The 230,686-nt window shown below is 34.7% G+C and carries 220 protein-coding genes, 1 pseudogene, 1 CRISPR repeat array, 1 riboswitch and 1 other annotated feature (2 of these 224 cut by a window edge); of the genes and pseudogenes, 46 read left to right on the top strand and 175 right to left on the bottom strand.

Going from position 1 to position 230,686, the window contains the following annotated elements:
- From nagB to AC4BBR_RS03140, 18 genes are all read right to left on the bottom strand, one after another.
- Positions 1 to 462 carry the 5' portion of a glucosamine-6-phosphate deaminase gene (gene nagB, locus AC4BBR_RS03225; RefSeq protein ID WP_490461149.1) on the bottom strand. It extends 240 nt beyond the left edge of the window, so the window shows 462 of its 702 coding nt (coding positions 1-462); the start codon lies at positions 460 to 462; its stop codon lies off the left edge, out of view.
- A 216-nt stretch (positions 463 to 678) separates the two neighbouring features.
- Complete coding sequence (locus AC4BBR_RS03220; RefSeq protein WP_490461148.1) at positions 679 to 1,803, bottom strand: LCP family glycopolymer transferase; 1,125 nt, start codon at positions 1,801 to 1,803, stop codon at positions 679 to 681.
- Between the two features lie 251 nt (positions 1,804 to 2,054).
- A complete protein-coding gene (locus AC4BBR_RS03215; RefSeq protein ID WP_490461147.1) occupies positions 2,055 to 2,855 on the bottom strand; it encodes an HAD-IIA family hydrolase in 801 nt (266 codons plus the stop codon).
- Positions 2,848 to 3,555 (bottom strand): phosphocholine cytidylyltransferase family protein, encoded by a 708-nt coding sequence (locus tag AC4BBR_RS03210; RefSeq protein ID WP_490461146.1) that lies wholly within the window; start codon positions 3,553 to 3,555, stop codon positions 2,848 to 2,850. Before AC4BBR_RS03210 ends, AC4BBR_RS03215 begins: the two co-directional genes overlap by 8 nt.
- Positions 3,552 to 4,601: an iron-containing alcohol dehydrogenase family protein gene (locus AC4BBR_RS03205; RefSeq protein WP_490461145.1), complete on the bottom strand. Its 1,050-nt coding sequence runs from the start codon at positions 4,599 to 4,601 to the stop codon at positions 3,552 to 3,554. Before AC4BBR_RS03205 ends, AC4BBR_RS03210 begins: the two co-directional genes overlap by 4 nt.
- A gap of 24 nt (positions 4,602 to 4,625) precedes the next feature.
- Positions 4,626 to 6,086 (bottom strand): oligosaccharide flippase family protein, encoded by a 1,461-nt coding sequence (locus AC4BBR_RS03200; protein WP_490461144.1) that lies wholly within the window; start codon positions 6,084 to 6,086, stop codon positions 4,626 to 4,628.
- 13 nt (positions 6,087 to 6,099) lie between these two features.
- Complete coding sequence (locus tag AC4BBR_RS03195; protein WP_490461143.1) at positions 6,100 to 7,254, bottom strand: CDP-glycerol glycerophosphotransferase family protein; 1,155 nt, start codon at positions 7,252 to 7,254, stop codon at positions 6,100 to 6,102.
- Positions 7,247 to 8,416, bottom strand: coding sequence for an O-antigen ligase family protein (locus AC4BBR_RS03190; protein ID WP_490461142.1), 1,170 nt, complete (start codon positions 8,414 to 8,416; stop codon positions 7,247 to 7,249). The genes AC4BBR_RS03195 and AC4BBR_RS03190 overlap by 8 nt, the downstream gene beginning before the upstream one ends.
- Positions 8,417 to 8,553: 137 nt before the next feature.
- On the bottom strand, positions 8,554 to 9,459 hold the full coding sequence (locus tag AC4BBR_RS03185) for a glycosyltransferase family 2 protein (protein ID WP_490461141.1): 906 nt from the start codon (positions 9,457 to 9,459) through the stop codon (positions 8,554 to 8,556).
- Between the two features lie 107 nt (positions 9,460 to 9,566).
- Positions 9,567 to 10,892: a glycosyltransferase gene (locus AC4BBR_RS03180; RefSeq protein WP_490461140.1), complete on the bottom strand. Its 1,326-nt coding sequence runs from the start codon at positions 10,890 to 10,892 to the stop codon at positions 9,567 to 9,569.
- A gap of 3 nt (positions 10,893 to 10,895) precedes the next feature.
- Positions 10,896 to 12,080 (bottom strand): beta 1-4 rhamnosyltransferase Cps2T, encoded by a 1,185-nt coding sequence (gene cps2T, locus AC4BBR_RS03175; RefSeq protein WP_490461139.1) that lies wholly within the window; start codon positions 12,078 to 12,080, stop codon positions 10,896 to 10,898.
- Positions 12,080 to 12,763 (bottom strand): sugar transferase, encoded by a 684-nt coding sequence (locus AC4BBR_RS03170; protein ID WP_490461138.1) that lies wholly within the window; start codon positions 12,761 to 12,763, stop codon positions 12,080 to 12,082. Before AC4BBR_RS03170 ends, cps2T begins: the two co-directional genes overlap by 1 nt.
- Positions 12,764 to 12,889: 126 nt before the next feature.
- The gene (locus tag AC4BBR_RS03165; RefSeq protein ID WP_490461137.1) at positions 12,890 to 13,654 is read right to left on the bottom strand and encodes a tyrosine-protein phosphatase; all 765 of its coding nucleotides are present in this window, start codon (positions 13,652 to 13,654) and stop codon (positions 12,890 to 12,892) included.
- A 21-nt stretch (positions 13,655 to 13,675) separates the two neighbouring features.
- Entirely contained in the window at positions 13,676 to 14,377 is a 702-nt protein-coding gene (locus AC4BBR_RS03160; RefSeq protein ID WP_490461136.1) for a CpsD/CapB family tyrosine-protein kinase, read from the bottom strand.
- Positions 14,378 to 14,388: 11 nt separating this feature from the next.
- Positions 14,389 to 15,222 (bottom strand): YveK family protein, encoded by an 834-nt coding sequence (locus AC4BBR_RS03155; RefSeq protein ID WP_490461135.1) that lies wholly within the window; start codon positions 15,220 to 15,222, stop codon positions 14,389 to 14,391.
- A 155-nt stretch (positions 15,223 to 15,377) separates the two neighbouring features.
- Entirely contained in the window at positions 15,378 to 16,193 is an 816-nt protein-coding gene (locus tag AC4BBR_RS03150; RefSeq protein WP_490461134.1) for a hypothetical protein, read from the bottom strand.
- Positions 16,194 to 16,238: 45 nt separating this feature from the next.
- Complete coding sequence (gene dapF / locus AC4BBR_RS03145) at positions 16,239 to 17,210, bottom strand: diaminopimelate epimerase (RefSeq protein WP_490461133.1); 972 nt, start codon at positions 17,208 to 17,210, stop codon at positions 16,239 to 16,241.
- Positions 17,211 to 17,341: 131 nt separating this feature from the next.
- Positions 17,342 to 17,950 carry a superoxide dismutase gene (locus tag AC4BBR_RS03140; RefSeq protein ID WP_490461132.1) on the bottom strand — a complete coding sequence of 203 codons (609 nt, stop codon included), beginning with the start codon at positions 17,948 to 17,950 and terminating at the stop codon, positions 17,342 to 17,344.
- A 165-nt stretch (positions 17,951 to 18,115) separates the two neighbouring features.
- Between AC4BBR_RS03140 and AC4BBR_RS03135 the strand changes: the two genes are divergently transcribed.
- The 3 genes from AC4BBR_RS03135 (at position 18,116) to AC4BBR_RS03125 (ending at position 21,223) form a co-directional block, all read left to right on the top strand.
- Complete coding sequence (locus AC4BBR_RS03135) at positions 18,116 to 18,928, top strand: DUF1189 domain-containing protein (protein WP_490461131.1); 813 nt, start codon at positions 18,116 to 18,118, stop codon at positions 18,926 to 18,928.
- Between the two features lie 141 nt (positions 18,929 to 19,069).
- A complete protein-coding gene (ispG, locus tag AC4BBR_RS03130; RefSeq protein ID WP_490461130.1) occupies positions 19,070 to 20,161 on the top strand; it encodes a flavodoxin-dependent (E)-4-hydroxy-3-methylbut-2-enyl-diphosphate synthase in 1,092 nt (363 codons plus the stop codon).
- Between the two features lie 99 nt (positions 20,162 to 20,260).
- On the top strand, positions 20,261 to 21,223 hold the full coding sequence (locus AC4BBR_RS03125) for a phosphoglycerate dehydrogenase (RefSeq protein ID WP_490461129.1): 963 nt from the start codon (positions 20,261 to 20,263) through the stop codon (positions 21,221 to 21,223).
- Positions 21,224 to 21,277: 54 nt separating this feature from the next.
- Here the strand turns inward: AC4BBR_RS03125 and AC4BBR_RS03120 are convergent, their stop codons facing one another.
- Positions 21,278 to 22,216: a glycosyltransferase family 2 protein gene (locus AC4BBR_RS03120; protein WP_490461128.1), complete on the bottom strand. Its 939-nt coding sequence runs from the start codon at positions 22,214 to 22,216 to the stop codon at positions 21,278 to 21,280.
- A gap of 468 nt (positions 22,217 to 22,684) precedes the next feature.
- On the opposite strand from AC4BBR_RS03120, the gene AC4BBR_RS03115 reads away from it, so the two are divergent.
- Positions 22,685 to 24,172 (top strand): helix-turn-helix domain-containing protein, encoded by a 1,488-nt coding sequence (locus tag AC4BBR_RS03115; protein ID WP_490461127.1) that lies wholly within the window; start codon positions 22,685 to 22,687, stop codon positions 24,170 to 24,172.
- 143 nt (positions 24,173 to 24,315) lie between these two features.
- Here the strand turns inward: AC4BBR_RS03115 and AC4BBR_RS03110 are convergent, their stop codons facing one another.
- From AC4BBR_RS03110 to nox, 8 genes are all read right to left on the bottom strand, one after another.
- Positions 24,316 to 24,627, bottom strand: a complete 312-nt coding sequence (locus AC4BBR_RS03110; protein WP_490461126.1) for a HesB/YadR/YfhF family protein — start codon at positions 24,625 to 24,627, stop codon at positions 24,316 to 24,318.
- Positions 24,628 to 24,797: 170 nt separating this feature from the next.
- Positions 24,798 to 25,463, bottom strand: coding sequence for a potassium channel family protein (locus AC4BBR_RS03105; protein ID WP_490461125.1), 666 nt, complete (start codon positions 25,461 to 25,463; stop codon positions 24,798 to 24,800).
- Positions 25,464 to 25,763: 300 nt separating this feature from the next.
- Complete coding sequence (locus AC4BBR_RS03100) at positions 25,764 to 26,396, bottom strand: response regulator (RefSeq protein WP_490461124.1); 633 nt, start codon at positions 26,394 to 26,396, stop codon at positions 25,764 to 25,766.
- On the bottom strand, positions 26,371 to 27,474 hold the full coding sequence (locus AC4BBR_RS03095) for a sensor histidine kinase (protein ID WP_490461123.1): 1,104 nt from the start codon (positions 27,472 to 27,474) through the stop codon (positions 26,371 to 26,373). The genes AC4BBR_RS03100 and AC4BBR_RS03095 overlap by 26 nt, the downstream gene beginning before the upstream one ends.
- Positions 27,471 to 28,202: a cell wall-active antibiotics response protein LiaF gene (liaF, locus tag AC4BBR_RS03090; RefSeq protein ID WP_490461122.1), complete on the bottom strand. Its 732-nt coding sequence runs from the start codon at positions 28,200 to 28,202 to the stop codon at positions 27,471 to 27,473. The genes AC4BBR_RS03095 and liaF overlap by 4 nt, the downstream gene beginning before the upstream one ends.
- 200 nt (positions 28,203 to 28,402) lie before the next feature.
- The gene (gene greA / locus AC4BBR_RS03085) at positions 28,403 to 28,876 is read right to left on the bottom strand and encodes a transcription elongation factor GreA (RefSeq protein ID WP_490461121.1); all 474 of its coding nucleotides are present in this window, start codon (positions 28,874 to 28,876) and stop codon (positions 28,403 to 28,405) included.
- A gap of 261 nt (positions 28,877 to 29,137) precedes the next feature.
- On the bottom strand, positions 29,138 to 30,307 hold the full coding sequence (mltG, locus tag AC4BBR_RS03080) for an endolytic transglycosylase MltG (protein ID WP_490462061.1): 1,170 nt from the start codon (positions 30,305 to 30,307) through the stop codon (positions 29,138 to 29,140).
- 435 nt (positions 30,308 to 30,742) lie between these two features.
- Complete coding sequence (nox, locus tag AC4BBR_RS03075; protein WP_490461120.1) at positions 30,743 to 32,080, bottom strand: H2O-forming NADH oxidase; 1,338 nt, start codon at positions 32,078 to 32,080, stop codon at positions 30,743 to 30,745.
- A gap of 209 nt (positions 32,081 to 32,289) precedes the next feature.
- On the opposite strand from nox, the gene AC4BBR_RS03070 reads away from it, so the two are divergent.
- Complete coding sequence (locus AC4BBR_RS03070) at positions 32,290 to 32,658, top strand: hypothetical protein (RefSeq protein WP_490461119.1); 369 nt, start codon at positions 32,290 to 32,292, stop codon at positions 32,656 to 32,658.
- 70 nt (positions 32,659 to 32,728) lie between these two features.
- Here the strand turns inward: AC4BBR_RS03070 and AC4BBR_RS03065 are convergent, their stop codons facing one another.
- The gene (locus AC4BBR_RS03065; protein ID WP_490461118.1) at positions 32,729 to 33,382 is read right to left on the bottom strand and encodes an HAD family hydrolase; all 654 of its coding nucleotides are present in this window, start codon (positions 33,380 to 33,382) and stop codon (positions 32,729 to 32,731) included.
- A gap of 89 nt (positions 33,383 to 33,471) precedes the next feature.
- Entirely contained in the window at positions 33,472 to 34,341 is an 870-nt protein-coding gene (locus AC4BBR_RS03060) for an SPFH domain-containing protein (RefSeq protein WP_490461117.1), read from the bottom strand.
- A 168-nt stretch (positions 34,342 to 34,509) separates the two neighbouring features.
- Here AC4BBR_RS03060 and AC4BBR_RS03055 point away from each other — a divergent pair, with 168 nt between their 5' ends.
- Together AC4BBR_RS03055 and AC4BBR_RS03050 are read left to right on the top strand one after the other, a co-directional pair.
- Complete coding sequence (locus tag AC4BBR_RS03055) at positions 34,510 to 35,481, top strand: ring-cleaving dioxygenase (protein ID WP_490461116.1); 972 nt, start codon at positions 34,510 to 34,512, stop codon at positions 35,479 to 35,481.
- A 23-nt stretch (positions 35,482 to 35,504) separates the two neighbouring features.
- Positions 35,505 to 36,125 (top strand): flavin reductase family protein, encoded by a 621-nt coding sequence (locus AC4BBR_RS03050; RefSeq protein ID WP_490461115.1) that lies wholly within the window; start codon positions 35,505 to 35,507, stop codon positions 36,123 to 36,125.
- Positions 36,126 to 36,306: 181 nt separating this feature from the next.
- Here AC4BBR_RS03050 and AC4BBR_RS03045 read toward each other — a convergent pair whose 3' ends face one another.
- From AC4BBR_RS03045 to AC4BBR_RS03025, 5 genes are all read right to left on the bottom strand, one after another.
- Positions 36,307 to 36,531 carry a hypothetical protein gene (locus tag AC4BBR_RS03045; protein ID WP_490461114.1) on the bottom strand — a complete coding sequence of 75 codons (225 nt, stop codon included), beginning with the start codon at positions 36,529 to 36,531 and terminating at the stop codon, positions 36,307 to 36,309.
- A gap of 151 nt (positions 36,532 to 36,682) precedes the next feature.
- Entirely contained in the window at positions 36,683 to 37,072 is a 390-nt protein-coding gene (locus AC4BBR_RS03040; RefSeq protein ID WP_490461113.1) for an iron-sulfur cluster biosynthesis family protein, read from the bottom strand.
- A 15-nt stretch (positions 37,073 to 37,087) separates the two neighbouring features.
- Positions 37,088 to 37,579, bottom strand: coding sequence for a gamma carbonic anhydrase family protein (locus tag AC4BBR_RS03035; protein WP_490461112.1), 492 nt, complete (start codon positions 37,577 to 37,579; stop codon positions 37,088 to 37,090).
- 127 nt (positions 37,580 to 37,706) lie between these two features.
- The gene (gene efrB, locus AC4BBR_RS03030; RefSeq protein WP_490461111.1) at positions 37,707 to 39,473 is read right to left on the bottom strand and encodes a multidrug efflux ABC transporter subunit EfrB; all 1,767 of its coding nucleotides are present in this window, start codon (positions 39,471 to 39,473) and stop codon (positions 37,707 to 37,709) included.
- Positions 39,470 to 41,200: an ABC transporter ATP-binding protein gene (locus AC4BBR_RS03025; protein WP_490461110.1), complete on the bottom strand. Its 1,731-nt coding sequence runs from the start codon at positions 41,198 to 41,200 to the stop codon at positions 39,470 to 39,472. Before AC4BBR_RS03025 ends, efrB begins: the two co-directional genes overlap by 4 nt.
- Before the next feature lie 194 nt (positions 41,201 to 41,394).
- Here AC4BBR_RS03025 and AC4BBR_RS03020 point away from each other — a divergent pair, with 194 nt between their 5' ends.
- The 3 genes from AC4BBR_RS03020 to rnjA all read left to right on the top strand — a co-directional run bounded on the left by AC4BBR_RS03020 (position 41,395) and on the right by rnjA (position 43,960).
- A complete protein-coding gene (locus AC4BBR_RS03020) occupies positions 41,395 to 41,784 on the top strand; it encodes a YbaN family protein (RefSeq protein ID WP_490461109.1) in 390 nt (129 codons plus the stop codon).
- A 290-nt stretch (positions 41,785 to 42,074) separates the two neighbouring features.
- Complete coding sequence (locus AC4BBR_RS03015) at positions 42,075 to 42,287, top strand: DNA-directed RNA polymerase subunit epsilon (RefSeq protein WP_490461108.1); 213 nt, start codon at positions 42,075 to 42,077, stop codon at positions 42,285 to 42,287.
- A 2-nt stretch (positions 42,288 to 42,289) separates the two neighbouring features.
- The gene (rnjA, locus tag AC4BBR_RS03010; RefSeq protein WP_490461107.1) at positions 42,290 to 43,960 is read left to right on the top strand and encodes a ribonuclease J1; all 1,671 of its coding nucleotides are present in this window, start codon (positions 42,290 to 42,292) and stop codon (positions 43,958 to 43,960) included.
- A 398-nt stretch (positions 43,961 to 44,358) separates the two neighbouring features.
- On the opposite strand, the gene AC4BBR_RS03005 is transcribed toward rnjA, so the two are convergent.
- The 4 genes from AC4BBR_RS03005 to AC4BBR_RS02990 form a co-directional block, all read right to left on the bottom strand.
- Positions 44,359 to 44,556 (bottom strand): hypothetical protein, encoded by a 198-nt coding sequence (locus tag AC4BBR_RS03005; RefSeq protein ID WP_490461106.1) that lies wholly within the window; start codon positions 44,554 to 44,556, stop codon positions 44,359 to 44,361.
- A complete protein-coding gene (locus tag AC4BBR_RS03000; protein WP_490461105.1) occupies positions 44,553 to 44,750 on the bottom strand; it encodes a hypothetical protein in 198 nt (65 codons plus the stop codon). Before AC4BBR_RS03000 ends, AC4BBR_RS03005 begins: the two co-directional genes overlap by 4 nt.
- A gap of 193 nt (positions 44,751 to 44,943) precedes the next feature.
- Complete coding sequence (locus tag AC4BBR_RS02995; protein WP_490461104.1) at positions 44,944 to 45,057, bottom strand: MerR family transcriptional regulator; 114 nt, start codon at positions 45,055 to 45,057, stop codon at positions 44,944 to 44,946.
- 120 nt (positions 45,058 to 45,177) lie between these two features.
- Positions 45,178 to 45,627 carry a universal stress protein gene (locus AC4BBR_RS02990; protein ID WP_490461103.1) on the bottom strand — a complete coding sequence of 150 codons (450 nt, stop codon included), beginning with the start codon at positions 45,625 to 45,627 and terminating at the stop codon, positions 45,178 to 45,180.
- 177 nt (positions 45,628 to 45,804) lie between these two features.
- Here AC4BBR_RS02990 and AC4BBR_RS02985 point away from each other — a divergent pair, with 177 nt between their 5' ends.
- Positions 45,805 to 45,954: a hypothetical protein gene (locus AC4BBR_RS02985; RefSeq protein WP_490461102.1), complete on the top strand. Its 150-nt coding sequence runs from the start codon at positions 45,805 to 45,807 to the stop codon at positions 45,952 to 45,954.
- Between the two features lie 122 nt (positions 45,955 to 46,076).
- Here the strand turns inward: AC4BBR_RS02985 and AC4BBR_RS02980 are convergent, their stop codons facing one another.
- The 5 genes from AC4BBR_RS02980 to AC4BBR_RS02960 form a co-directional block, all read right to left on the bottom strand.
- Complete coding sequence (locus AC4BBR_RS02980; protein ID WP_490461101.1) at positions 46,077 to 46,202, bottom strand: DUF3923 family protein; 126 nt, start codon at positions 46,200 to 46,202, stop codon at positions 46,077 to 46,079.
- Between the two features lie 135 nt (positions 46,203 to 46,337).
- The gene (locus AC4BBR_RS02975) at positions 46,338 to 46,538 is read right to left on the bottom strand and encodes a cold-shock protein (RefSeq protein WP_490461100.1); all 201 of its coding nucleotides are present in this window, start codon (positions 46,536 to 46,538) and stop codon (positions 46,338 to 46,340) included.
- 148 nt (positions 46,539 to 46,686) lie between these two features.
- The gene (radC, locus tag AC4BBR_RS02970; RefSeq protein WP_490462060.1) at positions 46,687 to 47,355 is read right to left on the bottom strand and encodes a RadC family protein; all 669 of its coding nucleotides are present in this window, start codon (positions 47,353 to 47,355) and stop codon (positions 46,687 to 46,689) included.
- Positions 47,356 to 47,442: 87 nt separating this feature from the next.
- A complete protein-coding gene (locus AC4BBR_RS02965; protein ID WP_490461099.1) occupies positions 47,443 to 48,102 on the bottom strand; it encodes an HAD family hydrolase in 660 nt (219 codons plus the stop codon).
- Positions 48,103 to 48,143: 41 nt separating this feature from the next.
- A complete protein-coding gene (locus AC4BBR_RS02960) occupies positions 48,144 to 49,463 on the bottom strand; it encodes a bifunctional folylpolyglutamate synthase/dihydrofolate synthase (protein WP_490461098.1) in 1,320 nt (439 codons plus the stop codon).
- Positions 49,464 to 49,805: 342 nt separating this feature from the next.
- On the opposite strand from AC4BBR_RS02960, the gene AC4BBR_RS02955 reads away from it, so the two are divergent.
- A complete protein-coding gene (locus AC4BBR_RS02955) occupies positions 49,806 to 52,370 on the top strand; it encodes a YfhO family protein (protein ID WP_490461097.1) in 2,565 nt (854 codons plus the stop codon).
- Positions 52,371 to 52,391: 21 nt separating this feature from the next.
- Positions 52,392 to 52,985, top strand: coding sequence for a TVP38/TMEM64 family protein (locus AC4BBR_RS02950; RefSeq protein ID WP_490461096.1), 594 nt, complete (start codon positions 52,392 to 52,394; stop codon positions 52,983 to 52,985).
- A 134-nt stretch (positions 52,986 to 53,119) separates the two neighbouring features.
- On the opposite strand, the pseudogene AC4BBR_RS02945 reads toward AC4BBR_RS02950, so the two are convergent.
- Both AC4BBR_RS02945 and AC4BBR_RS02940 read right to left on the bottom strand, forming a co-directional pair.
- Positions 53,120 to 53,525 (bottom strand): annotated as a pseudogene (locus AC4BBR_RS02945) (IS5/IS1182 family transposase); the annotation flags it as partial.
- Between the two features lie 134 nt (positions 53,526 to 53,659).
- Positions 53,660 to 56,305: a valine--tRNA ligase gene (locus tag AC4BBR_RS02940; protein ID WP_490461095.1), complete on the bottom strand. Its 2,646-nt coding sequence runs from the start codon at positions 56,303 to 56,305 to the stop codon at positions 53,660 to 53,662.
- Positions 56,306 to 56,387: 82 nt separating this feature from the next.
- Positions 56,388 to 56,606 (bottom strand) — a binding site (T-box leader).
- A 142-nt stretch (positions 56,607 to 56,748) separates the two neighbouring features.
- Here AC4BBR_RS02940 and AC4BBR_RS02935 point away from each other — a divergent pair.
- Both AC4BBR_RS02935 and AC4BBR_RS02930 read left to right on the top strand, forming a co-directional pair.
- Positions 56,749 to 57,678, top strand: coding sequence for a tyrosine-type recombinase/integrase (locus AC4BBR_RS02935; RefSeq protein ID WP_490461094.1), 930 nt, complete (start codon positions 56,749 to 56,751; stop codon positions 57,676 to 57,678).
- An 81-nt stretch (positions 57,679 to 57,759) separates the two neighbouring features.
- The gene (locus AC4BBR_RS02930) at positions 57,760 to 59,001 is read left to right on the top strand and encodes a hypothetical protein (protein ID WP_490461093.1); all 1,242 of its coding nucleotides are present in this window, start codon (positions 57,760 to 57,762) and stop codon (positions 58,999 to 59,001) included.
- Between the two features lie 37 nt (positions 59,002 to 59,038).
- Here AC4BBR_RS02930 and AC4BBR_RS02925 read toward each other — a convergent pair whose 3' ends face one another.
- Positions 59,039 to 59,599 (bottom strand): hypothetical protein, encoded by a 561-nt coding sequence (locus AC4BBR_RS02925; RefSeq protein WP_490461092.1) that lies wholly within the window; start codon positions 59,597 to 59,599, stop codon positions 59,039 to 59,041.
- A 175-nt stretch (positions 59,600 to 59,774) separates the two neighbouring features.
- On the opposite strand from AC4BBR_RS02925, the gene AC4BBR_RS02920 reads away from it, so the two are divergent.
- Positions 59,775 to 60,734 (top strand): IS30 family transposase, encoded by a 960-nt coding sequence (locus tag AC4BBR_RS02920; protein ID WP_490459128.1) that lies wholly within the window; start codon positions 59,775 to 59,777, stop codon positions 60,732 to 60,734.
- A 344-nt stretch (positions 60,735 to 61,078) separates the two neighbouring features.
- Here the strand turns inward: AC4BBR_RS02920 and tpx are convergent, their stop codons facing one another.
- The 7 genes from tpx to AC4BBR_RS02885 all read right to left on the bottom strand — a co-directional run bounded on the left by tpx (position 61,079) and on the right by AC4BBR_RS02885 (position 68,426).
- Positions 61,079 to 61,570 (bottom strand): thiol peroxidase, encoded by a 492-nt coding sequence (tpx, locus tag AC4BBR_RS02915; protein ID WP_490461091.1) that lies wholly within the window; start codon positions 61,568 to 61,570, stop codon positions 61,079 to 61,081.
- Positions 61,571 to 61,752: 182 nt separating this feature from the next.
- Positions 61,753 to 62,406, bottom strand: coding sequence for a redox-sensing transcriptional repressor Rex (locus AC4BBR_RS02910; protein WP_490461090.1), 654 nt, complete (start codon positions 62,404 to 62,406; stop codon positions 61,753 to 61,755).
- A 154-nt stretch (positions 62,407 to 62,560) separates the two neighbouring features.
- Positions 62,561 to 63,766 carry a tRNA uracil 4-sulfurtransferase ThiI gene (thiI, locus tag AC4BBR_RS02905; RefSeq protein WP_490461089.1) on the bottom strand — a complete coding sequence of 402 codons (1,206 nt, stop codon included), beginning with the start codon at positions 63,764 to 63,766 and terminating at the stop codon, positions 62,561 to 62,563.
- Positions 63,767 to 64,345: 579 nt separating this feature from the next.
- Positions 64,346 to 64,489 carry a hypothetical protein gene (locus AC4BBR_RS02900; protein ID WP_490461088.1) on the bottom strand — a complete coding sequence of 48 codons (144 nt, stop codon included), beginning with the start codon at positions 64,487 to 64,489 and terminating at the stop codon, positions 64,346 to 64,348.
- 44 nt (positions 64,490 to 64,533) lie between these two features.
- Positions 64,534 to 65,682 carry a cysteine desulfurase family protein gene (locus AC4BBR_RS02895; RefSeq protein ID WP_490461087.1) on the bottom strand — a complete coding sequence of 383 codons (1,149 nt, stop codon included), beginning with the start codon at positions 65,680 to 65,682 and terminating at the stop codon, positions 64,534 to 64,536.
- A gap of 127 nt (positions 65,683 to 65,809) precedes the next feature.
- Positions 65,810 to 67,531, bottom strand: coding sequence for a septation ring formation regulator EzrA (ezrA, locus tag AC4BBR_RS02890; RefSeq protein ID WP_490461086.1), 1,722 nt, complete (start codon positions 67,529 to 67,531; stop codon positions 65,810 to 65,812).
- Between the two features lie 229 nt (positions 67,532 to 67,760).
- Positions 67,761 to 68,426, bottom strand: a complete 666-nt coding sequence (locus AC4BBR_RS02885; protein ID WP_490461085.1) for an HAD family hydrolase — start codon at positions 68,424 to 68,426, stop codon at positions 67,761 to 67,763.
- 194 nt (positions 68,427 to 68,620) lie between these two features.
- Between AC4BBR_RS02885 and AC4BBR_RS02880 the strand changes: the two genes are divergently transcribed.
- The gene (locus AC4BBR_RS02880) at positions 68,621 to 70,009 is read left to right on the top strand and encodes an aspartate kinase (protein WP_490461084.1); all 1,389 of its coding nucleotides are present in this window, start codon (positions 68,621 to 68,623) and stop codon (positions 70,007 to 70,009) included.
- Between the two features lie 200 nt (positions 70,010 to 70,209).
- On the opposite strand, the gene AC4BBR_RS02875 is transcribed toward AC4BBR_RS02880, so the two are convergent.
- The 7 genes from AC4BBR_RS02875 to AC4BBR_RS02845 form a co-directional block, all read right to left on the bottom strand.
- Entirely contained in the window at positions 70,210 to 71,766 is a 1,557-nt protein-coding gene (locus tag AC4BBR_RS02875) for a collagen binding domain-containing protein (protein ID WP_490461083.1), read from the bottom strand.
- A gap of 50 nt (positions 71,767 to 71,816) precedes the next feature.
- A complete protein-coding gene (gene wecB / locus AC4BBR_RS02870; RefSeq protein WP_490461082.1) occupies positions 71,817 to 72,902 on the bottom strand; it encodes a non-hydrolyzing UDP-N-acetylglucosamine 2-epimerase in 1,086 nt (361 codons plus the stop codon).
- A 121-nt stretch (positions 72,903 to 73,023) separates the two neighbouring features.
- Positions 73,024 to 74,292, bottom strand: a complete 1,269-nt coding sequence (locus AC4BBR_RS02865) for a glycosyltransferase family 2 protein (protein WP_490461081.1) — start codon at positions 74,290 to 74,292, stop codon at positions 73,024 to 73,026.
- Between the two features lie 332 nt (positions 74,293 to 74,624).
- Positions 74,625 to 75,143 carry a pyrophosphohydrolase domain-containing protein gene (locus tag AC4BBR_RS02860; RefSeq protein ID WP_490461080.1) on the bottom strand — a complete coding sequence of 173 codons (519 nt, stop codon included), beginning with the start codon at positions 75,141 to 75,143 and terminating at the stop codon, positions 74,625 to 74,627.
- 117 nt (positions 75,144 to 75,260) lie between these two features.
- Positions 75,261 to 76,100 carry a Cof-type HAD-IIB family hydrolase gene (locus AC4BBR_RS02855; protein WP_490461079.1) on the bottom strand — a complete coding sequence of 280 codons (840 nt, stop codon included), beginning with the start codon at positions 76,098 to 76,100 and terminating at the stop codon, positions 75,261 to 75,263.
- 34 nt (positions 76,101 to 76,134) lie between these two features.
- The gene (locus AC4BBR_RS02850; protein WP_490461078.1) at positions 76,135 to 76,968 is read right to left on the bottom strand and encodes a DUF72 domain-containing protein; all 834 of its coding nucleotides are present in this window, start codon (positions 76,966 to 76,968) and stop codon (positions 76,135 to 76,137) included.
- 118 nt (positions 76,969 to 77,086) lie between these two features.
- On the bottom strand, positions 77,087 to 77,827 hold the full coding sequence (locus AC4BBR_RS02845; RefSeq protein WP_490461077.1) for an acyl-ACP thioesterase domain-containing protein: 741 nt from the start codon (positions 77,825 to 77,827) through the stop codon (positions 77,087 to 77,089).
- A gap of 430 nt (positions 77,828 to 78,257) precedes the next feature.
- Between AC4BBR_RS02845 and AC4BBR_RS02840 the strand changes: the two genes are divergently transcribed.
- The 3 genes from AC4BBR_RS02840 (at position 78,258) to AC4BBR_RS02830 (ending at position 81,061) form a co-directional block, all read left to right on the top strand.
- The gene (locus AC4BBR_RS02840; protein ID WP_490461076.1) at positions 78,258 to 79,112 is read left to right on the top strand and encodes a helix-turn-helix domain-containing protein; all 855 of its coding nucleotides are present in this window, start codon (positions 78,258 to 78,260) and stop codon (positions 79,110 to 79,112) included.
- A 284-nt stretch (positions 79,113 to 79,396) separates the two neighbouring features.
- Complete coding sequence (locus AC4BBR_RS02835) at positions 79,397 to 79,981, top strand: lytic polysaccharide monooxygenase (RefSeq protein ID WP_490461075.1); 585 nt, start codon at positions 79,397 to 79,399, stop codon at positions 79,979 to 79,981.
- A 135-nt stretch (positions 79,982 to 80,116) separates the two neighbouring features.
- Entirely contained in the window at positions 80,117 to 81,061 is a 945-nt protein-coding gene (locus tag AC4BBR_RS02830) for a glycosyl hydrolase family 18 protein (protein ID WP_490462059.1), read from the top strand.
- Positions 81,062 to 81,757: 696 nt separating this feature from the next.
- On the opposite strand, the gene AC4BBR_RS02825 is transcribed toward AC4BBR_RS02830, so the two are convergent.
- Complete coding sequence (locus tag AC4BBR_RS02825; RefSeq protein WP_490461074.1) at positions 81,758 to 82,396, bottom strand: type 1 glutamine amidotransferase family protein; 639 nt, start codon at positions 82,394 to 82,396, stop codon at positions 81,758 to 81,760.
- Between the two features lie 179 nt (positions 82,397 to 82,575).
- Between AC4BBR_RS02825 and AC4BBR_RS02820 the strand changes: the two genes are divergently transcribed.
- A complete protein-coding gene (locus AC4BBR_RS02820; RefSeq protein ID WP_490461073.1) occupies positions 82,576 to 83,508 on the top strand; it encodes a helix-turn-helix transcriptional regulator in 933 nt (310 codons plus the stop codon).
- A 158-nt stretch (positions 83,509 to 83,666) separates the two neighbouring features.
- Here the strand turns inward: AC4BBR_RS02820 and AC4BBR_RS02815 are convergent, their stop codons facing one another.
- The 5 genes from AC4BBR_RS02815 to AC4BBR_RS02795 all read right to left on the bottom strand — a co-directional run bounded on the left by AC4BBR_RS02815 (position 83,667) and on the right by AC4BBR_RS02795 (position 87,636).
- Positions 83,667 to 83,981, bottom strand: a complete 315-nt coding sequence (locus AC4BBR_RS02815; protein WP_490461072.1) for a DMT family transporter — start codon at positions 83,979 to 83,981, stop codon at positions 83,667 to 83,669.
- Complete coding sequence (locus tag AC4BBR_RS02810; RefSeq protein WP_490461071.1) at positions 83,978 to 84,313, bottom strand: DMT family transporter; 336 nt, start codon at positions 84,311 to 84,313, stop codon at positions 83,978 to 83,980. The genes AC4BBR_RS02815 and AC4BBR_RS02810 overlap by 4 nt, the downstream gene beginning before the upstream one ends.
- A 440-nt stretch (positions 84,314 to 84,753) precedes the next feature.
- Positions 84,754 to 85,443: a M23 family metallopeptidase gene (locus AC4BBR_RS02805; protein ID WP_490461070.1), complete on the bottom strand. Its 690-nt coding sequence runs from the start codon at positions 85,441 to 85,443 to the stop codon at positions 84,754 to 84,756.
- 22 nt (positions 85,444 to 85,465) lie between these two features.
- Positions 85,466 to 86,083 (bottom strand): TetR/AcrR family transcriptional regulator, encoded by a 618-nt coding sequence (locus AC4BBR_RS02800; protein WP_490461069.1) that lies wholly within the window; start codon positions 86,081 to 86,083, stop codon positions 85,466 to 85,468.
- A 224-nt stretch (positions 86,084 to 86,307) separates the two neighbouring features.
- Positions 86,308 to 87,636 carry a C1 family peptidase gene (locus AC4BBR_RS02795; protein ID WP_490461068.1) on the bottom strand — a complete coding sequence of 443 codons (1,329 nt, stop codon included), beginning with the start codon at positions 87,634 to 87,636 and terminating at the stop codon, positions 86,308 to 86,310.
- A gap of 142 nt (positions 87,637 to 87,778) precedes the next feature.
- On the opposite strand from AC4BBR_RS02795, the gene AC4BBR_RS02790 reads away from it, so the two are divergent.
- The 3 genes from AC4BBR_RS02790 to AC4BBR_RS02780 all read left to right on the top strand — a co-directional run bounded on the left by AC4BBR_RS02790 (position 87,779) and on the right by AC4BBR_RS02780 (position 90,284).
- Positions 87,779 to 88,150 carry a GntR family transcriptional regulator gene (locus AC4BBR_RS02790; protein ID WP_490461067.1) on the top strand — a complete coding sequence of 124 codons (372 nt, stop codon included), beginning with the start codon at positions 87,779 to 87,781 and terminating at the stop codon, positions 88,148 to 88,150.
- A 17-nt stretch (positions 88,151 to 88,167) separates the two neighbouring features.
- Positions 88,168 to 89,550, top strand: coding sequence for a PH domain-containing protein (locus AC4BBR_RS02785; protein ID WP_490461066.1), 1,383 nt, complete (start codon positions 88,168 to 88,170; stop codon positions 89,548 to 89,550).
- 254 nt (positions 89,551 to 89,804) lie between these two features.
- Entirely contained in the window at positions 89,805 to 90,284 is a 480-nt protein-coding gene (locus tag AC4BBR_RS02780; RefSeq protein WP_490461065.1) for a GNAT family N-acetyltransferase, read from the top strand.
- 80 nt (positions 90,285 to 90,364) lie between these two features.
- On the opposite strand, the gene AC4BBR_RS02775 is transcribed toward AC4BBR_RS02780, so the two are convergent.
- The 12 genes from AC4BBR_RS02775 to AC4BBR_RS02720 all read right to left on the bottom strand — a co-directional run bounded on the left by AC4BBR_RS02775 (position 90,365) and on the right by AC4BBR_RS02720 (position 100,345).
- Entirely contained in the window at positions 90,365 to 90,982 is a 618-nt protein-coding gene (locus AC4BBR_RS02775; protein WP_490461064.1) for a P-loop nucleotide/nucleoside kinase family protein, read from the bottom strand.
- 4 nt (positions 90,983 to 90,986) lie between these two features.
- Positions 90,987 to 91,850: a class II fructose-bisphosphate aldolase gene (locus AC4BBR_RS02770; RefSeq protein WP_490461063.1), complete on the bottom strand. Its 864-nt coding sequence runs from the start codon at positions 91,848 to 91,850 to the stop codon at positions 90,987 to 90,989.
- Positions 91,851 to 91,875: 25 nt separating this feature from the next.
- Positions 91,876 to 92,277 carry a tetratricopeptide repeat protein gene (locus tag AC4BBR_RS02765; RefSeq protein WP_490461062.1) on the bottom strand — a complete coding sequence of 134 codons (402 nt, stop codon included), beginning with the start codon at positions 92,275 to 92,277 and terminating at the stop codon, positions 91,876 to 91,878.
- Between the two features lie 15 nt (positions 92,278 to 92,292).
- Positions 92,293 to 93,582, bottom strand: a complete 1,290-nt coding sequence (locus AC4BBR_RS02760) for a PTS sugar transporter subunit IIC (RefSeq protein WP_490461061.1) — start codon at positions 93,580 to 93,582, stop codon at positions 92,293 to 92,295.
- Between the two features lie 26 nt (positions 93,583 to 93,608).
- The gene (locus AC4BBR_RS02755) at positions 93,609 to 93,914 is read right to left on the bottom strand and encodes a PTS sugar transporter subunit IIB (RefSeq protein WP_490461060.1); all 306 of its coding nucleotides are present in this window, start codon (positions 93,912 to 93,914) and stop codon (positions 93,609 to 93,611) included.
- A 21-nt stretch (positions 93,915 to 93,935) separates the two neighbouring features.
- Positions 93,936 to 96,035 carry a BglG family transcription antiterminator gene (locus AC4BBR_RS02750; protein WP_490461059.1) on the bottom strand — a complete coding sequence of 700 codons (2,100 nt, stop codon included), beginning with the start codon at positions 96,033 to 96,035 and terminating at the stop codon, positions 93,936 to 93,938.
- 198 nt (positions 96,036 to 96,233) lie between these two features.
- The gene (locus AC4BBR_RS02745) at positions 96,234 to 96,434 is read right to left on the bottom strand and encodes a heavy-metal-associated domain-containing protein (protein WP_490461058.1); all 201 of its coding nucleotides are present in this window, start codon (positions 96,432 to 96,434) and stop codon (positions 96,234 to 96,236) included.
- A gap of 38 nt (positions 96,435 to 96,472) precedes the next feature.
- Complete coding sequence (locus AC4BBR_RS02740) at positions 96,473 to 96,919, bottom strand: CopY/TcrY family copper transport repressor (protein WP_490461057.1); 447 nt, start codon at positions 96,917 to 96,919, stop codon at positions 96,473 to 96,475.
- 198 nt (positions 96,920 to 97,117) lie between these two features.
- The gene (locus AC4BBR_RS02735; protein ID WP_490461056.1) at positions 97,118 to 97,639 is read right to left on the bottom strand and encodes a GrdB-related putative oxidoreductase; all 522 of its coding nucleotides are present in this window, start codon (positions 97,637 to 97,639) and stop codon (positions 97,118 to 97,120) included.
- Positions 97,640 to 97,654: 15 nt separating this feature from the next.
- Positions 97,655 to 99,013 carry a PTS cellobiose transporter subunit IIC gene (gene celB, locus AC4BBR_RS02730; RefSeq protein ID WP_490461055.1) on the bottom strand — a complete coding sequence of 453 codons (1,359 nt, stop codon included), beginning with the start codon at positions 99,011 to 99,013 and terminating at the stop codon, positions 97,655 to 97,657.
- Positions 99,014 to 99,034: 21 nt separating this feature from the next.
- Positions 99,035 to 99,364 (bottom strand): PTS sugar transporter subunit IIB, encoded by a 330-nt coding sequence (locus AC4BBR_RS02725; RefSeq protein WP_490461054.1) that lies wholly within the window; start codon positions 99,362 to 99,364, stop codon positions 99,035 to 99,037.
- Between the two features lie 27 nt (positions 99,365 to 99,391).
- A complete protein-coding gene (locus tag AC4BBR_RS02720; protein ID WP_490461053.1) occupies positions 99,392 to 100,345 on the bottom strand; it encodes a glycosylasparaginase in 954 nt (317 codons plus the stop codon).
- Positions 100,346 to 100,573: 228 nt separating this feature from the next.
- On the opposite strand from AC4BBR_RS02720, the gene AC4BBR_RS02715 reads away from it, so the two are divergent.
- Positions 100,574 to 101,191, top strand: a complete 618-nt coding sequence (locus tag AC4BBR_RS02715; RefSeq protein WP_490461052.1) for a CPBP family intramembrane glutamic endopeptidase — start codon at positions 100,574 to 100,576, stop codon at positions 101,189 to 101,191.
- Between the two features lie 68 nt (positions 101,192 to 101,259).
- On the opposite strand, the gene AC4BBR_RS02710 is transcribed toward AC4BBR_RS02715, so the two are convergent.
- From AC4BBR_RS02710 to AC4BBR_RS02610, 21 genes are all read right to left on the bottom strand, one after another.
- On the bottom strand, positions 101,260 to 102,579 hold the full coding sequence (locus tag AC4BBR_RS02710; protein ID WP_490461051.1) for a Sapep family Mn(2+)-dependent dipeptidase: 1,320 nt from the start codon (positions 102,577 to 102,579) through the stop codon (positions 101,260 to 101,262).
- A 31-nt stretch (positions 102,580 to 102,610) separates the two neighbouring features.
- Positions 102,611 to 103,333, bottom strand: a complete 723-nt coding sequence (locus AC4BBR_RS02705) for a GntR family transcriptional regulator, LSA1692 subfamily (RefSeq protein WP_490461050.1) — start codon at positions 103,331 to 103,333, stop codon at positions 102,611 to 102,613.
- Positions 103,334 to 103,408: 75 nt separating this feature from the next.
- A complete protein-coding gene (locus AC4BBR_RS02700; RefSeq protein WP_490461049.1) occupies positions 103,409 to 104,227 on the bottom strand; it encodes a YitT family protein in 819 nt (272 codons plus the stop codon).
- A gap of 196 nt (positions 104,228 to 104,423) precedes the next feature.
- Positions 104,424 to 104,696: a hypothetical protein gene (locus AC4BBR_RS02695; protein WP_490461048.1), complete on the bottom strand. Its 273-nt coding sequence runs from the start codon at positions 104,694 to 104,696 to the stop codon at positions 104,424 to 104,426.
- Positions 104,697 to 105,179: 483 nt separating this feature from the next.
- Positions 105,180 to 105,539 (bottom strand): hypothetical protein, encoded by a 360-nt coding sequence (locus AC4BBR_RS02690; protein WP_490461047.1) that lies wholly within the window; start codon positions 105,537 to 105,539, stop codon positions 105,180 to 105,182.
- Between the two features lie 20 nt (positions 105,540 to 105,559).
- On the bottom strand, positions 105,560 to 106,498 hold the full coding sequence (locus AC4BBR_RS02685; protein ID WP_490461046.1) for a hypothetical protein: 939 nt from the start codon (positions 106,496 to 106,498) through the stop codon (positions 105,560 to 105,562).
- A 74-nt stretch (positions 106,499 to 106,572) separates the two neighbouring features.
- The gene (locus AC4BBR_RS02680; protein WP_490461045.1) at positions 106,573 to 107,103 is read right to left on the bottom strand and encodes a hypothetical protein; all 531 of its coding nucleotides are present in this window, start codon (positions 107,101 to 107,103) and stop codon (positions 106,573 to 106,575) included.
- Positions 107,090 to 107,338, bottom strand: a complete 249-nt coding sequence (locus AC4BBR_RS02675) for a hypothetical protein (RefSeq protein ID WP_490461044.1) — start codon at positions 107,336 to 107,338, stop codon at positions 107,090 to 107,092. Before AC4BBR_RS02675 ends, AC4BBR_RS02680 begins: the two co-directional genes overlap by 14 nt.
- A 16-nt stretch (positions 107,339 to 107,354) precedes the next feature.
- Positions 107,355 to 107,558 carry a hypothetical protein gene (locus AC4BBR_RS02670; protein ID WP_490461043.1) on the bottom strand — a complete coding sequence of 68 codons (204 nt, stop codon included), beginning with the start codon at positions 107,556 to 107,558 and terminating at the stop codon, positions 107,355 to 107,357.
- A 62-nt stretch (positions 107,559 to 107,620) separates the two neighbouring features.
- Positions 107,621 to 108,154, bottom strand: coding sequence for a hypothetical protein (locus AC4BBR_RS02665; protein WP_490461042.1), 534 nt, complete (start codon positions 108,152 to 108,154; stop codon positions 107,621 to 107,623).
- 12 nt (positions 108,155 to 108,166) lie between these two features.
- The gene (locus AC4BBR_RS02660) at positions 108,167 to 109,201 is read right to left on the bottom strand and encodes a hypothetical protein (protein WP_490461041.1); all 1,035 of its coding nucleotides are present in this window, start codon (positions 109,199 to 109,201) and stop codon (positions 108,167 to 108,169) included.
- A gap of 74 nt (positions 109,202 to 109,275) precedes the next feature.
- Complete coding sequence (locus AC4BBR_RS02655) at positions 109,276 to 109,803, bottom strand: hypothetical protein (RefSeq protein WP_490461040.1); 528 nt, start codon at positions 109,801 to 109,803, stop codon at positions 109,276 to 109,278.
- 19 nt (positions 109,804 to 109,822) lie between these two features.
- Complete coding sequence (locus AC4BBR_RS02650; RefSeq protein ID WP_490461039.1) at positions 109,823 to 110,851, bottom strand: hypothetical protein; 1,029 nt, start codon at positions 110,849 to 110,851, stop codon at positions 109,823 to 109,825.
- Between the two features lie 74 nt (positions 110,852 to 110,925).
- On the bottom strand, positions 110,926 to 111,456 hold the full coding sequence (locus tag AC4BBR_RS02645) for a hypothetical protein (RefSeq protein WP_490461038.1): 531 nt from the start codon (positions 111,454 to 111,456) through the stop codon (positions 110,926 to 110,928).
- A 14-nt stretch (positions 111,457 to 111,470) separates the two neighbouring features.
- Positions 111,471 to 112,826: an LXG domain-containing protein gene (locus AC4BBR_RS02640; protein WP_490461037.1), complete on the bottom strand. Its 1,356-nt coding sequence runs from the start codon at positions 112,824 to 112,826 to the stop codon at positions 111,471 to 111,473.
- On the bottom strand, positions 112,816 to 113,187 hold the full coding sequence (locus AC4BBR_RS02635) for a DUF3958 family protein (RefSeq protein WP_490461036.1): 372 nt from the start codon (positions 113,185 to 113,187) through the stop codon (positions 112,816 to 112,818). The genes AC4BBR_RS02640 and AC4BBR_RS02635 overlap by 11 nt, the downstream gene beginning before the upstream one ends.
- Complete coding sequence (locus AC4BBR_RS02630) at positions 113,184 to 113,495, bottom strand: TIGR04197 family type VII secretion effector (protein WP_490461035.1); 312 nt, start codon at positions 113,493 to 113,495, stop codon at positions 113,184 to 113,186. The genes AC4BBR_RS02635 and AC4BBR_RS02630 overlap by 4 nt, the downstream gene beginning before the upstream one ends.
- A 241-nt stretch (positions 113,496 to 113,736) precedes the next feature.
- On the bottom strand, positions 113,737 to 114,270 hold the full coding sequence (locus AC4BBR_RS02625; RefSeq protein ID WP_490461034.1) for a dihydrofolate reductase family protein: 534 nt from the start codon (positions 114,268 to 114,270) through the stop codon (positions 113,737 to 113,739).
- A gap of 475 nt (positions 114,271 to 114,745) precedes the next feature.
- Positions 114,746 to 116,518: an oleate hydratase gene (locus AC4BBR_RS02620; protein WP_490461033.1), complete on the bottom strand. Its 1,773-nt coding sequence runs from the start codon at positions 116,516 to 116,518 to the stop codon at positions 114,746 to 114,748.
- Positions 116,519 to 116,890: 372 nt separating this feature from the next.
- Complete coding sequence (locus AC4BBR_RS02615; protein WP_490461032.1) at positions 116,891 to 117,445, bottom strand: hypothetical protein; 555 nt, start codon at positions 117,443 to 117,445, stop codon at positions 116,891 to 116,893.
- Positions 117,446 to 117,450: 5 nt separating this feature from the next.
- Positions 117,451 to 118,020: a TetR/AcrR family transcriptional regulator gene (locus AC4BBR_RS02610; RefSeq protein ID WP_490461031.1), complete on the bottom strand. Its 570-nt coding sequence runs from the start codon at positions 118,018 to 118,020 to the stop codon at positions 117,451 to 117,453.
- A gap of 212 nt (positions 118,021 to 118,232) precedes the next feature.
- Here AC4BBR_RS02610 and AC4BBR_RS02605 point away from each other — a divergent pair, with 212 nt between their 5' ends.
- From AC4BBR_RS02605 to AC4BBR_RS02590, 4 genes are all read left to right on the top strand, one after another.
- Entirely contained in the window at positions 118,233 to 119,009 is a 777-nt protein-coding gene (locus AC4BBR_RS02605; RefSeq protein ID WP_490461030.1) for a MurR/RpiR family transcriptional regulator, read from the top strand.
- A gap of 147 nt (positions 119,010 to 119,156) precedes the next feature.
- Positions 119,157 to 119,576: a hypothetical protein gene (locus AC4BBR_RS02600; protein ID WP_490461029.1), complete on the top strand. Its 420-nt coding sequence runs from the start codon at positions 119,157 to 119,159 to the stop codon at positions 119,574 to 119,576.
- Between the two features lie 241 nt (positions 119,577 to 119,817).
- Positions 119,818 to 121,149 carry a PTS sugar transporter subunit IIC gene (locus AC4BBR_RS02595; protein WP_490461028.1) on the top strand — a complete coding sequence of 444 codons (1,332 nt, stop codon included), beginning with the start codon at positions 119,818 to 119,820 and terminating at the stop codon, positions 121,147 to 121,149.
- A gap of 131 nt (positions 121,150 to 121,280) precedes the next feature.
- Complete coding sequence (locus AC4BBR_RS02590; RefSeq protein ID WP_490461027.1) at positions 121,281 to 122,711, top strand: 6-phospho-beta-glucosidase; 1,431 nt, start codon at positions 121,281 to 121,283, stop codon at positions 122,709 to 122,711.
- Between the two features lie 348 nt (positions 122,712 to 123,059).
- On the opposite strand, the gene AC4BBR_RS02585 is transcribed toward AC4BBR_RS02590, so the two are convergent.
- The 12 genes from AC4BBR_RS02585 to AC4BBR_RS02530 all read right to left on the bottom strand — a co-directional run bounded on the left by AC4BBR_RS02585 (position 123,060) and on the right by AC4BBR_RS02530 (position 137,936).
- On the bottom strand, positions 123,060 to 123,539 hold the full coding sequence (locus AC4BBR_RS02585) for a threonine/serine exporter family protein (RefSeq protein WP_490461026.1): 480 nt from the start codon (positions 123,537 to 123,539) through the stop codon (positions 123,060 to 123,062).
- Between the two features lie 17 nt (positions 123,540 to 123,556).
- A complete protein-coding gene (locus AC4BBR_RS02580; protein WP_490461025.1) occupies positions 123,557 to 124,309 on the bottom strand; it encodes a threonine/serine exporter family protein in 753 nt (250 codons plus the stop codon).
- 317 nt (positions 124,310 to 124,626) lie between these two features.
- Positions 124,627 to 126,726, bottom strand: coding sequence for a SpaH/EbpB family LPXTG-anchored major pilin (locus AC4BBR_RS02575; RefSeq protein ID WP_490461024.1), 2,100 nt, complete (start codon positions 126,724 to 126,726; stop codon positions 124,627 to 124,629).
- Positions 126,723 to 129,602: a Cna B-type domain-containing protein gene (locus tag AC4BBR_RS02570; RefSeq protein WP_490461023.1), complete on the bottom strand. Its 2,880-nt coding sequence runs from the start codon at positions 129,600 to 129,602 to the stop codon at positions 126,723 to 126,725. Before AC4BBR_RS02570 ends, AC4BBR_RS02575 begins: the two co-directional genes overlap by 4 nt.
- Positions 129,603 to 130,061: 459 nt before the next feature.
- On the bottom strand, positions 130,062 to 130,589 hold the full coding sequence (locus tag AC4BBR_RS02565; RefSeq protein WP_490461022.1) for a DNA-3-methyladenine glycosylase I: 528 nt from the start codon (positions 130,587 to 130,589) through the stop codon (positions 130,062 to 130,064).
- A gap of 122 nt (positions 130,590 to 130,711) precedes the next feature.
- Positions 130,712 to 131,635, bottom strand: a complete 924-nt coding sequence (locus tag AC4BBR_RS02560) for a transketolase family protein (RefSeq protein ID WP_490461021.1) — start codon at positions 131,633 to 131,635, stop codon at positions 130,712 to 130,714.
- Positions 131,635 to 132,468: a transketolase gene (locus AC4BBR_RS02555; protein ID WP_490461020.1), complete on the bottom strand. Its 834-nt coding sequence runs from the start codon at positions 132,466 to 132,468 to the stop codon at positions 131,635 to 131,637. The genes AC4BBR_RS02560 and AC4BBR_RS02555 overlap by 1 nt, the downstream gene beginning before the upstream one ends.
- Positions 132,468 to 133,832 carry a PTS ascorbate transporter subunit IIC gene (gene ulaA / locus AC4BBR_RS02550; protein WP_490461019.1) on the bottom strand — a complete coding sequence of 455 codons (1,365 nt, stop codon included), beginning with the start codon at positions 133,830 to 133,832 and terminating at the stop codon, positions 132,468 to 132,470. Before ulaA ends, AC4BBR_RS02555 begins: the two co-directional genes overlap by 1 nt.
- A 92-nt stretch (positions 133,833 to 133,924) precedes the next feature.
- Positions 133,925 to 134,206, bottom strand: coding sequence for a PTS sugar transporter subunit IIB (locus AC4BBR_RS02545; protein ID WP_490461018.1), 282 nt, complete (start codon positions 134,204 to 134,206; stop codon positions 133,925 to 133,927).
- Complete coding sequence (locus tag AC4BBR_RS02540) at positions 134,203 to 136,254, bottom strand: BglG family transcription antiterminator (RefSeq protein WP_490461017.1); 2,052 nt, start codon at positions 136,252 to 136,254, stop codon at positions 134,203 to 134,205. Before AC4BBR_RS02540 ends, AC4BBR_RS02545 begins: the two co-directional genes overlap by 4 nt.
- Positions 136,255 to 136,452: 198 nt before the next feature.
- Positions 136,453 to 136,896: a hypothetical protein gene (locus AC4BBR_RS02535; protein ID WP_490461016.1), complete on the bottom strand. Its 444-nt coding sequence runs from the start codon at positions 136,894 to 136,896 to the stop codon at positions 136,453 to 136,455.
- Between the two features lie 152 nt (positions 136,897 to 137,048).
- Positions 137,049 to 137,936, bottom strand: coding sequence for an SDR family oxidoreductase (locus AC4BBR_RS02530; protein ID WP_490461015.1), 888 nt, complete (start codon positions 137,934 to 137,936; stop codon positions 137,049 to 137,051).
- A 303-nt stretch (positions 137,937 to 138,239) separates the two neighbouring features.
- Between AC4BBR_RS02530 and celB (AC4BBR_RS02525) the strand changes: the two genes are divergently transcribed.
- Together celB (AC4BBR_RS02525) and AC4BBR_RS02520 are read left to right on the top strand one after the other, a co-directional pair.
- Positions 138,240 to 139,508, top strand: a complete 1,269-nt coding sequence (gene celB / locus AC4BBR_RS02525) for a PTS cellobiose transporter subunit IIC (RefSeq protein WP_490461014.1) — start codon at positions 138,240 to 138,242, stop codon at positions 139,506 to 139,508.
- 70 nt (positions 139,509 to 139,578) lie between these two features.
- Positions 139,579 to 140,301: a GntR family transcriptional regulator gene (locus AC4BBR_RS02520; RefSeq protein WP_490461013.1), complete on the top strand. Its 723-nt coding sequence runs from the start codon at positions 139,579 to 139,581 to the stop codon at positions 140,299 to 140,301.
- Between the two features lie 177 nt (positions 140,302 to 140,478).
- On the opposite strand, the gene AC4BBR_RS02515 is transcribed toward AC4BBR_RS02520, so the two are convergent.
- The 6 genes from AC4BBR_RS02515 to AC4BBR_RS02490 form a co-directional block, all read right to left on the bottom strand.
- Positions 140,479 to 141,879 carry a glycoside hydrolase family 1 protein gene (locus AC4BBR_RS02515; RefSeq protein ID WP_490461012.1) on the bottom strand — a complete coding sequence of 467 codons (1,401 nt, stop codon included), beginning with the start codon at positions 141,877 to 141,879 and terminating at the stop codon, positions 140,479 to 140,481.
- A 194-nt stretch (positions 141,880 to 142,073) separates the two neighbouring features.
- Positions 142,074 to 142,493 (bottom strand): GNAT family N-acetyltransferase, encoded by a 420-nt coding sequence (locus AC4BBR_RS02510; protein WP_490461011.1) that lies wholly within the window; start codon positions 142,491 to 142,493, stop codon positions 142,074 to 142,076.
- 282 nt (positions 142,494 to 142,775) lie between these two features.
- A complete protein-coding gene (locus AC4BBR_RS02505; RefSeq protein WP_490461010.1) occupies positions 142,776 to 143,618 on the bottom strand; it encodes a VOC family protein in 843 nt (280 codons plus the stop codon).
- A gap of 25 nt (positions 143,619 to 143,643) precedes the next feature.
- Positions 143,644 to 144,240 carry a nitroreductase family protein gene (locus AC4BBR_RS02500; RefSeq protein WP_490461009.1) on the bottom strand — a complete coding sequence of 199 codons (597 nt, stop codon included), beginning with the start codon at positions 144,238 to 144,240 and terminating at the stop codon, positions 143,644 to 143,646.
- 161 nt (positions 144,241 to 144,401) lie between these two features.
- Entirely contained in the window at positions 144,402 to 144,767 is a 366-nt protein-coding gene (locus tag AC4BBR_RS02495; RefSeq protein WP_490461008.1) for a DUF1304 domain-containing protein, read from the bottom strand.
- An 11-nt stretch (positions 144,768 to 144,778) separates the two neighbouring features.
- A complete protein-coding gene (locus AC4BBR_RS02490) occupies positions 144,779 to 145,417 on the bottom strand; it encodes a nitroreductase family protein (protein ID WP_490461007.1) in 639 nt (212 codons plus the stop codon).
- 103 nt (positions 145,418 to 145,520) lie between these two features.
- Here AC4BBR_RS02490 and AC4BBR_RS02485 point away from each other — a divergent pair, with 103 nt between their 5' ends.
- Positions 145,521 to 145,829: an ArsR/SmtB family transcription factor gene (locus tag AC4BBR_RS02485; RefSeq protein ID WP_490461006.1), complete on the top strand. Its 309-nt coding sequence runs from the start codon at positions 145,521 to 145,523 to the stop codon at positions 145,827 to 145,829.
- 42 nt (positions 145,830 to 145,871) lie between these two features.
- Here the strand turns inward: AC4BBR_RS02485 and AC4BBR_RS02480 are convergent, their stop codons facing one another.
- Entirely contained in the window at positions 145,872 to 146,813 is a 942-nt protein-coding gene (locus AC4BBR_RS02480) for an NADP-dependent oxidoreductase (protein WP_490461005.1), read from the bottom strand.
- Positions 146,814 to 147,511: 698 nt separating this feature from the next.
- Here AC4BBR_RS02480 and AC4BBR_RS02475 point away from each other — a divergent pair.
- Together AC4BBR_RS02475 and AC4BBR_RS02470 are read left to right on the top strand one after the other, a co-directional pair.
- Positions 147,512 to 148,672, top strand: coding sequence for a C47 family peptidase (locus tag AC4BBR_RS02475; RefSeq protein ID WP_490461004.1), 1,161 nt, complete (start codon positions 147,512 to 147,514; stop codon positions 148,670 to 148,672).
- A 117-nt stretch (positions 148,673 to 148,789) separates the two neighbouring features.
- Positions 148,790 to 149,164 carry a hypothetical protein gene (locus AC4BBR_RS02470; RefSeq protein ID WP_490461003.1) on the top strand — a complete coding sequence of 125 codons (375 nt, stop codon included), beginning with the start codon at positions 148,790 to 148,792 and terminating at the stop codon, positions 149,162 to 149,164.
- Positions 149,165 to 149,451: 287 nt separating this feature from the next.
- Here AC4BBR_RS02470 and AC4BBR_RS02465 read toward each other — a convergent pair whose 3' ends face one another.
- The 9 genes from AC4BBR_RS02465 to kdpF form a co-directional block, all read right to left on the bottom strand.
- A complete protein-coding gene (locus tag AC4BBR_RS02465) occupies positions 149,452 to 150,735 on the bottom strand; it encodes an ABC transporter permease (protein WP_490461002.1) in 1,284 nt (427 codons plus the stop codon).
- A complete protein-coding gene (locus AC4BBR_RS02460) occupies positions 150,736 to 151,416 on the bottom strand; it encodes an ABC transporter ATP-binding protein (protein WP_490461001.1) in 681 nt (226 codons plus the stop codon). It lies immediately after the preceding gene.
- A 221-nt stretch (positions 151,417 to 151,637) separates the two neighbouring features.
- Positions 151,638 to 152,756: a glycerate kinase gene (locus AC4BBR_RS02455; protein WP_490461000.1), complete on the bottom strand. Its 1,119-nt coding sequence runs from the start codon at positions 152,754 to 152,756 to the stop codon at positions 151,638 to 151,640.
- A gap of 32 nt (positions 152,757 to 152,788) precedes the next feature.
- The gene (locus AC4BBR_RS02450; protein ID WP_490460999.1) at positions 152,789 to 153,472 is read right to left on the bottom strand and encodes a response regulator transcription factor; all 684 of its coding nucleotides are present in this window, start codon (positions 153,470 to 153,472) and stop codon (positions 152,789 to 152,791) included.
- Positions 153,472 to 156,132 (bottom strand): ATP-binding protein, encoded by a 2,661-nt coding sequence (locus AC4BBR_RS02445; protein WP_490460998.1) that lies wholly within the window; start codon positions 156,130 to 156,132, stop codon positions 153,472 to 153,474. Before AC4BBR_RS02445 ends, AC4BBR_RS02450 begins: the two co-directional genes overlap by 1 nt.
- 85 nt (positions 156,133 to 156,217) lie before the next feature.
- On the bottom strand, positions 156,218 to 156,748 hold the full coding sequence (locus tag AC4BBR_RS02440; protein WP_490460997.1) for a potassium-transporting ATPase subunit C: 531 nt from the start codon (positions 156,746 to 156,748) through the stop codon (positions 156,218 to 156,220).
- A 281-nt stretch (positions 156,749 to 157,029) separates the two neighbouring features.
- On the bottom strand, positions 157,030 to 159,090 hold the full coding sequence (gene kdpB / locus AC4BBR_RS02435; protein WP_490460996.1) for a potassium-transporting ATPase subunit KdpB: 2,061 nt from the start codon (positions 159,088 to 159,090) through the stop codon (positions 157,030 to 157,032).
- A gap of 19 nt (positions 159,091 to 159,109) precedes the next feature.
- On the bottom strand, positions 159,110 to 160,792 hold the full coding sequence (gene kdpA / locus AC4BBR_RS02430; protein ID WP_490460995.1) for a potassium-transporting ATPase subunit KdpA: 1,683 nt from the start codon (positions 160,790 to 160,792) through the stop codon (positions 159,110 to 159,112).
- Positions 160,789 to 160,869, bottom strand: coding sequence for a K(+)-transporting ATPase subunit F (kdpF, locus tag AC4BBR_RS02425; protein ID WP_069635352.1), 81 nt, complete (start codon positions 160,867 to 160,869; stop codon positions 160,789 to 160,791). Before kdpF ends, kdpA begins: the two co-directional genes overlap by 4 nt.
- Positions 160,870 to 161,040: 171 nt before the next feature.
- Here kdpF and AC4BBR_RS02420 point away from each other — a divergent pair, with 171 nt between their 5' ends.
- Positions 161,041 to 161,157: a type I addiction module toxin, Fst family gene (locus tag AC4BBR_RS02420; protein ID WP_490460994.1), complete on the top strand. Its 117-nt coding sequence runs from the start codon at positions 161,041 to 161,043 to the stop codon at positions 161,155 to 161,157.
- Between the two features lie 155 nt (positions 161,158 to 161,312).
- Here the strand turns inward: AC4BBR_RS02420 and AC4BBR_RS02415 are convergent, their stop codons facing one another.
- From AC4BBR_RS02415 to AC4BBR_RS02405, 3 genes are all read right to left on the bottom strand, one after another.
- Positions 161,313 to 161,786, bottom strand: a complete 474-nt coding sequence (locus tag AC4BBR_RS02415) for a glutathione peroxidase (RefSeq protein ID WP_490460993.1) — start codon at positions 161,784 to 161,786, stop codon at positions 161,313 to 161,315.
- Between the two features lie 158 nt (positions 161,787 to 161,944).
- Positions 161,945 to 163,201 carry an MFS transporter gene (locus tag AC4BBR_RS02410; RefSeq protein ID WP_490460992.1) on the bottom strand — a complete coding sequence of 419 codons (1,257 nt, stop codon included), beginning with the start codon at positions 163,199 to 163,201 and terminating at the stop codon, positions 161,945 to 161,947.
- A 265-nt stretch (positions 163,202 to 163,466) separates the two neighbouring features.
- A complete protein-coding gene (locus AC4BBR_RS02405; protein WP_490460991.1) occupies positions 163,467 to 164,798 on the bottom strand; it encodes a dihydrolipoyl dehydrogenase family protein in 1,332 nt (443 codons plus the stop codon).
- A gap of 1,008 nt (positions 164,799 to 165,806) precedes the next feature.
- Between AC4BBR_RS02405 and AC4BBR_RS02400 the strand changes: the two genes are divergently transcribed.
- Positions 165,807 to 166,334, top strand: a complete 528-nt coding sequence (locus AC4BBR_RS02400; RefSeq protein WP_490460990.1) for a LysM peptidoglycan-binding domain-containing protein — start codon at positions 165,807 to 165,809, stop codon at positions 166,332 to 166,334.
- Positions 166,335 to 166,575: 241 nt separating this feature from the next.
- Here the strand turns inward: AC4BBR_RS02400 and AC4BBR_RS02395 are convergent, their stop codons facing one another.
- The 15 genes from AC4BBR_RS02395 to AC4BBR_RS02325 form a co-directional block, all read right to left on the bottom strand.
- Positions 166,576 to 167,583 carry an ABC transporter substrate-binding protein gene (locus tag AC4BBR_RS02395; protein WP_490460989.1) on the bottom strand — a complete coding sequence of 336 codons (1,008 nt, stop codon included), beginning with the start codon at positions 167,581 to 167,583 and terminating at the stop codon, positions 166,576 to 166,578.
- A gap of 37 nt (positions 167,584 to 167,620) precedes the next feature.
- Complete coding sequence (locus AC4BBR_RS02390; RefSeq protein WP_490460988.1) at positions 167,621 to 168,385, bottom strand: ABC transporter ATP-binding protein; 765 nt, start codon at positions 168,383 to 168,385, stop codon at positions 167,621 to 167,623.
- A 2-nt stretch (positions 168,386 to 168,387) separates the two neighbouring features.
- The gene (locus tag AC4BBR_RS02385; protein WP_490462058.1) at positions 168,388 to 169,401 is read right to left on the bottom strand and encodes a FecCD family ABC transporter permease; all 1,014 of its coding nucleotides are present in this window, start codon (positions 169,399 to 169,401) and stop codon (positions 168,388 to 168,390) included.
- A gap of 104 nt (positions 169,402 to 169,505) precedes the next feature.
- Entirely contained in the window at positions 169,506 to 170,129 is a 624-nt protein-coding gene (locus tag AC4BBR_RS02380) for a nitroreductase family protein (RefSeq protein WP_490460987.1), read from the bottom strand.
- 265 nt (positions 170,130 to 170,394) lie between these two features.
- Positions 170,395 to 170,931 carry an HdeD family acid-resistance protein gene (locus tag AC4BBR_RS02375; RefSeq protein ID WP_490460986.1) on the bottom strand — a complete coding sequence of 179 codons (537 nt, stop codon included), beginning with the start codon at positions 170,929 to 170,931 and terminating at the stop codon, positions 170,395 to 170,397.
- A gap of 293 nt (positions 170,932 to 171,224) precedes the next feature.
- Positions 171,225 to 172,000: direct repeats of the CRISPR family, unit length 34 nt; unit sequence TATTTCAATCCACTAGCTCCATACAGAGCTAGAC.
- Between the two features lie 174 nt (positions 172,001 to 172,174).
- Positions 172,175 to 172,465: a CRISPR-associated endonuclease Cas2 gene (gene cas2, locus AC4BBR_RS02370; protein ID WP_490460985.1), complete on the bottom strand. Its 291-nt coding sequence runs from the start codon at positions 172,463 to 172,465 to the stop codon at positions 172,175 to 172,177.
- A gap of 21 nt (positions 172,466 to 172,486) precedes the next feature.
- On the bottom strand, positions 172,487 to 173,380 hold the full coding sequence (locus AC4BBR_RS02365; RefSeq protein WP_490460984.1) for a hypothetical protein: 894 nt from the start codon (positions 173,378 to 173,380) through the stop codon (positions 172,487 to 172,489).
- A 58-nt stretch (positions 173,381 to 173,438) separates the two neighbouring features.
- Positions 173,439 to 174,470, bottom strand: a complete 1,032-nt coding sequence (gene cas1c / locus AC4BBR_RS02360) for a type I-C CRISPR-associated endonuclease Cas1c (RefSeq protein ID WP_490460983.1) — start codon at positions 174,468 to 174,470, stop codon at positions 173,439 to 173,441.
- Positions 174,467 to 175,120 carry a CRISPR-associated protein Cas4 gene (gene cas4 / locus AC4BBR_RS02355; protein ID WP_490460982.1) on the bottom strand — a complete coding sequence of 218 codons (654 nt, stop codon included), beginning with the start codon at positions 175,118 to 175,120 and terminating at the stop codon, positions 174,467 to 174,469. The genes cas1c and cas4 overlap by 4 nt, the downstream gene beginning before the upstream one ends.
- A gap of 1 nt (position 175,121) precedes the next feature.
- A complete protein-coding gene (gene cas7c, locus AC4BBR_RS02350; protein WP_490460981.1) occupies positions 175,122 to 175,979 on the bottom strand; it encodes a type I-C CRISPR-associated protein Cas7/Csd2 in 858 nt (285 codons plus the stop codon).
- A gap of 3 nt (positions 175,980 to 175,982) precedes the next feature.
- The gene (gene cas8c / locus AC4BBR_RS02345) at positions 175,983 to 177,905 is read right to left on the bottom strand and encodes a type I-C CRISPR-associated protein Cas8c/Csd1 (RefSeq protein WP_490460980.1); all 1,923 of its coding nucleotides are present in this window, start codon (positions 177,903 to 177,905) and stop codon (positions 175,983 to 175,985) included.
- Positions 177,905 to 178,654: a type I-C CRISPR-associated protein Cas5c gene (gene cas5c, locus AC4BBR_RS02340; RefSeq protein ID WP_490460979.1), complete on the bottom strand. Its 750-nt coding sequence runs from the start codon at positions 178,652 to 178,654 to the stop codon at positions 177,905 to 177,907. The genes cas8c and cas5c overlap by 1 nt, the downstream gene beginning before the upstream one ends.
- Positions 178,655 to 178,716: 62 nt before the next feature.
- Entirely contained in the window at positions 178,717 to 181,137 is a 2,421-nt protein-coding gene (gene cas3 / locus AC4BBR_RS02335; protein ID WP_490460978.1) for a CRISPR-associated helicase Cas3', read from the bottom strand.
- A 785-nt stretch (positions 181,138 to 181,922) separates the two neighbouring features.
- Complete coding sequence (locus tag AC4BBR_RS02330; protein ID WP_490460977.1) at positions 181,923 to 185,213, bottom strand: KxYKxGKxW signal peptide domain-containing protein; 3,291 nt, start codon at positions 185,211 to 185,213, stop codon at positions 181,923 to 181,925.
- A 334-nt stretch (positions 185,214 to 185,547) separates the two neighbouring features.
- Positions 185,548 to 186,639, bottom strand: a complete 1,092-nt coding sequence (locus AC4BBR_RS02325) for a tyrosine-type recombinase/integrase (RefSeq protein ID WP_490460976.1) — start codon at positions 186,637 to 186,639, stop codon at positions 185,548 to 185,550.
- Between the two features lie 1,660 nt (positions 186,640 to 188,299).
- Here AC4BBR_RS02325 and AC4BBR_RS02320 point away from each other — a divergent pair.
- Positions 188,300 to 188,617, top strand: coding sequence for a transposase (locus tag AC4BBR_RS02320; RefSeq protein WP_490460975.1), 318 nt, complete (start codon positions 188,300 to 188,302; stop codon positions 188,615 to 188,617).
- Positions 188,618 to 188,811: 194 nt separating this feature from the next.
- On the opposite strand, the gene apf is transcribed toward AC4BBR_RS02320, so the two are convergent.
- The 10 genes from apf to AC4BBR_RS02270 form a co-directional block, all read right to left on the bottom strand.
- On the bottom strand, positions 188,812 to 189,387 hold the full coding sequence (apf, locus tag AC4BBR_RS02315; RefSeq protein ID WP_490460974.1) for an aggregation-promoting factor: 576 nt from the start codon (positions 189,385 to 189,387) through the stop codon (positions 188,812 to 188,814).
- Positions 189,388 to 189,783: 396 nt separating this feature from the next.
- Complete coding sequence (locus AC4BBR_RS02310) at positions 189,784 to 191,049, bottom strand: hypothetical protein (protein ID WP_490460973.1); 1,266 nt, start codon at positions 191,047 to 191,049, stop codon at positions 189,784 to 189,786.
- Between the two features lie 24 nt (positions 191,050 to 191,073).
- Positions 191,074 to 192,852, bottom strand: coding sequence for a glucosaminidase domain-containing protein (locus AC4BBR_RS02305; RefSeq protein ID WP_490460972.1), 1,779 nt, complete (start codon positions 192,850 to 192,852; stop codon positions 191,074 to 191,076).
- Positions 192,853 to 192,869: 17 nt separating this feature from the next.
- Entirely contained in the window at positions 192,870 to 194,003 is a 1,134-nt protein-coding gene (locus AC4BBR_RS02300) for a hypothetical protein (protein ID WP_490460971.1), read from the bottom strand.
- Between the two features lie 981 nt (positions 194,004 to 194,984).
- A complete protein-coding gene (locus AC4BBR_RS02295; protein WP_490460970.1) occupies positions 194,985 to 196,943 on the bottom strand; it encodes a heavy metal translocating P-type ATPase in 1,959 nt (652 codons plus the stop codon).
- Positions 196,944 to 197,405: 462 nt separating this feature from the next.
- Positions 197,406 to 197,663, bottom strand: a complete 258-nt coding sequence (locus tag AC4BBR_RS02290) for an ABC transporter substrate-binding protein (protein ID WP_490460969.1) — start codon at positions 197,661 to 197,663, stop codon at positions 197,406 to 197,408.
- Positions 197,664 to 197,940: 277 nt separating this feature from the next.
- Positions 197,941 to 198,318: an OsmC family protein gene (locus AC4BBR_RS02285; RefSeq protein WP_490460968.1), complete on the bottom strand. Its 378-nt coding sequence runs from the start codon at positions 198,316 to 198,318 to the stop codon at positions 197,941 to 197,943.
- Positions 198,319 to 198,449: 131 nt separating this feature from the next.
- Positions 198,450 to 199,763 carry a metallophosphoesterase gene (locus AC4BBR_RS02280; protein ID WP_490460967.1) on the bottom strand — a complete coding sequence of 438 codons (1,314 nt, stop codon included), beginning with the start codon at positions 199,761 to 199,763 and terminating at the stop codon, positions 198,450 to 198,452.
- A gap of 207 nt (positions 199,764 to 199,970) precedes the next feature.
- Complete coding sequence (locus AC4BBR_RS02275; RefSeq protein ID WP_490460966.1) at positions 199,971 to 200,303, bottom strand: thioredoxin family protein; 333 nt, start codon at positions 200,301 to 200,303, stop codon at positions 199,971 to 199,973.
- 73 nt (positions 200,304 to 200,376) lie between these two features.
- Complete coding sequence (locus AC4BBR_RS02270; protein WP_490460965.1) at positions 200,377 to 201,135, bottom strand: MerR family transcriptional regulator; 759 nt, start codon at positions 201,133 to 201,135, stop codon at positions 200,377 to 200,379.
- A gap of 98 nt (positions 201,136 to 201,233) precedes the next feature.
- On the opposite strand from AC4BBR_RS02270, the gene AC4BBR_RS02265 reads away from it, so the two are divergent.
- Together AC4BBR_RS02265 and AC4BBR_RS02260 are read left to right on the top strand one after the other, a co-directional pair.
- On the top strand, positions 201,234 to 202,976 hold the full coding sequence (locus tag AC4BBR_RS02265) for an ABC transporter ATP-binding protein (RefSeq protein WP_490460964.1): 1,743 nt from the start codon (positions 201,234 to 201,236) through the stop codon (positions 202,974 to 202,976).
- Positions 202,976 to 204,751 carry an ABC transporter ATP-binding protein gene (locus tag AC4BBR_RS02260; protein ID WP_490462057.1) on the top strand — a complete coding sequence of 592 codons (1,776 nt, stop codon included), beginning with the start codon at positions 202,976 to 202,978 and terminating at the stop codon, positions 204,749 to 204,751. The genes AC4BBR_RS02265 and AC4BBR_RS02260 overlap by 1 nt, the downstream gene beginning before the upstream one ends.
- 172 nt (positions 204,752 to 204,923) lie before the next feature.
- Here the strand turns inward: AC4BBR_RS02260 and AC4BBR_RS02255 are convergent, their stop codons facing one another.
- Together AC4BBR_RS02255 and AC4BBR_RS02250 are read right to left on the bottom strand one after the other, a co-directional pair.
- Complete coding sequence (locus tag AC4BBR_RS02255) at positions 204,924 to 205,241, bottom strand: hypothetical protein (protein WP_490460963.1); 318 nt, start codon at positions 205,239 to 205,241, stop codon at positions 204,924 to 204,926.
- A gap of 4 nt (positions 205,242 to 205,245) precedes the next feature.
- Entirely contained in the window at positions 205,246 to 205,701 is a 456-nt protein-coding gene (locus tag AC4BBR_RS02250; protein ID WP_490460962.1) for a DUF1292 domain-containing protein, read from the bottom strand.
- A gap of 334 nt (positions 205,702 to 206,035) precedes the next feature.
- On the opposite strand from AC4BBR_RS02250, the gene AC4BBR_RS02245 reads away from it, so the two are divergent.
- Positions 206,036 to 206,995: an IS30 family transposase gene (locus tag AC4BBR_RS02245; protein WP_490459128.1), complete on the top strand. Its 960-nt coding sequence runs from the start codon at positions 206,036 to 206,038 to the stop codon at positions 206,993 to 206,995.
- A 122-nt stretch (positions 206,996 to 207,117) separates the two neighbouring features.
- On the opposite strand, the gene AC4BBR_RS02240 is transcribed toward AC4BBR_RS02245, so the two are convergent.
- From AC4BBR_RS02240 to AC4BBR_RS02165, 16 genes are all read right to left on the bottom strand, one after another.
- Positions 207,118 to 207,345: a hypothetical protein gene (locus AC4BBR_RS02240; RefSeq protein WP_490460961.1), complete on the bottom strand. Its 228-nt coding sequence runs from the start codon at positions 207,343 to 207,345 to the stop codon at positions 207,118 to 207,120.
- A 277-nt stretch (positions 207,346 to 207,622) separates the two neighbouring features.
- On the bottom strand, positions 207,623 to 208,099 hold the full coding sequence (locus AC4BBR_RS02235; protein ID WP_490460960.1) for a hypothetical protein: 477 nt from the start codon (positions 208,097 to 208,099) through the stop codon (positions 207,623 to 207,625).
- A gap of 18 nt (positions 208,100 to 208,117) precedes the next feature.
- A complete protein-coding gene (locus AC4BBR_RS02230; protein ID WP_490460959.1) occupies positions 208,118 to 208,750 on the bottom strand; it encodes a hypothetical protein in 633 nt (210 codons plus the stop codon).
- 69 nt (positions 208,751 to 208,819) lie between these two features.
- The gene (locus tag AC4BBR_RS02225; RefSeq protein WP_490460958.1) at positions 208,820 to 209,308 is read right to left on the bottom strand and encodes a hypothetical protein; all 489 of its coding nucleotides are present in this window, start codon (positions 209,306 to 209,308) and stop codon (positions 208,820 to 208,822) included.
- Positions 209,309 to 209,316: 8 nt separating this feature from the next.
- The gene (locus AC4BBR_RS02220) at positions 209,317 to 210,090 is read right to left on the bottom strand and encodes a hypothetical protein (RefSeq protein WP_490460957.1); all 774 of its coding nucleotides are present in this window, start codon (positions 210,088 to 210,090) and stop codon (positions 209,317 to 209,319) included.
- Between the two features lie 365 nt (positions 210,091 to 210,455).
- Positions 210,456 to 210,851 (bottom strand): hypothetical protein, encoded by a 396-nt coding sequence (locus tag AC4BBR_RS02215; protein ID WP_490460956.1) that lies wholly within the window; start codon positions 210,849 to 210,851, stop codon positions 210,456 to 210,458.
- Positions 210,852 to 210,864: 13 nt separating this feature from the next.
- Positions 210,865 to 211,521: a hypothetical protein gene (locus tag AC4BBR_RS02210; protein ID WP_490460955.1), complete on the bottom strand. Its 657-nt coding sequence runs from the start codon at positions 211,519 to 211,521 to the stop codon at positions 210,865 to 210,867.
- A gap of 391 nt (positions 211,522 to 211,912) precedes the next feature.
- On the bottom strand, positions 211,913 to 212,341 hold the full coding sequence (locus tag AC4BBR_RS02205) for a hypothetical protein (RefSeq protein WP_490460954.1): 429 nt from the start codon (positions 212,339 to 212,341) through the stop codon (positions 211,913 to 211,915).
- A 14-nt stretch (positions 212,342 to 212,355) separates the two neighbouring features.
- Entirely contained in the window at positions 212,356 to 213,873 is a 1,518-nt protein-coding gene (locus AC4BBR_RS02200) for a hypothetical protein (RefSeq protein WP_490460953.1), read from the bottom strand.
- A complete protein-coding gene (locus AC4BBR_RS02195; RefSeq protein ID WP_490460952.1) occupies positions 213,863 to 214,243 on the bottom strand; it encodes a DUF3958 family protein in 381 nt (126 codons plus the stop codon). Before AC4BBR_RS02195 ends, AC4BBR_RS02200 begins: the two co-directional genes overlap by 11 nt.
- Positions 214,237 to 214,584 (bottom strand): TIGR04197 family type VII secretion effector, encoded by a 348-nt coding sequence (locus tag AC4BBR_RS02190; protein ID WP_490460951.1) that lies wholly within the window; start codon positions 214,582 to 214,584, stop codon positions 214,237 to 214,239. Before AC4BBR_RS02190 ends, AC4BBR_RS02195 begins: the two co-directional genes overlap by 7 nt.
- A gap of 1,166 nt (positions 214,585 to 215,750) precedes the next feature.
- Positions 215,751 to 217,217, bottom strand: coding sequence for an FGGY-family carbohydrate kinase (locus tag AC4BBR_RS02185; protein WP_490460950.1), 1,467 nt, complete (start codon positions 217,215 to 217,217; stop codon positions 215,751 to 215,753).
- Positions 217,218 to 217,279: 62 nt separating this feature from the next.
- Positions 217,280 to 218,056: an SDR family oxidoreductase gene (locus tag AC4BBR_RS02180; protein WP_490460949.1), complete on the bottom strand. Its 777-nt coding sequence runs from the start codon at positions 218,054 to 218,056 to the stop codon at positions 217,280 to 217,282.
- Between the two features lie 62 nt (positions 218,057 to 218,118).
- Positions 218,119 to 219,072 (bottom strand): electron transfer flavoprotein subunit alpha/FixB family protein, encoded by a 954-nt coding sequence (locus AC4BBR_RS02175; RefSeq protein ID WP_490460948.1) that lies wholly within the window; start codon positions 219,070 to 219,072, stop codon positions 218,119 to 218,121.
- A complete protein-coding gene (locus AC4BBR_RS02170; protein ID WP_490460947.1) occupies positions 219,072 to 219,860 on the bottom strand; it encodes an electron transfer flavoprotein subunit beta/FixA family protein in 789 nt (262 codons plus the stop codon). The genes AC4BBR_RS02175 and AC4BBR_RS02170 overlap by 1 nt, the downstream gene beginning before the upstream one ends.
- A gap of 87 nt (positions 219,861 to 219,947) precedes the next feature.
- Positions 219,948 to 221,435 carry an FAD-binding oxidoreductase gene (locus tag AC4BBR_RS02165; RefSeq protein ID WP_490460946.1) on the bottom strand — a complete coding sequence of 496 codons (1,488 nt, stop codon included), beginning with the start codon at positions 221,433 to 221,435 and terminating at the stop codon, positions 219,948 to 219,950.
- A gap of 207 nt (positions 221,436 to 221,642) precedes the next feature.
- Between AC4BBR_RS02165 and AC4BBR_RS02160 the strand changes: the two genes are divergently transcribed.
- Together AC4BBR_RS02160 and AC4BBR_RS02155 are read left to right on the top strand one after the other, a co-directional pair.
- Positions 221,643 to 222,353, top strand: a complete 711-nt coding sequence (locus AC4BBR_RS02160; protein WP_490460945.1) for a MurR/RpiR family transcriptional regulator — start codon at positions 221,643 to 221,645, stop codon at positions 222,351 to 222,353.
- Between the two features lie 372 nt (positions 222,354 to 222,725).
- On the top strand, positions 222,726 to 223,964 hold the full coding sequence (locus AC4BBR_RS02155; RefSeq protein WP_490460944.1) for an MFS transporter: 1,239 nt from the start codon (positions 222,726 to 222,728) through the stop codon (positions 223,962 to 223,964).
- Between the two features lie 294 nt (positions 223,965 to 224,258).
- Here AC4BBR_RS02155 and AC4BBR_RS02150 read toward each other — a convergent pair whose 3' ends face one another.
- On the bottom strand, positions 224,259 to 225,641 hold the full coding sequence (locus AC4BBR_RS02150; RefSeq protein ID WP_490460943.1) for a hypothetical protein: 1,383 nt from the start codon (positions 225,639 to 225,641) through the stop codon (positions 224,259 to 224,261).
- Positions 225,642 to 225,964: 323 nt separating this feature from the next.
- Positions 225,965 to 226,136: riboswitch (Lysine riboswitch) on the top strand.
- Between the two features lie 152 nt (positions 226,137 to 226,288).
- Here AC4BBR_RS02150 and AC4BBR_RS02145 point away from each other — a divergent pair.
- A complete protein-coding gene (locus tag AC4BBR_RS02145; RefSeq protein ID WP_490460942.1) occupies positions 226,289 to 227,881 on the top strand; it encodes an ABC transporter permease subunit in 1,593 nt (530 codons plus the stop codon).
- 12 nt (positions 227,882 to 227,893) lie between these two features.
- On the top strand, positions 227,894 to 228,634 hold the full coding sequence (locus tag AC4BBR_RS02140) for an amino acid ABC transporter ATP-binding protein (RefSeq protein ID WP_490460941.1): 741 nt from the start codon (positions 227,894 to 227,896) through the stop codon (positions 228,632 to 228,634).
- Positions 228,635 to 228,801: 167 nt separating this feature from the next.
- Here AC4BBR_RS02140 and AC4BBR_RS02135 read toward each other — a convergent pair whose 3' ends face one another.
- Positions 228,802 to 229,440, bottom strand: a complete 639-nt coding sequence (locus AC4BBR_RS02135; RefSeq protein ID WP_490460940.1) for a histidine phosphatase family protein — start codon at positions 229,438 to 229,440, stop codon at positions 228,802 to 228,804.
- Positions 229,441 to 229,694: 254 nt separating this feature from the next.
- Here AC4BBR_RS02135 and AC4BBR_RS02130 point away from each other — a divergent pair, with 254 nt between their 5' ends.
- Positions 229,695 to 230,183 carry a GNAT family N-acetyltransferase gene (locus AC4BBR_RS02130; protein ID WP_490460939.1) on the top strand — a complete coding sequence of 163 codons (489 nt, stop codon included), beginning with the start codon at positions 229,695 to 229,697 and terminating at the stop codon, positions 230,181 to 230,183.
- Positions 230,184 to 230,298: 115 nt separating this feature from the next.
- Positions 230,299 to 230,686, top strand: the beginning of a protein-coding gene (gene brnQ, locus AC4BBR_RS02125) for a branched-chain amino acid transport system II carrier protein (protein WP_490460938.1). Its footprint extends 953 nt past the window's final position; 388 of the gene's 1,341 nt are visible here — the first part of the coding sequence; the start codon lies at positions 230,299 to 230,301; its stop codon lies off the right edge, out of view.

The following is a 230,686-nucleotide window of genomic DNA, read 5'->3' as shown; positions in this document are numbered from 1 at the left end:
GATTGTAGATTCTGTTAATTCAACTACATGTGTTAAGCTATCTAACGGAGTTCCAGGTTCATTAAATCCGATATGTCCATTTTGACCAATACCTAAGATTTGAATATCAATTGGATTGCTGTCGATAACGCTCTCATAATGCTTACATTCAGCAGCTAAATCTTCAGCTTTACCATTCGGTACATATGTGTTTTTAAATGGCTTTCTATTAAATAGTTGTTCATTCATAAAGTAACGGTAACTTTGATCATCGTCTCCACCTAAACCGACATATTCATCCAAATTTACAGAAGTCATTCCTGTAAAATCTAAATCACTTGTAGTCATTTCTTTATACAATGTTTCTGGTGTGCTTCCTGTCGCAAGACCTAAAACTTTTGCGCCATCGTTCATACCTTCTTTAATCAGTTCGAATGCTTTCTTTCCGCCTTCTTCAGCGTTCGTTACTTTGATAATTTTCATTGGTTATTGCTCCCTTATGTTCAAATTTGGTATAGTCCAATTATAACACCCTATAAATGAGATTTCTAGTCTAAAGTGGATAGAAATAAAAAAAGTGAGGAATAAAAGTAAAAAATCACTTTTTTTCTCACCCTTTTAATACGAATAAATGACAGAATCAGAAATAACTCTTATTATTTCTTAGAGTTAAACATTCCTATTCCGGTTTTCAACTATTCAATAACCACCTGAATATTGTCCATATTCTACCACATTTGGATCAGTATAACCATTTGGATCAACATTTGCAGCATCTTGAGTATAACCATAATTATTAGTTGTATCCGACGTACCACTATATGAGCCCGCCTCATTACCGTTAGTATAATTGTTGTAATTAGAATTGTCTTTTGCCTGCATCTCTTTATTTTCAGGTAAGCCCAATTGCTCTCGCAAGTTTGTTTGTACATCATATAGTTTTGTTGGATCTAGTATTTGATAATAGATACCGCCGATTTCTGTACCTTCACCTTCTAATTGTAAAGACTCAATATTTTTAAAAGCGGGCATATATTTTTTCTGAATATCTACCATATTATCCCAAGTTAAATCGGTTTTCACATTATCTTTTACCGCATCTAAAATTTTTCTGTATTTTGAAACACCATCTAAACTGATGACTTTATTCACAATTTTTTCAACAACTTCTCGCTGTCTTCTTTGGCGTCCTATATCACCTTCTGGATCTTCTTCACGCATCCGTGCATAAGCTAATCCAGTCTCACTATTAAGCTTAATGTGTCCCTTAGGAACTGTAATACCATCTAAGGTAAATTCAAATGGATTATCCACTTCAATACCACCTACAGCGTCAATTAAATCTTTTAAGCCTTTCATATTAATCGATACATAGTTATCGATTGGAATATCCAATAAATTTTCAACTGTATCAATCGCCATCTTAGCCCCACCTTTAGGTCCACCGAAAGCATAAGCATGGTTCAACTTATCTTCTGTACCATATCCAACAATCTCAGTTAGAATATCTCTATCTAAACTAATCATTGTAGATTTTTTTTCTTTTGGATTAATAGTAACTACCATTGTAGTATCGGAACGACCTTGTTCTGTCCGTCCTAAATCTCCCGTATCAATTCCCATTAACAAAACAGAAAATGGTTCTTGAGCATCGATATTTACAGCCGTTTCTCTTCTTTTAGAAGTGCGGTCGATTGATTGATATACACCTTTTACTGTACCAGTTGCATCAGAATACATTTTAATCCCATATGCACAAAAACCTGCAATTGAAACAAGAACTACCCCTAAAGCAGTTAATATTACTTTTTTCCATAGATTCATAAGACACTTCCTCATTTTTGCAAGAATAATTCATGAAATCTATTTTCTCACAATTTGAATCAAGCCGCAACTTTTTTAAAGAATTGGCATGATATCTTAATGTAAATGTAAAATAGTAGCTGGAGATAATTTGTGGATATTCAGCATATTTCAAGTAAATAACTACATTTTCTTCAAACTTCAATTTTTTACATTCAAATATACACATGATAACTCTCAAATTTCAATTATAACTATAAATCTTCCTTATACTATAATAAAACCTCAACCAAAGCTTTTATATCTTCAAAAACATAAGTTGGATTAAATGTAGTATTTTTTAAATCACTAGCTTTTGTTTCACCCGTTAAGACAACCGCTGTATCTACTCCAGCATTATTTCCACAGGCAATATCTGTATACAATCTATCACCAATCATGATCGTTTCACTTTTTTCAAATTCTGAGCTTTCTATTGCCAAATTAATCATATCCGGTTCTGGTTTTCCAATATAAATTGGGGTTTTCCCGCTTGCAGTCTCAATCATTTGACAAATTGATCCACAATCAGGGATAAAACCAAATGAAGCAGGACAAACAAGATCAGGATTCGTTGCGTAGTACGCAACATCTTTAGAAAGTATATTACAAGCATCAGCAAGTTTTTGATACTGTAACTCTGTATCAAACCCAACAACTAAACAAGTAATACATTCTTCCAGTTTATCGGTAATTTGTAACCCCATATCTTTTAGTTCTTTTTTAAAAGATTCAGTTCCCAAAACATACGTTAAACCTTCCATTTGGGAGGTTTTAAGAAAATTCCCGGTTGCCTGAGAAGAGGTCACAAAATTAGTTTCATCCACAATGATTCCCAAGGAAGACATTTTTTCTAGATAATCATTAACACTTTTAGAGGAATTGTTTGTTAAGAACATGTATTTTCCGTCAATATCATTAATATAATTAAGTAAATCTAATACTCTTTCAAAAAGAACATCATCAAGATAAATTGTCCCATCCATATCAAATAAAAATAGCTTTTTTTGTTTTAAACATTGAATACTATTCATTAAAAATACACTCAGCTTTCTTTAGATCATTCAAATCATCAATCTCCATCCACTTTCCTTTTAAGAAACAAGGTTCAAATATAACTGAGCTTAAAATATCATTGAGAGCCACTTCTGTCCATTGATTCAATTCATTGTTCATTTCAATATACTCTACAACTTTGTCAAAAAAACATATTGAACCATTCTCGTCAAATCTATATATATCGGTAGAAACTCCAAAAGCTTCTTCTCTATTAACAGATTTACCTATTTTTGTAATCCTTTGATCATTAAATGCCACCTTCATATTTTCAGAATTGAATAAACCTTTTTCCACTATAATATAATTTCCTGATTTTTCTTTTAATAAAGTTTCTAAAACTGAATACTCAAAATATACATCTGCATTCATTAATAAAAATTCTGTTCCTTTAAGTAAATCAGCAGCTAAGTACGATGAATACATATTATTCGTAGTGGAATAATCACTATTGACAATCACATTAACATTAGGGAAATTTTCTTTTACTAAATCTAAAATCACTTTCGATTTATATCCAGCTATAACAATTATTTCTTCTATTCCAGCGTTTAGCAGACATTCAATTTGGTTAGTCAATATTGCTTTACCATTTACCTCCACCATAGATTTAGGAATACCATCTGTCAAAGGTCTCAATCTTGTTCCTAACCCAGCAGCCAAAATTAAAGCTTTCATTTTATATCCTCCAAAATTTTCTCATATATTTCACTCAAATTTTTCTCATTTAATTCTATACAATTTAAAATTGTATATCTTTCTGGTCTAGTATTTTTAGCCTTTAGCCATGCGTCAACAAATATTTCTTTTGAAATACCCATTGTTTTAGGCGATATATCTATTTTGTATCTATTTAAAAGATCTAAAATTATTTTGTATTCTCTTCCTTGTAAAATACAACTAGCAATACTTCCTAGAGCAACTTTTAACCCATGAGGCACGTTCACATTATAATTTTCATCTAGAGAATGACTGAAAAGATGTTCTGAACCACTACATGGTCTACTATTACCTGAAATATCCATAGCTAATCCGCCTAATATAAGTGCCTCTGCTAATTGCTTCAAGAATGCTGAACTTCTTATATCATACTCTCCACTATGCGCAAGCATATTAAATGCAGTATCTGCTAATAGATAAGAAAAATCATTAATAGTGTAATTACTTAGTGATTTTGACAATTTCCAATCATATAACGCTGAATAATTGGAAACAGTATCACCAATCCCTGCTTCTATAAATTCAACTGGCGCACTCTTAATTAAATTTAAATCTACAATAATCCCATCTGGAGATTTGCAACCAAAACTTTTTGCTCTTCCTTTATTTGTTTTTAAAACTGCTATAGGAGAAGAGATACCGTCGTTACTTAGCGTAGTAGGAACAGCAAAATAATCTTTTTTTCCCACATAGGAAGCATACTTTGCAGTATCTAATATCTTACCACCACCTATTCCAATAACAATATCATATCCTTCCATGACAATTTGTTTTGCAATCTCTACTGAGTTATCAAATGAATTATCTTCTACACAAAAAATTTTAGTTTCTAAAGATGATTCAAATAACTCTTTCAGATTTTCTTTCACTATTTCAAAAATACGCTTCGATGTCATAACAAAAATTCTTTTCTGGGAATTATTTCCATAAACTTCACACAATTTTTGTAATAGATTTTTTAAAGCATCTTCTTCTATAGAAAGAAATAATGGTAAATTGAACACTTGTTTAACCTCACTCTCAACATACTAACCCTTCCTTTTCAAAATTATTTTCTTAATTGAACTACTAAGTACTCTAGAGATACTTGTTTTTAATATTATATTTAAACTAACAAAAATCAGTGTAATACTTATACTCCTAAATACTATAGTAAAAAAATAGTTCTCATTAATTTTTAGAAACCAGCCAGAGATATTTAAGATCAAAAATATTAGAATATACTTGTATTGTCCTTGTAAAACATCTTTAATACTTAGCATATTCTTAACAAAAAACATCCTAGCTATACAAACTATGCATTCGACCACTAAAAGAACTACAATTGCTCCAAACCCTCCATATTTTGGAATTATTATTAGATTGCCTATAATACTTATAAGTGCTCCTAGAAAATAAGGTATAGCGTATTCTTTGTACATTCCTTTAGCTAGTGCAAACTGGTTTGAAAAGACACCACCATATGAAATTGGAATAATAATAAATGATACCCAAAACATATATCGGGACATATTTGTAAAATTCTTACCAAAAAACCACGGTACAAATTCATTTGTATTTACTAATATCAAAGAAGTAAAATATAATGCTAAGGCTAAAGTAAAATCTGCAGATACTTTGGTAATTTTCAATAATTTGTTGTCACCTTTATTATCATTTAAATTCGCCATCATAGGCATAATAACTATGCTAACCGAAGTTAGTACTTGCAAAATTATTCTGGCAATTTTTTGCGACTGACTATAATATGATAATTCGATATTATTAGATAAATTAGCTACCAAAGTACTATCAAAACTTGTATAAAATTGTACCGCTATTTGAGGTAATAACAACATTAAAGACGATTTTATAAATTGACTGCTTTTAATACTCTTAACATTGGATAAATCAACATCTCTAACACTTAAATCGATATTCAAATACTGATTTATACCTACCCAAAAAAATAAGTTTGACAAGAAAAAAGATATACTATTTATAAATAGATATAAAATGAAATCACTGGGACTTTTTACAAATAGTATGATTATAACCAAAGAAAAACACTTTACTATGACATTTCTTTTTATAACTGTAGTCATTTCACCAATACCAACATAAAACCATGAGATATCAAAAACAAAAGAAATTAGAAATGGAATCTGCGAATAATATAATATGTATTCATCTTTATTTACAAAAAATGAAGTAGCTAAAATGAAACAACTAATAACAATTATTCCAGAAATCAGTTGTATCTTCCACAAAGAATAGAATGTACTATTTCTATTATCTAATTGAGCTTTGGCAATTTCTCTAGAACCTAATTGCATCAAACCGCATAAAATGATAGTACTCAAAAAATTAGAGATTGAATTCAAATATGCACCTTCCCCAATAAGATTAGCTCCAAGTACTCTTGAAATATAAGGAATAGTGATGATTGGGATCAAAATCACAAAAAGTTGATACAACGAATTATAAAATATATTTGCAATATTTTTCATTTTCTACCTTCTTTTATCTTAGTTTATCTACAACAGAAAGGACACTCTCTGAAACCGTTCCAATCTGTGATCTCTCATAAAAAAGGTCACGAACAGACACCCTATTTTTTTTGTAGTCATCTTTGTTTAAAACGATTATTTTTCTTAACTCATCTAATAACTCTTCACTATTTTTAGCTTTAGGACCAGGTGTAACTGATTGATAATCAAAATACATTTCTCGATCAAACGATAAATAGGTTTCGTAATCAAAATTGAAATAAATAATAGGTTTATCTACTAAAAGAAAGTCTATATAAACACTTGAATAATCTGTAATCAATATTTCAGCATACTTTAACAACGTTTGAACATCTAAATTTAGAGCTGTAATTTCAATTACTGAACCTAAATTTGTAATGACTTCTTCATGATTATGAAAATAATGTTTTTTTATTAAAAATAAGTAATTATTATCCTCACAAAATTTATTCAGAGTAGCAAAATCTATCAAATCATCTAAATCTAAAGATGTTTTTCCCTCGTTACGATGTGTGGGCATATAGAGAATTATTTTTTTTCCTTTAATTATTTTCTGTAACATATCCAAGTCTTTTTTGTCTTCTAATGAAGAATCAAAAAATATATCATTCCTTGGTTGACCACAAACTAAAATTTTTTCACTTGGCAAATCAAAAGCCTTCTCATAGATCTTCTTCATTGTCTCACTTGTAGTAACAACATATTCTTTTCTATTGGGAAATTTTCTAAAATCGATTTTTTTCAGGGGAGTTACATCATAACCAATTTTTTTTAGAGGTACTCCATGCCACAAATCTATTTGAACTGCATTTCCTAATAAAATAGAATTAAGATCACTATAAGGTTTAGTAGTAGTGAACACGACAGATGCTCTAAGTTGAAAAAAAATCCCTTTAACTGAGTTACTCAAATATACTTCATACCCCATTTTTTTGAGTTCAAAAAAAACATCTTTGTTCTTAGTAATCCATATGTTTCTTTTACAATTTAGTTCATTGGCGACTATGTAGAGGTACTTAGAATTATCTGAAAATTTTTCTCCAAACCATGAACCATATATATAAATATTTTTACTTCTTGGGGAAAGCATGGAGAAATAACTAATAATTACCTCAAACATTTTTTTTAAATATATAATCTTACTCATCTCCTAGACGTTTACTATAAAAAATCCCTAAAAAAATGTACAAATAACACATCACTTCATAATTTTGAGTAAATGGTAATAATATAAAACCTAAAAGCGCCCCAAAAATTGGTATGACTAAAAACTTTTTATCCACACGTTTATTCAATACCTTCCCCTCTATAAAACAATTATAAAACGGAATAAAGTACAATATCGCACCTATTATACCTAGATCATATCCCATAAGAAAGTAGGATGATTCTGTAAGATTTGCATTAAACATGTATACTAAAGCCCTAGGTCCATTATTCCCAAAGCCAAGCCCGAATGGATGATCCATCAGTAAATCAATTGATCGTTTCATTGAATCACTATGTCCTAGCAAAGACAAATCTTTTTTTGAGAACGTATTTTCTAACAAGTGAAAAATCATATTGAAGAAACGGTTCTCTAAAAACAATGAGTCTATAAGAAAAAAACTAATCAAAAAAATAGCTCCTAAAATAAATAATTTTATTAGTTTATTCATTTTTCTTAAATCAAAAATCTCTGAAGCAAAAAATATAAACAATGCCACTACTGTCCCCATCCAAGCAGTCCTAGAAAAAGTTCCTATTAACGCTATAAAGAATACAAAAACACCAAAAGAATACATTTTAGGTTTAAATTGAGGATGCAACTTATAGAAAAATAGAACGCACAATATTACACACATTAAATAAAACGCAAAATCGTTAGGTGAAACAAATGTTCCATTTATCCTTTGAAAGCCAAAATATCCACCAATATAAAAAGAGTGATGTAGTTGGTTTAGTCCAGTATTCAAAAAATCTATCTTAATAAGAAATTGATCTTTAAGTACCAATGCTTGAAATATTCCATATAAAGCTATGAGTAAAGTATTAAAAAAAAGAATCTTTATCACTACTGCTATCTCAATTAATTTTATATTAGTCATCTTCATGATAAAATATAGTAAAATTGGCACTGAGTACACTCTAACAATGTTTAAAACCTGTATATTATTAGAAGATCCAATTCCCAAAACCAAAATAATTACCAGAGAAAATAGTACGAAAAAATCATTTTTATTAATGACAATTCTTTTTGACGTAATTAATAAGTCTACCACTGCAAATACAAATATTGCACAAATCAACATATCCTTAATAATAGTCAATAGAAAAGCTTTCCTAAAAATGACATCCGTAATAATATATTGATATGGCAACATCCATACCAAAAAATAAAACATTTTTATGTTAACTCTTCGAAAAATAATTATATCCTCCTTTCATAAAATATTTTTTTTAAGATTCACACTTCTGTATTCTTATTAATAAATTTTTTAAATACTCTGTTACTAGTAACTGTCCTACCATACACTATACGGAAATATACACTAACCAATAATATATCCATGTTAAAAAAACTATTCAACACAAATTCTTTTTTGTTCGTCATGAACTTATGCTTGTATCCTATGGTCTTTTTTAATTTATCTAGCTTTCTAATTGGATACATAGCTTTCTTTAAAACTACAATCAGGTCATCTAAAGATTTATTCATTTTTTCAATATCAAATGAGATATTTTCTCCAGAATCATTATGTACATATACATAATCAGAATTTAATTCAAATTTCATTCCTCTATCTAACATCAACAACCATAACAAATAATCATCTGCTCCATTGTGTTTAACAATGTTCTCTTTCCATACGTTCGGAATTGACTTTCTCTTTATAAGTGCTTGCCCTGGGGACACAATCAGGTTTTTCACAAAAAGGTAAGGCCATTCCTTCTTTATTTGTTTTTGAGAATTCGCATTTTTATATATTTTATAAGAATCATTCCTATTTAGTTTAAAAAAACCATTTCCTATTATAATATCAGCGGTAGTAATCTTTTTAATTTGTGAGAGTAAAGATACTTCTGTAATTTCATCATCTTGATCTAAAAATAAGATATACTTACCCTTAGCGATATTTAACCCATTGACTCTTGACTTATGAATACCTGAGTTATACTCATTTGTAATAATTTTCGTCTCAAACGTATATTGATCAAAATACTCAATCTTATCCCACGGACTATCATTAACAATGATTAGTTCTACTTTAAACTTATCATCTAATTTAACAACTGCTTGCTCTATATTTTTTAATAGTCCCAGTAAATATCTTCCTCCTTGGAAGTAAGGAATAACTATTGATATATCCATTTTTTCTCCTTTCTTATCATAAAATTCTGATTTTAATTCTTCTTCATTCTCAAGTTAATTTTTTTAGTTTTCCCTAATCAATCCTTATATAGATGGTGAAGACCATTTTAAAGATAATCAGCTTTCGTCTCCTTTATTATTTTTTTGTACATTTTTTTAATCTCTACTCTATGTGTTTCTATCGTTTTAATAATTGTTGTTTCCTTTTCATTTAGATCTATATTTAAAACAATATCCTTTAACTCGGAAAAATCAGAGTAAATGTACTTTTCTTTTACCAGATCTTTTGCACCAACATTATTACTTAAGACTACATGAACACCATAGCTTAAAGCTTCCAAAACAATCAAGCCAAATGTTTCTTTCCATTTACTCGGAATAATCAAAATATCAATATTTTTGTAAACTGTACCCAATTCCTCCTTAGAATAACGACCATGATTAATAATACCTGAAAATTCAAGCTTGCTATTATCACCGTATATATGATATTCGTAGTCAGTCATTCCAAGTTCTTCCGATAATTTCAAAAAATCATAAAAACCCTTATATTCTTTATACGGCCCTATATACCCCACTCTAATACGATTGATCCTATTCTTTTGTCTATTTTTTAGTGGCCTTCTAATTGCAGCAGTTGTAATAGAAATTACTTCATATTTATCTAATGGCAAATTTTTCTGATACACGTTTTTAGATAATTGACTGTTAAAATGGAAAAAGTCTATTTCTTGAAGAATATATAAATAATATTCTTTTAACAACGAATATTGTTTAATCTCCTCATCTTTTATTACTACCATCTTTTTATTAGTAATCTTACGTTTATCAAGATACTTTATTTTCAGTTTGGCTACCTTAATTATCTTTCTAATTAAGTAATAATATTTCCATTGAAATAACCTTAACTTTTTTACTGACATAGCGGACCTGGAGACTTTAATCCAATTATCGACATTATTCTGAGTATCATAACTTTTTCCATTTAGAAAAAAATTAGGTTCTGGAGCAATTCCAAAATAATCATGAGTAGTCATTACAATCTTTATCTTTTTTTCATCAGCAATTTCAAAAAATGTTTTGTGCAATCCCATTAAAGTATGAATATGAATAATATCAGCTTCAATTAGCTCAAAAAATCTTCTATAAATATTATTATCATCGATATCCATAAATTTTATTGGTTCTTTTATTCCGCCAAATAACGGCAGCGGCAAAGAATTTACTAATTCATAAACCTGAAAATTCTTTTTTGATTGTCTTTTATTTTTTTTAATACTTAACTTCTTTTTAAAAAAATTCAAGCCGCCAGGATACAAATAAATCACTTGTTCTCCTGACTTTGTTTGAGCCTCCATTAAGTCCAATGTATAACTTACCAAACCACCTGTTCTATTAGGTGGAAAACCTAATCCATAATGTAATATCTTCATTATTTACCTTTCGATAAAAAGATTTTCATACTGTTTATTAATGTATGTCCAACTGTAACTTTCAGTTATTCTCTCTTTTGCTTTTTTTCCTTTATCTACACTTCCACTTACATCTTCTATTTGATCAATTAAACCTGCTAAATCATCACTTATTTTAGACCAATAATAAGCACTTTCTTTTGCAACTTCTTCATTAAATCCAACACTAAGAAGTAAGTTTCTATTTGTTGATGCCAATGCTTCTAGTAGAGACGGATTAGTTCCCCCAACTTCATGGCCATGAATGTAAGCAAATGCATTTTGTCTAATATATTTTAGTAATTCCTGATTATACACTGTACCAACAAACTTAACTCGTTGATCATGTTGAAATTGAGTTTGATTACGTAGCTTTTCGTAAAATTTACCCTTCTCAATGTTAGTAATTAGCACCAGTTTTCTTTTCGTTGATGTCTTCATAAATTCTTGAATCATTATTTGAAAATTATTTTCAGGTACAAATCTACCAACTACTAGAAAATAATCTTTTTCTAGTAATTCATTTTTTAAAAACCATTCTCTAACAACTGAGTCATTAAAAGATAATTGTGATTTTTCTATGTCTGTTCCATAAGCAATATAAATTGTTTTTGGATCGTATTTCTGATAATCATTTCTTATATACTCTTCTATATTCAAACTATCACATATTAGTAAATCTGCATGTTTAACCATTAACCTTTCCGAATACTTCCAATATTTCCGAACAGGGTAACTCCATTTAGCTCTAAGCCATTCATGACCATCTGGATTAACATATAATTTTCCACCTATTTTTTGAATTTTTTTCTTATAATGCTTTATAAATGGTCCGATCCGACAAGCTAAGACATAAAAAATAGGAGCAGAGTTATTGAACTTTTCCGCCAATTCTATTGAATAATCTAACGCTCTCATATCATAATAAATTGCTTTTGCTGGACCAATATTAGGTACATCAATATTAAAACAATCTGCTTGATTATATTCAAAATGCTTTTGTCCATTACCATATAAATTGTCCCCAATATTCATACATGCAACATGATACTGAATATTGTCACTTTTTTTGTACTGAGTCAGCTTTTCGACAAAAGTTTCAAAGCCACCATATTTAGCTGGAATTCCTTTAGAACCAATAATATAGATATGTTGATTAGAATCACTCATCAATAAGCTCCTCTAGTTAAAAACATTATCTTAATCGTCTGTAAAATAATTTTAAAATCATTCCAGATAGATTGATGTTCAATATACTCCAAATCAAATTCAACCATATCATCAAAATGAACGTCATTTCTACCTCTAATCTGCCATAATCCTGTACAACCTGGTTTTACGCTTAAGCGTTGCATATCACGTTGACTGTACTCAGCTACTTCTCTTTGCAACGGCGGGCGAGGTCCTACTAATGACATTTCTCCTTTTAGAACATTTAATAGTTGAGGTAGTTCATCAATACTTGTTTTTCGAATTTTTTTTCCGATTTTCGTCACTCTAGGATCATCTTTTATTTTGAACATAGCTCCTTCGATCTCATTTAATTCGATCAAATCATGTAACTGTTCCTCAGCGTCCGTACACATCGATCGAAATTTGTACATAGTAAATAGACGGCCTTGTTTCCCTACTCTTTTTTGTGAAAAGATAACTGGACCGTTTGGATCTTCTTTTCGTATTAGAAAACCAACAATTAAAAACACAGGACTTAATAAAATCAAACCAAGCAAACTACCCAAAATATCTACTACTCTTTTAGATAATCTAAAAAGTAGAGATTGTTGCTCAGAAGCATTTTTTATCGTCAACTCAGAAATTTCATTTTTTTGTTGCACGCGTTTACCAACTTCCACAAACTTCCCCTCCAAATTTTCCACTCCTCTAAAAAAACAGTGCTTACCAACCACGTTTTACGTATTTATGTTCAATTAAACAACTACTATGTATCCGTACATACCAACAACTTCTACTTAGTACTTTTAAAACAAACCAAATCTTTTCGATTGAATTCCCTTGAATTCTGGTCTTTGTACATCATCCCCATTTAAAATATCTTTAGCCATTTGCTGCATTGCCGACACATGCTCTACACCCATGTCTTTACCGATAGCTTCATATGCTTTTTTCATAAAAAAACCGCGCTTATTAATATTATGCGCATCCGATGCCATCATATATACCATATTATGTGCAACCATTCGTTTAGCTGTTCTCTCGATTCGTTTCCCAAAAATACCTATATAACTTGGAGCTGTCAGTTGAGTTAATACGCCCATCTCTAAAAAAGGCAACAGTCTGTTAGGATCTTGAATAAATTTGCTGTTTCTTTCCGGATGAACGATTACTGGTGTATGACCTGCTTTTAATAATTCAAAAAATAAGTGTTCCGTATAAGCGGGAATATCGTTAGTAGGAAATTCAATTAAAATATAACGATTATCAAGGTCTGTAAACAAAATATCATTACTCCGAATTTGCTCCAACAAATCCCCTCCAATCCTTACTTCTTGTCCTTCAAATAAGGTAAGGGGGATACTTCTAAGATCTAATTCTTTCTGTAAAGCGGCCACATGAGTAATTACCTGCCCAGCAGGATTATCATATTTACCATTATTATGATGAGGCGTACAAAGAATATGAGTAATGCCTTGTTTAACGGCCATTCTAGCCATGTCAAGTGAATCGTCGATCGTTTTAGCTCCATCATCAATTCCTGGCAATATATGGCAATGTAAATCAATCATCAGCTTATTCCTTCCTACTATTTATGAGCCATAGTAATAGCCTTGATCTGCTATATTTTTAGATCCATTGTATACAACACCAAGAATATTCGCCTCTACCAGCTCTAATAAATTTTTAGCTTTCAATAAAGAATCTCTTTTTGAAACATTCTCACGAACAACTAAAATTGTTCCATCTGATTTTGAAGATACAATTTGCGCATCAGTCACAGCTACAACTGGCGGCATATCAAATATTACTAAATCATATTGTTGTTTCAGTTCTAACATCAATTCTTTCATTCGTCTAGAATCCAGTAGTTCTGAAGGATTAGGTGGTTTAGGACCACTTGTCATCAAAGTTAAATTGTCAACATCGGAAGTTTGAACAACTTGATGTAAACGTGTTTCACGACTCCCTAACAGCGTACTTAATCCGCGGACATTTTCTAAAGAAAATGTTTTTGCCACCGTAGGCTTACGCATATCAGCATCTACCAATAATACACGTTTGCCTGAATTAGCAAATACAATGGCCAAATTGGCTGAAGTAGTGGACTTTCCTTCGCTTGGACCTGATGATGTAATCACTAATGTTTTTAAATCTCTATCTACCATAGCGTATTGGATATTCGTTCGAATCGTTCGATATTGCTCTGATATTGGTGAAGATTTATCGGCTAAGGTTATTAAACTTACGGCTTTGGTTTTCTGTTTTTTTTGAGTTCTTGCTTTATTTGTCATTCCATACTCCTTTAAACTCTCGGTCGTCTTCTACGTGCGGCAGCAGAATTGTCTGATTTATCGTTTTCTTTTGAGATTGTTCTTGGTATGTCTGTATTAGGATTTCGCGACTCAGCGGATTGCATTGTCAAGTTTGAAGGCGTATGAACTACTTTTGCACTTAGTTCCTTCGCTGTCATATTAGGAACAACACCTAATATCGTAAAGCCGAGCTCATCTGCTACAAAACTGTCATCTTTGATCGTTTTATCGAACAGCTCTAAGATAAAGGATACAGCTATTCCAAACATAACACCCAGAGCTAAGCCGATTATCAAGTTGATTTTATCATTTGGCGAAACAGGCTTCACATTGGCAGTTGCAGCAGATATAATCGTAATTTTATCTACATTCAACATATCTTTGGCTTGCTCTTGAAACACTAAAGCAGTCTGATTAGCTATATTTTGAGCTACGATTGGATCAATTACTTTAGAAACGATAGAAAACATTTGCGAGTTTTGTGACTGATTTACTGAAATGCTGGCTCCTAATGCTTCAAGTGATAAATCATTTTGATGCTCCGTTTTCATTCTTTGTTGTACTTCTGTCATTACAGTGTCACTTTTAATCAAATCCTTATACGTATTGATCATTTGTAAATTTCCATTGATATCATTAACATTCGTTGTTTCATTTTGCGGTAATCGAACAATTAATTGTGCTTGAGAACTGTATTTAGGTGTGATCACAAAATAAGTCAATATCCCAGCAACACCTAGTCCTAAAAACATACTGACAATGATTAAACCAATACGTTTTTTTAATACGCCAATTAATTCCTGTAAACTGATTGTCTCTTCCATTTTTTCCTCCAATTAACTACATACAAATAATTATAAATTCTAGCTGGAATAAGTACAAGGCTATTTGTAAATAATACACTATCAATAATTTCAATAAATGTTGAAATTATTGATAGATTATATTTACATCTTACGAAAAACGCATTGTTTCTCTATTATTCACTTGGCAGAACTTCCCCCTGTTCACCTATTGAATCACCTTCAGCTTGCTTTTCTAGCAGCTTATCAACGACATCCAGTTTGTCGGATAATTCCTTTCTCAATGTTTCATTTTTTATCTGATCCAGCTGGTTAAAAAGAAGAATGAAGCTCTCAGCATTTGCATTGCTCGTCAGTGCTCCCTCTTTTGTCATCATAGCGATCGATTGTTTCATATCTTTATATTGTTTAACCTGTAAATCCATTTCATCTAATAATGTGGTGATCGCATTGCTCCACTGGCTTTCGTTTTTAGGAACTTTAGCACGTATCGTTGAAACCTTTTCAGCAGTTGTACTTTCCTTTATAACTACTTCCCCATTGTCTGCAGTCCAATCAGTCGGCGCTTGAACAAGTAAAGCAGTCACTTGTGTTTGAATATCTTTCTTATTTTTGATATCTTCTATTTTAATCAATAATTCTTTTTTTTCTTGAGATACTTCTGAAGTGTCTGTAGAAAAATCTTTTTTTGCTATATCGAAATCTGCAGCTTCTGTCTTTAACATGATGATTGTTCTTTCAACAGCTTTCAATTTTTCTTTCTCTAGTGAATCTACTAGAAATTCTTCATGATTATTTTGATAAAATTGACTAACTTGTCTATACATTCGTTTAATTTTTACAGATTCATTTTTTATTGTTGATTTTGCATATTCAACTTTTCGTTTCTGTTCCTGATTCGTATTTTGCCTAATTCCTAAAAAACAGATACTAATTGAAATGAGGATAACGCTTATGTAAATACTTTTACCAAACCGACTACTTCTTACCACCATTACACTCCTTTTAAAGATATCTTTCATTAACAGACTAGAGCTTTAAATAGATGCTAAAAATGCTAAATAATCTGCTTGTTCAGTTGTTTCTTTAATCGTTGATTCTTCAAAGTGACCTTCTATAAAATCGGTTAAAGACCCAGATATCAAATGTGTAACAGTCGCATTCCCTATCAGTTCCATCCAATAACTACCTGAACCTCCTTCGTGTACTACTGTTTTTACCATACCTCCAGTATTTTTAACAATAATTGTTTCATCAAATTCACCGTCGTTTAGTAAAACATACATCAAACTGCTAGCACACATTGCCGTTCCACAAGCATTAGTAAAACCTACTCCACGTTCGAAGGTTCGTACAAACAGTTCGTTTGTGCCTGAAATTTCTACAAAACTTACGTTAACTCCATCAGGAAAAATAGGATTATCTCCGTTTACATAAGTGGCAATTCGTTCAAACTCTTTGCTCATAAGTGTTTGATGATCAACAAATGCGATTAAATGTGGATTTGGAACTGCTACAGCTGAAAATTTCAAGTTACTTGACAATTCTGGAATCACTTCATTGATTATCGTATTATTTGTAGTAAGCATCGGAATAGCTGCAGCTTCAAAGCTGACTGGTGAAATTTCCACTTGGTAAGTCGCTATTTGTTTATTAAACATAGGGGCTTGCCTTACTTTGAGGTCCGCAAACATGGTTTCTACAGAGAAAGATTTTTTGTTATATTTTTCAGCTAAGTATCTAGCAACTGTACGCAACCCATTACCACACATGCTCGCCTCACTACCGTCACTATTGATCACACGCATTTTAGCTAGCGACAACCCTTTAACTACACTTTCAACAAGTAACAGACCATCCGCTCCGTTGAGTAACCCCGCCTCTCTATCGCACAAATGCATGCGCAAAAGATCGATTTCTTCATCCGTAAAAGGACGATCCAATTGCATTTCATCTATTAAAAAGAAGTCATTTTCTGATCCATGAACTTTTTGCATTATTATATTCATTATAAAACTCCTTTACATGATGTTTTGCATATCTATATTCTTAACTATTAGTATGCCACAAAAAAAAAGAGGAAAACAGTATAATTTACTGTTTTCCTCAAAAAATTTTCTAAAAGTTCTATTTTTCCAGCTTATTTAGCTGCTGCAAAGCGTTTATTGACTTCATCCCAGTTTACAATATTCCAGAATGCATCAATATAGTCTGGACGTACATTTTTATAATTTAGGTAGTAAGCATGTTCCCAAACGTCTAAACCTAAAACGGGTGTTTTCCCCTCCATTAAAGGAGAGTCTTGATTAGGCGTTGAAGTAATTTCTAATTTGCCGTTATTTAAGGCTAACCATGCCCAACCTGAACCAAAACGTCCAGTTGCAGCTGCTTTAAATTCTTCTTTTAGTTTATCGAAACTCCCAAAAGCAGCATCAATAGCATCTTTGATATCACCTGTTGGTGCGCCACCTGCGTTAGGAGCCATGATTTCCCAAAAGAATGAGTGATTTGCATGTCCACCGCCATTATTACGTACAGCTGTACGGATATCTTCTGGAATAGCATCCATATCAGAAATCAGCTCTTCTACTGATTTAGTCCCAAATTCAGGATATTTTTCAATTGCAGCATTTAAATTCGTCACATAAGTATTGTGGTGTTTATCGTGGTGTAGATGCATTGTTTCTACATCAATATAAGGTTCTAATGCATCGTAAGCATATGGTAAATCTGGTAAAGTGTAAGTCATAAAAATCCCTCCATTAATTAAGTATAGCGTTTCATACATTTATAGCATAACAGATTTTATGGCAACCTTCAAAGTAATTGCTTACAAAGTTGTAGCTAAACTTGTTTTTCCTCGTTAACTCCTTTAAAATGACGTGTGTACCAAATTCAAGTCAGGAGAGAATTTATGAACTCATTTACGCTTTTTAAACATTCACTATTTCAGTTAACTAATCTCCGTCAGGCTAAGAAAATGCCATTTTGGAAAGTCATTTTATATGTTGTTTTTTTAAGTGTCATTCTTGCCCTTCCAATAACAAAACAACTTTTTTCTATAATGCAAGATGTTAGGACTGACGGACAAGAGATTGCCGCAAAATTACCAAATTTTAATATTTCTAATGGGAAACTAAAAACAGCAACGGGCACTGAAGGTTTTATTTACCAAACAAATTCGATTATTTTCACTTTTGATCCTGAAGGAAAACGATCTCTTAGTGATGTAACAGCTGATTCCGTCGGCAACGCTGTTGGTTTAGGTTTTTTACAAGATGAATTTGTGATTACTTTACCTAATTTAGGAACTGCAGATTCATTGCTAGGCTCCAATCAATTTGAAGTTCCTTATTCTAAAGGTTCCTTAGACGGTTTAAATAGTAAAGATTTGAAAGATGCTTTAGATGAAGCGAGTATTCCTTTTTGGATAAAACTAGTTGTGTTTGTTTTTACTTTATACCCAACATTTATTAACTTGATTATCAATTTACTTATGATCGCAATCGGCGCAAATCTATACAGTAAGATTCGTTTGTACAAACTGCGATTTTTAGATTGTTTAAAAATCTCAATCTATTGCGCGACACTCCCGGTTATTTTCAGTAGTATTCTTCACCTTATTAATCAATCTTTCGATGATAGCTTTTTGATTGTTTTTATTTCTTTGTTGATATTCTTCTTTGCTACTCGCAAAGAACAACGACAAGAGCCACCTTTAGTATAATAGTGAATCGAAGCAATTGATCAAGTCTTAAACTTTTCTTACATTCTCTAGTATACAATTATGTGATAAAATAAATCATGAATTATACTTGCTTAAACGTAATCACCAAAATAATAGTTCCGCAATAAGGAGAGAATCATTATGGGAGAATTGACCCATCGTAAAAATACACGTCAAGTTAAGGTTGGAGATTTAACAATTGGCGGAAGTGATGAATTATTTATTCAAAGTATGTGTACAACAAAAACACAGGATGTTGAAGGAACAGTTGCTCAGATCAAACGTTTGGAAGATGCAGGGTGTCAAATTGTTCGTGTAGCAGTGCCAGATGAAGCAGCGGCTGACGCTTTGGGTGCTATTAAAAGTCAAATATCAATTCCATTGGTTGCTGATATTCATTTTGACTATCGTTTAGCCCTGAAAGCGATCGAACAAGGGGTCGATAAAATACGTATCAACCCTGGAAATATCGGACGAAAAGATCGTGTAGAAAAAGTTGTTACCGCATGTAAATCTAAAGGAATTCCAATCAGAATTGGTGTTAATGCAGGTTCTCTAGAAAAAAAATTCTTGCAACGATATGGTTATCCTACAGCTGAGGCAATGGTGGCCAGCGCTGTCGAGCATATTGAAATACTTGAAGATTTAGAATTTTATGATATTATCGTTTCATTAAAAGCTAGCGATGTTAACCTAGCGATTGACGCTTACACTTTAGCAGCACAAACGTTTGATTATCCTTTACATTTAGGAATTACCGAAGCTGGAACAAAATTTTCTGGCGGAATAAAGTCTGCAGCAGGCCTTGGTGCATTACTGTCCCGAGGGATTGGAAATACTTGTCGCGTCTCATTATCAGCCGATCCTGTAGAAGAAATCAAAGTCGCTAAAGAAGTCTTAAAAGCATTCGGCCTAACAAGCAATGCCGCTACGTTGATTTCTTGTCCAACTTGTGGACGAATCGAAATTGATTTGATTCCAATTGCTAATGAAATTGAGGAGTATATCGAAAAAATTAAAGCTCCAATCAAAGTAGCTGTTTTAGGCTGTGCTGTTAACGGACCTGGTGAAGCTCGGGAAGCTGACATCGGAATAGCTGGTGGAAATGGCAAAGGGATGCTTTTTAAAAAAGGGAAGATCATTCGTACAGTTCCAGAAGAAATCATGGTTGATGAGTTAAAAAAAGAAGTTGATAGTCTTGCAGCAGCATATGCTCGTGGCGAAAAAATATAATTTATACGCTTCTCAAAAAAGATTGAAACGAGCAATAGTTCAATCTTTTTTTGTTTGGGAGTCTTTTTTGTTACAATGGATTAGCGAGGGGGAATCAATATGAGACAACCACTAATCTATATTTACGAACAGATGAAAGAAGAACAAGTTGAGACAATCAGAAAAAGTGCTCCTGATTATATTGTTATTGATACTAAAAAAGACCTATCACAAATGATCGAGGATGACATTGAGATTATGTTAGGTTGGGATAAAGAATTAGGACAGCGCTTATTAGATTCTGAAACAAGTCGTTTAAAATGGGTCCAATCTATTTCTGCTGGCGTGGACACATATGATTTAGACCGTTTTTCTGAAAAAGGCATCTTATTATCCAACGCCAGCGGTATTCACAGTACTTCAATTTCAGAACATGTTTTAGGTGTTCTACTAACTGAGTTTAGAGGCCTTCGGACCAGTATTAATAATCAAGCAAAAAAAGAATGGACAAGAGAGAATATTTCCTATCAGCAACTGTCTACGCAAAAAATGCTGATTGTCGGCACTGGACATATTGGACAACAACTTGCTAGCTTTGCCCAAGGATTAGGTATTCAAACATATGGCGTAAATACTTCTGGTCATGTAACGAATGGCTTTATTGAATGTTATTCTCATAAAAATATGAGTCGTATCGTGAATGAGATGGATATCGTTGTGAATATTCTTCCTCTGACAGATGATACATATCAAATGTATAACGAGCGAATGTTTCTTGCCATGAAACACGGAACTGTCTTTGTGAATGTTGGGCGCGGTTCTTCTGTTAACACAGTTGACTTGATTCATGCGCTAAATGCAAACCAGTTAAGATTTGCTGCTCTGGATGTGTTTGAAGAGGAACCTTTACCTGAAGACAGTCCCTTATGGGAGATGGAGAATGTTTTGATTACTCCCCATATATCTGGTTTAACTCCTGGATTCAAGGCCAAACTATTGACAATTTTCACGCAAAACCTTAAACAATTTCTGAAAGATAGTACGTTAGCGAAAAATGAAATATCTTTGCATCAAGGATATTGAACTAAATCGAAAATACTGATTCGAATCATTATGAAAAGATTCAAATCAGTATTTTTATTTTTGTTGATCTTTTTCTGTTTCCTTTACAAGATAAATCGGACGTTTTTTTGTTTCCAAGAAAATTTTCCCAATATATTTTCCAATAATTCCCAGACAAAGCAACTGCAATCCGCCAACAAATAAAATAATACAAACCATTGATGGCCAGCCGTTAGTAGGATCTCCTTTGATAATCGTTCTAAAGAAAATAATTAACATCGCCATGACTGATCCCACACATGAAAAGGCTCCAACATAAGAAGCAAGGTTCAGCGGTACTTCTGAAAAGTTGACAATCCCATCGATAGAATAACTTAATAAGCTCCAAAAAGACCACGAAGTAGAACCCGCTACACGTTCCCGGTTTTCATAAGAAAGATACTCTGTGTTAAAACCAACCCAACTAAAAATCCCTTTTGAAAAGCGATTATACTCAGTCAGTTCTAAGATAGCATCTACCATTTGACGTGTCATTAAACGAAAATCCCTAGCACCATCAACCATTTCTGTTTCGCCTATTTTATTAACTAATCGATAAAACATTCTAGCAAAGAAACTGCGGATAGCAGGTTCGCCTTCACGATCACCTCGTCTTGTGCCAACGCAATCCAATTCTTTATTTGTCTCTAGTATTTGAATCATTTTAGGTAACAATTCAGGTGGATCTTGTAAATCCACATCCATCACTGTAATTAAGCTTCCATTAGCTTCTTTAAGTCCTGCATAAAGTCCTGCTTCTTTCCCAAAATTTCTAGAGAAAGAAAGATAACGAACTTTCTCAGGATGCTCCTTGTATAATTTTCTTAGCGCACTTAGGGTCTGATCTTTTGATCCATCATTAATAAATATGTACTCTATGTTATGTTGAATTTGTGAACTTACTTTCTCCACTTCTTCAAAAAACAACGGAATTGATTCCTCTTCATTGTAACAAGGAACAATAATTGATAGCATAAAATTTCCTCCAAAAAAGTATTCTTTTTTGATTATAGCATACATCCACAACAGAATAATAATAAAATTAAGGGTGTTGAGCAAAAGTAAAAACCACTTTCATTTCATACCTAAATACAAGTAAGCAGCAAAACTAAATATAGCCTTTCAGATGTCTCCAAAAAATAGCGACAAGAAAAAGAATAAATTTTCACAATATAAATAACATGCATTTTTTTATTTTTCATAAAATACGATTATAGGAACTATAGCATATATAGCGTTTACAAACGGAGATCAGACTATTAGAACTGCTTTAAATAATCATTCCGCTTTTTATTTATCTTTATTTTCTAATTGAAATACCGAGAATAAATGGTTATTATATAAAGAGAGTCCGTATTTTCTATCTACAATATATTATCTTTTGTGAATTACATAACCTTTATATCCGAAAAATCACAATTAATTATCGAAGGGAGACTAAATATGCTAGAAGACATTTTATTGGATGATGTTGCACAACGTAAAATAAGCGTTTTTAAACACTTATTGACTACAGCTGATGGTACATATAGCGTTCATTATTTTGAACAATTCACAGATTTTTCTTACGCTCGCTTGAACTCACTATTCTCAGAAATCCATGAGGACCTCATGGAAAAACAAGGTCTTGAGTTATTGACTGATCAAGGAAAAGTACATATTGAGTTAGCCAAGCTGCGTGATATTCCATATTCTCAATTTTTATTTCGCAAAAGTTTGCCCTACAAATTTTTACTAGCAACAATTTTAGAAAAAAATTACACAATTGAACATTTTTGTAGAGATCACTTCATTAGCCGAGCTTCAATTATAAGAAGGCTTCAGCCACTAATTAATTATTTAAAGGATTTCGATATTCAATTAAATTGTTCAAAACTCCAACTTGCTGGAAAAGAAAACTTGATTCGTATCGTTTATTTAAATATATTTTGGATCGCATCATATGGGGAGGATCTTTTTTTAGCTTTAAATGAAACGAAAAGGGGCTTTGATTTGTTTGACCAGGAAGACCATCAATGGATGACTTACGCGGAACCTAGAGAATGGTATTTACTTACAACAATCTCACAATTACGAATCCAAAAGAAACATTTCATTATTGAACCCCCTTTTAAGCAATTAGTTTTTCCAAAAACAAGTACATCGTTTGTTAGAAAATTAGAACAAGCAAAGGTTCCTCAGCATTTTATAGAAAGAGAGTTTACTTTTCTTTCATTCATGATGTTTTATTGGAATATCTATTTTTATGCAGATGATCCTAGACTTCGCCATGTAAAAGAATATATGAAAAGTGATCAGCAGCCATTAGGTAACCTAATTGAACTTTTCGAAGCATTTTACTCTCCTTTATTTTTGGAAAATAAATTATCTGATAATGAAAAAGACGTACTAAATACGAATATATTTACTACTTGTTTGAATCACCTTGCAATAAAAGGTTCCTTACCGATCGCTATTAATTTTATGGAATCTTGCGTGAAAGAACAGAATCCCTTGTATGAACCTCTTTCTAGAAAAGTCAGAATATTTTTAAATGAAATTATTTTAAATCCAGAATTTGCTTGGATAAATAACTGTTTAGATGATTTAGTTTATATCTGTTCGTTTTTATTACTTCCCTTTTATGAACGAAGTAATCCAAAATATCAATTGAATGTAGGCATTATTTTATCGCCAAATGCTATTTTTCTGCAATCTCTCTTTGATTTTTTGGAACAAATTTCATTTATCTCCGTCTCATTTGTTTCTTCAACCTCTGAGGAAAAATATGATTTTTACATAGCAGCATCAAAACTCTTACTGCCAGATAAAATCCAGAAAAGTGGTAATTTCCAGATAATCCCAATATCCCCTGCATTAGATTATCAAGTGGGTCTTATCGATACTTTACATAAAAGATATACAGTAAAATCTTCTTCTTTAACTAGTTGATAAGTGTGTTTTGTTTCAGCTACAACATATATACGAAGATTGGGACAAAAGCATTTATTTAGTTTTAGAGGATGAGGCAAAAGTAAAAAGTACTTTTGCCTCATCCTCTTTTTATCTTTTAAATGATTTGAAAGCTGTTTGAGCTATTGTTTCAAGTCTTCTTCATTTTTAGCGAATTTATATTTTGGTTCGTCTTTTTCCTCGTCATAATCTACCGATAAATCATATCCTTTAAAGAACCAATCATCTGTTTCTTCGATGAAATACGTAATATTATCAATCACTTCTTTGACTAACGGCTGATCTGGCGCTTCAACAGACATTGCGATTGAAAAGCCTTCATGAACATCTGTCTTACCATAAATTTTACCATAAAAACGAATGCCGCTATCTGAAGTAACACCTACTTCGTCTTTAAACCATTGTTGCGCACGTGGTGTAATTGCTAATTTCATCTTAAATCCCTCCCGTATAATTAAAAACGCGCAATAGGCTACTCAGCTTTTACTGAAAAACAAGGAAAGTTAAACGAAATACTCTCTATCTTTTTCCAAAATACTGACCTAAACATCTCACTTGTCATTTTAGCATAAAGTCCGGTTTTCAAAGAATAAACTGCTTGTAATTATCCATTCATCTTTTCATCCAACAAATCAACATCTTCTGTTTCACCAACAACTAATAAATTGTCATTTTCTCTAACTATTTCTTCTGCCGCTGGAGATGCAATCACTTGTGATTTAGAGCGACGTATAGCAACGACTGTCAATCCAAAACGCTGACGAAAGTTTAGATCGCCTAACGTTTTACCATAAAATTTCGGATTCGAGACACGAACTTCTGCTAAAGATACTTCGCTTGATAGTTCAATATAATCTAATATATTCCTGGAAACTAGTTTATGCGCTATTCTAATGCCCATATCTCGTTCTGGATGGACAACTAAATCTGCACCAATCTTGTCTAATACTCTTGCATGATATTCATTTACAGCTTTAGCTAAAACGTTTGATACACCCATTTCTTTCACCATTAAAGTAACTAAAATACTCGCTTGAATATCCTCACCTATGGCAACGACGACATGGTCGAAATTGCGAATACCTAAAGATCGCAGTGTTGCTTCATCTTGAGCATTCGCTACAACTGCATGGGTGGCAATATTCATATATTCATTCACTCGATCTTCGTTGCTATCAATAGCTAAAACTTCTTGACCAGATTCGATCAATGTTTGACAGATACTGCCGCCAAACCTTCCTAAACCAATAATTGCAAAATTTTGCTTCATGTTTACTTCCCCTACTGTTAATTTTAATTTAAGTATAACAAACAGACTGACAATTGAACAGAAGAGCTAAAACAAAAATTACTTGGGCTCGAATATCAAGTAGGTAACATCTACATCCACTTGTTCTCTCATCATGTTTCTTGTCAATTAGACAAAACCGCACAATACATTTTGATATGTACTGCGCGGTTTTTGATCCCACTGCTGAGGTGCCTGACTTTTTCACACCATTTATTCGAATTTTATATGATTGAGACAAAATTGTTCACCTTAAATCAGATTCTAACAAATTGCTTATCATTATTTTGCTAAGCCATTTTGAAATGCATAGATCGTTGCTTGTGTACGATCTTCAACATCTAGTTTTGCTAAGATATTCGATACATGAGTTTTAACCGTTTTAAGCGTAATAAACAGCTCATCGGCAATTTCCTGATTACTGCGTCCCTTAGCAATCAGCATCAAAATTTCATGTTCACGGTTTGTCAAATCTTCGTGCAGGACAGGCTCTTGCTTTTTCGTCAAGCGTTCCATCATCTTAGTCGTTACTTCTGGTTCTAAAACGCGTTCTCCTCTAGAAATCGCACGGATAGCATCCGCAATCTCATGAGCCGTTGAGGTCTTCAATAGATAGCCAGCAGCTCCAGCTTCAATTGCTGGGTAAACTTTTTCGTCATCAATAAAACTAGTGACAATAATAATTCGTGCTTGCGCCCAATCTTTTAAAATCGCCTTTGTTGATTCAATTCCATCCATCACATCCATGACTAAATCCATCAAAATCACATCAGGTCGTAATTCTAACGCTTTTTCATAACCAATCTGGCCGTTTTCAGCTTCTCCAACTACTTCAATATCCTCTTGAATCGATAAATACGAGGATACACCTAATCGCACCATCTCATGGTCATCCACTAACAATACTTTGATCACTTGTTATGTCCTCCTTTATTACAGGCACTTTGATCTCAACGCTTGTCCCTTGTTTTTTAAAGCTAATAATTTTGACGATACCACCCATTCCAGCAACACGTTCTCTTATATTTTTCAAGCCGTAACTACCGGCTTTATTATCATTTTCATTCATATCAAAACCTATACCGTCATCCACTAAACGCAATAATACGTTTTTGTCTACTTGATGGAGATAGACTTCAAGTTCTTTGGCTTTGGCATGTCGAAGCGTATTGGATAAGAGTTCTTGAACGATTCTGAATAAATGGTCTTCAATACTATTATTCAAATGAACATCTTCAACATCCCACGTCAATTCAATTTTAATCTTTGTTTGTAACTCTTTCAATAATTGCTCGATCCCTTTACGTAAACTTTTTCCTTCTAAGCTTACTGGACGTAAATGAAGTAATAAGGCCCGCATCTCAGATTGAGAAGCATTGATAATATCTGTTACTGTTACTAATTGTTTTCGGAACATTTCTGGTGTTTCACGGCGTTGTGCTTGCTCATTTAAAGCAGACAGCATCATCATCGCTGCAAATAATTGCTGGCTTACAGAATCATGAAGTTCTCTAGCTAGTCTGTGGCGTTCTTCTTGTAATATTTCTTCTTTAGTTTCTCCATCCATCAATTGCGGACGGCTATTTAATATTTGTAATTCTTTTGACATTTCTAATAATTTCGTTCTGATTTTTAAGATGTCTTGGTCAACTTCTCCAATGTACTGGTCATTGCTAGCATGTGGAACGTTCTTAGTAATGACAGGATTTTCATAACTTCCTCTTGCTAATAAACGAAGTTTCTCTTCAATTTTACCATATTGTGCCTTTTGTACAATAGATACGAGTAAAAAGGTCGATAGTCCAACTAAAAGAGAGATCAAAAGCATATGGAAAATTAACGGAATATAAAATACTTTTCTTTGAAGTAATTCCAATATCCAATTTTTTTGCTTGATCGAATAAAAGTATGAAAACAGTGTAAGTAAAACAACAATAAATGTACTACAAGCAGCATACAAAGAAAGCATCTGTCGAGAAATTTTACCCATCATACCCGAATCACCTCTAGGTCTCCCACCAAGGTATTTGTAATGATTTTCAAGCGGCGGTTATTTGTATCAAAGTCATTACTATAGACTTTTAATGATTCATTTTTCAGATGATATTTTTCTTCTTCAAAGTTAACATTTCCATAGAAAGTCGAATGTTCTAGTGTTATAGCAACACCTAGTGGAACTAAAATTCTTGTGCGACCAAAACCTTTACGAATGATGATAATGCTGTCATCTTTAGGTAGTAGAGTATTCCCTAAATCGACGATTGTATCTCCTGAAAGAACGTCTATATTGATATCGTCCCATTCGTAAACATTGCTACCGATGCGTTCATTGGCAAACCAAGGTCGTTTGAAGCGGCGACCACTTTTCGATTCAACATTCGTCGTTTCCACCATGATCATTTGCTTCTTTCGCCACGGTGCCCGTTGGGTGATATCAACACCTGCGATTTCTACACCTTTTAAACCAATAAATAAAACACCAAATACTAACATCAACCAAAATGCAGGACTATTCATTACCCCAATCAAAATCAAGATAATCCCTAATACTAATTGAAAATTATTGAAATTACTGCGATGGACCTTTTTCAGTGCATAAACAGCACTCAAAATTCCTAATACTAATACTATCGCTAAGCCTGGGTTATGTATAATTTGCCATAAAGCTAATATAAAAAGTAATGCTTCTACTACGATAAAAAAACGCCATGGGTTATTCATTATAATCCCCCTTTCTATAATACTAATTATACCTTGATTCCCTTATTAATGTTAGTTGCTAAAGCCTCATTTTACTATAGGACTTTAGCCCTAATTTCTTTGCAAATAATCGGGATTCATTTGCTATTTAATCAGGTTTAAAGGGCAAGTCAGAACTAATAATAGTTTTGACTCACCCTTTGTCGTTATTAACAGTTTTGTTATCCAACTTTTGTAATTTTTACTTGCATATCTCCACCTGGAGTTGCAATCGTGACTTGATCGTTCAAACGTTTACCAATCAATGCTTGTGCAATTGGTGAATCATTCGAAATTTTACCAGAAAAAGGATCTGCTTCTGCACTACCAACAATAGTGTATTCTTCTTCATCTCCATCAGGTAGCTCAACAAATGTCACTGTTTTTCCAATTGAAACTTCGTCAGAATCAACGCCATTATTGTCAATAATTTCCGCAAAGCGAATCATATTTTCTAATGTAGTAATTTTTCCTTCTACAAATGCTTGTTCATCTTTAGCAGACTCATACTCAGAGTTCTCTGATAGGTCGCCAAAGCTTCTGGCAATCTTTATACGTTCAACGATTTCTTTTCGTTTAACTGTCTTTAATTCCTCAAGTTCTTGTTCTAATTTTTCTTTACCTTCTTGTGTCATAGGAAATACTTTTTCTACCATGTTAATTTCTCCTTCTTAACTTACTACAATGTTTTTATTTTAATTTCATTGAAAAATTCCGCTTTCAATCCAGAAAAGATTACCACGCTTTAAGCAAATTGTAAATAATATTCACTTCATTTTATAAATCTGTTATGAATTTTATCTAATTGTGTACCCTTTCTAGATCTCTTTTGTATTTAAATTCACGAATCCATAGTAAAGCGAAACGAGCCGCCTAGTTTTTAGGTTGGCTCGTAATATATTACGCAAACTTATAGATTATTCACTTTTTTCTGTTTCTGTTTTATTTACATACTGCTCCACAAATTCTTGATGTTGCTCATACGTCTCAGCAAAATAAACATTTCCAGTTGAGGTATCAGCAACAAAATAAAGATAATTATTTGCTATTGGATTTAAAACGGCATTGATTGCTTGCTCACTCGGACTATCAAATGGTCCAGGACCGTAACCAGTATTTTTATAAAGATTATAAGGTGAGTCTACTTCTAAATCTTTATAAGTAACTACTTCCTTATGTTCGCCTAACGCGTACAAAATAGAGATATCTGATTGCAGCGGCATATTAGCTGCAATTCGATTAAAGAATACTTGCGCAATTTTCTTGCGGTCTTCTTCTTTCACGCCTTCTTTTTCCACCAATGAAGCGAGTGTCAGTACTTGTTGGATCGTCATGCCTTTAGCGTGAACCATTGGGCTAAACGGTTCAATCACACTATTAGACTTCGCAATCATTTGTTCAACAAAATCTTCTAGTTTTACATCTTTGTAATAGTCATATGTCGCTGGGAATAAGTACCCTTCAAAATGATAACGAACATCTTTGGCTTCAGCGGCACTCGCTAACAAGTCTGGATATTTTTCTTTCATTGAATCAAAATATGCTTGATTTTTCATCAGTTCAATAAATTGTTCCTTCTTGAAATTAGTATTTTTTTCGATTGCATCTCCAATTTTATCAATATCAAAGCCTTCTGGAATCGTTACTTTTCCATCAGCAAGTTGCGTCGGCTCCGCTGTTCCGCCTTCTCTTAAGAGTGCACCAATTTCGTCTAATGTCATGTCAGGCGCCATTTGATAATAACCTGCCTGAAAATCAGTCAGATTCTTAAATTTCGCATAGTAGTTGAATACCATTCCACTTTTAATGACTTTACTTTCTTCTAAAATATTGGCAATTTTCTTATTCGATGAATCTTCTGGAATGTGTACTTGGACTAGCTTACTATCCTTTTTATCAAGTGGTTGTAATCCTGCATTGACATACTTATAAAAAGTAAAGCCAAAAATGGCAACCACCAATAACAAAACAGAGGCAACGATCAACACAATTCGGCTGACAATGCGATCTTCTCTCTTTCTAGTACGTTTGCTAACATTATCTTCTTTAGGACTTTGGGTGCTTTCAGTCTCTAGCTGTTCTTCCATTGGCTCTGATCGTTTCGCGTGATGCTCTGCACTACGGGAACCAACAGATTCTATTTCATCTAGTTTTATCGGTTCTTCTTTTTTTTCTTGTTGAGATTGGTGCGTTCTATATTCCGCTTCGTTATGCTGCGATACGTTCTGAGCATTATGTTCAGAAGAAGCTGAATCATCATTTCCTATTTCTTCTCCTCGCAAAGAACGCAAGACCTGATCTTTGAATGAAGAATTGGAATGATCTTGATTATTTTGGTTATCTTCTGCCAAAACAAATCCTCCTTACTTTCTATGTATCTTCTTTAACTTTTACCATTATACATGAAAGCTTTTTAAATTTAAACTTTTTTAGAGAAAAGTCACTAACTTGTAAGATTTGTTTTCTTTCTAAAATTAAATAAATAAACTGAGAACTAGCGTCCTCAGTCTTTAACATTCTAACTATTCGGCGCTAAGTGCTGCCATTGTAATATAGTTATACGGTTGGTTGAAGTGTGGCAAGAAGAAAATATCTAGTAATTTTAGTTTGTCGATTGTTACTTTTTCTTCAATAGCCAATGAGAACATATGGATCCCCATTGAAATATCTTCATAAGAAGCCATCTGCGCTCCAACAATTCGGCGAGAACCTTCTTCATAAACAATTCTGATTTTTACTTTGTTATTTTCTTTCATAAAGCCAGGTTTTTGTAAGTCTTCAAATTCAGTATATTTTACTTTTAATCCTAGTTTTTCTGATTCTTGAACGGTTAATCCTGTAGAAACCATGTGGTAGTCGAAAATTGAAATTCCATTTGAGCCTTGCACACCGATAGACTCTAGTGGAGTTCCGCCAACATTATGTGCTGCTACAATTCCGGAACGAACTGCGTTAGTTGCTAAGGCGATATAGGTTGTTTGTTGTACAGCATTTGAGAAGATCGTTGAGCAATCGCCGACTGCATAGACATCTGGATCACTCGTTTGTTGATGTAGATCAACAAGATACGCACCATTGGCAAATAATTCCAAGTGATCTTTACCTAAACCATTATTTGGTCTAAAACCAATTGCATTGATAACAAGATCTACAGCATAGTCTCCTTTATCCGTTATAATTGATTCAACTTTTTCGGTTCCTCTGTATTCTTTAGCTAATTCATTATAATGAAGCTCAATCCCATTATCAGCTAATACTTTATCCATGTCATCTGTGAACCATTTATCATAGTAATTCGGTAAACATCTCTCTGCTGCATCGAATAACAGAACATTCTTACCTCGGCGTTTGGCTGCTTCAGCAATCTCAACACCAATATATCCTGCTCCGATCACTGCAACTGTTTTAACTTCTGCTTTTGCCATTGCAGCATCTACTGTTTGACCATCTTGGAAAAGTTTTAAGAATTCAACATTTTTCAAATCTCTTCCAGGAATCGTTGGGTTGATTGGAGCAGATCCTGTCGCTAAGATTAATTTATGATAGCTTTCCGTAAATTCTTCACCCGTATGTTTTTTGCAATGAACAATTTTTTGATCAAAATCAATGCTTTCAACGGTTGTTTCCATAAAGATTTTAGCCCCTTTTGCTTCAAAGGCTTCTTTATTCGTATAAAATAAATTTTCGTACGATTCGATTTGACGTCCTACCCATAATGCTGTTCCACAACCTAAATAGCTAAGGTTCGTATTTCTATCGATCATTACGACTTCTTGATCTGGATAAGTATCCAGCAACGTGTTTGCTGCAGCAATTCCAGCGTGATTAGCACCTATAATAACTGTTTTCATTTTACTCATAAGACTCTCCTCCATGTGATATATTGAACTTAATTATAACCGAAGAAAGAGGTTTCTTTTATCAATTTATCCGACTTTCATTAAAATATTTGAGAATTTCTCATTTTTTTCGCTAAATCATCATAATAATTCTAATTTTCATAAAATAAAGATTCCTTTCAGATAAAATAACAGGTAAAATAAACTTATTGAAAGGAGTAGTGCATTATATGAAGATGAAAAAATTATTTTTAGGAATGTTGTCAGTATCGGTGCTATTCTTTTTTTTCGCTTGCACTCCAGCAACAGAAAAAAAAGTTACAGAAACTAAGAGTATTGTCTCAGATGTAGTAGATGAAACAAAGTCACCCTCAAAAAAAGAATTGAAAGAAATTTTGGAAAACACAATTCCAGATACTGATAATCATTTTAGAACAGACGAGGAAGGTTTGGAAGCTTTCGTACGATACGTGGAAGAGTTTGCACCTCTTGTTGAATTAACAATGATAGAAAAAATCAGAAATAGAGGAAAATTTTATTTCACAGAATACCAAATGGATCGATTAAATAAAGCGTTAGATGAAACAACGGCTTTATAATAAAAATGATTCTATTTTTCTGTATAAAACATAGGAATAATGTTCTAAGAGGATAGGACAAGCACCTGCTTTATTTTTTTATGATTATTTTTTCTATTGATCTAGGAGTTGCGACAATATAATTTGCACCAGCAGTTTCTATTTCGGTTCGATTACCGAATCCATACAATACGCCAATACAGGTTAGTTTATTTTCTTTTGCCCCTATCATATCATGGCTACGATCGCCAATCATTACGGTCTCTTTCAAGTTAGTGATTCTAGCTTCGTTTAGTGCATATCGAATAACATCTCCCTTTTTTGAACGCCCACCATCCAAACTAGCTCCATAGATCCCCACAAAATAACGATCCATATCAAAATGAGCTAAGATTTGTTTTGCATAAACTTCTGGTTTAGAAGTTGCGATATAAAGATGACACCCCGCTTGTTTTAAGGTAGTCAATACTTCGATAATTCCATTGTAGAAATAATTTTCATACATGCCTTTTGCTTGGTAATATTCACGGTAAAAAGCCACTGCCTGCTCAGCGGAACAATCATCTAAATAACATATATTTTTAAATGAATCCTTCAAAGGTGGACCTATAAAGGAATATAAATCGGTTTGAGCAGGCACATTTAAATTCATCTTTTTTAATGCGTAGATAATAGAATTAATGATCCCTTCGCCAGAATCTATGATCGTTCCATCTAGGTCAAATAAAATTGTTTTATAGTACATAGAGCGCTCACTTTCTTTTTTATCTTATCATTTAAAAAAATTTGAGACAAAAGCATCTAAAGAAGTTTGTCTGCCTACTCTATTTAGTGTTATTTTTCGTAAACATCCCCCGTATTAATAACGGGCTGAGTTCCTTTATCCGTAATAATCGATACCAGAAGATTGTTGATCAACTGGACTTTACGATCGTCAGTAAAATTGATTTCTTGACCGTCTTCAATTTGTTCCAGAGCCATTTGTGTCATAGAAACGGCTCCTTCAACAATAATTTGTCGTGCGGAAAGAATCGCTTTGGCTTGTTGTCTTTGCAGCATTGCACTAGCAATCTCCGTCGCATAGGCTAAATGATTTAAACGCGTTTCAATGACTTCCACTCCAGCAACAGCTAAACGTTCTTGCAATTCTTTAGCCATTTCCTCTGAAACTTCCGTTGTATTGCCACGAAGAGTCAAATCATCCTCATTAAACGTGTCATACGGATATTGTGTTGCAATGTGACGAATAGCCGTTTCACTTTGGATTTCTATAAAATCTTGGTAGCGATCTACATCAAACAAAGCTTTAGCCGTATCAACTACTTTAAATACAACAACTGCAGAAATTTCTACAGGGTTCCCATCTGAATCATTTACTTTTAACAAGGAGCTGTTAAAATTGCGTACTTTTAATGAAACATTGATTTTTTGAGTTAAAGGCGTTGTCACAAATAAACCATTCTCTTTGATTGTGCCTAAATATTGTCCGAAAAATAAGATTGCTTTGGCTTGATTTGGACTAACAATTGTTAATGAACTTAAAAATAAAGCTGAAACCCCCCACAATACTAAACCAATCGTGATCATACCAATACGTTCGTCTATTACCCCACTATACATAAAGTATCCACCAATAATAATTAAAATAACCAATACGACTAACGCGATATAACCATTAATATGAAACGTTTTTTTCTCTTCCATGATTATCCACTACTTTCTTTTTTTCATTTACTATCCTTATAGTACTCCTCTTTATTCTTTCCATCAATAGTTAGGATAAGAGAAAAGAGTTGCTTAATTCTTAGTTTAGATGTAAACTTACTTTTAGTAAGTAAAAAACAATAATTATCAATTTGGAGGTTTTATATTATGGATACACAAATTAGAGGAATTCATCACGTTACAGCTATTACATCGAGTGCAGAAAAAATCTATCGCTTTTTTACAGATACTTTAGGATTACGTTTGATCAAAAAAACAGTCAATCAAGATGACATTGAAACGTATCACCTTTATTTCACTGATGATCTTGGTTCTGCTGGTACTGATATGACCTTTTTCGATTTCCCTGGCATCCCACAAGGCAGCAAAGGAACAAATACTATTTCCCGTACATCATTTCGTGTTAAAAGCGATGCTTCTTTAGCTTATTGGGTCGATCGTTTTAATGAAAATCAAATCGATCACGGAGAAATTCAAGAACGTTTCGGTAAAAAATATCTTGAATTTGAAGATTTCGACAAACAACAATATCAATTGATCTCTGATGAAAATAATCAAGGTGTAGCTAGTGGAACGCCCTGGAAAAAAACAGATGTTCCAGCTGAACATGCCTTGGTTGGATTAGGTCCCGTCTTTGTTACTGTAGCAGACTTTGAACATATGCAACGAGTTTTAGTTGACGTGTTAGGCTTTAAGTTAGTAGATGCTGAAGGGAGTTTCCATTTATTTGAAGTAGGGGAAGGCGGCAATGGTGGAAGTATCATTGTTGAACATCGTGACGATCTTCCAGATGCACAAGAAGGCTTTGGAAATGTTCATCACTTAGCTCTTCGCGTAGCTGACCAAGATGCTTTACGATTTTGGATCAACAAAATCAACCAACTTCAATTTCCTAGCTCTGGATTTGTTGAACGCTTTTATTTCAAATCTGATTACTTTAGAGCAGCGCCTCATATTTTATTTGAATTGGCTACTGATGGACCTGGTTTCTTAGAAGATGAAACGTATGAAACAGCAGGAGAAAAATTATCTTTACCACCATTTTTAGAAGAAAAAAGAAAAGAAATCGAAGAATTTGTTCGTCCTTTTGACACTTCTGATGCAAATAAAGCACGTTAATAATAGAGAAATGGAGAAGCCTTATGTTGCATTATCCAACTAAATATTTATCGTCAAAACAAGCATATAAATTTTTATCAGGCAGTATCATCCCACGCCCAATCGCGTGGGTGACAACGCTAAACAAAGAACACGAAACGGTCAATGCGGCGCCGTTCAGTTTTTTTAATGCGGCGGCTTCCGATATTCCATTAGTCAGTCTATCCATTCTTAGACGAAATGGCGAAATAAAAGATACTGCTAGAAATATTATAGAAACAAATGAATTGGTGATCCACTTAGTCAATGATCAAGTGGTTGAATCTATGAATCAAACAGCGGCTTCTTTAGGTCCTGATCAAAGCGAAATTACTCTCAACAAAATTGAAACAATTGCAAGTAAATCAGTGACCGTTCCTGGAATTAAAGCTGCATCTATTCGTATGGAGGCTAGACTGCATCAATATGTTCCAGTTAAAAATCATGAGGATCAGATCATTACAGATTTATTTATTGTCGAGATAACCGATTTTTATTTTGATGAAGCTATTTTTGATCAAGAATCTGAGTACATTTTACCAGAAGCATTCAATCCGATTGCACGTTTAGCTGGTAATACGTATGCACATATCAATGACTTGTTTGATCTAAAAAGACCCGATTAACAACATACTGAGATTGGAGGATAAACTTATCGACGGATGAGTTTATCCTCTATTTTCCTTTTTATTGGTTTATAGTAGAGAGGGGACGGAAAGATGGAGAGAGAGACAATAATCAGATTTTCTCTGACTATTGTCTCTCTCTACTTAATTTTATTAAGCTTTTTGATATCCTATCTTTAAGTTACTCAACTAGTTCATAGCCTTCTGGTGCAACATCTTGTAATTGCTGATATTCTTCTGGAGATAACTCTGGTGATTTTTCCAGATTCGTTGGATTGTGGACTTCCTCAACTTCTGCTTCATTAGTTGTGTTTTCTTTTGCATTCATTTTACTCACGTTTAAGAATAATGTGACTAACAATAACACGAGAATAGCAGAAAAACCTATTATTTTTATCTTTTTCAAACAAAAACTCCTTTCTAAATATAATCTAATTATTACAAAAAAACACAACATTTATCAACGTTTTTTTACTCTAGCGAAGCGAGTATGATTTACAAATTAAAAAGAGAGTGGGAGCAGAAGCAACCTCAATACTGATCAATTATTTTTGTTATTATATCGTTTGTTCTGGCCGTAAATCTACAATTGGAATATTTCCATCCAAAACACCACTAGGGCTTTTCAATTTAAATACTTGTAAACGAGGATCAACTGTTAACGTCATCTCTTCATCTAAATATCGTTTAGAATAATCCTTGATGTAGATAGCCCCCATAACTGAATCTAGTGTCAAATTAAAATCAGATTTATCTTGTAATTGAGCTAATATCAATAAGCGAGAGCTTGTATCAAGAGAGCAAACACCCATTTTAGAATACTTACCAATGCCATCATCTAGATCCAAAATAATTACTGCATTGTTTTCTATATAAGGAGTCAATTTTAACTGCGTTTCGTCACTACATTTATTCTTCGCCTCTTTCTTAAATTGTAAATCAAACATCTGTATTATTTATTCCTAGTCTAATCGTGTGTACTTTCCTGCAATAAATTCTTTCGATAATGCCACATAATGCTGGGCATTTTCTTTATTCTTCCGAATTTCTTCTCTTGTTAAAGGTCGAATCACTTTCGCTGGTCGCCCAAATGCTAAGACGTTTGGGGGAATCTCCGTTCCTTGCGTCACTAAGGAACCTGCACCTATCAAACTATTTTTCCCGATCACCGCATGATTTAACACCGTTGAGCTCATACCGATCAAGGCACCATCTTCTATTGTACAACCATGCAGCATACAGTGATGACCAATCGTTACGTTTTCACCAATAATAACAGGTGCATCCTGATCGACATGGATCACTGTGCCATCTTGTACATTACTTCCTGTATTGATCGTGATTGAATTGTTATCGCCTCTAAGTACAGATTGAAACCAAATACTCGTATCTTTAGCCAGTACCACATTGCCGTAAACATCGGCACTTGCTGCAATAAAATACTCTTTTGTCATATCGTCCACCTCTTCTATGTGTCTTTAGTATAACAAATTTAGCTGAATTGCGTAGTTAAAATGATTTCTTTGAAAGTATTAAAAAAAAGGAAAGACGCCTAAAATCGGTCTCTCCCCTTCACACTTATTAGTCATAATCGCCATCTTCATCAAACTGGCTGTTATATAATTTTTCATAAAAGCCACCTTGCTGTAATAGCTCATTATGGGTTCCTTTTTCAATGATTTCACCTTGATTCATCACAAGAATCAAGTCAGCTTCACGAATGGTTGATAAACGGTGAGCGATCACAAAGCTTGTGCGTCCTTCCATTACTCGTTCCATCGCTTTTTGAATCAACGCTTCTAAACGAGTATCGACGGAACTTGTTGCTTCATCTAGGATCAAGATTCTCGGATCAGAAATCACGGCTCTGGCAATCGTCAATAATTGTTTTTGCCCTAGAGAAACATTGTCTCCTTCAGAATTGATTTCCATTTCATACCCATCAGGCATCGTGCGGATAAAGTGATCCACATTGGCTGTCTTAGCTGCATCAACTATTTCATAATCAGTCGCATCTAATTTACCAAAACGGATATTATCAGCAATCGTCCCTTCATATAACCAAGCATCTTGCAACACCATACCAAATACGGAACGAACATCACTGCGATCCATTTTTTTCGTATCGATACCATCGATTTTGATTGCTCCTTCGTTAACATCATAAAAGCGCATCAATAAATTGATCAAAGTTGTCTTACCAGCCCCAGTAGGTCCAACGATTGCAACTGTTTGACCTGCTTTTACCTCAAAGTTCAAGTTTCTGATCAAAGGTTTTGCAGGATCATAACTAAAACTGACATTATCGAATTGAACAGATCCGTGAATTTTTTCCGGTAATGAAATGTTATGTTCATTTAATTTTTCTTCTGGTTCATCTAAAATTTCAAATACACGTTTCGTTGCAGCCGATGCACTTTGTAAAGCCGCTGACAATTGCGTTATATTCCCCATTGGCTGGCTGATCTGCCAAATGTATTGAATAAATGCTTGTAATTGTCCAACCACGATAGCTCCCGTTATAACATAATAACTACCTAAAACAGCCATACCGATATACGTTCCATATGCTGTCATTTGGACAAGTGGCAACATCAACCCTGAAATAAATGTCGCTTTAAAACCAAAGCTGTTCAAATTATGGTTAACCTTTTTAAAACCTTCTAAAGTTTCCTTTTCACGTCCGTATACCTTTAAAACGCTAAAACCAGTCATATTTTCTTGCACATACCCATTTAGATTTCCAAGCGCATTTTGCATTCCCTGAAAATATTTTTGTGAAATGCCGACGATTGTTTTTGAAATAAATAATGATAAAGGAATCATCACGATCGAAATTAGCGCCATCAGCCAATTAATATAAAACATCATCACAACAGCCATTACAATTCCTAAAATTGCTGAAACAATATTGATGAAACTTTGCTGCATTGCGTTACTCACAGCATCCACATCATTGGTCACACGAGATAAAATATTTCCTTGTTGATTTTTATCAAAATAAGAAACAGGCAAACGATTGATTTTTTCATCGATATCTCGACGCAAATCACGCATTGAATGTTGAACAACTGTTGCCATCAAAAATCCAGACAAAAATTGTGCTGCACAATAACCAATTCCTACTATAAGTATCCAAATCAAGCATTGGATGATGTATGAGTAATTCAGACCCGTTCCTTCAGCAACATTTTTGCTAATTTCAGTGATTGGCAAACCTGAAACATAAGGCATTGCTGCATTAAAAGCGACAGTTAAGACAGTAAAAATAACCACTAAAATAAAGGTTCCTTTGTACGGTTTGATGTATCTAGCTAAACGTCTAATAGAAGAGAGTGCGTTTTTCATGCTAATTCCTCCTCTGACAATTGAGAAGCAGCAATATCATAGTAGATAGAACAATTCTCAAGTAATTCTCGATGAGTACCGATGCCAACGACATCCCCTTCATTTAAAACAACAATCTTATCTGCATGCATGATCGTTCCCACGCGTTGAGCAACGATTAAAACAGTTGATTCTGTTGTTTCTTTTTTCAAACGAGCTCTTAAATTTGCATCTGTTTGATAATCCAATGCCGAGAAACTATCATCAAATATATAAACTTCTGGACGACGAATCACTGCTCTAGCAATTGCCAATCGTTGTTTTTGACCACCAGAGAAGTTTGTTCCTCCCTCAGAAAGAAGTTCATCATATCCGTCAGGCTTTTGCGAAATAAATTCTGTCGCTTGTGCAATATCAGCAGCGAGTTCCATCTCTTCTAATGTTGCTTCTTCTTTACCGTAACGCATATTTTCTGCGATTGTTCCAGTAAACAACAGCGCTTTTTGCGGAATATACCCAATCTTATTGCGTAATGTACTTAATTTGTAATCACGTACATCGACTCCATCAAGCAATACTTCACCTTCTGACACATCATAAAAACGTGGGATCAATTGGATCAACGTAGATTTCCCACTCCCAGTGCTACCGATAAACGCTACCGTTTCTCCTGGAGAAGCTGTAAAGCTAACATTACGAATCACTGGACTTTCTGAATGTCCAGGGTAAGCAAATGTAACATTTTTAAATTCTAAGTAACCTTTTGTCTTCGTTTCTGTGATACCTGCTTCATTTTCACGAATCACTGGCTCCATATCGAATGCTTCTTGGATTCGACGAGCTGAAACCGCTGCACGAGGATACATCATAAAGACACTTGCAAATAGCATAAACGAGAATAGTGCATGGAAAATATATTCGATAAATGCAATCAAATCTCCTACAAGTAAACTTCCTTGATCAATTTGAAGTGCACCATTCCAAATAATCAACACCATCACAATATTGAAGAGGAAGAAAAATCCTGGTTGCGCTGCCGCCATCAAGCGAAAAAGACTCTTAGAGCTTTTCGTGTAATCTTCATTGACTTTGCTAAAACGACTTTCTTCAAACTTTTCATTTACAAACGCACGAATCACTCGCAAGCCAGAAAGATTTTCTCTAAGGATACCGTTGATTCCATCCAAGTTTTTTTGCTGTTTATTGGATAATGGTTCAGATACTTTAGCGATCAATACCACAGCTACTAAAAGAAACGGTAGTGCTCCTAAAACAAACCAACCTAACGAAGGACTTGTCCGCATGACCATGTATAAGCTGACAAAAAACATCATCGGCGTCATAAAACCGATCCGCAAAATATTCCCCATAAATAACATGATTTGATAAGCATCATTAGTTGTTCTTGTAATCAGTGAAGAGACACCGATCGTTTCATATTCACGATGGGAAAAAGTCTGTACTTTTTCAAAAAGATCATCACGAATATCACGTACAATATTTGTTGTCATCCGTGCGCCAAAATATCCTAACATGATATTCATTGCTACACCGACTACAGTGATACCAATCATCAACAATCCCTGTTGTTTTACATAGTCATAGTCATTATTTTTGATCCCAACATCAATCATTCGTGCTAAAATTGTTGGTAAACCTAGTTCTATCAATATAAACCCAAAAACACAAATGAAATCTAAAAACAATAATTTCTTATATCTCATCGTGTAACGCCACATCAATTTCAATCAATCATCTCCCATTTCAATTTTTTACTCAGTACTCCCACTATAGCATAAAACTAATAGCCAGGTAAATTATATTTAAGTGAAAATTCTACACTTTTCAACTGAATAATAAACGGGATTATCTATACTATGTTATAATGATAATTACATTAATTTTCGTACTACAATCAACTGAAAGTGATGGGATTGAATCGATGAAAAAAATACTTTATATTTCTTTAGGCTGTCTTACATTTGGATTGGGAACAATAGGGATTTTCCTCCCACTTTTACCTACAACGATTTTTTATATTTTAACCGCCTTTTTCTGGATGCGCAGCTCTGAGTATTTGTATACAAAATTTATTGAGTCGACCTACTACCAAAAATATATTCAAGAATCAATTGTGGAAAAGAAAATCACCCCCTTCGGCCGAGTAAAGTTATTTTCAATGTTATTTGTAATTTTTGCAATTCCATGTTTGATCGTCCGTAATTCATTTATGACAACCACTTTAACAATCGTATTTTTTCTGCATCTAATTGGTCTAAATTTATATTTTAACAAAAAGAAAGTCACAGCTTTAAAACAATCAAATGAATAATACATTTTTCTTTGAAGTCGCAAATCAGTTTCTATACTTATTCGCTATTTTGTGATAAAATACGTTTAATTGTTGTACAGCACAACACAATGGACGGTTGAAAGAAAGTACAGTTTCCATAAAACAAGTAGTGAAGCAAAGTCGAGGCTTCATTTCATCATCAACTGATGTTTTTGATGACAATTGCTTTTAAGGTGGACAACCACCTCGTTTTGTTGTGTTCAAAATTATAGTAAGAAAATAGAAAAATAAATAATCAACTGCTTTAGCAGATAAAGGAGAACAGAACTATGATCTATAAAGTTTATTACCAAGAAACAAAAACAAGAAACCCAAAAAGAGAAGATACAAAATCTATTTACGTTGAAGCGCAAAGCGATGTTATTGTGCGTCAACAAGTAGAAGAAAATACCCCATACAACATTGAATACATTCAAGCACTTGATGAAAATCATCTTGCATATGAACAAGAGCACGCGGAATTCTCTTTAACGGAGTTTTAATTATGAAAGTAAATATAAAAAATAATGAAACTGGCGTTTTTGCGATAGGCGGTTTGGGCGAGATCGGAAAAAACACTTATGGGGTTCAATTTCAAGATGAGATCATTATTATTGATGCTGGGATCAAATTCCCAGAAGATGATTTACTTGGAATCGACTATGTTATTCCAGATTACAGCTATATCGTCCAAAATTTGCACAAAGTCAAAGCGTTAATTATCACTCATGGACACGAAGATCATATTGGCGGCGTTCCGTATTTACTACGTCAAGCGAATATCCCAATTTACGCTGGTCCTTTGGCTTTAGCCTTAATCACCAACAAATTGGATGAACATGGTTTATTACGTGATGCTGATCTTCATGAAATTAATGAGGATACTGTGATTCGTTTCCGTAAGACCGCAATTAGCTTTTTTAGGACAACACATAGTATTCCTGACGCTTTAGGTGTCGTTGTTAAGACCCCTTCTGGAAATATCGTTGCGACAGGAGATTTTAAATTTGACTTTACGCCAGTTGGTGAACCAGCTAACTTGCATCGTATGGCAAAATTAGGGGAAGAAGGCGTCTTATGTCTGCTTTCTGATAGTACGAATGCGGAAATCCCAACGTTTACTAAATCGGAAAAAACGATTGGTTCTTCTATTTTGAAGATTTTTGAAAAGATCGAGGGAAGAATCATCTTTGCTAGTTTTGCTTCAAATATTTTCCGTCTCCAACAAGCGGCGGACGCTGCAGTTGCAACAGGACGTAAAATCGCAGTGTTTGGTCGTAGTATGGAGAATGCGATTGTTAACGGTGAACATTTGGGCTATATCAATGTGCCAAAAGGAACATTTGTGGATGCCAGTGAGCTAAACCAACTACCTGCTGGAGAAACAATGATTTTATGTACAGGTTCCCAAGGTGAACCGATGGCTGCTTTAAGCCGAATCGCTAATGGAACGCATCGTCAGATTTCTGTACAGCCTGGTGATACAGTGATTTTTTCAAGTTCACCGATTCCTGGAAATACAACAAGTGTTAACCGTTTGATCAATTTGCTTTCAGAAGCAGGTGCTGAAGTTATTCATGGAAAAATCAATAATATCCATACTTCTGGTCACGGTGGTCAAGAAGAACAAAAATTAATGTTAAGTTTAATGAAACCTAAATATTTTGTACCCGTTCATGGTGAATTTAGAATGTTGAAAATCCATGCATCGTTAGCACAAGATGTTGGTGTGCCAGCAGACAATTGTTTCATCATGGAAAATGGGGATGTCCTAGCTTTAACAGCAGATGATGCTCGTATCGCTGGACACTTCAATGCTAACGATGTCTATGTTGACGGTAATGGTGTCGGTGATATCGGTAATGTTGTCTTACGTGATCGCCGAATTCTTTCAGAAGAAGGTTTAGTTTTAGCAGTAGCAACAGTCGATATTAAAAATAAAGAAATTCTGGCTGGTCCAGATATTTTATCTCGCGGATTTGTCTATATGAGAGAATCGGGCGAAATGATTCATGAAGGACAGCGTTTATTGTTCAATGCGATTCGTGAAGCATTGCGAGATGAACATTGTACAGAAGCAAAATTGTGTGACGCAATAACAGCTGCCTTACAGCCATTCTTGTTTGAAAAAACAGAACGTCATCCGATGATTTTACCAATGATCATGACTTCATGAGTTTGAATATAAAAGAAGGGCTTGGGACGTAAGTTCTAAGACTCATAAAATAGAAGAGTGAAAATCGGACAAAAATTTTCGCTCTTCTATTTTTTAGATTATACGGACAAAAATTTCATGATTTCTTTGGCTGATAACAAACTTGCTTTGATTGGTTTTAACTCTTGCTGTAGTTTCTTAGCTTATTGTTTATATATAGGATTGTTCAATAGTTCTTCGATACTTTTTTTAATAAATCTTGATTTTTCAACTTATTCTTCTTTATAAAGATATTTGTTCATTTAAACCAGCAGACATTGCATCGATCGTATAATTAAATTTAGCTTCTACATCAAACTCTTTCATTAGGCTTTTTATCGATTTTGGAAGCCATTTTGACTTTAGAATGAATGTTTTCACTATTTTTTCAAGTACCGATTAGACTGTTTTATAAACAGCGGTTCTTCTACGTGGACAAGCCTATATGCGTACGGTTTGACATAAACTAACGGAATTTTTTTGACGCGTGCACTGATTAGTAAACTAATTGTTAATCCAATAATAATTCTATTTGGATTGACTTCTTCGATCAACTCCAGTTCATTTTCGATCCTCATTTTAACATGCCATAAGTAAAAGGGATTTTGATACTTTTCATTTGGTCAAAATTCATAATAATTTTTATATCCGTATTAATAGCTCCATTTGCTACGAATGTATGGTAAATTTGCTCAATATAGCGATCAATCTCGCGTTCTTTTTCACTATTGAAATCTTTCATTTCTGGAACTTTTTCAAATAAAGCTAACATTTGCTTATAGTAGTTGATTTTATCTTGAAAAATCTTTTTCTTGGCTTCTATTTAATTGCACAGTTTTTTCTTTGCAGGCAGTAGCAGAATCACTTTGCATCATGTTTATAACTGTCGTCATTTCTTCGAGACTGAATTCACCATAGTTTATCAAAAAATTGATCATTGTAAGATCAATTTCTTGATAAACTCGTTAGCCATTTTCTTCTCTGTTTGGCTTTAGTAAATCTACCTTGTCGTAATATCTTAATGTTGATTTTGGAATCCTAAGTGTCTTGGCTACTTCTTTTACTGTCTTCCCTGTCATTTCATTCCTCCTCTTTCTTTTGAAGTACTATAATATGAAACCAAACTTTAATGTTCACAATAAAAAAGGGCTGACAGGTTTTGCACCTAATCAGCCTATTTTCAATAAATGATTTACTATCTAAACCTCATTATTCACCACTAAAACATTCGCTTTTGTATGGTTAACAACATAAGAAGTTGTTGAACCTACCATCAATCTTTCAAACCCATTTAATCCCGTTCTGCCGATTACAATTAGATCGATTGGTTCTTTTGACTCTGTGAAATCAGCAATCAATGTTTTGGGATAGCCATACATAACGTATGTGAAAACTTTGGATACGCCTTGTTCAAGAGCTTTTGACTCTCTTTTTTTCATTTCTTCTTCTTCTCTTGTGCGAAGATCTTCCATGAGTGTTCCCATTGACATTGTTAGTTCGCCAAAATAATTGCCTACCTCTTCAATAACAGATAAAATGTGTAGCGTAGCGCCATTTCGTTTTACAATATTTATTGCTTCTTGATATGCTTTTTCTGACTGATCAGAACCATCTACAGCCACTAAAATATTCTTATAGGTCTCTTCCATGATAAAAACCTCCTTCTTATATACTTCTATTATACTACTCAAAAGGGTTTTCAACAAAAATACTGCTAAATTAAGAACTTTCCTCTTTACACTTCTAAAAAGTCATGGTATAGTAATCATGGAATTTCGTTATCAGATATCGTTGCCTTTCATAAGAATCAAGAGAGGAGAATTATTATGACATTTGGTAATAAATTATTAAAATACCGTGTAGCACTTGATACAGAGAGAAATTTGTTTATGGCTATCGATGCAAATAACCAAGCAAATATCGCTTATGGGATCACGATTACACAAGCAGTAAAAGAATTGAAAAAATCTATTTAAGGAGTTATCAACCTAAATGAGCGATTCAAGTTCTAATACGATTTAAAGGCGTCCAGTGAATGGTAAATTCCTCGGATGCCTTTTTTGTTTGGTTTATTTTCGATTTAATGTACGCCATATTTTTAAATAATCAACAGCATAAAAATCGAAATTATCCTTAATCCCAGAATCTGTTCTATACCACTTCCATCTATAGATCTGGTTAAAAGATAAACAACTCCAGCTTTAAATACTCCCCATTCCTCCATATTTTTAGCATTTTTCTATACATTTTTTTCTTAAGTTAAATAATCAGACTTTAGTCTAGTTTTTAGAATTTTACTATACTATTTGTTCATAAAAAAAACATCCAACAAATGTCAGATGTTTTGGAATGGATTAAATTAGTTTTTTTCAACGTTAACCGCTTGAGGTCCACGATCTGAATCTTCAACGTCAAAACTTACTGATTGACCTTCTTCGATTGTTTTGAATCCTTCACCTTGAATAGCTGAAAAGTGTACGAATACGTCACTTCCATCTTCACGAGAGATAAATCCAAATCCTTTTTCTGCGTTAAACCATTTCACTGTTCCTTGTTCCATTCTGTTGTTCCTCCTCGTGCTTAAGCACTAAATATTGTAACATTGCCCGTGTACGATAGAGGGTTTTAAAATTAAAACTTCTATATTGTCCCAAACAAGATTACACTAATATTGTACATGCGAACCTCTTTTTTTGCAAGAAATCTAGTTAGTCTACCGTAAAAAAATTTTCTTCTCTCATGCTGATGTAAACTTGTTCACCAATGATAATATGATCTAACACCTCAATCCCCATCATTTTCCCACACTTCTGCATTCTTTGCGTAAAAAGTATATCACTTTCTGAAGGTGTAGGATTACCACTCGGATGATTATGAGCAAGAATCAGGCGTGCGGCAGAACATTTAACTGCACTACGGAAGACTTCTCTTGGATGAGCAACAGACTGATTCAAAGATCCTTTAAAAACAGTCTCTTGCTTGATTACTTCATTTTTAGTATTTAAGTATAAGCAGACTAAATGTTCTTGCTGAAAATCTTGTAATTCATAGATCAAATTTTGAGCAATCTGATAACTGGAAGAAACCTTTCCTAACTTCAGTTGAGTGCTTTGCTGAATTCGATAACCAAATTCAATGGCAGCTCTTAGCTCAATAGCTTTGATTCGACCGACACCTCTGATCTCCATCATTTCTGTTAATGTAGCATTTTTCAATTCATATAAATGATTGAAATAATTTAAAAATTTGGAAGCTACTTCCATCACATTCGAATTCTTCGAACCAGTTCTTAATAAAATTGCCAATAGTTCTTGATTCGATAAAGCTTTCTCACCTACAATTTCTAAACGCTCACGGGGTAAGCAATCTTCTGGCATTTCTCTTATAAATAGCTTCTCTTCTTTAATCAAAAAAACACTCCTTTACGCGCTTCTAAATATAAGATACGCAAAGGAGTCTTGTTTTCATTTTTCTAAATAAACTGGCACTTCAGTTAAACTTTCAAAAATTTCTAACGTTTTTTCTTTAATCTCATCTGTTGGTGCCAATAAATCTGGAACCATAATCACGGGAATCCCTGCAGCATCAGCCGCTGTCACTCCATGAAATGAGTCTTCAAAAATCAAGGTGTTGCCCGCTTTTGTCCCAAGCTGGGTTAAGGCTTTTTGGAATATTTCTGGATCTGGTTTTGCTCGAGTCACATCTTCTGCTGAAACAATTCCGGAAAAACGTTCCTTAATACCAGCGCCCTTCAATAATAATTCGATTGCAGGACGGACATTACTTGACGCAACGATTCTTGGAATCTCTTTTTGATCAAGAAAATCGAGTAATTCCAGAACGCCTTCTTTTAATGGAACTTTCCCTGATTCAAAGACTTGATAAGTATCGTCATATGATCGCTGGATAAATTCGTCAACTTTTTCTTTACCAAAATCCTGATAGATACGATGATAGTTTTTTTGTACTTCTTCATCCGATACACCTAAAAACTCTAAATAAACCTCTTTGCTATATGGAAGGTTCATCGCATCTGCTATTTTTTGCGTTGACTGATAATAAATCAGTTCCGTATCAAACAATAAACCGTCCATATCAAAAATTACGCCATCGATTTTTTTCATTAAGTTCTCCTCTTGTTAATAATTTAGATTTTATTTTTAAACTAATCCGTGTAACCAGACCCTACATTTAATAGTAGTTCTCGTACCTGAGAAACAAAATAAAGTGAGCCCGTGACTAACATCAAATCATCTGCAGACATTTTTTCTAAAATCTCGCCCATCCCAAATTGCCACAAAGAAACAATCTCTGTTTTCTCATCTTCAAAATGTTCCATTTTTGTTAATTCGATCGCTCTTGGATAATCAAATGTAGTCAGATACAAATGAACATTAGAGACTTTTCTTAATATAGCAATCATCTGATCGATATTTTTTGACGCTAATGTTGAAAATAAGATGTGTATATCCCTGTTAGGAAATTCTTTTTTCAGATTATCAGCTAGACGACGCATCGCATGATCGTTGTGTGCACCATCTAAAATAATCAATGGTTCATTACTGATTTTTTCCATTCGAGCAGGCCATTGAGCTTTAGTCAGTCCTTGGTACACATCTCTGTCTGTAAAATTAATACGCAAGGCTTCGCAATAAAGATAAAATAGTTGAATGGAAACTGCCGCATTTTCTACTTGATGACGACCTAACAAAGGAACTTTGACCTTTGGTAATTTACCTGCTTCTCCATAAAAATCAAAGATCTCACCCCAATTTTTATCTGGGTGTTGATATTCCGCCTTATAGTCTTTCTCATAGCGATACACTCTACTATGTTTCCCCCCAGCGACTTCATTGATCATAACAAACGCTTCTTCTTCAATATTCCCTGTCACAACAGGAATCCCTTCTTTAATGATCCCGGCTTTTTGGAAAGCAATTTTTTCAAGCGTATCACCTAAAATTTCTGTATGATCTTTTCCAATCGTAGTGATTGCTGTTAGCATCGGTTTAACTACATTGGTACTATCCAATAATCCACCAAGTCCAACTTCAATAATAGCAATATCTACCTGTTCATCAAAAAAGTAATCAAGAGCCATAACGGTCAATGTCTCAAATTCAGTAATCCCAGCAATTTTTTTATCTTGATCCATCTCTTTGATTAATTCTTGGTATTTTTCCACATACTGGATGATATGATTGTCTGAAATACCTTGCCCGTTAATAGCAATTCGTTCATTAAAATGCTCGATATATGGAGAAGTAAAAGTTCCCACCTTAAGTCCTAATTCTTCTAACATACAGCGTAAATAAGTTACTGTAGAGCCTTTCCCATTTGTGCCAGCTATATGGATTGTTGGCACTTTTTCTTCAGGATTACCGACTCTTTTCAACAATGCTTCCACTCGATCAAGACCTGGTCTAGAACCAAAGGGCAGCCTACTGTGAATCCAATCAATCGATTCTTCTATCGTTAATACCATCTTATCAACTCCTCATTACCTATTATATAGAAAGCCGAGGTTCTTTTCACTAATTAACATCTTTAATTCAATAAATGATTGATTCCATAAAAGAATAAACTAATAGTTCATAACATTTAAATAAAAATAACTATGATAAACTGAACACAGATTTTTTTGCATTAAAACCTAATCCCATGATAAACTAGATTCTTAAAGAGAAGTACAATAAAGTTTGTTTTATAGACAAGTTGTTTTCAAAAAATAGTATTGTTGTAGGTAGTTCGTTTGATTTTGCGTGATTAATTGGACCTTTATCCTAAAACAGTTACAAATTATTAGAATAGAGGAGCAGTATAAAATATGTCAAAAATAAAGAAAAATCTATTGGTTAGCGGAAGTTTTTTCCTTCCTCTCCTATTGTTGATCATACTCTGGATGATATTAGGGCTAGCCCCTTTAGGAAACAATAATCTTTTAGTGAGTGATTTAGGTACACAGTATCTACCATTTTTGAGTGCGTTTAAGCAGTTTTTCCAAGGAGAAACTTACTCATTGTATTCGTTTTCTGATGCACTTGGTGGAACTATTTTACCCTTGAGCGCGTATTATTTATTAAGTCCATTTAATAGTTTAGTCTTATTGTTCTCTTATCAACAATTACCGATTGCCATACTATTGATTATTACATTAAAAATCTCATTTATGGGCAGTTCGATGTTTTATTATCTTCAAAAAACGTATCAACAATCTAGTATTTCAACATTGCTTTTTTCAACATCGTATAGTTTGTGCGGTTTTGTGACTGTTTATTGCTTGAATTTCATGTGGCTAGATGCATTGATTTTACTACCTTTATTAGTATTGGGTATTCAGCGATTATGGGATCAGAAGAAGTATATTCTTTATTCGGCGTCATTATTTTTGGCTATCGTAACGAATTATTATATGGGCTACATGCTCTGCATTTTTGCTGTATGCTACAGTCTTTATTGGTATTATCAAAAAACAGACTCGTCTAAAAAGAAATCAATTTGGTTATTTATTAAAGAAGGTCGTTTGTTTTTTGTTACTTCTTTTCTTACTGGGATTAGTACAAGTTTTATTTTAATTCCGGCTGTAGAAGGAATGTTAGCGACAAAAAAAACAAATTTTGACTGGCAAACATTTTTTCCTACACCTAATTTTGGTTTGAATTTCCTTTCGCAGTTCGGCATTGGTAGTGTCAATTTTGAGTGGCGTTTGGAACATTTACCGACGATTTTTTCTGGAATCTTGATGGTCTTGCTTTTTATCGCTTATTTTCAGTTATCCACTATTTCTAAAAAAGAAAAGCTAGGTGCAGCCTTTTTGGTTGGATTTATTTTCTTAAGTTTTTGGCTGGAATTAGTCAATACGATTTGGCATATGTTTCAACGTCCTGCAGGTTTTCCTTATAGAAATACGTTTATCTTTAGTTTTTTGATAATAAAATTTGCATATGAAGCGTTTCTTAAGTTGAAACATGGAGCAAAATTGAGACTCATTGTTCCACTTATTTTTTCTGGATTATTGACTATTGGTTATATTTCTCTTAAATTTTCCAAGAAAAATGTATTTCTTTTATCCGATTATTACTTTGTCATTAGTCTTTTTGTCATTTGGTTCACCTTTGGATTAGTCGTGTTGATTCAAAAAATGCACGGAACTAAAAGAAATAGTCTATATGCATTATTATTTTTAGTAGTCTGCTTTGAATTAGTCTTTAATTTTTGGATTAGCTTTAAAGATATTCCTTTTGGTAACCAAGAAAAATTTGCTCAAACATATACAATTCAAAAAGAAATCATTTCTGATATACAAAAGGAAAACCCTCATTTATTGCGGATAAAACAAACAGTTTCTTCCGATAATGCGGGTTATAACGAGAAACATAATGGCTATAATAATCCGATTTTATATGGTTATGCCGGTGTTTCAAGCTACACTTCTACGTTAGATGCTAAAACGCAAGACACGTTAACGGCTTTGGGGTTATATCAAAAAAATGATCGTAGAATCGCTTACGTAGATGATTCTAAAGTTATCAATTTACTGTTAGATGTGAACTATCAGTTAACACCAGAAATGAAATCACATGAAAAAAATAGTTCAAGTGATCCTTCCACAAATGTCTATGAAAATTCTGAAGCAATTGGTATGGGCTTTTTAGTCCCACCAGCATTTGCTAATCTTACATTAGTTGAAAAGCAACCATTAAAGAATCAGGAAATGATTTTACAACAGATTCAAGAAAATAAACAAGACTATTTCCAAGAAGCGCAACAAGTAACTTGGACTGCCCAAGCCAACAATCACTACACGCTTACTACAAAAACCATAGCGAATGGAGATCTTTATCTTTATGCGCCAGAAGTCAATTGGAAAAAAATCACTTCGTTTAAAGTAAACGGTGAAGAAATTCAGCCTGCGATTTACATCGCAACAAATCAGTTGTTTAACCTTGGCTATTTTAAAAAAGGTGAGGAGATTCAAGTACAACTTGAATCTGAAAAAAATCTTGAGGGAAAAAAAATCGAGCTAAAAACCTTGCAACAAGAATCCTTCGATGCATTTATTTCCAAGCAGCAGTCACAAGCAATCCAACTTGAAGAAGAAGTTTCAGGCACATTGACTGGGGAAATTACAGTAACAGATCCAGAAAATTCTTTACTTTACTTAGCGGTGCCGTATGATAGAAATTGGCTGATCACGGTTGATGGTAAACAAGTCAATGCTAAGTCGGTTTTAGGTAATTTTACAGGAATTGAATTAACTTCTGGAAAACATCAAATCACTATGCACTATCGACAACGAAATTTCTTTCTAGGACTTTTAATTAGCGTTTCTGTTCTTTTGGGGGTATTATCTTATCAACTGTTAAAACGATTTATGCGGAAATCAAAGTAGAAGTGAAAGGAACTTGCAGCCATGGGGAATAAAATTCTGCAGAGAATTATCTATGTACTGCCAATTCTAGGAGTTCTTTGTTTTGCTGGTCTTTTGATTTATGGTTATTCTAAGGGGATTTTCCATTCTGTTCAGTCATTACAAAACTTTATGAAACAATTTGGAGAATACGCTGTGTTGTTCTTTATCTTTTTACAAATGGTCCAAGTTATTGTGCCAATTCTTCCTGGAGGGATTTCCACGGTAGTGGGTATGTTGATGTTTGGCAGTATTCCAGGATTGATTTATAGTTATATCGGTTTAATGATAGGTGATGTTATTGTCTATTGGTTAGCACGTTATTACGGAAAGCCATTTGCCCAGTTGATTCTCTCGAAAAAAAAGTACAAAACATTCGAAAATATGTTAGACCGTCCTGAAAAGGGCATTAAGAAGTTGATGATTACTACGTTGTTGATTCCTTTTGCGCCAGATGATTTGACCTGTTTGGTTGCCGGACTAGCTGATTTGCCGTTTAAGGAATATATGAAAGTGTTGCTGCTTTTTAAACTTTGGTCCGTTGGAACTTATGGCTATGCGTTATTGTTCTTGTTTAACCGGTTTTTGATTAGCTAAACTTATCTGGTATCTGAATAAATAAGATAAACAAACCAATATCTTATTTTTATATTAAGTATTTTTATTTTTTTTAGAAATGAGACAGGGCTATTGTCCCACTCTCATCTATCGGATTGACTTTCTTCTTTTTAACAGGGCAGAATCTCTTCTTGATAAAAAACTTGATAGAACGCTTCGGATCTTTCATCTAACGAGCGATCATAACGAGTGGTCGCTTGTTGTACATCGACGAAAATGGCTTTATTATCGATCACTTGATTCGTAATCAATTGACGACGAATCTGAAAAGACTTCAGATAAAACCTGGGCGGTCTTCTAAACCGATTAATCATGCGATAACTGAGTTGTGTGTAGATATTTTAATATCATTTTAGGGCGGTAAGCCAGACATCCAAGTTGTTGTTTCAATTGATCAAAGAGCTTTCTGACAATAGCCTCTACTAAGAAGTGGATCGCAAAAGCGATATCGGTTTCTGGGATATATATTTCTATATCTAATGGCAAAGTTGTTTGATGGATGATATAATTTTTACCCATAAAAGCACGCTCCTTTTTGACTGGGTTTTATCACTTTAATCTTATAGGTTTGCGCGCTTTTTATATACCCTAAACTCAAAAAAGTGGGACAATAATCAGATTTTTTTCTGACTATTGTCCCACTTTCACCTTTTCTAATTCACTGTACGAAGCTGCTCAATTCTTTCTTTCACAACATCTTGTTTTTCTAAATAATCTTTTTCTTTTGCTTTTTCAGCCTCAACAACATCATCCGGCGCATTAGAAACAAATCGTTCATTAGCTAATTTCCCTTGAACACGTTTGACTTCTTGCGTCCATTTATCTAATTCTTTCTCTAAACGGGCAATTTCTTCTTCCACATTGATCAACCCAGCGAGTGGCAAGTATAGCTCTGCACCAGTTAAAACAGCTGACATTGCTAGTTCTGGTGCTACAACATTACTTGCAATCGTCAATTCTTCTGGGTTACAGAATCGTTCGATATAATTTGTATTTTCGATCAAGAATTTGTCGATAACTTCATCGTTCGTTTTAATTAGTAATGTAATTGGCTTAGAGAGCGGTGTATTCACTTCAGCACGAATATTACGTACCGCACGAATCACCTCTTTTAAGACCTCCATACCGCGAGCGGCTGTTTCATCCGAAAATTCTTCGTGAACAACTGGATAATCCGCAACCACAAGAGATACGCCTTCATGAGGAATATTTTCCCAGATTTCTTCTGTCACAAACGGCATGATTGGGTGCAATAAACGTAAAATTTGGTCTAATGTATACACTAAAATGCTGCGTGTTGTTTGTTTTGCAGATTCATTTTCACCGTAAAGGATTTCTTTACTCATCTCAATATACCAGTCACAAAAATCATCCCAGATAAAGTTATACAACTGGCGGCCTGCTTCACCAAATTCAAAGCGGTCAAATAAATCAGTAACACGGGCTACTGTTTCATTTAGACGCGTTAAGATCCAGCGATCTGCTACTGTTTTCTCTCCACTAAAGTCAATATCTTCATAAGACATTCCTTCAACATTCATGATCACGAAACGACTAGCATTCCAGATTTTATTGATAAAGTTCCAAGATGCATCCATTTTTTCATAGCTGAAACGCATATCTTGTCCTGGTGACGAACCATTTGACATAAACCAACGCAAAGCGTCTGCGCCATATTTGTCGATGACTTCCATTGGATCAATACCATTTCCAAGAGATTTACTCATTTTACGTCCGTCTTCTGCTCTGATCAAACCATGCATCAGAACATTTTTAAATGGCGCAAGTCCTGTAAACTCTAAACTTTGAAACATCATGCGGCTAACCCAGAAGAAGATGATATCATAACCTGTCACTAATGTGCTCGTTGGGAAATACCGTTGATAGTCAGCTGCTTCTTCATCCGGCCAGCCCATTGTTGAAAATGGCCACAACGCTGAACTAAACCAAGTATCTAATACATCTGAATCTTGTGTCCAATTTTCTGCATCTGCTGGCTCTTCCATGCCAACATACATTTCGCCCGTTTCTTTGTGGTACCATGCGGGAATTTGATGTCCCCACCATAATTGACGTGAGATTACCCAATCATGTACATTTTCCATCCAGCGTAAGAATGTTTGGTTAAAGCGTGGTGGATAAAATTCTACTGCATCATTTGTTTCTTGATTTTTGATTGCTTTTTCTGCAAGTGGTGCCATTTTAACAAACCATTGTGTGGATAAACGAGGTTCAACGATAACACCCGTACGTTCTGAATGTCCCACACTGTGATTCATTGTTTCAATTTTAATTAGGTGCCCCATTTCTTTTAGATCAGATATAATTAATTTACGCGCAGCAAAACGATCTATCCCGGCATATTTTCCTGCTAAATCGTTCATAGAACCATCTTCATTCATTACATTTACGCGAGGTAAACCATGGCGGTTACCAACTTCAAAGTCATTTGGATCGTGAGCCGGTGTGATTTTCACTACACCAGTTCCAAATTCCATATCTACATACTCATCAGCGATAATCGGAATTTCTTTGTCTACTAAAGGCAATGTGACTGTTTTACCGATAATTGCTTGGTAACGCTCGTCATCAGGATGAACAGCGATTGCCGTATCGCCCAACATTGTTTCTGGACGAGTCGTTGCGATTTCCACAACGTCAGTTCCATTTGTCAGTGGATAACTCATATGGTAAAATGCACCTTCGATATCTTTGTGGATAACTTCGATATCAGATAACGCCGTTTTCGCTTTAGGATCCCAGTTGATAATATATTCGCCACGATAAATTAGATCTTTTTCGTATAAAGAAACAAACACCTTGCGGACAGCTTCGGATAAGCCTTCATCTAAGGTAAAACGTTCACGGCTATAGTCTAGAGATAAGCCCATTTTCGCCCATTGTTCGCGGATATGAGACGCATATTCTTCTTTCCAATCCCATACTTGTTCAACAAATTTTTCACGACCTAAATCATAACGGGAAATATCTTGTTCTGCTAACTTTTCTTCTACTTTTGCTTGCGTTGCGATACCCGCATGATCCATCCCTGGTAGCCATAATGTATCAAAACCTTGCATTCTTTTTTGGCGGATGATCATATCCTGTAACGTTGTATCCCATGCATGGCCTAAATGCAGTTTACCTGTAACGTTTGGTGGTGGAATAACAATTGAATAAGGTTTAGCGTCTTTGTTTCCATTTGATTTAAATAGGTCTTGATCTAACCATTTTTGGTAGCGACCTTGTTCTACTTTTGTGGGTTGGTATTTGGTTGGCAGATTTTTTTCTTCTGACATATCAATTCCTTCTTTCTATATTGATTTAATATTCCTTCATGAGCCATGATAAACGTGCAAAAAGCCCTAAAATACTCTCGTATTTTAGGGCGTAAACTCTTTACGCGGTACCACCTAAATTGTGTTTGAATAGTCAAACACCTCTTCATTCGTGAGATAACGATCACTACTCGAATCATTCTACTTCATTCAAATCATTGACTCCCAAGCTACCTTCTTACTGATTATGTGAAAATCTTCCACCAAGTGATTTTCTCTCTATAACGATGCCAGTAATACTCCTCTTGATCATGGTCTTTGGTTCATTTTACATTGAAGTTCAATAGAAGTCAATTTGAACTAGTTTTACTTCCTATAATTCCTACAAAAACTTATTCCTCAAGTATTTCATTTCTACATACAGTGTGCTTTAGTAATAGATAGATTTGAAAGGGGAATTTATTATGTTAGAAAAAATAAAATTAGAACAATATTTTGATTACTGTCACTACCAAAAAAAACTAGATAGAAAAACATTAAAAGCTTATAAAATAGATCTTCGACAATTTTTTGATTATATTAAGGAAAACGATATTGATCTTATTAATCGCTCGACTATTGAAAAATATATACAATATCTATCCATGACTTATAAAACTACATCAATCAAAAGAAAGTATGCTTCTTTAAAAACTTATTTTAGTTATTTAGTCTATATGGAGTTTATCTCATTGAATCCGTTTAGCGATATACGTCTCCAGCTAAAGGAAGAGATTATTTTACCAAGGGTTTTTTCCTTGGATATATTGGAACAACTTTTAAAGACGGCCTATGATCAAAACTCTGAGGAAACAACGAAGCAATCTTCCTTTCAAAAATTTTCCACTATTAGAAATATTGCCGTTTTAGAGCTTTTATTTTCAACTGGGATCAGAGTATCTGAGTTATGTAATCTAACTATGGAAAATACAGATTTGATCAATCAAAAAATTTTAATCAAAGGGAAAGGCTCTAAAGAACGAGTTTTATATTTGTCTAATGAAGAAGTGATTGTTGTGATGAAAAAATATGTAGATCTCCGAAATCATTTAGAAGCTAATTGTTCTAATTTTTTCATTAATCGATTGGGGGAACGACTTTCTGAACAATCTGTTCGAACGATTATTAAAAATACTGGAAAAAAAGCTAATCTTTCTTTGCATATAACTCCTCATATGTTTAGACATACTTTGGCAACTACTCTTTTGGATGAAGGTGTAGATTGTCGTTATATTCAAAGTATCCTGGGGCATAGTTCTATAAAAACAACGGAAAAGTATATTCATGTGAGTTTGACGATGCAGAAAAATGTTCTTTTGAATAAGCATCCTAGACATTATTTTTCGTTTGAGTAATTTGGGATATGTAAAAGCTCTTTGAACAAAGGATAATAAGCAATTATCTGGTATTAAGTTAATGAGAAAGAGGTAATTAAAATGGCAAACACATGTTTTGTAATAATGGGGTATCAAATAAAAACAATTCCTAATACGAAAATCAAAGTTAACCTTGATGATACGTATGAATATCTAATTAAACCAACATTAATAAAAGAAAATCTAGTATCCATTTATAATCATGAACATCTAAAACATTCATTTCGATCTGATGAAGTCTACACAACACAGGCAATAAATGAAACTTTTATAAAAAATATTTATGAGGCGGATATTGTCATAGCTGATATTACAGCATTAAATCAAAATGCTATTTATGAATTAGGTATGCGTCACGCCATGAAACCTAAATCTACAATAATTATATGTGATGAAAAAACACTAAAAACAAACAGCTTTTTTGATCTAACCTTTGTACCTCATCTAACTTATAATTCCACGAAACAAAAAGATATAAATGAAATTAAGCGTTTTTCTGATTGTTTATCCAAAATTATTCATACATGCAAAAATTCAGATGATGAATATATTGACAGTCCAGTATTTCACATGGGAGTTTATAATAAAAAAGAAACAGCTAAAAATCCTCATAGATTAACTGAATCGTTACGTACCAAAATAAAAATGGGGAATGACTATATAGAAAACGAAAATTACGAAAATGCCGTACTAACTTTTGAAGATATCATGGATAACTATAAATATTCGGATAATAACATTGTTTGTTCTTATGTTTTAGCGTCATATAAAAGCAATAATTCAGTATCAAATTTAACATCGCTTAAGGTCTTTTTGAGCCAAAAGATAGATTTAGAAAACACTACTTGTGAAGATGCCCTTGGAATATCAGCCGCGATTTCACTTAAACTTTTCAATATAACTGGAAAAGCAGAACATTTATACAGTGCAATTGAACATTATAGAATAGGTGCTGATTATGAAAGTGGGAATATCTATTGTGGCAGAAATTATTGTACATCGCTTTTAAAAATATATTTATTAGAAGCAAAAATTGAAATAGTAAAAGAATATTATTATACAGCTGTACATTATGCGAAAATATATTTATCAAATGCTCATAAACTAAAAAGAGAATCAGATGATTTCAATAATGCATGGTTTTTATCTAACCAAGCTGATTTATTACTTATCTCATCTAATGTAGAAAATACTCCTTTTCAAATAAACTATATGTCTAAAAGACAGGAAAAAACAATTATAGAAGGTAGACAAACCCTAGAAAATGACTTGAAGAAAGTTAAGAGTATTTTGGGAATTTAATCACATTTCCAAAAGAAACTTTGAAAAATATCTTATTTTATTGAATTATATTAGAGTTATTTATAAAATTATATAATTGAGAAATTTGTTGTTTCCAATTATTGAAATCAGTCAAATATTGTGACTGATCGAAAAATGTATCTATATTTTTTTTAGAATGCAGACAAAAGGAGGGAGCTGTAACAGCGTGAGTTCCTTCCTTCAATATTCCATCAAGTTTTACTCCATCTTGATTAAGTATGAAAATAGGAAGTTTATTACTGAAAGCCAGTGCTCCTTCTATATGACAAAAAGGACTGGTTATCCAGGTTTGTTCCAAATTATTTTCATAGGATTCAAAAAAGTTTTCTTTAGTGATACTTCCTTTTTTTGATATACCTTCATTAATATATGTTTGCCCAAAGGCCAAGATAATCATTCCGTAACACCTCTTTATCATTTCATCTAAACAACTTAGAGACTCATAAGGATTATAGTCCTTTGCTTTTAAAGTAATTGGTTCGATATTGTTTGCTTTTAATAGTTCAAGTATTTTAGACAAAAAATAATCTTGTTCAAGAGTAAATGGATTGGGTCTGCTTAAAAAAATAGGGATCATTGTATCTCTCCTTAAAATATTTAATTTATTATAAAAATTAATACCAGATAATTGCTTATTATCCTTTGTTCATTTTTATTTACGCCGATAGTAAAATTAAGCTAGACAACTAAATAAGTCATTTGTGCTACACTCAAAATAGTTCCGACCAAAGAATTATAAGGAGTGAAGACAAATGACCTATACTCATCTTACATCAAATGAACTCGTGATGATAGAAGCTTATTTCAATATGAGCCAACCTGTTACGATGGTTTCTAAGACTTTAACTCGTTCTAGACAGACAATCTACAATGTTTACAACTTCCTGAAACAAGGAAAATCTATCTGTGACTATTACCAACAATATAAAGAAAATAAAACACGTTGTGGTCGACAACCCATTAGTTTGCCTACAAAACAGCATGATTACATTCAATCTATGGTGGCTCAAGGGTGGACACCTGATGTGATTATTGGTCGAGCTGAGTTTCCTATTTCATGCTCTGTTAGAACACTTTATCGTCAGTTTAAAGCGAATCAATTTGATTGCTCAAAACTACCAATGAAAGGGAAACGAAAGCCCAACGGGCATAAAGAACGTCGTGGAAAGCAAGCATTTAAACGCAATATTTCAGAACGATCCACTGACTACCCTAATTTCCAACAGGAATTTGGGCATTTAGAAGGTGACACAATTGTTGGCGTTCATCATAAAAGTGCCATCATCACTCTAGTTGAACGCCTTTCAAAAGTGATTATTACATTAAAACCAAATGGTCGGAAAGCATTGGATATTGAAAAAGCGACAACTGATTGGCTACAAAAGATTCCCAGAAACTTGTTCAAATCCATTACCTTTGATTGTGGAAAAGAATTTTCAAATTGGAAAAACATGAGTAATGTCAATGATATTTCTATCTATTTTGCAGACCCTGGAACCCCCTCACAACGCGGATTAAATGAGCATTCGAATGGGTTATTACGTAAAGATGGGCTGCCTAAAACAATGGATTTTAATCAAGTTGACCAAGCTTTTGTTGCGGCTGTCACCTCTAAAAGAAATCACATACCAAGGAAATCTTTAAATTATCGAACACCATTAGAAGTATTTTTGAGTTACATAAATGAAAGACATTTGTCTAGCTTAATTTGACAAATCAAATTATAAAAACTTCTTTACCTTCTATGCTATGACTTTTGAAAATCTTTTCAAAATAGGTTCTTAATCAAACACTTTCTTGAAACTCGAAAAAAGTGTACTCGAAACAACTTTCCTATACAGTTATAAAGTATACTTTATGCTTCACTTGTTTCTTTTTTTATCCTCCTCATATAAAATTACTTTATACTGATTTTATTTTAACACAAATAGCAAACATATTATAACCAATTTTCACTATTTTATAAATTCAACTGAACAAATAACCCTAAATAAAAAAAGTGAGTAAAACCCAAAAATAGGTTTTACTCACTTTCAAAAATTTCTGTTATAAAAAATTAAAGCATAGTTATTACTTTATTCAAAGCCTCAACATAATCTGGTTCTTCCGAAATTTCACTAGAAATCGCTTTATAAGCAACATTACCATTCTTATCGATCACAAAAATACTACGAGCTAAACGTCCCATCGCAGGAATAAATAAACCATACAATTGTCCAAAGGTTCCTTCTGTATCATGTAGAATTTCCATATCAACACCTTCGGCCGCACACCAATTTTCTTGTTCTTCTTTTGTATTATTTGAAATCGTAATAAATTTTACGCCTTCTACTTTAGCAGCTTCCTGATTAAAACGTTTTGTTTGCAATGAACAGATTCTAGTATCGATGTCAGGTACAACACTGATTAAGGTTGGCGTACCAGAAAAATCTGATAAATTCACTACTTTATCACTTAAATTTTTTAATGAAAAATTTGGCGCTTTAGTACCTATCTCAGGTTGTACACCGACAATTTCTACTTCTTCGCCTTTTTTTGTTACTTTCATTATTTTCCCTCCTAAATTTAAAAGCTGAACGGGCTGACTGAAAAATAGTAGAGTCGCGCTTTTAGTCACAATCAGATTTTATCTTTTTTATGAAAAGCTAGCTCTCACAGCAAAACAAGTTATAATTCTCTATCTATATTTAGTATAGAGGAAGGAAGAATGGATGACAACGTTCTTGCTTTCTACGATTTTTTATTCGAAAAAGTTTCATCAAAATAAATCAAGGTTTGTAGTTCGGTTGTTAAATCAATATATTGTACATTCACGTTATTCGGCACAGTTACACGATCCGGTGCAAAATTCAAAATCGCTGTAATACCCGCATCGACGATTTTATCAATCGCCTCTTGTGCAAATTGGCTGGGTACTGTAGATATTGCTACTGTTACACCCGTTTTTTTGACTTCTTCTGCTAGATTTTCCATTGGTTGGATCGTAATATCATCAACTGATAATCCTACAATTTCTTGTTCTGTATCAAATGCACAAACAATATTCAAATTCTCGTTTCTTCGAAAATTATTTTTGACCAAAGCTTTCCCTAAGTTACCGCAACCGATCAAAGCAATCCGTTTTTCTTCTTGAGTGTTTAAAATATGGCTAAAAACTTCGATTAAGTATGGCACATCATAGCCATAACCACTACGACCTAATTCACCCAAATGTGAAAAATCACGGCGAATCGTTGCCGGTGGGACTTGTATTATATCACTAAATTCTTTTGATTTGATCCGTGTTACACCAGAATCCCCTAGCATTTTCAAATAACGTAAGTACAAAGGCAATCGCTTAGCCGTAGCTTTTGGCATTTCTTTTTCTTTATGTAATTCTTTCATTTTCCAACCTCCTTGTTACTTTTTTCACATATATAGTTTAGCATGCTTAGCGGTCTTGAGCAATACGTTTGTGAAATATATAGCAGATATTAGAAAAACCTAATAAATAAAAAGAACAGATTCGATAGCGTTATCAAGTCTGTTCTTTCACCTTTTATAATAAATCAGAAAATTCTTTGTTTTGTTCACTTAATTCAGTTATTTCACTAACTTTCAAACCTGCCATCGATCGTGCCATTAATCCATCTATATCTAACCTTGCTTCATAAGCTTGAGCTTTGTCTAATTTTGGTTTCGTTTTAGGTTGAGGAGGGGCGAAAATCGTACAGCAATCTTCAAAAGGTTGGATCGCTAACTCAAATGTATCGATTTTTTCAGCAATTTCGATAATTTCACCTTTATCCATCGATACGACTGGTCGAATGATCGGTGTGGTAGTCACTTCATTGATTGCTACCATACTTTGTAACGTTTGCGATGCAACTTGTCCCAATGATTCGCCATTAATGATCACTAATCCTTTTCTTGCTTCACGAATTGCATCAGTTAAACGCAACATCATTCGACGTGTAACTGTCATCAGATATCCTTCAGGTACAACTCGTTTGATTTCTTCTTGAATTTCAGTGAACGGCACTTCAATAAATTGGATACTGCCGGCGTATGGTGCAATTTTTGCAGCTAAATCTTTGGCTTTTTGTAAAGCTTGTTCACTTGTGTATGGTGGGCTGGCAAAATGAACAGCTTCCACTTCCACACCTCGCTTCATTGATAAGTAACCAGCCACAGGTGAATCGATTCCACCAGAAAGCATCAGCATACCACGTCCGCTAGTCCCAACAGGTAATCCACCAGCACCACGAATCGTCTCATAAGAAAGGTACGCCCCCTCTTTACGAATTTCTATACGAATATTGATATCAGGTTTTCTCATTTGTACACCAATTTCAGGAAAAACTTCCATAACCGCACCGCCCAATTCTCGGTTCAATTCGTTTGAATCTAATTCAAATGAATGATCAGAACGTTTAGAAGTGATTTTAAACGTTTGGCCTGGTTGGTAGACAACTTTGATGATCGTTTGTACCATTTCACGAATATCAGGCATATTTTTTTCTACTCGAATGCTGGGAGAAAAATTTTGAATACCGAATATTTTTTCTAATTTTGGTATGATACTTCTACTGTCTTCGCCGTTTAGCAATAGGTGCATCCGATCACGATCCGCATGAACTTTTACTGCTGGAAATTCGCTCAGGTTTCTTTTAACATTATATGCTAATTGAGAGGTAAATAATTTTCTGTTTTTTCCTTTGGTTGAAAGTTCACCGTAGCGAACCATTATTTCAGTATATTTCACAATTTTCAATCCTTTTCTGTAAAGCTAGATATCATAACATTGATAAAGAGGTTTACTTAATTCATCCTCCACGTGCTAGCAGTATAGCTAGCAATAAATATTTGCTTGAATTACTATAACATAGAGTGTGGCAAATTTAAACGACTAATTCTGATAACTTCTCCATACTAAGTTTTTTTGTACGGAAATAATTTTAATAAGAACTATCTTTTTAAAGCCCCTCGTTTAATTATTTATAGCTAATCATCCACCATATATGCAGAAACAAAATAATAACTTTTTCATACATAAAAAACGCTCTATAAAACAATTTTATAAAGAGAATATCAGTAAAAAAGCCGTTTTTTTATTTACACAAAATAAAATTGATCGAAACATATGATTTTTAAGTTACTCGATATTTATATTAAGAACTCCTAGAACAAAAAAGAGTCTACGAAATCAAATTAGTCCACTTTAGGTATTTATAACCAAATATTACATTCTATTTTTCAAACTTCTTTTGGCAAGTTGTTCATTTCCTCGCTTAAAATCACCTGTTACTCTTGCAAGTATATATTGCTGTTGTTTTGCGCTAGCTTATTGTAAATCCTCTGCTAAATTTTCAGCTTCTGCTCCTTTAGCAATCATTACTTGTTTACCATGATAAAAAATGAACAATTTATTGTCTTTATTTATTTTCCATGAAAATACCTTATCCACAACTAATTCATCTAACCCCATCTTAGCTTCCTCCTAATAATCTCAATTTGATACGCTTTTATTACTTAGCCATTTAATACAAGAAATTTCTTGTACAGTTGATTAAAAATAATCATAAACTGTTCCGCTTCTGCAATCGTATTGCTTTCATCTAAACTAATACGAATAGCTGAAGTTGCTAAAGAGTCTTGTACTTTCATTGCATGCAATGTACTGCTAGACAATTTTTTCCGACTAGAACACGCACTGGTCGTTGATGTGTATATTTGTTTTTCTTCTAATGCATGTACTAACACCTCTCCTCGAATTCCTTTTAATGCAAAACATAAAATATGAGGTGCAAAATCTGAGGTTTTTTCTGAAAATACAGTGACATTCTTATATTCCTCTAATGCCTCAATCAAATAACGACGAATGGTTGCTGTGTGCGCAGGTTTTTCCATTTTTTTATCTACATATAAACGTAACGCTTTAGCCATGGAAACGATCCCAGGAACATTTTGAGTACCACTTCTTTGATCATCTTCTTGACCACCACCATTTAGTAGCGGCGCAAGCTTACGCCCATGTTTCCAATAAATAAACCCGACACCTCTTGGGCCGTGAAACTTATGGGCAGAAAAAGTCGCAAAATCTACACGCGGTGTTAACCATTCTTTCTGATTGACTTTACTGATTGCCTGAACCGCATCCACATGAAAATGAATCGTTGGATAATCTGTCAAACAGTCGCTAATAGCTTGAATAGGTTGAATTGAACCTATTTCATTATTAACTGCCATGATTGAAACAAGGATCGTATCTTTACGAATTAATTTAGCTAATTCATCCACTTTCACAAAACCACGCTCATCAACAGGAGCGATTGAGAGCTCAAACCCATTCTCAGCAAGTTGTCGTGCAGTTTCAGAAACAGCGGGATGTTCAATATCCGAAACAATAATATGACGACCAAAACTTTTTTTCTCTAAAGCTGTACCTTTTAACACCCAATTATCGCCTTCTGTTCCACCACTTGTAAAGTAAATCTCATTTGACTTCACTTGAATCAAATCAGCTATTTGCTTACGCGCTTGTTCTAACAAACGATTCGCTTGGTTACCCAAATCATGTAAACTAGACGGATTGCCAATAATCCGTTGACTAACTTTTATATAAGTATCCAAAGCTTGGGGATAAATCGGAGTTGTTGCACTGTTATCAAAATATATCATCTAATAAACCTTCTTCTTTTGAAATTCTTTTCTATTATATACTTTCTATTTTTGTAGTTCAACTGCACATACAGAATATAATCAAAATAAAAAGGCGAGACGCTTGTCTCACCCTTATTTGTTTATATTATATTACGTCAAGATTATTGAAGTAGAAATCTTCGATTCTTCTAAACGCACCAGGCTCCACACGTTCAAGTGCTGTACCAATCTCATCCAGAGCATCCTGATATCTGTATTCTTTTGAGAATAGTTCTAAACTATTCTCCATTGCTACGCGAATTGCTTCATGTGTATGACGGTAACGGTTCGCATATTGCATCATTTGTTCGGTCAATGCAGCAGAATTAACTAAATCATTCGTTTTCTTATCCAGTAAATCTAAGTCTTCATTACAAAGATCAGAAAGTTTTTTTATTTCTTCCATGTTAATACGGATCCGATTCAATGCCTTGCTTAATTCTTCGATACGGTCTGTTGCTACAAAGAAGAATTCTAAGTAATCAGCTGGCAATCCAGGTAAGCGTTGTTTTTCAACATGGCGTTTGATATTACGTAAACGGAAATCATATTGATCAACTTTTTCTTGGGCTGCTTTTTCGCCTTTACGTAGTTCTTTTAATGAGTCATCGATTTCAACTTGTTGATTCTCAATATCATCTAATATCTTGTAGCAATCTTTAAAGAATGCTTGAACTTCAGAATATGGAATTGTGTGTTCTTTCATTTTTGGTTCAAAATCCTCATAACGACGAATCAATTCTTCAATCTCTGTTTGGAATCCTCTTGATCGTCCGAGCTCATTATGATTCAGTGTATAACTTTGAGAAGTGTGATCCAACTCGATCATTAATTGACGATTATTTTTCAATGCATGTGCGATATAATCACCAACGACTTTATGATTTGTGACCACATATTTCTTCGCATTGATCTCACGTTCCATGATTTCGTATAATGCATCAATCGCATTGGCTGTATCGCGATTCGCTACTTCTACCGCATCGACTTCTGTCTTTTCTAAATCGACTGTTGAGTTTTTCACGCGCTTTTGAACACGTCTTAACTCATCTTCAAAATTCTTTTCAGGAAAAACATAATGATCTGCAAGCAGACGTTTGTATCCTTCTTCAATCTCTTTTAGTTGATCTGGAAATGTTCTGTTCAATTCGTCATAAAGCGGTGGAATACGTTTCATCACATCATCTAACTCATACGTATGACGTTCAGCATTTTCCAAAACTTCACGTGCTTCGATCGGATCTCCAGAGGTGTTCAATGTCACAAACTGAGTAAATTCAATTTCGATATTTTTGATTTGTTTTTGCAATTCAGGATAAGCAGAACCAAACTCTGATTTTTCATTGTGAAGTAATTTACTGAGTTCTTCGTAAACATCTAAAGCTTTTTGTACTTCAAGTGAATTACGTTCTTCACTCTCACGCAGTTCTTTCAACCCATTGCGGATGATCTCTACTTCTGACTCCATCTCAGTCATCGTCTGATCTGCTTCAGCAACTGCTTTTTTCGCTTTCATAAAACGGAAGGTTTCATTTAAATTTTCGACTTCAAAAATCTGACTTTCTAGCTCTGCAAAAGAACGAGTAGAAATCTCAGTCCAGCGTTGATTCCATTCTCTAAACGTGTTCTGACTTTGCCCGACCATATGCATCTTTTTGACATCATCGACCTCTTCAATCACTGGCAAGTCAAACAGTGTTTCTTTCCTCTTTTCTAGATCATCGAGTTTCATTTGATTTTTCTTTCTCATAAAATAACCAACTAAATACAAAATTGCTGCAATGATTATTATAGCTAAAACTACGATAATGATCAGATTATTCTTCATTCATGGTTCCTCCGTTTACTTATCCATATATGATTATACAACTGCTGATAAATAACAAAATCATTTCTACCTGCAATTGCACTAGTCTCTTATCTACATAAAATTCTTAAAAACACCTACAGAAAATTATACCACAATCCACGCTATCAAGCACTAGTTAATTGTAATTTCTTAATAAATGTTTTGACTTTGTAATATTGCGTCATTTAGGTTCTGATTACGAACAAGTTTAAATGATAAATTCCTCTTCTTGCAACTTTTTGCACATATCACTCAATGTGTCCAGAAGCGCATCAGCCAATTGTTGTTTCATTCCAAAGCGAGTATCTTTTATAGCCCAGACGGTCATCCCTGCGTCATGTGCTGAGCGTATTCCTTTTTCGGAGTCTTCAATAGCAAGACAGTTTTCGGATTTGATTCCTAATTCACTGGCAGTATATTCATATATTTCAGGTGCAGGCTTACTTTTTTCAAATTGGGTTCCACTAACAACCACATCAAAGTAACTAGCTAATTGTCCAACTTTCAACACTTCTTGGATTGCATCTATCATTGATGAAGAGGCCAAACCGATTTTGCACCCTTTTCTTTTAAGGAATTGTAAGACTCTTTTAGCATCTGGATTGATCATACTACCATAATTAAGCGGATGATCTAATTTATATTGTAAATATTTTTCACTTAGGAATGGTTCATCATAGTTTGTATCATTTACTTTAAGAATTGCCCCCCACAGACTTCGCATATCTGCGCCAACAAATTCAGGAATCGGTATTTGCTCGATAGAGAGATCGTACACTTTAAGAAATGCTTTTCTACGTTGGTAATAGAACTCTTCGCTATCGACCAATACGCCATCCATATCGAAAATAATTCCTTCATATTTTTGTATCATTTTGGTGCTCCTTTTTTTACTATTCTTACTTCAGCTCTACCAGTCTAACAAAAGTTTGAAAAAAAATGAAGAAATTTGTTGGAAAGAACTGAAAAGGGTAAATAATTTTCCATTTTGCAGTTGCTTTTCAAAGGATATTTCGGTATTCTTTTACTATTATAATGAAAAATATATTAAAATTAGGAGTGAAAAAAGTGAAAGTCACAAAATTTGGGGGAAGCTCGCTTGCTTCTGCAACACAATTAGAGAAAGTTTTACAGATCGTAAAAGAAGACGTTTCACGAAAGTTCATCGTTGTTTCAGCTCCTGGTAAACGCTCTTCAGAGGACATTAAAGTGACAGATATGTTGATTACTTATTATCATGCATGCATAAATAATGAAAGTACCCTTGAAATTATCGGAAAAATTGTCGCCCGCTACGAGGCGATTTTAGATGAACTCAAACTTGATAAAGAGGTTTTAACTGACATCCGAAATGCGATTCAGCATTTAGCGACATTAGAAAAAGAAAATAATCCTCATCTTTTAGATACTTTTTTAGCCAGTGGTGAAGATAATAATGCTAAGCTAGTCGCTGCTTTTTTTCAGCAACGAGGCTTGAATGCTCGTTACAAAAACCCTTTAGAGCTTGGCATCATTGTTTCAAATGAACCTGGTAATGCTCGAATTTTACCTTCTTCATTAAATAAGATCAATCAATTCAGCTCCACAGAAGAAATTTTAGTGATTCCTGGATTTTTTGGTTTTACAGAAGCAGGTGACATTTGTACCTTTTCTAGGGGAGGCTCAGATATCACAGGTTCGATCGTTGCGGCTGGTGTAAAAGCATTGATTTACGAAAATTTTACTGATGTCAACGGAATTTTTGTTGCCCATCCCGGTATTGTTCACGAGCCAAAAACGATTAAAGAATTGACGTATCGAGAAATGCGAGAATTGGCGTACGCAGGTTTTGCTGTACTACATGACGAAGCCTTGATGCCCGCTTATCGTGCCAATATTCCAGTCGTTATCAAAAATACTAATAATCCTAAACATCCTGGCACATTAATCACTACTTCTAGAACGGTCAAACATGATCCAGTCGTAGGAATTGCCAGTGACCAAGGGTTTGCGAGTATTTATATCAGTAAGTATTTAATGAATAGAGAATTAGGTTTTGGACGTCGTCTGTTACAAATTCTTGAAGAATTAGGTCTTAGCTACGAGCATATGCCTTCTGGAATCGATGATATTTCCATTATTTTAAGAGAGCGTCAACTAACGATCGATATTGAAGATACCTTGATGAAACGTTTGGAACAAGAGCTCGAACCTGACGAGTTGCGAATCACTCATGGCTTATCAATGTTGATGGTCGTCGGTGAAGGAATGCGCCAACGAATTGGGGTCATGGCTGATAGTACTGCCGCTTTAGCATTCAATAAAATCAACTTGGAAATGATCAATCAAGGTTCTTCTGAGGTCAGCATTATGTTTGGGATTCGTCAAGATCAAGAGAAAAAAGCCATTCAAGCATTGTATAAGACTTTTTTCAAAGAAAATAATGAACAGCTTAAACGTACAAAGGATTTAGCTTAATCTTTTTTTCTGGCGTTCACTTTTGTTAGGGCTTTAATTCTCAGAAGTGAACGCGATGTTATTTCCTTCTGTTTTTATCATTTTTTTCATATTCAAAGAATGAAACATTTTCACTTTAGACGCGTATTACGCTTGAAAAAACAAAAAGGAAACAATCAGCTTAGAAAAAAATTCTTAAACTGATTGTTTCTCTTTTTCTTTTAACTATTCTTTTCACGATTTCGCTTAAATAGAACTGTTGACAATGTAATGAAGACTAGCGAATAGCCTAACAATCCAATCAGTGATTTCACATATCCAGTCTCAGGAAGTTTGTCAGCTTTTTTTTGAGTATAGTTACTGGATTTTGCCCCCGTTAATGTAGAAGAATTTGTTTTTTGTTTGGATCTGCTTGAATCTGTAGTATTATCTGTTATCGATTCCTCTACACTCTCAATACTGCCATCCGAAGTTGGAGTGCTTTCTGGTGCACTGGATTCCGTTGAGGTTGTTTCTTCTGATTCTGAAGTAGTAGAATCGGTAGCACTATCTGTTGTTGACTCCCCTATACTTCCAGTATTGCTATCCGAAGTCGTAGTGCTTTCTGGTGTACTGGATTCCGTTGAAGTTGTTTCTTCTGATTCCGAAGTAGTAGAATCGGTAGTACTATCTGTTGTTGACTCCCCTATACTTCCAGTACTGCTATCCGAAGTCGTAGTGCTTTCTGGTGCACTGGATTCCGTTGAGGTTGTTTCTTCTGATTCCGAAGTAGTAGAATCGGTAGTACTATCTGTTGTTGACTCCCCTATACTTCCAGTACTGCTATCCGAAGTTGTAGTGCTTTCTGGTATACTGGATTCCGTTGAGGTCGTTTCTTCTGGATCCGATTCGCCTGGATCTGGATCACCTGATCCACTTCCGCCACCGCCAATTCCTGGAGTTTCAGCCTCAATAACGACTTTATTTCCTTCACCATCCGCTTCCAAAATAGCTTTATTTCTATAGGGTATATTAAAATCAGCCAGTTTATTCGATCTATACGTTAAACTAACTGCATTGTTCAATGTGCCTAAGTTAATAACGAAGCCAACATTCGTAGAAATAATTTTAGCTGTATCAATAGGTTCTTGTGGATAAAATAATTGTGTTGCCTTGTCATATGTTCCAATTTCCGCCTGAACTAGAAAATCAGTGCCAAACTCTTGATTTTCTCCAAGAACATCTGTCAATATAGCATTGGTAATGTATTTTGAATCAGGGTTGATAATGATATTCCAAATAGCAGAAGTATGATCTAAACTATTCCAACCGACCTTATTCATCACCCAATTTTCATTTTCCTTCATCGTTGCTCCTCGAGCATAAAATAGGATCTTTCCTTGACGATTTGCTTTATGCAATTCATAAAATGGACCAAAAATCGCTGTTACAGTATTTGATTTTGAATCTCCATTAATCATCATGATTAGTGAACCATCATTTGCATTAATTTCATAAGAAAAGTCGCTTGCAATTAAAGTGTTTTCTGGGACTCTTAAGTTCATCGTATCCCCTGAAACAATTGAAATAGAATCTGGGATATTATATGTGTACGTTAATGAAACATTTTGATGATAACTAATTTCGGTTTTCTCATCAATAACAGTATCGCCGACAACTATTGTCGGTTCAGAAACATATAGATCTCCAAAATCCATATTGGCATAGGCATAAGACGGTAAGAAAATACTAAAAATCATACAGAGTATAATTGATTGTGTAACATGTTTCTTTTTCATTGAGTAGCCTCCTTTTTTATAATATTTCTTCATCATTTACTAATCTATAGCTATATTTCCTGCAACAATCGGTTAATAATCCTACTAGCGGCTTTTCCGTCACCAAATGGGCTTGGGTATTCAGTGGCTCGCATAGATTCATATTCATCTGTACTACTCAAAAGAGTAACCACATTTTTATAAAGCTTTTGTTCATTTGTACCGACAAGTTTTAAAAAACCTGATGTAACTGCTTCTTGTCGCTCAGTCACGTCTCTAACCACTAAAACTGGTACCTTGTAATAAGGTGCTTCTTCTTGAATTCCTCCAGAGTCTGTAATCACTAAAAAGCTATTTATCATTTCTTGTTGAAAATCAAAATAATTCAAAGGTGCCGTTAAAACTATATTCGGTTGATTAGATAATATTGAGCACACTACTTTTTTTATTTTAGGATTGGGATGTACAGGATATTTTATAACAACATCTGGATATTCTTTAGCAATTTTTTTCAATATTATACACATTTTTTTTAGCTTCACTACATCAAGTTCTCGCCTATGCAATGTAACAAGTATTTGGCGCTGATTTTTTGCAATCGTTCGCTTTAAGTCAAGATAATTCAAAGTATCAATACCTGTATTTCCTGTAACTTCAATCATGGATTGAATGCCTTCTTTTTCTAAATTCACTTTATTACTTTGTGTTGGAACAAAGTAATAATCAGCTATCCGGTCAACCAACTGCCGATTCATTTCTTCTGGAAATGGTGCATTCTTATTACCAGTTCTTAGGCCAGCCTCAATATGTGCTATTTTTTTTTGTTGATAAAATGCCATTAAGCTGGTGATAAAAGCTGTCGTTGTATCGCCATGAACTATTACTAAATCTGGATTCTCTATCTTCATAACAGGTGCTAAGGTACTCATAATATTGATCGTCAACTCTGTTAGTGTTTGTTTTTGTTTCATAACCCTTAAATCGTAATGCGGTTGAATTTCCCACTCTTTTAAAAGAATATCAACCATTTCTTTTTGTTGCCCAGTGTTAACGATTGTTAGTTTAATATGTTTTGTGTGATTTTGGCACTCTTTAATCAGTGGAAACATTTTTATTAATTCAGGTCTCGTACCAAAAACAATCATATAATGTTTCATCTGTGAACTCCTTTCTATTCTGTCTAAAAAAAACCATAATATTTTACCGAGAGTAATACTTATTCCTATGACCATGAGTGGTAGAATCGAGAATAATCGACTATCAAAATAACTGTTGATTTCATTCATTGTAGACATTCTCTTCTCTTTTCGTTTTTATCCAACTCTTTTTTCCAGTCAGTTGTCTGACAAATGCCAAAAGAATACTGGGAATTGTCAAAAAAATATACAAATACATAAATATACCGCCTAAATAGCTTCTAAGCGTTGGAGAATTTTTGATTATTTCAATATTTTTTATCTCTTTGATATATCTTTTAGAGAATGTTAAACCAGGATATACCGTAATACATGCCATTAAAATTAGAGTCAGTACTGATTTTAGCGTGATCTCTTCTAATAATGAATGTACTAAGAGTCTTATTGAGATTAAAAGAATAATACTATTGATCAGATTATAATAAGGCTGCAATAAAAAATAGAACATCTCTAGTTTTCCATTTTTTGATAATGAATTTGTTTTAAGTAGACGAAACATATAAGAATGGCATTGCAGACTCCCTTGAATCCAGCGACTTCGTTGCTTGATATAGCGTTGATAGCTTGTTAAACCCTGTTGATAAATAATTAGTTGATCTGTATAAACTATTCGCTCATTATTCAGCAACAAACGGATCGTCAAATCATAATCTTCAAGTAAACAGTCATTCCAAGGAATATCTCCAAATTTTTTTAGTGTAGATAATCGGGTAAATTGACCATTACCGCCAAGTCCAACAGTTTTTGTTTTCATTCTAAGTTTCTGTATGTTTCCAATAACTTCATAAAATTCAATGTCTTGTAGTAATGTCAGCCAGTTCCCGCCTTTAAAATTGTTAATAATTCGAACGCGTGCTTGTATTCCGTGAATATCAGAATGACTGAACATTCGATCTGCTATATTGAAAGCATCTTCACATAAGAATCCATCAGCATCCAAAACTGTAATAATGACCTGATTAGAATCAATTTGTCGATAATCTTTAAGAATTTTTCTATAAGCAACGTTTAATGAATGTCCCTTACCTTTTTGAGCATTTGGCTTTTTTTTCTTAATTAATTTAATTCTAGAATCAGAAATACCATTTATAACCTTTAACGTATCGTCATCTGAATCATCGTCAACAATGTAAATCTTCAAATTTTCTGTGGAAAATTGTAATAAAGAAAGAAGTGTTTCTTTAATAACTTTTTCTTCATTGAAACAAGGAATGATTACTGCATAATGCACTTTACATTCTGGAGGTATAAAAAGTTTTTCAATATAAACTTCTTCCGCACTTTTAATCATTGTGATATAGACATAATAAACACCTATTGAAATCATAGAAATCAAGTAAAGAACACCCATCTAACCCCACCTTTCTTCTCGATACTTAAAGATTTCATCAGATATTTTTACAAGAAATAGCTAGTAAATATACTAACTTATTAACAATTATTTTCATTCGTAACTTTATATAAATATTATGATTTTTTAAGCCTACTATATGTATGTTATCATAATAAAAATGTAATTTTTATCACTTTATTCGATAAGTTTCTAAAATATTGAGAAAAACTACTATTTTAGCGCTATATTTCTAAAAAAATAGTGTATATCAAAACTGAAAATCAGTTTTAACACACACTAAATCGTAATAAACAGTAGGATCTATAGGTTTTATTTTGATCACATTTTATTCACTCTTCTATAGCTTTACATTGACGTTTTATTTCAGCTTTAATTTTTCGTTCTGGAGCAAAATCACTTTCCCAATTGTCTGGTTTTAAGACTTTACCCGTTACTGGATGATAATGGGGGGACCCATCCGGAAATATTTTTCCCATATTGGCTTCGTGAACAATAGAAAATATTTCTGTCGGATCAACGCCTAATAATGAAAACGAACCGTACGTGAAATATAATAAATCGATCAGGGCATCTACTTGCTCCACCAAGGGATCTGTTACTTTATTTTTTTTACCGAGTACTTTTTCCTCTGCTAGATCAATAGATACTTTTAATTGGTTTATTAATTTTTTGAACCTATCGGGATCATTATTCGCTGATCCGTATAGAAATTCAACTAATTCTTCCACCTTAAACCCAGCTCTATATGATGCTTGCTTCTCAGAAAATGGAGTTGGATTTTTAGGTTTTCTATTATCAAATTTCTCATGAAATGCTTCAGCTTTTTCAAAGGGATTATCGATTTTCATTGGTTTCCTCCTTGTATAAACGTTAAAAGATCGTTCAATATTGACTGAAAATTAGGTTCGTGATACTTTTTGTCACAGGCAGGTTTTCTCTTTTTGTCTAGAATCTAACCAATAAATCTAAACAATAACATCATAATAAAGAAATGCCTGATAAATTCCGTCTTCTTCATTTGTTCTAGTCACATACTTCGCTGCATTCTTGACTTCTTCTTCAGCATTTCCCATTGCAACGCCTACCCCCACACCTTTGAGCATTTCCAAATCATTCCAACTATCTCCAAATGCCATCACTTCTTCTAATGTAAAACCAAAATATTCAGCACATTTCTGAATGCCTATAAGTTTTGATCCACCGACTGGAATGATATCAAGTGTATAAGGGTTTGACCTCGTCAGTTGGCAACCTGACAATTGTTCACTCAAAAAATCAAGCTCTGATTTAGGGCTTAGTAGCACACATTGATAAATCGGTTCTTTTAGAATATCAAGGTTATGATAACGTTGCGCTTTCCTATGGATTGAGAAACGGCTAATCAGATTTTTTACAAATGTTGTTGGAAAATACTTAGGTAAAAAATGGATCATTTTTTTCGCCCACTTTTTTTGTCCAAAACGCATAAGCGAACTACCCTCCAGATGTTTCCTTGAACCAAACATGATTTGGCGGTGATAAAAATCTGAAAATGAAACAATTCTCTTTAGTGTTTCGTCAGAAAAATGCTCTGCTCGAATCGTTTCTTCCTTGGTATAAACTAACTGACCATTGTACGTAATAAAAACATCTAAATTCAATTCATCTATTTGCAGATCTAAATGAACTGGACCTCTACCTGTTGCAATTCCGCAAATAATTCCTTGTGCTTGAGCTTTTGCAATCGCTTGTTTGGTCGATGCTAAAACTTTTGTATTTTTGTTAACCAACGTACCATCGATATCAAAGAAAATAGCTTTAATCATGGTATTCCTTCCTTTAATAGTTCTTTGTCATTTTTTAAAATAAGCCCATTTGTTTTGGGTTTAAGTTCTCGTATTCAAGCTTCAATGCCGCTTTCATTTCTAGTACATTGCTTGCCGCGTCGCCACCAGAATTATTATTGAAGATCACACCAACTTCTTTTGCTTCTCGTGCTACTTTTTCCACAGCTTCACTTAAATCTGCGATTTCATCAGAATTATAACGATATAAGGTACGTTTTTTACGCCAATCTTTGTCATTTGCCATCCAACCTGCAGCATTACGTCCATGAAAACGAAATAAAGTAAATTGATCATTTGTAACATAAGGGACAAATGGCACTGGATTCGTCGGTATCTGCGGTTCATCAACAGAGACTAGTGAAAATTTATTTTTTTTCATGAATGATAGTGTTTGTTTGATGTATTTTGCTGTATACCATGAACCATTTCGTAATTCTATCGCAATCGGAAATCCAGCAAACCAGTGACGTACTTTTTCCAAATATTGAACATTTTCTTTCGTACAGCTAAATGTTCCCGAAAATTGAATCAAAAAGGCAAAAAGCTTGCCACTTTCGATCATCGGAGTCATGCTAGCCAAAAACGCTTCAACCATCTCTTCTTCACGTTGATAATATTGCTGCCATTCACCCTGACAGCTGATACCACTATAGACTTTCATTACAAACCGAAAATTTTCTGGAACTGATTTTGTCCATTCACTTACAGAATCTTGTCTGGGAATACCATAATAAGCTGTATCCATCTCAACTAGAGGCAAGTAACCTGCATATTCGTATAATGTAGAGCGTTTTTTCCCAGTTAATTGTTCATGTTCATTAAAAGAAGTCAAACCTAATCGAATCATACGTCTATTTTGTCCCTTCTATTCTTATCAAATCATTTTATATTAATTTTATACTAAAAAGGACTAAGACAAAACAAAAAATTGTCTCAGCCCCCAAAAATGACTTGGTTCTATAATCTTATTGGCTTTTTTTCCATCTCATATTTGCTTCACAATAGGTTTGACCCTCGATTTTTATTTCATGCCGCGTTGTCTTTTCTTCTGTAGTTTCAAGTATTTCATAATGACTTTCTACTACTTGACCATATTCTACTTCTTTATCAAATTTTATATTAATAAATGTCGGCTCATGGGTGGTCAAAAAATCATAACCTAATACATCTAGCAACCAATTAAAATAAATTGCATTATTAACATGTTGGTTTCCGTCAATGTCAAAGTAACGCACGCGATATGGTAAAAATCCACCCTTTTCTACCTTGTCAATTTTTTCACCACGGTAAATTTTTTTGATTTTTTCACTTTCATACGGTTCAATAATCTCAGGTAATACGCTGCTCATCTTGCGGTTTTTTTTATCCATCAAAACAAATGTCGACTTGATCAAGACACATTCATTTCCTTTTTCATCATGAATCCAAAAGTTTCGATAGCAGAAGTATTTATTATATGCCATCGCTTGAGTGGTAACGGCGAGTTTTTCTCCAACTTTAGGCAAGCGTGTGATGTGTATTTCATAATTGGTAATAACCCAGCCGAGACCAAACGAAGCAACAAAATCGCTTCCCCTATCCAAGGCATCACTTTGTTCTTCAGATGTTTTGATCACAACAGCTAACATTGACGGAATCGTCATTTTTCTAGTGACATCACCATCATAATAAGCGACTTCATATGGGGTCGTAAATTTTTTTGCCACTGGATCTCCTCCTTCTTGAACCTGTATAACCAATTAAAGTATATCATATTATCTTAAATTGATGATAAAAAAGTCGAATATAAAAACTGTTCCAATACGTTTACAACAAGTTAGTATTTAAAAATATTTTCAAAAAAACTAAATTAAATATAATTTTTTAATATAATTAAAAAAACTTTTTGAAACAGAAGTAAAAATATCCTCTGCGCCAAAAAGCTTTTGCATAGTAGCTATTTGTCTAAAAAAAAAATCTAATAATTAATTTTTTTAAACTATACGTGACCCGTATTGCCATAGCTGAGCACTTCATTCAACAACTCTAAAAGCGTTTCCATTCCCATCCCTCCAAAAAATTAGTTGATTATAGAGTGATAATACCATACTATTATATAAAGTAGAACCATAAAGCTTAAATATAGAGGGGAAAAATATGAGAATCAAAGGTGACATTATCCGCACAGTAAGAACACAGAAAAAATTGTCGCAAGTAACTTTGGCCGCTGGAATTTGTACACAAGGAACCGTTAGCAACATTGAAAACAAAAATGTTTGTGATAGCCTTGAAATTCTTGATGCAATCTGTAAGAGATTAAACCTCAGCCTTGAGAGCGTATTAGATGATAATGACGAAAAGAAGCTTTCTTCTTTATTAAGTCATGTGGAAGAATTATGTAATACGTTTAAACATAAAGAAGCTCATTCAATTTTAAAATCAACATCTATCAATGTTTCTGATTTTCAAAATAAAGAATTAGAGGTTCGCTGGCTTTATTTTATGGGGATCACAAACTTGTTGGGCTACAACAATACAACAGATAGTCTATTTTATTTTTATAGAGCCGATGAGCTTGGCAATTCGAATTCTGTGTATGCGATCCTTTCTGTTAATAGCCTAGGGATCGTTTATGAAATGGCTAATGAGTTGGATAAAGCACAAGTTTATTATGAAAAATCGATCGACATGCTAAAAGAAATGACGATCAAAATGCCAATTGAAGCTACTAAAATATTCTTCAACACAGCCAAATTTTATTCATTGATCAAAAATTATGAAGCCGCTTTTGAATTAGCTACCCAGGGAATGACATTAAATAGAACCTATCAATCGTTATATATGTTAGATCTTTTGGCTTATGAAGTCGCTTTTAATGATTTTATGAAGTCACCTGATTTGAAAGCACCTGATTTTAACAGTGCAAAAGTCTTTGCTACTTTTAATGACAATCAAAATTTATTAGAGGTAATTGCAAATGATGAACAAACATTGGTCAATTTGAAAGCGTAGCAGGCTTGGCCAGTCTCGACATTGTTTTTTAATTTATGAAAAAATAATGATCTTAATAAAACCGCCAGTTAGAAGGATGCATTCTGCGCATTTTCAACTGGCGGTTCTTTTACTTTTATATGACTAACTATCCCCAAAAAGACTTCTCTTTAAAAGAACTTTTTTCACATATTCACTTACCTTATTATCATTTAATAAGTAGTTGCATATCATTTGAATAATATAAAATAGCATGTTAAATTTACGATTGTAAGCGCTATAAAAAAATTCTAGGAGGAATACTAATGAAAAACGCAACGTTCAAAACAATTCTTACACTTAGTTTACTGGCAGGATTTTTACTTGTTTCAGCCACTGTCACACATGCACATGGATATGTTTCATCACCAGGAAGCCGCGCATACTTTGGTAGCACTCAAGGTGGGAAAATAAATAAAAATGTTGGTCGTGCTGAATGGGAACCCCAAAGTATTGAAGCCACTAAAAATACGTTTACTCCAGGAAAATTAGCTAGTGCAGGCGTTAGCGGTTTTGAGCCATTAGATGTTCAGTCCTCTGATCGCTGGTATAAATCTGATATTACAATTGGTCCTCTTTCAATTAATTGGACGTTAACTGCTCGTCACAGAACTTCTACGTGGGAGTACTATATGACAAAACAAGGTTGGAATCCAAATCAACCTTTAGATATCAAAAATTTTGATTTAATTGGTCAAGTAGATGACAAAGCTACTATCCCTGAATCCTCTGTTAAACATACGATTACTGTTCCTAGTGACCGTAAAGGGTACCATGTGATTTATGCGGTTTGGAATGTTTACGATACAACAAACGCTTTTTATCAAGCAATCGACGTTAATGTAAAATAATCAATCAAGGAAATTAAAGGAGCTGTGCACATGAAAATCAAGCAATTTATCCCAATATTTCTATCAGTCTCAGGTATTATTTTAGGCAGTCTATATGCAGCAACTTCTGTTGAAGCTGTTGATTCTGCTAATGAAATGGTTAGTGTGGAAAATAAGAAAGTACTTGTCGGCTACTGGCATAACTGGGATTCTAAAGGTAGAGATGGTTATAAACAAGGAACGTCTGCCACTATTTCATTAACAGATGTAAATGAAGCCTATAATGTGGTTCCAGTGTCGTTCATGAAAAGTGACGGCGTTAACCGCATCCCAACATTTTCCCCATATAATAAAACAGATGCTGCTTTTCGCCAAGATGTAGCAACACTAAATAGTCAAGGTCGCGCAGTCCTACTTGCACTGGGCGGCGCAGATGCACATATCCAGTTAAAGACTGGCGATGAACAAGCGTTTGCAGATGAAATTATTCGTCAAGTTGAAACGTATGGTTTTGATGGACTTGACATTGATTTAGAACAGTCAGCTATTACAGCAGGCGATAACCAAACCGTTATCCCAACAGCTTTAAAAAAAGTCAAAGAGCATTACAGAGCGCAAGGTAAAAATTTTATTATCACGATGGCACCAGAATTTCCTTACTTAAAGCCTGGAGGTGCATATGAAAAATACATTACTTCTTTAGAGGGTTATTATGACTATATTGCACCGCAGTTGTATAATCAAGGCGGAGATGGTGTTTGGGTAGATGAAATCAATAAATGGATTCCTCAAAGTAACGATGCTTTGAAATATGAATTTCTCTATTATATGTCTGATTCAATGATTCACGGTACACGGACATTCTTAAAAATACCAAATGACAAACTTGTTTTAGGGCTACCTGCTAATGTTGATAGTGCTGGCAGTGGTTATGTGATTGATCCTGCAGCTGTCTACAAAACATTGGATCAATTAGCGAAAGATGGCAATCCAATCAAAGGCTTAATGACTTGGTCTACAAACTGGGATGTCGGTACCAACGTAAACGGTGTGTTTTACAATAATGAATTTGCTACAAGATATGCACGAATTTTACAATAAGCACTGAGAAAAAAATACAACAGTGAAGATCGATAGAAAAGTTTATTTCGGAAGGGGTTGCTTTAAGAGGCTCCAGTTAAAACACTAGCTGTTTACTCTATAGGATAAACAGCGGAAGTGGAAGCAACCACTACACTTCGTTTCGATCTCATCCAATTCTAAGTGCTAAATAACGTTCTTAAAAACAAAATAAATTAAAGTAATATAGAACACACCCTTTAACTAAGTGACTGGGACATTACTCTATGAGTTACAACCCAGCCGCCTGAAATACGAATAAAATGTAAGATAAGAAGTAAAACCCTCGGAAATAAGTTGAAATTCACAGAAATCAGAAGAGTAATTTTCGTGAATCCCTTCTTATTTCTCGGGGTTAAACTCTTCTGTCCCAACCTTTTTTCTATTCATTCTGCGATCGACGACAAATAAAGAATAGAAAACTGGTGGATCGCGCTCCCGAAATAAAATTTTTTGGTTAAATTAAATCCTATAAATCATAACAAAGGCGCTCAAATCTTCAAAAAGCAAGTAATAAAATCAAAAAAGGATGAGACAAAACTCACCCTTCAAAACCGAATAAACGATGGTATAAAAGCAGCCCGAGAAATAAAAAATGTTGAATTACCAAAGACTTGAGCATGCTTCCTTAGTGTATTTTCAAGTCTAAATCAATTTGTTGTTTATAGCAAATATGAATTAGTTTTCATTGCTAGATGGTAAAGTTTGCATGAGGGCAAAGAAATATTTTGGCTTACCTGTACTAAAATATTCATACCAAAATTCAAGAGTATTTGATTGAAAAACACCTAAATGTTCAATAATTTGTTTCGCCCACAACAAAGCTCCAGTGGAACTTGCAGTAATAAGGTTGTTATCAGCTATAGATGGCTTGTCTATATAAAAACTTTGCCCTTTATAATCAGGAGAAACCATTTTAAGAAACCCTGGTCCATTACTAGTGTGCGGACGATTATCCAAGAGTCCAAAGTTGGCAAGTGCAGCGGTAGCCCCACAGATAGCGCACACCGTAGCGCCTAAAGAGAGAAATTCGCTTGCTTTTTCGATAATCGCATTATGCTCGGGATTGTTCCATGTATCTGCACCTGGTAATAACAATAAGCTTGTTTCACTCACAACAATATCGTCAATCAAGCAATCTGGCACTATTGTCAGCCCCCCCATGGTATTAATTGCTTCTTTAGAATAACTAACCATTTTAAGTGATATCCGTGACTCTCCTTTTTTAAAAAAACGGCCAGAGTTCAGCTCTGAGGTAACGTAGCCCAGTTCCCAGTCGGCTAAAGTATCAAGAACGTAAATATAGATTGTAAACATAAATATCCCCCTTTTTCGTTATGCATCAAAGATATGATTAAGCAACAAGTCATTTAAACAAATGATGTTACTGTTTTCACTTTCATACCTTTACTTTTTAAGTATACCTTGCAATTGTTGACACCAGTATGGCAACAATATACAATGATAAAAATAAACATTTGAAAGAGGGGGATTAGATGAAAGTTGAAAGACTTATCAGTATTATTATGGTTCTCCTTGATAAAGAGCGTATCAGTGCACAAAAGTTAGCAGATATGTTTGAAGTTTCACTCCGCACAATTTACCGCGATGTAGACGCTATTAATAGGTCTGGTATTCCCGTTCGCTCAACACCAGGAGTGGGAGGCGGTTTTGAAATCATGCCAAATTACAAGATTGATAGAAATGTTTTTTCAACTGCCGACCTTTCCGCTATCTTGATGGGACTTTCCAATCTTTCTAATATGTTACAAGGAGACGAACTGATAAACGCCCTTGCGAAAGTCAAAAGTTTTATCCCTACTGACACAGCGGAAGACATCGAATTAAAAGCAAATCAACTATATATCGATTTAAGTCCTTGGATGAACAACAAGGACGTACAACCCTATTTAAAAATTATTAGAACAGCTTTACAGCAAAAAAAGTTACTTTTATTTGACTATGCAGATCGCTATGGAAATAAAACAAAGCGGTCAGTCGAGCCCTATCAGCTTGTATTGAAAAGTAGCCAGTGGTATCTACACGGGTATTGCCTTGAAAGAAATGATTTTCGCTTATTCAGACTATCTCGCCTATCGATCCTACAATTGCAAGAGAAATTTTTTACGCCACGAGATCATCAAAAACCTCAGTTGGATTTTGGTGATATTTTAACTACTATGCAAACGGAAATCAAAATTCGCATTCATAAATCTGTCATGGATAGAGTGCTTGATTATTCCACTTATGAACATTTTACGTCAGATGGTGCTGAGCATTATATTGTTTATTTTCCTTTTATAGAGAACGAATACTATTACAATCTTCTTTTCAGTTTGGGAAATAAATGTGAATGTTTAGCTCCGTTACATATCCGCAAAGAAATGAAGCGTAGAATACATGATTTAGCTGCTATATATGAAAGTTAATAGGTGGTAGATTAATACGGAAAGGAGCTATCCCTGAAGGCTATAAATAGCTCTTCTTTCTATTCTTTCATTTTATAGGTATTATTTTCTCCCACCGTTTATTCGACTTTTAAAGTTGAATATGAGAGATTAAAAATTAGCTACTATCTTTAACAGTATCATCCGATCAACTTCAATCCAATCACCGACACTAAAATAATCCCAATGAAAATGATTCTGCGCCAATCCTTAGATTCCCCATAAAAAATCATTCCTAAAACAGCTCCACCAGCAGCTCCAATCCCTGTCCAAATTGCATATGAAATGCCCATCGGTAAACGCTTCATTGCTAAGTAAAGAAAAAGAAAACTACTGGTAAATGTCAAAAATAATAACAATAAGGACTTTGTATCTTTGTTTTGATTAAAGCGATTGATTGATCCTACTCCTAGCATTTCAAAAATTCCTGCAATCATTAAAAAGACCCAACTCATTTTTGACTCGCTCCTTTCTCACTTGTTACGAATTTCAAGCCTACCACACCGATCAATAGCACTACAATTAGTATAATTTTAGATAACTTAAATTCTTCACCAAAAAAGAGGATGCCTGAAATCACCGTACCTGCTGTACCTAACCCAACAAATACCGCATAAGCGGTTCCAACAGGTAAGGTTTCACCTGCTTTGATCAATGCGTAAAAGCTAATGAAAATAAATACAACAGTCAATAACATTTCCCACCATGTATTACTATGTTTCATTCCAATAACCCATAATACTTCAAAAAACGCACCAATCATTAATTTTATCCAATCCTTGTTCATAAAAAAACCTCCTCGTATAATTTAAAAGTTAAAAGAGCTTGGCAGCCTCGACTAGAAAATAAAAAAAGTGTCAATCAACAATTCTATCTAAGGCCTAAGAATTGTTAATCCACACTTTTACTGATAAGCAGCCGGCGCTAGTTATCAAAAGTTATTTGATTTAATTAATTATTTCAATTCATTGAAACTGTTTCTCATTCTACTCCATAATAAATGAATTGGCAATAGTAAATTTCTTGATTATTTTATTAAATAAAGCTTAATTTATCTATCATGCTTTTTAAATTCCATTACATAAGTGAATCGGTCAACGTGTTTCTTCGGTCTACAAAATCAGAACAAACTAAGTTTTTTTGCATCAACATTCATAACGTTTTAAAAAGCTTATCTCATTAATAGTTGGTATTTATTTCCCATAAAAATAAGTAGAGTAAAATTCTTTAATTTTTATAAAATCGAAATCTATCCTTCTCAGAGGGAATCTGACTGTAAACTTTTTTCCAGTGACTATCTTTAAATACTTCATATCGCTCAAAGCGAAAAGGAATTCCTTTTGCCTTCGCAATGTCACAACTATCCATAAGTTGAAAATGTAAATGAGGGGAAGTCGAATTACCTGAATGTCCAACTTTTCCCAAAATCGAACCTTTTTTTACTTTATCATTGATGGAAACGTTGATAGAATTTGTTTTAAAATGCGCAAACATAGCGTATATGCCATCTGATAGTTTCATAACAATATAATTCCCAGCTATTTTACTAAACTTATCTTTTCTCTCATCAAAAGTAATAGAATTTTTAATGCCAATAACCAAATCTATGAACCAATGAACTCTTTTTCTCTCAGCAATGCCATCTATTACTTCTACTATTTCACCGTCACAAGGTGCAAAAATATCTTGATTATAACAATAATAATTCTCTAATGAGGCACCTAACAATAGATATTGTACAGCGCCAATACTATGAAAAGGTCTTTTGCTCCCCAGCCAATCAATCTGTAAAAAATCAAAAGCATATCTCAACCCCATTCTATTTGTTCCATGACTAGGTATTCTTTTTACAGGTGTAGTTGGTGCTTGCCATTCTCCTCTTAAAGGAAATTCAATTATTATATTTTTCTCTATCACATTGTCGTCTCCTTCTACTTGTTCAATCATAATAAACTAATTTTAAATCATCGAAGTAATTGCTAATTTTATTATTTATTTCATCATAATCAATAGTATCATGTTCAAGATGTTGCATAGTATTAATTATTTCACCAATGAACCCAATGTTACTCCAAAAAATAAGTTCTTTAGCTTTTGAGACCTCAATGTTTTTCCTGAATTTTGTCTCATCAACAAAGTCGAACATTTTTTCAAAACAAAAAGATTCTTCTTGCTTATCATCCACTTTCAATGTTGTATCAATCTGTTTTGACTTAGTCTCACTAAATAATTTGAAGAAATCTAACATCCATGGGTTTAGTTTAATAAGTTCTATTTGTAAAAGATACGATTGGCGTAACCGTAACAGAAGATCCTTTTCTTTAAAATTCATTCTATTAATATATTCGTGATTGATTTTTTCTCGGCAATAGTCTATAAGATAAAGAAATAAAGCTTCTTTATTGCCAGTATAATGAAACATTAGCGCTTTTGAAAGGTTTGCATTTTTGGCAATCTCATTCGTTGAAGCTCTATCATAACCACATTTTACAAATTCTTTTAAAGCAGAGTTGATTATCGCTTGTTTTCTTTCATCATCCAATCTCGTAATATTCAACTTAATTTCTCCATTCTGTTTTTAATTACATATCAAGGTTTGTCAAGCACCTCATTTACCTATCAGGTTAATCTCGTGTTATCATTTTTTTCCTTTTAGGTCAATATAGGACATAATTCAATTTCTCTAAAAATAATTCATAAACAAAAAAGGACTTGCCGAAGCGAGCCCTTTTCTATTAAGCTATAAAATGCGTTAATGGGAAAGTACTGGACAAGCATTAACTATGCCAAAGCCCCCATTGGATCCCAAGGTGCTAAAACAGTTGGCTTTTGTTTCCAAACTTCTTGTAATTCTTTTGACAAGAAATCTTTCCGAACAACAATTTGATATGTGTATTCGTCCATCCAAGCATCACTCATCACAAAGAAGCCTTTATCACCCACTTTTTCGCCCCAACTATTTTCCACTTTCCATTTAGTAGACACACCATCAATCACATCCACGCCAGTTAAAACCATCGCATGGGTCATTAAGCTTTCGCCAAAATCTAAACGTTGTGCTTTTGTCATCGTGAAATCGATATCGAATAAATCATTCATATCATAAGCATCTAAAGACATAATCCCACTATCTCTTGTAGAAGATTGTCCCACATCACAGCCAAACCAAACCGATTCACCCTGTTCTAATTGAGCCACTGCTAATTTTTTGAAAGTCGTCATATCCACATTGATATATTTCACTTCTTTACCGCCCACAACGTTTCCTAACATTTCTACAGTATAGGTTTGATTATAAGGTTTGTCCGCTGTTGGCGCATTGATTATACTTACATAGTCATCAAGATTTACATCTACATATTTTTCATAAAATGAGTGCGGCGTTAAATTTTGATCTAAGTGATATTTTTTCTCTTCGTCACGGTATTCAAAATCAACTGTTTCAGGAGGTGTCCCTAATGAAATCGCTAAAAAGTTATAGACCTCCTTTAGCATTGCTTCCTTAGCTGTTTGAACCTCAGCTGTTGTTTTTCCGCTAGTGATCAGCTCACGCAAAATAAATGCATCTTTTCTTAGTTTTTTATTTAAGTAAGTGTTTAGATCACGTGAGTTTGAGCTATTGCTGCTTTCAGGCATGGCTGTTTTTGGTACAACCCCATATTTTTGGAAAAGTGAAACGATCATATCCCATTGTCCACCATCTTGTTGAGGTGTTGCTAAAAGGAAAGCCACTTTACGGCTGTCTAATTCTTGTTCAGCTGTTGCAATGATATTTTCATAGAAATAATTAGATTTTTCATATTTATCCCAGAAAAATGTATAATTTTGAGAAAGTTCGAAATCTTTTAAATTAAAACTGTTGATCATTTTGTGTCTAAAGGTATTCAATGCTGCAAACATCCAGCAACGTCCACTTTGTTTTTGATTCGCTACTTTTCCAGTCGTAAGGTCTACTGAAAAAACAGGAACATTATTTACTGCAGCACTTTGATTTTGCGCAGAAGCAGTAATACCATTTTTGACAACTCCACGTTGTAAGGCATTTAGTTTATTATTTTCCACGAATTCGTCGTGGAATTTTTGTGTTACTTTAGGTTTAATTACTGACATATCAGTTCATCCTTTCATTCGTAATATTCCTTCCTCATTATATGCCTCAAATTTCAATCTCTCAAGTTTTAATAAAATATACTCGCTTTTTTGCATCACATGTATTATGCTATGTAATACAAAGAGAGAAAGAGGTGAAACGATGTTATTAGAAATAGATACTCAAAGCCCAGTACCAATTTATCAACAAATTTGTAACCAGCTTATTCTTGGTATTGCTACAAAAAAACTTTATCCAGGTGAGATTCTTCCTTCTGTTCGGCAACTGGCAGATGAAATCGGAGTCAACATGATGACTGTTTCAAAAGCGTATGTGTTATTGAAAAATGATGGCTATATTTTAACAGATCGTCGAAATGGAACAAGAGTCGCCGAAAAGCAAACACTTAGTCTGCCCTTTCAAGAACGATTTTTAAAGGAGCTGGAACTATTATTAGCAGAAGCTTCTATTCATCAATTCTCAGAAAATAGGATTCAAGAAGATGTGAAAAAGATTTATCAAAAATTTGAATAGTACAAGGGGTGTTAAAAATGAATTTATTTCTTTATTTATTACTTATTGGGACCAACTTTTTAATGGCTTTTGCTGGGAGAATTCCTGCAAATCCGCATAAAAATATTATTTTAGAAACAACCTTACCTAAAGATAAACTTCAAGAGGAACAGGTTCTAGCTGTTAGTAGAATGTACAAAAAAAGACTATTGCAGTGTGCTGGAATCTTCTCTGTCGCAGCTTTTCCTATCTTGATAAGCACATATGATTCTTTGACTTTGATCTATTTCTTAACAATGATGATTGGTTTTATCGGAACTTCTTTTTACTTACAGATCGTCTACATTCGTAAAATGACCACTGTTAAAGTCCAAAACAATTGGATTTTACCTACGAGTCCACTGTTAGTTGATACAAAGTTAGTAGTAAATAAAAATCGTAAACTAATTTCCGTCTGGTGGTTTTTACCAAGTGGTTTCATCACTCTTTCAAGTTGTTTTTATTCGGTTAAAATACTGGGCTTCTCTAATGGAAATTGGATTATTTGTCTTATTTCTATTCTTTTATTAAGTATGTTTTTGCTTTTCTATTCTTTTATTGCACGTTTTCCAGTTAAACCATTGACAAGTGACGAAGCGATTAATCAAAAGGTCAATGATCAAATGCGCCATCACTGGTCTGTTTTGATGGCTATTTCTGCACTGGTTTTAAGTCCTTTGGGTTTCATGACAACTTATTCGATGATAATTCCTTATGAACAAATGATACTATTTTTAATCGGTTATACCGTACTGATTTTGGTCTTTGTCCTATTCACTTTTTTCTACTTATTCTCTTCCAGAAAAAAACAAGACCAATTAATTTCACAAGCCAAAGAATACCGCTATAGCAATGAGGATCAATATTGGAAATACGGAATTTATATGAATCCTAATGACAAGAGAATCATGATACCTGATCGCGTAGGAATGAACATTTCTATAAATTTAGGTAGGTTGGGTGGAAAAATTTCCATGATTGTAACAGGTGTTTTCGTTTTAATTGCCTTAATTGCCTCAACGATTCCAATGGTAATCAGTGATTTTTCCGCCAATCCTTTTGAATTGACTACCACACATAAGGGTATTTATCTCTCGGCACCATTAAGTCAACCTAGAAAAATTGATTGGAATGACATTGAATCGGTGGAATTGATTAACCATTTACCGAAAGATAAAATCCGTGTTTACGGAACAGCTACTGAAAATTATTTAAAAGGTGAATTTCAGGTGAATAATGAACCTTCTTACTTACTTGTTTTAAAAGAGAAACAACCGATTTTAGAAATAAAAACAAAAGATAAGTACTACTACTACACAAATAAAAATAACGAATTGACTAAAAAAGCATACCATAATATCCAATCGATCCGAGGAAAATAGAAATGACGACATTTGTCTCATTCTCGACTTTCAACTACACTAAGTAATCTTTTTACTTCTCAACTATTCCTTCTCTTTTCAGTCGTTAGATACTCGCTCAATTAGTTTATTTGTTAAGAATTGTTATACTTTATTACTTGATACGGTCATAAAGGTGATTATTTTGCTAAAAAATGCTTCATCTTGCAAATTATACTTTGACATATTGCGATTATATGATTAAACTAAACTTAATGAATAGGAGTGACCGAAGAATGAGTGTATTCAGTTTGAGAAAATATCAACAATCTGATTTAGAAAACATACTTGCTATATTTAATGGCACAGTTCAAGCAATCAACAAAAAAGACTACACGCAACAACAAATCGATCAGTTGGTTCAGCTGACACCTGATTATGTCAAGTGGCACCATGAACTTTCATCGACCTATGCAACTGTTGCTCTTAACAGAATGGAAGTTATCGGTTTTGGCAATATTACTGATACGGGTGAACTTAATTACCTATATGTAGATAAAAAATGGATCGGCTATGGTATCGGAAAAATGATTGCTACAGATTTGATGGATCATGCATTTAAAGCTGGAGCAAAAGAACTTACTGTCTATTCGTCAATCACAGCTAAACCGTTTTTTGAATCGCTTGGATTTGAGTCTGTACAACAAAAAGTACAATATCGTAATGGTGTAATGCTTATGAATTACTTGATGGTTTGTCGGAAAGATAATCAATAAGCAACTTGTTTCAACAAATGAAAACAGAGGCGTCTACTGAATGATTTTTTCAGAGGTGCCTCTGTTTTGATTCGTCTTTTTTAGTTTTCTTTCTCGATTTTATTTTTCAAGTATTGGATTAAGTTGCTGTAATCTACTTTTTCATAGTCTGTAACATCATATTCATGAACTTCTCCTAATTCAAACTGATCGTATTTTCTCGTTTGAATGATTCGTTTGAATTCGTCTTTTGTAATATGATAGTCTGCTTTGCTTCGATCATTTAATCGATCAGAAAAATGATAATGGGTCATTAGATGACTGAGGTGTCGATCTGGTTCTATATCTCTTCGTTTTCTTCTCTCCCATAATACATCGAAATCAGCCACTAAACGAATGGTAATTACGTCATATTCATACCTATTGGCTAGTTGTCTAAGATTCTCTTTTTGCTTATCACTAAATGGATATTCTGAAACGATTACTTGTTTTCCAGCATCCATATACAAGGTTAAAACTCCATAATAAAAGGACCATACTTTTGTTTCTAACTGTATTTTTTCATCAAGATTATCAAAGCCAACTGAATCAGCATACAATTCTTTTCCTTCGTCCGGTGTGATTAAGAATATATCTGGAATTTGTTCACGGATTTTTTGAATCAGATAGGACTTTCCTGTTGCTGGACTCCCAGCAAGTAAGAGCAAATATTTTTTCATCTGACTAACCCAAATAAACAGGACTTTCCACATTCATAAATAAGCCTATTTTGTGCTTAACGATATTATGACACATTTCATTAGCTGGAATTACATTATAACGCAATGATTTATTCACCGCGGTCTCTTCGAATGATTCCTTCGCTGTTTTTGTCCAATTCACTAAAAGCTCCGTGCCAACATTGAATTTACGAATACCATTGTTGATTAGTTCCGGGTAATCTTCTTCTTTTACCCCTGTTCCGCCGTGAATCACAAGCGGAATATCCACAGTTGCATGAATCTCTTTTAACAGTGGTACATTCACCTCTGTCTTGGATTTAAATTGACCATGATTGGTTCCAATTGCAATAGCTAAGGCATCAATACCTGTAGCTTTTACAAAGGTAAGAGCATCTTCTGGTTTTGTGTAAACTTTGTCATTTTCATCTACATGGATACCTTCTTCTGTACCTCCTATTGTTCCTAACTCTCCTTCAACAGAAACACCTTTTGAATGAGCATACTCCACTACAGCCTTTGTTTTTAATATATTTTCTTTAAAGGGTAGATGAGAACCGTCATACATTACCGAAGTGTAACCACAATCAATTGCTTCTTTGATATCATTAAAATCCCTGGCATGATCTAAATGAAGTACAGCATCAACCATCTCTTTCTCAGCCATCGTTTTGACAACAGAAACTAAGATATCATAGCCGATATATTTCGCTGTATCCACACTGGTTTGGATAATAATTGGTGCCCCCATTTCGTTGGCTGCTCGAATCATCTCAGGTAACATTTCCAAGTTGTGAGCGTTAAAAGCTCCTACTGTAAAATTCAATTCTTCTGCTGTTTTTGTGACTTCTTTTAATGTTGTGTACATATATTTCTCCCCTATCTGTCAATAGTTATTGACCACTAATTGTCACTTTCTTTGCGATTTGTCTCATCTCATCCATCTTATTCATCCACTGATCAATTCCGGCGTCATCACCATTTTTGGCTGCCTCTGCCCGCTTTTGATTGTATAGACTCATCAACTTTTTATAACCAGTTCCAATACTGTTTTTTAACCCCTGGCTTTTTTCTAAGAAGATGATGGCTTGATCTGTTTCGTTTAGTTGTACGAATAATAAACCTATGTTTTCGTATTTTTCAGCCAATACTGTGTCTTCTAACTGGGTCTCGTTGATTTCTAGTGTCATTCGATCAATTTTTTTCTGAATATCATTTTTTTGCGCTCCCGTCAGGATTTCCACAACTTCAGTCTCCACAGTATTTATTTTCTTCTTTTTTAGGAAATTAAACATATTTTTTACTCCTTTTTAGAAAGCTTTCATGATCGGACTAATAATCCAAGCGTATAAGAGTGCCGCTGTAACTGTATCCACATCAGTAGCTGTCGCATTTACAAAGCCCATATTATTAAATATTGTTACTAATAGTGCTGGTAGTAATGTAATAAAGAAACCATGGGCGATCCCACCAATGATCGCACCCCGTCTACCACCAACTGCGTTACCGAAAATTCCAGCTGTACCGCCTGCAAAGAAGTTGGTCAACATCCCTGGTAAAATCATCGCTAGACCAAATGTTGGTAAAATAAACATCGCCAAAACAGCTCCGATTGTTGTTGTGATAAATCCTAGAATTACTGCGTTCGGGCTGTATGGAAAAAATACAGGACAATCTAACGCTGGAATTGCATTTGGTACTAATTTCATTGCAATTCCTCTAAAGGCTGGAACAATTTCTCCAAGTAACAAGCGCACACCCGCTAACAAAACATACACACCAACAACAAACTGGATCGCTTGTAAAAAGGCAAACATAATATAGTTTTGATTGCCCGATAATGTTGCTGCGAATTCTTCTCCTGCAAATAATACCGTCACAATATATAAAGGAACCATCACGACCATCACAGATAAATAGGTATCTTGTAAAAATTCAAACGATTTTGGTAATTTAAGATCTTCCACTGATTTTTTGTTTTCCCCACGTTCTCCAAAAATCCAGGCAATCCCTGCTTCGAATAGATAGCCAATCGTACAAAAATGACCTAAAGCAATATCATTTGATCCAGTTATTTTTCTGATAAATGGCTGCGCAATCGCTGGCATTGCTACCGCAAAAATGCCTCCGATAAATCCGCCAACAATGATCAACACGATTCCACGAAGCCCAGCAAAGTAACCAAAAACTGTTGTCATCGTCGCCATCCACAAAATAGCTTGTCCGGTTAAAAATATATATTTCCATTTTGTAAAACGAGCAATTAGAATATTGAAAATGAAAATTGCTAGAAATGTTAATGCAATATCTCGCCCTAAACCAAGCTCATTCATTGCTTGTCCATTGATTGCTTCAATGGAAGGTATGATGCCTTGCATGTGGAATCCCTCTGTAAAAATCTCTCCAAAATAGGTTAAGCTGCCGACAATAATACTTGAACCCGCACTCAGTACTTGAAAGCCCAGCAACGTCTTTAGTGATCCTGATAAGACTTGTCCAATCGATTTTTTTTGTAAAATCAATCCTAACATCGCAATCAAGCTAATTGTGATTGACGCTTGCGTCAAAATATTTTCGATAATAAAATTAACTACGCCCATGATAATATCCCCCCTTATATTTTGGTTTAAATAATACCTTTTTCTTGTAAAATTGGTGTGATTTTTTCATCTATTTCGGTCTTTGAAACGATATTTTTCAAATAAATGATTGCTGTCTTCTCCGTATCAATAGTAAATTTTTCAAATTGCGTTTGAAAATTCTGAGCGGTAATAATAATATCTGGATTCATAGATACCGCAGATGAGATATCTGTATGTTCTAGTTTTGCTTCTACGCCTTTTTGATTTAGTACATCTTCTGCCGCCATCTGCGCTGCAAAGCTACTACCTAACCCTGCACCGCAAACAAATAAAATAGTTAGTTTGTTCATAATAATTCGCTCCTGTCGTTTTTATTCGTTTGTTTCTTTTGACTCTTCTTCATATAAAATCGTTTCAAATTCTGATACGTTCATACAGTTTGTTAAACGGATTATTTTTTCCTCATTATTGATCAATTCAATCAAACTTTTCATAATGTTCAGATGAGAAAATGAATCCACTGCAGCTAAACAAAAAATAATCTTTACTGGATCATTCTCTTCGTTTCCAAAAATAACAGGTTCTGCTAAAGTTGCGACACTTATACTCAAGCGGTTCACACCATCTTCTGGTCTTGCATGAGCTAACGCCAAATGTTTGCCTATCACAATATATGGACCAAATTCTTTTACAGAAGCAATCATCGCTTTTACATATGATTCTTTGATGCTATTCTCTTTTAATAATGGGTATGCTACTCGTTGGATTGCGCTCTCCCAATCTGGACATTCTTCTAATAACAAAATATCGCTTTTTTTTAAGACATCTTTCAACATCGGCTGCAACTCCCTTTTATTTATCTTTAAATGATTCTTATCAAAGGCTGTTTCTAAGGTTTGATAGACTTCTCTAGAAATTTTCCCACCGCTATCTTTAATCAAATCAAGAACCGTGTAAAAGAACTCGGTAGAATCACTTTCATTATTCACTAAACGTTTTAATTGTTTGTTTCGTTCTAAAAACTCTTGAATATTTTTTCGACTTTCTACTTTGATGATTGGATCTACTACCAAAACAGGCTTTTCAGAATAGGTTAAACTGAGTGTCGAGAATATTAAATCAACATCTAATTTTTTGATTAGTTCCATTTCTCCTGTACTTAAAACGGCTACTATATCAATAGGGAACAATTCTTTTAAATGTTCTGCCAATAATCGACCGGTAGCTGTTCCATGATTACAAATCACTACTGCCTTATACGTGTATTTAAGTTCTTGATTGATCGCACTCACAGATGTTGAAAAGTGGATCGTTAAAAAGGCTATTTCATCCTCGCTAAGGTTCTTTTTGGTCATTGCCTCGATAGTCGGGGCAAATTTTTCAATCGCAACATAAATCGTTCCGTAATAGCGTTTTACATTTTCTTTTAAAGGATTTAAAATTTGTATTTCGCTCTTTACACGACTGATAAGTCCCGCCATATGTCGATATAATCCTTCATGTAATGCCTCTTCTTTTTTTGAAAAGGGTATTTTTGTTGCTTGTTCCACGAATTGAATTAGTTGAATCGATAATAGCTGCGCCTGTACCCATTCGGCTGAGTTACTTATATTGCCTGTGCTGAATGTTTCTAGCATGAAAGTGATATAATTTAATTCAAATGCTGGAGGTCTAACGGAAAGAGTTAGACAAAGTTGGTCGACAAAACTACGTAATTTGTTTTGAGCGGTATCAAAGACTTCCCAAGAAGAATTTGCAATTAATTCTTGTTTTAAATAACGACTCAGCCAAACTGCAGTAAATAGAACTAATTGATTTCGATAGATGTCTTCTTTTGAGGAAATCGTTTGATGATATACATTGTCAATTTCTTTCAGTATATTCTTAGGAAAATAACGAAAGAAATGTCTTTTTGAAACGATCAAACCGGCTTCATTTCCCTCAAGAAATCGTAAACTGTCAATTGATTGGTTAATTACATCATAAATCATCGTCCGAATTGTTCGCTCCGAACCTTTTAAAGTGATTCCTTGTTTGGGTATACTCAACACGTCGATTCCATACTTTTGAAGAAGCGTTCTGACTCTGCGCATATCTTCATCCATGGAGCTTTTTGATATTTGGTACTCTATTTCTTTTTGGTATAAAAATACTGGCTGTTCAGACAAAGAAAAAGCCAAGATTAGATCAAAAATTCGTTCCTCACGATTTAAGTAATCGTATTCATTTTTTTCATCAATGCAGACGTCTATCCTTTTTTTTTCATTTTCATCAAGTGTTAAAAGCATACCGCGATTTCTAATTGTTTTGACTTCTGGTAGTTTACGACTAATAAGAAATTCATTGATTTCGTTAATTTCGTTTCTGATTGTTCGATGGCTGATTTGAAAATCTTCGCTTAGCTCTCCAAGCGTCAAAGGATACTCTGACCAAATAAATCGTTTTAAAATTTGTATTGTTCGATCTTTCATCTGCTTCTCTCCTTGTCTGATTTCATTATATAGTTGAACGGTTCAATTGATTAGTAGAGATTGTTGCACTATTTATTTGCAAAAATGTAAGCGTGAACATTTTTTTTTCATGGGCAGTAAATGGTATGTTCAATATACCAAAAATAAAAAAGCATTAAGTTCCTAATTTCTCGAAACTTAATGCTTTCTTCATACTTGTTAGCCAACAGTAAATTTTGTTTCTGATAGCGACTGTTGCAATTCTTCATTTGAGATTTCTCTATCACTTGTTACAAATGCTGATTTTTTCGCTAAATCCACACTTGCAGATTGAACACCTGCAATTTTTTCAAAGTTTTCTTTGACGATATTTATGCAACCATCACATTTCATTCCGTTGATTGTTACTGCTTTCTCCATTAGTAAACACTCCCTATGCTAATTTTAGTCCTATTGATTTAACTTGCTAAGTGACACTGACATTGTCCAGGTGTACAGTTGCAAGGGACTTCTTTTACTGCAGATTTTCGTTTTTCCATTAACAATGATTCTAATGTATCAATATCCGCAAAGCTCAATGTACTATCATTTATGATCGATTCAAGAACTTTTCCAACTTTTTTACTGCAAACTTTAGTTAACATCTCTGTTGAGAGCGCCTCAATGCTTTTACGTTCTTCGACTAAAGGAAAATAGGTGAACTTGTTGCCATTACGCGTTGTTCCTAGCATCTCTTTATCCACTAAGCGGCTTAGTAACGTTTTGACAGTGGTGCTTTTCCACTCCTTCTTTTCATTAAGGATATCTGTCACTTCTTTACTCGTGGTTTCCTTTGTCGCCCAGACAACACGCATGACTTCCCATTCTGCATCAGTGATATTTATTATTCTTTTCTTTTCTGACATAAAAAGTCTCCTTTTTACTAATTTCTTGACATCAACCTTTTAAACTACATCCGTAGTCAATCGATATATTTATAATAGCTCTTTTTTTCTTATTTGTCAAAAGTAGAATTTCCTCTCATTTGCGCACGTAAAAGAGAAGTCCTAGACAAAGCACAAAATCAGTTTTGTCTAGGACTCCTTTTCTTCTTAATTTACTTATTATTCAAAACAGATCGTTTTTTCTATTGTTTCTGTCTGTTCTCCATGAGCTTTTTTCGCTGTTAAAAATGCCATATTTTTAAAAGACTCGTTTAAGCCAATTCCACCTTTTTTTGGCATTTTAATAATAGCTACTTGATCTTTATATTCCTGTGTTGCGGGATTTTCAATAGCCATCGCCGCAACGGCTGGAATTCCGTATTGGTTAAAAGAAATTGCTAATTTTGCCGACATTTCTCCAAAATTTGGATACTGCATTGCTGGGCCACAAAGCACTGCATCTGCTTCAAATTTTTTAGCAAAACCGACAAATTTTTTCGTCACTTCTTCTGGGTTTTCTAAATAATACTGGTCACCACAATAAAGAGTAGCCACAATCTGGGCATCGTTTTCTTCAAAAAATGGACTTAAGGTTTTTCCTGGTCCCATCGTTGTTTTCTTACCGCCAGGTGCTAGGTGCGCATTTTCATCACTCCCCATTCCTGCCTGCACGTGATTTAATACGAGTATAATTCTTTTCATCAAAGAACCTTCTTTCTAAATATCATCGAAATCGAAATCATCGAAATTAATCTCTTCTTCTTCCTGAATCTCCACCGCTTGTGCTTCTTCTCGTAAATATTGATCATCCATTACTTTAATAAACGGATAGTAAATGAACATACCTAAAATAAATAGGAATCCTTGCAAGACAGCTCCTTGCCAGCCACTCACCAGAAAGCCTGAGAAAATGATTGGTGTGGTCCACGGCAACTGAATGCCATTTGTTAAAGGAACTAAGCCCCAATTCATTGCAAAATAAGCAATAATGATATTGATTGTTGGAACTAAGACAAATGGAATTAAAATTAACGGATTCAATACAATTGGTAAGCCAAAAATAATTGGTTCGTTGATGCCAAAAATACCTGGTACTAAAGATAGTTGGGATAATTTTTTAATTCGCTGACTCTTACAAAATATAACCATTACCACAATCAGTGAAAGAGTAGAACCAGCACCGCCAAATGTGGCAAACATATCTTGAAATTGTCCAGTAATAATATTTGGAATTTGTTGTCCGTGTTTGTATGCATCTAAATTTTCAACTGATAAGGCTCTTAAAACTGGATTAAAGACTGCTCCAACAACACTGCTTCCATTGATACCAAAGAACCAGAAAAAATGTAGAAATACATAAGCAACAATCATTGCTCCAAGTGTGTTCCCCAATGCTAATAATGGCGTTTGTAAAAATTCAAAAATAATTTCTTGTAAATTCCCATACGAAGATAAGCTAACTAACCAATCTGCAACAAAGAATATAAAGACCACAATAAAACTTGGAATTAGAGCTTCAAAGGACTTCACTACCGTCGGCGGCACGCCATCAGGCATTTTAATCGTCCAGCCTTTACTTAAAACCCAAACAAAAATCCGTGTAGAAACTAACGCTACGATCATTCCTAAAAATAATCCGTTAGATCCCATCCATTTTAACGGTAAACTCGCAACTTCTATTAATTTTTCCGTTCCTTCTGGCGTGTACTCAGTGTAATAAGGCGTCACAATGAAAAACGACACCAGCGCAATAATCCCTGACTGCATTGCATCTACCTTGAATTGACGTCCCAAGCTATAGGCAATTCCAACAACCGCTAAAATCGTCATTACATCAAAACTAGCATTTGCAGGAACTGCCATATGTTCCGCCCAGTCCACACCTAAAAACGCTGACATCCATTGATCCCATTGAGGGAGTGGAAAATTTGCAATTAAAAGAAAAATCGATCCTACAATCAATAACGGAGTGGATAGTAAAAAGCCGTCACGAATTGCAACAAGGTACTTATTTTCCCCAATGACTTTAGCCATTGGCGTCAAGATGCGTTCCAACCAATCTAAAAATTTTTTCATATAGATACACTCCAGCCTTTTTTATTTTTTAGTTGATTTAATTAATTTTAATACTTCTTTTAACGCTTTTTCACCATCCATCATACCGTATACTTCCGGTGCAATTGCGGCTACTGGAATTCCTTGGGGAGTAAATTGCTCTTTCGTTTTTTCAAGCAGGAAGCGTACTTGAGGACCTAGCAATATTGCAACTGGCTTTTCCTGATCGACCACCTCTTGTGCCCTTGCAACTGGAAATGCAGTAATTTCTAAAGGCATTTGATGTTTTGTTACGACTTCCATCATTTTATTGACCATAATACTTGTAGACATTCCTGCATCACAAAATAAATAAATCTTCTTTTTACTCATGTATTATTCTCTCCTTCGTTTGTTTTGTTAATCAATAGGTGCTTTGATTCGTTTCTCATAAGCCTTCAACCATTCTTGCGTAATTGGCTCGATGATTGTCCGATGGTTTTCGCCCATATTAGCTAGATAGATTGCAGGTTTCTCCTGATCGTTTGCCACACTAAATGTAAATTCTACATTAGTCGCAACACCCCATTGTCCAGTATTATTCATCGCAATTAAAGAGAAAGCCCCCGCTTTGCCATATCGTTTGGTTAATTTTTCATGAAACGTATAGACAGCTTGATCGCAAGCTTCTTGGGGTGTTTTGCCCTCCCCCATCTGACGAACAATTTCATACGCTAAGCAGCCCTTCATCAAATCTTCCCCCAAGCCCGTGGCCGCTGCTCCACCAATTTCACTATCGACATAAAAACCTGAACCTGAAAGCGGAGAATCACCTACTCGCCCTGGTTTTTTCATAAATAAACCTGAACTGGATGTGCCCGCTGCCATACTTCCTTTTGTATCTAATGAAATGGCACCAATTGTATCGTGACCGTCATAAGGACTTAAATTATTTTTGGCAATTTCTTCTACACGTTTCTCCCAAATTTTATGAGCTCTTGCTGTCAACATATTTTTTCGTTCAAATCCATTTAACATCGCGTATTTTGTTGCACCTTCTCCGACTCTAAAACTGTTGAATTTTTCTTCACTTAATTTTCTGGCAACGGAGATCGGATTTTTAGTATCCGTAATACCAGCCACTGCGCCAAGTTTAAAATTGTCCCCATCCATAAAAGCAGCGTCCATTTCTAGAATCCCTTCAGCGTTGGGTAACCCACCAAATCCAACTGATTTATAGTATGGATAGTCTTCAACTGTTTGAATCGTTTGTTCGATTGCATTTCCTGCTTGACCACCTTTCGTTAATGTCTCACTGGCTTGTACGATTCCATCGTGCGCCATACGCCAAGTAGCAATTATTCCCCATGACATTACATCCACATCCTTTAAAATAGCGTTTTCATTCTTTTGCAATTGTATTATACACGATATATACATTTTAGTATATACCATTTTCTGTAAAATTTATTAAAAATCATATTCAGTTTAAAAAGCACATCATTTTCCTAAATCTATCGATGCAAAGTATACTTAATCAAAGACTTTTCTAGCTATTTCTTTTGATTTAAGAGGTCTACGATTTAATGGAGGGATTTTTATATGGAAACAAATAAAGCTCTACAAAGTTCAACCCTAGGACTTTTCGGTGGGACCTTATTACTGTTTATTGGATTTTTTGGGTTGATGACGTTTTCTTGGGCTTGGTGGGGACTATTTGTTGGTGGTACTTTTGCTTGGATATTAGCATTTGGAAAAACTAGTGCATTTGCATTTCGTGCCCCGCATAAGTTGTGGGTGATTCCTGTAGCAGTAATTGGTTATTTTGTTAGTGGGTTAGTTATTGGATTGATTTCTAAAGATTTAGGATTTAACTGGACAGCCAATCCTGCGTCGGGGCATTTAGGTACAATTATTTTCATGCTACCTTTTATGTTGATGGGGGAGGAATTATTGGGAATCGGCATACTTGAAGGTGCTCAAAGTAAAGGTCTTTCTCTCATTCAGAGTACTTTATTAAGTGCCCTTGTCTTCGGTCTTATGCATATTCCTTCTTATTGGGATGGTTCTTGGTTCACTACCATGACACATGTTTTGCTTTTACAAGGTGTTGCTCGTTTGATTTTGAATATTGTTTACTTAAAAACTGAAAAAAGTATCTGGGGCTCCTGGATTGCCCATGTCTTTATTGATCTTGCTGCTTTATCTGTATCTATGTAATTAGTCTAAAACTAGATATATCCAGCCTCTCGTATGTTTCAAAGAGGCTGGATACGCTTGTTTTGTGTTTAATTTTCTGTTGCTAGTTTATAAAGTGCCAATGTATAAATTTCCAGATTAAGCAGTAAATCATTTAAATCCATGTATTCATTTTTATTATGTGCGATCCCTTTTTGTCCTGGAAATGAGGGCCCAAACGCGACGATATTTGGCATGGTTCTAGCATAAGTTGCCCCCGTCGTCGTAACAGGTGTACCGTCTAATCCTGTTACTTTTTCATAAACATCAGCTAAGATACGGATATTAGGATCGTCTTTGGGGAAATTGGTTCCTTTCAAACTTCTTACAATGATGACTTGCGTATGCTCTAATACTGTTGCTTTGATTCTTTCAATAACCTCTTCTTCACGGAATGTGACAGGATAACGAATTGCAATAAAAAGTGATAGTCCTTCTGCCGTTTTGCGTAATTCATAAGGTGTAAGTATTAATTTTCCTGAATCTTTATCCGCTAGAGCCAAATTAATCCCTTCACCAAAATGTTTTTCATGTAAACCTTCAAAAATCCATTGAAAATATTTTTTAAGTGGTTCTGCTAAACTTGTGTCATTCATCAGTTTTTCCGCTAATAAGGTAATTGCGTTCTCACCCAGTTCGGGTGCATTTGTCGGAGCGCGTTTTCCTGTAATTTCAATCTTTTTTCCATTTTTTAGTTCAACTGTTAGTTCATCGGGTACATGATCTTTGGCTTGGTCGCCTTCAATCGTACCAAGAACCGATAAATCTGCTTCAGAAAATGGTGTCATTAGTTCGACATTAACAATTCCTCGCTCACCATATACGACTGGATACTTACAGTCTGGCGTAAAGCCAAACGTCGGTGGCTGTTCTTCTGCTAAATAATAAGGTAAATCAGCAGATCCGCTTTCTTCATCCGTTCCAAAAATAATACGAATCGTTTTTTTCAAAGGAATGTCTAATTCTTTCAATATTTTCAATCCATATAAGCAAGCAAATGCGGGGCCTTTATTATCTAAAATCCCTCTACCGAATAAGCGTCCGTCTTTTTCGCTTAATTGAAATGGCGGGAAATCCCAGCCACTACCAGCTGCAACCACATCTAAATGCCCAACTATTCCAACATATTCTTGTTCATTCCCATATTGCGCGAACCCTACTGCCTCTTTAATCACTTTCGTTTTAAAACCATAGCTTGTAGCCAATGATAAAGTAGTCTCCAAAGCCCGTCTAGGTTCTTTCCCAAAAGGTGCACCTACATCGGCCTTGCCCTTAACGCTTGGCACTTCCATAATCTTATTTAAATCATTTAAAAAATGGTGTTGATTTTTTTTAACTGCTTTTTGAATACGTGTTCTGATTGTTTCCATTTTTTTTCACCTGACTTTTTTAGTTTTTATGCTAAGTTGTCGTACGATGGAGTGTATTTTTAAAGCTATAACGATCCGCACGATAATATGATGTATCATATAAAATCGGTGTAGCAGTGACCGAATAGGTTATTGAATGAACCATCAAGAGTGGTTCACCTGCTTCGACTTTCAATAATGGACTCAGTTCTTTCGTCACTAAAATCGCTTCGACTTCTTGATGTGAGTAAGCAATTTCGATTTGTTTTTCAATCAATTTAAACAGCGAAGCTTCCAATTGTTTTTCTGTTACTTCTGGTAAATAGATCGATCTTATATACAAATCCTCTACCGTCATCGGCTCATTATCGAATGAGCGCAAACGAACTAAGTGATACACTTCTTCTTGATCATTTAATTGCAAAGCTCTTGCTATTTCCTCTGGTATAGCCGTTATTGCTTCAAAACTGATCACTTCTGTCTTTGATGTTTTTCCATAAGATTTAGCTGCTTCTGTAAATCCTTGTAGTCCAGAACGGCCACTTTGGATTTTTTGTTGTGTCATCACATAGGTTCCTTTACCTTTTTGTTTCACTAAAATATTTTTAGAAATAAGTTCATCAATTGCTTTTCTTACAGTTAAACGACTAACACCAAACTCCTTAGCCAAATCATATTCAGAAGGTAGACGTTGTGAACTAATGTAAAGTCCTTTATCGATTTTTTTTTGAATTTTCTTTGCTACTTCTTGAAAGACACTTTGTTTTTTCGCCATTTTTATTCTCCTATCTAATCCTAACCTTTGCTTCATTATAATCGAAAGGCGTTGCAAGGACTATCCCCCAAGATTTTACCATTCATAAAAAGTAGTATTTGTAGACACACCTGGTGAAACACTGACAAAGGCACCTGTATCTGTTGTATTAACTGCTTCACTTAATTGTTTCAACTCTTTTTTAGCAACAACTACAATTAACAATTTCTTTTGCTGATGATCAAAAGCGCCTTCCACGTCATTGATGACGGTAATTCCTCTTTTCAACGTTTGATGCAATTTGCTAATAACATATTCTGCTTGGTTTGTCACAATCATGACCTGAACTTTCTGCTGCTTTGTGTTTACATAATCAACCATGCGACCACTGATAAATACAGACAATGCACTATAAAATGCGAACTCCCAACCATAAAGAAAACCTGCCGCAAATTGAACACATAAATTAAAGATAATAAAAACCGTACCAATGCTTTTTTCTGTTAATTTTCTAACAACGATTCCAATAATATCTAACCCACCTGTTGAAAAATCACTTTTCAATGTAATACCAACTGATATACCATGCAACGCACCACCCAAAACAGCACAGATCACAGGATCTGTCGTTAACGTAACAACTGGGATCATACGCATAAATAAGGACGTCATAAATACAGCAAAAATTGTATACACCGTAAACTCACGATCAATTTTAAACCAAGAAACGATAAGTAATGGCAAATTGAATAATAGAACTAACAAAGGAATAGATACAGTTAAGCCTTGTGTTGATTTAAGAACAGTGGAAATCAATTGAGACAATCCAGTAATTCCGTTAGCATATATATTCCCTGGCAACCAAAAAAAGTTTAATGCCAATGATGACAAAAAGGCATATGCTAGCGCTACCAATAATTTATAAACAGTAAAATTTTTGATTGTAAGAGTCTCCTTCCCTTGCTATTTTTCTCCATTATACTAGGTATATACTTTTTTGTATATACTATAAATCCAGCCCAATCATTAGTATACTTTTATCAATTTCTCTAATAACACACCACTAATTATGATTTTTTCACTACTTCGAAGTTTTTAGTAACGCTTGTCCTTAAGCGATTTCGGCTTTTAATTGTTCTGCGATCACATCCACCGATGATTGAAATTCTTCGGAAAATTTACTGTGCGCTTCAACTAAGGCCTCACATGCTAGTATAAACCCACTGGCTAATGTTGGGTAGACGGCTGAGAAATAAATTTTCGCTGAATCGTATGTTTTACTAGATAGTGGCGCATTCATAAAGCCGTTGACACTATCTTTGAGCGTGCCCTTCGTTTTATTCATAAAAATAGAAGAACGAGAATACGTTCTTCTAAAAATCATTTAAATAATTAACTTATTTTAGTTCTATTTATTAATATCATTTTACGTTATTTTATAACTGATATTTTTCTGCAAGCACCTCTATTTGTTCACTTTTTTCTAAACTATTTTTCAAATCTGGATCATCGGCAGAAAATAATTTTAATAAAATATGATCCAATTTTATGATTTTCTCAAGTGAATATCTTCAATCATATCACGGAAAGCCAAATCAACGTATGTCACGACCGGGCCAAACAAAGTAACATCATCAGATTTTGTGTTGTAAGTTACTGAAAAATTTTCTTCAACATATTGACTAAATTTGAAATACCATATCATTGAAGGAGCATCTTCAGGTGAAAAAGGTTGAATTTCAACATTATTATCTTTATAGAACTGCTTGATCCCTTCAGGTAATTCAATTCTACTAGTACATTTTTCTTTATAATCATTCCAATTTTTTTCTATACAATATTTTTTTTAATGTTTTTGCTATTCATTTTAGTTCTTTATTCCTTTTTCTTGAAGAAATTGACTTTTTATTTCTAAATATTCATCGACCGCTTCTTCGATTTTCTTTTGACAAACTGATTCCCATTTTTTAATTAATTCTTCTCGAATATTTTCATAATTTTCTGTTTCTGGTTCAATATCCATATCCCCACCAAAGCCTGCAAAATCTTCTAGAGTGTGTACAATCCCATTTGTCCCTGCATAAGCAAGTTCATAGTCTGCATAAGTAAATTTGACTTCTTTATACATTAACTCATCTAGATTTGACGAATGTTCTAATACCTCTTCAATTTTTACCTTTTTATCATCAAAATATACTTCTAACAACACATGTTTCATTCTCAACATTTTCAAGCTCCATTCTATAATTAATAATCATGTTTTTTTAATATATCCTTTACTTTGATTTTCCCTAATCCATCTTTTTCGTATATTAGTCTACCTCCACCACGACGTTTACCAAAACCTTTAATATCAGCAGCTCTTTCTCCACTTCTATCATGTCCTAATGCATGATCATTTAGCCCAGTTTTATCTCCTTTTCCTAACTTGTCCAACACTTTATCCAAAGCTTTTTTCTGCTCTGGTGATAATTTTTTTATCTTTTTTTCTACATTTTTAGGTATTTCAATTTCTTTCGTCCCTTGTAAAGAAGGTGCATTCTTTATCTGATCGATAATCCCTTTTCCAACGACAATAGCAGTAGCTACTCCTGCAGTTACTTTCCCAGCGTTAAGTAGATTTTCTAGAACTGGTCCACCTGGAATCGCTAACGGCGCAACATTACGGACAATTTTTGGTTGTGTTACCCTGTATTGATCTTGCTTCAAATAATTTTTGCAATTATTCAGTGTTTCATACAATTCAGGTTCGTCTCCTGGGTAGACCCACTTCCCATTTTTCTTAATATACCAAGCTTTCCTTCTACCATTATCAATACAAACTATTTCATAGCCGTCTAATTTCCCAATTTCCTTTTGCATCTCTGCATTTTTAACCGCATCCATCTTCTTCTGCCGTTTATCCCATGCCCTACCAATCGGTTTCGTCCAAGATAAATTCATTCTAGACAAATCAAACGTCCCAGAAGTTGGATTCCAAGCCGCACCTTTTTCTACTTCCGCCAATCCTGCATCCAAATTAGCTAATTGTGCTTCAAATTCTGAAAATAACGCGGGTGAACTGGCATTGAATTCATACAACTTTTGGCGTTTTTCTTCATTCTTTTGAATTGAGCTTTGTACACCCATGTAGCGTTGTTCCATGCGTTGGTTGGGTTCTTTTTCTTTATCCATTGTGCGTGCCATATTTCTCCACAAAAGATACTAATAATCAAAGTAACACAAAAATAGAAGAACGAGAATACGTTCTTCTAAAAAAATTATTCGAATAAATATCTTCCATAAGTAACGTCTTCCGATTCAACGTTTTCAAGTGGTACATTTTCTAAATGTATATTTAATTCGTCTGGTTCAACTAAAAATAAATTATTTTCAGCCAATGTTTGTTTTAATTCTATATACTTTTTCTCAAGTACAGAATCATAAAAAACATCTAAATCACTAATTTCCAAACGCTCTCCATTTGCTTGATACTTTGCGCGATCAATATAATAAAATGGGCTAATTGCCGATATTTTTAGACTAATAAATTCTATATATCCACGTTCAACAATTACTTTAGTTGACTCTTGTGTAAAAAAACCTTTTTCCAAATCTATATCTTCAATAAACATATAAGAAAAACATCTTGAGTAGTTAAAATCAGTCATATTTTCAAATCTAATGTTTTTCATATTTTTTAGAAGAATGTCATCCCAGGTATTCGCTCTAACAAATGCTCTAAGTGCGTACCCGTAGTCTCCTTCTTCTAAAGTTTCATTAACAAATTCTATTGCTTCATTTTGATTCATACTCATCCTCCTCAATATAGTACATTTTGGGATGTCCAAAAATACTGCCATCTTTGTTCATATAGATTCTAACCTTAGTTGTTTCCCCATCATCTCCTATTACTTTTCCAGTATCAAATTCTTTAACATTAGCCATATTTGGTATAAATCTACCTTTGATCCATCCTTCTTGAACTTCCCTAATACCATTATTGCCATAACCCCATACTGATTTTCTTAATTTTCTTACATCCATTTACTTCATCTCCAATTTATCTAGGTATATCCGGATACCCATGTATATTTCCTTTTTTATCCATCTTACTCGCCTGTAAAAAAGGTGTATTCTTTATCTGATCGATAATCCCTTTTCCAATGACAATAGCAGTAGCTACTCCTGCAGTTACCTTCCCAGCGTTAAGTAGATTTTCTAGAACTGATACAACTGGAATCGCTAATAGAGCAACATTGCTCACAGTTTTCGGTTAGGTTATCTTATATCGCTCACTTTTCAAGAGAATTCATTCCAATAAATGATTTATTCAAATAAGTAGCTAAAATAGGTAATATCCTCAGGTTCATAATCTTCTAAAAGAACATTTGATAATTCTATTTTTAATTTCTCTGGATTTATTAGCCACATTTTTTCTTTCTCTAATGTTTTCATAAGTTCATTATATTTATTCTCTAAACTATTACTTTTGAAAGAATCAATAGTTACTATCTTCAATTTGTCTCCGTCTTTTTGGTATTTTGATCGACCAATACAATAAAACGGACTGATTGCTGAAATTTTTAACCAAATAAATTCTATATACCCTCTATCAAGAACATTTTTTGTAGACTCTTCTCTGAAAAAAGAATGCTCTAAATTGATATCTTCCATAAAATAATAACTGAAACATCTAGTATAATTAAAATTGGTCAAGTTTTCAAAAACAATTTGGTTCATATTCTTTAACAGTTTTTTATCCCAACTATCTGTGTATACGTATCTTCTTAATGGATAGCCGTAATCACCAATGTTTCGACTATTATTAACAAAGTTTATTGCATTCTTACTATTTTCCATATTTTTCTCCTCCTATTGTTTTCTCGGAATGTTTGGATATCCATGAAGATTTCCTTTTTTATCTTTATGAATTTTGATCGTGGTTGTTTTCCCATCACTACCAATAATTCTCCCTGTATCATGCTCTTTCACAGTTCCTTCTCTTCCAATTACATCTTTACCTTTCAACCAACCTTCCTGTGTCTCTTTCACACCATTTGTTCCGTCAATCCAAGTTGATTTTTCTTCTCCATTTGCTTTTGCTTGCTCATTATTTTTATGCCCTTCTTGATGTTTGCCTTGTTTACCTGCATCTACTGATCCTATACTGTCCATTCCCCCAGTAACTAGACCTTGTTGAGGTAACAAATCTGTATCTTTAACTTCCTTAACTCTTTTACTCGCCTGTAAAGAAGGTGCATTCTTTATCTGATCGATAATCCCTTTTCCAACGACAATAGCAGTAGCTACTCCTGCAGTTACTTTCCCAGCGTTAAGTAGATTTTCTAGAACTGGTCCACCTGGAATCGCTAACGGCGCAACATTACGGACAATTTTTGGTTGTGTTACCCTGTATTGATCTTGCTTCAAATAATTTTTGCAATTATTCAGTGTTTCATACAATTCAGGTTCGTCTCCTGGGTAGACCCACTTCCCATTTTTCTTAATATACCAAGCTTTCGTTCTACCATTATCAATACAAACTATTTCATAGCCGTCTAATTTCCCAATTTCCTTTTGCATCCCTGCATTTTTAACCGCATCCATCTTCTTCTGCCGTTTATCCCATGCCCTACCAATCGGTTTCGTCCAAGATAAATTCATCCTAGACAAATCAAACGTCCCAGAAGTTGGATTCCAAGCCGCACCTTTTTCTACTTCCGCCAATCCTGCATCTAAATTAGCTAATTGCGCTTCAAATTCTGAAAATAACGCGGGTGAACTGGCATTGAATTCATACAACTTTTGGCGTTTTTCTTCATTCTTTTGAATTGAGCTTTGTACACCCATGTAGCGTTGTTCCATGCGTTGGTTGGGTTCTTTTTCTTTATCCATTATGCGTGCCATATTTCTCCACAAAAGATACTAATAATCAAAGTAACACAAAAATAGAAGAACAAGAATACGTTCTTCTAAAAAAATTATTCGAATAAATATCTTCCATAAGTAACGTCTTCCGATTCAACGTTTTCAAGTGGTACATTTAACAATGGAATTTTTAAATCATCTGGATCAACAATGTATAACTTATCATCTAATTTTTTTATCAACTCTTTATATTTATTTTCTAGCAATTCATTTTTAAATTGACCAACAAATTTAATTTTGAGCTTTTCACCATTTGCCTCATATACACCTCTATCAATATAATAAAAAGGGCCAATAGCTGAAATTTTTAAACTGATAAATTCTATATATCCTCTTTCAATAACTTGTTTTCTAGCTTTGGGATTAAAAAATGGATATTCTAGATCAATATCTTCCATAAACATATAAGCAAAACATCTGGAATAATTGAAATCTGTCATATGCATAAATGTAATGCCAGTCATATTTTCTAAGAGTAAATAATCCCACGTGTCTATTCTTAAATATTCTCTAAGTGTGTAGCCGTAGTCTCCCTCGCTTAAAGTTCTTTTCACAAAATCTAGTGCACGTTTACTTTCCATAAAAACTCCACCTTTCAGACTATTTTTTTATCGGATATCCATGAATATTACCGTTTTTATCAATATGGACTCTAATCCAAGTCTCACCATCACTACCTACAACTTTTCCAGTATCGTATTCTTTAATTGTTCCAAATTCGCCATTTCTATCTGGAACATCCTCTCCTTCTTGCCAACCTTCTTGTGTATCTGAAACACCATTCGTACCTTCCGTCCATGTGTTCTTATTCTCTCCCTTTGCTTTGGATTGATTGTTATTTTTATGCCCAATAACATGTTTTCCTTGTTTACCTGCTGCCACGGGATTTCCAGTTCTATTTTTTCCAGTCACTTGTCCTTGATGTGGAAGTTCACCAGTATCTTCTATCGTACGAACTCTTGCATTCGCCTGCAAATTGGGTTTGTTAGCTATTTGTTCTAAGAAACCTTTTCCAATAGTAATGTTCCCCAAACCCTGAATAATCTTATCCACTTTCCCTATCCCTTGAGCCGCTGCACCAATTGGTATCACTAAAGGCGCCTCAAATTTAACTACTTTGGGCTTCTCAATAGTATACTGACCTTTTTTCAAGTAATCTTTACACTTATCTAAGATATCATACTCTCTAAAATATTTGTCCATGGGAAGAAACTTTCCATTTTTATAAAGATACCATAGTTTCTTACCATCCGTCTCTATACATTTGATTTGGTAGCCGTCTAATTTCCCAATTTCCTTTTGCATCTCTGCATTTTTAACCGCATCCATCTTCTTCTGCCGTTTATCCCATGCCCTACCAATCGGTTTCGTCCAAGATAAATTCATCCTAGACAAATCAAACGTCCCAGAAGTTGGATTCCAAGCTACACCTTTTTCTACTTCCGCTAATCCTGCATCCAAATTAGCTAATTGCGCTTCAAATTCTGAAAATAACGCGGGTGAACTGGCATTGAATTCATACAACTTTTGGCGTTTTTCTTCATTCTTTTGAATTGAGCTTTGTACACCCATGTAGCGTTGTTCCATGCGTTGGTTGGGTTCTTTTTCTTTATCCATTATGCGTGCCATATTTCTCCACAAAAGATACTAATAATCAAAGTAACACAAAAATAGAAGAACGAGAATACGTTCTTCTAAAAAAATTATTCGAATAAGTAGCTAAAATAAGTAATATCTTCAGACTCATAATCTTCAAGAGGTACATCGTTTAATGGTATTCTTAATTCTTTGGAGCTAACTTGAATGAACCTTTCTCCTTCTATTCTAGCTTCTAATTCTGTCATTTTAGACTCCAGTATTGGATTTTCAAATTTATCGATATTTCTAATTTTTAATTGATTGCCTTCTGCCACATATTTTGCCTTTTCAATTATATAAAATGAGCTAATTGCTGAAATACTGACATTAATAAACTCTATACCACCTTTTGCTATCACTTGCTCCTTTGCTTCAGACGAAAAAAAATCATGTTTTAAATCTATATCCTCCATAAAATAATAAGAAAAACATCTCGAATAATTAAAATCTGTCATTTGCACAAATTTTATTCCTGTCATATTATCTAAGAATAAATGATTCCAAGTATCTATATTGATATATTTTCTTAGAGTATAACCATAATCACCTGTGCTCAAGGTTCTTTTTACAAACTCTATTGCTAATTCACTGTCCATATTATTTTCCTCCATCATTTTTTTACAGGATAACCATGGACATTTCCATGCTTATCAATGTGAACTCTAATCTTAGTTTCTCCATTACTACCTACAGTTTTTCCAGTTTCATATTCTTTAACCTCACCATTTCTATTTTTGACTTCATTTCCCTCTAGCCACCCTTTTTGTGTTTCCGAAACGCCATTAGTTCCTTCCTTCCATGTGGATTTTTCTTCTCCTTGTTCACGTGATTGTGTATTATTTTTATGACCTATAACATGTTTTCCCTGTTTACCAGATGAAACCGGATTTCCACCTGCAACACCACCATTTACCTGACCCTGATTAGGTAATTCATCAGTATCACCTATAGTTTTTATTTTACTATTCGCCTGTAAAGAAGGTGCATTCTTTATCTGATCGATAATCCCTTTTCCAACGACAATAGCAGCAGCTACTCCTGCAGTTACCTTCCCAGCGTTAAGCAGATTTTCTAGAACTGGTCCACCTGGAATCGCTAACGGCGCAACATTACGGACAATTTTTGGTTGTGTTACCCTGTATTGATCTTGCTTCAAATAATTTTTGCAATTATTCAGTGTTTCATACAATTCAGGTTCGTCTCCTGGGTAGACCCACTTCCCATTTTTCTTAATATACCAAGCTTTCGTTCTACCATTATCAATACAAACTATTTCATAGCCGTCTAATTTCCCAATTTCCTTTTGCATCTCTGCATTTTTAACCGCATCCATCTTCTTCTGCCGTTTATCCCATGCCCTACCAATCGGTTTCGTCCAAGATAAATTCATTCTAGACAAATCAAACGTCCCAGAAGTTGGATTCCAAGCCGCACCTTTTTCTACTTCCGCCAATCCTGCATCCAAATTAGCTAATTGTGCTTCAAATTCTGAAAATAACGCGGGTGAACTAGCATTGAATTCATACAACTTTTGGAGTTTTTCTTCATTCTTTTGAATTGAGCTTTGTACACCCATGTACCGTTGTTCCATGCGTTGGTTGGGTTCTTTTTCTTTATCCATTGTGCGTGACATGTTTTGTAATAAGGCTTGTCCTTGAGCGATTTCGGCTTTTAATTGTTCTTCGATCACATCACAGGTGTCCACCGATGATTGAAACTCTTCGGGAAATTTACTGTGCGCTTCAACTAAGGCCTCACATGCTAGTATAAACCCACTGGCTAATGTTGGGTAGACGGCTGAGAAATAAACTTTCGCTGAATCGTATGTTTTACTAGATAGTGGCGCATTCATAAAGCCGTTGACACTATCTTTGAGCGTGCCGCAAAACTGGATATACTCATTCGCCATTTGTTTAGCAGCGGCGCTTTGGGCTTTTACTTCCCCTACGTAAAAATCAATAGCCATAGCGCGTGTCCTCCGCTTCTTCCACAAATAATTGCCTGCGCGCCACGTATAGTTCTTCTTCTTTATTTTTTAATGTCACTTCTTCATTGACTAAACGTTCCGCTATGTCTTCTAATCGTTGGCGTTCATATTGGTGTAATCGATTGGCTTCTTCATCTAATTCCATAAAATGACCGATATATTGCGACCCTTGATTGTTCCCAATCAAATCTTGGTAATAGCGTTGTTCTTGTTGGTGGATCGAAAAATAATCTGCTTCCAACTCTTCTAATTCACGAATTTCACGGCGTTTGTCGTCTTGATCATGGTTTACTTGTTGCAGCTGTTGATTGATTTTTAATTCTTTTTCCTCTACACTCATCGGCGGCTCCCTCCAAGAGATGGAGAAAATAGTGGTAAATCAAAGTTTTTTTTGATTTTCTGGTCGATGAGGCTAAATTCTTTTGCCACTGAATGGATATTATTTCCATCTCGAGTGATCGCATTAGAGACACGTTGGCCTCGACTGTGAAGGCTGGTTAAGCTATTTTTTGCATTGTTATTGCCACTCACCGTAGTACGTTCTGCTTTGTTTACGGCTTGATTCACAGAGGAAAATCCACTAGCTGCCCGACTGAACTGCGCTGAAACGCCTCCTGCCACGGTTAAACTGCTTTTGATTCCTGACATTTTTTTACCCCTTTGCTTTATTTTTACATTTCCATTACTCCCTATTCCTATTTTGACACATTTATGTAGCTTATAGTTATCAAGTTTTTCTTTGGAATGTAAAAAAATTGCGAATTTTGGGGTAAACTTAGGTAAGTTTCAAAAAAAAAAACGTGACTAGGACATACTTTGCGAGTTACAGCCCAGTCACTTAGAATTCGATTAAGCGGTAAAAGGCGTTCTTATACCGCTATTAGTTCTTTTATCTATTAGAATACGTTGTATATACCATATTATTTTTCATATACATATGTTCTACCTTTAAATTCACTGGTCCTTTGAATTCATTAAACAAACGAATTCCTTTACCTAACATTATTGGTATAGTCGTAAGAATGTACGTATCAATCAACTGTGCTTCGACTAATGGAGCGATAATACTGGCTCCACCAACAATCCAGATCGCCTTTCCAGATTGCTCTTTTAATTCTTGAATTAATTCCAAAGGATCTTGACTTGTAAAAAGTAAATTTTCAGTATTTTCTTCTGGAAGAGTCGTGATAATATACGATAGTTGCTCTTCATAAGGGTATTGGTTTGGCGCTAATTCATTTACTACTTGGTCATAAGTTGTTCGTCCCATCACTACTGTATCGATTTTTCTCATTAATTCTTGATAGCTAGTATCTTCTTCGACTAATTCAATGCCACCTCCTAAAAAATCAATACTACCGTCTGATTCCGCGATATATCCGTCAACACTTGTTGCTATGTATAAGATAACTTCTCTACCCATAAAAAAACCTCCCATTTATTTCGCCAACTTGTTTGTTCATTATAAAAAAGTATAGCTAAAATAGCAATAATCTGCTCATTTAGCCATACTTTTATGTTGTAAATTATTATTTATTGAACGATGTACAGTTGCTCAATATGTTCTAAATTAGAAATATTTCCGGCTCAGTAAAGTTCATAAATACTACTATCTATAGAGAATTTGATTATTCGGGTTTTATAACATTTTTTGAAAGAGAATGGAACTACGAGTCACATCCCAGCCTCAAGGAATCTAAATAAACGTTGGAAGCAGAAGCAACGCCTTCGAAAATAAACTTTTCTGTCTCAACTTCGATTAAAATCATAATTTTCAAGTTATTATCGAGAAAACAAGAATGAATTTATTACAGTTTTGGGGAAGATACGTGCAATCATGTATCAACGGTAATAGGTATCTATTCTTTTTTCTCACTCATCTGTTAATAAATGATTTTTTATATTAATTTTGCATCTTTTAATAATTCTTCAATGTAGCTTCCTTTAACTTTCTTCAATGCTTCTTTTTCAATAATTCGCTCAACAAAAGACAGATCCATTTCAGATAGTTCTTTTTGATCATTTAAATAATATAGCGTTTCTAACACTGTACGTGCATCAAAAGATGAAGCAAAAACCTCTGGAACACCACGATCAATATTTAACAATGTATAGACCGCTTCCATCGCTGTTCGAACGGAATATTCAGTGGTAAAAACAGTATCGCGATCAGTTTCCGCAAAATTACCAATAAAGGCTAAATTTTGTGAGCCTTTTGGTACAACTAATGGACGATCTCCCACGGCTCTTGGCATAAAGTATGAGGTGATATATGGCATATGACTTGGTATCGTATTCGCAGAATTTGTAGCAATATCGTGAATCTCAGATGTTGGAACGCCAATATGATAAAGCCATTCTTCGCATAATTCGATTCCTGAACATTCAGTAATTTTCTTCTTCACAAAGTCGCCTTTTGTATCTGAAAACAAACCATATACCCAAACAATTGTTTCATTTGGTTTTTGCGCTTTATACACTGGTTGACGACTAATAGAATAGCCGTAAAACCAACTTGAATCTTTGATCGTAACAGGTCCACTTGTTACGATTGATCCACTATGAGGATTTTTCTTACTTATATTTTCAATATACGGTAATACACGATCATCTTTTAACGTGATCGTTCCTGAAATCACCCAGTTTGCTGTTGGAATATTTTCACAGAATTTTTCTGGTCTACCAAATTCTGGATCTTGTTCAGCTAAAGCTTTCCACAACATCCAAGAAGCTCCTAATTCATGTTTAGGATTAGCTGGGGTGAGATTGCTTCCATACGTAGTACTTTCTGTAATAGAACCATTCGTTACAAAAACTAGATCATTTTCAGTCAAGTAGAAGTTTTGTTCTACGCCGTCAACAACTAACTCTAGTATGGTAGCTATCTTTTTGTCTCCATCTTTTTTTACAATCACATTTGAGACAACTGTATTGTATTGAAATTGAACATTATGTTCTTGTAGATAGTGAATCAACGGTTTTACCAACGATTCATATTGATTATACTTAGTAAATCTTAACGATGACATGTCCGCTAACGCTCCTACATGGTGGACAAATCTTAAAAGATAACGGCGCATTTCCATAGCTGACGCCCAAGGTTCAAACGCAAACATAGAAGCCCAATAAAGCCAAAAGTTTGATTCAAAAAATTGCGGACTAAACACTTCATTAATTTTTTTGTCATTTAGTTCTTCTTCTGTCATTAAAACTAGTGCTAAAATTTCTTTGATATCTTTTTTCGACAAGGTAAGTTGTCCATCTGTAGCCATCCTAGTCCCTTGATTTTCAATTACTCGAGCATGAGAAAAACTTGGATCTTCTTTAGCTATCCAGAAAAATTCATCTAAAACAGTAGCATTTTCAGTATCTAAAGATGGAATTGAACGAAATAAATCCCACAATGATTCGAAATGTTCTTCCATCTCTCGACCGCCGCGCATAACAAAACCATTTTCTGCTTGTACTGCAGCATCAAGACTTCCTCCTGGCAAGGATAATTCTTCTAAGATATGAATATTTTCGCCTTTCACTTGACCATCTCTAATTAAAAATACCGCTGCAGATAGTGAAGCTAATCCTGAACCAACTAAATATGCTGAAATTTCATCTGATCTTTCTGGTTTTTTGGGCTTAGCGAAAGCTTCATAGTTCCCACTACTTCTGTACATTGTATTACCTCCCTTTCTTTGATACCTTCATTTTATCAAAATAGAAAAGCCGAAATATGTATTTTCTGTCGCATGATACGACAACTGAAATTTGGTATACAACAAAAACAATCTAAAATTTATATAAAAAAACTTAAACTATCTATAAAAAAATTGAGAATCTTGAATTGCTCTTTTCGACAAGAACGAACTTAAAATACACAAAAAGATAGGTAACTGGAACTCGATTTAATGAGTTATCCCAATCACCTATTTTTTTAGATTAAAAATCAAAAATAGAACTATCGTTGTAAACGATTTCTGATATTAATTCCTGCTTTTTCCACTCAGTAGTGGCATTAAATAGCACTTACTTTCATGAATAACGCTTTATTACTTATGTGCATCTGGATAGTGATTTACAGCAAAACTTAACGTTAATTTAATAACAAAAAATAATAATATCACCAATATGAATACAGGTACAGTACTAGTAAAAAGAAAAAGTGTTAAAATCCCTATTGACATAAAAAGAGCCCCTAATAGTTTTTGAGAAGTATTTTTTTCAAAATAATCAACGATAAATGCCGCCACAATTGTGTACAACCAAATTAAAAAACAAGGTAAGTAATAATCATTTAAGACAATAGCTATAAGTATTGGTTGTATGTGAATGGCTAAAAAAATATACCTCTGTTTTTTACTACTATAATAGCTATTGGTAGAGGCAGTGAAATTAGATATTACTCCCCCACTCATATCTATCATAAGAATAACTATAACCGCAATCTGAAATACATTAATTGCTTGGAAATCCTTCCGCGCATAGAAAAATAGAATAGCTGTGGCAGCTAAAGTAAAGAGTAACGTCAGTAATATATCTAATTTTTTCGATTTTTTACCGAATAGTTTTTGAAAAGGTTTGGAAATGTTCATTGCTTGATTCATATTATCTACCTTTCTATAGTGGAAATTATATTTTTGACCTGCAGTTTCCAGACTTCATCAATCTTGTGCGGTTCTTCAAAGGCTTTATGTAAAAATAAGCCATCAAGAGTCGCAGTTATCAAAATAGACATAGTATCAATCGCTTCCTCTGGCAAGTATCCTTTCAAATGTGACGAAATTTTTGTTTTATAGATACCTAAATATTTTCTTACAATCGTTTGATATCCGGGATTGAACATACTTTCGCAATAGTACGACATCATCGCATGATTCCAGTCTACCTGAGTACTGACAGGAGATGCTAAGTTTAGTAAAAATTCTTCCAACGTATTGTGCTTATTTTCATCTACTAAATCAATTAGATTTTGCATCAACTGTTCTAATACAATTATTTTGATAGATTCTAAACTATCATAATGATAGAATATGCTACTTTTACTAATCCCAGTTAATTCAGAAATTTTAGAAGCGGATATGTTTTCAATCCCGACTAAGTCTATCAGACTAACGGTTGCTTCTAATATTTTTTTTTGCGTTTTGCTTCCCTTTTTTAAAAAATGTTCACTATTCGTCATTTTTTCCCTCCTAAATAAAGTTTAACAAAAACTGACCAATCGGTCAATCTTTTTTCAACTTTAACCGATTCTGTATGTTCTCTATACAAAAAAATCAAGTGTGACTTACTAATTACAAGCGAAATAACTACTTTTCCTGTACAATATAAATAAGTACTTTTCATTTTAAAAGAAAGAAGAGTATAGCAATTTTCTGTGCAGGAGGAATATTTTTGTTTGATTTAGAAAAAGTCCAATCGTTAAATGAGCTGGAAATGCTTGTTTATCAGTATATCTTAGAGCATATGGATAACATTCCAAAGTTAACGATTCGTCAACTTTCCGTAAATTGTCATGTGTCCACTTCCACGATTCTACGTTTTTGTTCGAAAATGGGCTTCGACGGTTTTTCAGAATTAAAATATTCTCTAAAGAAAGAAGAACACAATCAGCAGCATTCTTTTGAACAATACTATGCTGCAACGATTCATGTTGATTCTTTTTTAAAACGCCTTAATCAGCAATCCTATTATGAAACATTGAAACCCGCAATCGCAATGATCGCGTCTGCTCGCCATATCGTTTTTTCGGGAATCGGTACAAGTGGGATTTTAGGCACTTATGGTAGTCGCTATTTTGCTAATATGGGCATTAATGCATATAGTATCGGTGATCCATTTACTCCTATTCCTCAAAGAGGTTTTGAAAATACGTTAGCGATCATTCTTTCAGTATCCGGCGAAACATCTGAATTAATTAAACAAATGACTGACTTCAAAAGATCTGGCGCCAAAATTTTAAGTATTACCAATGATGAACATTCAACAATCGCCCGTTTAGCTGATTACAATATCTCCTATTACATGCCGGATGAACGAGCAATTTACACAGATCCTTATATTAATATCACCACACAAATCCCTGTTATCGCCTTGATCGAGCTAATTGCCCATCAAGTTGGTAAAGAATTTTCTGAAAAAACGGATCCTAAACAAGACATATCTCACTAAATTATTTAACGTTGATCCTACTGAAATTTTGGCAAAACAGTCAAGAGTTGCTATAGTTTCTGAAATAATATTCCCACTCTCTGGAGCCAAACATAGTTAAAGAATTAAAGTACATCTGACCTATTATAATAAGGAGTGTGACGATCTATGTCTTTTAACATCGAATATTTGGACTACGAAGAAATCACTGGAAAACAGTATAAATTTGCTATTCCTAAAACACCTGCAGATTTTGTTGAAGTGAATAACCAAAAATTAGAGATTTTACCTACTAATAAAAATAGTATCCGAGTGATCATTATCAATGATCCTGATGAAAGTAACGGTACGTATAAATATTTTGTTGAAGATAGTGAAGGAAATCGAACGTTTCCATTACAAGCTGGCGATTATGCTGTATTCACAGGATCTTGGGAAACATTGGCAGATGTCGATAACTTTATCGGCGCATGTTATGATGCGCTTTACCAGTCGTCTGAATATGGGCTCGGCGGAACAAACAATATTCAACTACTTGATTTTGAAAATAGAAAAATCACCTTAAAACTACCAGTTGCTAGTCAATAGACACACGCCCTAGAAGTAAATTGCTTTTCGATTTATTTCTAGGGCGTATATTGGATTAATTTGTTTTTTTACTTGGTACATGTTTTTGAACAAGAGTAAACTATTTTAAAACGCTCTCAATTCATTTACAGTATATATGTAAACGCATCCAACTTTTGAGTAATCAGAAGGCTGTTCTATTGAGTTATTAGTACAAACACCTAATTTCCGTTATGTTAGTTAACCAAAGGAGAGGTTTAGAATGAATGAATGGATCAATGAAAAAGTTCTACCACCTGTTTTAAAATTCGTTAATACGAAAGCGATTACAGCATTAAGAAATGGTATGTTATATACCATGCCATTTACGATTGTTGGTTCGATTTTCTTGTTATTAGCTAATTTACCAATCGAATCCGTTGCCAAATGGATTACTGATAGTGGCTTGGTTGTTTACTTTAATCAAGCTTATGGTGCTTCTTTTGCGCTCATGTCTGTCTTTGCAGTTATCGGAATCGCTTATTCTTATGTTAAAACAGAAGGATTTGAAGGTCTACCTGCTGGAATGATTTCACTTGTTGTCTTTATTTTATTTATGTCTTCTGAAATCACTGATGTAGAAAGTGGTGTGACAATTGGTAATGTCATCAATAAAGATTGGACTGCTGGCAAAGGCATGATTACAGCCATTATTGTTGGATTGATCGTCGGTTGGGTTTATAGTTGGTTCTTACGTCATGATATTCGTATCAAATTACCTGAAGCTGTTCCTGAAAATGTAGCCAACTCCTTTACTGCCTTAATTCCAGCTGCGGCTTTGATTACTGGAGCAATGTTTGTTTATATTTTCTTTGATAAAATTTTTAACACGACGTTCTTTGATTTCATCTACGACGTGTTACAATCTCCACTTCAAGGAGTGACAGATTCCTTAGGCGGTGCGTTAGTACTTGGGTTCTTAGTTCCTTTATTCTGGTTCTTTGGCGTTCACGGTTCAACAATTGTTGGCGGGATTATGGGACCGATTTTACAAGCGAACTCTTTGGAAAATACTGATATTATCAATTCTGGTAAAGAGCTGACCGTGGCAAACGGTGGACATATTGTTACTCAACAATTCTTAGACCAATTTTTAACAGTAACGGGTGCGGGTATGACTATTGGACTAGTGGTATTTATGGTTTTCTTTGCAAAATCAGCTCAATTTAAACAGCTCGGTCGATTATCCATTGGCCCTGCTATTTTCAATATAAATGAGCCTATTGTTTTTGCGACACCTATCGTGATGAATCCGATTATGGCAATTCCCTTTATTTTAACACCCGTTGCCTCTTCAATCATTACTTACTTTGCCTTGTATACTGGATTAGTTCCGTTATTTACGGCGGTTCAAGTACCTTGGACAACCCCTCCAATCATTTCTGGCTTATTAGTTGGTGGTTGGCAGGCAGCCTTATTACAAGTTTTTGTTTTAACGTTAAGTTTCTTTATTTATTTACCATTTGCTAGAAAAATGGATGCAATAAATTATGCGCAAGAAACAAATCAACCTATCACTGAAGAAACATTGGAAGAAATTGAAGCACGAGCTTAACTGCTTCATTCTAAATTGACCTAAAAATCTCTATACATCTGATCTGTTTAAGATCTTCCCCAAAGATGTACAGAAATTTTTAAGTATTTATAGTAAATCAAAAATAGCAGATGTTACAAGGAGTAGATGACATGCCAATTTTAAGAAAAGATTTTCTTTGGGGCGGTGCTGTTGCGGCCCATCAATTAGAAGGTGGCTGGGATCAGGGCGGTAAAGGCGTTAGTGTTGCCGATGTTATGACTGTTGGCGCTCATGGCGTGCCTAGAAGAATCACAGATGGTGTTTTGCAAGGTGAAAATTACCCGAATCATGAAGCCATCGATTTTTACCATCATTACAAGGAAGATGTAAAATTATTTGCCGATCTTGGGTTAAATTGTTTTCGGACATCCATTGCTTGGACCCGGATTTTCCCGAATGGTGATGAAGCAGAACCGAATGAAGAAGGGTTACAGTTTTATGATGCTTTATTTGATGAATGTTTAAACTATGGAATCGAACCTGTGATTACCTTATCGCATTTTGAAATGCCTTATCATTTAGTCACTGAATATGGTGGCTGGCGCAATCGTAAAATGATCGATTTCTTTGCGAGGTTTGCTCGTGTTTGTTTTGAACGTTATAAAGATAAAGTCACTTATTGGATGACCTTTAATGAAATCAATAATCAAGCAAATTACGCTGAAGACTTTGCCCCATTTACCAACTCTGGTATCAAGTACCAAGACGGAGAAGATCGTGAAAAGATCATGTATCAAGCGGCTCACTATGAGTTAGTAGCTAGTGCACAAGCTGTTAAAATTGGTCACGAAATCAATCCTGATTTTCAAATTGGTTGCATGATTGCCATGTGTCCAATTTATCCTTATTCATGTGATCCCAAAGATATGATGATGTCTGTCAGCGCGATGCAAAAACGATACTGGTTTACCGATGTTCATGTAAGAGGACACTATCCAAGCTTTATGGAAAACTATTTGGCTCGTAAAGGGTTTGATTTAGATATGACCGAACAGGATTTAAGTGATTTGACGCATGGGTGTGTAGATTATATCGGCTTTAGTTACTATATGTCATTTGCGATCAAAGATCATGGGAAAGGTCCAGCTTTTGATTATGACGAATCAAGAGATTTAGTGAAAAACCCTTATGTAGAAGCCTCTGATTGGGGTTGGCAAATCGATCCACTTGGCTTGCGTTATGCGATGAACTGGTTTAACGAACGGTATGAATTACCTCTGTTTATTGTAGAAAATGGCTTTGGCGCGATCGATGAACTTGAACCGGATGGCACGATCAATGACCAATATCGAATCGATTATTTAAAAGCCCATATTGAAATGATGAAAGAAGCAGTTGAATATGATGGCATTCCATTGATTGGGTATACACCTTGGGGCTTTATTGATTTAGTTTCTGCGGGGACTGGTGAGATGAAGAAACGGTATGGCTTTATCTATGTAGATAAGGATAATGAAGGACACGGAACGTTGACACGCTCTAAGAAAAAATCATTTGATTGGTACCAACAAGTGATTAAGAGTAATGGTGAAGAGTTGTAAAGATTTTGATATATATATAAGCCGAAACAAAAGCGTCTAGCGCTGAGAACCAAGTAAGTACTGTGCAACATCAGCTCGTACTTCGTTGTATTTTACAGCAATAGGAGAGAATTCACGAAAATTGTTCTGTAAATTTTCGTGAATTTCAGCTTATTGCTGAAGCCTTCAAATCTTAGTGCTTTCCTACGATTAGTCAAGAGAGAAATAATGAAAACTAAATTGTAGAACTATATAAATAATCGTTATCAGATGCGTTTAATTGATTGTTTTTTCGCATTCCATTTGACAAATGATTTAAAATTACTAAATCAAATAAAAGATAGCGTACAAATTACACCACCCATTCTATTATTTGTTAGAAAAAAAGCCCTCATGTTGCTTTTTCTGCTGACGATAGCCCCAAAAAAAGAATGCAGGTAGTTCATAGCCAATACTTATTCCTAGTGAAATAGCAATTGCAACCTTTACAACATAAATCATTGATTTACTCAAATCAGATGTATTTGATACAAAGAAATCATACGTGAAATTATATAAGCCAACGCCAGGTACTAAACAAAAGATACCACAGATTAAAAAAACTGTGACAGGTGCTTTTTTTATGTAGGCAGCTTCTCTTGATAGACATATTAATATCAGAGAAGAAACGAAGGTTGCCAACATATTTTGTGCTGTATACGTATCAATTAAATAGTAAATAATCCAGCCGGTTGCTCCAATCATTCCGCATGTCAAATAATATTTTTTCGGCACATCAAATAAAATTGCAAATGATAAGGTTCCTAAAAAACTAAAGAATAATTCCAATAGTAGTTTGAAGATAATCAACGTTTACTCCCCCTTGCCTAATTAAATAATTTTAATGCAATACCAACACCGATCGAAACACATAATGCAGTGATAAGAGAATTCAAAATTTGACTCCATCCAGAACTATAATTCCCATCAAAAAGATAGCGAATCCCATTAGAAATAGCTACTCCAGGCAAGAGAGAAATAATCCCACCTGAAATCAAGCTCACTAAATGCAGTTGTGGAAAAACCTTTACCATTAAGCAGGCAGTTAGACTCACAAGAAAGCTACTGGTTACATTTTTAAGGATATGAGAAAAATTTAATTTATTTAACACAAAAAGAGTGTATGCGCCAATTACAGTTCCTAAAAGTAAAGCACTCACTGAATCAATTACTGTCCCGCCTAAAATATAACAAAAACCAGCACTCCCCATAATATATGCTACAAATTTCTGCTTGGTAGTAGAAAAATGTTCCGTTTTAATTTCTGCCAATTGACGTTTTGCTTCATAAGGCGTAATAATTTTTTCTGAAAGATTTCTAGATAAGCTATTCAGCCGATCTATTCTTCCTAATGAGACAGGCGATATAGGAACATAACTCACCCGAGCATTATCAGGTTTATTTATAGTAGAACAGGTTAAAAATATTCTATCAATAGATACAAATCCATTAAACCCTTCTAATTCCAGCGATTTAGCAAGATGATCAATTGTAGATTCAATACGTGAAACTTCTGTACCATTTTCAAGCATCGTTTTTCCTATATCAAAAATCAAATCAAATTTCTCTTTTTCATCCATATCTAAAAACACCTTTCTCGTATAATAGATAAAACAAAAGCAACTGAAATACTACTATAAAAAATAAGTTTACGCTAGTTTAACAAAATTGAACAGAACGAAGCTATTTTTTTTGCTCTTCCAACTATAATTCGCCCATTCAACTTAGGAAAGTCTTTTGGATTTAAAATATAACCAAGATCATCATATTCTCCATAGTATTTTTTATCAAAGAATAAGCTAAAAGCCCCCGCTCTTTCAAATCTGACGGGGGCTTTTAGTCTATTCTAATGTTTATAAGTAAAGATCTTCTGTTAAGATCTATTATGATAACCTACTTAAACGTTTTTAGTGTCTTTCTTACGGTGTAAAACATACGCTGCGCCCATTAGTCCTAGTCCTACTATAAGGAAGACGATTGTACCAATTCCACCAGTAATTGGAATTCTTGGGATTTTAGCGTTGGGTATTTCTTGTTCTGCATCATGACATCTTGGGAAACCATTTTGCATGCTATCCATACTTGGAACAGTAAATTTGAATGGATGTTCATACGGATCTTCTTCTGTTGTACCGTTTGCTACATCTCCAGGATTCTTTTCAATTGGAGCATAGCCTTCTGGGGCACGAACCTCAATTAGTTCATAATCATTGATCACAGCCCCTAAATAATCAATCATTTCTAATGGCGTTGATCCGATTACTTTTGGATCGGCTTCTGATTCTTTGTAGAATTTCCAAGCACCCTCTCCTGATGCTTCACCAGGATGGCTCGCTATGATTCCTGCAATTTCAGCATCAATTGCGCCTTGAGTTGTTTCTAGTGTACGTTTTTCTGCAGTGACATATTCATAATGATCTACCACTTCTACTTTTGTACCATTTGTATCAGCTATTTTCATCACAGCAAAAATGTATTGTTTACGGTAATTCACTTCATTAGTATATGCTAGTCCATCTATGTTGAATTTACCATCTGCATCTGAAATAATAGTGTATTTACTTTCTCCTGGTTTACTTGCTGCAATATTGGCCGTTACAGCTGCAGCATTATCTGTCCAACCAATAAGTTTTCCATCGTTAACGATACCGTACAACAAGGTATTTGCCGGATAGGTCACAAGTTGGTTCGCTTCGTTTAAAGCTGTCACTGGGTTTACTGATCTGTTACGAACGATGAATTCTGCGTTTTTAAGTTTTATTGTATTGTTTTCTTTATCCACTTTTACAAAAGAACGCTCCCCAAAAATAGTATTCACTACTTCTGATGGTTTTGGTGCTGTTGGTTCTTTAGGTTCTGGATTTTCTGGTAATGGTGGTTGTGGTTTTGTACCATATCCCCATTTGTTGACAAAGTCTAACGTAGAATCATTCGGTATTGCTTCATTTGGTCTCGCATTTTCATTGGTTAACGCATTGAATCGTATCTGAATGTTTGATCCATCGCCAGCTTGAATTCCAGTTAATTTTTGGATCCCAGTTTGCGTAAAGACCCATTTTAAAGTACCGTTTTTGCCTTTTTCCGGCGTTGTTGCGTTAAAGTCTTGCCCAGGCTGCATCGTAATAGTCGCTTCTTTGGCATTTGCTCTATGGAATGTTACTGTTCCTAATGAATCAAAGTTTAGCGCTTGATCAAGAACATCGGTTACTTCTAGTTCTTTGTATTCATTCATGTCAAAAGCAAGAGGAGCGATTGTTAATGTATATTTCACTTCTTCCCCAATAGAATGAGTTGTTTTATCAATTGTTTTACCGATTTCTGGTTCTAATTGGTTATAGTTTTTCATAAACAAGTTGACATCATAGATATAGTTGTTTACTTCTTTTGATGGTGTATCAGCTGCTGGATTCGTTGATGGAACATTAACTAATACAGGCATCGATGCTTGTTGAACGATTGGTCTTCCGTCTGGACCTGATGTCGGTGTTTTTGTTTCGACAACCAAGTATAAGTTGTCTGCCAAATCAACGGTATTAATTGGAATATTGTCGAAGGTTACTTGCCCTTTATCGTTAGTTACTCCTTGATACGTAGGTGTTTTTCCATCAATAAATTTTTTCACCTTTAAGGTGTCTAATGGTTTTGGATCAATCGGATCATATTCTGTTCCGCCTTTTAATAATTGCTGTAATTCCTCTTCAGTTAAGCGTCCAAATACAGAAAATTCTGCTCCAGGTAATGGTACAGTTTCACCATTTCCTGTGTTCATTGTACCATTCGGTAACATTGTACCTACGGTTCCATCTCCTTCAAAACCCAAGCCGCCATTTTCGATTGGCTTGATATCAGGATTCAAATATTTATGGATTGTTAAGCTCCCGCTCTTTTCTACATTCATTACTCGTGCAAATGCCGTTACCCCACCAAATGATGCTGCAATAATTGGCAATAGCATTACTAATGTTATCAGGACTCGTTTAACCTTATTCTTTTTCATATAGAACCTCTTTTCTTTTTTGTTTTTATGTTATAGCCAATCCCTATTAAAATAGTGCCTATTAGAATATACAAGTACGTACCCATTCCACCGGTAACGGGAATGTCACGAATTCTTTTGTTAACGATATTAAAAGATAATTTCAATGCATTGCCATCCCAATCGTAATCTTTGCCAGATTCTAAAGTGATCACTTCACCTTGTGTATCATCTCTTAAAACCTTCATATCGCCATCGATTGTCATAGTGATGTTGTATTCATATGATTGCAAACCATAGCCTGCTGGCGCTCTGGTTTCTTTAATGATATAAGTTCTTCCGATGATTAATTCTTCAAAATGGAAGATCCCACCCGAAGTTCCTTTTACTACTTTTTTGTCATTCGGTTTTGATTTTTCCCATATAGAAAATTCAGCACCGTCTAAAGGTTTCCCTAAACTATCTATTTTTGAAATTTGTGCTTCGTATCGAATCAACATATTTTTCAATGAATAGCTTAATTCTAAACTTTTATTGCTATTTTTCAGCTTTTCCATATCGATCCCAACAGAAAATTGATCACCTGGATTTCCCTGGGCTTCAATACCCGGTTTGTATTTTGGATCTTGGTATCCACCAGCCGGGGCTTTTGTTTCACGGAAACGGTAGGCTTTATACGGTGTGGGATAATCTTTGATCATGTTCGCGATCAAATCTGGATCAGTGGTGTTATTGATTACAATTTTTCCTTGGGCATTGGTTTTAAAGGTTTTAGTCCCATATTGTTCCCAAGAATTGTTGGATTTTTGTCCTTGAATGACAAATTCTGCATTGGCAAGTAAGCCAGGTGCTTCTTCCCCTTCTTTTTCAAGCGTGAGGGAATGATTTAATTTACGATTCTTTTTGGTGATTGTTTCTGGTTTGGCGCTATTATCCGTTATTTCAAATGTATCTGTGTAAGGATTATCTGGCATTTCATAGTTGGTTGGTGCTTTTGTTTCTTTGAAACGGTAGGTTCCTACACCCAGACTCATAATCTCATTTTCAGATAATCGGAGCTCACCATTGGCATTCGTTGTGTATGTCTTATCGTTCGCTTGTTTCCACATACTGCCTGATTGGTGTTCTAACACAAATTCTGCACCAGATAATGCTTGGTTATTTGCTTCATCAACTTTTTTCAAAGTTACTTTTCGATCAAGACGTTTGTTTGTAATAATAACGTCATTGGGATTTTTTTTATCTGTAACGATTTCATAGCCATCAATTCTCGATATTTCTTCGACAGAATATACAACTGTTTTTCCATCTTTTTTATCATCTAAATCTGACCATGTGTATGCCCAGTTGTTTCCTTGATTCAAGCTCACAGGTGCACCAGAAGGTTTCCCATCGGCTATTAATTGAACCCAAATGTTATTTGCTCGTATGCCATCTCGATTATTATTATCTTCCCATTTTTTTGTTACAGATATTTTAGTTGTTTCTTTTGCATGCGTGTTTGTTATATCGTTGCCAATTACTTGCCCTTCGTATCCTGGAACAGGTGTTTCAGAAACAGTATAGTTAATTTCTTTTCCACCTGTATATTTGGGCAAATCCGTAAATTCATATTGCCAATTATTGGATGCGGTAACTTTTTGCGACTGTACGATTTTTCCATCAGCCAAAAGATTAACCGTTATACTATCGGGGCGTATACCGTCTTGGTTGTTACTGTCTACCCATGTTTTTTTCCCTCTTAATTCGACTAAAGCTGGAATTGCATTGATTGTAATAGAATCACTGATGTCTTTTTCAACCGTTTGTTTACTTCCTAGTGTTTGAACGCCATAATCATTTATAGGTTTAAATCTCATATAGAATGCTTCTTTTGTCTCTACTCTAGCTTGTACATTTAACACAATTGGTTTATCATCCGTATTTGACTCAATTATATTTTCTGGTATATCCACAGTTACTTTCGTATTATTTTGTGAAAATTTAATGTTGACTCCATCGGTTATATTAATATTAGGGCCCGTTCTATTTTCAAAAAAGACTTGCGCGCTATAATCATTAACTTCTAATGTATTCGAATCATTGACAATCGTTACATCTGATTCAAATTGATAATATTCACCCATTTTTATTAGTTCAATTATTTGTTGGGTAGAATTTAGTTTTAAACTTACTGCATTAATTTCTTGTGTAAGTTCCGCTAATGTTGGAACCTTATCATTGGAATGTTTTGCTGCTTCATTTTTCAATTTTTGGATGATAGGATTAGTCGTTAAGATAGCATTGTCTTCTTTATAATTATAAGAATTAGTAAATGTCCAAATAGCAATTTGAGTTGCAGCATACTTTGTTTCGAAAGTTTCATCTTCAAACTCTCCAAATATACTACCTTCACCTTCTTGATCCTTATAAAAATGATCTAATAACCAAACAACCTCTCCAGTAAGTTTCTCATCAGAATGTTCATAATCATGTTTACCTGACGGATACTTCCTATCTTCATTTAAACAAAAATAATAATTACCGACATCATCAATAACTGTATATAATCTAGATGTTAAAAGGTCTAAATTATTTAAATGTACGTTTGGATTATTTCCTCTCAAATTCGTATCTATTCGAACATTGTTAATTTTATCTGTTGCAAAATCTACTTGATTTGGTATTTCGAATAATTTAAACAAATCATTTCCTTCATTTGGAATTGGATTTTTCGATTTTGTGAGTGGGTCATAGTCATTCGGCAAGTATATACTATTGATTCCACTTATCTCATCACTCACTGTTTTTGCTTTAAGCAATTCTGTTTGTTGAATCCATAAAAAAAATATGCTCAACATTGCTACTAAACCCATAGCTATCAGCAACTTTTTCCGCTTTTTTTTGTTACTCTTCACTCATTTCAACTCTTTTCTATAATTAAATTCCTGCCCCAGTTCACTTTTTCTCACCACACATTCATAAAAATAATTGCTTGATGCTTTAAATAACCTTACATAGCATATATCAAGTTTCCATCGCTATTTTTTTGACTTTTGTCGTATTATTGGACACAAATAGTAAATAATATATTCGTTGTAGAAAAAGAATCAAATTCGAATCTTAATGAGAAAAAAAAAATGCATTTTCAAACAAATTTTAATGTCAAAAACGCTCTATACCAATCATTTAAGCAAAAGATCTTTTTATATTTTAATTATCGAAAGCCATAAAATATATCAATAATCATAAATAGATAAAATAATATATTAATGATTATAAATAGATAAAAACATAACAAAATAAGTAGATAAACGCATCGCTAAATGAATTTATCTACTTATTTTGTTATGTTTTTCATTTCTATTATTTCATTTTTATAAATGATTCAACACATCATCTTGAATCATTCCACTTGCTTTCATAAACATATACGTCACAACAGGTCCCACAAAGGTAAAACCATGCTTTTTCATATCTTTAGCCACACTTTTAGATAAAGGTGTAACATTTGGCACTTCATAAGCTTCTTCATACACATTCAATTTTGGTACTCCGCCAACAAAATCCCACATATATTCAGCGAAACTGCCGTATTCTTTTTGAACAGCTAGAATTGCTTGGGCATTTTGGATCGTGGCGTTGATCTTTCTTGGGTTGCGGATCATTTCAGGATCTTGCATAATTTTTTCCACATCATCTGGCATCATTCCTGCAACTTTTTGAATCTCCATATTATGAAAATTCCTTAAAAACACTTCTAATTTACCAGCTGCTGCTTTCCAACTTAATCCTGCTTGAAAAGTTCCTACAGTTAGCAAAATAAAAAGTAACTGATCATCATGTGTTGGTTTGCCCCATTGATTATGGTACCAGTCAAATTTTGATGGCTTTTTTTCTTTCATATATTTTCTCCTAGGAATAACTTTTTACTTTTATAGTAGCACAAATGAAATGCGCGACGAGTTCCTTATATCTCCAACTAAATAAAGAGTCTGGAATACCTCCAAACTCTAAATCTGTTTATCTATTCTAATAATTCCGTCATCGCTTCTGAAATATCAACAGCTGCTAACCCATAAACTTCTTTTAAATACGTCGTCTTACCCACTTGACCAAATTGCTCTTTTACACCGATCCTCTTCATTTTTACCGGCTGATTTTCAGCAACAATCTCTGCTACAGCACTCCCTAATCCACCAATCACGTTATGATTTTCAGCTGTTACGATCGGCCCTAGTTTAGCTGCTTCGCTCACGATGTCTTCATTCATTGGTTTGATTCTAAACAAATCGATCACTTGAACTGATATTCCTTGTTCCTCTAAATACTCAGCTGCTTGAAGAGCTTCTTCTACCATAATTCCACTAGCAAAAATCGTCCCCTGTGTCCCCCTTTTCAACTTGCAGTAGCCTTTAGAAAAATCTTCATTTCCATTATAAAATAACTTTGTCTGTTTACGAATCGTCCGAATATAGAACAATCCTTGAGCTGTATGCGCATATTCTAAAATGGCTTTAAATTGATAAGGATCTGACACTTCATAAATATGATTTTCCGGAATAACTCGCATCAATGCAATATCTTCAAATGGCATATGGGTTCCGCCATTCATTTCAGCCGTAACACCTGGATCAGTTCCCACAATTATCGCATGATTTTTAGCATAACCAAGTGAAAGAAAGACTTGATCGAAAGAACGTCTCGTTGCAAATGGCGCAAAGGTATGAATAAATGGAATAAATCCTGTTACAGCCAATCCGGCTGCTGCCCCCATTTCTTCCGCTTCCATAATTCCTACATTGATGTAACGCTTGCCCAGTTGTTCTTTTAATTTACTCGTTCCCATTGAACTTGCTAAATCCGCTTCTAAAACGACAACTTTCTGATCTTTTTGCGCTAACGCTAAAATTGTCTTCGTGTAGACTTGTCGCATTTCTAAGTCTTTCATTACAGATTCACCTCGATCTTTTCAGCCAACGCTTCAATGGCTTCTTTGATTGCTATTTTTCCCACTTCATCAGGTCGAACATGATGATTGTCCGCCAATTCTTCAAAATAAGGAACGCCTTGCCCTTTTATGGTATCTAAAACAATCGCTGTTGGTTTACCTTCTATTTGCTTGGCTTGATTCAACGCAATTTCAATTGCATCAACATCTCCACCATTCACACGCCAACTATGAAATCCAAAAGCCTGCATTTTTTCGACAAAGTCAAAAGGATCGCAAATATCAGCTGTATAACCATCTAATTGTTTCTTATTATCATCGATCAATACAATCAAATGATCCAACTTTTGATGTGCCGCAAATTGAAAGGCTTCCCAACATTGTCCTTCATTTAATTCCCCGTCACCAACGAGCGCAAAGGTATAATTATCTTTGCCTAACAGTTGATTGCCTTTTGCAATTCCCGTCGCAGCTGAGATACCTTGCCCAAGTGAGCCTGTTGTCATATCTACTCCAGGTGTTTTAATTCGATCGGGATGCGAAGGCAGATTGGTCCCATTTTGATTTAAGCTGTAAAGAAACGCCTCATCAAAGTATCCTTTTAAAAACAATGTAGCATATAGCGCAGGTCCAGCATGTCCTTTGGATAAAATAAAATAATCACGATCAGGATCGGCTTTTTTTTCTGGCGACACATTTAAAACGTTCCCATACAAAACAGCTAGCACTTCAACAATAGACAAACTACCACCAAAATGCCCAAACCCTAAATTAGCCAACTCTTTCATCGTGTAATAGCGAATCTGATTCGCAAACTTCTGTATGTCGCCCATTATGCTGCCTCCTTCGTTTCAGTCTTCTTCTTGCCGAAAACAGTCAATCCGACTAGCAATGCCAACACCGCTAAGACACCCGTAACAACTCCGATTTGACCACCCATATCCGCTAACTTACCAAGAAAGATCCCAGTTACCCCATAATCTGTATCAGAGAATGTCGATCCTTGAAATCCTAAATCTCCCATGACTGGCATCAATAAAATTGGCATAAAACTAATAATTACACCATGAATAAATGAACCCACCACAGCTCCTCGAACACCGCCTGTCGCATTTCCAAAAACACCTGCTGTTGCACCGCAAAAGAAATGTGGCACCACACCTGGAATAATCACCGTTGTCCCCGTTGCAACCATAATGAACAAACTAACAATTCCGCCAATAAAACTAGTCAAAAACCCAATCAAAACAGCATTTGGTGCGTAAGGAAAAACGATTGGACAATCCAACGCTGGAATTGCGTTTGGTACTAATTTTTCAGAAATCCCTTTAAAAGCAGGAACAATTTCAGCTAGAATCAAACGAACTCCCGCCAAGATAACAAATACACCTGCTGCAAACATCCCTGCTTGTTGTAACGCATAGATGATATAATTTGTTCCATTACTAAGATTTTCTGAAATAAACTCATTTCCTGCAAATAGAGCCACGATGGTATAAACAATCCCCATCGTCAATGTAATACTCACCGTTGAATCTCGTAAAAATGATAATCCTTTTGGAAAATTAATATCTTCAGTTGATTGCTCTTTGTTTCCCACATATTTCCCGATAAAACCGCTTAATGCATAGCCAAAGTTTCCCGTGTGCCCTAAAGCTACCGAGTCATTCTTAGTAATTTGTTTAGTAAACGGTTGCGCGATCGCTGGAAAAATCGTATTCGCTAACCCTAATGCCAAGCCACCAATTAGAACTAACAGTACTGCGCTCATTTTTGTAACACTCATAATTACTGCAATCATACATGCCATATAAAGAGTGGCATGACCTGTTAAATAAATATATTTAAACTTAGTAATACGAGCGATTAATAGATTGAAGGCCATTCCCGCTAACATAATAAGTGCTGTGTACGTTCCATATTTTGTCAAAGCCAACGCAACAATTGCTTCATTATTTGGAACTACACCTTGCATATTAAAGGCATACTGGAACATTTCCCCAAATGGTGCCAGTGAGCCCTCAATTACACCTGCACCTGCTGTTACCACTAAAAAGCCAACAAAGGTTTTGATTCCGCCACGGACAACATCTGAAATCGGCTTTTTCTGTAAGCCTAATCCAAGCACTGCGATCAGAGCGACTAAAATCGCAGGCGTACTTGCAATATCGATTAATAAATTTAGAATACTATTCATTTACTTTTCCTCACCTTCATTTTAACCATTGAATGCGCTAGCCTATGTAGCTAGATATCACATCTATCCAACGTCCCATTTTGTTTTCCACTTTAAAGTAATCCTTCTTTTTCGCAAACCCTTGCTACTTTTTCTCGCAACTCATCCATATCAATAATACTGTCTAAAATCACTACATTCCCTAGATGTCGCGCACTGTCCGCTAAATCTCCAGCTACAAAAAAAACATCTGCCAAATCTGGTGTTGCACTTCCCATATCATAATGAGATACTTCAATTCCTGTTATCCCTAACTCTTTCAATACACTGTTAATATTCATTTCCACCATAAAACTAGAGCCTAATCCCGACCCACAAACTGCTGCCATTTTCATAATAATTCTCCTTCCTTTAATAATTGAATAATTGTTTCTTGATCCTTTGCTACTAATAATCTCTCTAAATTTTCTTTATTCGAAAGAATTTTAGTCAAACTAGCTAATGCCTTCAAATGCATCTCATTATCAATCGCTGCCAAACAGATAAAAATAGTGATTTCATGTTTAGGATCATCTAAAAGCAAAACAGGATCTTCCACCTTTAACAATGACATGCCTAATTGCCTGACCCCATCTTCTGGTCTGGCATGAGGCAAGGCGATTCCTTTGCCGATGTGAATAAAGGCACCGTAGTCTCTTACTTTTTGGATCATTGCTTCAATGTAGCCATCTGTGATTTTCCCCTGCTCTTTTAAAGGTATTGCAGCGTAAGTAATGGCTTCTTCCCAGTTTAACTTTTTATCTATCAATTGAATCATGTCTTTGGTCAACAATTCAGATAACATCGGTTTTTCATCTTCTTTCACTTCTAATTTTTTGATCATTTTTCGATTTAAGACGCGATAGATTTTTTCTTTTGTCACACCATTTTTCAACTCAACGTAAGGTAGTAAGCTCTCGATAATTTCATCTATAGAAGGAATGACGATCCCTGGAATTAATAAATCTTCTTGGACACTTCGGATCAAGTCATTTTTTTCTAATTGCGTCATGATCGGATTAACGAGATACGTTTTCTTTTGGACATTTAATGGTATGCTGGAAAAAATCACATCATATTCAGACACTGAAATACTTTCTAATTGATCTAGCGTCGTCGTTAAACTAAAATCGATTGTTGGAAATAATTCCTTTAACTCTGATTGCATAATCAAAGATGAGCTGATTCCGCTTGGGCATAAAACTAGCGCCTTATAGCGAATTACACGATTCAATTCTCGCTGATTGCCAATTTCACCACCAAATAAAATCGTAAAATAGCCGATTTCTTCATCAGGAATTGTTTTTCCAACTAACGTTTTCAATGGTTGTAGCGCTATTTTCGTTAATGTAAATATTTCGCCATATTGTTCTTTGATTTCATCGATCAATACGTTAGATAAAGAAAAATTGTACTGAATTCGGAAAAATGCTGGCACTAAATGATAAAAAAGATCGAGTAATAATGTTCGATACGCTTTAAATTCAATTGCTGCTAAACGTTCCATCTCATGAATGATTTGACTCGCACATTTCAATAAAAATTCTAACGCTGTATCTCTTATTTCTCCTTGTGTAATTGTCATAAAAATCAACGTAAAATATAATTGCTCATTTGGTACATCCATTATTGTAGGAAATTTCACTAAAAATAGTTGACTTACTTGAAAAGACTTTAACGTATCCAAGAGCATTTCCACTTGTCTATCTACTTTGAAAGAATATCTCTGTGCTCGACATACCATATATGCCATAAAATAAACGGTTTCTTCAATTCTACTTGGAACAATCACTAACTCACTTGCTTTAATTGCATCAAAAAAATAATAGCGAACATCCGCTTCAATTGTTCGCGAATAATTCATTAATACTTTCTTCAGCCCCCATTTCCCTGGAACAGATAGAACGACTTTTGCAATCATTTGATGTGCTTGAACACGAATTTCCTCTTCATTCCCAGTTAAATAAAATCCTTTTTTTCGAGAATAATTCAACGTGATGTGATTCTTTGACACAACCTGCCGTAATTTTTTTATATCTGCTAAAATCGTATTCTTACTGACTTGAAGAAACTCTTGGTAATGGTAAACAGATAAGTCTTCCTCCGTAATCATTGTTAAAAGATACAGCAATGCTTGTCGCTCATGTTCTGAATAATAGATTTCCGTTTCCTTCTTACCAAATTGAATTTCTAACCATTTATCAGCTAATTGCTTTGAAAAATAAATCCTATCTTCTTTCCAATAAATTGGCTGGTACAAAAATCGAACTAAAACCTCGTTGATTTTCCCTAACTGGTCAATAATTGTATCTGTATTCAAATGGGTGATTTCGTTGATTTCCTGAATAGAGTACCCCACTCTGTTCGGAGCATTAATAAGATAACTCATTCGATAATCAATCATTTTGTTCCTCCTGTATTCACTATATAATGTAAACGCTACAATTAAAATAAACGTTGGGTCTAATCTAATATTGATTTTCCAAAATGATTGGACTTAACTAAAAAAATAAGTAAAATAGCTATGGAAGTCAAAAAAAGTACTGACACCATTGCTATTTTACTTATTCGATTCTATTAACGTATTTTTTTCTCTAACTCATTAAAGCCAGACTAAACGATTAGCTTCGCTTGAAGTAAGAGAATAATCCTGAAATGAACTTAAAACTAATTGCTTAAGATCCTCCTTTTCAGAATTGTCTCGCACCAAAACATCAATTCCTGCTGGAGTTAAAAATGAACGTTCAAATTTAATCACTAATATAGTATCTGAAATAGCAAGAATCGACCACTTACTACTCAAGATTTTGAGTAGACCTTTGCCTCTCCAAACAAATTTATTATCTGTCCATGTATCTATTCCAACGATTTTTTTTGTTTTTCCTTTGTTGTTTTTATAACTGACTACATCTAAAAATGTAAGCGGATCGTTGGACAAATGTTCATATTTAATCGTAGGGAACTTCCGTTTTTGGGATAACCAAAGAGGGAAAGTGGTCCCTTTTATGAGCCATTGACCTTCTAATAATTCTGACAAATTTTCCATACTTTTTAAGAGGCCTCCTTCCAACGTTATTTGTTTATAAAAATCCCCAACTGTTTAATGTGCCTTCTTTTCATAATCTGCTCTTTAGCATCAAATGAAGCGACTGCCTTTTTGGTCTTTTTCGTTTGGAGGTAGTACCTACTTCTTAAAAGTTAGGCAAAGAAGCTGCCACCTGTGATCGAGTAGACTTGTCCAGTGACATAGCTTGCATCGTTAGAAGCTAAGAACACATAAACAGCAGCTAACTCAGCAGGTTGTCCCGCTCTGCCAATTGATTCTTGTTGTCCAAATTCAGGAATTTTTTCAGAAGGCTGACCTCCACAGATTTGTAACGCTGTCCAAATTGGTCCTGGGGCAACAGTATTAACACGAATGCCTGAAGATGCTAACTGGGCAGATAAGCCTTTGCTAAATGAAGTGATCGCTCCTTTTGTTGCTGCATAATCTAATAAATTCGCGCTTGGTTCAGCACTTTGTATCGAAGTCGTTGTAATGATACTACCACCTTTTGGCAAATAATCTAACGCTTCTTGCACTGCCCAATACATTGAAATGATATTTGTCGTATAAGTATCCATGATTTGTTGTGTCGATAAGTTTTTAATATTTTCCACAGATTGTTGCATTCCAGCGTTGAGAACTAAAATATCTAATCCGCCTAGAACTTTCGCTGCGTCATGAATAAGTTTGCGTGTGAATGATTCTTCTTTTAAATCACCCGGTAATAAAACTGCTTTACACCCTTGTGCTTCAATCAATGTTTTAACTTCTTGAGCATCTGCCTCTTCAAAAGGCAAATAGTTGATTGCCACATCAGCACCTTCTCTGGCATAAGAAATCGCGGCTGCACGTCCGATCCCAGAGTCACCGCCTGTGATCAATGCTTTGCGTCCCTCCAATTTGCCCGATCCTTTGTACGTTGTTTCTCCACAATCAGGTACAGGTGTCATTTTTTGTTGTAAAGCAGGAGCTTCTTGTGTTTGTTTTTCAAATTTTCCATCGTAGAATCTTGTTAACGGATTTTCAATTTTTTCTGTCATCTTGATTCCTCCTATAAATTTGTTATCACTAAAAAGTAACGACCAGTCTATTCTTTTACACTAATACAAAATATAAACTCTGACAAATCATATGTTTTCTACCAATAATGATTCAGATGAACTCAGAAAAAACTTGTAAGACCATTGATATCTCAAATAGAAAGATTGGTTTTATATTTTTTTACTTCTTATGGGCGAAAACATATAATCTATCATTACAAATAAAAGTATAGACATTTAAAAAATAAAATGGTATATTATTTTTGTAATCGATTACAAAAGAAAAATAAAGGACTGATTAGTATGAACAGCTTTATGGATGCTCTTGGAGAAAAAATTATGCCTCTTGCAAATAAGCTTGGGCAAAACCGCTATCTCTCTGTTCTGAGAGATGCTTTTATGTTATCGTTTCCGTTAACAATGTTCGGATCGATCATTGTGGTTATCAATAACTTACCTTTTTTCAGCGACGCTACAAAAGGAACATTATCCTCTTTATTTGGTAACGGTCAAAATGCGACGATGAGCATTATGGCAATCTTCGTTACGTTTGGTATTGGCTATTATTTGTCTAAATCATATGATGTTGAAGGGATTTTTGGCGGGGCTGTCTCGTTTGCTAGTTTTCTGCTTTTAACCCCTTTTATGATGACGCTTGAAGACGGCACAGAAGTTTCTGGTGTCTTATCTTTAGATCGTTTGGGTGCTAAAGGCATGTTTATCGGGATGATCGCAGCTTTTCTTGCTGGTGAAATTTATTGTAGAGTAACCAAAAAGGGGTGGCAAATCAAAATGCCCGATGGTGTACCACCTGCTGTTGCTAAATCATTTGCAGCATTGATTCCTGCTATTTTAACGTTGTCTGTTTTTCTATTTATCAATGCCATCGTGACTGGATTATTTAATACTAATCTTCATGATGTTATCTATGAAATAATTCAGAAACCTTTAGTCGGTTTAGGCAGTAGTTTACCAGCTACTTTGATTGCTTTATTCTTTGTTCAGTTCTTATGGTTCTTCGGTTTACATGGACAAATCATCGTCAATTCTGTAATGGACCCCATTTGGAATACCTTGATGTTAGAAAACTTAGATGCCTATAAAGCAGGAGAAAAATTACCGCACATCATAACAAAACCATTTATGGAAACGTTCACTGTTGGTATTGGAGGCTCTGGTATGACATTAGCTGTTATTTTGATCATGGCTTTTATCATGAAGAAAAAACAATATCGAGATATCGGGCGTTTAAGTTTAGCACCTGGTATTTTCAACGTAAATGAACCCGTCATCTTTGGGTTGCCAATCGTTTTGAATGCGACAATTTTGATTCCTTGGGTCATAGCACCTTTGATCGTTACTGCCCTTAATTATCTTGTAATGGCTACTGGCATTGTTCCACCCCCAACTGGCGTATCTGTTCCATGGACTGTTCCGATTTTTTTTAGTGGCATGTTAGCGACAAATTCAATCTTAGGTGGTTTGTTACAACTTGTCGATCTATTAATTGTCGCTCTACTATGGTTCCCATTCCTACGTTTATTAGATAAAGAAAAGGAAAGTGCGATTTAATTGCACTTTTTTCTTTAATTGTCTATACATTCATAATCAGTTACAATACATATGAGGAGGTTGTAACGATATGAAGCCAAAATATGAAGAAATCGCGGATACCTTGCGTGAACGAATAAAAAACAATATTTATAAAACAGATACTTTGATCCCGAACCAAACAGACTTAGTAAAAGAATTCAACGTAAGTCGAATGACTATCAAAAAAGCAATCGGTATATTAGTCATGGAAGGTCTCCTATATTCTCAGAGAGGCTCTGGAACAAAAGTATTAAACCGCTCTTTTTGGGACAAAGATACTTCACCAGCCAATGAATATGATGGTCTTAGTAAACAAATGCATGACCGCCATAAAAAGTTAAACAGCCAAGTAATCTTATTTGAAGTCGAATTTCCTTCTAAAGAAGTCCAAGAACGTTTAGCTATTTCTGAAGAACAACCTGTTTACAAAATCATTCGTCTTCGGATTCTTGAGGATGAGCCTTTTATTTTGGAACATACGTATATGCCTTGTGATTTAGTTCCTGGCCTCACAACGGATATTTTGAAAGACTCTATTTATACGTATATCAAAGAACAGTTAGCTCTTAACTTTGCAGGTGCCTATCGAAATATTCAAGCCGATAAATCCGATGAATACGATCAACACTACTTAAATTGCAAAAAAGAGGATCCAATACTTGAAGTACAACAAGTTGTCTATTCAAAAAATGGACGTCCCATTGAGTTTTCATGTAGCCGAAATCGGTACGATCAAAGAAGTTATTCTATCTTAAATGTTGACTATGCCTAGTAAAAAAGAGACCGGGACAAAAGCTTATTTCCGAAGCCTTTAAAACTTAGTGCTTTAGCACTTAGAATTGGATGGGATCGGAGCGAAACGTAGTCGCTGCTTTTTTCTCGCCGTTTATTCGGATTTAGAGCGTGAAACAAAACTAATCTTTCGTTTTGTCCCACGCTCATTTTTATTTTATTTATCTGTTACTGTATTTGTTTCAGCAACCGTTTTAAACCAAAGACCTGATTTTTTGATTGTCTTGATTTGTGTATGGATATTAGTAGAGATAAAACCGTAGCGGTTCTTATAAGCATTTGCCCACGACCAACAATCGATGGGTGTCCATAAATGATAACCAAAACAATTAGACCCCTCTTCGATTCCTTGATGAACCCATTCTAAATGTTCTCGAATAAAATCAATCCGATAGTCATCCTCAACGACACCCGCTTCGTTCGTAAATCGTTCCTCACCAGAAATCCCCATCCCATTTTCTGAGACAAACCATGGAATATTATTATAGTTGTCACGAATGTTGATTGCGATATCATATAGTGCTTTAGGATAAATTTCCCAGCCTCGATCGATATTCATTCTACGTCCTGGCATATTATATTCATCAAAATAACGATTTGGCAGCCAAGCTCCCACACTATTAGGCGCAATATCTGGTGCTTTTACACGGTTTGGATGATAGAAATTAACACCCAAGACATCGATCGTATTTTCTTTGATCAAGGCTAATTCTTCCAGGGTACTTTCCCAAAGAACACCATCTTTGATAAATAAATCTACTAACTCTTGTGGAAACTCTCCATGTACTGCTGTGTCTAAAAACATCCGATTATTAAATAACTCAGCAATATTCGCCGCAGCTAGATCTTCGGGTGAATCAGAAGCAGGATAGGTTGGTGTTAGATTTAGAATAATCCCAATTCTCCCCCCTTCATTTTGCAGACCTAATTGTCGGAATGCCTGAATCGCTTTTGCTGAAGCTAGATTTAAGTTGTACGCTACTTGCACTGCTTTTTTACCATCCACTATTTTCGGGTAATGAAATTGATGTAAGTACTCTCCTTCAACAACCACAATCGGTTCATTATGTGTAAACCAATCTTTTACACGATCCCCAAATAACTCAAAACATTTTTGTGCAAATAAAACATACAGCTCAACTACATGTTTTGATTCCCAACCACCATATTTATGATAAAGTTCCACAGGCAAATCAAAGTGATGTAAATTCATAACAGGTCGAATACCTGCTTCGATAAATTCATCAATTACTGCATTATAGAAACGAGCCCCCTCATCATTCACTGTACCTGTTTCAAAATCATCAATCAAACGTGTCCACTGAATAGATGTTCGAACACTGTTCAAGCCGATTTCTTTCATTAATGCAATATCTTCTTTAAAACTATTGTAAAAATTAGATGTTACATCTGGGCCAACTTGGTCATAAAAATCAGTTGGCTCGATTTCATACCAGTAATCAAACATGTTCGCATGCTTTTTATTAAAACGTCCTTCACTTTGCGGACCTGATGTCGCAGCACCCCACCAAAAATCTTCTTTAAATGTTCTTTGCATTGATTTCCCTACTTTCATGAAATGAATTTCGTTAATCGTATTCATTGATATTATAAATCCAAACACCAGAAATGTCTATACTTTTCATTTTAAAGTATACAAAAAATGAAATAGAACTAAAAATCAGTTTTATTCCATACTTTAAAGATATTTTTATTCGTAGTAAGTTGGCAACTCTATAGTTTCTGAACTTATTAAACCGTCCAATCTGAAGGTGAAGGATTTTTAGGCATTTTTACATAGCCTCTAGAATCATGGCAAAATCCTAACTTACTATAGTAATCTTTAGCTAACTCAGAGGCTAGCAACACGATGTGTAAGTCTTCGCCTACTATGGATAGCACTTCATTCATCAGCTCTCTGCCAATCCCTCTATTCCAATATTCTTTATCCACAGCTAAGTCCGCTACATATGCTACATCTCCATAGTCGGTTAAAACTCTAATATAACCAACTAACTTGTCCAGATCCCATGCAGAAATTAGTAACGATGAATTAGTTAACATTTTTTTTAATTTTTGATCATTATCAATTTGTCGATGAAGCTCTGATCTACTGATAATTGATCTTAATTGTTCGATAGACAACTCTTTTTGCTCATATTTAATACTCATATAAAATACTCACCTTCCATAATACATTTTGAAATATTAGTATATTATATTTATGATGATTGATTATTATTAATTTAGTCTAACCAAACGACATTTCCATAAAATAAATTAAGTGTTCTTTTAAGGTTAGGATTTTCTCACTTTTTTATTTTTATATTTTTTTCATAGCTGTTCATTATTTCTTATACTCTTTTCTGAGTATTATCGATATATTGCTTGCTATTATACATATAGCTCAATATAAAAAAGCCAACCTCAATCATGAAGTTGACTCCTTTATGACTATCCAAACTTAATCTGCATCCCATTTGGATCTTGAATCACTACTTGCTCATTTTCATTCGCATACTCAACACCCAGTTTATCAAGCTGCTTGATAAATAATTCAAACGCTTCTCTAGAAGGCAATTGAACCGTATACCAAGCCAGCCCTAACTGATTCTCATCAATTAAAGCCACATGCTCACCATTCCAAGTATTCGTCCCAATATGATGATGATACTCACCTGCGGCGAAGAATTTAGCTTGTCTACCGAAATTAGATTTCAAAGAAAAACCAAATTGTTCATAAAATTGCTCCGTCTCCTCTAAATCTGCGACCTGTAAATGAACATGCCCAATTCTTGATCCAGGTGCCATACCTAACCACTTTCCATCTGCTTCAGCGACGACGCCGTCTCCATCCAACTCTTCCGTTACACCAATAATTTCTCCATCTGCTCGAATATCCCATTCAGTCATTGGTTTATCCCGATAGATTTCGATGCCATTTCCTTCTGGATCGCTTAGATAGATTGCCTCGCTGTAGCCATGATCAGCAGCACCAATTTCAACATTATTTTGTATAAGCCATAACAAGCTATTGCCTAAATCTTTACGCGAAGGTAAGAGAAAAGCCGTATGGTACAAACCTGTTGTATTCTTTCTCACTACAGGATCAGCAAGTTCTTCCAAAATCACGATAGCTTCGGAAGAATCTTGGGCACCTAAGAAAACAGTATTTTGTTCTTTTTTCAGTAAAACAAGTCCAATCATCTGTGTATAAAATACCGTCATTACATCAAGATTTTGTACTTTTAATTTTACTTGTTTTACGATCGTTTCTTTCGGTAATGTGCCAGCCATGCTTCTCTCCTCCATTTGCTTAGAATTAGTTAAATTCTAGGAAACGTGCGCTATCTTCCATGTATTCTTTTTCGCCAGCTGGCGCTTCGATTGAACCAAAAACAAGTTGTGCTCTTAGTTTCCAGTGGCTCGGAATAGACCATTCTTTTGCTACCGCTTCATCGATTACCGGATTGTAATGTTGTAAGTTTGCCCCAATGTTTTCTTGTGCTAGTGCAGTCCAAACATTGGCTTGAGTCAACCCACTTGCTTGTTCTGACCAAACTGGGAAGTTATCTGCATATAATGCAAATTGTTCTTGTAGATTTTTTACGATATCCATATCTTCAAAGAAAAGCAATGTTCCATATCCTGCTGCAAAGCTTTGTAATTTAGCTTGTGTACCTGGGAAAGCTTCTGCAGGTGTTAAAGGTTTCAAAGCTTCTTCTGTGATGGACCATAATTTTTTATGTGCATCGCCAAATAAGAAAACCACACGTTGTGTTTGTGAGTTAAAAGATGATGGACTTTCTCTAACAACTTCTTTCACTAATGCTGTGATTTCTTCTTGTGATTGCGGTAAGTTATCTCCTAAAGCGTAAATTGAACGGCGTTTTTTTAATGCTTGAGTAAATTCTGTCATGTGTATTGCTCCTTTTCGATTCGAATTAGTTTTTAGTTTACTTTCATAGTATACCGTCTTACTAAAAGTAAGTAAAGAGATTTGACTTACTTTTTATAAGTTTTTTCTAAAATAAAAGAAAAAGCCTAAGACAAGGGGGCTTGTCTTAAACTTTTCTCTGTTTATCTAAAAATCAATAGCATTACTAACGTAATAATTGCTGGCAACCCTTGTTTTATCAAAATTGATTTGGATGAAGTCAGTCCACCATACATGGCAGCAACAACCACACAGATGATAAAAAACGTGACTACACTCCAACTATTGGCAGCGAAAAATACGCCCCATAAAATTCCTGTAGCTAAAAATCCATTATATAGACCTTGATTTTTGAATAACGTTTGGACTCTTGGATCTGCCAAGAATTCTTTATCTAATCCAAAGCTACGTTGTGCTGCAGGAGATGTCGTTTGAAACATTTCTAAATATAAAATGTAATAATGTTCAACTGCAACAATCACAGCTAAGACTAAGGGAATGATATGCATGGGGGCTCCTCCTATTTCCAAGTTGTAATATCAGTGGCAGGTAATCGATAGGAAGGATACCCTTCTTCATTGGCTTTCCCAATTGAAATGATCATAACTGGATAATAGCGTTCTCCATCCATGTCTAAAGCTGCTGCGACCTTCTCACGTTCAAAACCACCAATCGGATTTGTATCATAACCATAAGCTCGAGCCACTAGCATTAAGTTCATCGCAGCCAACGCGCCATCGATTGTTGCCATTTCCTTTTTATCTTCTGTCGACATTTGTTCAAATAACGGACTCAATACTTCCAATTGACGTTCTTTTACCTCTTGCGGCATTAAGTTTTGCTCAACTGCTGTTCCATAGATTTTTTCTGCATGTTCAAAACTGTTTAAATCACCAAAGATCACGATCATCGCAGCGGACGTTTCATTTTGTAATTTATTAAAACGAACAAGAGGTGCTAAGGCTTCTTTACCTGCTTCACTTTCAACAACAGTGAAACGCCAAGGTTGCATATTCACTGAAGAGGGTGCTTTAACTGTATCGTTGATGATTTGTTCCATTTCTTCACGACTGATTTTAACAGTCGGATCGTAATTACGAATCGATCTTCTGCCTTTCATAATCGTTTCAAAATTGTTTTCTTTATATGTGTTTTCCATAATATCCCTCATCTTTCTTTTCGTTCGATTATTTTCGAACATAAAAAAATATATCATTCCCTCAGCAATATGTAAAGTAGAATGTTTATGTTATAATCTATTTATGAAAAATAAATTAACCGACAACACCGATCCTGTTCTCCAAGCGTTGCAAGCAGTCAGTGACCCGATTCGTTTGAATATCCTTACTTGCTTATTACTTGATGGTGAAAAACGGATAACCTCAGAAAAATACAATATTGTAAAATCCACTTTATCTCACCATATAAGATTGCTTAAGGATGCTCACTTGATTCAAGAAATCAAAATGGGAACAACTAAGACATATGTTTTAAATCATGACTATATCCGACGAGAATTGCCTGGATTAATAGAACTAATCCGCTTTAGAGCAGGAAAAACAAGCAAATAGAGCACCATCAACAAATCTAACTGTTGATGGCGCTCTATTTATTTAGTCAGCCATTTTAATGACGATTTTTCCTACAGCATGGTGGGTTTCACTTAATGCATGAGCATCGTAAACACCTTGTCTAGAGAAAGGAAACACTTCTCCGATTATTGAAATTAGGTTGCCTGAAGCCATTAAAGCTGCAATTTCTTGTAATTGTTTTCCATTTGTTTGAAGCCAAATGCTTTCGGCTTTAATATTTTTTTCTTTCGCCAACTCTTCATCGGCAATACCAACGATTGAAATCAAGCGTCCTGTATTTGGTTTTAGAACTGAAAAGCTTGATTTTTGGATATCGCCACCCATCGTATCAAATACTAGGTCGATATCTGTTAATACTTCTGCGAAATTAGTTGTATGATAATCAATCACTTCATCTGCACCGAGTTTTTTGAGCAACTCATGATTTTTTTCGCTAGCAGTTGTGATGACATAAGCACCTGCTTGTTTCGCTAGTTGGATCGCATAAGTTCCTACACCGCCAGCTCCAGCATGGATCAAGACTTTTTCGCCTTTTTGAAGTTTTCCATAGTCAAATAGCGCTTGTAAGGCAGTTAATCCAGCTAAAGGAACAGCTGCTGCTTCTTCAAAAGAAACATTTTCAGGGATTTTCGCTAATAGATTATCATCTACGATCGTTTCCTCTGCATAGGTTCCAAAACGAGTTGTTTCTGGACGAGCGAAAACTTTATCGCCGACTTTCCAATCCGTAACTTCACTACCAACTGCTGTGATGACACCCGCAACGTCCCAGCCTAAGATAATAGGAAACGGCCAGTCAAACATTTGTTTTAAATAACCTTCTCTTAATTTCCAGTCGATCGGATTGATGGATGTTGCATGTTCTTTAACGAGTACTTGGTTTGCTTTTAATTCAGGTAAGGTTACGTCTTGTTCGGTTAGTTCTTCTTTACTGCCATATTGATTGATAACTACTGCTTTCATAGTTGTGATTCCTCCGTCTTTTTAAATGAAATGTGAACTCAGTATACTCCTTATTTTTTATTTAGGTAAAAAATATGCTTGTTAAATAAGAAAGCATGTATGATGTTGATTATTACCGTCAAAATCGTACTTACTCTTCACTTAAAAATATAGTAGCGTTTCAAACTTACTTTTTGCCTATGATCAATGGAAAATAGAGTCAGCTACATCTAAGGATGCATAGCAAGAAATGCTAATAATCTCTTTTATTGATCTGTTTTTGGAATATGAACCTTTACGCATATAAGTCACTACCTAAAATTAAAACTGATTATTACTAATTGTATTTTAATTTCGCATATGCTTTCTGTCAGACCTCATAAAATTCACATTATTAGATTATTCTAGTTCCACCTCAAGTTAAATTAAGATTAAATACAGAACAAAAATAAGCGATAACATGCACATTCAGCGTTTAATAACCCAAAAAGTGTATGATTAATTTCATACCATTTTTTTCATAATATTTTTAGATTCATTTCCGACACTAGAATGCGCCAAAACATTTAATAAGACCATTTTGAATGTTATCTATTTCTTTTTATTATTTTAAATAATTATATAGATCGATATACAAAACTCTTAAACATGTTGATATCATGAAAAAACAATGGTATTATAATTAAAAAATATGTTTTAATTATAATAGGAGGGATTTGATGAAACGATCTAAGTTAGTTGTTTTTTTAGGAATCATTATTTTGGGTATTTGTGGAGGTACTTTTAATAAAGCTTTTGCAAATGAGGAAAATAATTTTTCAGTAAAAACAGAAGTGGTTAGCGAGGACATTAAGACTTACGCCGAAAATAATTTGGCAGTATATCTAAACGGTATGTTAGAAATTGAAGGGTCTTCAGATAACTTAAAAGATTATGTATTAGGAGTTCCATTTTCTTTATTGGACGAAAATACTTCTAGTAATTCCATTGTGTTTCCGGTATTAAAAAATGAGTCAGTTGTTTACACATTCTTTTTGAAAGATGAGAATGGGGAGTATACAACTAAGTTGTCGAAAATGTTAGTTGATGAATTGAATTTTTTGAAAAGAAAGGATTTTTCAGAATCAGAAGGGATATCTTTAATTGCTTCTGAAAATGGGGATATTTATTATGAAAATGATGGAGTGATCACCTTATTATGGTCTAGCCCAGAGGCTTTATCCGAAGGAAAGAAAACAGATCCAGAGAATATCTTATTAGAAAAAGTAAAGAATTCAGATTTAGAGGTTATTAATTTAAACGAGAGCTTAGAGTACAATGTTGATGTATATCCTAAGGCTACTGTTGATGGTAGTGCAAAGTTACGTTCTACTACAGTTGATAAATTTGGAACAAGAATTAATTGGAAAATATCAGAAACTCAAGGTGATGATAAATGGTGCATCGCCTATGCAGCGGCAATGATATTAAACAATAAAAATGATGCAAAGCCAACAAAAGCTGCTGATATAGGTAAATGGGGTAAAAGAGGTAAGAAGGTCGGTTTTACGGATGATGAGATGGTTAAGTATGCAAATACTAGAGGAGTTTATCCAAAGCTTTTATCTCGACCAACCACTTGGAATGAAACCATAACCCAGCTTAGAAAAAGTAACGCAGTATTAGGGGTTTGGGAATCACAGGTTCATACTTGGCATGCAATAGATATAACAGGAACTTATATGTCAGATACAGCAAATGGAAGAAAAAATGTATTTGTAATTTGGAATCCTTGGAGAACGTATGTAGAATTAATTGATGCTCCTACTAATAAACCTATAAAATATATTGCTAACTCAGAACGTACTTATACTTGGAGAAGGTCCATAACGAATTGGTAGAAGAGAGTTTATGTATAAATAAAAAGACGCTTGTTATAATGAGTGTCTTTTTCTACAATAATTAGTTTGAATTGGATATAGATGGAAAAATACTCTAAAATGCAGAAACGAGGACATATGAAAAGAAAATTATTAATTATAGTGATTTTGATTTGTTCTATACTAACTTCTTGTGGACTCACTACTACTAATAATAGTGTTGAAAATAATACATTTTCAGGTCTATGGGTGTTAGATTCCGAGCCAGACAAAAAAATGACTATATCAAAAAATGAAACTAACCTTTATGATTTAAATTTGAAAGAATTGGGTTATGAGGACTATAAAAATATGTCAATCGAACGAGAAAGTTCTTCTGAGTTAATAATTATTTCAAAAAATGAAGAGACAAAGATAAGTATTTATAAAAAAAAATCAGATAAACTAGAAATGTATATCGCTGATAATAAAAGGATTGGGGAATCACCACCCTTAAAATTTAAAAAGGATTAAATAATCGTAGTGAAGAGAATATTTATTATGTATAGTAATGAGCGTATGAAAAAGAAATTAAGCTGGAAAATCCCTGTTCAATTTCGAAAAGTAGCGCAACAAACAGCTTAGCAATACATTTCAACATAATAAAACAAAGAGAGTGGGACAAACACCTACGAGTGCGATAGCTCTCATAGATGTTTATCCCACTCTCTTTCTAACTTTTTAGGTCACTACAATTACCAAAAATCATATCTGTTTTTATAACTACTTTTCTATCTAAAAGTCAATCTAAGTATCTATTCTTACTCATAACGTAATGATTCAATTGGGTCTAATTTCGCTGCTCTTCGGGCTGGTAATGTTCCTGCAAGGAATGCGATGCCCATAATTACTAGAATGATTACGGCAGATGAAGATGCCGAAAATTGAATCAAAGTGAAGCCTGTTAATGATTCCAAGAATGAATCAGCTGCGATTTGATTGATCAATGCACCTGCTCCGACTGCTCCTAAAATACCTAAAAGGGAACCTAAAAATCCGATCAATGCTGCTTCCACACTGAAAATCGTAAAGACTTTCCCACTGCTAAGTCCCATCGCTTTCATCAACCCGATTTCTCTTGTACGTTCTTGCACTGACATGTATAACGTGTTGATGATTCCGAAACTTGCTGCTAATAATGCAATCGCACCAAACATTGTTAAAACACCTGTAATCGCATTGATTACATTACGAATCATGCCGATTTGATCTTCGACTGTTTGACCCATATAACCTGCTTTGTCCAAACGTTCTTTCACGTCTGCGATTTCGTTTTTTGTGACATCTTTGCTCATTTCACCCATGATCAAACCAAATTGTCCCGTCATGGCTTCTGGTAAACCTTCTTCATTGATTTTTGAAATTTCATCAACAAGAGAACGATTCAATAAAGACATTCCGCCTTGGATCAAGCTAGTATTTCTTACGCCTACGATCGTCGCTTCGACTACTTTTTCTTCTCCAGTAGCGGCAGAAGGTGCTGAGATTTTAACTGTTTCACCAATTGCTGCTTCACTTGATTTATAGCCTAATGATTTCACATATTCTGGTGCTAAATTGATTTGCAGTTCTGAACTATTTTGATCAAGTTCTTTTCCTGCTTCAAGATCTACATTCAATTCTTCCATCATCGGCATTCCTGAAAAGACATATTTTTCATTGTTCTTTCCTGAAATGTAGCTCGTCGAAACGGATTTCATTGCTTCTGCATTTTTGATTCCATCAATCTTTTTGATTTTCTCAAGGTCTTTGCTATCTAGCGCTTCTTGTTGCTGCATTGAACTTGTTTTTTTGTTTTCGTCATATTTTTGTGGCTCGCCATCTTCACTAGGTCCACCAGTCATTTTGGGCTGGATCATGATTTGATTTTGACCACCGACACTGCCAACTTGTTTATCGATATAATCATTCACGCCAATATTCACACCTGTTGTCAGTGAAATGGTAAATGCTCCTATAAAAATGGCTACGATGGTTAAAATCGTCCGCCCTTTATTGCGCATTAAATTTGAACTGGCTGATTTTAAAATATCACTAAATTTCATCTACTCGTTCCCTCCCACAATTAATCCGTCACGCACATGGATTTGTCGATCACAGCGTGCCGCAAGTTCTGGATCATGAGTGACGATAATCAGTGTGATCCCTTTTTCTTTATTCAAGTTAAATAATAGCTGCTCGATTTTATCCCCTGTTGTCGAATCCAAATTTCCCGTAGGTTCGTCCGCAAAAATGATTTTAGGATTGTTTACTAGCGCTCGAGCAATGCACACACGCTGCTTTTGACCACCAGATAAGTTGTTCGCTTTGTTGTTGACTTTCTCATCCAATTCAACAGCTTTTAGTGCTTCAAGCGCCATTTCTTTGCGTTTGCTATTTGAAATACCGCCGATTTTCAACGGTAACATGACATTATTTAAAACCGTATCTTTAGAATTCATAAAAAATTGCTGAAACACAAACCCAAATTGTTTGTTTCTTGTTTTATCTAATTCTTTTTTGCCGATGCTTGTCACATCTTGGTTATTTAATAGAATTTCCCCTGACGTTGGTTTATCTAATAATGCTAAAATATGCATAAATGTTGATTTCCCAGATCCACTTTTCCCAATGATCGCAACGGATTCACCTTCTTCGATTTTTAGATCAACACCTTTTAATGCATCAAATTTCGATTCATTACGGCCATAACTTTTCTTTATATTTCTTGCTTCAATTACAGACATGTTTTCCCCTCCACTGATTCTATTCGCTTATTTTTCGTTATATAATTTTTTACAACCCTATTTCATTTTACTCCCTTCTACACTTATTCATTTTGAAGGAAGTCACTCTAATTGTCATGGTACTTAAGACCGATCTCTTCATCAAAATCACATTAATAATCCGCTTACAATAAAAAAACAAGATTATTTGGTTTCTCTAACCAGCTAATCTTGTTTTTTTATTATTGTAGTAGTGTCACTAAATGAATAGCGCGCTTTGACGCACGCCTTAAATTTTCTCTTGCCCCATTCATTGCTTCTTCTAGCGTCGTAATTTGATCGATCATTGGAATGATTACCGAAATGCCTTCATCTTGGAACAGACTCTCATCCCCTGAGAACGTCCCTACAAAAGCAATAACAGGGATACCATATTTTTTAGCCATTCTGCCAACGCCAACAGGTACTTTTCCCTGTATACTTTGATTATCCATTTTACCTTCACCAGTAATCACTAAATCAACTTGTTGGATCAAGGTTTCTAAATCTGTTTGTTCTGATATAAACTCAAAACCGGAACGGGAAGTCCCATGCAAAAATGTTCTGATAGCAAAGCCTAGTCCTCCAGCTGCACCATCTCCTGGTAATGATTGTTTCTCTTTAATTACAAGAGTTTGAAAGTGTTTCATGGCTAATTCATATTCAGCTACTTCTGATTTAACTAAACCTTTTTGCTGCCCAAACATTTTTACAGCACCAGTTTCTCCAGTTAACGGACTTTTAACATCCGCTGCAATTTGGAAGTTGATTTTCTCGATTCTAGGGTCTAGTCGTTTCTTTGAGAAACTGTCGACCTTGGCCAAACTACTCCCTTTTGCGGGTAAGTTTTGCTGATTTTTATCATAAAATTCGATCCCTAAAGCATTCAATAACCCGATACCGCCATCAACTGTTCCGGTTCCGCCCAAACCAATCACGATTGTTTGGGCACCGTGATCGATTGCAGCTAAGATTAACTGACCAGTACCATATGAAGAAGTATTATTTGGATGTGTCGTCACTGTTCCATTTAAAAATTGAATGCCGGAAGCAGCAGCTGATTCGATTACTGCCAATTTCTCTGGTTCAAACCAAGCAAAATGAGTAACAATTTTTTCCCCATTCAAGGCTTGAACGTGCGCAGCAATTTTTTGACCATTATTATTTTTTATAACAGCATCAACCGTTCCTTCACCACCATCGGCTATCGCTACTTGTTCGACTTGATGCCCCTCTTTCGTAAAAATATCTGCAATGATTTGATTCGCTTCAATACTACTTAAAGAACCTTTCATAGAATCAATTGCGGTCAATATCTTCATTTTGCCCCTCTTTTCAAGAATGATGTACGCCTCTATTTTTCTAACATTCGATAACCAATCCCGATTTCTGTCAAAATATAGTCTGGTTCAACGGGATTGTCTTCGATTTTTTTACGAATATTGGACATGTTCACTCTCAGCGTTTGGCTTTCATTACTATAAGGTCCCCAAACTTTTTGAGAAATGTAGGTATGGGTCAACACTTTCCCGACATTTTCAGCAAGAACTTGAATGATCTTATATTCATTCGGTGTTAAATGAATCATTTGTCCACCTTTACTCACTGTATGATGTTCGATATCAATGCATAACTCACCATTGATGATTTTCTTCGCTTCACTTAACTTAGAACTATTTATAGCATGCCTCAAAGCAGTTCTGATTCTAGCAAGCAATTCTGGTGTGCCAAAGGGTTTTGTAATATAGTCATCCGCACCTAAATCTAAGGCTTCGACCTTATTATTTTCATGATCACGAGCAGAAATAATAATCACTGGTACAGGGGAAGTTTCACGAATTTTCTTCAACACTTCGATTCCATCTTGATCTGGCAAACCTAAATCGAGCAAAATCAGGTCTACTGACCACATGCGAAAAGTTGATAATCCTTCTAACGCCGAGTGCGCTAAGTGAATCGTGTGTTTCTCTTTTTCTAAAACAGCACCCATAAATTCTGCGATCACATCATCATCTTCAATAATCAAAATCGTTGCCATCATTTTTGCTCCTTTCTCTCTAGCGGTAAGGAAAAGGTAAAGACAGCTCCACCTTGTGGTCGATTTCCAGCATGAAGCGTTCCATCATGCGCCATGATGATCGTTTTAACGATAGACAATCCAATCCCCATACCACTTTTAGAATCAACGGGTGTATTTTGTTTACTCATGCCATCAAACAGCAAATTGATTTGCTCATCAGTCAAGCCTTTCCCTTGGTCAGCTACTTCAAATGCAACCTCTTTAGCAATAGCTGTGACGGTCACAAAGATTGGTGAGTGACAATTTGAGTGACGAATGGCATTTTCCATCAAATTGAATAAGACTTGCTCAATCAAAATCGAATCCATCGGAACCAGAATAAATTCGTCTGGAAGTGTCACACTGATTTCGCTTTCTGGATAACTTTTTTTGATACGCTGAATGGCGGATGAAACAACTTCTTCAGCTGCTTCTTTACTTTTAGCAACTTTCATTGTTTCTTCATTGATCCGAGTGATCGATAGTAAATTTTCCACCATACGAATCAGCCAATCTGCATCCTCTTTGATCCCTACAAGCAGTTTTCTTTTCGTTTCTTCTGGTAATTTAGTTGCTTCATGGTCATCTAAAACCGTTTGTACCGAACCAGAAATCCCTGTTAGCGGTGTTCTAAGATCGTGAGAAATAGCTCGTAATAAATTGCCGCGCATCCGCTCTTTTTCGTTTTCAAACAAAATTTGTTGCCGTTCTGAGGTTAAGTTATTTTGCTCGATTGCTAATGAAAGCTGCGTAGAAATCAATTCGATAAAGGTAATGATTTCATCTGTAATTGGATTTTCTTTGTTTTTTTCAATACCAATAACAGCTAACGTTACACCATTTGATAACACTGGCAAATAGAGTGCTTTTGCGCCCATCAATGTATCTGTTCCATAGCCCGCTTCTTTTTGATTAACAAAGACCCAATTGGCGACTGCTAATTCTTCTAAACTTCTTAAAGGTCCTTTTATTGGTGCACCTGAAGGGTTTTTCAGTTCCTCTTCTCCGTATAATATCACTTCTCGATCTAACATATTTGATAAATATTCAGCAGTCGTTAGTAAAATTTCTTTTTGATCATGGGTAACAAGATATTTCTTATTCAATTCATATAGAATTTCTAATTGATGCTCTCGTTTCATAGCATAAAAGGCTTGTTTTTTGATCTGCATCATTAAATTGCTGACTAATAAGGCGACGAGTAACATGAAGATCAACGTTAGTGGGTACCCTTGCTTATAAACAGTTAAAGAATACAACGGTTCAACAAAGAACCAGTTAAACATCAATACGCTAGCAATTGATGACAATGCTGTCCAAAGATACCCCGTCGTCAATCGAGCGACGAGTAACACGAAAAGAATATAGATTAAACTTAAATTTTGATCTCCGATATGAAAATAAGAGCCAAATTCAGAAAGTATCGTCGCAGCTGTAAGTAACCCACCTGTCATATAAAAATCTTGCCAAGTAAAAATGCTCATTAAATTCTTTTTCTTTGCAGTATATTTGTTCAATAGATATTTATTGGATTGATACGGAACTAAGTGAATATCTACATCTGGAATAAAACCGACTAGTTCATCTTCTAAATCTGGGCGATATAAACGAATAAAGCGAGAACGTTTGATGACTTTTCCCATCACTAAATCAGTGACACCTCGTAATTTCACATATTGAATGATCGTTTCTCTTTGATTATCACTTTCTAACGTAACAACCTCACCGCCCAATTTAGCAGCTAGCTTCGAATTGTCCGACTCGGTATGTTCAGATGTATCTTCTAAAATTTCTAATGCGATCCATTCTGTCCCTAAAGCTTGCGCTAATCGAGCCGTCCAACGTAAACATTTTTTGGTCATATCTGGATTTTTTTCATCAATAATCGTTAGTAATTTAGAATGGATCCCTGTACTTTTTTGTGTCTCTTGTTGATTGGTCGTGTTGATATGATCTGAAGCTTTGCGGATGGCAAGCCCTCTTAATAATGTTAAATTATCCGAGGTAAAGAAGTTCGCCATCGCTTTTCTAGCATTTTCAGAATGGTAAATCTTTCCTTGTTTCAATCGATCCAATAACTCTTCAGTTTCAATATCTACAACTTTTAATGCGCTCGTTTCAAAAAATGTATCGGGAACCGTTTCTGAAATATGGACACCTGTCACTTGTTCCACGACATCATTTAAACTTTCGATATGTTGTACATTGACTGTTGTATACACATCAATACCAGCTTTTAATAGTTCTTCGATATCTTGATATCTTTTTCTATTTCTGGCACCGATAGCATTTGTATGCGCCAATTCATCAACTAAAATAATATCTGGTTTTTCTTTTAGTGCCGCATCCACATCAAATTCATTGATCTGAATCCCTTTATATTCATATTTTTTTGTAGGTAAAATAGGTAGTCCATCTACTAATGCTTGTGTCTCAGGTCGCGCATGGGGCTCAACGTAACCAATCAGCACATTTTTACCTTCTGTTTGTTGTTCATGTGCTTCTTTAAGCATTGCATAGGTTTTCCCCACACCTGCTGCATAACCGAAGAAAACCTTCAGTCTACCAGACCTCAGGCTTTGTTCGTTTTTCTTCCATTTTGCTAAAAGTTGTTCTGGATCTAAACGTTCTTCTTCCACTTGTCGTTCCACCCTTTATTCCTAGGTTGGGACAGAAGTTTTTAACTCCGAGAAATTAAGAAGGAGTTCCTTCTGATCTCACTTTTTATTCCGCCTCATCCAGCATTTGATTAACACCTAACACATTCACGCGTTGCGACGTGATGCCGCCGATTTTCATACCAATGATGTTTTGTTTGATTATAGCATGGACATCGTCTTTTTTCATATTTCTGGCAGCAGCGATTCGTTCACTTTGAAAAAGTGCTCCTTCAACTGAAATTTCAGGATCAACACCACTAGCTGATGCCGTCACTAAATCAACGGGAATATCTGTTGCATCAATTGTTTTGACTCGTTTTTCGACTCGTTCTTTTTGTTCTTTTGAAACAGGTGATAATTGACTCACTTCACTAGGTCGGCCTTGAAGATAGTTTTCTCCAACAAATGATTGACCAATTAATTTAGACCCAATCACAACCGTTTCCCCAGCTTCTTGTTTTTTGACCAAACTACCGTTAGCTTGAGCTGAGAAGACAACTTGACCAACAAGAGTGACTGCAACTGTATAAACTACACCGCATAGTAACGTGAATACTAGAATACTTTTTAATGAGGCAATCATAATTTTTTCCACTGTTTTTCTCTCCTAACATTTAAGGCTGAACAGGCTCGTCCAGCTCCGTCTGAAAAATAGGAAAAATTGACTGTGATGCTTTTTGTCACATTCCATTTTTATCTTTTTTCTGAGGAGCTAGCCTGTAAAGCTAGATAATCTAAAAGTGTAACGGGCTCGTTTAGTTCTGACTGAAAAATAGGAAAATCAGAGCGTGGCGCTTTTTGCCACAAGCGGATTTTATCTTTTTTCCGAAGAATTAGCCCGTGAAACTAGATAATCTAAAAGTGTAACGGGCTCGTTTAATATAAAAGAAGTGTCAAGAAAATATCGATCAATTTGATTGCGATAAATGGTGCCACGACACCACCTAAACCGTAAACCAATAAGTTGTGACGTAAGATCTGACTAGCTGGTTTTTCTTTATAGGAAACACCTTTTAAAGCCAATGGAATCAAGGCTACAATAATAAATGCGTTATAGATGATCGCTGACAAAATTGCAGTAGTCGGACTAGTCAATCTCATAATGTTCAATGCATCCAATGCAGGGTAAATACTAAAAAATAGCACAGGGATGATCGCAAAGTATTTTGCAATATCGTTAGCAATACTAAATGTAGTTAAAGCACCGCGTGTCATCAATAATTGTTTACCGATTTTTACAATGCTGATCAATTTGGTTGGACTGGAATCTAGATCAATCATATTTCCCGCTTCTTTGGCAGCTTGCGTTCCCGTATTCATTGCTACGGCTACATCTGCTTGCGCTAAAGCAGGCGCATCATTAGTGCCGTCTCCAGTCATTGCAACAAGGTGTCCTTTTTCTTGATAGTCACGAATCAAGCTCATTTTATTTTCCGGCGTGGCTTCTGCTAAGAAATCATCCACTCCAGCTTCTGCGGCGATTGCGGCAGCCGTCATCGGATTATCTCCTGTGATCATGATGGTTTTGATGCCCATTTTGCGCAGATCATCAAACTTTTCTTTCACGCCGTTTTTTACGATATCTTTTAAGTAAATCACACCTAAAACTTGGTTATTTTTAACAACTACCAACGGCGTTCCACCTTCATTCGCTATCCGTTGAACAATCGTGTCGCACTCTTCAGGATATACACTCCCGTTTGCTTCTACATAATTCTTCATTGTATCTGCGGCACCTTTACGGATTTCATCTCCTTGATAGTTGATACCGCTCATTCTTGTTTTTGCTGTAAATTCGATGAATTCTACTTCAACATCATTCAGTTCACGACCACGGATAGCAAATTTTTCTTTCGCCAAGATTACGATACTTCGTCCCTCTGCCGTCTCATCTGCCAAAGAAGAAAGTTGAGCTGCATCCGCTAAATCATATTCTTTAATCCCTGTCACTGGAATAAATTCACTAGCGCGGCGATTTCCTAATGTTATGGTTCCTGTTTTATCCAATAACAAAATATCAACGTCACCGGCCGCTTCGATTGCACGTCCACTCATCGCAATAACATTCTCTTTATTCAAACGACTCATTCCTGCTATCCCGATAGAAGAAACCAAAGCCCCAATCGTAGTGGGTGCTAAACAAACGAGTAAAGCAATAATTACCGTTAAAGATAAAGCCGAGCCTGTACCTACTAATTCGCTTGAGAACTTCGTAAATGGCAGTAATGTTGCCGAAACGACTAAGAAGATAATCGTTAACATAATCAAAATGATTTGTAGACCAATTTCATTCGGGGTTTTCTTACGTTCGGTTCCTTCCACCATTGAAATCATTTTATCTAAGAAAGACTCCCCATTTTCAGCGGTAACTTTGATCACAAGGTAGTCTGAAACAACAGTTGTGCCTCCTGTTACAGCACTACGGTCACCACCTGATTCACGAATTACCGGAGCTGATTCCCCTGTGATCGCACTTTCGTCTACAGAAGCCGCTCCGTCGATCACATCACCGTCCATTGGGATTTGCTCATTCACCGCCACATAGACAAGATCACCTTTTTTTAAGTCAGACGATTTGATTTGGGTGAATTTTTGATTTTTTGCATCCTCTAAAGAATCCACTTTATGTGCTGTAACATCTTTTTTGGCCTGTTTTAAACTTTCAGCTTGAGCCTTTCCTCGCCCTTCAGCAATTGCTTCAGCAAAGTTGGCGAATAGAATCGTCAGCCATAAAATAATGGCAATCGCTAAAATAAAAAACGGGTTGGTATCTGTATAGCCAAAAAATGTTAGAACATAAAGAATCGTTGTTAAGATCGCTCCTGTATAAACCACCAGCATCACTGGATTTTTAACTTGAATATTTGGCGCAAGTTTTTTAAAAGAAGATTTAAAAGCATCCATATAAACATTGCGCTTATTTTGCGTATTTTTCAAAAGAATCCCCTTCTTTTACTTATTTTGTAATGAAATGTTCCGCGATTGGACCCAATGCCATTGCTGGTAAGAAGCTTAATGCCCCAATCACTAAAATCACAATGATCAGCATTGTTACAAAAGTTGCATTGGTTGTTGAAAGTGTACCTGATCCAGTTGCTACGATTTTCTTTTTCCCTAAATTAGCTGCAAGATAAATGATTGCGAGCATTGGAATAAACCGAGAAAAAATCATGATCATACCACCTAGAATATTCAAGAATGTTGTATCTGCTGTCAACCCTGCAAAGGCACTTCCGTTGTTATTAGCTAGAGAAGAAAAACCATAGAGAACTTCTGAAAAGGCATGCGGGCCTGAATTTGTCAGCCAACTCATTGCTTGCGGATTTAAAATGAATAACATTGTTCCTATTAGGGTTAAAAGAAGCGGCGTTAAAATCACTAAACAAACCATCTTCATATCAAAAGGCTCGATTTTTTTCCCAAGGTATTCTGGTGTTCGTCCAACGAGCAAACCTGCAATAAAAATCGCTAATAAGATGAACGCGAGCATTCCGTACAAGCCACTTCCTGTACCTCCAAAAATAATCTCACCTAGTTGCATCAAGAACATCGGAATCACCCCACCCAATGGCATAAAACTATCTAACATTGCGTTAATCGACCCATTGGAAGCAGCTGTCGTACTTACTGCCCAAAGACTAGACCAGCCAACACCAAAACGGATTTCTTTTCCTTCTAAATTCATTTGTCCAAGTACCTCATTAAACTGTGGTCCATAATATTCACTCAAGGTCACACCGATCATTGCAGCAATTAAAAAGCTAAATGAAACAATCATGATCGTTCTACCTTGTTTCCAATCCTTAACGAACAAGCCGAAGGCAACAATCAAAGCGACAGGAATTAATAAAATAGAAATATTTTCAACAAAGTTACTGATTACATTAGGATTTTCAAATGGATATGTAGCGTTTCCACCATAAAAACCGCCGCCGTTAGTTCCTAATTGTTTGATTGCAACCTGACTAGCAACAGTTCCTAAAGGTAAAAAGATTTTTTGTCCTAGCTCTAAACTTGTCGTTTCAACTGAACCAGCAAATGTTTGAACGACACCTTGAGAAATCAAGATTAACGAAACAATAAATGAAAGTGGCAATAAGATATACAACGTGATTCTCGTTAAATCTTGCCAAAAATTCCCAATATATTTTGTTGTTCGGTTCGTAAAACCTCTTAATAAAACAAACAACACAGCAATTCCGACCGCCGCTGACACAAAATTTTGAACAGTCAGTCCAAAAGCTTGCGTAAAGATCGACAATGTATCCTCTCCAGCGTATGCCTGCCAGTTCGTATTCGTCACAAAACTTGCAGCCGTATTAAACGCCAATGAAAAACTGGTACCAGGAAGTTTTTCTGGATTTAGTGGTAAAAACTGTTGTCCCAACATCATTGCCATAAGTACTATCAGCGAAAATAAACTAAAAAATAACACGCTGAAACTATAGTGTTTTGCATTCATTTCTTTTTGAGCTGGTGTTCCTAAAAAACGATAGATTGTATTTTCAATTGGATCGATGATTCTGGTCAGGAGTGTTTTTTGACCTGTCATCACTTTATGAATATAAAAGCCTAGTGGAACGGCTAAACCGATCAATACTATAAAAAAGACAGCTTGTTGAATAAAAATAGCGTTCACTGTTGATCCCCCCAAAATAGTTCATAGAATAAATAAATTAGCAGTAATGCTGCAATGATTCCGGAAATAATCGTCATCAAAATTCCTCTCCTTCATTTGATAAAAACAGGATATCAAATTTCATATAAAGATAGTGTTAAAGTTGGGATTGGTTCTTTACACAATCTTTATACTGGTAAGGGGGTTCAATTTGTTTCATGCTAAAACAGCCATAAAAAAAGGAATTCACTCTCAGCTTTGCATATTTTATGTTGTCGCCTATCTTACAGTCTAGAGACTGTATGGAGGGTATCCTCTTTATGTTTGTAGCATTAATCTGTCCGCTTCTTGTTGGAATTCTGATCTCGTTATTTGAGTATTGCTGAATAACAATTATAAGAAGTAACTGTAGATATGGCGATATTAGCCAACAAAAAGCCCCTAGAGAGTCCAATTCTCTAGAGGCTTACTCTTGTTCGTTCTTAGCAAAACTATTATACCATGAGAAGATTCTTGATATCAAGAATAAAAAAATTATTTCTTACAATAATTTTTCAATATCCCCAGCAATTTTTTCTGGCTCTACAGTCGGTGCAAAGCGTTTTACAACGTTACCGTCACGATCCACTAAAAACTTGGTAAAGTTCCACTTGATCGCACCACCTAAAAGTCCGCCCTTTTCACCTTTTAAAAAATCATACAATGGATCAGCGTTCTCCCCATTCACGTCGATTTTTCCAAACGTTTGAAACGTCGTTTGATACGTCAACTGACAAAAATCACTAATTTCTTGATTTGTACCAGGAGCTTGATGGCCAAACTGATTACAAGGGAAATCTAAGATTTCCAAACCTTGTTCGCGATACTTTTTATATAAGTCTTCCAGCCCTTCATACTGAGGTGTAAACCCACAACCAGTTGCTGTGTTTACAATTAAAAGTACTTTTCCACGATACTCTTCCATTGAAACTGTTTTATCACCAGTCGTTTTTATTTTGTAGTCATAGATACTCATTCTGCTACTTCCTCTCCACTTGCCTCTTTTAGTTAAATACTAGCTAGTTGAGCGGTTTTCGTCAAGGAAACGAACTTCACTATCAGTGAAAAAGAAGAGGAGAGATAAAGAAATAATTTCCTCATCTTTCCCCTCTTTTATTTGGCTCTATAGCATTTTTAATCAATAACCCCTTTTAATGCAACAACTTCTTTATCGATTGCTTTATCTGTACTCATTACTTTTTTATAGCGGTACCGAATAATTACTGCTGCAACAACCCCAATCGACGTTAAGACAATATTTAAACCAAAAATCAATGATACATTGATTTTTTCTAACTGCCCTGTAATGTATGGCACAATCATCACGGAAATGGACGTTGCAATAGAATAGTAACTAGTGATCCGTCCTTTACCTTTTGAAAACAACTCCAACAATACTGCCAATCCCAACTGCCAAATTCCTCCAGCAGCAAAAACACCGATACCGATCGAACCGATCAAAAACATTGGAACACTTGGAAATAGCGTCATTCCAATCAGCAAGATCAATGAAATGAGCGTACACCAAACAATTAATACGGTCGGCGCAACACCACGTTTTACAATTAATGATGTTAAAAATACTGATGCAAACGAACCGATACTATATACACTGACTAGCACTAAACTATTCGAATGATTCATTAGATTAAAGGATTCTGCAAAAGAAGGTATCCATAAAATAAAAATATTAAAGGTCGACACACAAGTAAAACTGAACACTAATAATGCTAATCCTTCAACTTTAAACAGCGGTTGTTTCCCTTTAACAGTTATTTCTTCTTCAATTACCTGTGGCATGATTTCCTGCATCTCTGTTCTTTCTGGAAACCCAAGTTTAGAAATATACAGCAAATTAAGAAATAACCCTAACGCACAGCCGATAAAAACAAGCCCGTAATAAATTCCATGGTTCAACATAAATCGTGTCAACAACGGTAATATAAACTGCCCTAATGAAATAAAAGCTTTATTCAATACACTAAGAGAACTATTGTCTTTTTCATTTGGGTAAGCTTCCATTAAGGTCGGATAGGTACTTGTATCTAAGAACGCATTGCTGAATCCAGCAAACAAAGCAAAAAAGAGCCCTTGTAAATAATTTTGACTCATTAAAATTCCTAGGAAAAAAATCAAGTAACTAATAATCCCTAACTGTACTGTTTTCTTACGCCCAAATTTATCCGAAAAATAACCAGCAAAATACAAAATTAGGACACGTCCTAACCCGATACCACTAATCACCAAAGTAACTTGCTGAACGGTTGCTTGCCAACTGTCCATCAAAGCATTTAAATTTTGAGATAAAATAATTGCCGCCATACCCTGAAAAATAAAATTTGTATATAAAGAGCCTATCAAAGGGGTGTAGTTTTTCTTTGCTGTATCCATAACCATTCTCCTAGCCGTTTAAATTTAACTTTGCTCAATCTTTCACTATCTATATTTTAAGAAGAATTGTTCATAATATCTAATGCTTTATTTTCATGTAATCGATAAATTATATTTATCAATTTTATATAAACAATTTTCTTACACCTTTAAAAGTAATTAGTTTATTATTACTTACACCCCGTTACAAGTCAATGTTTATTTTTTCTACAATCATAGTTAAAAAGCTGTAAACGAGTCTATAATGTTCGTTCACAGCTTCTTCTTAGTAAAGGTAACTCAAATCGCTAGATAATGTTGGATAGAGCATAATCATCTGATTAATTTTTTCAGATGTTAATTTTTGATCGATTATCAAAGTGAACATGTTTATTAGTTGATCCGCCTCGTTCCCTAGAACTGTTGCACCAACCAGTAATCCTGTTGCTTTTTCCTTAATAATTTTCGCTTTAACTAAAGGTTCATTGATGTGCTTATACGTAAACCATTGCGATAAATCTACAGCTTGTACTTCATAGTTTTTGTTTGCTATAGTATTTTTATCAGTCAATCCAACTTGTGCCAATTTGGGAGAACTAAAGATAATAGTCGGTAAAACAGGATATTTGATGCTTTCTTGTGTTTCTCCACTAAGGTGTTTGGCTAGATAACTACCTTCGAAACTAGAAATGGGAGTTAATTTTGGTTCTGTTTTTTGCAGGCAATCTCCTAATGCGTATATATTTTCCAAGGTTGTTTGTAATCGATTATTCACTATGATTCCTTTAGGCGTATAGTCGACACCTATTTTTTCCAAGTTCAAGCATTCCGTGTTAGGTATCCGACCTGTTGCACAAAATACTCGATCAACCAATAATGTTCCTTGACTCGTCAAGGTTATCTCAAATTGTTTTTCTTTTTTAGCAATAGACTCAGCTGATTCATTAAAATGAAAATGTATGCCTCGAACTGTAAGTTTGGCGATCAATTCATCTGTTAACTCCTCATCAAATCCTTTTAATGGGCGCTCGTTGTGATGAAGCAGATGTACTTCGCTCCCACAGCAAGCAGCAATATTCGCTAGTTCAAGCGAAATGTATCCTCCACCGACAAATGCGATCTTTTCTGGTAAGTCTTTCATGCTTAGAAAGTCTGTGCTTGTACCAAAATGTTCTTTTCCAGGAATATCTATGATAGCGGGACGCTGCCCTGTTGCTAAAATAAATATATCTGACTGATAGTCTTTGTTTCCTACAGTGATTGTATACTGGTCTTTAAAACTGGCAATTCCTGTGATTGTTTGAATTCCTGCATTCTCTAGTCCAGATTTTTGTTCCACTGATACAGGTTGTGTAAAAGTCTCCTTAAATGTCATTAAGTCACGCCAATTGATTTCAGGTACCTTATCAAAACCATTATTTTTTAATTGTACTACATTATCTCTAGCCTCAACAGCACCATAAAGAACTTTTTTAGGATCACAGCCTCGATTCGGGCACGTTCCACCCCACAAATCTGATTCCACCATCGCAACCTTCTTTCCATTTGCACTCAAATCATATGCTGCTGCCATACCACCTGGTCCGCTACCGATAATTATTACGTCAAATCTTTCCATTATGACATCCTCCTTGATTGTTCAAACATATTCAAAAGCTCTATCAATATTGGATCTACATTGCTCACTACAGATCAATTATAACAAGGGCTCGGAGAAAGTTCATATGATAGGCTGTTTTAAAGAAATAAAGGCTGAGACAGAATGATGTGACCGAAGCGGAGTGTAGTGGTTACTTTTGTTTCACATCCATTATTCAATAATAGAAATAGTTTCCATGCTTAATGAAATTACATGCCGCCATCAACAATAATTAATATTAGCTTGTAATCAATTTTTCAAAAGCTTTTTTATAAGCTATTCAAATAAAAACCAACAATCGCGCATTGAATCATTTTTTTAGCAATAGCTCAATCAATTTCTCGACTTCATTCATTGATTCAACTAAATTTTCCATCCAGTACACCCCACTACTTTAAAGTCATTTTTCAATCTGATTTTTTAAGAAATTTTAGAATTTGAGCAACTTCTCTTTTGATAACAATTATTTATCTTTCCTTAATCCGAATATATATTTATACAATATAAAGAATACGATTCTACTAATTAGCATCAAAAATAAGTTTTGTAATGCAATCATAACCTGGACTAACATCCAAGTTAAGGGGTGCATCATAAAACTAATTTTTGGAGGTCGTTAGTTTTATGGCAAGATACAGCTTTGAATTTAAACTGAAAATCGTTCAAGAATACCTTGATGGAGAAAACAGATATTCGTATTTAGTAAAGAAGCATAGGATAAAAATTCTTCACATAGAGCAGTGTTTACGGTGCCAATATTTGCCAAAGAAGAAACTAAGTTTGGTAAAATCATTCGATCAATACCGAATATTTTAGCGATCTATTGATCCCAGCCTTGCTTCATAACATTTTTTACAATTAAATCTAGTTGCTATCATTGATAATTTATTTTCCCCTTTGAGAGTTTTATAACATTGTGCTATACTAATATTACGTTGATTTATAATATTTCTATTATGAATCAATAATGAAAGGAGTGGAAATTTTTTGGAAGAAAAATACTCAAGACGTAACCAGCAGCCACAATCAAAATCGCTCATACGTTTCGTTATTTTATTATTGTTCATCAACACATTTGCCATAGGTTTCTTGTTATTCTTGAATGTTCAAGCAACCTCAAAACAAGAAGCACAGCTAAATAGCATAGAAAAGAAAGTACGTTTGCTAGAGCAAGGAGCAAACGCAAAAGCGCCAGCAGTTTACAATACTGAGCAAAACGTTTCTATCAAAGATAGTTCTACAAAACGAGTTCAAAAAACACAGCCTAGCTCTGTTACTGAAAGCTCAACTCGTTCAGAACAAACAACTTCTTCATCTGAGACCACAGAACAATCAACGGAGCGACAAGCTGAAACAGTGACAACACCTCCTACAGCGACAACTTATACCGTCCAATCTGGAGATACACTTTCTATGATCGCTGAAAAAAATAAGCTCTCTCTTCAAGAGCTTATGACTAAAAACAATTTAACTGATTCAACTGTCTATATCGGCCAAGTACTATCATTGCAATAGACAACTATTTTCCCCTACATAATTTCATCTAAATAATTACATTTGTTATTAAACAAAATGGGACAGATGCTTATTTTCGAAGCCTTAAAGAGCGCAAAACAAAACTAAAGTTCAGTTTTGTTTTGCGCTCTAAATCCGAATAAACGGCAAGAAAAAAGCAACTACTCTGCTTCGCTTCGATCACATCAAATTCTAAGTACTAAGAATTGAAGGCTTCAGAAATATGCAGAAATTAGCCTTTCTATTTTTCTGAATACATTTCATCTGCTAATTTTTCAATTCCATCTAATGATTGATACCCATAGCCAAACATATAATTATAATCAACCGCATAAACTTTTTTATTTTTAACTGCTTTCATACTAGAAAGTTTTTTATTTTTCAACACAGCATCAATCATTTTTTCACCCGAGAGTCCATCTTTCATCGTTTCCCAATCAGCTACGATCAAAACATCTGGATCCGTTTCAATTAATTTTTCCACACTGACCTCACCTTTTTCGTCTTTGAAAACATTGTCGAGCCTTACCATTTTGAAAATATCATTGAAAAAAGTTTCGTTATTTGCAGGATATACATATAATTCTGCAGGATCTGTTGTATGGAGATAAGCGAATGTTTGATCGTCTTTAATTTCAACTAATTTTTTATTTACAGTTGCTTGACGTTCTTTCAATTCGGATTTAAACGTATTGGCTTCCTCCGTCACATTAAAAACTTTCCCTAAATTATCGATATCATCATATACTGAATCAAACGTGCCACCTGTAACCGAAGAGTTTAATACAAAGGTTTTTATCTCCATATCATTTAGCGTATCAACTGTTCCTACACCCCAATCTTGGTTGTCAAATAAACCGCCACGGCCGTATATCAAATCTGGATCAACACTTAACGCCATTTCTTTTCCAATATAATCTGTTGATAACTGATTCAATTTGCTAAACTCTTTTTCAACGGATTTGTCTGGTTCACCAAAAACAGCACCTACACCAACAATTTTATCTTTTAAACCTAAGTGTAGCAATAACTCCGCAGCAGGCCGTGTATTAGCTAAAACTTTTTCTGGTACTTTATCAAATGTTTGCTCTTTCTTTTGCCAACTTTGTGCACCTTCTGCTTTAGTAAAATTCTGAACGGTCACAGGATAACCAGCGCTTTGACTTTTTTGAGTAGCCATCTGTTTTTTTTGTCCACAACCTACCAGTATCATTAAACCTAATAAACTAATAATAACTATTTTTTTCATTTTTTCGCTTCCTCCATATATAGTTTAAATCTAGTAATTAATCTAGAGAATAGGAAAAACCTAAACGATGTGTCACTGGATTTTGGTAAATCATACATTTAACGCCATAAAGCTTTTCGATCAATGCGGCTGTAAATAAATCCTCTGGTTTTCCTTCAGCAATAATTTTCCCCGCCTTCATCGCATAAATATAATCACAATAATGAGCGGCTAGTTCTAAATCATGAAGCGCTGCTAAAACACCGATGCTAAGATTTTTCACACAGTTCAAGATCTCAAGTTGATAACGGATATCCAGATGATTTGTTGGCTCATCTAATATCATGTAGCTAGGTTGTTGTGCAATCGTTCTAGCTAAAATCACACGTTGCTTTTCGCCACCAGATAATGACAAGAAACTTCGATCAGAATAGTTGGTCAAATTCGTTTTAGCCAACGCATCCATCACAATCTCAATATCTTCTTGCGTATCTGATTCTAATAGTTTTTTATGTGGCGTTCGTCCTAATAAAACCATTTGAAAAACGCTTAAATCAAAATTTAGCTCGTTAAATTGATTGACCACACCTAATTTTTGAGCCACTTTCTTTTCTGACACAGATAAAAGATCCAACTCATCTAAAAACACACTGCCAGCTTGCGGTTTGATTCCTTTATAAATTCCTTTGAGCATCGTCGATTTTCCACAACCATTAGCTCCGATAATTCCTACAAATTGCTTTTTTTGCGTTTGAAAAGAGATGCTTTTAACGATCGATTCTTGCCCAATCAATATTTCTAAGTCTTTTACAGTTAATTCCATTGTTAGCCTCCGAAATTGTAGCCTTTTTTGACAATAATGTAGATGAATAACGGTGCACCGATCACTGATGTAATAATTCCAATCGGCAGTTCAACACTTGGAATAATGATCCGTGACAGTAAATCAGCCCAAATCATAAAAAGAGAACCCGCTAATGCCACGATTGGTAATAGCTGTTTATGATTTGACCCGATCAACCCTCGTACGATATGAGGAATAATCAATCCCACAAAACCGATCATACCAGAATAAGCTACAATCACACCCGTCAAAAGAGCAGCCAAAAGTAAATACAATTGACGGTATTTGCTCAAAGGAACACCTAAAGTCACTGCCGCTTCATCGCCTAACAACATAACATTCAAAATACGATGTTGAAATAAAAAGAATCCTGTGATCACAATAACAGTTATTGATAAGACAGCTAGTTTATTCCAGCTAGCCGAAGCCAAACTTCCCATCGACCAAAAAGTTACAGTTTTCATACCTTCAGCATTATTAGCCAAATAAACAATAAAACTTGAAATCGAGCTACATAGCGCTCCAATAACTGAACCAGATAATACTAATTTGACTGACGTCATCCGACCACCGATTCCTGATAAAACTAGCACACCAAAAGCTGCTACCATGGCTCCTACAAAAGCACCAAAAGCCAACCCAAACTGAGAAAAAATACTTCCCGTACCAAACCCAACTAAAATTGAAAAGGTCGCGCCAAGTGAAGCACCCGAAGAAATCCCTAAAATGTAAGGATCCGCTAACGGATTTTGAACAACAGCCTGCATCACAGCACCAGTTATAGCTAATCCCATTCCTACAAAAACAGCTAAAATCACCCGTGGTGTTCGAACAAACCAAATAATATTTACCGCAGAATTACTCGTGATCCCATCAAGTGATCCCACTCTACCACCCGTTATTTTAGTTAATAAAATCTGAAATACATCTTCCATAGAAATATTCGCTTGCCCATTGATTAAAGAATAAACGATCGAAAAGAAGATCAGTATCATTAAAGATAATAGAATCAGAGGGAAAAAAAACTTTTTTTTAGTCTGAGCACTTGCATCTCTTCTCTTAGTTTCTTGCAAAAAAATACACCTCCTGTATCTCTAAACTACTCATTGCTTTCACTCATAGTCGCTAATTTCTCAGACAGCTGGGCTGTCCATTCTTTCACCGGTTTTCTCCGGCCTGTCGGTAGTTTCACCGTTTTATCTAATGCACTGATAGCAAGTAATCCAATAATTTGTCGATTAGATTCCACACCAACAGCTTGTTTAAATTCTTCATCGAAAATCACTGGAATCGTACGCCAAGTAACACCGATCTGTTTTGACCAAGCTGCTAATTGAACGTTCTGAATAAATGCTGAAACAGCTCCCAGTGCTTCTAAGTTCAACTTTTCACTTTCATGTTTAGGAGCTGTGACAATCAACGTTACAGGAACATCTAGAAAATAGTCATATGTTCTTTTTTTAGCTGAAACTAAATTTTGCTGATCGTAGCGTGCCCAGATATCTAATCGATCGTAGCTGGCCATTATTTTTTCTACAAATAACTGACGATCTGCTATGTTCTTAACAATAACTATCTCCCAGGGTTCTTCTTTCGAATGATAAGGAGCATAACTGGAACTTGTTAATAGTTCATCTATAACTTCCATAGAGATCGTTTGATTAGATACTGTCCGAATCGTTCGACGACCTCTTATAACTTGTTCAATTAAATCAACATCCATTGTTTCTCTCCTGTTCTTCTATCACTATGCACTCGATGGTTTTGTAAAGTAAAACTCCCTATCTCCTGAAAATGAAAATCATTCTCAATTAGAAATTAAGAGTACCATTTCATTATTTCTTTTGCAAGTCTCTTTTTGTATTTGAAACAAAAAATGATAACGTACTTACGTTATCTTGAGATCTCTCTTTTGCTTATCAAAAAAGCTGTAGATAAAATCATTTCACACGATTTTTACCTACAGCTTACATGTTACATATTAATTTTTAACTGATTTTACGTAACTGAAAGAACGATACAATTTCGCCAATTCCCATAAAAATAAGAATACCGCCAAATAATTGAAAAAGTACTAACAAACTGCTAAATGGATTAAATGTTAAAACTAATCCAGCAATAATTAAAATTACACTGTAAATTAGCATTGGTAACCAGCTGACATTAACATACGCACGTATATTAACAGCTTGAATTGCACGAATTCCTCCAACAATCACGATCACTAAACCTAAGAATATAGGTAAAATACTTACGATTCCTTTTGCAAATACAAGGACGATGCCAGCAATTACTAATAAAACGATCCCGCCTAGAAAGCTCAAGCCAAAGCTACCCGTTGCTTTTTTTACTTTAAAACCCTCATAAAGATTTAATAAACCCATAATTGCAATATACGCTGATATAAAATAGACAGCCAATTGGAATACACTTCTTGGATTACTCAAGATCAACAAACCAAAAATCATATAAACAATTCCTCGTAACAGTGCATATTTTCTTAATTGTTCCATAACGTTATTCATTATTGTCCCCTCCATTAACGCTTTACTTAGTTTCAACTTACATTGTATAGAATTTCTTTGAATAAGACGAATGATATGAATTATTTATTGTTATTTTTAAGAATTATGTTATTGAAAATGACTGTATACAGGAAGATTTTGATTTATATGATTCGATCTAAATTATTAGCCATTTGCAATTCCTACAGCTAAGCTAGCCTTTTTTTGCCAATACGATTATGCTTGCCATATTTCAATCTGCTCCGCACAGAGGTAGACAAGTTCACATGTGTATTTTTGTAAATTTACACATGTATTTCAATCCACTAGCTCCATACAGAGCTAGACTGGACAATGGTTACTTGATGCTATCTGGAAAGAAATTTCAATCCACTAGCTCCATACAGAGCTAGACTTGTGAAATCTTATTCTGATAATCAGTTTTCAGCTATTTCAATTCACTAGCTCCATACAGAGCTAGACTTTTTGAGGCGCAGGACTTTCAAGAGTTTCAAAAAATTTCAATCCACTAGCTCCATACAGAGCTAGACGGTAAAAAATATGATATTGGTAAATCATCTGATATATTTCAATCCACTAGCTCCATACAGAGCTAGACATAGGAGAAAAAATGTATGACGAAAGCAATATAGATATTTCAATCCACTAGCTCCATACAGAGCTAGACAATAATGTTTTTAAAGTATTGAATGGAGAATCTATTTCAATCCACTAGCTCCATACAGAGCTAGACGTCATCGCATTGCGGTGGCTTTTTATATTACATAATTTCAATCCACTAGCTCCATACAGAGCTAGACGTTCTCTTTCCTTGGTTCTTAAAAGGAGGGACTATTTCAATCCACTAGCTCCATACAGAGCTAGACAATAAGCCAAATACCCCGGAATCTGCCACACAATATTTCAATCCACTAGCTCCATACAGAGCTAGACCTGCTGTCCATCCCTAAAGTCACGATGGCTTGAGTATTTCAATCCACTAGCTCCATACAGAGCTAGACGAATTCAAATTAAATGATACCCTTTCCACTTTATTATTTCAATCCACTAGCTCCATACAGAGCTAGACCGTGAAATCAGCAAAAATATACAACATATTTTTACTATTCCACAAAAAAACAAGCAAATTATTAAATTTCAATAAGAAAAAAAGATTTACTTACTGAAAAAAAGTAAAATTATGGTGCGAATCCCTCAGTAATTTCATGGGCACTTAGGGTTCGCACCAAATTGATTTTCCTTATCAAAATATCAAGGGGGCTTCTACATCAAAACTTTCCTTTGCTCCTATATGTTCTACTTTATTTTGATAATTATTTCCTAATCGATAAATACGTAAGCTATCTAATTCTTCATCAATTAAATCAATCAATTCCTTCTTCAACTTAGCTAATTCCGTCGCATCAACAACACATTCAAAAACTGAATTTTGAACACGTTGTCCGTAATCTTGACATTTCTTTGCTACTTTCCTCAGACGATAAGGGCCATTTTTTGAACTTGTCGCTACATCATAGGTGATCAATATCAACATTTGGCGTCACTACTTTCATATTTATGCTATTCCGAAAATCTTTGTAATTACTTGAGCTAACACACCACTAACCGTATTTTGAAAAAGCTCTGAAAGAAATTCGGCTTTATGGTTCCTAACAACTGCTTCAAACTTACTAGCATTTTGTTCTTTAGCAGCAATTAAAGCTTCTTGACTTGCTTGTTTTACTGGACTGTCGATTTTAATTGTTGCTATAACGTTTGCTAACGAACCTTCTATTGCTTGCCAGTCATACGATTCCATCTTTTCATTTTGTACAGATGTATCCATTTTACTTTTTGAGGTAGCTGATTGAACTGAACTATTTGTCATATCCCCGCCTACATTAAAAGAGTGGTCATCAGCCTGATTAAAACTTTCCGTAATATGATTCGTCTGAGACTGATCTTGTTGAACGCCAAAATTTACATTACTATGGCTTCCATTAAAAACATGCTGATCTCCATTCAAGATTTTTTGCTCTGCTACATTGATAGTATAATCACCATGTTTGCTGTTAAAGGATGTTTCAATGATTGATTTAACTTCTTCTAAAAACGTTTTGTCTTTAAACATCAAGCGATATGTCTGCCCAGAATTCAAAATAAAAAATAAATAAATTCTATTTTCCATATATTTTTGATAAATGAAGAAAGTATAGCCTCCAGAAATAAAGAGCCCCAACAACCCAATCCCCTTAAAATTTTCGCTAGATAAACCAATCAATGAAATGAACACTAGAAAAAAAAGCCATTTAGAGATTTTAAATTTTAATTTACCATCATAAATTTGTGAAATATTGCTTAATTGCATCGTCATATCTTTGAATTTCAGTAAATTGTCTTTTATTGTCAATTGCTCTGTGATTATTTCTCTGTCTGATGTTCCAAACATTTTTCCAAACTCATTATTCATAGTAATAACTCCTTTTTTATAAAATATAGTAATTTTTTTCCTCCCCCCTAAACAATCCTTATTTCCATAAAAATGGGGGATAACCATCCAAATCATCTCTTAAAAAACGACTCAATAGAAGTGCCTGAACATAAGGAACCAATCCCCAATTGATTTTTTCACCTAAAAAGGGATGCTGAATTTGCTCTTGTTTCTTTTCTTGCCACTTTTGAAAAAAAGTTCGTCTGCCATCATCCGTCAAAATAATTGCTCCGCTTTCTTTTTTCACAAAATCTTTTTCAGTCACTATTTTTTTATTGATTAACGTTAAAACAAATCGATCTGCATAAATTCCTCGTAGCTCTTCCATTAAATCTAATGCCAAGGACGTTCTCCCCGGTCGATCTTGATGCATAAAACCAACATACGGATCAAGTCCCACGGTTTCCAAAGCCGCTGCACATTCTTGTGCCAATAAGGTATACGCTAAAGAAAGCATGGCATTAACTTTGTCTAAAGGAGGTCTACGATTTCTACCATAAAAACCAAAATCACTTTTTTGTTGTAAAATCATTTGATCAAACAATAAAAAATAACGATTAGCTGCTTGCCCTTCGATTCCTCTTAATGATTCTAAGTCTTCAACTTGACGAATATCTTCAATATATTTTTTCAACTCACCAGAAATCTGTTTGAAACGGTCAACATCGACACGCATCGGATTATCTCTGGTTATTCGTTCTAACATCCATCGTTGGTTATATAATTTACCAATAATAAAATGCCGTGCAATCACTAAACTTTCCTCTTTGTTGTCAGATATACGGTATTGCTTTTTCCGTAAGGTTACATTTCCAGTCGTTCCACCTGTGACACGACTGCCAAATTTTCCTGTAGTTGTCAAAAAAATTAGCCCAATATTTTTTTCTGCACATTTACGCATCAATGCTGGACTTGCGCCTAAATATCCCGTTGTTACAATTGACTCTAGATTATGAAGTGGCACTCTTCCTAGTTTCGTCTCTTCTTTCAAAATAACAATATTCTCTCCATCTAAAGCTAAATAAGTTTTAGGCGTTGTGACAAATAATGTGTTTAACAATTTTCTCATTCACATAACCTCCGATCTAAATAGCTTTTGACTGTTTGAATATTCATCAACTTAGGTAAACAGATATTTTGTAGCGAACATTTTTTACAGAAATTCCCTGTTTTGACTTTAGGTGTGTATCGTCTTTTCCAATATTGATGCATTTCTTCAATATTTTTTTGTAGTTCTTCACGTAAAGCCGGTGTAATCTCGATTGCTTCTCTACGTTTTGTTTCGTGATAATATAAATAGCCTTTTGAAACTTCGCAGACCAGCATTTCTTCTAAACATACAGCTTGAGCTGTTAATTGTAAGATGTCGCTAAGTTCTTGCTTGGGTTTGCCATGCTTATATTCAACAGGAATCGGTGAAAATGTCCCTGCTTCGCCGTTTAAAGGTACGCCATCTGGATCTTGTACAAATTCCACAACATCACAAATTCCAGTAATTCCTAAGATTGATGAATGGATAGGTAATGCGCGAACAATCAAACGATCTTTGCGTTTTTCTCTAATTGTTGGCTGGTCTGCTTTTTCATGTAGATATTGTCCTTCCAACGTTAAAACATTTTCTTGCCATTGCTGTTCGATATGAATCAAAGCCCATTGACGACGACAAAACAGAAAATGCTGGATCCCTGAAATCAGTAAATACTCTTGTTCATCGTACACGTTATAGCCCTTCGATGACTGTTAACTCAATTCCTTCTAGTGGTTCCACGGTTACTTTGTAATCGTCAAATGATTTTACACGGTCGATTTCAGGCATTTTTTCGATTTTTACAGAACGATGAACTTTCGCTGAAGAAGCTTTACCCATTTTACTAGGATGTTCCCACCAGTAAACTTTTTCGACAGCCATACTGCCATCTGGACGAGCAGATGAGGCATCGTTTTCAAAGAGAGTGATTAAAGCTTTTTTGATTTTTTCAGCATCATCTTCGGTAAACTGTGTTTTTTCTGCTAGTTGGATATTAATACTGCCATTAAACACGTACAATCCGAAATCGACGAAATGTTTGGTTCCCATAGTGTCAGAACTTTTTTTGTCGCCCGTTACCGAATTAACGCTTTTCGTAATTTGCATAGTATTAATATCAATCGGGTCTATGCTTATGGCCGTTTGAATCGAAACCGGACCACGAACACCTACTGATAAATCAGAACCTTTAAATGCAAAAACTTGTCCAAAGCTTCTTGTGTCTATAAACGTCTCACAAGCAACTTCAGCATAACGATCCGCATCTTTTTTCTTCTCCTTAATGATTGCCTCTAGTTCTTCTACTGCATCAGCTCGATCCTTCAAACTTTTAAACCCATCATCCGCACGATCGTCAGACTGGACAAAAATTCTTTCTCCCATATCTTGCAGGCGATTACGGATTTTACGTTTAATGGCTACATCAGAAATCTCTCCATAGCCTTCAAAATTTTGCCGTGGTCGGTTGCCATTTAGCGGATCACCATTTGGATTTGCATTTGTTACCGATGTAATTACTTTAAAGTCGATTTTGTGTGTTAATACTGTCATTTTTTATTCCTCCGTTTTCTCTTCTATTTTTTTCTTTAACTCTGCTCGTTGACTGTAATAACCTAATAGATATTTTCCATCTAACGCTTTATCAGTAAAATCTTCAAACTTAAATGTAGTACCGATTTCATCTAATAATTTTTGATAATAACTTCCGTTTCCTCTTAGCCTTGCTTGGTATGGGATTAAGTTTTCTTGAATGATTTTCCATGTCTTTAACGGATGATTGCTAAAAGCGTTCATATAGCGAATCGCATTGGTACTTCTATTAATACCTACTTTGTATAAAGCACGTTCTTCCAAAACATCTGCTACAGCCAGCATTCTTCCAAACAAATAACTTCTATCGTTCTGATTTTTATCTAACGCCACATTTTTTTCCTCCTTTTTAAAATCAAAGTGTTTTTTCATTACTGCACAAGTAATACTTAACGTTTTTTCCCATTCCCATTTTTCCATGCTTACAGGATTTGACGCTCTTTGTAGGAGATTTCGAACTAGATTTATCGGAATCTTTTTTCCATCTACAACACAAGGAAATAGTTCATGAATTGTATTTTTTATCAGTGTATCACTCGCTCGCGAACCGTAAGCTGATTCGGCGATATCCCTCAAAGATGGCGCTCCCCAAAAAGTGTAACGCTGCTTATTCTTACTGCCGTAAGTATGTCGCCAGAAACAAGTTTGATGCCAGTCTTCAATTCGAGCAAAGTATTGTTCTTTTTCAATCGAACGATAGTAAAGAATCCCCATTCTGCCCGGAGTAGCTGCATCTAGAATCATGATGTAAATTGGTTCATGATAAGCAAGCTTCACGCTATAGCCGTTCAAGGCTTTTTTAAATAACTCAGAAAATTGTTGATGGGTTGTGTCTGAGTTTAGTAAAACTTCTGCTTCTTCATCCTTTGCAAAAATAGCATCAAAATCAAGAAAATCAGCACTCGATTCTTCAGGATTAGGAACATCAGTTTCTTTTCTCCCCCAGGTTAAAAAGACTCGTCCGTCTAAAATAAACGCTTGTTTGCCAATCAACCATTTTAATGCGTTATGCCCTTTTTGAGAAGCTTTGTAACTAATCGAAGCCACTTGATTTTTATCAGTAAAACGCCCCTTATAGGTGAAATTTGTTGAATCGTTTCCAGAAATTATTTTCGCCATATCACCGCCATAACGTACCTTGGAAGGGTGATTTTCTGTCAAAGGTAACACTTCTCCTGTCACATAATCCAATCCTTCATTCGTCAATTCTCTTGTATAATAATCGACAAATGAGTTAATAATTTCTGAATCTCCCCAGAGTGGTCGTTTTCCTGTCCCTTGTTCTTGAACAGCAAATCGAACGAACGAAGTTGCTTGTTCACCAACTACTACACTAAATAACGCTGGTTTTTCACCAAGTTCTGCTTCTAATTCCTTTGACCATTTGGGAATGAGTTGATGATTTTTTTCAACCATTACCTTTTCTCGTACTAAATCTTCAATTAGTTTGCCTTTTTCTAAATAGCTTAAAACACTTTTAACGACCGGCAGAGAATAATCTGATTCACACCATGCCTGCAAGTTTTCTAAATACATCTGATAAGAATTTTTTCCAGCTTTATTCTTTTTGTAAACACCACCATATTTCTCAAAATCACCCGCTACATAGACTAAATTGTCATGGACTAAATGTGGGGCAGACGTTGAACCAGACCTTCCAGCTGACTCAATCGTTACTGGAATCATTGTTTGTGACTCATCTTTCGGTACTACACTCGCCATATAAAATTCACCTTCCGGCGTTATCGTTACTTCGATTTGAGCGTTTTGATAAGCATGCGCAATTGGTAAAAGAACAATTTCTTTTCCATAAGAAGTTCGTTGGACTTTCCCTACTTGATCTGCATTTTCTTCGTAAGTTTCGTACAAGTCATTCAACCAACTCATCATTCTACCTCCTGTTCCAAGGTTTCAAATAACTGATCCACGGCTTCCATTTCTGAAAGTTCAACGTTTTTTGCCTGCATCGCTCTTAATGGTCGAACCAGTGTACATTCTTCTGGACGGTCAAATATAATAATCCCTTTTTTCATTTTAGGGCGCCATAAGCGAACTGCTAATTCGTCTTTTCCCGTTTCATCTGGATAAGATAACCCATGCACCATCGTTCCAAAATATAGTTCCCCTTCATAATTATCATAATCACCTTCTGTTTTACCAAATTCAACTGGCTCGACGTAACCTTGACACTCTCTAGTTCCTAGAAAAATATCTCTTCTTCCTCCGGCTTTGATTGAACGTTTCAAAATTTGATAGTGTTTATCTTCGTCCCAATCTCCTTTCAGATCAGGACGATATTGATTAAACTCAAAATGGACTTTCACTTCATACACAGGCTTTTTCAAATACGTATAATACGCTAAATCACTGGCGCTACTGTCGTTGTACTTCATTGGGCGCATTCCTTTAGATTCCATTTGAATTGATTTCATAACGCGTACTTCATCAATGTAATAAACAATCGATGGTTTCCAATAGATACTTTCTGTAATTCCCTTCAATGCTTGATAGGTTGGGATTTGATACGTCATTTTCTCTCCACCCATTTTGGTTAATGGATCAGTGAATAAAGCATATTCTCCCTCAACTCTAAAAGAAATTTGATTTTTATATCTCACTACTAACTCCTCCTTCATATAAAACCCTAGCAGACTCGCTTAATTTTTCTTGAAAAACAAACCCATATCGCTAAGCAATATTAAAATCCTAGATAGCCACTCATCGCTTCTGCTTCTAAATCTATACCAAATTTCAAATCATAAGCATTACTCGTAAGTGCCAGAACATCACCATTCAACAAAGGATAAACTCCGCCAATTTTTTGAAGTTCCACAAGTTCATGCTGAAAGACATTTACCATATATTGTTGCGCTTTCTTTAACGTAAGAGCATAATCTTCTGGTCTTAACTCCCCATTTAAATCAGCGATAAGATCGTTCCCTTTTTTATAAGGAACAAGCACCGAGATTGTCGGACTATCGATAACTTGAAAATACTTCCCGACTGTTTTAGGACTACTTCTAAAGGCTAACAAAGGAGCAGAGCCATGTGTTCGCTTATAATATTCACGGGCATTAACCCCTTCGCCAAGTAAACTGAACAGATTTAACGCTGTTTTTTTTACAGGATAGTTTAATTCATTATAAAAACGAGCGTAATATTGATTAAAATATTGTGTTTGAACATTCTGAGAAAGTATATCCTCTTCATTGATTTCGTTTCTTTCTTTAAGAATTTCAAGAGTAATTTCTTTTCCTTGTTTAATTTCAGGTAAGTGAGTTAGCTTTTCAAGATCAACTGAAAGGTTAACCACATAGACTGGCTGTTGCTGAACTTCACCATGTCGATTGCAACGTCCTGCTGCTTGCGCAATTGAATCTAAACCTGCTGCCGAACGAATAACAGATTGAAAACTGATATCCACACCTGCTTCAATCAATTGTGTTGTAATGCAGATCAGTTTGGTATCGCTATTTTTTAATTTCGCACGCAATTCATCTAACAAATCTTTTCGATGTTTGGCACACATCGAGGTACTTAGATGGTACAATTCAATATTCTCCAGATGTTGATTTTCTAAATGCTGATATAAACAACGAACCGCATTTTTTGTATTTAAAATAATCAATAGATCTTTTTTTTCTGCTAAAATTTGCTGACTAAAATCTGCCAACTCTTCAAGCTTCCATGGTTCACTGCTTGTTTTATCAATAACCTTCACTCGTTTAAACTTGGACTCTACCTCCGATAAATTGCTAATCATTTCTCCATCAGATTCTTTTGCTAACGCTCTTCCTACATTTTCTAAAGCGGGCTGAGTCGCTGTACATAAGACACTTGTTGTTGCGCCATATTTTTTCAAGAAATTTAAGCTTTCGTTGAATAAATGTGTACAATTCGTTGGGACACCTTGCGCTTCATCAAAAATTATTACGGCGTTCGTTAAATGATGAAAACGTCTTGGATTTCGTGTGCCTCGACTGTATATTGTATTTAAAAACTGCACCATCGTAGTAAAGATTACTGGACTTTCCCAATTGTCTTTCATCAATGCTTGTTTTTGTTCTAATGCTTCTTTTTCGGCTGCTGACGATCCTTCTTTAAATTCTTCTTGGTCCGTAAAAACATTGGAATGATGCTCTAGTATATTTATATCGTCTTTTAAAATCTTTCGAACTGTTTTAGCGTTTTGTTCAATAATCGTCGTAAACGGAACGACATAAATAATTCGTTCTTTTCCACGTTTGATCGCATGATTCAAGGCAAAACGTAAGCTGGCTAAAGTTTTTCCACCTCCTGTTGGAATTGAAAGAGTATAAATTCCTGTCATCCTTTCAGCAAAAGCTTTGCATTGTTCAGACATCTGCCCACGAAGTTGGTTGATAGGGGTGTTCGTAGTAAATGTCGAAATATACTCTTCTAGCCTTTGACTGTAAGATTGAAGCAAATTAAGGTTTTCATGCTGTCTAAATGACTTACTTTTTTCAAATAACATCGTATTCGTTCGGTCGGCATCCAATAAGCAACTATAAACAAACTTCATAAGGAAAAAAGTATCATTTTGTTTGACTCGGCTTTCTCCTTCCTCTTGATAGAAACTTTTCAATTCTCTGATTGTTTCTATCAATAATTTTTGAAACTGTTTTTCAGATATCACTTCTTCAAAAAAATGACTTTTAATTTGTTCATAATCAACAACTTCTATCTCAGCTACTCGCCTATAATAATCCGAAGCGGCTTCTCCTTCAGGGCTAAAAAAATCCTGAAGACCTCGACTACTGTGATGTGAAATAATCGCATTCCCCACTAATTCAGCAAGAATATATGAATATGGATCACGACTATTTTTATGGCAATAGTCAAAAAGAAGCTTACCACCAGCAGTTGAATGATCTACACTGCCACGTGTCACGCTTTTCGGATCAGCTACAGCCTTTTTCAAATATTCTTGGAAGTCCTCAGAATATTTCCCCAGATCATGTAATAAACCAGCTAAATAACTAGTTTTTTCTAATCTAATTTTTCTACCCCAATCAGCACTCAATTTAGCACATTCCACTAAATGATCTTTTAAAAATTGTTCTTCTCCATCTAATTTCCTTACGTGCGCTATGTACATCCTTAGACTCCTTGATTATTTTCTAAATGTTTTAAATACATTATAACACTTATAAATAAAAGAACTATCTAAAATTTCAAATAGTTCGATTATTTTTTCAATTCGTAGATAAAAAAATAGATTATTAATAGAACTATGAATGTTAAGATGAATAAATCAGAAAGGTTAACGTTGGATTCCAATACCTTATCCCCGATAATTGCAATAATAGCAACCAATAGCAATTTTTGAAAAGATTTTTCATTTTTCATCTCCCATACTACTTTTCAATTCTATACTTAATATGTACATTACAATTTATTATAAACACATATATATTGAATGTAATTTTTGGTTTATATTTTTTTATTCCCTCAAGAGATGCTATACGTAATTACAGTAACATAAATGTTCCTGTTTCCTCATTTATAAAGAAGACTTGAGATGAACATACGTTAGCAATTTTGCGAAAAATGTTAGCATCGTGAATACTCATTAGGACATATTGATCATGAACTTACCTCTATAGATCAACATCAAACAACTATGAATCACTATACTAGAGCAATTGAGCTGGCAACAGAAAATAATAATATTATAAGGTAAATTAAAATAGTTTAATGAATTTCAGTAGTTTTTTAGGCTAATCAATATTCAATCAACTAATTGAACATTCAAAAAGGAATTTTAATCAGTAACATAAAAGGACACAATAATCAGAAATATCTCTGATTATTGTGTCCTTTATTACTATTTCTAATTCTTAGGTAAAAAATTTCAAAAGAATAAACAAAACTTATTCCTTACTATTTTTTTTCTACTAAACGAATTTGAACGGCTTCCATTCGTAGAGATTTACCTGTTGTTCCTGCTGTAGCACCGTTTGAAACATATTTACTCCAACCTTTATCTTTTGAATGCGCACGATACTCAACGTTATATCGTTTTGCTAATTCGCCAGTTAATCGGATTTGAATAGCTTCCATTTGTAATGATCGACCAGTTGTTCCAGCTAATGCACCATTTGCATTGTAACCTTGCCAACCAATATTACGAACATGGGCACGGTATTCAATACCTCCGTCAACTTTTTTAGCTGATTTAGGCATCTCTACATCTGCTAAATTCAATTTAACCGCTTCAAGGGCTAATTTTTGACCAGTTGTCCCAACGATATCAGTCGTTGCATCAACTGTTTTTTGCCAGCCTTTTTTGCTAACGTGTCCTGTTCCTTTAACAGCTGGCGCTACTTTTTGAGCGTCTGCTAATTGTTTTTGTAATTTGGCTTTTGTATCAGCATCACGGATTTTTCCGATTGTTTCTGCTGCTTTGTCAAAGTCTTTGGCTTTGATTTGCGCTTCTGCTAATTCAACCAATGGTTTATCGTGAATAAGATTGTCCGCTTTTACTAATGCTTCCAATTCTTTTTCCACTTCCGCTTTTGTTGTTAATTTAGAAATTTTTTCTTTAGCTGCTGCTTTTTGTTCAGCAGTTGTATTTTCTAAAGCATCGATTTGTTTGTTTGCATCTGCTTTAGCTTGTGATAAAGCTATAGCATTGTTTAATTTTGTTTGATATTGCTTGCGAGTACTATCTGATTTTAACTGATCAATTTCTTTTTGAGCCTGTACAAATGAATCTGAAGCAATATACTTATTAATGTTCACTATTCTTTCATTATCAAAGGTACGAACTGCTTCTGCTTTTGCTTTTTCATAGACCGTTACTACATCTGCTTTCGAATCCTTTTTGTCAACTTCAATTTTATAAGCATCGATTTGTTTTTGAGTCAATCCCCAACCCAAATCATCAATAGCAAGTTTAGCTACATTTTTTGCATCAGCAAGGTCATTTGTTGCTGCAAGTTTACGGTCAGCGACTAGTTGGTCTACTTTGATTTTAAGCGTTTCGATTTCGTCTATTGTCGAGCAATTGATTGCTTGTGTTCCAAATTGTTTTTTCTCAGCAGCAGTCAATTCATTCAAACCATTGATATGTTCTACTAGATCAGTTTTGGCATTATTAATATCATCTTGGCCCATTTTTAATTCATCATCATCTTGTTTTGCTTTAGCAACTACAGCTTGAACATCAGAAATAGAGTTTTTGCTATTCACTTCGGATTTATATTTATCCTTCATACTTTTAGAAAGATACTTCATAGCATCGATTTTAGCGATTGCTGAAGCTTTTTCATCTGCTAAAGCTTTAGCTTCATCTTTTATTTCTTTATTTCTTGCATTCAAATCAGCCGCTTTTTTTAAGGCTTTTTCTACAGCATCTTGATTTTTTGCTCCATTAATAGAGTTTATTGCTGCTGTCATTTGGTCAGATGTTAAATCTGTTAGTTTTTTCACTGCGTCTTTCGCTAAGGTTTTCGCTTCAGCTAAATCAGCTGCTTTTACAGCGGCAAGATCATTTGCAAGAACTGCTTTTGCTAATATGGCTTCTACCTCAGCGATTGTAGTAGCCAGATTGACATCAGCTTTGTAGCCACTTTTTGCGAGTTCATCTAGTGTACTTAACCCAGAAATTTTATTTTTTGCATCTATCTTAGCATTCTCCAAGGCTGTAGCCTTGTCATCATCTTTAGCTGCTTTTAAGGCTGCTTTTACCTCACTAATTGTTTTTGCTGCATTGATTGCAACAATGTGGTCATCTTTAGCTGGTTTTTTAAGATTAGGAAGAGCTTGAACTTCTTTCACTGCTTTTGCTTTTTCGTCCGCCAAAGCTTTGATTTCTTTTTTCTTAGCATCCTGTGCCTTGCTAACAATGGCAGCCACTTCTGCAGCAGTGCTTGTAGTCTTTAAATCATTAATATACGTTTGTTCAACTGACTTATCATCTAAGTCTAAGGCTAGAATGACTCCTTCTGCTGTTTTCTTTGACGTTTCATGATCTTGCTTTTTAATAGCTTCTAGTTCATAGAAAGCATCCCATTCTTTTTTAACAGCATCGACCGCTTCACTTGTAGCAGCTGCGTCTACTTTATTATGAAACTTCTTAACATCCTCAGATTTAATACCTAAATCAGTTGCTTCCTTACTAATTTCTGCTTTAACATCTGTTTTCTTTTCTTGTAAATTAACCACTTCTTTGTCAGCGATTGCTCTATCTAAATCAGTTTTGATGTTCTTTAATTCTTCTAAATCTTTATCGCTCTTATCTTCTTTATTCGTGATAGCGTCGATACGTGATACAAAGGATTCGACTACCTTCTCTGATAACCCAGCTTCAGTCATCATAGTTATCAAGTCATTAGCTTGTTTATCAATTAGGCCATTTAAAATACCTTGATATGTCGTATTCAATGTATCCATCACTTGATCAACGGCATCTTTCGTTTTTGCGTCTTCAATTTGTACAATCCAGTCTTCTTTTTCTATAGCTGTAATATGAGCTAAACCATTAACTAGTGCTTTTTGTTGTGCTCTATACGCTGGAAGGTTTGCGATAGCTGTATTTTCATCAATCGCTTTTTGTACTTCTTCATCAGCTTTCACTTTATTTTTAGCCAATTGAGAATCAAAAATTGATCTAACATTGCCATAGTCAGCAACTGAACCACCAACAATAGCACCTTTAAATGTATTGCCTAGACTAACTAGATCAAGAGCACCAAAAATGTTCAATTTATATTGTGCTTTTGAAGTTTCAGATAACTGATCTAATGCATCGATTTTCTTAGTATATTCTTCTGTTTCAGTACTAATTTTTTTATCCACATCGGCTATATATGCATTGGTTAATGCTGTTGCAACTTCTGCAGGCGTCTTCGCATCGGTAATTGCTTTATAATGTTCGGCTTTGTCATTAGCATTCAACTCAGTTAATTTGCCGACAGCTGTATTCGCATTTTCTTTTAGAGTCTTTAACTCTTCTGGATCCACCACGACTCTTGTTTGCGCTGTTTCAGCACCCGCTTGTTCAGTGTCTGTCACTGCTAAAGCAGCCACAGGGCTAAGTGCATTAAATAATAATCCGAATACGACAGGGGCTACTACCCACTGTTTCTTTCTCTTATACATCTTATAAATTTTCTTTGTGTTGCTTTCAGGACTTAAATCGTCTTTTCTGAAATTTTTGTTGCTCTTCATGAACCATTACCCCCATAAAATAATTTTTTAAATATCAATCTGAAATTGATACTCACGCAAAGTAAAATAATGGACACAGCCAAAAATATCAATATAATAAAGTAGATAGAATATTAGATTAAGGCGTATCCGATTTCCTTCTCATTTCTTCTTTTTTGTAGGAACAAGAAATGGAGTTTTGTTATTGTTTTCATGCGTTTAATATTCTATTTGACGGCTTTGTTGACGGTCATAAATTAGTTTCCTAGGTAATAAATGCAAAAATAATAAAAACCACTTGAGATTATCAAGTGGCTCCTAAATCTATATTTTTTGTTTTTTATTAGAAATTGTATCACAGAGTAGATATTTTTTCTATTGCTTGTCGCTCATCTTCCATAAATGAATTTGTGTACACATCTAACGTCATTTTAGTTGATGTGTGTCCTAGCATTGAACTTATTGTTGTAATATTCACTCCCAATTCCAAACAGCGAGTCGCGAATGTGTGCCTCAAAGCGTGAAATGGCAATTGTGTTATTTGCAGTTGTTCTAGAAGTTTTTTAAAGCGATAAGTAATTGTTCGTGGTTCAGTACAAGAATCTACTAAGCCAACAACATATAGACTTTTTGACGTCTTTTTAATAGTGGTTAGATAAGCTTCGAGTTGTGCTGACAAAGGTAATGTTCTCTCTGATTGGAATGTTTTAGGTGTGCCTTCGATAAGAGCTGTTTTCCCTGTATCCACTTGCAAACGTTGCAGCGTTCGCTGGATGCGGATTGTTTTTTCAGAAAAATCGATATCTGACCATCGTAATGCACTAATTTCACCTATTCGCATGCCAGTTTCCAAAGCTAGAATAATCGGTAAATATTTTTCGTCTGTGCTAGCGACGTCTTTAATCTTTTTTTGTTGTTCTATAGAAAAAGCGCGAACTCTTTGCTTTTTTAATTTGGGTAAATCAATGGTTATTGTTGGATTCTCTTTCAATAAATCTTGTCGAGTAGCCTGTGTTAATGCATTTTTTAGTACACGATGAACGGCATGTACCGAGCTTGGTGATAGTGACAAACTTAATTGTAAGATCCATTGATCGATATCTGTAGGCAGCAATTCATGCAGACGGATATCCCCAATATTTGGTAAAATATGAAGTTGAACTTTACTTTTGTAACTATTGTAAGTACTTAACTTAACTTTCGGCTGAACGATTGTATCTAGCCATACTTCTAGCCAATCAGCAAGTGTTCCATTGTAATTTGATTGGAATTCAGGTTCTCTGAGACAATCAGCTTTTAGCAACATTAGCTTATGTTTTACTTCTAAGTATTTTTTTGAGTAAATATAGCCATAACGAATTTTTCCATCTATTTTTCGTTCTTTTATATAACGACCTTCCCAACGGCCATCTTTTCTCTTATATATATTTTCTCCTCTTTTTGCCATGATAAAACCCCTCTCTCATTTTTTGCTTTGTGACGGCGTATTTGACGGCGTTGAATATAAAGAACTGAATCATTGATTTCCAGTGTTTTTTCAACTAACCATATACGCATTCTCAATTTTTGGGGGAGAATTATTTGTTCATAAAATATCAAAATAACAGCATCTTTTTTTATAAAATGTCTTTATACCTTTGTCAGAATAACATTATGAATGTTTTTTAATAACAATAAGAGAGTAAGATTTTTTTTTAAACCCAATTACACCAATACCTATTGACATTCAACATAATAAAATAGTACAATACTAGGTGTTGAGTGAATAAGAATGTTTATAAAACCAACATTTTTTATTCATCAAAATTTCATTTTCTCATTTCTTGTTCCTACAAAGAACAAGAAATATTCCAATAAATTTCTTCCCTGAAATAGATTTACTTAAGTCATTTCCATCGACTTCACAAATTTTTTCATCTTTCTCTCCACTATGTTTTTGCATTTTTCATAGCTAAATAGCTACTTTCCTATACTTCATACGTATAAATTTAGCAATACTCCTTGTTTTGAACAGCCAGCAACCAACATGAATTATGAATTCCACCTAATTATTTTTCATTTATCCCTCCACTTCTATGATTTCTTATTTTTTGATTGCGTATTCATAACTCTTAAACTAAAATCTCTTACATAGTAAATCAACTTACAATTACAACTGTTATTAATAATAATGTTACAGCATTCAACCTAAATATTCCAACTAAATTTTGCTTTTTTACTAAAATAGTAAAAAGTTATGCCTCTCTTTTTCAAACTAACTTTTCGTTCCCAAAAAAATATTAAATACGTTGTTCAAAAAAAATGACTTACTGATCCGATCAACCTTGTAGATCTTTATAAAATAATGTTTATGTGTTCTCTTTTTTTGCCAATATCTGTAACTGGGACATAACTCTGTGAGTTACAACCCAGTCACCTAAATTCTATTCCACTTGCCCCTCATACTTCTACTATGCAAAATAAATAAAAGGAATGCACCAAAATATTTATCATTTTTGGCTCACTCTTTTCAGTTCTGTACTTCTTTGTTTTAGATCAATCGCTTATTAGATCGATACGATCAGAAGATAGAAAAAGAGGCTCTATACTTTCTGATGTTGGTGAGAACTCACTGGCATCTTTTTTTAATGCAAAATAATAGAAAAGGCCCCCTGATATCCTTTAGAATTAAGTCGACGAAAACCAATCAAAAGGAAGAAATCTTAGATATTCTAGGCTTAAACATCACTTCTACTGAAAATAGTTTAAAAAGGAACGAATCAAAGGAAGAACCTGTCAGGTCTTTTCAGGTACGCTCAATTATGCTGCTCATATTTGTCCTCATTGTGAATCGGAAGAGGAAGCCTCTATTATCCGTTGGGGCTATACCACTTCTCTGATTTTACTGAATGATGTCAGAGAATGAACACGTTTCTTCATCAGGGAAATACCGGAGCGAAAAAGTATCGACACTTGAAGAAATACTGGAAACTTCCTTAAAAAAATCAATCGAAGCTTGTTTTTGAAAAACGGCTTTGGCGTTCTTCCTTTCGCACCTATTTAACTGAAACAGAAATCGTTGATCGTTTACTTGCGTATGATAACGAGTTGAAAATGGGCTACACCTGTTGTCAGGACTTTTTTATGCCATACAGACAAGGGATTTCGCTCGGTTTTACGCCCTATTAGACGAAGAGTTCAGCCGCCTTCCCAGCTATTATCAAACGACTATTGGTACTTTTAAGAAGGTCCAAAATGAAATTAGACCTGCGCTAGAATTGCCTTATTCTAATGGACCACTGGAATGTCTAAATAACCATATTAAGGTGTTGAAGAGAAATGCTTATGGGTTTCGTAATTTTTATAATTTTAAATTGAGAATTTCTTTATGTTTTGGTACCATTTTTTTCAGGCAAACAAAAAACCTAGAGGAATTTTTCCTCTAGGTCTCATACTAATTGATTTAATTCTTTAGATTTTCTTCACCAACATTCGTTGACAAAGAGCCTCAATATCACATAAAATTCGTAGAATCAGAAGTGCGCTTCGATTGCATCTACTTCTAAAGGTTTAGGATCTATGAAGTTCTACTAATTTTTTGGGATTAAACTTCTGTCCTGTTTTCTATTTTTTATTTAACTTAATACCAGCCATTAGCTAGCCAGAATGCCTGTGCTGCTTCCCAAGAACCATAGCGACCTGCCACATAACTATCTGCTACAGTTTCTTGATTGGCTTCAGAATAGTCTCCATTTAAGTAAGAAGCATCTAATTGATATCTACCAATATATTTGCCGTTTGTTGCACTGTATGATCCGCTTGATTCTTTTTGCGCGATCCATTCTTTTGCAGAAGAAGTAGTTGCTGCAGCTGCTGTTTCTTCTTCTACAATAGGCGTCGCCTGTGCTTGCGTTTCTTGTGCAGGCGCTCCTTGTTGCACTACCTCCTGTTGAACAGTGGCTTGTTTTGTTTCTTCTGCAGTTCGGATTGTTAGTTGCTCCCCTTCAAAGATCATATTTCTATTAGAAATATGATTATCTTTTGCAATTAGATCGATCAAGCTATTGTCTCCATTAAATTGATGAGAGATAATAGATAATGTGTCACCAGATTTTACTGTATATAAGCTATCAGCGTGCGCGTCAGTCGTTCCCAAGAAAATTCCAAATCCTACAGTCAAAGTTGTTGCTAATAAAATCGTTTTAAATGATTTCATGTTGTTTCTCCTTTGTAAAAAATATTTTTGCCGTTTGTTTATCGACTTTGCATACTTTAACATCTAAAAATATTTCATAGGTGAACATATAGTGACAATTCGTTACGAGTATTTTTGTTGCGTAACAATCTGTAAAAATACAACTAGAAAACACCCGTTCGCACTGAGTTTCTCCTTATTTTTAAAATGAAAACAATCATGATGTTTTCTGTAATTCCTCTGCCAACCGTTTTAATAACAATTGTAATATTACAAAAAAATAGGATTATTACAAAATTTCCGATTAACTTTTCAATAGATGAAGCATTTTTTCAAGGTAATCTATAGATTTTGAACAAATAACTCCCACCAATTTGCGATTATATACGCCTTTTATAGAAAAAAACAGAAACTCTTCTAGTTGCCTAGAGTTTCTGTTTTCTTCATTAATGATTGTACATCAAGATCTTTTTGTTCGATTACTGATTCTAATAGCCGATTCTCGGTTTGAATAATATCAAAAAAAGCACTGATTTTCTCTAATTGTTCATAATCGATTTGATATAATTTTACTCTAGGTTTCAGAAATAGGAACCCAGGACGAACTTTAACACGTTCATTGATCAAATGACACTGTTCCATCATTGATTGTAAATCCATTTCCGATACGCTATTCTTAATTTTTTCAATACGTGCTCGTTCGTAGATCCATTGATCCTTGGTTATCGTCATTTTTTCAGTAGTTGTCACTAATTGCCGATTCAATCGCCAAGACTGTTCAATAAACTTTGCCTTTTTATAAAGATCATCATAGTGAATCAAGTCAATACGAACAGGTTTATACCAGTCTTCTTCATCAATTGACGTTTTTCGATGTTTTTTAAATCGTTTTAAACCACTAACGAGCAAACTGTTTTCTATGGCGAGCAGCTCGTACTCCAATTTTTCTTTTGCTACCCGCACACGTTCCTTTGACGCTTTCTCTCGCTTTAAACTTTCTTTTAAGAAAAGTACTTCACTTTCTTCAGAGCGTTCAATATCCATTATTTCAACTTCATCTCTTGGCTCGATTTCAAGTTTTTCTTCATCTTCAAGTTCATCTTCGTCTAAAAATGAATGCTTAACGTCTACTTTTTTTTCAACGTTTTCTTCTATAGATACTTCCACCGGGAAACTAAGTGTATCATTAGAAAACGATACATCGTCATCTTCTTGAAAAATAGAAAGAAATTTAGCCTCTAAGATATTGCTGACTGACTCGTCTTTTGAATAGCCCATCTGCTCCAAGCTAGTTGAAACAACAAATTGAATTGGCTCTTCCTCTGAACTAAAAGAAACAGGAATAAATTCACAGAAATATGTACTAAAAATACCATCGACTTCTTCGACTATTTTGGTCCAAATAAACTGTGGGAAAAGATCTTCTAATTCTTCCAATAAAACATCCCAATTCAATTGGGTTTGGAAAAACTGAATTTCCACGTGCTTTTTGATAGGCGAAGAAATAACTTTTCGGGAAGTTTCATCATTCTCCCGAAAAGTAAGGAAATCTCCTGTTGCGCGTTCATAGAGTGTATCACACGCCACAACGATTTCTTCCGTGTTATCTTTTTGATAGAGAACGGTTCCCGCAGTAAAGGGGATTGCCTGTTGATGAAAAAAAACATCAAAATAATCATTCATTAAACCGTTCTCCTTTCTTGTTTTTTATGATTGAAGATCATAAGCTGGCGCTAAGATAAGCTGCTGTCCTTCAGTTAAGAAGTATTGATCTAGGTCGTTCCACTCTTTTAACGACCAAACTGAAATACCAGTCTTCTTAGAAATACTTGCTAAAGTATCACCTTTTTTCACTTCATATGTTTCTTTTGTCTTTTTACGGGACGCACTTACTTGGTAATCTTTTGTTTCTTTTTTACTTATTTCAGTTGTCTCTTTTGTTTCCTTTGTTTCTTTTTTAGTAGTGGATGATGCTTTTTTTATTTCTTTTTTATCAGTAGATTGACTGGTTTCTTGTCCGTTAAAGGCATTAGACAATTTTTGAACCATATCTAACGAACGATCTACAGCATCTTCTTTTACGACAGTCGTAACTTTTTCTTCTTGTTTAGGTACACTCAATTTTTGACCAATGAATAACATCCGTCGATCTAATTGATTTTTCTCTAGAATAGCTAATGTTGAAATGTTATATAAATCACTGATTGACTTAAGTGATTCACCTTTTTTCACGACGTGTGTAAGGTATTCGATATTTTCATCTTTTTGATCGTCTTTTTTCTCTAAACTCTCAAATGAAGTATTCAACGTAATTTTTTTAGCTTTTTTAGTTTTCTTATTATCTTTTAGGGTATCATATTGTGTTAAATCATAGGCGTCAATCAAGCCATTTAATTTTGAATTATAGCTCGTATCCGTCGCATAACGACCAGTTAAAAACTTCGTCGCATCTTTATGTGATTTTGTGTTGGTTTTCCAAGTACCGCTGTAAAAAGCACTACTAGAGTCTGTTCCACCACGAAGCAACTTCACATAATCGCCTAACGACTCTTTATAAGATGGGTATTTTCTGAAATTAGAACGAACTGTGAACATGCCTCCAGAGCCATTGTCTTCACTAGTAAGGAAATTCGCACTTGCTCCTTCATAGCTACCTTTAATACCAAACAAATTATAATTTGGCGCAGAAGCTAATGCACTGTTTCCAGAAGCACTTTCTAAAATCGCTTGCGCAATCATCACAGATGCATATAAATTGTTCTCACCAGCAATTGTGCGCGCATCTTCACCAATGACCTTTACAAAACTTTTGGTTGTTAGATTAGGACTGACATGAAATACCTGATCTGATCCGTTAGCAAAACTTCCATTATTGTTGTTAACTGTTCCAACTGTAGAACCAGTAGTTGGTCTGTTTTGTTGCGGAGTGGTTACACTCGGCTGTTGAACTGGCCCTTGAACTGGCGGTCTTGGATTAATGGGTACTGGTTTTGGCTTTGGTTTATCCGGTTTTGGTTTTGGTTTTGGTTTATCCGGTTTTGGTTTATCCGGTTTTGGTTTTGGTTTCGGTTTCGGTTTTGGTTTTGGTTTCGGCTTCTCCGGAGTTGATGTATCCGTTGTATCCGTTGTATCCGTTGTTGTGTCTGTTGTTGTGCCTGTTGTTGTCTCTGTTGGATCTGTTGTAGAACTGGTCTCCACTGGTGCATCGGACGATTCACTACTGGTTTCTTCTGTTGAAGAAACTTCACTATTTTCGATAGAAGAACTAGATTCTATTGCTTCTAGTGTACTTTCTGTTGTTTCATGTTCCTTAGTTGATGATAAAATTGCTACACTCTCTTGATCTTCGGAGCTAGAGGTTGCTTGATTGTCAATTTCTTTAGCAACAATTGGTTGAACATCGGTAACAGAAAGGACAGCACTTGAAGTAAGCAAACCCACACTTAATAATCGTAACTTTTTACTGTTAAGATTTCTTTTTTTCATTCTGTGTCCTCCCTTTCTTATTCATATGGATCATCTTTCACCAAATTGATGATTTGGTTGAATGCTTGCTCTGATTCTTCCTTGACATCTTTGATGCGTTTATAATAGTTTTGGTATTCTTGTTCTGCGCGTTCTAAGCGTTTTAAGACATTCGCTTTCTTCTTCGTTTCTTTATTGATAAGCTGTGCACGTTGGCTTGCTTGATTCACAATTTCTTTCGCTTGTTTTTTAGCATCCAATAACACTTCCCCAATATCTTCTTTAGACAATTGCTGATCGACATCAATCGTTTTTTGAGCGAGTTGGCGTTTCGTCATTTCTAACTCTTGACGAACTTTCTCTAATTCTTCATAGACACCAGTATCTGTTGGTGTATCTGATGCCATGATCACGATACGTTCTTCTGAAAGTTTATCGATTTCTTCTTGTTTCACCAGAAGTTCTTGCTCATACTGTCTTATTTTATTTGCAAAACGTTCTGCTTTTTTGCGATTTAAATCCATTTCATCGATTTGACGATTACTTTCACGTAGTAAACTGTTATATTTGTTTTTTACTTGTTCAAGTTCTGCCATACGAGCATCGTAATCTTTTGGTACAGCTTGTACCATTGATAGTTCGTTTTCTAATGAGTCACTTGTTTGGCGTGCAGTAGCTACTTCATTTTGTAATTGAGAATTTTCTCTCTTACTCTTACGCAATTCTACTTTTAACTCTCTAAGTTCGTTTTGAAGTTGTTCATTTTCTTCTTGAAGTTCTTCTAATTCACCATCATCAATCACTTCATTGATCGGTGGTCTTTTTTTCTTTGGTTTAGGCTTTTTAGCCACAGAAACCTGCTTTTTCTTTTTCAGCGAGAATAACGGACGGTCATCTTCGTCATCATCATATTCGTCATCGTCATCATACTCGTCATCATCTTCATCGTACTCGTCGTCATCTTCATCTTCATCGTACTCGTCGTCATCTTCATCTTCATCGTACTCGTCGTCATCATCTTCGTCATCATCATATTCGTCATCATCATCATCATATTCGTCATCGTCATAATCATCATCATCATATTCGTCATCGTCATAATCTTCATCATCATATTCGTCATAATCTTCATATTTTTTTCTTTTTTTACCTTTGCCAAAAATTTTTAGCATATGCTCACTTCCTTCTACAAAAATGGGGCTATCTCTTTGATTATTTTTAACGTGTTTATTAAAATACATAACTACATTAATGTGAATTGTCTATGTATGTAATTGTAATGACAAGTGTAGTAATTTTTTATTGAAAAAAATAATCAACTTCACTAGCATCTTTTTAGTACCTGTTACTATCTCACACTTAGCTAATTATATTCGTCATAACCAGCCATTATCTGTTTGATAAAAAAACAATACTCCAAAACTTTCAAAAAACATGCCTACCTCTATCTATTTTATCAGATAAAGCTCCAACAAACAAACTGATTTAACGGTTTATTTTCATTTTCACGTTTCTAAAACCACTCTCTTTCTTTATTTTCTAAAAAAAAAAAACCTCAACGATTTTAAATCATGTTTTTTTATAAAAATAATCTGTAATAATCGTTTTTTATTTCCAATAGCAAATATAAACTAATTTTACTAATTAAATATATAGCCAACCATACAAACTAAATCATCAACGCTCACTTCACATTATTCATCAGATGCTATTTTAAATAATGATTGTAGCTCATCTACTGCAATTCATATTACAAAAAAAGCAATCGATTTCTGACAAACTAAAAAATCGTTCTTCTTGAAAATCAGTTTTTCTGATTAAAAAATTAGTATTATTTATTTTTTGCACTCCATCTCCATACATATATATGTTATTAATTTAATTATAATCAAGCAACGATACTAATTGTTTTTTTTCATTATTCACTATTTTTTCACATAAAATCTCTTATTTGTTCACAATATAGTAATGTATTTTCTAACTAAACTATACTTATTAAAGCATTTCACTATTTAATCTATAGTTCCTAACAATAAAGAAAGCGATTTCTTTCCATTTAGTACTCATTTTATTTTCATAATAAATGTACTAAAAATTAGAGGACTAACGCATCAACGATGGATAAGCGTGCCCTCTAACTTTAATATGTTTTTCTACTCTTTCGATGGGATTAATAAACGTAAGCCATTCAAAATAACTAACAAAGTGCTTCCCTCATGAGCGATAACACCGATTGTGATATCCATTTTCCCTAAAATATTCAAAGTGATTAACAAAACTACGATGAACATTGAAAAGACAATATTTTGCCAAACGACTCGATCTAAACGCTTAGAAATCTTATGCGCATAACTGAATTTGGTTAAATCATTTTGCATTAATACTGCATCAGCAACATCGATAGCAATATCCGTACCTTCTCCCATTGCTACACCAATATTTGCTGTTACTAATGCTGGAGCATCATTGACACCATCTCCCAGCATTGCTACATTGCTAAACCGTGCTTGCAGATCTTTGATAATTGCAGCTTTATTTTCTGGTAATACATTTCCAATGACTTCGTCAATACCGATTTGACGCCCAACTGCCTGACCTGTTAATTCTGCATCTCCAGTAATCATCGTTGTATGAATTCTTTGTGATTTCAGATAGCTGATTACAGATTTTGCATAGTCATTTGGTACATCCATCATAGCGATTAAACCGATCACTTCATTGTTTTTTGCAAAATAAACGACCGTTTTACCTTCTTTAGCGTATTGTTCATTATGAGCGTTGATTTTGGTACTGACTAAACTAAACATTTCTGGTTTACCGATTTGATACATATCGCCAAGATAGTCTGTCACTAATCCTTTACCAAGTTCATTTTCAACGGTTAAAGACAAGTCGCTTCCTGCTTTAAATTTGTCTAAGATTGCATTAGCTAGGGGATGATTAGCTGTTTTTTCCATCGCAACAATTAAATCGATGCAAGTTTGTTCCGTCACTTGCGCTGTTTCAGTCAAAAAATAAAAATCGGTGACTAATGGTTTGCCTTTGGTCAATGTTCCGGTTTTGTCAAAAGCGACTGATTTGATTGTCGCTAAGTTCGCCAAATAAGAGCCACCTTTGAACAATACACCTCTTTTAGCTAGATTTGAAATCCCAGATAGCGTTGCTGGGACAGCACTAGCAGCAAGTGCACACGGTGAAGCAGAAATCAAAAATACCATACCACGATAAAAACTTTCGTTCCATGACCAGTTAAATACGAATGGACCAGCAGCTATAAAAATCGGTACTAAAATCAAGACGATTGTTACATAATAGGGTTCTAATTTTTGAATCTTAGTGGCTGTTTTAGACAAGTTCGATTGAGATTGGTTGACTAATTGAAGAATTTTAGCAAAAACTGTATCACGATTGTCTTTGGTGACTTCCATTGTAAATGTGCCGCTACCGTTGATGGTGCTACCAAATACTTCATCACCAACTGTTTTTTCTCTCGGTATACTTTCACCATTAATAGAAGATTCATCGATCGATGTTCGTCCAGATAAGATAATTCCATCTGTCGCAACTTGATCACCATTTAGGACTTGTAATTTATCACCAATTTTCAAAGTAGCAACATCCACTGTCTTCACACTGCCATTCGCTTGAATCAAACGAGCTTCTGTGGGATTCATTTTAAGTAAGTTCGTAATTTCTTTTTTACTACGGCCCTCTGCATACTCTTCAAGAAAATGAGCTGCTGCAAAGATAATAATTAACAATGCCCCTTCTTCATAATTTCCGATAATCGTTGCACCAAATGCGGCTAAGGTCATCAAAATATGGACATTGGGTACAAATTTCCTTTGCTTTTTTGATTCGTTGATTGTATCAATAATACCTTCTAAGATAATGTGATACCCCGATGAAAGCATTGCGCTAACAAAAAGAATATTCTGTAGCAAAGAGCCTTCTTTGATAAGAAATGCGACAATAAAAATAGCTAATCCAATAAAAAATAAAACGACTGGCGATTTCCCGTGGCTATGACTGTGTCCGTGACTACTGTCATGATTGTGCTCATGACCTTTTTCATTTGAGCAATTATGATCATGTGTTTTAATTGTTTCCATTCTATGTTTCCTCCTTTTGATTGGTTTAAAAAAGAGATATCCTTTTTCAAATGAGCATCTGTTCATATATCTTATATTTATAATACATGAACAAACATTCATATGTCAAGTAGAAATCGATACTTTTTTATACAAGAAAAGGTGTAGAATAAAAGTAAAAACCACTTTTGTTTCACACCCTAAATACGTATAGACGGTTAAAGCAGAAGCAACTCTTATAAGCCACTTCGATCCCATCAAATTCTAAGTGCTAAAGCACTAGTTCTTGAAGATTTCTTATTTTTAGGAGTTAAACACTTCGTTTATCCCATCCTCTTATTATCCAGTTTGTTTCTTCTACTTGAATATGTTTAAAATTATAAGGTAAACCAAAACTATGTTTTACAACACTGCTAATTTTTTTCTTTTGTAGTAACGCTGTTTGTTGTTGATAAATTGGTTCAATCGTGAAATCTTCCGCTACTAAAAGATGTTCTGCTTGTAATACACCTGACCATCTTTTCTCTTCATTTGCTGCATCGGAATCATTTTACCTTGATAAATAGCCTCCGCATTTTTTATAGAGGAAATAAATAAACTAGCATACGATGTCCTTGGTGTGACTGCTCGCTTCCAAACATAAAGGAAGTCATTCGTTGTAACTGATCCACCATTTGACCATTTTGCATCCTTCCTTAAAGAAATTGTATAGGTTAGTTTGTCGTCGCTAATTTCTGGCAACGCTTTTGCTACTGAAGGTATTGTTTCGGCTTATTGATAAAGGTCTTCTGGTACTTAGCTTTGAACATTAAAACTCGTAAAATCTTCTTCCTGTATAGTATCAAAAGTTAGTAATTCTACTGGCTCAACAAAATGAACGACTGCTTGTTTCGATTCATTCGACGTTGTTTTTTCAGCTAAATTACAGTACAGACGGTTAACAAAAACAGTACTGATAACGCACTAATTATGAAAATTTTTGCCATCTTATTCCTACTTGTAAGTTCTAGCAAGCTATCTAAATAAAAATCACATTTTCAACTACTGCTATTTCAGGGTCTAACGACTGTATAACTGGACAATTCTTTCCAATCAATTTCAGCGCTCGCTCAACTTTTCCCTGTTCTTCTTCTGAAACACGGATTGAAAAAGTAATGACCACGCAACTTAAAGGCTTCGCTTGTTTATTTTCTGCTTGTTCATAAGAAATTTCTACCTTACTGATCGTAAACGCAACGTGGGAATGGGTTAATATTTTTTCATAAACATATGCCCCACATGCACCAATAGATGCCACTAACATCTCAACTGGTGAAAAACCAATATCTTTTTTTAATACCCAGTTGCCACTTTTATGCACTAATTCAAATCCGTTTTCACTTGAATTTAATTCCATTTTTTCACTCCTCTGTTTATTGCTCTTTCATTTTCATAGCATTCTCATTACCTTATTATGATCGTACAAAATCAAACAAACTTATAAAAAAACTTCCCTCATTTACTTAAAATTCGGGAAGCTATTACTCATTAAAGATTTATTTTCAACTGATTATCTTCTTGATTTTTATCTTGAATGATCGAATCGATATACTCTTTTAAAAATTTACTATTTTCTGCAATGATTTGATAACCAGGGTCTGCTTTGATTTTTGCAACTTCTTCATCTGTAATAAAATCATTCCCCGAAAAAAAACGATAATTTACTTGTCCTACAAATTCAGCCGCCATATCTAACTTTTTATCATCTGATAGACCAGTATCGATCAATTGAGCGTATCCTAATCTTTTTCCATCTTCAATAAAAACTTCTCTGATGTATTGCGAATAATTTTCTACTTGAGCGATTGAATGAGTATTTTCTTTTTTTTGATAGTTAAATGAATTTCCCTTTAGTTTCACTACACCGTACGCTTGGGGGGCAATCGAAAAAGAACTTGAAACAATTTCTGTTAGTGGATAACCTTTGCTTGTTTCTGTCATGATATCTTGGGCATGGATATGGCCTGAAAAGACAATTGGAACTTGGTAATCTGTCAAGACCTTTTTGAATTCATCCGCATTATTGAGGACAAATCCGTTTGACAATAGTTGATTATGCGCATAGATATTGTGATGCATGAAAATCAATGTTTTTTTCTTTTCTTTTTTCGACTTTTCTAACTGCTTTTTGACCCATTTCATTGTTTTTCCACGAATCGTTCCGCCTGTTGTAGGGCTTGTTTGAGGTTGATTATCTTCAGGATAAAGATTGGAATCAAGGAAAAGAAAATTATATTGCTGATTGACTGCTAGTGAATAACTTAATGAACTTTTATCGTAGTTAGTAGCATTCTCATACCCAGAATCGGCAAAGATTTCTTTAAAATCAACAATCGAAATCCCTTCTGTTATTTCTTGTTTATCACCAACAAATTTTCTAGCCCAACCATCGTTAACATCATGATTTCCTGGAATCACAAAAACATTGATTCCTTCGTCCGTTAGTTGCTTGAGTAATTCTGCTAATTTTTCTGCACTGACTTTTTCACCATTCAATGTTAAATCACCAGTAATAATAAGCATATCCGGCTTTTGATCGATTACTCTTTTGTTAAATGCTTGAATGCTTTCTTTTTGATATTCTAACTCTTTACCAGCTGCTGTTTCTCTGATTTTTCCGAATGCTGAACCTGAATCGGTTAAGCTTTTATCAATGTAATGAGGATCGCTAATCACCCAAAATTCTATGTTTTCTTTTTTAAATAGTGTTTCTTCTTTTTGTTCGTCATCTCTACTAAAATAAACAATTGTGCATAAAACTACTATTATGGCAAGTACTATAAATCCGACTTTTCTTTTCATTTATTGATTCTCCCGTTCTACCTAAGGTTTTTTCAAACAAAAAAGCGAGGGTGAGACAAAAGTAAAAAACACTTTTACCTCACCCTTTAAAACCGAATAAACAGTGGTGCAAAAGTAGCTCCTTCGGAAATTTCTGCTTATTTCTCGGAGCTAAACGCTTTTGTCCCAACCTCGAACCTTCTGGAATAATCTGTTGAACCTAGTATATCACTTCTGGCTTTCCTCAAATAAATAAATTTGCTCGATTGCACTTGCTAATTTTTTAAATTGAACAAATTTCCCTTCACGAATGTACTCTTTTCCTTCAACAAAAAAAAGTAACGTAGGCGCTGAAAACACTAAATATTCTGCTGAAATTTCCTTAACTTTATCTGCTTCAACTTCTCTTAACTTAATTTTGGGATATCGTTTTAATCGTTCAATCAATTTAGGTCTGAGTGCGTGACAGACAGAACAGTCTTCTTGTGAGACATATAGAAACGTTAGCTTATTTTCATTTATAAATGATTTGACTTCTTGAAGTGTTTGTGCTTTTTCCATTTACTGATCATCCTTTTTGATTGGCTAAATGATAGCATTTTATCATTAAAATTACGATATTTATGCACTTGTTTTACTTGCTCACTTCGATCCAAGCTTTATAATAGTCTCTATAAAATCCTTCTTGATCTTCTGCCGTCATGATATAACGTCCGATTATCGTACGCGTCTGATAGCCTTGTTTTTTTAATTTTTGTTTGATGGATTGGGCATTATTTTTCAAAGGTTCATCTGACTTGATCGTAAGTAGAAATTGTTTATGCGTATATTTTTGTTGCTTTGAGTGTTGCCAAATCGTTGCTTCATCCACAAATTCTCGTGTTGTAACAGCAAAACCGTACATAATCTCTTTTTCTTCTATATAAACCACTAAACTAGAAGGATTGTCGATGTATGTCTGTAATTCATTTGGATCTTTTAAATCAATTGGAATAATTCGTTCTATATCTAATGGTTCATCGATAAACTCTTTTTCTTTCAAGTCAATCAAACTCAACAATTGATCTTTTCTATATTTGATCCCTTGTTGTTTTTTCTCTAGTTCCACTAATTCTGCGACAACTCGACTTTCTGTTTCATCTAATATCTTCCATAATTCTTCTGGTGATTTCCGATAGAGGTTCGTCATTTTATTGATGGGAATATCCAACCTACGATAAAAATCGATATCACTGATCGTTAGGATATCCTCCATATCAAACATCCGATAACCATTATACCGATTTCTAGAGGATGTTAGTAGATTCATATCATCCCAATAACGAATTTTTGACTTTGGTAAATTCATGATTTCAGCAACTTGCCCTACCGTCAATAACTTCTCTTTTTCCATAAACGCACCTCCTATTTTCATTATAAACAAAAACGATTGACATTCAAGTGACTTGAAGGTGTAGAATTTCTTTTGAGTTTTAAAAAGGAGGAATTTATATGAAATTCATTCCGTTTTTCATTAAAAAGAATGGGATACTTATTTTAACGACAGTTATTAGTTTATGTTTACAAATTATCGGAACACTTGGTGTACCGTTGCTTGTCGCACAGTTGATTGACGTGGGAATTGCGAGTGGCGACACACAAGCAATCAAAACAATTGGGCTTAAAATGCTCACAATGGCTTTATTTGGTGCGCTCTCAGCAATTGCTGGAAGCTACCTTTCAGCTAAAGTAGCTGCGAAATTTGGTTTGGAAACACGAGAACTGTTTTTCGATAAACTCCAAACGTTTTCTATTAAAAATACAGACCATTTTGGAACAGGTTCCTTGCTGACAAGAATGACCAATGATGTTGATAATATTCAACAAATGATCGTGTTGTTCCTACAACTAATCTTACCAGCACCGATTATTGCGATTTTCTCACTTTACATGACCTTCACTTATTCAGCAACGTTAGCATTGGTTCCGTTAATCGCGATCGTCACTTTCGGCTTGATCGTGTATATCTTAATGAAAAAAGGAACACCTCTTTCTTTATTGATCCAACCTAAAATGGACAAGATTATTATAACTTTACGAGAGTTTTTCACTGGGATCAATATGATTCGTGCCTTTAACAATCAAGATTATGAAGAAGAACGAACAAATAAAACATTTTCTGACTATGCAAACGGCATGATTCGTGTAAATAGTATTTTCGCTTTCATTACCCCCGTTGCCTTCTTGCTTATGGGTGTCGTTTTTTCTTCTATCTTATGGTTTGGCGGAAACTTAGTTGCGCTTGGTACTTTGCAAATCGGAACTGTTTCAGCGGTGGTTGAATATTCTTTACTAACACTTGCTTACTTAATGATTGCCGCCATGGTTTTAGTTATGTTACCTAGATCATTGGCTTCAGTAAAAAGAATCGAAGAAGTTTTGAATACACAAGACCAAATTCTTGATACTGACCAACCTGTTTTACTCGAAAAAACTGATTCACAAGATGCCTTGATTGATTTAAACCATGTGACGTTCAGTTATGATCAAGCGGATGAACCTGTATTGGAAGATATTCATTTTAGTATTCCAAAAGGCAAAACAACTGCCATCGTTGGAGGAACTGGCTCTGGTAAAAGTACGGTTGCCAAATTATTATTACGACTTAGCGATGTCTCTGAGGGCGCGATCTTATTTGATGGAGTGGATATCAGAAATGTCACACAAAAAGAGTTACGTTCTAAGATCAGTTATGTTCCTCAAAAAGCTTTTCTATTTAGCGGAACCATCAAGAGTAACTTATTGATGGGCTATCCAGAAGCAGCAAAAGCAGATATGGATCGGGCAGCTAAAATTTCTCAACTTTCTTCTTATCTCGCTACATTGGAAGACGGGTACGATTCATTTGTAGCCCAAGGTGGAACAAACTTCTCAGGAGGACAAAGACAACGATTGTGTATCGCTCGAGCCTTGATCAAACCTGCAGATATTTACATTTTTGACGATAGTTTTTCAGCCCTTGATTATCAAACCGATGCTGCATTAAGGCTAGCATTAAAAGAAGAAATGGCAGATAAGACTTTGCTGATTGTTGCCCAAAGATTAAGCACAATCCAACAAGCAGATAGCATTATTGTCCTAGATGAAGGAAAAATCGTAGGCCAAGGAACCCACAGCCAACTGTTACAAAATAATAATACGTACCAAGAGTTTGCCCGCTCACAAGGGATTATCATAGAAGGAGCACACTCATGATGGAAAAATTAAATAAACAAACATTAAAACGATTCTTTCAATTGATCAGACCTGAACGTCCGATATTTTTTGGATTGATTCTATGTAGCTTGGTTGGAAATGCCTTAGTTATTGCCATGCCGTTCATCATGGGGATCGCCATTGATGACTTGCTTACACTGATCAAAACTCACGGCGTCGGTCATATTACGTTTCCAATGGTGCAAGAAGCTTTATTAACACCTGTTTTAATTCTGATCGTATTCTCGATCATCAGTAGTTTGATGTCTTACACCCAAGAACGTGTAATGGCGTCTTTAAGCGAACGGATCACATTAAGCGTCAGAAAAGAAGTCACGAAAAAGTTCAAATCACTACCGATGGCGTTTTTTGACCAACATCAAGTAGGAGATATTCTAAGCCGAACAACGACCAGTTTAAACCAATTATCACAAGTTTTTCTAACGGGGATCAATCAATTCTTTACATCAATCTCCACGATTGTCTTTGCTGGGATTATGTTATTTTATATTGATATAAAACTAACCCTGATCGTCGTTGTACTAATTGCAGGAAGCTCATTCTTAACAGGTAAAATTGCCAACAAGAATAAGAAACTAGCTGAGCAAAGCCAGGCAGAACTTGGGAATTTAAATAATAAAACAGAAGAGTTTTTATCTGGAAATTTAGTGACGAAAACCTTCAATCAACAAGCTCATGCAAAAGACGTTATTTCTGAAACAAACCAAAAGCATTATAAAGCCTTTCTAAGCGCTCAATTTATGAACTTTGCGATTTATCCTGCGATTCGTTTGATCAATCAATTAGCATTTATCGTCAGTGCAATCATCGGTGCCTTCTTAGTTTTACAAGGCGGCATCACAATTGGACTACTTCAAGCTTATCTACAATATATCAATCAAGTTTCTGAACCGATTTCTACCGCTTCTTATGTGATCAACTCGATTCAAGCAGCATTGGCAGCTGTTGATCGGATCTTTGAGATTTTAGATGCCGAAAATGATGTGCCAGAAAAAGCGAACGTACAACTCATCAATCAACCAACTGGCGCCATTGCTTTTGATAACGTTCAGTTTGGTTATACAGAAGAAAAAATGTTGATGAAACAAGTTGATTTTTCGGTTAAGCCGAAACAAATGGTAGCAATCGTTGGACCAACTGGTGCTGGTAAAACAACATTAGTGAACTTACTGATGCGTTTTTATGAATTAAATGGTGGTCGAATCACCTTTGACGACGTGGATATCACAGATCTTTCAAGAACAAATTTACGTGCAATGTTTGGAATGGTTTTACAAAATACGTGGTTGTTTGAGGGGACAATTGCGGAGAATATCGCGTATGGACGCATGGATGCAACACGAGAAGAAGTCATCGAAGCTGCTAAAATTGCACAATGTGATCATTTTATTCGGACGTTGCCAAATGGTTATGATTCAATCATCTCTAGCGAAAATGGTTCATTGTCACAAGGTCAGCAACAACTTTTGACGATTGCCAGAATCATTTTGGCGAATCCGCCTGTCGTTATTTTAGATGAGGCAACGTCTAGTGTGGATACTAGAACGGAAGCCCATATTCAAAAAGCGATGGATGAAGTAACGAATAATCGGACAAGCTTTGTGATTGCGCACCGTTTGTCTACGATTGAAAATGCGGATTTGATTTTAGTGATGAAAGATGGCGATATCGTGGAAAAAGGAAATCATCAAGAATTGTTGGCGCATCCTTCGTTATATGCATCATTGTATCATAGCCAGTTTCAAGAAATTTAAGCAAAATTCTACGAGTGTGAGACAAAAGTACTCCCTTCTGTCCCCACCTTTGATATAGAGCCATTTAAGACGACGACCTATTTCAATGATTAAAAAAATAACCGAACTTATCAAAGTGACGGTTATTTTTTTGTCATTTTTTAGTAAATCCATAATCGATTTAATCAAAACATTAGATTTCTTTTTTTACTAAAACACAATATTCATTTTTAAAATTTGCTTCATAGTCTCCTAAAATACGAATGATTTTTTGCTCTAGTTTACTAATTCCAAGTTTTTTATACATTTTCCGTTGGGTTTTCCAATGAATTAGCCAAAAAAGAACACCGCCGGAAAACCAAACGAATTGATCTACTTCTGTTGGACAATGACTGACTAATTCAGGTAATCTCTCGATGATTTGACCTTTAAAAACATAATCCTCTTTTCTTTTTTTCAACTGTCTATATAGTGATTCCATATCATTTAATTCTATTGTTTTTTCCTCCATTTTTTTATTTTTGCTCTAGGTAAACCTGGAATACTTCATCCAGTAATGCCCATTCTTCATCTGATTCTATATCTTTAAGACCATTTTCCATTCCTAAACCATCTTTAATACTGGTGGTTGAATAGGCCATATACTCTCCCTCATCGCTATCCGTTTCCTGGTAGATATATATAAAGTTTTTACCGAATTGTTTTTGGGCATCGATTTTTAATACTACTGTACAAAGTTCTTCATTTCCATCATCATCAACTAAAAGGAACTTTTCTGAACTTTGTCCTACGAATGATTCGTAATAGACAGTGTATTCAAAGTTCTCACTTTTGTATTTTGATTTTAAGTTGTTTTGGTTGTTGTATATATAGATAGTGAAAACTAGTAATATGGAAAAAATGATTAGTGGTGTCTTTTTCAATTTGGTTAATTTTGATTTTTGAGTTTTTATTATGTGTTTGATTTTCAATCCGTTTTCTCCAATTTTTTCTTAATTGTACTGCTTAACTAAGGTGTTCCAAAATCAATGTTTTTTGTAAATTCATTATATTCCAAATCTAGGTCTGGAAATTTCTTCTATAATTTTTCTAATACATTAATAAACGTTTAACTTTGTAAGTTTTCAGATACGTCTTAAAATACTCCACCTATAAATTCTAGGTGATTTTCTGAGTATACGTTCAGATAATTAATCCGATCTTTTTTTACTTCGCCGATAGTAAAATTAAGCTAGACAACTAAATAAGTCATTTGTGCTACACTCAAAATAGTTCCGACCAAAGAATTATAAGGAGTGAAGACAAATGACCTATACTCATCTTACATCAAATGAACTCGTGATGATAGAAGCTTATTTCAATATGAGCCAACCTGTTACGATGGTTTCTAAGACTTTAACTCGTTCTAGACAGACAATCTACAATGTTTACAACTTCCTGAAACAAGGAAAATCTATCTGTGACTATTACCAACAATATAAAGAAAATAAAACACGTTGTGGTCGACAACCCATTAGTTTGCCTACAAAACAGCATGATTACATTCAATCTATGGTGGCTCAAGGGTGGACACCTGATGTGATTATTGGTCGAGCTGAGTTTCCTATTTCATGCTCTGTTAGAACACTTTATCGTCAGTTTAAAGCGAATCAATTTGATTGCTCAAAACTACCAATGAAAGGGAAACGAAAGCCCAACGGGCATAAAGAACGTCGTGGAAAGCAAGCATTTAAACGCAATATTTCAGAACGATCCACTGACTACCCTAATTTCCAACAGGAATTTGGGCATTTAGAAGGTGACACAATTGTTGGCGTTCATCATAAAAGTGCCATCATCACTCTAGTTGAACGCCTTTCAAAAGTGATTATTACATTAAAACCAAATGGTCGGAAAGCATTGGATATTGAAAAAGCGACAACTGATTGGCTACAAAAGATTCCCAGAAACTTGTTCAAATCCATTACCTTTGATTGTGGAAAAGAATTTTCAAATTGGAAAAACATGAGTAATGTCAATGATATTTCTATCTATTTTGCAGACCCTGGAACCCCCTCACAACGCGGATTAAATGAGCATTCGAATGGGTTATTACGTAAAGATGGGCTGCCTAAAACAATGGATTTTAATCAAGTTGACCAAGCTTTTGTTGCGGCTGTCACCTCTAAAAGAAATCACATACCAAGGAAATCTTTAAATTATCGAACACCATTAGAAGTATTTTTGAGTTACATAAATGAAAGACATTTGTCTAGCTTAATTTGACAAATCAAACTTTTTAAAAGTATGTGCGTCAGTTCTTCTTGTATCTCATTAATTTAAGGATAATCTGAGAATCATTTTTTCTCTCACTGCTCTTATTCATAGCATAACCTCCAACTACTTACTTAAAACTGATCCTTTATTGCTTCCCAAATATTTAAAATGGTTTTATCTCCTATTCGAGCATTCTCCAACAAGTCTGATGCAGTTTTAAATTCTTGTGTTTTCCCACTAGATACAGTTGTTAAATAGTTACCGTCATCATTTTTGCTAATCCAATATTCTTCTCCATCATAGTAAAATTTATATTCTTCCCCATAAGATAAACTATTTGCCATCTCTTTATAGTCCATTTTTTTCTCCTTAGTCTTTATTTTCTGCTAGGATTTCCAGATAGATTATAATTCCATTTGTGTTCATGAGAATATTCAGGATGTTTTTTTAGAGTTTCCATGATTAGTCATGTCTACATCCCGAATAACTCTGTCTTGAAGTAATCAGGACCATATTTTTTCAACATTCGGGCGACACAGTCGTTAAATAGGAATGATTTCTCGATATCTTTTGGATCAGCTGTCGTTCGGCCTTTTTTACCCCCGCACCAAACTTTTGATGAAGTGCCTTTTTCATTTAATTTGAATTATACTCTTCTAAATCTTTAGATACAGAAGAATATACCTCTGTAAATTTATCAAGAATATTCATATCTTTTGCCTTGACTAATAATACTGTACCATCCCATGAAATAAATTCTGTATCCCCTAAAGGATGAATTATTTCTACTTTAGGACTCCACAATGATTCATTGCCATCTGCTGTTGGTAGAGGCGTATTCAAAACTTCTTTTAATGTAGTTCCATTTGGAAAACTTGTAAATACGCCCCAAATAAACATTATTTCTCCTTGATTAAAAAGCTCTTTTAACTCTGTACCTTTCATCCAAACATAATCTTTGTCTATTGATATCTGTTTAAAAGGATAAATATTACATTCATAGTTACTAATAAGCCAAAATTTGTCTAATTCTTTTTGTGGGAGCAAATTAAATATTTCTGCCATATTTGCTATATAACCTGTTTTTAATTCTCTAATTATTAATCCTTTCATACTTGAACTCCTATTCTATTATTTTGATGGTTTTGGTTTTTTAGGATCCGACCAATCCCAGGTATGCTCATGAGGAACTTTGGGATGTAATTTGGGATTCCCATGGTCAGTATGATGAATATCTTTAATTACTCTTCCCTTATCATCAAAAATTCTTTCGCTAATTAATTTACCATTTTCATCTACTCTTTTTATAACAGTATTTGGTTTGTGTATTGTAGGCAATTTATTATTCGTAGTTGTTTCCACCGCAACTTTAGTTCCACTATTCTGCACAGGTGCCTTGACCTTCGATGGTTTCCCTTTCACACTCTGAATCTTCTTACCCGGCGCACTGATCGTTCTCTTAGGTTTTCCAATAGCCTGAACTTTTCGCCCGTTACCAACAATCGGTGGTTTTTTCGACGTTCGTCCCGCTCGCCCTTTCCCCACATTCATAATCTGTTTAGCCCCAACACCTAACGCAGCTAAACTATTAACTAAAGACGCTCCTCTTGCAAGTCTTTCGGCTGGGGTTAATTTTTTCCCTGTCTTACTATCAATCCCTGTCCTTACTTCTTCAAACAGTCTTAAATTCTGTTCTACTAATAGATCGGTCACACCTTTTTCTCGCTCTGTCTTGAAATAATCTGGACCATATTTTTTCAGCATTCGGGCGACCCAATCGTTAAATCTAGCTTACTATTCAACTCCAATCAGGTAGTAAAGGGCATTTTTTATTTAGTAATTCTTTAAATATGATTTCACTATGCTTTTTGGTGCTGGAATTAAATCATCTTCAATATCAACATGTTTACCATTAATACCAGTATATAAGCATTCATCACAAAATTTAATAATTTGACTTGTTTTACTAGCTGTCATGGTTAAACGCAAGTTACTATCATGACAACTGGGGCATTCCTCATCTGTCATATATGCACTTAAATCCCAAATAAGCGAAGCAACTTGATTAGATAGTTCTTCTTCATTTAAACCTTTGTTAATTTGATTCGTATAGAATGGTATTGCAATCTCAAAATTGTCATCCGAGTGTCCTAAAATTAAATTCTTTGAATCCAATTTTTTAATTGCATCTAAATATTCTAAAGAAGTATATTTTAAAAAGATTGAATCATATTTATTAACATAGCTTATTAATTCATCAACAAAAGTATCTAGGTTATTAATAGAAAAATTGTTATAAATTGTTAAAATTTCTTCTTCCATAAATCCTCCTATGGTTTTGGTATAGGATAAGTAGTAATTATATTACCTGCTTTATCCGTTATAATTTTTATCCATGTAGTAGTTTCTCCACCTAAGCTAGGTTTAATTTTCCCTACATTTCTTCCTACATCTACTATCCTTTCAAATCCCCCAGACTCTATTTGTTTCACAGGTGTATTTATAACCGGTTTTGACTGTAGAATATTCTTCAAATTTGTTTCAGGAATAGTAAATTGTCCAGCATTTTTCGAAGGATTAAAATGTCTATCTCTGACATGCTTCATCCCCGAATTTTTTGATGGGCTAAATCTAGTCGGATTTTCTGCTAAATTCACTCTTGACTGCACAACTCCAACATTAGGTTTTGGAACACCAGCCCCACTGACTTTCTTACCAGTTCGTCCCGCTCTCCCTTTTCCCACATTCATAATCTGTTTAGCCCCAACACCTAACGCAGCTAAACTATTAACTAAAGACGCTCCTCTTGCAAGTCTTTCGGCTGGGGTTGATTTTTTTCCTGTCTTACTGTCAATTCCTGTCCTTACCTCTTCAAACAGTCTTAAATTCTGTTCTACTAATAGATCGCTCACACCTTTTTCTCGCTCTGTCTTGAAATAATCAGGACCATATTTTTTCAGCATTCGGGCGACCCAATCGTTAAATAGGTAGGTTTTTTCAATATCTTCTAAATCGGCTGTCGTTCGGCCTTTTTTTACCCAGCACCAGACTTTTCCACCGTTAAAATCTATTTGCTTGTATTCTAAGCCATCCATATTCGGCATTGGGTCTTTCTTGATTTATTCGATGCGTGAAAAAACGGTATTAGTATTTTTCTTACTATACCGTTTCAACAGTCTGGAATTAGATGATTATATAATAAATACAGTTCGATTTTTTTTAGCTATTGGCAACTTGATTACTAGTCTCGTGATAAAGTGCTTATTTTATTATATAAAAGCTATATTTCAAAACTACTTTTAACTTTTTTTATAGTTCTGTTAATTTACTTTCTTCTGAATTTTTTCTACCGCATTTTTTACATTCCCACCTAAATAATTATAAAAAATTTTTAAATCTAAGGATACTATTTTGTCTAATCCTACAGTTGGATAATCTAATTCAACTATATTAATTAATTTTTTCTATTTCATTTGTCATTTTCTCGCCAAAAAAAATCAATATCATTGAGATTTTTTTTATTAATGACAACGTCTTTACATATTGCTTCCACTATTAAAGGAAATAAATCTAATTTCATTTTGAAAAAGTCCTCCATATCACTATCGTCAATAGAGATATCTTGAACAAAATAAGATAGCTGCCGAACATTCATCTCTTGAACTTTCTCTATATTTCTCCGCTCTGCATCAGTTTCATACACTACTTTATAACATTGAGATAAAATTATCTCATAGACAGTATCTTCTTGGTCTTCAAACAAAACTTTAATTATGTCACCAAAGTAATCTATTTTAAAATCTAGAACTTTAGCGTCCCAATATTCTGTATTGTCAATATTTTTTTGTAGCAGCTCTTTATTCATTTTTTATTCTCCCTTATTTTCCGTCCCATGGAATATGGGCATCTGGACTTTTTCTATCTACTATATTTCCATTTTTATCCAAAGGTTTTCCCTTCTCATCAAAAATATGCATATGAGGATAATCTGAAGTTTTATCAGGCGGATCAGTCCTCACCCGAATTTCTCCCTTATCATCTTTTATATGAATACGATTATTATGATCAGTATGAGACCACCCTTTAGGTAAATTTTCTACTATTTTTTTTCTGTTTTTTTTAGGAAAATCTTTAATATCCGTTACGGTAGAAGCTTTCGCAGGCAACTTCACCTTCGATGGTTTCCCTTTCACACTCTGAATCTTTTTCCCCGGCGCACTGATCGTTCTCTTAGGTTTTCCAATAGCCTGAACTTTTCGCCCGCTACCAACAATCGGTGGTTTTTTCGACGTTCGTCCCGCTCGCCCTTTCCCCACATTCATAATCTGTTTAGCCCCAACACCTAACGCAGCCAAACTATTAACTAAAGACGCTCCTCTTGCAAGTCTTTCGGCTGGGGTTAATTTTTTCCCTGTCTTACTGTCAATTCCTGTTCTCACTTCTTCAAACAGTCTTAAATTCTGTTCTACTAATAAATCGGTCACACCTTTTTCTCGCTCTGTCTTGAAATAATCTGGACCATATTTTTTCAACATTCGGGCGACCCAATCGTTAAATAGGTAGGTTTTTTCAATATCTTCTAAATCCGCTGTCGTTCGGCCTTTTTTAACCCAGCACCAGATTTTTCCACCGTTAAAATCTATTTGCTTGTATTCTAAGCCATCTATATTCGCATTTGGTCTTTCTTGATTTATTTGATGTGCTAAAAAACGGTATTAGTATTTTTTCTCACTGTACCGTTTCAACAGTCTAAATTTCAGCTGATTATTCATCAAATAAACCTTTGAAATGTCTAGAAAAATCTCTGGAATTTTTTCACAACAAACACGACTTGCTTTTGTTAGCTATTGATACCCTGATTAGTGAGTGTACCAATGTTTTATCACTTTATTATCAGTCTCGTGATAAGTGCCTTTTTTTGTTTAATTATGAAATTTCAGCTTTTATCGCTATCAACTCGTTATTATTTATATAGAAAGAAAGATTTTTAGAAATAATACTTTTATCATACATTTCTAATTCAGAAAAATATAAAATAAAATATTTTTTGTTTTTAAAAACCCGCACCACCGGAACTTCTACAGATTTTTCTATGTCTATCAGAGGGAAGCCTTTTTGAACTAAAGTATTTTTGCTCTTTACTAAAGAAATTTCTTCATCTAATTGTACGGGAAATATACACTCAATTTCTCCAAGCACGCCTTCTTCATCCAGCCACATCATTACATTTTGTTCAACACGATATGGAATGAAATCATCATTCATTCTCTCCGTTAAAATATCAAAGTTTTCAACAGATTCCTCATAAACATTTTCACTAGCTACGACTTCATCTAATATATTTTTTATCTTCAACAATATATCCTCCTTTATTTTTTAAAACTTGCTGGCCAAATCCCTACTATTTCTTTAGTTGTAGGATTAACAAAAACAGAAGTATTTGTTTTTGGATTAATATATTCAACACTTCCTGCTTTAGCTGGAATTGGTTTACTATTTAAAGCATCAATAATGTCATCAATCATGATATCTTTTCTGCCAGACTTGAAAAGAGAATTGTATGCATGTTGATTTAGTTTTGTTCCATCAGGAAATCCATTTTTCAATACTTCATCAAATTGAGGTCTTCTTAATGCTCTTAAATCAGGATTTCTATTTGCATTATATATTTTTCCAGTCCCTTGCACAGGTACCTTCACCTTCGATGGTTTCCCTTTCACACTCTGAATCTTTTTCCCCGGCGCACTGATCGTTCTCTTAGGTTTTCCAATAGCCTGAACTTTTCGCCCGCTACCAACAATCGGTGGTTTTTTCGACGTTCGTCCCGCTCGCCCTTTCCCCACATTCATAATCTGTTTAGCCCCAACACCTAACGCAGCTAAACTATTAACTAAAGACGCTCCTCTTGCAAGTCTTTCGGCTGGGGTTAATTTTTTTCCTGTCTTACTGTCAATCCCTGTCCTTACTTCTTCAAACAGTCTTAGATTCTGTTCTACTAATAAATCGGTCACACCTTTTTCTCGCTCTGTCTTGAAATAATCTGGACCATATTTTTTCAACATTCGGGCGACCCAATCGTTAAATAGGTAGGTTTTTTCAATATCTTCTAAATCCGCTGTCGTTCGACCTTTTTTAACCCAGCACCAGACTTTTCCACCGTTAAAATCTATTTGCTTGTATTCTAAGCCATCCATATTCGGCATTTGGTCTTTCAATCTTTCTTTTTCTCGATCTTGCCACTTTTTACCGATCGTGTCCATCCAAGAACGATCATTTAAATTGGCATTTGAGAAGGTGCCGTTTTTAGGATTAAATCCTTTTCCCCCGCTGACTTGTGCCAAGCCTTGATTCACTGCACTTTTTAAACTGGTAACCTCTGTAAAAATCATAGTGGAAAATGCGTGAAATGCCAAGAGTTTTTGTAATTGTTTTTCTAGTTTTGCTTTGGCACTGGTGTAATCACTGATTAGTCCGTTTGCTTCTCGGAGATGTTGTGCTCGTTCACTTGAAACTGGTAGTAGTTGTTTAACTTGATTGATTTGATTTCGCATGCCTTGGATCTGTGTTTCGTAGCGCTGGATTTCTCGTTCTAATTCTGATGATTTTAGATCACAGCTGTCAACTTCTGAAACGTAATCAGACGGCAACTTGGCTACAGCTTTTGCGGTTGCTTCAACGACAAGGATTGCGCCTTGAATTAGCGGAACATACGCTTCGTTGAAATAGCCTTTCGCTGAATCGTAGGCTAAACTTCTTAATACTTGATCGGCGGTAAAATTACCCACAGCTTCTTGCAAACCGTCAAGTCCATTGCCGTAGGTGGTACAAACGGTAGTGGTTGTACTTCCTTGTGTTTTTGAAGGGGCTAAATACATATCAACACTCATCTTCGTCCTCCATTTCCAGTAGTATTTTCTTCTTTTCATAATATAGTTGATCTTTTTCGTCTTCTAATTGGCGACTTTCTTTGTGCAATCGATCTTTTTCATCTTCCAGTTGATTAAAAATCGCTTGTTGTTTTTGTTTCGTTTGCCATTGTAATTCTTCTGCTAAATAAGTTCCTTTGCTGTCCCCTACAAAGTTTTCAAATCGTTGAATGAGTTGATTGCCTTCATAGAAAAGTTCTTGATAGGTGTCTTCTATTCGTTGAACAGCGCGTTGTGTTTGAGTTGTTTCATCTAATTGATTGTCAATTTCTCGTTCTTTTAGTGATAGTTCATCCCATTTGTTCATTTCATTAGCCTCATTTTTTACCATGGCGCGCTCATCATTTTACTAATAGTTGCGTCAACCGCTGCAAATTCTGCTGCAACACTTTTTAAGTTCGTTGCATCTGTGGCAATGGCTGTATTGATTGCTTCAATCATCGTGCGCATTTCTTCGATTGCTTGTTGCGCTGTTTCATTTCCAGCAATAGTTGATTGTCCATCTCTTACGACTAATCCTCCACTGCTTAATTCAGCCATCGCTGTAAAAAGCCCTGACGCCAACTCGCCAGCCACAGCACTATCGCTATTGATCTCTTCCATTTTATTTACTCCTTTATTGTTCATTAGAATTAATATAATCGTTTCTTTCAGATAGTTTAATGTTACCATAGCGTTTCCTTCTTTTTTTTCTATTTTTTCTTGATGTCAAGAAAAATGTGAGAAAAAATCAGTTTTTTGTCGTATTTGTCCGATTTTAAAGTAACTTTTGACAACTTATCATTTTTTTCTTGACCTCGATTAATGCTTTAAGTTAAGATGGCTTTACAACATAAACTAAAAAAAGGCGCCCTGTGAGAAGACGGTAATCTTCTAAACAGAGCCCTGTATTATCAGCGGAAACTAATAATACAAGTCGCCTCGTCAATATAGAGATTGATTCTTCTTATTGTTCTTTTTACTCAATAAGATTAATTAATGGTTATTTAGCGAACGCTTCCTGGTATTAGTAGCTGACTAATATCATTTTTTTGTGTGTTGAAATCAGGTAATTAGAGCGAAAACAAAATAAAAAAGGCACTCTGTAAATGGGCGGTAACCCACATACAGAGCCCTATATTATCAGCGGAAACTAATAATATAAGTTGCCCTAGTCAATATTTTCATATCAACTCTTTTATTTTACTCAATTTTTGTAAGAAATACCAGAGTTTTTTACAATTTTTGTTATTTTGAGGTGATGTGTGATGATTTGTTGAACTTTTGCACGGTGTTAGTTGGTAGCTAATGCTGTATTTTTTTCGCTCTTTTTATAAATAGTACGCACCTTTCGCTCCTTTTAGATACGTTCTTTCGTATTTGCATTCTACCAATTGGTGTTTACGCGCTAGTGTTACTGGAATCGATCACTACCTTATGTTTTTCCTTCAATCTAAACAAGCTGCTGAGTCAATGCGCATACACAAGGACAGGAAAAAAATTCGTTCATTCAATTTTCTCCTTTGCTTGATTGATGACGTAACATATGATCTTTTCTGGTTATACTGGTAATCTCAAAAAAATCTAGCGGAAGATTGTTTTTTGAGTAAAAAATGGCAAGTATTGCAGAACTTGCTATTTTCAAATAGTTGCTTACCAAGTTTTTTATCTGTATTTTGCAACGTTGATGTTCTTACTTGATAAGCGACTATTTGTTTTATATATAATCAGATAAAGGAGCGCTTCTTGTAATTTTGATACAAAACAAGAGCAACAGCTAATTTCAACCGGCTTTCAATCCTGTTGAATAGCCACTTATGATAAGTAATATTGACTTTCCTTTGCTTTCTTTGTAGCAATTAAATACTGCTTGCTTTCGCCGTTTCTTTTTCCGAATGTAGGATTGTAAATGTTTTTTCTAGTATTTTATCAGTCTGATTCGTCAAGCTTTTGTAAACTTCTTCATTTAGCTTTTTATACGTACGTACATTCTCTGGGATAGGAACAAAACAATCTTTTACTTTCACCATTTTCTTGACAGCCTCTTCATAGGAGGAATAAATTCCGAGTCCTACTGCTACATTAATCGCTGCTCCAACACTGGCACTTCCATTGACCACATTCCTTTTTACTGGTAAATTGAATACGTCAGCAAAGATTTGCATTAATAGATCACTATTTGAGCCACCACCTGTGATAATCACTTCTTCAATTTCTTTGCCTAATTCTTCTGTCATATTTGTGACATTGTTTTTCATTGTATAAGCGATTCCTTCTAGTATTGAACGATACATATATCGATAATCATGATGCGCATTAAACCCAATCATTACCCCGCGTTTAAAGGGTTCCCATGGATTTGCTAACCAATCTAAAACGGTCATTAGTCCGTCGCTTCCCGCTGGCACATGTTGCGCTTGCTCATTAAGGTACTCTTCTTCCGATATTCCTTGATAATTTGCTCTTAGACTAATTTTTTCACCTAATAAATCTTTAAACCATGATACAGTCCACATTCCTCGACGAATCCCATATCCCTCATAAGCGTATTTCTCTGGAATTGAGGACATAATCCCCCAATAATTGACGGAGTCCTTCGGCATTTCGTTTCCCGTTACCATACTACTGATATAGGTACCTAAAGAAACAAAGGCGCTCGTGTCACGAATCAATCCTGCACCTAGCCCTTCAACAGCTTTATCGCTAGTTGTAGCTATCAAAGGTACACCTTCTGGAAACCCTGTTTTTAGGCTGGCTTCTTTTGTGATATATCCTAGAATTTCTCCAGGTTTCACCACATCAAATAACTTTTCCTTTTCTAAATTATAACTTTCTAAGACCTCTTCTTCCTCAGACCAATCCCAAGTGTTATAATCAACTGGCCATTGCCCAAAATTATTTCCTATGTTGTCTTTAAATGCTCCCGTTAGACGATGTGTGAGATAGCCATTTGTAGACGTTACATATTTGACTTCTGGATTATCGTGAATGTAAGGTGTTGCCACTCTTTTATCCATCCAACTTATAATAGGTTGTGCTAACGTCCCATCCTTTTTTAACAGCACTCGACAACAACGAATCGAGCCTAACCCAATCCCAACAATATTTTCTTTTCTCATACCGAATTGATCCATTGCCCTTTTCGCTGCTGTACAAAGTGAGTCCCATAAATCATCACCTGGATGTTCTACAATTCCTCCATCCGCTAAATACATTGGGCGCAAATGTTCTTTTCCTTCACCTACAATATTCCCTTCAAGATCAACTATAACAATTTTAGTACTTTGACTGCCACCATCGATTCCGACAATATATTTTTTCTCCATGAAGTTCTCCTTACCTCAATCGTTTTATTTAGTTGAATCAAACAATTTGTTTTTTGATTTTCTTATCGTACTAAAAAACCGCCATCAACTGCTAAAATGTGTCCATTGACAAAGTGAGAAGCTTCAGAGGCTAAAAAGACAGTTGCACCCATCAAGTCAGCAACATCTCCCCAACGTCCTTCTGGTGTATGATCGACTATCCATTTATTACGTTCTGTATCTTCAATAGATGCTTGAGCTACTGCAGTTTTAAAGTATCCTGGGGCAATTCCATTTACTTGGATATTATATTGAGCTAATTCATCACAGTAGGCTTTTGTTAATCCAGCTAAACCATGTTTTGAGGCCGCATAAGCCGGTGCCCATTGTCCACCTAAAAATGAGAAAAGAGAACAAATATTGATAATTTTTCCACTTTTTTGTGGAATCATGACTTTAGCTGCTTCATGACTCATGTCAAAAGCCGCCGTCAAATTGATATTGATTGTCGGATCCCATTTATCTCGACCATAGCTTAATACATCATCCACAGGACAAATTCCCGCGCAGTTTACTAGAATGTCTACTGAGCCCAATTTTTCAATACAAGTTTCTATAATCTCTTGTGGTACGTTTGTTTTGGTAATATCTGCATACATATAATAAGTTTTTGCGCCACGCTCTTGAAGATCCTTATTAAAATTTGGATCATCTGGCATAATTGACGGCATGAAAATATTCGCTCCAGCCTCTGCTAATGCTAGTGAAAATGCTTGCCCTAATCCAGTATTTCCACCAGTAACGATAGCATTTTTACCTTTTATTGAGAATAAATCCATTTTAAAATCTTTAATTTCCATTTGTTTACCTTCTTTTCTTTTATTTTGAAGTACTTTTTTTGCTTATTTTTTATGACGATATCTTACTCTCTTAAAGAACCACCCTCTACAAACGCTTTCAATTTCAAGTTAAGTTTCTCAACAAATTCTGCTGCGTCACCAATTACTGTTAAATTTGCTAAATAATTCATTGGTGCTCCTTCATCTAAGTTCACAGAAATAATATCTTTTACATCTTTAAGTCCTTCCACATGTTGCATGGAACCATAGATACCCAAAGCGATATAAAGATTTGGGCTAACTGTTTTTCCTGATTGCCCAACTTGGATTTCTCGTGGCACACGTTGCTGTTCAACTAATGGTTTAGAGGCAGCAATCGAGCCACCCAATTCATTCGCTAACCCTTCTAGTGTATCTATATCGGCTTTAAACCCCGCACCGGCTGAAACAATGACTTTCGCTTCTCGAATATCTTGGATTTCTTCATTTTTAGAGATAGATATCACTTCAATTGACGATGCTTTCACTTTATTTATTGGAAAATGAATTATTTTAGGTTCTTTTGTACAAGCTTCTACATGAAAAACATTTGGATGAACACTTATCATGATTGGTGTTGAGTCACACACAATACTGGCAAGCATGTTTCCAGAATAAGCTGGTCGAATCAATCTTCGTTCTTGATTTATAACTTCAATAGCTGTAATGTCCGCAACAATTCCTACATTCAATCTCATTGCTAATCTTGGAGCAAGCATTCGACCAAAATCTGTTGCTAGAACAATGATTGCATCAAAATGAAACTTTTGATGAACCTGTTCAATGATATCTGTTAGAATTCGACTATCCTTCATTTGAATTGAAGAGTCCTCTATACTGATAATCGAATCGAATCCTTTTATGTTTTTAGTCACTAAATTTAGGCCTAACCCATAAATAGTTACAGCATCTTCACCAGCTAATTGATTTGCTGTTGCGATGAGATCGATGGCGTCATTCATAAATTCATTATCTAAAAGAATAAGTGCTTTAAACATTATATATACCCCTTTTCTTGTAGAAACTGAATGACCTCATCTATTCCCTCATCATCTACTTTCACCGTTTTATGCGTTCCCTTTTTTCTTTTAGCTACAACATTTTTTCGAACTTTTGTTGGTGATCCTTTTCGACCAACTTCGTCTTTTGAAAGGTTTAATGTTTCGTTTGTTACTAGAGAGAATTGTGTATCGACATGTTTATCGATATTTTCATATCTAACGAAACCTAAACGCATATTCATTTGACTTGTTAGACTCAGAACACTCGGATTTTGTATGTTTAATCGAAGGGATTTTCCATCTTGGTTCGCTTCTACAATTGAAAATTCTTCATTGCATTCCTCGATTGCTTTTATATTTGAAAACTGATCTATGTTTAATAATTCTGCTACTTGAGGACCGATATGTCCTGTTCCTCCATCTAATGTGTGTGTTCCTGTGAGAATAATGTCATAGTCTTGCATGCGTAAATAATTAGAAAGAACAAGACTCGTTGCAAGTGAGTCACTCCCAACAAATAGACGATCACTAATCAACGTCGCATGATCAGCACCTAGACGAATGAAATTTTTAAGCTCTTCTTCTATTTTTGCTGGCCCCATTGAGACTACTTCTATGGTTGTTGATGGGGTTTTCTTTTTATACTGTAATGCCCAAGCCAATGCATTCTTATCATCTGGATTTAAAATCAGATGGGATTTTTCGCGATTGATTTTGTCCGTCTCATAATCATATTCATACTGGTTTGTATCTGGAACAAACTTGATTAGACAAATTATCTTCATTTATAACGCTTCCTAACCTAGATATTGGGACAGAAGCATTTCGATCTAAAGAAACTGCTTCTGCGCCCACCATTTATACATATATAACTATTTTTGGTATTTAAATCCTTCTTGTACTGGATAAATTGTTCCAAAGTTCATAATTCCTTTAGGATCAAAGACTTCTTTCAAGCTTTCTAACATATAATAAGCAGATGAATGTTCTTCTTTTGTCCATTCATTACGATACTTTCCAATCCCATGGTGATGACACATAGAACCACCCAATTTTAGTGTTTCTTCAACAATAATTGCTTGGATCGGGTGATGGTAAAGTCTCATTTCATCTTCTGGCTCGCAATTAATCGTATAATTATAAACGAAATACATATTCGTTCCATTAATATAGCTATGAGAGGAGTGTCCCCCAAGCATTGTTAAATCTTTCGAACGCGGAAACTCGTTACGAATACGATTGATGACATTATTATAAATTTGGGGAATTGTTTCCCAATCTGCAGAGACTTCAGTCGTAAATCCATCGTGTTTATCATTATCTATCATACCTTGCACTTCATCATCGATCGTTTGTTGCGTCCAATTCAATTGATTAAACCAATTTTCAATCAGTTGACTGTCTACTTGTTTGTATATACCGTCTTTGAATTTTTCGACAGCTTCTTCAATACCGACACCTGTTGCTTCAACGATTCCTTTTGGTCCTTCTGCCATGAAAATGAGGACACATTTATCTTCATAAAAATGATAGAAATGCTGGCGTGCATCTTCCGGAGAATATGTGCGTGCTACAGAAGGTCGGTAACCATTTGTCATCACTTCTCGTAATACATTTATCCCAGTTTCAATATCATTAACCAAATAACCATAGAATTTGTTGTTCTCTGGATAATATTTAAAGATTTTTACAGTTACTTCTGTGATGTAGCATAGTGTTCCTTCATTTCCAATCACAATATGGCGGATATCTGGTCCACCAGCACGTCTTGAAACATTTTTTATTCTAGAAATATGACCATTAGGGAAAACACATTCTAATCCAACGACCATGTCTTCAATACCACCATATAATGTTGAAAATTGACCAATTGAACGAGTAGATACAAGACCTCCATATTGCGCTACAGGTTTTGATTGTGGCGAATGCCCCGTCGTATAACCAATTTTTCTTAATTCGTCCTCTAAATCTTGCAATCTTACACCCGCCTCAACGGTAGCCTGCATATTGTATGGATCTATTTTAATGATCTTATTCATTTTGGAACCATCAATGACTAATGCTAAGTCTTTCCAATTTTCAAGTCCGCCTTCTGTTGCAGTCTTCCCACTTCTAGGAATAACATTAATGTCATTCTCATTCGCATACATAAGTAGCTCTTTTACTTCATTTACATTTTTTGGAAAAACAACTGCTGTCGGAAGTGGATTATCTAAAACTCTTTTAGCTTTAGCATATTTCCGATAACGATCTGATGCCGCATCATACAATGTTTCATAATCAGTTACTACTTGATCTTCTGGAACAATTTTTTTTACATTTTCAATAATAGTTTCTTTAACCAATGTATCAGAATTCATTAAACTAGCTCCATTCGTTTTTTTATAGAAAGCGCTTTTCTATTTTTAGTATACGAATATGAAATCTTTTTTTCATTAAAAATTAATTAATTTTTCCATAAAATTAGGTAATAAATACAATAAACGGAAAATTTTCCTATAGTGTTTGCTCTTCAATCTCTTTTTATGCTATCCTTTAAACGTAGTTTATCAAGGAGGTGCTCCATAATGAGGATACAGTTTGATCGTTTAAATGATTTAGAGATAGAAATACACCGAATACTAAGTGAAGAAAGTAAGAAGCAACCACATTTGACCATCACTGAAGCTGCCGTAATCGCTGGCGTTTCCCCTTCCAAAATTTCCAAATTTGTAAAGAAATTAGGTTTTTTAGGATACAAAGAATATTTTCGTTTTCTCACAGGTAAAGAATTAGTAAAAAGAAAGAAAATGAATACTGAATTTTCTCGTATTCAAGAATTTATGGAAAATTTTGATTCTTCAACAATCACTTATCTAGCAGATCTCATTCAAAAATATGATAAAATTATTCTTTTTGGTCATGGTCCTACAAATATCTGTTTAGAATATTTCGAGTATAAATTAACTTATACAATAGATAAAAACGTTGTTCGAGCAACACAAGAATCTTTAATTCCAAAGTTATTGACTGAGAATTCCTTATTACTCATTTTTTCCGTTGCTGGAAAGTTTGCTCAATTTGACTCATTATTTGAAGAAGCTGAAAAACGACACACGAAAGCGTTATTAGTAATAGAAGAATTAAATACTCAACTGGCGTTAGATACGAACGAAATCATTTACTTAACCAAATCTCATCAAAATGAATACCTAAAATCTCATGAAAAAACGCGAACGATTCTCTTCATATTTATTGAAGAAGTGATTCGTGAACTTAATAAACAAAAAGTAAATTGAGATTGGGACAAGCGTTATTTCTTCTCCTACCACTTGTTTTGATTCCTTGAGGCTAGAGCATAACTCTAAGAGTTATGTCCTAGCCTCTTCTTCTGGCACAACTCATGTAATCTACTTAAAAAACGGAAAATTACACGATTAGACAAAAGTTTTTCAAGAAAAAAACTGTTTTTACTGACTTTTTAAATTAAATATAAATAATAATTTGACGAGTATTTTATTATATTAAAAGAATTGACACGAAAACAGAAAGCCTTTACACTAAATGTGTTACTAGAGAGAATAGTGTGTCTAAACGAGAAACTTCGGTAATGGATGATACCTTATTTGTCGTTAATTTTTTTACAAAATTATTTACTGGGGGTTTTATCATTGAATAAAGCATTTATAAAAAAATATGGCACTCTATTACTCTTGGCTGCAGGCGCTGGCATTATTTTCCAATTACCTTATATCCGAGAAACTTTCTATGTTCCCATTCAACAAGCTATGAATTTAACTAACGCTCAAATGGGTACACTATCTTCCGGTTATGGAACGATGGCACTGTTTTCTTATTTTATAGGTGGTATTGTTGCGGATAAATTTTCTGCTCGAAAATTGTTGACTTTTTCTTTTTTATCCACAGGTCTTTTAGGTCTATGGTTTTCCACCTTTCCGTCATTCAATGTTGCTCGTTTAATTTTTGTATTAATGGGTATCACTACAATCATCACGTATTGGTCTGCGATGATTAAGGCTACAAGAATGCTCGGAGATTCTTCCGAGCAGGGGCGTTTATTTGGCCTACAAGAAGGGTTACGAGGACTTTTGAATGCCATTCTAGTCTTTGGAATGACTGGTGTTTATGGGCTATTTGCAAACGAACTTCTAGGAACAGCTTGGGCTATTCGAACATGTGCAATTGTTGTTATTATTATCGGGATATTAAATTGGTTTGTTATTGAAGATACAGATCAAGAAGAAAATGATGAGTCTCTAAAAGATATTATCATTGGAACCTTTAAGCAACTTGCAATTCCTCGCGTTTGGTTACTTGTTGCGATTGTTTTTTTCGGCTATAGTTTATATGGTATTTTTGGTTATATCAATACGCTGGCAATTAATGTTTACGGGCTATCTGTTGCTGGTGGCTCTACACTTGGAGGTATCCGCTATATTATTCAAGCCTTCGGTGGAATTATCGGTGGGTTTCTTGCAGACAAAATTGGTTCTCGGTTAAAAGTGATTATTGGCGGTGCTGTTCTTACAGGACTCTCTTACGCTTTGTTCTTATTTCTACCAGCAGATAAAGGATTGATTGCTATTATTTTAGCAAACTTCGTAGTAGGTATGTTCTTTATCTATCTTATCCGGAGCCAATATTTTGCGATTATTGATGATGCTGGTATTCCTGTCTCTAAGACTGGACGCGTTTCTGGTATCGTCTCTTGCCTAGGGTATTTACCTGATGTGTTTATGTATACAATGATTGGTGGTTGGCTAGATACTAATGATGGAAAAGCAGGTTTTAATATGATGTTTATCTATGCAATCGTTATGGCTATCGGCTGTGTTATTGCTTCATTTTTACTTTCTAGAGTTATTACGAGAGGGAAAGAGGTATCTTAATCCTTTTAGAAAATTTCAAATTGTATTTAAGAGTCTATTTAGTTGTTCTGTATCTCAAAAAAACCATCTGGCGGAAGATTGGTTTTTAAATAAAAAATGGCAAGTATTGCAGAACTTGTTGCTTTAAAATAGTTGCTTATCAAGTCTTTCATCTGTATTTTAGTTTATACCTCAACGTTGATGTTCGTGCTTGATAAGCGACTGTTTGTTTTATAGTGTTTTCTTTAATAGACGTGCGGCGAAAAAAGAACAGAGATGATATACTTCCTATTTCAGTTGACTCTCCCCTTCAGCTTACCACTCCATATAATCAGAAGAGCTGAAGCTGCCTAGATTGTCTGTCGGATCGTTTAGCATTGAACTACTTAAAAGCTCATTTACTTCAATCATCTGATGGTTTTTCACAAGAAATAATCGAGCATTGCTTGATGTCTCTACATTTATTTCATAGTAACCATTCATTAATTTTGAATAATCGAGATTTTTTATAACTTGGTCACGATAGTTCACTGCATTTTCTTCTCTTTCATTGAAATCACTTTCTTCCACATAAGGATATTGTATTGGGATGTTAGCTATAACCATTTGGCTCTGCATTAATTGCTTGACCGTCATTGCGGCATATCCTCCAAAAGCTGATTGCTTCTTGTTTGAAGCATGACGATTTTCTTGTGCCCATTGTTTGAGTTTTTTTGGCGCACGTTCGTTATTGTACGCTAAATAAGGTAAATCATACGCTGTTCGGATTTCATTTTTTTCAAGGGGTGCATTTAGACTAATCTCTTTTGTTAAACCACTTTTCTCAATACTTTTTTCAACTTCTTTTGCGCATTTATCTAAAAACATTTCTGCTTCTTTAGAATGCGCAGGTACTTGGAGAATCGTTCGAATGGAATTATCATATGTGGTTAGAGTGCTATCTACTAGTTGCCATTTATCTTGTATGCTCGATCGTTCTAAGGTTCCTTTAGCATACACTGGAATCCCTTCTTGCGTAAGCGTATAATCCAATTTTACGTAGGTGGACTCTTTAGAGGTGTCATAGGCTTTGATGACTTTTACGTCTCCTTTTGTTCCGACGCTATGAAGCTTTTGTTCGATCACTTGTCTGTACTCTTCGTTTCTATTGTTTTTAGCGCTGGTAACAACCCACAAACGAGTTCCTACTGTTAATAGTACAATTGTGATTGGGAGTAATACACCAAAAATAACCGATTTTTTATTTACTATTTTTTCTTTGTTATTGGTAATTTCAGTTGCTCGATCAACCACTAGCCAACCTGTCACTGCTAAGAACAATGCCATTAGACCTACCCCGATTGTTCCAGGAGTAAAAAGAGTTACGTATGGAAATAAGGCGGAGTAACCTATTTTAACAAATAAAATGATTAGCAGTAGCCAGGATGTCACATAGGCACTGATTATGCATTGTATTTGCTTCGTCTGTTGTTTAAATTTTTTCAAAAAAAACACAACAACAACTGCATTTAATACAAACGTAACGATATATCCAATTAAAACAAATGCTAGAATTACAAAAGAATAAATCAATCCGTAAGATTGATTGGGTGTGTTTCCTGAAAAATCAAACTTTAACAGGCCATAAATAAATGTTATTACAAAAATCAATACCGGCAATGAGACCGCTATTTTTGTTGTTTTTTTAAATTTTATCATACCAATTCCCCCAATTTTTCTCAAAAAACGCCCTTTTGAATGCGCGAATTACTTATTAGTTTACCATAAGAACGCAGTCGGTTTAATTCATTTTTTTGAAGCTTGTAACATAAGCAAACAATATATTGTCTTTACTATTGGACACTTATTCACGGTTTAACAGCCCATTCTTTCTTGAATACTGATTTTTCAATCGACTTAGACTGTCGTTGTGCCTCTTCTCCACCGTTAAAATTTGCTAAGTCTATCTATATAAATCATTGACTTTTCCGTGCAAATAACGTAGACTTTGAACTTGAATCTGATAATTAAATAGTACCTCAATCCGAGGTAGAGGTTGCGGTTTTTATTACCCTTGCTGAGTGAGAGGACACATTGAAGCAAGTCTAGGAGAAATCGCCGAAATGCATAACAACCTCCCTGTTATGTGTTGGGTCGTAAGTGAAGAACTTGCGGACTGTCTTAGTAGTGATGCTAAGTTGTGCTATATTTTTGTTGAGAGTACCTGACGATAGTAGGCAACCATGCATTTTTGTATGGTTGTTTTTTGCGTAAAGAAGACGCATAGATTAAATGCTTTATTCAAAACTCGTTAAACTAAATTATAGTAAAATAAATTCAGTGATCTAGGAGAAAGGAAGAACAATATGAACAAAAAATCATTTTCACTTGGCTTACTGCTTGCAGTGGTATTTAGCATTTTGTGTGCACCATTATTTAGTCAGGCTGAGGAAAAAGGACCGAGTGATGAATTCCGTGTCGGCATGGAAGCAGGCTACGCACCATTTAACTGGTCGCAAAAAACAGATGCGCATGGCGCTGTTCCAATACAAGGAAATTCTTCTTATGCTGGAGGATATGATGTTCAAATCGCAAAAAAAATTGCGGACGGTTTAGGAAAAAAACTTGTTATTGTACAAACAAAATGGGATGGCTTGGCACCGGCTTTGCAGTCTGGAAAAATCGATGCTATCGTTGCTGGTATGAGCCCCACTGCAGAGCGTAGAAAAGAAATTGATTTTACTGATCCTTATTATGAATCACAGTTAGTCGTTGTCGTCCAAAAAAATGGACCGTTTGCAGATGCTAAAGATTTAAAAGATTTATCTGGTGCAAAGATTACTGCTCAGTTAAATACGTTCCATTATAGTGTAATTGACCAAATTCCTGGTGTGAAAAAACAACAAGCGATGGATAATTTCTCCGCAATGAGAACGGCCTTAGCTTCTGGCATGATTGATGGTTATGTCAGTGAACGACCTGAAGGGGTAACTGCTACAAGCGTTAATAAAGACTTGAAAATGCTAGAGTTTTCTAAAGAAAATGGGTTTCAAACAAATGCTGATGATGTTCAAATCGCAGTCGGTATGCGTAAAGGAGATTCCGAAATAGGTAAAGTCAATCAAGTTTTATCAGGTATTTCTTCGGAGGAACGTACAAAAATCATGGATCAAGCTGTGAAAGATCAACCCGCTGCTGAAACTAGTGACAATGAAAAATCAGGTCTATTGACTGATTATAAAACAATCTGGAATCAATATGGCGGTATGTTCTTACGTGGTGCAGGTTTAACGCTATTTATTGCATTGATTGGAACGGTTGTGGGAACAACGTTAGGTTTATTAATTGGTGTGGTTCGAACGATTCCAGAATCTGAAAATAAAGTAACCCGTTTCTTCCAAAAATTGGGTAATGCTATACTCTCAATTTATATTGAGGTTTTCCGTGGTACGCCTATGATGGTGCAAGCTATGGTTATCTTTTATGGTTTAGCCTTAGCATTTGGAATTTCTTTGGACAGGACCGTTGCCGCTTTGTTTATTGTTTCTGTCAATACAGGTGCCTACATGTCTGAAATCGTCCGTGGCGGAATTTTCGCTGTCGATCAAGGACAATTTGAAGCGGCTCAAGCAATTGGAATGACTCATGGTCAAACAATGCGTAAAGTTGTGGTTCCTCAAGTATTGCGTAATATTTTACCTGCTACAGGAAATGAATTTGTTATCAATATTAAAGATACTGCCGTATTAAGTGTTATCGGTGTAGCTGATCTATTTTTCCAAGGGAACTCTGCATCTGGTGCAAATTTCCAATTCTTCCAAACTTTCACGATTGTCGGTATCATCTATTTGATTATGACCTACTCGATTACACGTATTTTGCGTGTTGTTGAGAAGAAAATGGATGGTCCTTCTGCGTATGTGAAACTAGATGAAACAGATAACTTAAAAGGAAACTAAGAGGTGATAGTAATGAACCAAATTATTGAAGTCGAACATTTAAGAAAAAGCTTCGGTGAAAATGAAGTTTTAAAAGATATCAATGTGACGGTAAATAAAGGAGAAGTTGTAACGATTATCGGTTCTTCTGGTTCGGGTAAATCAACCCTTTTACGTTGCATCAACTTACTAGAAAAACCAACTGGCGGTAAAATTATCTATAAAGGCGAAAATGTCTTAGAACGTGGTTATAACTTACCGAAATATCGGACTAATTTGGGCATGGTATTTCAATCGTTTAACCTGTTTAATAACATGAATGTTTTAGAAAATTGTACCTCTGGACAACTCACTGTTTTGAAACGTGGGAAAGAAGAAGCGCGAAAAATTGCGTTAGAAAATCTTGAAAAAGTTGGAATGGAACGTTTTATTGATGCCAAACCCTCGCAGCTTTCTGGTGGTCAAAAACAACGTGTTGCAATCGCTCGAGCATTATCGATGAATCCTGATGTAATGCTTTTCGATGAACCTACTTCGGCACTTGACCCTGAAATGGTCGGTGAAGTATTGAAAACGATGAAAGATTTGGCAAATACTGGTCTTACAATGGTCATCGTGACACATGAGATGGAATTTGCTAAAGAAGTCTCTGATCGCGTAATTTTTATGGACAAAGGTGTGATTGCAGAAGAGGGGACCTCTAATGATATCTTTGTTCATCCAAAAGAAGAACGGACGAAAGAATTTTTACACCGTATTTTGTCAAAATCATGAGAACAAAACCTCGTTTGAATGTTTCGTCTTCAAACGAGGCTTTGTTTATTTGTATTGTAGAATCTTTTGTGGCATGAGTATATCAATAGAGTGTTGCATTTCACCTAACGAATCCAAAAAGAATTTAACCAATAAATTATTGAGATTCATCCATTGACCGAATTCTTTTACGCTTCTTCGTTTTTTGTTTGATACGATATATCATTAAACGATTTCATTGTATAGTTTTCTTGATTACGCTCTTTTTCTAAAATTGTAATGCTTGTATTCGCAAGTGGACCACCTTCACGCCAGTTTGCTTTTTCTTTTCCCATTAGAGAATTAATCAACGTAATTAATAAAACACCATGTGCTACAATCAATACTTTTCCATCTGGATACTCTTGACTAATTTTTTCTATCGTTTGCGTTGAACGTGCGACTAAAGAATCCATGGTTTCGCCCCCAAAAGCTAAGGGATCATATAAATCTGGTCGCTGGCGTAAATAGTTCGTTTGTTCATCTGTATGATCGATTTCAGCACCTTCTCGTTTACCGAATCTAATTTCTCTTAAATTGTTATAATATTTCAGCGTTACTCCATCTAAAAAGTTATTTTCTTTAAGAATGTAATTCGCTGTATCCATCGCTCTTTTTTGAGTGCTGACGGCAACTGTATCAAAAGATACATCGCAAAGATAGCGTCCTGCTTGAATTGCTTGTTCAATTCCGATTGGCAACAATGGAGAATCAATGTCCCCACCTTGAAATCTCAAACTCAAATTTAATTCAGTTTTACCATGTCTAACAAAATAAAATGTAGTCATTTGTTCCATCCCTTTCATTTTAAACTGTCCTTTACACTTGATTATGATTCTACAAATATAAGAACGTCACTTTATAGAAAAACGCTATTAAAGTATTTTTCCTTTTATTATACTCTATGCTACCATAGTAACAAGAATGAAGGGATTTGTGTAGAACTGCACTATTATCTGTCCTGATCATTGCTTGAAAATAATTTAGCTTCTTACAACTAAAAATATTTCACTACAATAAACATGAAGAAAGAAGACGTAAAATGGAAAATAAAATAACGATCCGACCAATTAATGATGCTGATTTACCAGGATTACTTGAGATAGAAAATAGAATTTGGACAAATGAAAATTCTCCAGTACTTCATTATTATGCATCTGTTGATGAATATAAAGAAAAAATCGACGGCCGAATCATTTTTGTCGCTGTAGAAGGAGACAAGGTTCATGGTTTTGTTGATGTTCATCATCCGACACCTCTGCTCTCACATAAAAAACAATGGATGTTTGGTATCGGTGTGCATCCAGATAGTCAATCATTAGGGATTGGTCGACAATTATTAGATTATTTAAAGGAAGCTGCGGTTAAAGAAGGGATTCATAAAATTTCTTTGCGGGTTATGGGAACAAATATTAAAGCGATTCAGTTTTATCGTAAAAATGGATTTGTTCAAGAGGCATTATTTAAAGATGAATTTTTTATCAATGGAACATTTTATGATGATTATCAATTTGCTTTTTTTACTGATTAATCTTAGCAAGTTTTAATATTCTCCGAAAACGTAAGTTTCTTTCTGGGAATTTACTTGCTGTACTCTTCTTATTCTGTTATTTTTATTAAGGACAAAATTTAAGGAGTGTTGACGTGTGACAAAAAAATTAACATGGCGTGATTACCTTTATGTAGGTTCCATGCTATTTGGCTTATTTTTTGGAGCGGGAAATTTGATTTTCCCAGTTCATATGGGGCAAGAGGCGGGGGCTAGTATTTTTTTAGCAAATCTTGGCTTTTTAATTACGGGTATTGGCTTGCCATTTTTAGGAGTGATTGCGATTGGTATTTCTAAGAGTAATGGTGTTTTTGATTTAGCGACTCGTATTAATCGACGGTATGCAATTGGTTTTACTGTGTTGTTATATCTAACGATTGGACCTTTTTTTGCATTACCTCGTCTGGCAACAACATCGTTTGAGATTGGTTTAGCACCTTTTATTCCAAGTGAGCAACATACATTATTTTTAGCTCTTTTTTCGG

Source organism: Enterococcus sp. AMC1251 (assembly GCF_058216535.1).
The sequence above is the reverse complement of the archived record's forward strand: the minus strand, read 5'-3'. Positions and strand labels throughout refer to the sequence as shown.

Bases quoted from the DNA above. Each gene is read 5' to 3' on its own strand.
- AC4BBR_RS02410 (WP_490460992.1), bottom strand. From the start codon at position 163,201: ATGGATACAGCAAAGAAAAACTACACCCCTTTGATAGGCTCTTTATAT.
- AC4BBR_RS02615 (WP_490461032.1), bottom strand. From the start codon at position 117,445: ATGAATCAAGCAATGAACATTTCCAAACCTTTTCAAAAACTATTCGGT.
- AC4BBR_RS02270 (WP_490460965.1), bottom strand. From the start codon at position 201,135: ATGGAAAAAGAGAAGTTATTGACGGTAGGGCAAGTTGCTGAAATCATG.
- AC4BBR_RS02810 (WP_490461071.1), bottom strand. From the start codon at position 84,313: ATGAACAAGGATTGGATAAAATTAATGATTGGTGCGTTTTTTGAAGTA.
- AC4BBR_RS02325 (WP_490460976.1), bottom strand. From the start codon at position 186,639: ATGGCAAAAAGAGGAGAAAATATATATAAGAGAAAAGATGGCCGTTGG.
- AC4BBR_RS02655 (WP_490461040.1), bottom strand. From the start codon at position 109,803: ATGGAAAGTAAACGTGCACTAGATTTTGTGAAAAGAACTTTAAGCGAG.
- AC4BBR_RS03040 (WP_490461113.1), bottom strand. From the start codon at position 37,072: ATGTTTGATTTACAATTTAAGAAAGAGGCGAAGAATAAATGTAGTGAC.
- AC4BBR_RS02735 (WP_490461056.1), bottom strand. From the start codon at position 97,639: ATGAAAAGAATTATACTCGTATTAAATCACGTGCAGGCAGGAATGGGG.
- AC4BBR_RS02600 (WP_490461029.1), top strand. From the start codon at position 119,157: ATGTCTTTTAACATCGAATATTTGGACTACGAAGAAATCACTGGAAAA.
- AC4BBR_RS02840 (WP_490461076.1), top strand. From the start codon at position 78,258: ATGAGAATCAAAGGTGACATTATCCGCACAGTAAGAACACAGAAAAAA.
- AC4BBR_RS03005 (WP_490461106.1), bottom strand. From the start codon at position 44,556: ATGAGGATCGAAAATGAACTGGAGTTGATCGAAGAAGTCAATCCAAAT.
- AC4BBR_RS02300 (WP_490460971.1), bottom strand. From the start codon at position 194,003: ATGCTAAAAATTTTTGGCAAAGGTAAAAAAAGAAAAAAATATGAAGAT.
- AC4BBR_RS02465 (WP_490461002.1), bottom strand. From the start codon at position 150,735: ATGAAATTTAGTGATATTTTAAAATCAGCCAGTTCAAATTTAATGCGC.
- AC4BBR_RS02740 (WP_490461057.1), bottom strand. From the start codon at position 96,919: ATGTCAGAAAAGAAAAGAATAATAAATATCACTGATGCAGAATGGGAA.
- AC4BBR_RS03135 (WP_490461131.1), top strand. From the start codon at position 18,116: ATGAACTCATTTACGCTTTTTAAACATTCACTATTTCAGTTAACTAAT.
- AC4BBR_RS02230 (WP_490460959.1), bottom strand. From the start codon at position 208,750: ATGCTGAAAAAATATGGTCCAGATTATTTCAAGACAGAGCGAGAAAAA.
- AC4BBR_RS02520 (WP_490461013.1), top strand. From the start codon at position 139,579: ATGAAGCCAAAATATGAAGAAATCGCGGATACCTTGCGTGAACGAATA.
- AC4BBR_RS02705 (WP_490461050.1), bottom strand. From the start codon at position 103,333: ATGGCGAAAAAACAAAGTGTCTTTCAAGAAGTAGCAAAGAAAATTCAA.
- AC4BBR_RS02240 (WP_490460961.1), bottom strand. From the start codon at position 207,345: ATGGACTATAAAGAGATGGCAAATAGTTTATCTTATGGGGAAGAATAT.
- apf (WP_490460974.1), bottom strand. From the start codon at position 189,387: ATGAAATCATTTAAAACGATTTTATTAGCAACAACTTTGACTGTAGGA.
- AC4BBR_RS02755 (WP_490461060.1), bottom strand. From the start codon at position 93,914: ATGAACAAACTAACTATTTTATTTGTTTGCGGTGCAGGGTTAGGTAGT.
- AC4BBR_RS02620 (WP_490461033.1), bottom strand. From the start codon at position 116,518: ATGTACAGAAGTAGTGGGAACTATGAAGCTTTCGCTAAGCCCAAAAAA.
- cas7c (WP_490460981.1), bottom strand. From the start codon at position 175,979: ATGACAGTATTAACACACAAAATCGACTTTAAAGTAATTACATCGGTA.
- AC4BBR_RS02490 (WP_490461007.1), bottom strand. From the start codon at position 145,417: ATGGAAAACACATATAAAGAAAACAATTTTGAAACGATTATGAAAGGC.
- AC4BBR_RS02875 (WP_490461083.1), bottom strand. From the start codon at position 71,766: ATGAAAAAGAAACATGTTACACAATCAATTATACTCTGTATGATTTTT.
- AC4BBR_RS02565 (WP_490461022.1), bottom strand. From the start codon at position 130,589: ATGAAAGAAAAAAAGCCATCAAAATTTGACTGGTACCATAATCAATGG.
- AC4BBR_RS02965 (WP_490461099.1), bottom strand. From the start codon at position 48,102: ATGAAAAAAATCGATGGCGTAATTTTTGATATGGACGGTTTATTGTTT.
- AC4BBR_RS02395 (WP_490460989.1), bottom strand. From the start codon at position 167,583: ATGAAAAAAATAGTTATTATTAGTTTATTAGGTTTAATGATACTGGTA.
- AC4BBR_RS02675 (WP_490461044.1), bottom strand. From the start codon at position 107,338: ATGGATGTAAGAAAATTAAGAAAATCAGTATGGGGTTATGGCAATAAT.
- tpx (WP_490461091.1), bottom strand. From the start codon at position 61,570: ATGAAAGTAACAAAAAAAGGCGAAGAAGTAGAAATTGTCGGTGTACAA.
- AC4BBR_RS02835 (WP_490461075.1), top strand. From the start codon at position 79,397: ATGAAAAACGCAACGTTCAAAACAATTCTTACACTTAGTTTACTGGCA.
- AC4BBR_RS02190 (WP_490460951.1), bottom strand. From the start codon at position 214,584: ATGGTAACATTAAACTATCTGAAAGAAACGATTATATTAATTCTAATG.
- AC4BBR_RS02330 (WP_490460977.1), bottom strand. From the start codon at position 185,213: ATGAAGAGCAACAAAAATTTCAGAAAAGACGATTTAAGTCCTGAAAGC.
- AC4BBR_RS02590 (WP_490461027.1), top strand. From the start codon at position 121,281: ATGCCAATTTTAAGAAAAGATTTTCTTTGGGGCGGTGCTGTTGCGGCC.
- AC4BBR_RS02415 (WP_490460993.1), bottom strand. From the start codon at position 161,786: ATGAGTATCTATGACTACAAAATAAAAACGACTGGTGATAAAACAGTT.
- dapF (WP_490461133.1), bottom strand. From the start codon at position 17,210: ATGAATATAATAATGCAAAAAGTTCATGGATCAGAAAATGACTTCTTT.
- AC4BBR_RS02980 (WP_490461101.1), bottom strand. From the start codon at position 46,202: ATGGAGGAATGGGGAGTATTTAAAGCTGGAGTTGTTTATCTTTTAACC.
- AC4BBR_RS02985 (WP_490461102.1), top strand. From the start codon at position 45,805: ATGACATTTGGTAATAAATTATTAAAATACCGTGTAGCACTTGATACA.
- AC4BBR_RS02225 (WP_490460958.1), bottom strand. From the start codon at position 209,308: ATGGAAGAAGAAATTTTAACAATTTATAACAATTTTTCTATTAATAAC.
- AC4BBR_RS02560 (WP_490461021.1), bottom strand. From the start codon at position 131,635: ATGAAAGACTTAGAAATGCGACAAGTCTACACGAAGACAATTTTAGCG.
- AC4BBR_RS02750 (WP_490461059.1), bottom strand. From the start codon at position 96,035: ATGAAAGATCGAACAATACAAATTTTAAAACGATTTATTTGGTCAGAG.
- AC4BBR_RS02140 (WP_490460941.1), top strand. From the start codon at position 227,894: ATGAACCAAATTATTGAAGTCGAACATTTAAGAAAAAGCTTCGGTGAA.
- AC4BBR_RS02175 (WP_490460948.1), bottom strand. From the start codon at position 219,072: ATGTTTAAAGCACTTATTCTTTTAGATAATGAATTTATGAATGACGCC.
- AC4BBR_RS02130 (WP_490460939.1), top strand. From the start codon at position 229,695: ATGGAAAATAAAATAACGATCCGACCAATTAATGATGCTGATTTACCA.
- kdpF (WP_069635352.1), bottom strand. From the start codon at position 160,869: ATGACGATTATTTCCGGAATCATTGCAGCATTACTGCTAATTTATTTA.
- AC4BBR_RS02595 (WP_490461028.1), top strand. From the start codon at position 119,818: ATGAATGAATGGATCAATGAAAAAGTTCTACCACCTGTTTTAAAATTC.
- AC4BBR_RS02265 (WP_490460964.1), top strand. From the start codon at position 201,234: ATGAAATTCATTCCGTTTTTCATTAAAAAGAATGGGATACTTATTTTA.
- AC4BBR_RS02505 (WP_490461010.1), bottom strand. From the start codon at position 143,618: ATGGCTGGCACATTACCGAAAGAAACGATCGTAAAACAAGTAAAATTA.
- AC4BBR_RS02820 (WP_490461073.1), top strand. From the start codon at position 82,576: ATGAAAGTTGAAAGACTTATCAGTATTATTATGGTTCTCCTTGATAAA.
- AC4BBR_RS02815 (WP_490461072.1), bottom strand. From the start codon at position 83,981: ATGAGTTGGGTCTTTTTAATGATTGCAGGAATTTTTGAAATGCTAGGA.
- AC4BBR_RS02950 (WP_490461096.1), top strand. From the start codon at position 52,392: ATGGGGAATAAAATTCTGCAGAGAATTATCTATGTACTGCCAATTCTA.
- nox (WP_490461120.1), bottom strand. From the start codon at position 32,080: ATGAGTAAAATGAAAACAGTTATTATAGGTGCTAATCACGCTGGAATT.
- AC4BBR_RS03185 (WP_490461141.1), bottom strand. From the start codon at position 9,459: ATGGATATATCAATAGTTATTCCTTACTTCCAAGGAGGAAGATATTTA.
- AC4BBR_RS02650 (WP_490461039.1), bottom strand. From the start codon at position 110,851: ATGGCACGCATAATGGATAAAGAAAAAGAACCCAACCAACGCATGGAA.
- AC4BBR_RS02375 (WP_490460986.1), bottom strand. From the start codon at position 170,931: ATGAATAACGTTATGGAACAATTAAGAAAATATGCACTGTTACGAGGA.
- AC4BBR_RS02645 (WP_490461038.1), bottom strand. From the start codon at position 111,456: ATGGACAGTGAATTAGCAATAGAGTTTGTAAAAAGAACCTTGAGCACA.
- AC4BBR_RS02235 (WP_490460960.1), bottom strand. From the start codon at position 208,099: ATGAAAGGATTAATAATTAGAGAATTAAAAACAGGTTATATAGCAAAT.
- AC4BBR_RS02930 (WP_490461093.1), top strand. From the start codon at position 57,760: ATGGCAAACACATGTTTTGTAATAATGGGGTATCAAATAAAAACAATT.
- AC4BBR_RS02165 (WP_490460946.1), bottom strand. From the start codon at position 221,435: ATGAATTCTGATACATTGGTTAAAGAAACTATTATTGAAAATGTAAAA.
- AC4BBR_RS02305 (WP_490460972.1), bottom strand. From the start codon at position 192,852: ATGAAAAAAAGAAATCTTAACAGTAAAAAGTTACGATTATTAAGTGTG.
- AC4BBR_RS03070 (WP_490461119.1), top strand. From the start codon at position 32,290: ATGAAGATGAAAAAATTATTTTTAGGAATGTTGTCAGTATCGGTGCTA.
- AC4BBR_RS03105 (WP_490461125.1), bottom strand. From the start codon at position 25,463: ATGAAGCAAAATTTTGCAATTATTGGTTTAGGAAGGTTTGGCGGCAGT.
- AC4BBR_RS03115 (WP_490461127.1), top strand. From the start codon at position 22,685: ATGCTAGAAGACATTTTATTGGATGATGTTGCACAACGTAAAATAAGC.
- AC4BBR_RS02920 (WP_490459128.1), top strand. From the start codon at position 59,775: ATGACCTATACTCATCTTACATCAAATGAACTCGTGATGATAGAAGCT.
- AC4BBR_RS02575 (WP_490461024.1), bottom strand. From the start codon at position 126,726: ATGAAAAAGAATAAGGTTAAACGAGTCCTGATAACATTAGTAATGCTA.
- mltG (WP_490462061.1), bottom strand. From the start codon at position 30,307: ATGGAAGAACAGCTAGAGACTGAAAGCACCCAAAGTCCTAAAGAAGAT.
- AC4BBR_RS02780 (WP_490461065.1), top strand. From the start codon at position 89,805: ATGAGTGTATTCAGTTTGAGAAAATATCAACAATCTGATTTAGAAAAC.
- AC4BBR_RS02150 (WP_490460943.1), bottom strand. From the start codon at position 225,641: ATGATAAAATTTAAAAAAACAACAAAAATAGCGGTCTCATTGCCGGTA.
- AC4BBR_RS02145 (WP_490460942.1), top strand. From the start codon at position 226,289: ATGAACAAAAAATCATTTTCACTTGGCTTACTGCTTGCAGTGGTATTT.
- AC4BBR_RS03165 (WP_490461137.1), bottom strand. From the start codon at position 13,654: ATGATTGATTTACATTGCCATATATTGCCAGGAATTGATGATGGAGCT.
- AC4BBR_RS02790 (WP_490461067.1), top strand. From the start codon at position 87,779: ATGTTATTAGAAATAGATACTCAAAGCCCAGTACCAATTTATCAACAA.
- radC (WP_490462060.1), bottom strand. From the start codon at position 47,355: ATGCCAGAAGATTGCTTACCCCGTGAGCGTTTAGAAATTGTAGGTGAG.
- greA (WP_490461121.1), bottom strand. From the start codon at position 28,876: ATGGTAGAAAAAGTATTTCCTATGACACAAGAAGGTAAAGAAAAATTA.
- AC4BBR_RS03140 (WP_490461132.1), bottom strand. From the start codon at position 17,950: ATGACTTACACTTTACCAGATTTACCATATGCTTACGATGCATTAGAA.
- AC4BBR_RS02640 (WP_490461037.1), bottom strand. From the start codon at position 112,826: ATGGCTATTGATTTTTACGTAGGGGAAGTAAAAGCCCAAAGCGCCGCT.
- AC4BBR_RS02665 (WP_490461042.1), bottom strand. From the start codon at position 108,154: ATGGAAAATAGTAAGAATGCAATAAACTTTGTTAATAATAGTCGAAAC.
- AC4BBR_RS02610 (WP_490461031.1), bottom strand. From the start codon at position 118,020: ATGACGAATAGTGAACATTTTTTAAAAAAGGGAAGCAAAACGCAAAAA.
- AC4BBR_RS02940 (WP_490461095.1), bottom strand. From the start codon at position 56,305: ATGTCAGAAGAAAAAAATCTGCCAACCAAATACCAACCCACAAAAGTA.
- AC4BBR_RS02530 (WP_490461015.1), bottom strand. From the start codon at position 137,936: ATGACAGAAAAAATTGAAAATCCGTTAACAAGATTCTACGATGGAAAA.
- AC4BBR_RS02390 (WP_490460988.1), bottom strand. From the start codon at position 168,385: ATGGAATTAACTGTAAAAGACTTAGAAATATTGATTGGGCAAGAATCG.
- AC4BBR_RS02455 (WP_490461000.1), bottom strand. From the start codon at position 152,756: ATGAAGATATTGACCGCAATTGATTCTATGAAAGGTTCTTTAAGTAGT.
- AC4BBR_RS02690 (WP_490461047.1), bottom strand. From the start codon at position 105,539: ATGTTGAGAATGAAACATGTGTTGTTAGAAGTATATTTTGATGATAAA.
- AC4BBR_RS03220 (WP_490461148.1), bottom strand. From the start codon at position 1,803: ATGAATCTATGGAAAAAAGTAATATTAACTGCTTTAGGGGTAGTTCTT.
- AC4BBR_RS02540 (WP_490461017.1), bottom strand. From the start codon at position 136,254: ATGATTGATTATCGAATGAGTTATCTTATTAATGCTCCGAACAGAGTG.
- AC4BBR_RS02160 (WP_490460945.1), top strand. From the start codon at position 221,643: ATGAGGATACAGTTTGATCGTTTAAATGATTTAGAGATAGAAATACAC.
- AC4BBR_RS02935 (WP_490461094.1), top strand. From the start codon at position 56,749: ATGTTAGAAAAAATAAAATTAGAACAATATTTTGATTACTGTCACTAC.
- AC4BBR_RS03125 (WP_490461129.1), top strand. From the start codon at position 20,261: ATGAGACAACCACTAATCTATATTTACGAACAGATGAAAGAAGAACAA.
- celB (WP_490461014.1), top strand. From the start codon at position 138,240: ATGAACAGCTTTATGGATGCTCTTGGAGAAAAAATTATGCCTCTTGCA.
- AC4BBR_RS02825 (WP_490461074.1), bottom strand. From the start codon at position 82,396: ATGTTTACAATCTATATTTACGTTCTTGATACTTTAGCCGACTGGGAA.
- AC4BBR_RS02535 (WP_490461016.1), bottom strand. From the start codon at position 136,896: ATGGAAAATTTGTCAGAATTATTAGAAGGTCAATGGCTCATAAAAGGG.
- liaF (WP_490461122.1), bottom strand. From the start codon at position 28,202: ATGAATAACCCATGGCGTTTTTTTATCGTAGTAGAAGCATTACTTTTT.
- AC4BBR_RS02405 (WP_490460991.1), bottom strand. From the start codon at position 164,798: ATGGAAAGATTTGACGTAATAATTATCGGTAGCGGACCAGGTGGTATG.
- AC4BBR_RS03200 (WP_490461144.1), bottom strand. From the start codon at position 6,086: ATGAAAAATATTGCAAATATATTTTATAATTCGTTGTATCAACTTTTT.
- AC4BBR_RS02185 (WP_490460950.1), bottom strand. From the start codon at position 217,217: ATGGAGAAAAAATATATTGTCGGAATCGATGGTGGCAGTCAAAGTACT.
- AC4BBR_RS02895 (WP_490461087.1), bottom strand. From the start codon at position 65,682: ATGATATATTTTGATAACAGTGCAACAACTCCGATTTATCCCCAAGCT.
- AC4BBR_RS03215 (WP_490461147.1), bottom strand. From the start codon at position 2,855: ATGAATAGTATTCAATGTTTAAAACAAAAAAAGCTATTTTTATTTGAT.
- AC4BBR_RS02260 (WP_490462057.1), top strand. From the start codon at position 202,976: ATGGAAAAATTAAATAAACAAACATTAAAACGATTCTTTCAATTGATC.
- AC4BBR_RS02685 (WP_490461046.1), bottom strand. From the start codon at position 106,498: ATGGCACGCACAATGGATAAAGAAAAAGAACCCAACCAACGCATGGAA.
- cas1c (WP_490460983.1), bottom strand. From the start codon at position 174,470: ATGAGAAAATTGTTAAACACATTATTTGTCACAACGCCTAAAACTTAT.
- AC4BBR_RS02460 (WP_490461001.1), bottom strand. From the start codon at position 151,416: ATGTCTGTAATTGAAGCAAGAAATATAAAGAAAAGTTATGGCCGTAAT.
- AC4BBR_RS02485 (WP_490461006.1), top strand. From the start codon at position 145,521: ATGAAAAATAAATTAACCGACAACACCGATCCTGTTCTCCAAGCGTTG.
- AC4BBR_RS03035 (WP_490461112.1), bottom strand. From the start codon at position 37,579: ATGACAAAAGAGTATTTTATTGCAGCAAGTGCCGATGTTTACGGCAAT.
- cps2T (WP_490461139.1), bottom strand. From the start codon at position 12,080: ATGAGTGATTCTAATCAACATATCTATATTATTGGTTCTAAAGGAATT.
- AC4BBR_RS02450 (WP_490460999.1), bottom strand. From the start codon at position 153,472: ATGGCAACGATTTTGATTATTGAAGATGATGATGTGATCGCAGAATTT.
- AC4BBR_RS02470 (WP_490461003.1), top strand. From the start codon at position 148,790: ATGAAAAGAAAATTATTAATTATAGTGATTTTGATTTGTTCTATACTA.
- wecB (WP_490461082.1), bottom strand. From the start codon at position 72,902: ATGAAACATTATATGATTGTTTTTGGTACGAGACCTGAATTAATAAAA.
- AC4BBR_RS02635 (WP_490461036.1), bottom strand. From the start codon at position 113,187: ATGAGTGTAGAGGAAAAAGAATTAAAAATCAATCAACAGCTGCAACAA.
- AC4BBR_RS02310 (WP_490460973.1), bottom strand. From the start codon at position 191,049: ATGAATGATTATTTTGATGTTTTTTTTCATCAACAGGCAATCCCCTTT.
- ulaA (WP_490461019.1), bottom strand. From the start codon at position 133,832: ATGAATAGTATTCTAAATTTATTAATCGATATTGCAAGTACGCCTGCG.
- cas8c (WP_490460980.1), bottom strand. From the start codon at position 177,905: ATGAGTTGGTTGAATGACTTGTACGAAACTTACGAAGAAAATGCAGAT.
- AC4BBR_RS02795 (WP_490461068.1), bottom strand. From the start codon at position 87,636: ATGTCAGTAATTAAACCTAAAGTAACACAAAAATTCCACGACGAATTC.
- AC4BBR_RS03180 (WP_490461140.1), bottom strand. From the start codon at position 10,892: ATGAAGATATTACATTATGGATTAGGTTTTCCACCTAATAGAACAGGT.
- AC4BBR_RS02170 (WP_490460947.1), bottom strand. From the start codon at position 219,860: ATGAAGATAATTTGTCTAATCAAGTTTGTTCCAGATACAAACCAGTAT.
- AC4BBR_RS03015 (WP_490461108.1), top strand. From the start codon at position 42,075: ATGATCTATAAAGTTTATTACCAAGAAACAAAAACAAGAAACCCAAAA.
- AC4BBR_RS03120 (WP_490461128.1), bottom strand. From the start codon at position 22,216: ATGCTATCAATTATTGTTCCTTGTTACAATGAAGAGGAATCAATTCCG.
- AC4BBR_RS03060 (WP_490461117.1), bottom strand. From the start codon at position 34,341: ATGGAAGAGAAAAAAACGTTTCATATTAATGGTTATATCGCGTTAGTC.
- AC4BBR_RS02925 (WP_490461092.1), bottom strand. From the start codon at position 59,599: ATGATCCCTATTTTTTTAAGCAGACCCAATCCATTTACTCTTGAACAA.
- AC4BBR_RS03050 (WP_490461115.1), top strand. From the start codon at position 35,505: ATGTTGCATTATCCAACTAAATATTTATCGTCAAAACAAGCATATAAA.
- AC4BBR_RS02500 (WP_490461009.1), bottom strand. From the start codon at position 144,240: ATGACAGAATTTACTCAAGCATTAAAAAAACGCCGTTCAATTTACGCT.
- AC4BBR_RS03155 (WP_490461135.1), bottom strand. From the start codon at position 15,222: ATGGAAGAGACAATCAGTTTACAGGAATTAATTGGCGTATTAAAAAAA.
- AC4BBR_RS02745 (WP_490461058.1), bottom strand. From the start codon at position 96,434: ATGGAGAAAGCAGTAACAATCAACGGAATGAAATGTGATGGTTGCATA.
- AC4BBR_RS02885 (WP_490461085.1), bottom strand. From the start codon at position 68,426: ATGATACAAAAATATGAAGGAATTATTTTCGATATGGATGGCGTATTG.
- AC4BBR_RS02770 (WP_490461063.1), bottom strand. From the start codon at position 91,850: ATGTACACAACATTAAAAGAAGTCACAAAAACAGCAGAAGAATTGAAT.
- ispG (WP_490461130.1), top strand. From the start codon at position 19,070: ATGGGAGAATTGACCCATCGTAAAAATACACGTCAAGTTAAGGTTGGA.
- AC4BBR_RS02280 (WP_490460967.1), bottom strand. From the start codon at position 199,763: ATGAAAAGAAAAGTCGGATTTATAGTACTTGCCATAATAGTAGTTTTA.
- AC4BBR_RS02695 (WP_490461048.1), bottom strand. From the start codon at position 104,696: ATGATTTTTAGAAGAACGTATTCTCGTTCTTCTATTTTTATGAATAAA.
- AC4BBR_RS02210 (WP_490460955.1), bottom strand. From the start codon at position 211,521: ATGTTGAAAAAATATGGTCCAGATTATTTCAAGACAGAGCGAGAAAAA.
- AC4BBR_RS02855 (WP_490461079.1), bottom strand. From the start codon at position 76,100: ATGATTAAAGCTATTTTCTTTGATATCGATGGTACGTTGGTTAACAAA.
- AC4BBR_RS02995 (WP_490461104.1), bottom strand. From the start codon at position 45,057: ATGACAGGGAAGACAGTAAAAGAAGTAGCCAAGACACTTAGGATTCCA.
- AC4BBR_RS02180 (WP_490460949.1), bottom strand. From the start codon at position 218,056: ATGGAAATTAAAGATTTTAAAATGGATTTATTCTCAATAAAAGGTAAA.
- ezrA (WP_490461086.1), bottom strand. From the start codon at position 67,531: ATGAAGAATAATCTGATCATTATCGTAGTTTTAGCTATAATAATCATT.
- AC4BBR_RS02475 (WP_490461004.1), top strand. From the start codon at position 147,512: ATGAAACGATCTAAGTTAGTTGTTTTTTTAGGAATCATTATTTTGGGT.
- AC4BBR_RS02830 (WP_490462059.1), top strand. From the start codon at position 80,117: ATGGTTAGTGTGGAAAATAAGAAAGTACTTGTCGGCTACTGGCATAAC.
- AC4BBR_RS02975 (WP_490461100.1), bottom strand. From the start codon at position 46,538: ATGGAACAAGGAACAGTGAAATGGTTTAACGCAGAAAAAGGATTTGGA.
- AC4BBR_RS02720 (WP_490461053.1), bottom strand. From the start codon at position 100,345: ATGTCATGGGGAATAATTGCTACTTGGCGTATGGCGCACGATGGAATC.
- AC4BBR_RS02765 (WP_490461062.1), bottom strand. From the start codon at position 92,277: ATGTTTAATTTCCTAAAAAAGAAGAAAATAAATACTGTGGAGACTGAA.
- AC4BBR_RS02775 (WP_490461064.1), bottom strand. From the start codon at position 90,982: ATGAAAAAATATTTGCTCTTACTTGCTGGGAGTCCAGCAACAGGAAAG.
- celB (WP_490461055.1), bottom strand. From the start codon at position 99,013: ATGAAAAAATTTTTAGATTGGTTGGAACGCATCTTGACGCCAATGGCT.
- rnjA (WP_490461107.1), top strand. From the start codon at position 42,290: ATGAAAGTAAATATAAAAAATAATGAAACTGGCGTTTTTGCGATAGGC.
- AC4BBR_RS02245 (WP_490459128.1), top strand. From the start codon at position 206,036: ATGACCTATACTCATCTTACATCAAATGAACTCGTGATGATAGAAGCT.
- AC4BBR_RS03055 (WP_490461116.1), top strand. From the start codon at position 34,510: ATGGATACACAAATTAGAGGAATTCATCACGTTACAGCTATTACATCG.
- AC4BBR_RS02380 (WP_490460987.1), bottom strand. From the start codon at position 170,129: ATGGATGTTGATTTAATTGAACAAGTTATAAGAGGTCGTCGAACGATT.
- AC4BBR_RS02295 (WP_490460970.1), bottom strand. From the start codon at position 196,943: ATGGAAACAATTAAAACACATGATCATAATTGCTCAAATGAAAAAGGT.
- AC4BBR_RS03110 (WP_490461126.1), bottom strand. From the start codon at position 24,627: ATGAAATTAGCAATTACACCACGTGCGCAACAATGGTTTAAAGACGAA.
- AC4BBR_RS02725 (WP_490461054.1), bottom strand. From the start codon at position 99,364: ATGAGTAAAAAGAAGATTTATTTATTTTGTGATGCAGGAATGTCTACA.
- AC4BBR_RS03000 (WP_490461105.1), bottom strand. From the start codon at position 44,750: ATGTTAGCTTTATTTGAAAAAGTTCCAGAAATGAAAGATTTCAATAGT.
- AC4BBR_RS02545 (WP_490461018.1), bottom strand. From the start codon at position 134,206: ATGAAAATGGCAGCAGTTTGTGGGTCGGGATTAGGCTCTAGTTTTATG.
- AC4BBR_RS02420 (WP_490460994.1), top strand. From the start codon at position 161,041: ATGTTGTCGCCTATCTTACAGTCTAGAGACTGTATGGAGGGTATCCTC.
- AC4BBR_RS02255 (WP_490460963.1), bottom strand. From the start codon at position 205,241: ATGGAGGAAAAAACAATAGAATTAAATGATATGGAATCACTATATAGA.
- cas2 (WP_490460985.1), bottom strand. From the start codon at position 172,465: ATGTTGATATTGATCACCTATGATGTAGCGACAAGTTCAAAAAATGGC.
- AC4BBR_RS03210 (WP_490461146.1), bottom strand. From the start codon at position 3,555: ATGAAAGCTTTAATTTTGGCTGCTGGGTTAGGAACAAGATTGAGACCT.
- AC4BBR_RS02910 (WP_490461090.1), bottom strand. From the start codon at position 62,406: ATGAAAGAATTACATAAAGAAAAAGAAATGCCAAAAGCTACGGCTAAG.
- AC4BBR_RS02220 (WP_490460957.1), bottom strand. From the start codon at position 210,090: ATGCCGAATATGGATGGCTTAGAATACAAGCAAATAGATTTTAACGGT.
- AC4BBR_RS02285 (WP_490460968.1), bottom strand. From the start codon at position 198,318: ATGGAATTAAATTCAAGTGAAAACGGATTTGAATTAGTGCATAAAAGT.
- AC4BBR_RS02715 (WP_490461052.1), top strand. From the start codon at position 100,574: ATGGAAACAAATAAAGCTCTACAAAGTTCAACCCTAGGACTTTTCGGT.
- AC4BBR_RS02555 (WP_490461020.1), bottom strand. From the start codon at position 132,468: ATGGGCGACATACAGAAGTTTGCGAATCAGATTCGCTATTACACGATG.
- AC4BBR_RS02850 (WP_490461078.1), bottom strand. From the start codon at position 76,968: ATGATTCGATTAGGTTTGACTTCTTTTAATGAACATGAACAATTAACT.
- AC4BBR_RS02195 (WP_490460952.1), bottom strand. From the start codon at position 214,243: ATGGTAAAAAATGAGGCTAATGAAATGAACAAATGGGATGAACTATCA.
- AC4BBR_RS03195 (WP_490461143.1), bottom strand. From the start codon at position 7,254: ATGAGTAAGATTATATATTTAAAAAAAATGTTTGAGGTAATTATTAGT.
- AC4BBR_RS03160 (WP_490461136.1), bottom strand. From the start codon at position 14,377: ATGACAAATAAAGCAAGAACTCAAAAAAAACAGAAAACCAAAGCCGTA.
- AC4BBR_RS02200 (WP_490460953.1), bottom strand. From the start codon at position 213,873: ATGAGTGTTGATATGTATTTAGCCCCTTCAAAAACACAAGGAAGTACA.
- cas3 (WP_490460978.1), bottom strand. From the start codon at position 181,137: ATGTACATAGCGCACGTAAGGAAATTAGATGGAGAAGAACAATTTTTA.
- AC4BBR_RS02630 (WP_490461035.1), bottom strand. From the start codon at position 113,495: ATGTCAGGAATCAAAAGCAGTTTAACCGTGGCAGGAGGCGTTTCAGCG.
- AC4BBR_RS02625 (WP_490461034.1), bottom strand. From the start codon at position 114,270: ATGGGTAGAGAAGTTATCTTATACATAGCAACAAGTGTTGACGGATAT.
- AC4BBR_RS02510 (WP_490461011.1), bottom strand. From the start codon at position 142,493: ATGAGTATTAAATATGAGCAAAAAGAGTTGTCTATCGAACAATTAAGA.
- AC4BBR_RS03020 (WP_490461109.1), top strand. From the start codon at position 41,395: ATGAAAAAAATACTTTATATTTCTTTAGGCTGTCTTACATTTGGATTG.
- AC4BBR_RS02580 (WP_490461025.1), bottom strand. From the start codon at position 124,309: ATGGATGAAAAAGAGAAATTTGATTTGATTTTTGATATAGGAAAAACG.
- AC4BBR_RS02480 (WP_490461005.1), bottom strand. From the start codon at position 146,813: ATGAAAGCAGTAGTTATCAATCAATATGGCAGTAAAGAAGAACTAACC.
- AC4BBR_RS02515 (WP_490461012.1), bottom strand. From the start codon at position 141,879: ATGCAAAGAACATTTAAAGAAGATTTTTGGTGGGGTGCTGCGACATCA.
- AC4BBR_RS02960 (WP_490461098.1), bottom strand. From the start codon at position 49,463: ATGGTATTAACGATAGAAGAATCGATTGATTGGATTCACAGTAGGCTG.
- AC4BBR_RS02760 (WP_490461061.1), bottom strand. From the start codon at position 93,582: ATGGGCGTAGTTAATTTTATTATCGAAAATATTTTGACGCAAGCGTCA.
- AC4BBR_RS02275 (WP_490460966.1), bottom strand. From the start codon at position 200,303: ATGGAAAAAGCACAAACACTTCAAGAAGTCAAATCATTTATAAATGAA.
- AC4BBR_RS02215 (WP_490460956.1), bottom strand. From the start codon at position 210,851: ATGAATAAAGAGCTGCTACAAAAAAATATTGACAATACAGAATATTGG.
- AC4BBR_RS02860 (WP_490461080.1), bottom strand. From the start codon at position 75,143: ATGAAAATCGATAATCCCTTTGAAAAAGCTGAAGCATTTCATGAGAAA.
- efrB (WP_490461111.1), bottom strand. From the start codon at position 39,473: ATGAAAAACGCACTCTCTTCTATTAGACGTTTAGCTAGATACATCAAA.
- AC4BBR_RS03065 (WP_490461118.1), bottom strand. From the start codon at position 33,382: ATGTACTATAAAACAATTTTATTTGACCTAGATGGAACGATCATAGAT.
- AC4BBR_RS02990 (WP_490461103.1), bottom strand. From the start codon at position 45,627: ATGGAAGAGACCTATAAGAATATTTTAGTGGCTGTAGATGGTTCTGAT.
- AC4BBR_RS02900 (WP_490461088.1), bottom strand. From the start codon at position 64,489: ATGGGGTTAGATGAATTAGTTGTGGATAAGGTATTTTCATGGAAAATA.
- AC4BBR_RS02955 (WP_490461097.1), top strand. From the start codon at position 49,806: ATGTCAAAAATAAAGAAAAATCTATTGGTTAGCGGAAGTTTTTTCCTT.
- AC4BBR_RS02660 (WP_490461041.1), bottom strand. From the start codon at position 109,201: ATGGCACGCATAATGGATAAAGAAAAAGAACCCAACCAACGCATGGAA.
- AC4BBR_RS03095 (WP_490461123.1), bottom strand. From the start codon at position 27,474: ATGATGGGTAAAATTTCTCGACAGATGCTTTCTTTGTATGCTGCTTGT.
- cas5c (WP_490460979.1), bottom strand. From the start codon at position 178,654: ATGAAGGAGGAGTTAGTAGTGAGATATAAAAATCAAATTTCTTTTAGA.
- AC4BBR_RS02495 (WP_490461008.1), bottom strand. From the start codon at position 144,767: ATGCATATCATTCCCTTAGTCTTAGCTGTGATTGTTGCAGTTGAACAT.
- AC4BBR_RS02385 (WP_490462058.1), bottom strand. From the start codon at position 169,401: ATGATACTGATCTTCTTTTCGATCGTTTATTCTTTAATCAATGGGCAA.
- AC4BBR_RS02865 (WP_490461081.1), bottom strand. From the start codon at position 74,292: ATGGGTGTTCTTTACTTGATTTCTATGATTTCAATAGGTGTTTATTAT.
- AC4BBR_RS02785 (WP_490461066.1), top strand. From the start codon at position 88,168: ATGAATTTATTTCTTTATTTATTACTTATTGGGACCAACTTTTTAATG.
- AC4BBR_RS02710 (WP_490461051.1), bottom strand. From the start codon at position 102,579: ATGGAAACAATCAGAACACGTATTCAAAAAGCAGTTAAAAAAAATCAA.
- AC4BBR_RS02365 (WP_490460984.1), bottom strand. From the start codon at position 173,380: ATGAATAATGAGTTTGGAAAAATGTTTGGAACATCAGACAGAGAAATA.
- AC4BBR_RS02135 (WP_490460940.1), bottom strand. From the start codon at position 229,440: ATGACTACATTTTATTTTGTTAGACATGGTAAAACTGAATTAAATTTG.
- AC4BBR_RS02680 (WP_490461045.1), bottom strand. From the start codon at position 107,103: ATGAATCAAAATGAAGCAATAGAATTTGTTAATGAAACTTTAGAAGAA.